The sequence below is a fragment of the Acinetobacter sp. YH1901134 genome, assembly GCF_013416965.1.
Taxonomy (GTDB): Bacteria; Pseudomonadota; Gammaproteobacteria; order Pseudomonadales; family Moraxellaceae; genus Acinetobacter; species Acinetobacter amyesii.
In genome coordinates this window covers 57672-288357 of record NZ_VPEW01000003.1, presented here as the reverse complement: position 1 = coordinate 288357, position 230686 = coordinate 57672, and the positions used below count along the sequence as shown (strand labels likewise).

Sequence of the window (230686 nt, the reverse complement as noted above, 5' to 3'; positions counted from 1 at the left end):
GAGCGTGCATCTCAAACACGTGAAATTTTAGCTTGGGGTTATGCAAACTTTGAAACTGTAAAAGTTCAACCTGCTAAACAAGTGCTTGCAAAAGCAAAAGTTTGGTACGGTAAAGACAATCAAGTTCAAGTAGGTCTAGCTGAAAACTTTAACGTGACGATGCCTAAAGGCGAAGCGAACGCCATTAAAACTCAATTAGTTGTTCAACCAAAATTAACTGCTCCTTTAAAACAAGGTCAAGTGGTCGGTAAATACGTTGCAACGCTTAATGGCAAAGTCATTGCTGAAAAACCACTTGTAGCTCTACAAAATGTTGAAGAAGCTGGTTTCTTTGCAAAAATGATTGATCACATCAAACAATTCTTTAGCAACTTATTCTAAGTTTGATGAAAACTCGATATTAAGACTAAAGTGAAAGCATCTAGATTTCGGTCTAGGTGCTTTTTTATTTTATACTGCCTAAAAACCTGTAGATGACTTTCCTATGAGCCAAAACATTCGCCCTTATTTAGACACTGTTCCACGTATTGCTGACTCTTGCTATATCGATGAAATGTCAGTGGTGATTGGCGATGTTGTATTGGCTGAAAATGTCTCTGTTTGGCCATTTGCTGTGATTCGTGGTGATGTAAACCATATTCGTATTGGTAAAAACTCTAATGTGCAAGATCACTCAATGTTGCATGTGAGTCATAAAAAAGCCGATAAGCCTGAGGGTTCTCCACTGATTATTGGTGAAGATGTCACAATTGGTCATCATGTAAAATTGCATGGCTGTACTATTGGTAATCGTGTTTTAGTCGGTATAGGTACGATTATTTTGGATGATGTAATTGTTGAAGATGATGTGATGATAGGCGCTGGTTCACTTGTCCCACCCAATAAAGTTCTAGAAAGTGGTTATTTATATGTGGGCAGTCCCGTTAAGAAAGTTCGCCCACTGACCGATAAAGAAAAAGCGTTCTTGCCTTATTCAGCGCAGAATTATGTGAAGGTGTCGGGGAATTATAAATAAAATAGATTTTGCATAAGATTTTTATATAAAAAAATGAAAACTCAGGTAGGTCTAGCATTACTTGCTATTGTAGCAACTAATGAAAATATTTAGAGAAATGCAAGTGTTCTAAATTTATTAGAAAAAAACTTAAAAATAGAAAATGAAGTCTGTAATAAAAAAATTGTAAAAAGTCAGTTTAATCAAGAAAATTTCATCTTTAATTAAAGTTGAAATGCAAATGGGATATGAAGCCAAATTAGATGGCGGAATAATTTATCCAAATCCAAGATTTACAACACATACATTCACATTAACTTCGGCTGCTAGACGTATTTCATGAAAAAATATCTAATTTTAACTATTCTTTTTAGTACAGTTTTCACTATAACTGGATGCTCTAATGCACAAGAGATTCCAAAGAAAAATGAAGTTGTAGAAGAACAAAAAATATCCCTATCAGATGATATTATCATCCAAAAATACAGAACATTAATGAATGATATAGACATTCATAACCCTAAATCTAAAGAAAAATTAAAAAATATTTTATTAGATGTAAAAAAAATCCAAGCTCAAAATGAGCGAGAAAAAATAGAAATGAATATTTATCTCTCTTTAGAAATGTATCAAGAGGCTTATGAATTAAATAAGAAACAACTCAATGAGAGACCAACTCAAGCTAAATTATTTAAGCACTGTGAACTAATGCAAATTTTGAAGTATCCGCAAAATGACCTGCGATCTTGTCAGAGTAAAGTAGCAGAAGGTATAAGGAATGAATTAAATACTATCCCCAAAGATGATCCAGCTTATCCGTATGCTAAATGGGGATATTTATTAGCTATGTATAAATCAGGACATGGTGAGTATAAAGAACAAATGGAAAAATTCATTAACTCGACTACAGATGAAACAATGAAGTTCCAATTTCAGGGTTCTTATGAAATGGCAATTGAAAGTAACAATTGAAATAGTGCATGTATTAATTATTTTTTAATATTAGTCATATCCATATTACAAAAAAAGCCTATATCAACTGTTCAGGGCTTTTTATGATTCATTGTTTCCAACCCCATTTATGAAACAGTGTTCCATAAATTTCTACGCTAAAAAATATCTCTCTCCAAAGAATTCACCTCCCATCATAGCCACCGCTCCCTAAATTTTGTAGAATAGCGTTTTTACCCCATGGTGCTTTTCTATGACCGCTTGGACTGCTCACGTCACTGTTGCGACAGTCGTTGAAAAAGACGGAAAATTCCTATTTGTTGAAGAACATACAGAAGGTGTGACCCATACTGTATTTAATCAACCTGCAGGTCATGTCGAAGCTGGCGAAACCATTATTGAAGCAGCCATTCGAGAAACCATGGAAGAAACAGGTCACGATGTAGAAATCACGAACCTTCTAGGCATGTATACTTATACTCCCCCGATGTTCCCTGATCGTACTTATTTCCGCTTCTGTTTCTTAGCTAAAGACATTCAGCACCATGCCGATGCACAGTTAGACACAGGTATTGTCGGTGCAGTATGGATGACGCTTGATGAACTCATTGAGTCTGCCCGTGCGCGCAGTCCATTAGTGATTAAAGCTGTGCAAGATGCTCTTTCAGGTCAAAAATTTCCTTTATCGCTCATTTACGAGCACCAAAATTCTCCCTTAATTTCAAATTTGGATGCTTAATCCTATGCAACAACGTGTCATCGTCGGTATGTCTGGTGGTGTAGATTCTTCTGTATCTGCAGCACTTTTACTTCAACAAGGTTATCAAGTTGAAGGTCTTTTCATGAAAAACTGGGAAGAAGATGACGGCACGGAATACTGTACGGCAATGGAAGATCTTGCCGATGCTCAAGCTGTTTGTGACAAAATTGGTATCAAACTTCATACCGCAAACTTTGCGATGGAATATTGGGACCGTGTCTTTGAGCATTTCTTAGAAGAATATGCCGCAGGTCGTACACCAAACCCAGATATTCTCTGCAATAAAGAAATTAAATTCCGTGCATTTCTAGACCATGCTGTGAACTTAGGTGCTGACTTTATTGCGACAGGCCATTATTGCCGCCGTGGTGAAACGCTAAAAAATTCACGTGGTGAAGAGTACGCACCTCTACTGCGTGGCCTAGACAACAATAAAGACCAAACCTATTTCCTACATGCAGTGCATGGTCGTGAAATTAACAAAACTTTGTTCCCTGTGGGTGAAATTGAAAAACCACAAGTACGTAAAATCGCTGAAGAATTAGGTCTAATCACCGCGAAGAAAAAAGATTCAACAGGAATTTGTTTTATTGGCGAACGTCGATTTAATGACTTCTTAAAGCAATATTTACCTGCTCAACCCGGAAAAATCGTCTTAGACACGGGTAAAGAGGTTGGTGAACATCACGGCTTAATGTACTATACGCTCGGCCAACGTGGTGGCATCGGTCTTGGTGGTCTAAAAGGTGCTGAAGAAGGCGCTTGGTTTGTACTGCATAAAGATATCGAAGGTAACCGCCTAGTCGTTGGTCAAGGTCATGAACATCCACTCATGCAAAGCACCATTTTATGGTCTGAAGCGATTGATTGGGTGGCTGGTGAACAAGAGATTCCTGAAACAGGCTTCCGCTGCACAGCGAAAACTCGTTATCGTCAGCCTGACCAAGACTGTACATTATTTAAAGACTCTACAGCGCCAAATGGTGTGCGTGTCGAATTCGATGAGCCACAACGTGCTGTTACACCGGGTCAAAGTGTGGTGTTCTACACCGGTGAAGTTTGTTTAGGTGGTGGTGTGATTCATCATACCAATGCCCCTAAACCGGATTTTATTTCATAAGGATTGTTTCGGATGACAGAGTTACCGTTTCAACAGCCTCAAACTCTGAATACTCGCCAAAATCGCGCATTGGCGTTAGCTGCTGTTTTTCAAGCGACGCAGCTAACCCATATGACCGCATTGACGGGTACGCAAAGTATTGGTGAAAGCGGTAACTTTTATTTTGAACATCTCATTAAAGCCAGTTTAAATATCCGTCCCAAGTCGAATCAGTCTAGTCAGACGCTCGATTTTTTTAGTGGTTTGGCGGATATTTCACTGGGTTTAAAGACCTTAGAAAGTAGCATTACTCAACCCTTCAATACATCTCCCAAATCTAGACTTCCTAAACTTGCCAATACCAAGCTACCCATGACGTATGCGATGGCGTTATTGCAGTTAGAAAAGAAAGTCTACAGCAATCCCAAATTTGTCGAAATCATTGAACAATCCCAACAAAAAATCCTAAGACAGCTTTCCTTTTTCGATAATAATTATTTACATCCAAGTATCATTGCCAATTTAGCGCAAACCTATATTGAAACTGCTGGCCAAATTAATCCACGTATTATGGTTCGTGGTAATGCCGAAGCATTTAAAGACACCTCTCATACCAATCGCATTCGCGCCACCTTATTTACCGGCTTACAAATGGCACATTTATGGCGTCAGCTCGGTGGTAGCTCATGGGGTATGATTTTCAGTAAGCGCAAGCTACTACAAGATATTCAAGATCTTGCCCGTTTACAGTATCAGGTGGTTTAACTGATGCAGTACAGGCTTTTTGTTTTACGTTTAATTCCAAAATTTAAGGAATCGCTATGAACGCTTTAACCGCACTTTCTCCATTAGATGGACGTTACGCAAGCAAATGTGATGCTCTACGTCCCTTCCTCTCTGAGTTTGGTTTAATCCATGCTCGTGTGACTGTTGAAGTGCGTTGGTTACAAGCGCTTGCAAACCGCCCTGAAATCACTGAGGTTCCAGCGTTCAGTGCTGAAACTAACGCTGCGCTTGATGCAATTGTTGCGAACTTCTCTGAAGACAATGCAAACCGCATTAAAGAAATTGAACGTACAACAAACCATGACGTAAAAGCCGTTGAGTACTTCTTAAAAGAGCAAATCGCACATATCGATGAGCTTAAAAATGCAGGCGAATTCATTCACTTCGCATGTACATCTGAAGACATCAACAACTTGTCTCATGCTTTAATGCTTAAAAATGGCCGTGAAGTTTTAGTTGCAGCTATGCAGCAAATCATCGATTCAATCGTTGCTTTGGCTGAACAACACGCTGAACAACCAATGTTGTCTCGTACACATGGTCAAACTGCAAGCCCAACAACTTTGGGTAAAGAAATGGCGAACGTGGCTTACCGCCTTGCACGTCAAATCAAACAATTCAAACAAGTTGAATTACTTGGTAAAATCAATGGTGCAGTAGGTAACTACAACGCGCACTACTCTGCTTACCCAGAAATTAACTGGCCTGCTCATTCTCAAGCTTTTGTAGAGTCTTTAGGTTTAACCTTCAACCCGTACACGACTCAGATTGAACCGCATGACTACATGGCGGAACTTTTTGATGCGCTACGTCGTTTCAACACAATCTTAATCGACTTTAACCGTGACGTTTGGGGCTATATCTCACTTGGTTTCTTCAAACAACGTTTGAAAGAAGGCGAAGTTGGTTCTTCAACGATGCCGCATAAAGTAAACCCAATTGACTTCGAAAACTCTGAAGGTAACTTAGGTATTGCAAATGCGGTATTGGCTCACCTTGGTGAAAAACTTCCTGTATCTCGTTGGCAGCGTGACTTAACTGACTCTACTGTTCTTCGTAACATGGGCGTTGGTTTTGCACAAAGCTTAATCGCTTTTGAAGCTTGCTCTAAAGGTATTGGCAAACTTGAGTTGAATGCTCAACGTATTCTGGAAGATCTTGACCATGCTCAAGAAGTTCTTGCTGAACCAATTCAAACTGTAATGCGTCGTTATGCAGTTGAAAAACCTTACGAAAAACTTAAAGCCCTAACTCGTGGTCAAGCAATGACTCGCGAAATGATGGTTGATTTCGTAAATGGTAACGAATTAGAAGCTGTTCCAGCTGCTGACCGTGCACGTCTTGCTGAAATGACACCTGCAACATATACAGGTAATGCATCAACTCAAGCAGCAAACATTAAAGATCTTATTTCTAAAATCTGATTTTAGATAGATCAAAAAAACGAGGCATCATGCCTCGTTTTTTGTTTCCACCTATATACTCCTACTCCCTTTGGGATGAAGAGCATGCTCCGCAAGAGGATGAGAATTTCCACCTCCAAACCCTCTTATACAAGGAGATAGAAAATTTAGACGTAATTTTATTCTGCAGGGCAATATTTCGCCCAATCATCTTTCATCCGTTGCAATTCACAGCCTGTTAAAACATCTGAATAATAAACATAATATGTGGCATCGGGATATTGAATCTCATGGCGAAACATCATGCCGCGCAAAGACACAGAGAGCTCTTCTGGAAAATCATCTGTTAAATTAAGTTCTTCAAACTCATAGTTAAAATAACAATTTTGAGTCGCAATAAATGCCTCAACAACGGCCATAGTTACTTCCAAATACATAAACTTCGATATACATCTGAGTTTAATACAATCTTTTTGAAAATACTTATCCCTAGTTGCTAGCTGATGACATTTGAAAAAATAATGCACAAATTCTAACGCCGTCGAACTAACACCTTTCATCGCATTATGGCTATACTTGCCGCGAATTATAACCATTGCACACCAATAAAAATTTTGAGCTTTGCCTTTTCATGTTTGATTTCAAATTAAAACTTAAGCACATCTTAGCTTTTGCATTATTAACTCTTGCCATTGTGATCGCCAGTATCCAACCTTTAGAAATGGAAGCGTATATCCTCCATCAAATCGGCACAGCGTTTATGCTGATCGTGTTGCTCGTTCTCCTCTATAAAATAGGACTAACTTTCACAACAGTTTGTCTGTATCTTGGCTTTTTACTGATTCATGTCATTGGTGCCCATTATTTATATTCTTATGTGCCTTATTCTGAATGGACACAAGCTCTCCTCGGTTTCAACCTTGACCAAAGCATGGGATGGAGCCGGAATATGTATGATCGGCTTGTACATCTTGCCTATGGTTTGCTGCTCTACCCGTTCTTTTATCGCATATTTCAAATCTGGCTACCGCAGTTAAAAGCGGGAACACTCTTTTTATTAGTCGTACAATTCGTCATGGCGACCAGTTTATTTTATGAATGGATCGAATGGCTAATTGCCATTGGCTTATCACCAGAGGAAGCTGAAAATTACAATGGGCAACAAGGTGATATTTGGGATGCGCATAAAGATATGCTGCTGGCAACATTTGGTGCGATGATCACTGGCGGCCTTTTATATTTCAATCAGAAAAAATCCTAAATAAAAAAAGCACTCATCAGAGTGCTTTTTTTATCGCTTTATTCATGAATGGATGTATTAATACAGTGGTAGCGCATTTAAGGTTTGATCTAACGGATCTAAAGCGCCCCATGCTGTTTGAAGCTCTGTATTTGAAACTGCTGTGACACCCGATACCGGATTGATAGACGGATTTAAATAAGATGAATCATCTGATATTTCATCAAGAGCAATGTTTGGTTCTTGATTGCTCAATAAGCTGTTCAAATCAATTTGATCATTAGGAATGAATGCATTAGTTTCGTCTAGGCTAAAGCTCGACATACTGTGCTGTGCAAGTACATCAAACACGCTATTATCATCAGTTAACACTGATGCTTGATCTTGTAATTCATCCGAAGCCTGTTCTTCTGAGATCAAGAATAAACTCGCTTTGGCAACTACCATCGCTTCAACGGTAAAATCAAATGCTGAGCTTTTGGCACTGGTATTTCCAGCCAGATCCGTTTGGGTAAAACTATAGCTATACTTACCTGCCGCTAAGTCAGATTCTGGTGTATACAACCATTTTCCACTGGTATCTGCTTTGACCGTTGCCACTGCGACGCCATTTTTATAAATGGTAATCGTGGCATTGGCCTCACCTTTGCCTTCAAAACTTGGGGTTGAATCTTGAGTGCTCTCCCCCTGTTTAATGGTGAGCTTTGTAGTCTCGCGATCATCATACACAGTCGTCAATGTCGGCGCGGAAGGAGCAATCGTGTCCTTTGTTCCAATGACTTGCGTGCTCTTTGAGCTATTGCCAGCGGCATCTGTCGCAGTCACTTGGACAACATTATTATCTGTTACTGCGCTGCTTAATTTCACCGTATAGCGACCATCGTCACCTACAGTTGCGGTACCAAGCGTATTTCCTGCACTGTTTTTAATGGTAATTTTGGCACCAATTTCAGCGCTTCCCGACACCTCTGTACCATCAGTATTGATTATTGCTGTTGGTGCAACGGGTGCCGTATTATCCGTTCCAGCAGTGACATTTAAAGGTAACGATTGATTCCCTGCTGCATCAACCACAATAATAGTTGTCTTATTACTATCCGACAGTGCTGGGGACAATGTCAGTTTAAATTGACCATTGGCATCTACCGTAGTGGTAGCAATGACTTGTAAATTTGCATCTAATATTTGAATGGTGCTATTGGCTTCGGCAGTACCAACCAGTTCAGTTCCGGCTTTATTCACTTCAATCTTAGGTTGATCAGGTCGAAGCGTATCTTTGCCCATCTCAACTGACTGCACTTCAGATTTGTTGCCGGCTTTATCTTCTACAATGACTTTAGCCGTCTCACCTGCTTGTAAAGTATTACTTAATGCAATGGAGAAATTGCCATCACTTGCCGCAGTCACAGGCCCACCTAAAAGCGTTGTGCCATCTGCAGCATAAACATAAACTTTTGCACCAGCTTCGGCAAAACCAGAGACAAACTTACCGCTTTCATCCACTTGTGCATTTGCCGCGTCCGGCGAAATTGTATCTTTATTACCCGTCAATATCGTCGATTGTGAACTATTTCCCGCCTTGTCTTTAGCGTACAAAATTACGCGATTGCCGTCTGTAATCGCGTCATCTAAAGTAATTTTATAGTTGCCATCGGCATCTACTTTAGATTGACCAATCGTATTGCCTTTCGCATCTACGATATAAACCGTTGCACCCACTTCCGCCTTACCGGACACGACTTTTCCGTCACTATCAAAACTTCCAGTTGGCGTACTTGGCGCTGTTTTGTCATTGCTAGAGGATTTATCATCTTCTTTGTCAAATGCCAGCAGATATACCGCTTCTGCACCTAAGATCGCCAATCCCGCCTTAAGTAGCGATGGTGAACCATCATCCTCACTTGCAACTTCTGTAGCTTGAGCTGGTGTTGTCGCCTGACTTAATTGAGTCGATGCAGCTAAAGGTTGCATAAATTCATTCACAGAACGATAGCTAATTGTTTTGCCATCGACATCCATTTCAACCAATTCAAATTGCTCTGGCCCACTATGCACGAGCAAAGAATTATCAGAGCCAAAGTCATCTGTATAAAAATCATCAATCACAATTTTTTGACCATTTTTCAGGGTAATCACACATTGATTACCTACCCTATGGATCGACTGAATATCGGCTGGCTTGAGTTCTAACTGAATAACGGACGGTTGAGATATTTGTATTTTTGTGGCCTGAGTTTCTTTTAAAATCGTTTGATCTTTCTTTGATATCACGACAATTTTTGTCATTTCGCCCTCAGTGTTATTATGTAATAAACATCTAATAAATAATTAGTTAAGTACCTTATCAAATTGGTGCTGAACAGACAAACCATTCTGGATGTAAATTCATCAGAATTATATTTATTTAATTTTTCACCTTAAATTCTACGCCAATAACAGCGGTTTCTATGGTTCTATCCATTTTAATATTTTAGATTCAGCCAAGTTTGGATAATCAAAATTATCAAAGTATTTATAAATGATTGCTGTTTATTAGCCGCGCTTGCTGCAATTTTCAAAGTAGCGTCATTTAGAATAAAAAAAGCTCACCGAAGTGAGCTTTAAAGACATCATAACAAAAACGATTTTAGAGTTTAGGATCACGCAACTGCACGAGACTCGAATTGGCTTTGCTCAATGACTCCATCACTTTAGACATGACTGCAGGAACCAATGAATTCGCAATTTGTGCTGCTTGTAAGCCCAACTTCTCACCAAGTGTTGGCTTTTTGCGGGTTTCAATCATATATACATCATGTTGTGGCATGAGACTTAATAGATATTCATCTGACGTTTGGAGCTTATCGACTAAATTAAGATCAAGGGCATCTTGCCCATACCAATGCTCACCTGTTGCGACTTTATCGACATTGAGCTGAGGACGGTATTTTTCAACAAAGTGTTTAAACAAGTTATGCGTTTGCTGTAACTCTTCTTCAAATTTAGCTTTACCTTCAGCCGTATTTTCACCAAACATAGTGACGGTACGTTTGAACTGACCTGCTGTATACAGTTCAAAATCGATATGTTTTTCTTTCAATAAACGGTTAAAGTTTGGCACTTGTGCAACCACGCCAATCGATCCCACAACTGCAAATGGAGCTGAAACTATTTCATTTGCAATGCAGGCCATCATATAGCCACCACTTGCAGCAACTTTGTCCACACAAATGGTTAAGTTAAATCCAGCATCACGTAAACGTACCAATTGTGCTGCAGCCAGACCATAGCCATGCACCATCCCACCTGGGCTCTCTAAACGTAAAACCACGCGGTCGCGCCCAGCTTTTGCTGTCGCTAAGATTAGGGTAATTTCTTCACGCAGGCTTGTCACCGCAGATGCAGCGGTATCACCATTAAAATCGATAACATAAATTTTTTGGTTATTCTTTTTACGTGCGCGCGCTTCTTTTGATAATTGTTGGCTTAGTTGCAGCAGCTCAAGTTTAGATGCAGTGGTTTGCGCAATTTTTTTTCGTTGTTCATTAATACGTGCATTTAAGTGGCTTACACGAATTTCCGCAGGTAACTTGGGATTATGAAATAGCATAAAATTGAAACTCATTTAATTCATATTTATGTTGTATAACATGTGGGTTCCATTGCAAAAATTCAATCTATTTTTTGAAAATAATTCTCATTGAGCCAAATTGAGCATTTTATTTTTATCAAGACTTTTTGACCTAATTATCCCCCCCATAAAAATAGAGCCTTTCGGCTCTATTTTAAAACAGTCTAGATTAACCAAAACGCCCCGTAATATACGCTTCTGTCAGCTGATGATCTGGTTGGGTAAAGACTTTTTCAGTGGAATTCACTTCAATCAAATCACCCAAATGGAAATATGCGGTACGGTCAGATACACGTGCTGCTTGCTGCATTGAGTGCGTCACAATCGCAATAGTATATTGCGCGGATAGCTCGGTGATGAGTTCTTCCACTTTTGCTGTTGCAATCGGATCGAGTGCTGAACAAGGCTCATCCATCAAAATCACATCAGGACTGACAGCAATGGTTCGCGCAATACATAAACGTTGCTGCTGACCACCTGAAAGTCCCGTACCCGGTTGGTTTAAACGGTCTTTCACTTCATCCCAAAGACCTGCTTTACGCAGACTATTTTCTACAATTTCTTCCATGTCATATTTATCACGTGCCAAACCATGAAGTTTTGGACCATAAGCGACATTATCAAAGATTGACTTTGGAAATGGGTTCGGCTTTTGGAAAACCATACCTACTTGGGCACGCAGTAACACCACATCAAGATTTGGATCATAGATGTCTTGATTATCCATGAGCACTTGTCCTGTCACACGACAAGAATCAATCGTGTCATTCATACGGTTGAGCGTACGTAGAAACGTTGACTTACCACAACCAGACGGTCCAATAAAGGCAATCACTTCATTTTCATAAATGTTCAGATCAATGCCTTTGATCGCTTCAGATTCGCCATAGTACACATGCACATCATTGGTACTGATTTTCACATTGCTCGATTTCGCATCTTTTTTCGCGCTAGATTGCGTATCGAATTGTGACACAAACGCAGTATTGGTTTGTTTTTGGCTGCCCTGAGCAGAGGTAAATTGTGTTTGTTCTGGATTCACGGACTTATCCTGATATAAGGAATTCTTTTCAGTTGTAACGACGCTATTCATATAATGCCCTCAATTACCAGCGTACTTCAAATTTCTTACGTAACCAGATGGCTAAACTGTTTAAGCCGATCATGAGAGCAAGAAGTACAATGATTGCTGCTGCGGTACGTCCTTCAAAGAAGTTACGTAGCTCATTACCTTGCCAAAGGAAAATTTGTACAGGTAATGCAGTGGATTGATCTAAAGGAGTGGCTGGTACACTTGCTACAAAGGCACTCATACCAATCAATAATAATGGAGCAGTTTCTCCTAGGGCTTGCGCAACACCAATAATGGCACCGGTTAAGATACCTGGTAATGCCAGTGGCAAGACGTGGTGAAATACAGTTTGTAAACGTGATGCCCCCAAACCTAAAGCGGCTTGGCGGATCGATGGAGGAACAGCTTTTAGTGAAGCACGTGTGGTAATAATGACCGTTGGCAAAGTCATCAAACTTAAAACTAAACCACCAACCACAGGAGCCGAAAGCGGCATATGCATCCAACCAATAAAGATCGCTGCACCAAGCAAACCAAAGACAATCGAAGGAACCGCTGCTAGATTGTTAATATTGACTTCGACAACATCGGTAATCCAGTTTTTAGGTGCAAACTCTTCTAAGTAAATTGCAGATGCTACACCAATTGGAATCGAAATAATGATCACGATCAGCATCATGAAGAGTGAACCCATAAACGCCCCTGCTAAACCTGAAGTTGCAGGTGAGCTACGAGAGTCTGGATTTTTAAATATTTCAGTATTAAATGAGTTGGTGATAACACCGTCAGCTTTGAGTTTATCTGCGAGTTGGCGTACTTCTGGGCTCAGTTGTTGCTGTTCATCAGGCAAGCTGCGGTCAATATTACCAGCCAACCAGACATCGACATTAGCATCTGCAAGGATTTTAAAATCTTGTTTTTTACCAATCAATGACGGATCTGCCATTACCATGTCACGTAAGCGATAAGCTTCTGAACTTGTATATAAACTGTTGAGATCATCACGTTGTGAGGCAATCGCTGGATCTTTTGCTATGATGCCATTTACGATGAGCGCATCCCAATCCACCATGCCCATTTCAGTTTGCCAAGCAATGTAACGCTCTTGGAACTGTGCAGGTGATTCACCTTCTTTTTGAATTGGTTTCGCACCAACTTTGACAATGTTTGGATCAAAAAACACAGGTACCGTCATTGAGCTTTGCCAAAATGCAGGTAAACCTTTGGCTAAAATACTACCAAACAATAGCACGACGAAAAATAAACCAGTCACTACTGCACTAAAGCCCAAGACACGGAAAGTCTTTTCTTTACGATGTCTTTTCGCCAAAGAGTTTTCAATGATTTTCTTACGTTTTTCACGAAGCTCAGCGGCTGCATGTGAATCAAATTTTTGATCCATGTTTGATGTATTCGTCGTACTCATTCGTATTGCTCACGGTATTTACGCACAATGTACAGTGCAACAATATTCAGCCCTAAGGTAATCACAAACAGTGTTAAACCGAGTGCAAAAGCAACCAATGCTTGAGGACTCGCAAAGTCTGTATCACCTGTTAATTGGTTTACGATGGTAATGGTGACTGTAGACACTGCTTCGAGCGGATTAATGTGTAGTAAAGGACTGTTCCCTGCTGCAAGTACCACAATCATGGTTTCACCAATTGCACGAGATGCTGCCAATAAGAATGCACCGATAATGCCCGGCAAAGCTGCAGGTATCACTACTTGGCGAATAGTTTCTGATTTTGTTGCACCCAAACCGAGTGAACCGTCACGAAGCGCGCGAGGAACTTGAGTAATGATGTCATCAGATAATGATGAAACGAATGGGATAATCATAATCCCCATCACAAAGCCTGCTGTTAGAGCACTGGTTGCATTAATATCGAGTCCAATATATGCGCCAAGCTGTTTTGCAAAGGGTCCAATAATCATTAAGGCAAATACACCGTAAACGATGGTTGGAATACCTGCGAGAACTTCTATGGCAGGTTTTGCCCAAGCACGGAAACTTGGCTTTGCATATTCAGCCAAGTAAATAGCAATCATCAAACCAACAGGAACAGCAACCAATAGCGCAATACCACTGACCATGAGTGTGCCCCAAAGAAGTGGCAGCAAACCATAACTACCTTCGGCATTCCCTGACGTACTAAAACCGGGGTTCCATTCAGTGCCTAAGAAGAAATCTAGTGGACTGACAAAACTAAAGAAACGCATGGCTTCACTAAACATCGACATCACAATGCCAACTGTTGTCAGGATGGCGACACCGGAACATAATGCCAATGCGATATTAATGACTTTTTCGACTTGGTTACGTGCACGATATTTTTCTGCGATGCGGCGTTTAGCCATGACTAAACCAATCAATGCCGCACAAATCACAACGGCCAATTTTGCATATGAGCCGATGCTTTCAATTTTCTTTAACTGTTCTGCTGCTGCAAGTTCATATGCAGCTGGCGTATCACTTACTCCAAAACCAGAAGCAATCGCTTGAACGCGGTCAACCATTACGCTCGTGCTTGCAGGATCTAAACTTAAACGAATATTTTCAGGAACATTATTTAAAATAACATGTTGAAAAATACTCGGTTCAACCAAGTTCCAAACAATCAAGATTAAAAAAGCGGGAATCCCACACCATAAAGCGACCAAAACACCATAATAGCCCGGTCGAGAATGCAGCATTGCTGAGTTATTCCCTTTACCTGCAAGTTTACGACTCTTGGTTAAGCCAACTTGATAGGCAATGGCAATAATCGCCAGTAACACACCAATGAGGAGCAGATTCATGTAATCTCCACTGTTTCTTCAATGACACATTTTGAAAAAACTGTTTCTTTGCAAAAAAACCAATGGCAGGTCGACCCTGCCATTGGCTAATTCCATACTTTTATTTAACAGCCTTACCCGCTTTGAAGTTTGCAAGTACCGCAGCACGTTCTTTGTCAGACATTGAAATCAGACCTGCTTTTTCAAGCTTAGAACCTTTACCAGATACTTTTTTGCTTACAAAGAATTCTGTAAATTCTTTCAAGCCTTTGATTGATTTAAGATGCTCACCTTTCACGTAGAAGAACAATGGACGTGATACAGGGTAAGAACCATTCAGAATTGTTTTCTCAGATGGCGCAACATTGTTTACTGTCGCTACACGTAATTTGTCACGGTTTTGATCATAGAAACCTAAACCGAATACACCTACAGCGTTAGGTGAAGTTTTTAAGCGTGCCAATGTCTCTGTATAGTCACCAGCAATTTCAATTACACGGCCATCTTTACGGAATGTAGAACATGCCTTTTTCTTTGCATCTTTATCTAGCTTCGCAAATGCTTGGTAAGTTTCACAGCCAGCATCTACCATTTTCTCTTGGAATACTTCACGAGTACCGTGATTTGATGCAGGAATAACTAAAGTGATTGCTTCGTTTGGTAAAGTTGGGTCGATTTGATTCCAACGTGTGTATGGGTTTGGAACCAATTTACCTTTTGAAGGTAATTCAGCAGCAAGTGCAGCAAATACGTGCTGTGGGCGAAGTTTGAATGCGGCTTTTTTAGCGTTTGATGCAAATACGATACCGTCATATCCAACTTTAATTTCTAGGATTTGGTTAACGCCTGCTTTTTTACATGCAGCCAATTCAGTACCTTTAATTTTACGAGATGCGTTTGCAACATCAATTGTGTTATCGCCTACACCATTACAAAATTGTTTCAAACCACCTGAAGTACCGCCTGAACCTACGACAGGTGCTTTAAATTGTGGGAATGTATTACCAAACTCTTCTGCAACAATACTTGCATAAGGCAGTACAGTTGAAGAACCAGCAATTTGGATCGTGTCACGACCTGCATTTGCAGTTGTAGCGACTGTTGCCCCAGTAGTGAGTACCATAGCAAGTGCGATATGATTTAAGCGCATTCTCATCTCTCTTAATTGATGCATTTATTGGAGTACGCCACTTTTATTTTTAAAGTCTTGTACTTTTTCGATATCTGCATTTTGATTTTAGAGTATGACAGTTAGGTTACATCTTTATGACGCTTTTATGATAATTGATGATTGCTCATTGATTTAAATATAATTCTTTATTTTTCAATACGTAATGAAATTTATCAAAGTATTGGTCTTATTTATTTCTACTTTGATATTCGTAAGAATTCATGTCACTGTCATATTTTGTCTTATTTTCTTTTTTCAAATTGTCCTCTTTTTCTGAATGATGCACATTTGCATGTTCGATTTTTTATTCCATGTTATTCCAATAATTGAAATTTCATTACATTTTTAGTTAGCTCAATATGCAACTTTACATAAAAACAGAGCCTAAAATGACCAGTAAAGCCATTGCGACATTTAATCCAGACTTGCCTGTGCATATGACTTTTGAAGAACATGACTGGCACTTACTTGCGAAATATTGGTATCCGATTGCACTCGCTCGAGACATTACAAAACAGCCTTATGGCACCATGCTTTTAGATATGCCGCTCGTCATTTATAAAATGGGAGATGAACTGATTGTAGCTAAAGATGCCTGCCCACACCGCGGCGTACCCCTAAGTTTAGGCAAGAATGATGGTCAAGGCGTGGTCTGCCGATATCATGGCTTACGCTTTGATGAACATGGTCATTGCAACCGTATTCCTGCACATCCAGAACAGAAAATTTCACCGCACTTTAATTTACGCACCTATGCAGCGGTAGAGCGCTATGGTTTGATCTAGTGCAATCTGACGGCTCATTCTGAAGCTGAACCCAATATACCTAGCATGCCCAATTGGGAAGATGCAGATTTTCAACAATTGGTTTGTCCAACGGTAGATTTTCAATGTTTTGCAGGCCGGCAGCTTGAAGGTTTTATTGATGTTGCGCATTTTGCATGGGTACATCCCGATACGTTTGGCGATCCTGAAAATGTTGAAGTAGCCGACTATAAAACTATTGAGACAGTAACAGGTTATAATGCGGACTATTGGAGCAGTGTTGAACGTTACCCCCATTGGTTTAGATCAAAGAGGTCAAGAAGGTTTTCAATGGCTACGTTATTTCGAAATACATCTGCCTTTTACTGCAACACTGACGATTCATTTTCCCAACGACACCAAACAAGTGATTATGAATGCGGCTTCACCGATGACTGCTCATTCTACCCGTCTATTTGCTCCCATTTGCCGCAATTATGACAAAGACTTACCTGTCGAAGATGCTTATGACTTTAACCTGAAAATATTTGAGGAGGACCGTTTAGTCTCTGAATCGCAAAAGCCTGAATATTTACCCTTAGATTTAAGCATCGAAGCGCATTTTCCAGCGGACCGCAGTTCCAGCATGTACCGCAAATTATTGCATAAAAAAGGTTTTAGTCCATTATTTGCGGCATAACATCAATATCGTATTGCATTCACCTCACCCTAACCCTCTCCTACAAGGAGAGGGAAACTCCTTTACAAGCCTTATATTGGTTATAAATATTGTGGTATCTCATTCATCAAATGATAAACATCAATGACTATCGCGACTGGCGACAGGGATGTCGCTGTAAGGTAAAGGTCACATGGATGTACCTTTTGCCTGAGAAGGATTTTAGTTACTTTGATCCCTCAAAGTAACAATCTGCCTACGCAGTAAACTATCATCTCCCAATGAAAAATTGCGGCCATGTAAAAATTAAGCGCCTTTTCATTTAAAACAAAAAAAAAGGAGCTCTTACGAGCCCCTTCACCTACAGCTACAAAATGACAATTAGTCAATTGCAGGTGTATATGTACCGTCAGCGATTGGGCCTTTGATACGGTCAGCTTCTGCAAGCACCAGAGCAAGCAAATTCTTCACGTTGTCTAAAGTCGCTACTGGGCTTAAAGTCGTCATTTTCAAAGATTGAACCTGACCTACTTTAGTTACACCAATATTCGCTTCACCACGTGCAAACAATTCGTCTGCTACGTTTTGGTTTAAGGTATCTAACAATTCAGCTGGGTAGCCTGCTGGCACTACACGGAACAATACTGATGCAAATTGTGGTGCAACCAACATTTCTAGACCGTCAGTGGCAGTAATATAGTCTGCAACATCACGTGTTAGACCTACACCATGATCAATCATCGAACCGTAAAGCTCTTCACCTAACGCTTCAACCGTCATCCACAATTTCAACGCGTCAAAACGGCGAGTTGTTTGTAGTGACTTAGATACTAAGTTAGGAACGCCATGCTCTTCATCATAAGCAGAGTTTAAATACTCAGCTTCATAATGCATGAAACGATAGTTCGATTCATCTTTAAGCAAAAATGCGCCACATGAAATCGTTTGGAAGTAATGCTTATGGAAATCAAGCGTTACCGAGTCAGACAGTTCAATACCATCTAACATTGAACGATAGTCATTTGAAAGAATCAGTGCACCGCCCCATGCTGCGTCGATATGCATCCACGCGCCATATTTATTGGTGATTGCACGAACTTCTTTCAATGGGTCAATTGCGCCTGCATCGGTTGTACCCGCAGTTGCAACTACACATGCTACGATTTTACCTTCAGCTTGAAGGTGCGCCATGGTTTTCTCAAGTGCGTCCATGTCCATGCGTGCGTTAGCATCTACAGGAACAGTCACAACAGATTGGAAGCCCATACCCATCATCGCCATGTTCTTTTGCACAGAGAAGTGCGCATTTTCAGAACAAATAACTTTGACGTTACGCATAGCATCAGATGGTACGCCATCACGCTGAACAGACCACGGATTGCCGTTTTCGTCTTTCCAGTTTTTCGCGATGCACGCATCACGTGCAAGTAAAACGCCCATTAAGTTAGACTGCGTACCGCCAGAGGTGAATACACCTGCTTGACCTGCACCGTAGCCCACTTTTTGGCGAAGCCAATCAATCAATTGAACTTCCATCAATGAACCTGCAGGGCTTTGATCCCATGAGTCCATAGATTGGTTTGTCGCGTTAATGAGCACTTCAGCGATTTGGCTTGTTACCATTGTTGGGCAATGCAAATGCGCTAAAGAATGTGGGTGATGTACTTTTAAGCTTTTGTTTAAGAACAGCTCAACCATACGGTCTAGTGATTTTTGTACACCCATACCTTCTTTAGAAGGATTGAATGCAATTGCACTACGAAGCTCTTTAATACTACCGCCGGTGTACATTTTGTCATTTTGCAACCATGCAGAAACGGCTTTTACCGCTTCGCCCATTGCTGACTGGTAGTCAGCAATGGATTGTGCATCATTGCAGAATAACGCTTTACGATGTTCTGCAAAATCTACCATGTCTTACGCGCCTCGAGTTGCAACAAGTGCTTCAGCAAGTGCTTTCTTGAAGCGAACGATCACTTCTTCACATTCAGCTTGATTGATGATCAATGGGCAAAGTAAACGAATGACAGTACCGTTACGACCACCTTTTTCTAACAACAATTTGTTGTTGAAACATGCTGCTTGAATTGCGGCTGCTAATTGAGAATCACCTGGTAATGAGCCCATGTGATCTGCTTTTTGACGTTCATCAACAATTTCAACACCAATCATCAAACCACGGCCACGTACGTTGCCGATACATGGGAATTCTACCGCTAATTTTTTCAATTCAGCTTGTAAGAAGTCACCACGCTCTTGTGCATTTTGCGCAAGATTTTGCTCTTTGATGGTTTTGATTGTTGCAAGACCAGTACCCATAGCAAGTTGGTTACCACGGAATGTACCCGTGTGACCCGCTGGTTGCCATGCGTCAAACTTACGTTTAATGCCCAATACTGCAAGTGGTAAGCTACCACCTACCGCTTTAGACATTACAATGACGTCTGGCTCAATACCTGCATGTTCAAAGGCAAACATTTTACCTGAACGTGCAAAGCCCGCTTGTACTTCATCAAGAATCAACACGATGTTGTGCTTTTCAGTCACTTCGCGGATTTTCTTTAACCATTTTACAGGTGCAGTCACTACACCGCCTTCGCCTTGGATTGCTTCCAAGATTACAGCTGCAGGTTTCGTTACACCGCTTTCTACGTCTTCAATGAAGTTTTCGAAATAATACGTTAATGCGTCTACACCCGCTTCACCACCTATGCCTAATGGGCAACGGTATTCATGCGGATACGGCATAAATTGAACACCCGGCATTAAGCCGTTCACAGCATTTTTAGCAGACAAGTTACCTGTCATTGCTAAAGAACCGTGAGTCATACCATGGTAGCCACCTGAGAAGCTGATTACTGAACTACGACCAGTGTAAGTTTTTGCTAATTTAATTGCTGCTTCTGTACCATCTGCACCAGACGGGCCACAGAACTGTAGACAATACTCTTCTTTACCACCAGGTAATTGCTCAAGTAGTGCTTCAGTAAAAGCATCTTTTAAAGGCGTTGTTAAATCCAAAGTATGCAATGGGAGGCCACTTGCAAGTGTGTCTTGGATACTTTGAATTACCGCAGGATGATTATGGCCTAATGCCAATGTTCCTGCCCCAGCTAAACAATCGAGGTACTCTGTACCTTCAACATCAGTAACCCAACAACCTAAAGCTTTTGCTATCGCAAGTGGAAGTTTACGCGGATAGCTACGAACATTGGATTCCATCTGGCTTTGGCGAGTCAAATAGTATTCGTTAGTAGAATTAGTGGCAGGGTTTACAGAAGAAACGCTCATATCGAATTACCATCTCTGATATGGGTTAAAAGAAATAAGTCGGGTGACTTGCGGTCCTTTGACTCGGTGCTTTATGAGTTCCAGTTAGTTTTAAGAGCTCTCTATATAATGGCTAACTAGAGGGCGGATGATACAGACTTTTTCAAGAAAATAAATCACTTTTATGATCAAATAAAAAGATAATTTAGAGAAAAAACAGATCTATTCCATGGATATCTTGAATTATCATCTTACAGTGTGACAAAACAAAGAAAACCTTTTTATTTTATGCTTTTTTACAACTTATGAATGATTATTGTAATCATCAATTATTTAAACAACTAAGTACTGATTATTTAAATAAATAATTCATCAAGCACTACATTTATTTTTCTTGAAAGATTTACAATCCCACCACAGATTTTCCTTTAATCCATCATAATCCCCTTTTAAGATAACAGCATAAGCTAAATTAGTCATTCTGAAAGAAGAATAGGTCATAACAATGCGTAAAATTATCTTATCCACTGTTTTATTAGCATCCGGTCTAGGTTTGGCAGCAGCAACTCAAGCAGCTGACCCACTCAATTATAACATCGTGAACATTCAGGCGGATGCTACTCGCCAAGTGTCGAACGACCAAATGTATGCCGTTTTATATATTGAAAAATCAAATAAACAACCGGCTGAACTTGCTACCCAAATCAACCAATTGATGACCCAAGCGGTGAACACAGCCCGTAAATACCCTGCGGTAAAAATCGAAACGGGGTCTCAAAGCACCTACCCGATTTATGACAATGACAGTCGTAAATTGAAAGAATGGCGTGGTCGTGCCGAAGTGCGTTTAGAAAGTACAGACTTTAAAGCAGCTAGCCAATTGGTGAGCGAGTTACAACAAAATTTCCAAACTCAATCCATCAGCTTTAGCGTGTCAGATGCACAGCGAAAAAAAGTAGAAAATGAACTCATGGTTGAAGCCTCTAAAAACTTTCAACAACGTGCCCAAGCGCTCGCTCAGGCATGGAATAAATCAGGCTACAACTTAGTTAATATTAATTTAAATACCAGCAATTATGGTGGTCAGCCAGTTCCGCGTATGGCGATGATGAAAGCTGCAAGTGCCGATGCTATTCCTGAACAAGAAATGGCAGGTGGCGAATCTAAAATCACGGTAAATGCCAACGGTACCATCCAGTTTAAATAATTAAGTATATTTCAATAAACCGTGCTTTAGCGCGGTTTTTTTGACTATAAATTACACCTATTCTTTATTTAAATTAAAAAGTCTATTAGCTTAATCATATTCATAGTTTTAAATGATAATCATCCTTATTTAAATTTATCGCATGCAAGATTATGATACGCGCTCTCTCTCCATTGCTCACACTTTTATGTATAGTTCAAGCAAAAAATCTCCAAAGCTTCAAAATTTCCCGTTATTACCGCTAACTATTGCCGTAGGTATAAGCATGGTTGCCACTATGGCTTCTGCTGCTGAAAATACAGAGACCGCGCAAGCTGATGTTTTACCGACCATCACCATTGAAACTCAAGGGAACTGGCTGGAAAACGCCAATGAAAAGAAGGTGCAAAAGCATGCCGGTGCGCGGACCATCATTGACCGTAAACGCTTAAACGAAAGCGCAGCAACATCTCTTAAAGATGCGTTACGCCAAGTTCCTGGTGTTCAGGTTCAAGAAAATAATGGTACTGGCGGTAGCGATGTTTCATTAAATATTGGCGTTCGTGGATTAACTTCTCGCCTCTCTCCACGTTCAACTGTGTTGATCGATGGCATACCAATGTCATTTGCACCGTATGGCCAACCACAGCTTTCGATGGCGCCTGTCTCTTTAGGAAATATAGAATCTGTTGATGTAGTCCGTGGTGCAGGTTCTGTCCGTTTTGGGCCACAAAATGTCGGCGGTATTATCAACTTTGCCACACGTAGCATTCCTGAAGACTTTAAAGGTACCATGGCATTAAACTCTGAATATGCAACAGGTACAGATCAGGTAAAATTAAGTCCTAGTCTGTTCGTTGGTGGAACATTAGATAATGGTTTAGGCTTAGCCCTGCTTTATTCAGGTACTAAAGGCAATGGTTATCGTGAAGCGAACAATAAAAATGACATTGATGATGTCATGTTAAAAACCGCTTATGACATAACTGATCAGGATAAAATCGCGTTAAATTTACATCACTACGATGGTACAGGTGAAATGCCTGAAGGTTTAAGCACTGCTGAATTCGAAGTAAATCCATATCAAACGTCGCATTATCGTGACTTTTTCACTGGCCGTCGTTCAGATGTATCCTTACGTTATACACATAAAGATGACACGAATAACTTTGAACTTTTAAGTTATTACATCGATTCATTCCGTACCAGCAACCTTGAATCCACATTAACCAATGGTAATCATCGCTTAGATACCTCACCGCGTGATTATAAAGTCTTTGCCATTGAGCCACGTTATTCTCGTAGCTATAGCTTAGGTAGCACGCTGAATGAAGTGACTGTAGGCTACCGTTATATGGATGAAGAAAGCACCGAGTTCGCAGGCCGTACTGAATACGCTGCAGATGCTGAACCCGGTCAGTTTATTGCACGTACACGTAGTGCGGGTGGCACCAAAGCACACGCAGCTTATATCGATAACCGTATAGAATTGGGTAAATGGAATATTACACCCGGCGTTCGTTTTGAATCGATTGATACGCAAAACAGTTTTAGTGCCTATAAAAATGGCGTATTACAAAATACTGTTCATCCATCGATCCAATCAGATGAATTTTTACCAAGTTTAGCTGTCCTATATAAAGCAACAGACCATTGGAATTTCTTTGCTAATGCCGGTGTATCTTTTGGTCCACAGCAATATAACCAATTAGCAAAAACACAAGGCACTACAGCGGTCACCACCTTAGATGGCTTACATCCTGAAAAGTCTAATAACTATGAAATTGGTACAAAATATTTAGGCAATGGTTTGAGTGCTGAATTGACTGCGTTTTATCTAGATTTTGACAAAGAACTGATTTTAGAACGTGATGCTGCAAACAATGGCATTTGGACTGACCTCGGTGCTACAAGTCATAAAGGGATCGAAACCGGTTTTAGCTATGACTTTGGACATTTAGCTGACACCCTCGAAGGCTTGAAAGCCTATGGTAATTACACCTATACCAAGGCAGTTGCTGAAGCAGGTAATTTCAAAGGTAAGGACTTGCCATTCTATTCACAAAATGTCGCAAACTTTGGCTTAGGCTATAAATATGATGCTTGGTCAATCAACGCCGACATGTATGCACAATCTAAACAACGTGCACCCGGCAACCAAGATTCGGGGATCTATCAAACTGAAGAAACTGCAAACGGTAAACTGGGCGATATTCCTGGCTATTCAACTTTCGCTGTACGTACAGGCTATGACTTTAGCGGTTCGCTGCAAGGGGTTAAAGTTGCCGCTGGCATTAAGAATGTCTTTGATAAACAGTATTTCACCCGTTCATCAGATGCAACAGGTGGTAAATATATCGGTCAGCCACGTACCTTTTTCTTACAAACTTCGTTCGACTTTTAAACTGGCCTAAATATAAAAATCCCACTGCATGTGGGATTTTTATTGAATAAAATATATGGACATCCATATATTCATATGTAAGAATATATGTAAATCCATATATATAGATAAGCATGGAACAGACTGAATTTTTCAAATTACTTGCAGATGAGACTCGTCTGAACATCATCATGCTGTTGGCTTGTAAAGGTGAACTCTGCGTCTGCGAACTCACTGAGTCCCTTGAATTGAGCCAACCTAAAATTTCGCGTCATTTGGCATTACTGCGTTCATCAGGTGTGCTGAGTGATCAACGTAAAGGTCAATGGGTCTATTACTCCATTCACCCTGCACTGCCTACTTGGTGTACACAAATACTCGATGTCATGCGTCACCAAGAACGATTTAAAGACCTCGATTTAAACTCCCCGAAAGGCACTACCACATTGTGTGAAACGCTATGAATTTTTTATTTCTATGTACTGGCAATAGCTGCCGCAGCATTTTATCCGAAGTACTTTTTAACCAGCGTGCCCCTGAAGGTTTCCGTGCTTATAGCGCAGGCAGTAAACCTTCAGGACAAGTCCACCCATTTACCTTAAAAACCCTACATAACCTCAATCTACCGACTGAGGGCTTGTCGAGTAAAACCATCACAGCATGTGAACAATACCAACCCGATGTGGTAATTACTGTCTGTGGTTCTGCAGCTCAAGAAGCTTGCCCAATTTACTTAGGCTCTGCCATCAAAGCCCATTGGGGCTTAGAAGATCCCTCCCATTTAGAGCTTGCAGATGACATAAAACTTGCAGCTTTTCTTGATACCGTGGCGCATATTAACCGCCGTTTAGATGCTTTATTTGCGCTCGATTTTACGCAATTAAGTCGCGAAGAACTCAACCAAGAAATCCAAAATATTTCAGAGATCCAATAATGGCTGCTGCAAAACTGTCATTTCTAGACCGCAATCTAACGCTATGGATTTTTATCGCAATGGGGCTAGGCATTGCGATTGGCGTGTATGTTCCAAGTACTTCAAGAGCTTTAAATCAACTCAATATCGGTGATGTCAATATTGCGATTGCCATTGGTTTAATCCTCATGATGTATCCGCCTTTGGCTAAAGTGGATTACAAAGCGCTGCCTGAAGTGTTTAAAGATAAACGTACCTTATACCTATCACTGGTTCAAAATTGGTTAATTGCGCCTTGCCTGATGTTTATTTTGGCTATCGTGTTTTTACAACACTACCCTGAATACATGACCGGTTTGATTCTGATTGGTTTAGCACGTTGTATTGCAATGGTTCTGGTTTGGAATGATCTCGCTTGTGGGGACAACCAATACGTTACGGCTTTAGTGGCATTTAACAGTATTTTCCAAATTGCATTTTTTAGTACCTACGCATGGTTCTTTTTGAGTTTTTTACCGCCTTATTTTGGTATCGAAGCACAAGTGATCCAAGTCAGTTTTTGGACCATCACACATGCAGTATTGGTGTATCTAGGTATTCCCTTCCTGCTCGGTTTCCTGACGCGTGCCATATTGGTAAAACAAAAAGGTCTGGATTGGTATAAAAATCAATTTATACCCAAAATCAGCCCCATCAGTTTAATCGCATTACTCTTTACTATTGTGGTGATGTTTAGCCTCAAAGGTGCAGATGTCGTGAGCCTTCCGATGGATGTACTGCGTATTGCCATTCCCCTCACAATCTACTTTGTGGTGATGTTTTTCATTAGCTTTTTGATGAGCAAATGGATGGGCAATAACTACGCCAAAACCACTGCCATATCCTTTACCGCAGCAGGTAATAATTTTGAACTTGCCCTCGCTGTTGCCATCGCCACCTTTGGCATTGCATCTCCGATTGCATTTACCACGATTATTGGCCCATTGGTTGAAGTGCCTGTGCTTATTGCATTAGTGAGTGTATCGCTCTGGCTAAAACGCAAATGGTATAAAGAGAACTAAAATGAAGCTCCCCAATATTCAACTAGATTTACTTGAAACACCGCGTTTTGAACAAGTTCAAGCTAAAGCACTTGAACATCCGCCACGCATTCTGCTGCTATATGGCTCTAACCGTGAACGCTCATTTAGCCGCCTAACGGTATTGGAGGCGGGTCGAATCCTTGAACATTTTGGTGCAGAAGTCAAAATTTTTCATCCTAAAGGTCTTCCACTGCCTGAAGATGCTGAAACTTCACATCCCAAAGTTCAGGAATTACATGAATTGCTTACATGGTCAGAAGGCATGGTTTGGTGTTCGCCAGAACGACATGGTGCGATGAGCTCTATATTGAAAGCACAAATTGATTGGATTCCTTTAGCGTCAGGTGCCATTCGTGCTACTCAAGGTAAAACGCTGGCGTTAATGCAAGTCAGTGGTGGTTCGCAATCTTTTAATGCTGTTAACCAAATGCGCATCCTTGGGCGTTGGATGCGGATGATCACGATTCCAAATCAATCTTCCGTTGCAAAAGCATTTTTAGAGTTTGATGAAAATGATCGCATGAAACCTTCCTCCTATTACACTCGCATTGTCGATGTGATGGAGGAATTATATAAATTTACCCTACTCACACGTGGTCAATCTGCCTACCTCACAGATCGCTATTCTGAACGAGTTGAAAGTGCGGAAGAACTCTCTAAACGAGTTAATCAAAAGAACCTTTAATGAAAAAACTCCTGCATCTGTGCAGGAGTTTTGGTCTAAAATATCCATCCGTTTCAACTTAAACTAATAATTTATAAAATAATGTCGTTGAATCTATTGTACCTGTATGGCTCAATGCAAATTGCGGAATGATCCCAGCTTTTATAAAGCTAAATTTTTCATATAGCTTTTCAGAGACATCGCCTGTACGCGTATCAAGTACAAGTAATTTCAAGTTCAAGTGTTTTGCTTTATCTTCTGCAAGTGTGAATAGTTGGTGAGCAATGCCTTGCTGACGTACCTTTGGATGCACCATAAGTTTTTCAATCTCAGTACGACGCAACGCATTGGCTTTGGTGGCACGAACCAATTGTACTGTGCCCACAACTTCACCGCTTTGCAGCGCCACCCACAAAAAGGTTTTATGCTTTTGAATATCCTTTGCCACAGCAGACCAATATTCATCATAGTGCGACTTAGATTCTTTAGTTAAAAAACCCAGTGATGCACCATCTTGCACACATTGGGCCAATAATTCACACAGTTGAGCCTGCTCATCTTTTAGATCTTGAATGTTTAAATATTGAATTTCGCTCATCTTCTTTTCCTCTTATTTCTATTTTTATCGTTATATTCAAATGGCATGCCATAAAAAATCCCGCTCGGAAGCAGGATTTTGATTTTCAATTTAGTAAATCGACATATGATTACGATGGATCATTTCAAGTGATCGGGCTTCCCCTAAAACTTGATGAACTTTATCTGAGGCTAAACCTTTAACGATTTCTGCCGAGCGTGAACTGAAGTTTACACGGCCAACAGCAACACGATGACCTTGTGTATCAACACATTCCACCACATCACCACGTTCGAAATGCCCTTCAACCGCTTTCACACCGACAGGTAATAAACTGCGGTGATTATCACGAATGGCTTTGACTGCGCCATCATCAATTACTAAACGACCAGCTGTTTGTAAATGTGCAGCTAACCATTGTTGATGGGCTGTCACACGATCATTGTCCGTAATGAATAAGGTACCGAGTAATTCACCTGCCATCACACGTGAAAGCACATTATCGCTATCACCGCTCGCAATGACTGTTGGACAACCAGACTTGGCTGCTAAACGTGCCGCACGAACTTTGGTTAACATACCGCCACGACCGAATTTACCGCCGCCGCCAGCCATATCGAATAATGATTCATCCATTGCACGTACTGTATGGAACAGTTTTGCATCTGGATTGGAACGAGGGTCAGAGTCGAACATGCCTTCTTGGTCAGTTAGAATCACCAAGAGGTCTGCATGAACCTGTCCAGCCACCATCGCAGCTAAAGTATCGTTATCACCAAAGCGGATTTCGTCAGTCGACACTGTGTCATTTTCATTGATCACAGGAATCACACGCCAGTCTATCAAGTGTTGCAACGCATCACATGAGTTCAAATAACGACGACGGTCTGCCAAGTCATCATGCGTTAACAAAACTTGTGCTGTGCGAATCGAACGTTGTTCTAATACGCTAGACCAAGTATGAATTAAGCCCATCTGACCAATGGCAGCACAAGCCTGTAGACTAGGTAGATCTGTGGGTCGGTTGTCCAAATTCATACGAACCATCCCTTCAGCCACAGCACCGGAAGACACAAGAATGATCTCGTGTCCTGCATTGTGTAGTTCTGCAATTTGTCCCGCCCAATGCGAGATTGCATCCAGATCTAACCCTTTTCCGTTTGCTGTGAGTAGTGATGATCCGATTTTAACAACGATACGTTTACAACCCTTGAGCTGACGTTGCCCATCTACCACTTCTATCATCTTGTCCTCAGACTTGTTTGCTTTGACACTTATTCAGCAATTAACGTACGTAGTACGATTCTGCCTCATCATCACCGTCTTCAAATTCATCATCAAAGTCTTCACCTTGACCTGCCAGACGTTGTTGACGACGCATTTCACGATATGCTTCTTTCGCAGCAAGCGTTTGCTCACGTGTTTCAGCTTCAAGCTGATCACGGAACGCTTTAACTTCTGCAGCATATTCAGGATCTTCAGTTTCGCGTTCGCGCTGTTCTTCAATTTGATCCATCAGGTAGTACACAACGTCTTTAGTACCTTCAAACGTTAAACCTGAAGTTTTGAATACAGGGCCTTTCCACTGCAACTCTTCGAGAATGTGATCACACCATTCATCACGCGTTTCAGCCGCCAATTGGTCTACTTTATTGAGTACCAATACAACAGGTAATTTTGAAAGTGTTGGGGAGAATTTTTTCAACTCTTCCAAAATTGCTTTTGCATTGTACGCAGGGTCAGAACCATCAATCGGTTGAACATCTACGATGTGTAATAAAATACGTGTACGTGCCAAGTGTTTCAGGAATCGAATACCTAGACCTGCACCTTCTGCAGCCCCTTCGATTAGACCCGGAATATCCGCCATTACAAATGAACGGTGACTATCGGCATCAACCACACCTAGGTTTGGCACCATAGTGGTAAATGGATAATCTGCAACTTTTGGTTTCGCTGCTGAAACTGCACGGATAAAGGTTGATTTACCCGCATTTGGCATACCCAACAAACCAACGTCTGCGAGTACTTTTAATTCAAGACGAATTTCACGATATTCGCCTTTTGAGCCGTGTGTACATTTACGTGGAGAACGGTTGGTTGAAGATTTGAAGTGAGTATTACCCAAACCACCTTCACCACCTGCTGCCACTAACACACGCTGACCGTCAGCCACTAAGTCGCCGATGATATCGCCAGATTCTGTATCTACAATTGTTGTGCCCACTGGAACGAGCAATACGGTATCTTCACCGCCACGGCCTGAGCAGTTCGCTCCACGACCATTTTTAGCACGTTCTGCACGGAATTTACGTGTATAACGATAATCTACTAGGGTACTTGTGTCGTTGTCGGCTTGAACGTATACGTTACCGCCACGACCACCATCACCACCATCTGGACCACCAAATGGTACGAATTTTTCACGGCGAAAACTGGCTACGCCATTGCCACCGTCGCCAGCCTCTACGGTAATGACTGCTTCATCAACAAAGCGCATGTTTGCCAATCCTCTAAAAACTTTAAAACCGCTTATTCTGCCATATTTTAAAGAATTTCTCGAACAATATTATTCAGCAATACTATAAATTTCATTCATCTTGGTGCTGATGCAAATTTTTAGGAAAATCCGCACCTCGCTCGAAAATCTTTAGCTCATCATCAAAATACCTTTGATAAATGGCAAACGAATTTCACTCCCCATTTCTGAAAGCTATTTACGTGCATTTTCCTTGGCTTCAATAATTTCAGGCAAGGTTCGTTCAACCCAACCAATCAGATGCATTAACTTTTCTGCAGCCTGCGAGCCCATTAAAGTCAGTTGATATTCAACTTTGGGTGGCACGACTGGATAGACTGTCCTTAAGATAAAACCATCTTGCTCGAGCATTTTCAGCGTTTGAGCCAGCATCTTTTCGCTTACCCCTTCGATACGCTGCTTAAGTTCACTAAAACGGTGTACCCCTTCAGTCAAACAACGTAAAACTAATACTGACCATTTATTGGTGAGATGTTCCAATATTTCTCGAGATGGACAATCTGTGGATAAAACTTGACCTAATAATTTACTTGTAGCGTATGTGTTCATTAAATCTTTCCTCAAAGTCACTAACTTACTTTTTGGTACGTACTTACATTTAGTAAGTTAACAGATTAAGATTCAACCATCAAGATCATTTATTCAACAATCAGAGGGTTTAAATATGAAAATCGCAATTACAGGTGCAACAGGTCAACTAGGCCAATTGGTCCTTCAATTTTTATTGAAAGAAACCGCGGCCGAAAACATCATCGCTTTAGTTCGCTCAACAGAAAAAGCAGCATCTCTACAAGCTCAAGGCATCGAACTTCGTCATTTTGACTATGATCAACCAGATACACTGGTTCCTGCACTACAAGGTGTCGATAAATTATTACTCATTTCTGCCAATGAAATTGGTCGGCGTACTCCACAACACAAAGCCGTAATTGATGCTGCAGTAGAAGCGAAAGTTCCATATCTTGCTTATACCAGCCTGTTACGTGCTGATACATCGCCATTGGGTTTATCTCAAGAACATCGTGAAACAGAAAGTCTGATTCAAGCTAGTGGTTTAACCTATACCTTCTTACGAAATAACTGGTATGTCGAAAACTATCTTGCTGCTGCAGGACATGTGGTGGAAACAGGTACCTTATTTGGTGCAGCAAAGGATGGGAAAATTAATGCAGCGACCCGTGCTAACTATGCTGAAGCTGCTGCAAAAGTACTTACAAGCTCTGGTCATGAAAATAAAACCTATGAACTTGCAAGCTCAGACAGTTTCACCTTGGCACAGCTTGCTGAAACCCTACAGCAAGTTTCAGGTCAAAATGTTCACTATCAAAATCTTACAGCAGAAGACTATACGCAAGGTCTATTACAAGCTGGCTTACCTGCTGGTCTTGTAGATGTTATCGTCGATGCCGATATCAATAGCATTGGCGGTGCGATGCAAAGTGATCGTAAGGACTTGGAACAGTTACTCGGTCACCCAACTACTTCTCTACGTAGTGCTGTTGAAGCTGCTTTAAAATAAGATTGAACCCACAAAAAAGCCCGAATTGATTCGGGCTTTTTTTGAGTTGAATCATGCTTATGGATGTACATTTTTTATCGGCAAATCCATATTCATATCTAAATTTGCCTTGGTATTACGCTCTGCGTTGTACATCGTGGCATTAAAGGTTGCGATTTTTCGCATGGTCATCGGGTCATTGAGTTTTAGCTGTGGTGCAAACTGATGTACCACATGCAAATCGACTTTTTCATTAAACTCAAAATACACAGGACCATTAAAATTAATTCGAATAGGAATGTTATAGGTTCTTTTCAAATGAAAAGGCACATCTAACTTGACAGGAATGTCCATTTTTAAGGGAAATTTCGGCACGAGTTTATTTTTAATCACCAAATCTGTGGTCGCCTCAAGCGGCATCGTCTGGTTAATTTGAATATTGGTGGAATAATCAATATCCACTGAGATCGGAACCTCTACACTAAACTGCAAATCTGCCAGATATTTTCCCTTTAAGGGTAGTTGCAGCTTCCGATCTAAAGCAATCTGCGTATCCAGAGTCCCAATAGACTGCGTTTGCAAATAATTACCAACGGAAATTTTGGTGGGTAGTGAATGCGACAATTGAATATCAGCATTTTTTGCACGTACTTGCATCGACGCATAAATATTTAAATACAACCAAAATAGTACCGCAACCAATAACGCAACTGCGATAAAACTCAAAATGATGCGCTTCGCCGATTGAAATATCCACATGGCTTACTCCTGAGCTTTCGCTTCAGTTTTGGCATGCTCTCTGTTGAGTCGCATTGTTTTTAGTGGAATTACCAATTCACCCTTTTTAATTTGAACCGGCAACGTATTTTGCACATCCACTGTCGCTTTTAATGCCGTCTTAATTGGAACATTTAAATTACCTTCAATAGGAATGTTGGTTTTTAAATTTGCATTTAGTGGAATATGTAGGTTTTCTTTCAGCACGGTTTTGACTGGCGCATCAAATTTTAAATGTACTTTTTGCTCCAAAGGCACATTCATATTTACTGGAATATCCAATTGTATCGGGATATCACCTTTGAGCGGCAAAGTCACATCCTGCCCCATGACTTTAACTTTCACTTTGGTATTCACAGGAAGGTTTTGATTCACTTTCAAAGTTTCACGTACTGGAATCGTGGTCTTGATTGGGACTTGATTATCAAAATACACCCGTGGCGTCAGCGTTTGAGTTAAGGGAATATTTAAATTTTCATGTATCGGAATTTCAGCATTCACCCGCCCTGTCACGTCCACATCCAAGGCATCATGAATTTTGACTTCGGCTTGTAACGGCTCTTGCAGGTCAATATTGACGTTCTGATTTTCTAGCGGGATATAAATATTAAAGTGCTTAAACACCCAAATGGCGATAAGTACACCACAGAGCGCAGCAAACACAATAAATGCCAATCCACTGAGCATGTGCTTTGCTTGCAAACTAAATTCCTTTTGCTTTTTATTTTTTACAGTCTCATTTTGAACACATTATACAAACCAGTTTGCAATTTTTTGTATTTAATTCTTTAATAATTTCATTAACTTAAAACTTGAACATTTTAGTCAGCTTTTCATTATAAATGACTCACACTCATCTAACAGTGGCAGAAAAAACAAGAACTTTTGATGTTTTTGATCAATCCATTCGTCATCTATGCCTTAAGTTTTTAACCCATACTCTTTAGATAAAAAAAGAGCCTCAAATGAGGCCCTTTTTTTACAGCGTGAACTAATTAAGCATTAGTTTCAGCAGGAACTTTTGGATAGCTTACGCCGCCCATTTGCTCAGCAATACGCAATACTTGGCAGCTATAACCCACTTCGTTATCGTACCAAACATAAGCAGTTAAACGGTTACCAGAAGCGATTGTCGCTTGAGCGTCAAACACACCAACAGTACGTGAACCGATAAAGTCAGACGATACAACTTCAGTTGAGTTTGTATAACCGATTTGACCTTGAAGGTTAGAGTTGATTGAAATTTGGCGAATGTATTCATTCACTTCTTCACGGTCAACATCTTGACCCAAAGTAAGGTTCAAAATTGCAAGAGATACGTTTGGAGTAGGTACACGTACTGAGTTACCAGTCAATTTACCTTGAAGAGCAGGAAGTGCTTTAGCAACAGCTTTAGCAGCACCAGTTTCAGTGATTACCATGTTTAAAGTAGCAGCACGACCACGACGGTCAGCTTTATGGTAGTTGTCGATCAAGTTTTGGTCGTTTGTGAACGAGTGAACTGTTTCAACGTGACCATTGATCACTGTGTACTTGTCATTTAACACTTTAAGTGTTGGTGTAATCGCGTTTGTTGTACAGCTTGCAGCAGAGATGATGGTATCTTCATCAAGGATGTCAGCTTGGTTCACACCGTATACAACGTTCTTCATATCACCTTTACCAGGTGCAGTTAGAATTACGCGTGCAGCACCTGGACATTTAAGGTGCTGTGCAAGACCTTCAGAATCACGCCATTTACCTGTATTATCGATTACAAGTGCATTGTTAATACCGTAAGCAGTGTAATCAACTTCAGATGGGTTAGACGCATAGATCACTTTGATGAAGTTACCGTTAGCAATGATTGCTTCGTTTTCTTCATCAACAGAAATTGTACCTGCGAATGGACCATGAATAGAGTCACGACGTAACAAAGACGCACGTTTTTCTAAGTCACCGTCAGATGATTTACGAACAACGATTGCTTTAAGGTTAAGGCCACGACCTAGACCAGATTGACTGATCATCAAACGTGCAAGGATACGACCGATACGACCGAAACCGTAAAGTACAACATCACGGTTTTCAACGTTAGTTGCATTGCCTTCAAGTGATTTCACAGCGTCAGCAACGAATGCGTCAACATCACCGCCTTTTTCTTTGAACTCAACAGCAAGTTTGCCAAGATCAATTTCAGCAGTACCGATGTTTTCGATTTTCGCCAAAGCTTCAAGAATTGGGAAAGTGTTCACAACTGAAAGTTCAACGTCAAGTACGCGAGTACGACGATGCGCTTTAAGAATTTGGATAACCGAACGGTTAATTAAAGAACGACCGTATACTGTAGCTACGATGTTTTTTTCACGATATAACTGACCCACTAGGGCAATCATACGTTCCGCGATTTCTTCACGGTTTTTCCAGCGACCTTGGTGCTCTGCATGTAGGGCAACGATAGTGTCTTTGCTCACAGATACGTCCTCTAATTAATTGTAAATCTAAGCATAAATTTCAAAACCCCACAATTGTAATGGAAAACTGAAAATTAATGAATCTAAAAGCAGATTTCGACAAGGTTATTTTGTTATATATTCACTATAAGTTTTCAAAATAATCATGATTAGTATTATGATTTTATAGCCGAAAGTTGAAAAACCGGCTTTTTCGCAGATTTTTGTCACAAAATTTCAAATGTAGTTTTATCAACCAGATCTCAGCAGATTTAGCTCAAAGATGAACGAATATTTATATTTTTCAAATTGTGCTGTTTTTTTATTTTGCTCAATTTATAGTATTTTTACTGATGCTAAGCTCGTAATAATAATTTCACATTTTTAAATGATTTTTAAGAATATTCGACGGAGTCTTACACCTGAGGTTTGAATAAAGGGTTTAGCCTTCAGCTGGAGGTACTCTTATGAAACGTTGTTTCTCATTTGGCAAAATGAGAAGCGAAGCTTCGCAAGGAAACCATCTTGCGGAGCAATGCTCCTCACCGCAAAACTCGTTCACTACCGTCAATTTATTCAAAGTATCGCAAAAACATTTTTTATTAGTAGTAACCTTGTCTTAGACAATTGCGGATAACATTACCGCGTATCGTTCTTTTATTTGGATCAAATTACGCCTCTAATGTTACTGCCTAACATTAGTTTTAAAGTCAGATCAATATTTAAAATTCTGTTAATTTTTCAGATTCTCAGCAAACTTTTCCAAATTAAAATCAAAGAAATTTACACTCAGCTCTAATATTTTCGGTAGTGCATTTAAACCATTCTCTCCAGTACTAATCGCAAAATATCTCCGATCACTAAAAGACTGCACCTTTAAGGCATTTTCACATGGCTCAAAATCGAGATTGACGAGCTGTGACGCATGTTCCTTTAGCAACATTAAAACCTGCATATAAGTCTGGCGCTTTTTTTGCTGTTGCGCTTTTAAAGTATCTGCTTCAAGGCTTTCATACTCCCCTGTTTTCGTCATGCGTTTGGAAAATCCAACATGCGCGCCATGGGCACCCGTATTTTCTACAATTACGTCTTTAGCAAAGATCTTCTGTTGATCCTCGTTCGGCTGCAAGAGCGCTTTCAACGCCGTATGAATTTGTTGTGACTGCTGATGATGTAACTCCCAATCATCTTCGTTTTGAACATGAAAAATGTGCGTACGCCGTTTCAACAAAAGCACCTGCCAGGCCTGTAGTTGAAGTCGCAGCCGTTTCAACTCAAAACTTGCCTCAAACTTAGGGCAACTACTCAAGACGTTTAGACTCGTGATGAGCTTCTGAGATATTTGCATGCTATGGAAAAATACAAAGTCATGCTGTATCTGCTCACTCAGTTGATTTTGAACAGTCTGATGTAAGGGCTTCAATATCAATGTATTGAACTGCTGCTCAAAAGCAGGTAAAACCGTCGCTAATTGAGTAGCATCCTCTACATGCAGCATTAAAAGTAGATGCTTATCTAACCGTGTATAAAGTTGCTGCATTAAATTTTGCAGATCTAAATGTATAAAACCTGCAATGGATGCCAACTTTGAGACTCGAAATTTTAATTGTTCGATCTGTTGATTTTCTAAAGCAGTATTTAAATCTATGGCCACCCCATCAAAAATTTCGTCTGCTAAGGCATCATTATGCTTTGTAGATAAAAACCGCATTGCTGAATACTGCGTCGTCCAATCTAAATCAGGCGACAAAATATAAATAAACTCAGATGTTTGTACGATTTGTAGATATCGCGTTTTTTGTTCACGCTTTAAATAGTATTTAAAAATCGGATGTTGCCAAACCTCAGATGATTTCGGGATAGAAGCATCAAACACTTGCCCCAACACGTGTGACTTTAAGAAAATTTCGATCAAGAAAACTTTAACTTGCAGAGCGGTGAGTTGACGTGCATCACTCGGCGCAATCAAATCCATTTCACGAATGATTTGTGCGGCATTTAAAATGAAATGCTGATGTAATACATTTTTTTCATACTGTAATTCAAAATCTTCTTCTGCATCTATTTTATTGATATAGAGTAGGTTTTCTTCTAATTTTCGCGCAATTTGAATACTCTGGGTCAATATCCTAAGTTCTTCGAGCTGTGTTGCCAAATACTGTGCATGCTCACGCATGACACCATATTTTAGTACTTTCATCAGCATGCCCAAATTCATCGGTACATCGCTTTGATACGACTGTGATGAAGACTCCCAACGAATACCTTTTTGCAATAACACCTGCTGTATCTGCGGTAAGTTTGATTGATCAAGATCAGTGCACACTTCAGACACGATACTCTGCCAATGCTGATCCAACACAGGCTCTAGCTGTAAAAGTTTTGCACTTAGATGAAATGGGACAACCACTGACTGCTTCCTGTATCTTGGTTCTTTAATCAATCTTTTATCGATTTCAGTTTATTTTTATCTAAAATAAATATTTTTGTACACCATCATTCAATGCTGTTCTTCCTAAACAATAAATTGAATCATGTCTTGTTGTAGTTTTCTAAGTTTAAGATTTTACTAAAAAACAGCAAGCATTAATTGTAAACTGATCAATTTATCGTACCAGCATTTTCAGTCTAAGAATCGATTCGATCATTTAACGCTTTTACATTTTTTGCTAGCGCACGTTCATTTTGCTTTTGTTTAAACAGATGCAAAACACCTTCTATCACCAATAACAATACCGCACCCCAAATTGGAATATAGGTCAGCCATTCTTCGGCTTCTACTCGCTCCCCCAATGCGATGGATGCAAAAGCTAACAACACGGGTTCTAAATAACTCAACAAACCAAAAATCACAAATGGCAAATAACGACTCGCCAACATATAGCTACCTAAGCCAAGCGCACTCAGAAAACCCAGTCCTAAAACCGCCAAAATCAGATACGGGAATAACGACATCAGCGCTAAACTATCGCTATGAATAAATCCTAAATAAAAGGCTACAGGCAAAATTAAGCAAAGATCCCACCAAAAACCACCCAAATGATCGGTTTTAAAGGTACGACGTAAAAAGAAATAAATCGGATAAGCCACAGCGACATAGACAGTTTCCCACGCGATACTGCCAATACGCCAAATTTCGTGGCCGACCCCTAAAATTGCCAATGCCACGGCAGCCATCTGCCATTTAGACAGCTTTTCTTTATACAGTACACATCCAACCAGAACCATTACTAAGGGCAATAGAAAATACCCTAAAGATACTTCTAGCCCTCGGCCATTAATTGGTCCCCACAAAAACAACCAAAGCTGTGTAGTACATAAAAATGAACTAATGATTAACCAAATGAGAAAGATCGGTTGCTTGACCACACGCCAAAAAATTTCACTGACTTTGTTTAAATCTTTCATCCACCACATAAATAAGGTTAAAAATGGCAAGGTCGCCAACATGCGCCATGCAAAAGTTTGCTCGCTATCTAGAGGTTTTAAAAAGATGGTAAAGAAATACAAAATACCGAAAGTGACCGATGCCAATACAGACAATGCAACGCCTTTATACATCTTTCACTCCAGTCCAAATGACTACATAATCTTGATATTTTGCTTGATGAATCAAGCTTCTCGCCTGGACATTCTAGCAAATAAAAAACCATGCACAGGCATGGTTTTTTAGCATTTGTTCAATTATTTAGGTTTTAGGTTTCACTGTCTGCTTGGTATGAATAATATCTGATAAATCATAACCAACAGATTGCGCATAATTTAGATATTCCTGAATCACTTCCTGATCTGGATGAGCCGAACGAGAAAGCACCCACATATATTTACGACGTGGCTCACCCACCAAAACTGTTTGATAGTCTTCATCGGCTTTGAGTACCCAATAATCACCACGCCCCACAGGCAACCAACGAATTGCTTCTGGTAAGAAACTAACTTTTAATTTCGAGTTAAACGGTGCATTTTGTACAAATGCCTCGCCTATTGATTGCTTCTTGGTACCATCTTTAGATACACAGCGATTATTTACATTAATGTTGCCATTTTCATTTAGCGTGTAAACCGCAGTCACATCACGGTCACAGCTTTTTTGAAAAACCATAGGCTTACGAGCTACTTCATACCACATACCTAAATAACGATCGAGCTCGACTTTTTCCACAGTCTGTAACGGTTTCGTCTGTGCATAGGCCATTGTGGCTGCACCCAAACCAATTAACACTGCTGCACCAAGTGCAATTTTTGCGAGTTTAAAACCAGCTTTCGGAAGATTCGTTGTTGTCATTTTTATGCCTCATTTCGATGCAAAACATTCGATGAAAATTAAGTAATTCTTTCTCTCGTGTTTTTACTCTAGCGGAAAAAATTGCTCTAAAAATCATTTTCTTGTCTGAATTATGTATGTCATTCAAACAATATTCCGCATCTTGTCTAACAAAATTATGAAATCATCTGTGCTTTTAAACGCAAGATTTCATCGCGTAATCGAGCGGCTTGTTCAAACTGTAATTCCTTAGACGCTTTTAGCATTTCTTTTTCCAACTTATTCATATGTTTTGCCAGAAGTTTTGGATCCGACATCAAATGACGTTCATCTGCAGTTAATGCCTTGGCCTGATCTGAAATTTTTGCATCGATTTCATCATCTGTCAGCAGTTCACCAGTATCAATATCATTAACGTTTTGGCGTACAGCACTACGTGGTGTAATGCCATGTTCAAGATTAAAGGCGATTTGTAAATTACGACGCCGATCCGTTTCATCAATGGCTTTTTGCATTGAGTCAGTCATACGATCTGCATATAAAATCGCTTTACCGTTTAAGTTACGCGCTGCACGACCAATGGTTTGAATCAAAGAACGCTCAGAACGTAAGAACCCCTCTTTGTCTGCATCTAAAATGGCGACTAGAGACACCTCTGGCATATCTAAGCCTTCACGCAGCAAGTTAATCCCAACAATTGCATCGTATACACCCGAACGCAATTCATGGATAATTTTAGTGCGCTCAACAGTGTCAATATCTGAATGTAAATAAGCGACTTTAATGCCATATTCTTTCAAATATGAAGTTAAATCTTCTGCCATACGTTTGGTTAATGTCGTAACCAATACACGCTCATTTAAGTTTTTTCGATTATTAATTTCTGACAATACATCATCCACTTGCGTTAACACTGGACGAATTTCAATTTCAGGATCAACCAAACCTGTGGGTCGAACCACTTGCTCAACGACTTGTTCAGACTTTTCCATTTCATAATGTGCAGGCGTTGCACTGACATAAATGGTCGAAGGAATAATCCGCTCCCATTCTTCAAATTTCATTGGGCGGTTATCAAGCGCACTTGGTAAACGAAAACCGTAATTGACCAAATTTTCTTTACGTGAACGGTCACCTTTATACATAGCCCCAATTTGCGGAACGGTAACGTGCGATTCATCAATGATTAATAAGGCATCGTCAGGTACATAATCAAACAAAGTCGGAGGTGCTTCACCAGAAGGACGGCCAGACAAGTGGCGTGAATAGTTTTCAATACCGTTGGTATAGCCAAGCTGCTGCATCATCTCTAAATCATAACGTGTACGTTGTTCGATACGCTGTGCTTCGAGTAATTTATCATTTGCACGAAAGAATCCTAGTCGTTCTGCGAGTTCTTCACGAATCGTTCCAATTGCACGCTGTAAATTATCTTTAGGTGTTACATAATGGCTTTTTGGGTAAATCGTAATCCGTGGCACTTTACGGACCATTCTGCCCGTCAATGGATCAAACCATCGAACTGAATCAACTTCATCATCAAATAACTCTATTCGAATGGCATTTTGATCAGATTCAGCAGGAAAAATATCAATAATTTCACCACGAATACGGTATGTGCCCCGTAAAAATTCGAGTTCATTTCGGGTGTATTGCATTTCCACCAAACGACGAATGATATCATCACGGCTAATACGGTCTCCTTCCACGATATGCAGAAGCATACTCATATAAGCATTGGGATCACCCAGACCATAAATAGCTGAAACTGACGCTACGATAATTGCATCACGTCGCTCTAATAATGCCCGTGTTGCCGAAAGACGCATTTGGTCGATATGATCATTAATCGATGAATCTTTTTCAATAAAAGTATCTGAAGATGGAACATAGGCTTCGGGTTGATAATAGTCATAATAACTGACGAAGTATTCCACGGCATTATGCGGAAAGAAGGCTTTAAACTCGCCATAAAGCTGCGCAGCCAAAGTTTTATTATGCGCCATAATAATCGTTGGACGTTGCGTGCGTGCTATCACATTTGCCATGGTATAGGTTTTACCTGAACCTGTTACCCCTAAGAGCAACTGATCATGCATTCCTTTTTCAATCCCCTTCACCAATTTCTCAATCGCTTGAGGCTGATCACCTGCCGGCTGATATTGTGTTACCAGTTCAAAAGGCTGTTCCTGCATCACACTCTTCTTCAACAGTTTTATATGGCTTTATTATGAGGGCAAAGTTGCACAAAACAACGCTAAATTTATGTAAATACCAGAGGCGTGTACAGACTGAAAATTTATAACTCAACATACCCCCACAGATTTTTCTCATGTTTGAAAAATAATTCGCCTGATTTCGCATGTTTTTCTTGAGGAAACTCTTGGCTCTAAAAAAACTCAGGAATAAAGCGTTCATTTATCCCTTATTGATACTTGACCTATGTAAATTTCACCTGCAACATGAACAAAAGGACGCCACAGATCAAACTTATGACTTACCAATATCATGACGAAAGTATTGTTAAAAACCTACCCGAAGATACTATTTTTGTTTTTGGCAGCAATATGGCAGGTCAACATACTGGCGGTGCAGCGCGTACTGCCCTAGAGCATTTTGGTGCAATGAATGGTATTGGTCGTGGATGGGCTGGTCAAAGTTTTGCTATTCCAACAATGAATGAGCATTTACAACAAATGCCATTGTCTCAGATTCAACATTATGTTGATGATTTTAAAATCTATACCAAGAATCATCCGAAGACCAAATATTTCATTACTTCGATTGGCTGTGGTGTCGCTGGCTATAAAGTTGAAGAAATTGCTCCCATGTTTAAGGGGATTTCCAGAAATGTTATTTTTCCAATTTCATTCCGTCCTTTCGTTGAAAAAGCTTTACCTAAACTTACTTCGAAACTTCTACATACAATTTTTCAAGACTCGGTAATTTTTGCACCTTCGGCAGATGAATTGGTTGATGTTCTGGCCTTAACAGATAATGAAAAAAGTCTTGCGAAAATTGTGCTGAATACCCAAATGTACCCGACAGATAGCAATGGTCGTGACCGTATTTTTGAAATTGAAGATATTTTGCATGCCCTGAATGGGAAAATATTTGAGTTTCAAAGCAACTCAGAAGGCCCAATGATGTTTGGCGGCGTCATTTTAGCCCTACTTGAACTGTACAATATTAATGAAAAAGATTTCATTGATGTTTGGAAAGCTGAACGTGAAATCGCTGCACCAAAGCCTGAAAATAAAGCTCGTAAAGCCAGCCGCTAAAGACTATTTTCACCACATTTCCCCCCAAAAAAGCCAAAGTCTACATTGGCTTTTTATCTAAGTTGAATTAACGACTTTTAGCGACATAAGTCACACTAAAAATAAAGTTTATTTTATATATCACATTATTTTAATATCATTTTTTTCATTTTATACTACATGCTGTAATTATCATGAAGAATGACGAGCACATAAAATAGACATGCTAGATTCTCCTTTTTTTGAGCTATCCCCCATTGCCATGTGGCTTGAAGATTACAGTGAAGTCAAAAAACAATTTGATCTCTGGCGTCAGCAAGGTTTGCAGGATCTCGCCACTTTTCTTCAACAAGATGAATCACGAATTCTGCAATGTGCAAGAAAAATAAAAATCTTACAGGTCAATACAAAAACGTTAGAACTGTATCAAGCACGTGACTTTGAACATTTATGTCAAAACCTCGATCTCGTTTTTCAGGCGGAGATGTGTCAAACACATATTAGAGAATTGGTTGCATTATGGAATGGGGAAACACATTTTTCCCATTCTGCCGTAAACTATACACTCAGTGGGCAACGCCTAGACATTCAACTCAAAGGCATCGTCCTACCAAATCATGAGCAGGATTTATCAGCAGCCTTAATTACAACTGAAGATATCACCTCTTATACTGAAGCTTGTCGTTTACATGAACAAAGTCGTCATTTGGCAGAAGCGCGTTTCCATTATTCGCCAACCTCACTTTGGGTAGAAGATTTCAGCCGGATTAAAATAAAATTAGATCAACTTCGCGCTTTAGGTATAGAAGATTTTGTGACATTTTTGGATGTTCACCCCGATTTTGTACAAGAGTGTATTAAGGAAATACTGATCGTTGATGTTAATCAGGCCACCCTTGATTTGTTTGGCGCTCCGAACAAAGAAATATTGCTCAAAAATGTACATAAAGTATTTACCAAAGAGATGCTTCAAACATTTAAAGAACAACTGATTGAACTTTGGAATGGTAATCTACATCATCAACGTGAAGCTATAAATTATGCACTTGATGGCAGTATTCGCCACGTCTTACTACAATTTACTGTATTTCCCGATTATCTTGATGATTGGAGCACCGTGCAGGTTGCCTTAACCGATATTACTGCACGTAAAAAGGCTGAAAATTATCTTGAGTATTTAGGTAAACACGACGTACTGACCAAACTCTATAATCGTTCATTTTATATAGCAGAACTCAAGCGTCTCGAACGCAATCAATTACGTCCTGTTTCTTGTATTTTTATTGATTTAAATGGACTAAAAGAACTCAATGACAGTATTGGGCACGATGCTGGTGACAGTATCCTCAGACGTCTGGGCAACATTTTAAACCAACTTATTCAGCATACGCCCTATTCTGCTTCGCGCATTGGCGGTGATGAATTTGTCATACTTTTACCGGGTGCTGATGATGCAGCACTGCAAAACTGTTTACAAAGTTTGAATGAGTTGTTATTGGTCGATAACCAATTTTATTCAAATCAACCGATGAGTATATCGATTGGTTCTGCCACCAATATCTTGAATGAGCGAATGGAAGATATGCTTAAACGTGCTGATCTTGACATGTATCGTCAGAAGAAAAAGTATTATCTAAATAAAGACCGTAGAATTCAGTCTGAAATACGCAATTAACATCAATCATTTGCAATAAAAAAGCCATGGTTTTAATCATGGCTTTTTTATTTAAATCTCTTAACGCTTACCCATCGAACGACGTGTACCGCGTGGTGGCATCCAAGTACGGTCAGCATAACGCTGAGGTTTTGGACGCATATCTTCAAAGATTTCATCCGAAGCATTATCTTCAGCTTTTTTAATCGGAAAAGGCAAATTAACTAAAGCCTTTTTCTTGGGAGGGTTTTGCGTACTCATACGAATAACTCAATTGAATCTGGTGCTATTGTACAAAAAAAAATGGTTTTGGTGTAAAAGGCTTTAAGAGATTAACCACGATTAACATATAACGACTCAACGATGACCTATGACTTATATCTGTAGAGGAAAACAAAGCAAAAAACTGCTTTGAATATGGTCGTTTTAAACTATTTTATTGACCTAAACAAATCAATTCACTGTCATTTATGTCAATAAATATTTAATATTTACAAATAGATAGAAGCATTTCTAAATTTCAAAAAAGTTCGATTTTTTTACACAAATACCCAATTAAAGCCTTCAAATAATACAAATCATCAAGAATGTTACAGGACTATTACGTTTATTCTTGTTTTCTATAACATTTTTTTACGCACTAATTTTGAATAATGAGCACTTAGAAAAATTATTATCAATTTACGGACATGGAGTCCTTTCAAATGAAAAAAAGTGTATTGTGCATTGCTGCTTCAATGGCTGCCCTACCTATGCTCAGTCATGCAGACTCACCATATTTTAGTTTAAAAGATGGCGATGGCTTCAAACGTTTTTCTGTCTCTGTTGGTGCTTTACATGTTATGCCACAAGGTAAAGCGCAGCCATTTCGTGTAAATACTGCCATCAATGAAGGCTATGAGGCAGATGTTGGCAAAGTTAAATCACAAACAGTAAAAGACAATATTCGAGAAGGGTACAAAGTTCCGCCCCTACTAGAAGTTGCGCTAAATACTTTGGACACTGTTCCTGCTGCAATGAGTGGTAAAGCCACTATTTCAGGACTTGAACAATGGGACAATCCAGGGACCGGTCTTGAAGCAGACGATGTCACCACGCTTGGGATCATGACCAACTATTTCTTCACTGACAATGTATCACTAGAAATGAAAGCGGGTATTCCGCCAAAAGTTGATTTACAAGGCTCAGGGAAAATTTATGCACCATTTTCTGCCATTGCAAAACCACTAGGCGGTGCACTGGGAAATCTTGAACTTGAAAATGATATTTTCATTACCGACTTAGGCGCACATGGTGCAGCAGCTTCTGCACGTGCATGGACTCCGGCTGCTGAAATCCAATATCACTTCGGTAAAACGGGTGTTAATAAATTCCGTCCCTATGTGGGTCTAGGCGTGATGTATGCTTACTTCAATGAGTTGGAAATGAATCCAAAAATTGAGAAAGATTTGATTGCCGCAGGTCACATGATTGCCAACATTAAAGAAGGTAATGCAGGCGCCTCTTTGGAAGGAAAACCAAGTAAGGCAAATCCAAAAGTTGATTTAGAGGCAACTGATGTATTTGCTCCGGTTGCGACGGTGGGCTTCACGTATGATTTCAATGATAAATGGTTTGCTGTTGGTTCTGTCAGCTATGCACACCTTCAAAATGAAACCACCATTACCGTTACAGATGCGACACACGGCGAACTGATCAAATCTAAAGCGGATATTGAAGTAAACCCGATCCTTGCATATGCAGGTATCGGTATGCGTTTCTAATTAATAACCTGAATATAAAAAAAGACGGCTACAGCCGTCTTTTTTATTAGGCTATATATGGTCTTTTATTTTGAATTATCTCTTCAATCTCTTTTAAACACTTTTGAATTTCGGCTGTGTCATTTTTCTTTATTCATCCATAGTTACCTATAAAAAAAATTTATTGTTTGGTGAATTAAATTTAATCGCAACTCTGCGTTTATTCGAATACCATTGGGTTAAATTTAAAGAATGTAGCCTGCTATATGTCTGATACTCGTTTCTCAAAGCCCCTGATTTACATGCTCATTGGCAGTGCTATTATTTTGGCATTGTCTTTAGGGGTGCGTCATGCATTTGGCCTCTATCTCGTGCCGATGAGTGATGAATTCGGTTGGGGACATAACGTATTTAGCCTTGCCATTGCCATGCAAAACTTAATTTGGGGTGCTGTGCAGCCAATTACTGGGGCTTTTGCAGATAAATATGGCAGTAAGATCGTGGTCGCCGTCGGTGGTGCATTATATGCCCTCGGACTATTACTCATGGCCATCAGCTCTACCGGTTTACTGCTTAATTTAAGTGCAGGTTTAATCCTGGGTTTGGCTCTCTCAGCCACATCCTTTCCAGTATTACTCTCGGCCGTAGGACGTGCAGCGCATCCAGACAAACGTAGTTTAGCCATGGGTATTGCCAGTGCCGCAGGTTCTTTTGGTCAGTTCATTATGCTGCCCTCTACGTTACTGCTACTGCAAAAATTTGGTTGGTCTTCAGCTTTGGTGGTCAGCGCCATTTTAATTGCGCTTATTATTCCTTTAGCTTGGATGCTAAAAGCACCAATGTATGTTGCACCAAATGCAACTAATACGCATGAAGCCTCTCTGACTTTTAAACAAATTTTGCAATTGGCTTGGGAGCATAAACCCTTTTGGTTTCTAGCACTCGGTTTCTTTGTCTGTGGCTTCCAAGTGGTGTTTATTGGCATCCATCTTCCGGGATATTTAATCGATCATGGCTTTAATGCCACTACGGGCACTATTTTCCTAGCGCTCGTTGGACTGTTTAATATTGTCGGCACCTACACAGCAGGTTGGCTTGGCGGCAAATATTCCAAACCAAAGCTGTTAATGGGACTTTATGGTTTACGTGGCATTGCCATTATTGCCTTTCTTTTGCTGCCTTTAAGCACATGGACAATCTATGCTTTTGGCGTCATTATGGGTCTACTATGGCTTTCTACCGTACCGCTCACCAACGGTATAGTGGCCAATATGTTTGGCGTTAAATATCTCAGTATGCTCAGTGGCATCGTGTTCTTTACTCACCAAGTCGGTTCATTTTTTGGTGGTTGGTTGGGTGGTGTGAACCACGATATGACCGGTAACTATAATGCCATTTGGATTTTTTCGATTGTCCTGAGTATTTTTGGGGTATTGGTACATTTCATGGTTAATGAGGAAAGTGTCATTCATGACTAATTCAACATTATGGTTTCGACTCAGTATTGCCCTCAGTATTCTGGCCTTGTTGGCCTTATCCATCGGCTTATGGAGCCAAACGCCTGAATTATTCGAATACTTTAACCAAGCGTTTTGTGCACATTAAAGACGCATAGAAGCCTTAATTCCAATTCAAACTGCTGTTTTATCAACACTACAACAGCAGTTTTTTAGCTATTTTCTACACGATTCAATAAAAGCTGCATTTTCAGCATATTAGTATTAATAATACGTTTTTTCATAAACTTAGCTTATTTTTTAATTTTCCAACCTGCACTTTCTTCCATAGATTAAGTCTCAATAAAGAACAATTTGAGAACTTATGAAATGACCGCATTAACTCAACTTTCACAAGCCATCCATGATGCTCCGCGTTGGCATCAAGCAGAACATTTTCAAGATGGCAATGAAATTCGTATTGAAGTGCAACATGACCAAGCTTTGGGGGCTGTGGTTTATGGTTTAGATGCGCGTAAAGCACAGTCTGGGGAAACCATCTACCGTTTAAAACAAGCGCTGGCAGAACACTTGATTTTAATTTTTAAACATCAAAGTCTAGATGATTTACAGTATCTCGCGTTTGCAAGCTACTTCGGTTCAATTTTCCGTCCTGGTGCAGATATTCCTGTGCTAGCATCACAAGATGATACAGGTACACCACCAGACGTCGTACCTGTTTCAAATGCAGTCGGCAAAGGTGACTATACTGGACATGGTGAATTGGCTGCGCATGCAGACCATCAGTGGACTCCGCTGCCATCTTTTGGTTCATTACTCTATGCCATTGAACTACCGCAAGACGGTGGACAAACCTCATGGTATAACACCATTAAAGCCTATGAAGCTTTAGATGAAGCGACACAAAAACATTTAGACCAACTTCAACTCATTACCTATAACCCATTTGTCCGTGCCAAAAATAATAAAGGCACAACGGGATATGGCGCTACACCTCTTTACCGTTTCAAAGACCAACCGATTGTTGGACATGCCTATCCACATCCGCTTGTACGTACCCATCCAGAAAGTGGCCGTAAAGGTCTGTGGTTAAATGAACGATCTGAAGTGGAATTGGTTAACTACGATGATCAGTCGGGCAGTGAGTTGATTGCATCTTTACGTGAACATTTATTGAAACCTGAGTTTCGATATGAACATCAATGGGAAGAAGGTGACATTGTGTTTTGGGATAACCAAGCCACTTTACACTCACGCCGCCCTTTCCCTTCAGACCAACGTCGCCTATTAAAGCGAATTAGCCTAGCAGGAGGACGACCATACTGATGTTAAACTTCATGCCAACAATAAAAAATAAATAACCCTGTAAAATCCGTGTTTGAGCAATAACTCCAAATAATTAAAATTTTAAAACAATAAGAACACTGCTCAAATTACGGATGATCTATATCTAAGGCCTTAAAACCTGAAATCAAATGGTCTAACATCGCACGCACACCCGGCAGCATGCCTTGTCGTGTCGCGTATGCAACATGGATGACCCCTTGCGGCAATTGCCACTCAGGAAACAGTTCAATTAACTCACCACTTTTTAAAGCATCACGTACAAACACTTTGGGCAAAGAAGCGATTCCCACGCCAGAAAGAGCAGCAGAAATCATGGCACTAAAACTGTCAGTTCTTAAGCGTGGATGAAATTCAATTTGTTGAGTTTCACTTTTTTCACGATGTCGGAAATCCCAAAAATGTTTAGGCCGATCAAAACCAATACACGGAAAATTTTGAATCTCAGCCAATTGCTGTGGTATTTCACGCTCGAAGAAAAGTTGTGGCGATGCCACCAAAACATGATCCCAAGCATCTAAATCTCGAACGATCAAATCACTATCCATTAAAGGCATATTACGAACACGAATTGCTAAATCTACGCCTTCCTCAATGACATCAACCCGATGATTGGTCGCCATCAGGTGCACACTGATGTCTGGATATTGCTGCATAAAATCGGTGACCATTTTTGCAACAGGCATTTCCACTAAAGCCAGAGGACAAGAGATTTTAATTTGGCCACAGAGTTGGTCATTCAACGTACTAAGCACAAAGTTTTCCGTTTCGTTGACTTCCTCTAAAATTTTTAAGCAATGCAAATAGAACTGTTGTCCTATTTCAGTCACAGTAAATTTTCGCGTATTACGCTGAATCAGACGTACACCCAAACGGGTCTCTAACTCTGTAATACGGCGTGATAGCTTAGATTTTGTAATACCCAATGCTTCACTGGCTTTGGTATAACCTTGGTATTTTACCACTTGCACGAAGTAGTAATAGTCATTTAAATTTTGCATCATTATTTCATTTTTAGAATAATCTGTTGAGTTTTTCGCCCTGTCATTCCCTCACTATACCTCAATAATAGATCTCAGAAGCAATAAATTGAGGGCTGAATTATGAATCCAATCAAACGTGTTTATCATAGTGATCGTATTACTTGGGTGGGCGATGGCTTCCCAACTAACTCTATGCTCCCTATGCAAGAAATGGGCAATCAAACCAGTCCATTTCTCGTTATGGGCTATACCGGCCAATATCATTTCTTTCCAAGTCATCATCAACGTGGTGTTGGATCACATCCACATCGTGGCTTTGAAACAGTAACCATTGTTTATGAAGGTGAATTGGAGCATTTTGACTCTAAAGGAAATCACGGCAGCATTGCCAAAGACGAAGTGCAATGGATGACTGCGGGTCGAGGCATTATGCACGAAGAACACCATTCTAAAAATTTTGCCAAAACTGGCGGAAATTTAGACATGGTACAACTTTGGGTCAATTTACCTCGTCATGCCAAAATGAGTGAACCTCGCTATCAAGAACTGACAACAGCCAATATTGCTGAAGTAAAGCTTGCACAAAATGCAGGCGTGGTACGCGTTATTGCTGGCCAATTTGAAGATACATTGGGCGCCGCTGAAACCTTTAGCCCGATGAATGTATTGGATGTGCGCTTGAATGCAAATGCTGAACAGGAATTTTCATTCAACCCACAGTGGAATAACATGATTTTTGTATTAAGTGGGGCGATCGAAATTGAAGGTCAACGCTTTGATGCGAAACAGACTTTATATGTGAGTGACCAAGTATCGTCCTTGAAACTTAAATCTTTTGAAGCAACCAAACTGCTTATTTTAAGTGGCGAAGCTTTAAATGAACCGATTGCGGCACATGGACCATTCGTCATGAATACTGAAGATGAAATACGTCAGGCATTTTATGATTTTCAACATGGTCATTTTGCTTAAATATTTCCACGATAAAGTCCCAATAAAAAACCGCCTTCTGGCGGTTTTTTTATATCTATGTTGGTATGAATTACGCATCACGCTTTCAACAGATTATTGCGTGACTTTTTGATAAAACGCATCTATTGCATTGACCATTTGCTCAAGTCCCGGCTGTTCCAAAGGATAATGTCCTGCATTTTTCAACAGCACGACATCGACTGGAACTTGGTGAATCCGTGCTAAAAATGGCTGACTTAAAGCCAAAGGCGTCCAGCGGTCTTGTTCAGGCTGCGTTAGTAAAATTGGGCAGACATCAAACTGCTCCGGTGGCGTGTCATTTTTATAATATAAATACGAATCTAGAAATTTAACCGATACACTATTCCCAGCTGACGTTTTATCTTTTAAAAAGACCTGCAATGCTGCGTCATTATTCACCAAACGATGCATTTTACTTACCCACCGCATCGGCATTGGCAATGCTGAAAATGGTGTATGTGCTGTCACATGAGCCAGTGGGCTGCCCACGCGGCTCATAAATTTATTCAAAGAGACTTGATCACGCACAGTTTTATTTGAAGTATCTAGAAAGGTCATACCGACGATACCGTTCACCTGTTTATTTTTTGCTGCCACGTGATAGGTCAACATACCACCTGCACTAAGCCCATACAAAACGATAGGACGATGATCTTTTTGTCGCTCGGCTTCAATGAGGTCATTGCCTGCTTGAACCCAGTCATCATAACGAATTTTTGAGCCCTTTTTGACTTGGGTGAGGCCATAACCGGGCATATCAATAGCGATAGTTTCATAGCCACGCTGTGCCAAAGGATGCCCCAAAATCATCGACATTTGTCGCCCATTTGTCCCCACACCATGAAACAAAATGACCTTCACTTTTGCCTGTGGATTACGATAGGTGTCTAAGTGAACAGTATGCCCCTGCCAATTCCACCACTCTTCTTTGGGTCGCTGCGTTTCGGTTAAATGGTATTCTTTTGGGAGATAGTGCTGAATGTCCTGCCAACTGTTTTGATCTGTATAACTTGCTAATGCTTGTGAAGCAAGTAGCTGATCATCTGCAAATGCCATGATTGAAAGTAACGATGCAATGCCACTCATCAACCACTTCAATAAAGCGCTCAAAATTTCTGATAAGGTGTCTGATTTTGGAGAATTCATTTTTAGACAATTTTTTATGTGTATGTGCTGATGCTAATCAGCGGCGGAAACCGACGCCATGTGCATGTGGGACAGCACTATGTCACTTCGTCCAATTATCTTTTACCCTGCTAAGCACTTCAAAATATTTTTGAAGCAGGATTTACATACTCCTGCAATAATCAGCCTTTAAGATCTTTTAACATTCAAGCTTTTATCCTTTAGAAATTCATAACCTTACTTTTGATTTTAAATATTGGTAACGCATGAGCCAGTCCAAACCACAACGAAACCTTGTCATCTTTCTCACCTTTTTAAGATTAGGGTGTATTGCATTTGGTGGACCTGCGGCACATTTGGTGTTGTTTTTTCAATATTTTGTGAAACAAGAAAAATGGATAACAGAGCATGAATATGCGCATTTGCTGGCCTTGGCTCAAGTCCTTCCAGGCCCAACAAGTAGCCAGCTCGGCATGGCGATTGGATTTCAACTCAACCGCTATCAAGGTGCTTGTTTTGCATGGTTAGGATTTACTTTACCTTCAGCCCTGCTGATGTGTGCCGCGGCCACTTTAAGTATAAAACTCAGTAATCAACTCTCAACTTTATTCTTTCATGTTATTCAGTTAATTGTACTAGCCGTTGTTGCATGGGCATTTTGGCAAATGATGCGAAGCTTCTGTAAAACAAAATTTCAGTATCTAGTCATGCTTTTAGCTGCATTTTTTATTTATTTCTTTCAATTTTCTCTAAATCAAGTTTTGGTGATTTTATGCGCTGCAATTATCGGTTTAGTTTTATCGTCAAATCAATTACGCAGCCAAAAGCCAAATATCGCCGAAACAGTTCCACCCAAACATGACAATTTTAGCCGGAATGCACATGAAAATACTTGCACCTCTTGGTTATGGCTTCTCGCCTTTATCAGCCCTTTTTTCGTTCTGCCATTCTTCGATATACAACACAGCAGTGTCTTGGCATTTAGCTTAGAAAGCTTCTACCGCACAGCGTCCCTCGTCTTTGGTGGTGGACATATTATTTTGCCATTTTTACATCAGGACTTTGTCTCTACAGGACTGATCAGTAATGAAAATTTTGACTTAGGCTATGCCCTTGCACAACTCATGCCGGGACCTTTGTTTAGTTTTGCCGCCTATCTCGGCACACTTTTACCCATGACTGATGCGCCAATCTTGAATGCCGCACTCGCGACTGTGGCGATATTTTTACCATCATTTTTATTACTGTTTGGCTTATTACCGTTTTGGAATAAGTTGATGAAATACCCGATGCTTTTTGGCACCTTAAAAATAATCAATGCAGCTGTCGTCGGTTTATTACTGTGTCTACTATTTCAAATGAGCCAAAAATACATCATTCAATGGACGGACTTTATATTTGTTGCCGTCGTTATTGCTTTACTTCGCAGCAAGCTGCCAGTCTGGTTTAGCTTAATAAGCAGTTTTATCGGCTATTATGCTTTTTTAACTTTTCTGCCTTTTTAAACTTAAGCAAAAAACTTTAGCTAAAGGAATAATCTAATCCTCATCGATTAAGCTTGCGCCCTTGACCACGGTCTTCCCCTCGACCTGATCCAGTTGATAATGCTGCACATCACTATACTGTTTGATCATTTCAACCAGTTCATTGGAATGTGTGGTCAACCAAAGCTGCGTATAGCGACTTGCTTCGGCAATCAGCATCGCCAAGGCAGGTAATAAATCTGGATGTAAGCTATTTTCTGGCTCATTCAGTGCCATAAAATTTGGGGGTCTTGGACTCAATAAAGCCACAGCTAAACACAAAAACCGTAAAGTCCCATCTGAAAATTCGGCACTTTCCAAAGGTCTTAAGATCCCTTGCTTTTGCATCATCATTTGAAAGCGCCCACCCATTTCCTGCACATAAAATTGGGTCTGCGGAAAGGCTTTTTCTAGTACTTCAAACAAGGTTTCACTGTTGCCACGCTCACGTAAAGTTTCAAAAGCCGCAGCTAAATTTGTACCATCATGCGCTAAAACTGGCGAACGAATGCCCACCTGTGGGACACGGATCGGTGAATTTCCACTGACAGAAAACTCATGATAAAAGCGCCAGTTTTTCATGGTCTCACGCACTTGTGAAACTTCGGGATATAAGTGTGGATCGGACAATTGTCCAAACACCGACTCTTCTGGTGTTAATGCCATCGGATAAGCAATCCGTTCTTCATCAACATTTTTAAGAAATGCCGCTTGGTTGGTTCTTTCCAACAACTCACTCATTTTTCGACGTTGATAGCCGCTTAACCAAATCCCTTCAACTTTGACCAAAGGATCGAGTGCAAACAAGGTGATGAGCGGTTCAGGAAAACCAATTTCAAGTTGATATTCATAATGCTCCATCTCCACTGCAAGCTTCATGCGCTTAGGGTCTTTCGATCGATCACCTGCACGGTGACCACCTGCCCACATGATTTTTTGAATCCCACCTTCGTTAGCAATAGCTTGGGATAATTGGCCATTTGCAGCTTCATGCAGGAGACGTACAGCTTTATATAGATTGGATTTACCACAACCATTCGGACCACTGACGATATTCAGACGCGATAAGGTCAGATTCATATGATGAATAGATCGAAAACCTTGAATGGTCACTGAACGGATCGTCATAAGCTACCTAAAATGAGTTGGAAATGCTGATGATTATAAGTGGATTGAATGTATATTTTGCATACACTTTATTCTTACCATAAAAAACCCGCAAGCCGAAACTTACGGGTCTTTCATTGCACAATCTAAGTTAAATTTAACCTTAGAATAAGCGGTTCATACCATTCAATGTTGCAACACGGTACGCTTCCGCCATAGTCGGATAGTTAAATGTGGTTTCTACGAAATATTTAATCGTATTGTTCGGGCTGTTCATCACGGCCTGACCAATGTGAATAATTTCCGCAGCATTATTACCGAAGCAATGAACACCTAAAATTTCTAAAGTATCACGATGGAACAAGATTTTAAGCTCGCCCACGGTGTCACCTGTAATTTGCGCACGTGCCAAATGACGGAAAGATGCCTGACCCACTTCATACGGAATTTTTTCTTCAGTTAACTGTTGTTCAGTTTTACCAATCGAAGAAATTTCAGGAATTGTATAAATACCTGTAGGAATATCCGTTACAGGTGCAATTCCTTCTTCACCGCTCATGTTAGAACCGGCACAGCGACCTTGGTCATATGCAGCAGATGCAAGTGAAGGCCAACCGATTACATCACCCGCAGCAAAGATATTCTCTACTTCAGTTTGATATTGATCATTCACGGTTAATTGACCACGGCTGTTTGGTTTGATGCCTACATTTTCTAGGCCTAAACCATCGGTATTACCAGAACGACCGTTACACCACAAAATCGCATCTGCTTTAATTTTCTTACCACTTTGCAAGTGCAGAACTACATGATCATCATGTGTTTCAAGATGATCAATCTGCTCGTTGTGGCGAATCAGTACACCCTGCTCACGTAAACGATATGACAATGCATCTGAAATTTCATCGTCTAAATAGCTGAGTAATTTGTGCTGTGTATTGATCAAATCGACTTTGTGGTCTAGACCAATAAAGATAGACGCGTATTCACAACCAATCACACCTGCACCATAAATAATGATTTTTTGGATTGAATAATCCAGATCCAAAATTTTGTCTGAATCAAATACGCGAGGATGATTAAAGTCTAAAGCAGCTGGACGGTAAGGACGTGAACCTGTAGCAATCACTAATTGCTGGAATACTAAAGTTTCCGTCATACCTTCATTGCTAAAAATCAAAACAGTGTTTTGATCTTGGATATACGCACGGCCGTGGAAAATATCAATTTTATTACGGTCATAAAAACGTGAATGAGTTTCAACTTGTTGTTGAATCACTTTATGCGCATTACGTAACACCTGTTTCATCGTGAACTGTTTCCATTCACCGACTTTTTGGAACATAGGGTCACGTTGGTAACGTAAAATGCTTGAAACGGTCTGACGCAATGCTTTACTTGGAATTGTTCCTACATGGGTACAGTTACCACCAAGCTGTTCACGCATATCTACAATTGCAACTCGCTTACCTGATTTAGCAAGTTTCATTGCAGCGCCTTCACCCGCAGGGCCAGAACCCAGAACTACCGCATCGTATTTCACGAAAGTTCCACTAACGACCTCTTTCTTACGTGGCATTCAACGCTCCTTTACAAATATTCTTTAATCTAGGCTGTATTATGACGTATATCCTAACTTTTTTGGATATTTAGCTCACATATATTATGTGATAACCACATTTATTATATGAATATGGTTTTCCCCCTATTTAAGCTCAAGTCCGCTATAATGATCGAGCTAATTTTTTGAATATCTCCTCGTCAAAAACAGTGGAAAAGTTGAATATGTCTGAGAACCGTAAACCTGTACAGGGTGTAAAACTTCGTGGCGCAGAAAAAGTCGCTCGCATACCTGTGAAGGTTGTGCCAACGGTTGAAACGCCTCGTAAGCCTGACTGGATTCGGGTCAAAATGGCTGCCCCTGATGAAGTTCAACGTATTAAAACAACTTTGCGCGCACAAAAATTACATACCGTGTGTGAAGAAGCGGCTTGCCCGAACTTACCTGAATGTTTCGGTGGCGGTACTGCAACCTTTATGATTATGGGCGATATCTGTACTCGTCGTTGCCCATTCTGCGACGTTGCGCATGGTCGTCCCAATGCTCTTGACCCAGATGAACCACGTCACATGGCAGAAACCATTGCCAATCTTGGTTTGAAATATGCCGTAATTACGTCGGTCGACCGTGATGACCTAGTTGATGGCGGCGCACAGCACTTTGTTGACTGTATTAAAGAAGCTCGTGACTTGAGTCCAAAAACACTTTTGGAAATTCTAGTTCCTGACTTCCGTGGTCGTATGGATGTTGCCCTTCGTATTATGACGGAGTGTCCACCTGATGTCTTTAACCACAACATTGAAACCGTGCCACGTTTGTATAAAGCAATGCGTCCGGGTTCTGACTACCAACACTCTTTAAACTTATTAAAAATGTTTAAAGAATACTGCCCAGATGTTCCAACCAAATGTGGTTTGATGGTCGGTATTGGTGAAACTGAAGAAGAAGTGATCGCGTTATTAGACGACTTAAAAGCACACGATGTTGACTATGTCACCATTGGTCAGTACTTACAGCCCTCTAAAGAACATGCACCGATCGATCGTTTCGTTACACCTGAAGAGTTTGATCGTTACACAGCACATGGTCAAAAGCTTGGTTTCAAAAACATTTGGGCTGCACCAATGGTTCGTTCAAGCTACTTTGCTGACCGTCAATACTATGGTGAGCCAGTACCTGCGGTACGTCGTAAAACTGATCCTGCAAAGAAAATTGCAGTTCAAACGATTGAAGCTTAATCACGCAAAGATTTAAAACATCGCAAATTAAAGCCCTCATTGATTGAGGGCTTTTTTTGTGGCTTTCACACACACTCAGCCTAATTCGTTTCCCCATATAAGATCTTTCGAAAATTGTCAGTTCCTTAAACAGTATCCAATATATCGAATCATCCAAATTTACGTAATGTGACATTTCTTTGCCCGATAGGGATTGTGTTGTGATTATTTATTAATCAATCTATTGATAACACTTTATTTGCGCTTTCATGATATTCGCGCAATTGTCCAATCATACTCACCAGCCGAGTGATGCCATTTTGACAGTCTCATGCACTTTAAAATCAGAAAGACAAAAGATGAGATCATTTTTAAACGCATGTAGGCTGTTTTAAACGCATAACGCTCTGGCCCTTGTCACTGGAGCCATAACAAATGCTATTTATACTCAGTGCAGTACTCTTTATTTTTGCTCTTTGGGCCGTTTTTTTCTTTGAACTTTCACGAGCTGTAGGTGCAATAACACTGATATTTGTTTCAATTGCACTCGCCTTTTTAACCCCATGGTCATTAATACTTGGCATCCCGCTTATTGCTTTAAGTTTAATTGTGTTGATTGACCCACTGCGGCTCAATCTGCTCACCAAACCTGCCTATAAAACCTTAGCAAATGCGATGCCGAGTATGAGTATTACGGAACGTGAAGCATTAGATGCAGGAACAAGTTGGTGGGAAAAAGAGCTATTTATGGGCGCGCCTGATTGGAAAAAATTTGAGGCTTATCCCTACCCTCAGCTCAGCGCTGAAGAACAATCCTTCATTGATAATGAAGTCGAGCAACTTTGTGCCATGCTCAACGAGTGGGATATTCACCATAAACATAAAGACCTCCCACCAGAAGCTTGGCAATTCATTAAAGATAATGGCTTCTTAGGACTGGTGATTCCAAAATCGTATGGAGGACGTGAATTTAGTTCATTTGCACAAAGCCGTGTCATGAGCAAGATTGCATCTCGATCACTGACTGCCGCAGTCAGTTGTATGGTGCCCAACTCTCTTGGACCGGGGGAATTACTTCTACACTATGGTACCGAAGCACAAAAAGACAGATACCTCCCTGGCCTTGCAAAAGGTGAAGAAATTCCATGTTTTGGACTCACCAGCCCTGAAGCAGGCTCAGATGCAGGCGCCATTCCAGATACAGGTGTCGTCTGTTATGGCACTTTTGAGGGACAACAAGTGCTCGGCTTAAACATGAACTTCTCCAAACGCTGGATTACCCTTGCACCAATTGCCACCGTCATTGGTCTGGCATTTAAGTTATACGATCCAGATGGCTTATTGGGAGATAAAAATAAAACGGAATATGGCATCACCTGCGCGCTGCTACCGGCGAGTCATGACGGTGTCATTACAGGCCCTCGTCATAATCCAGGCTCACCATTTATGAATGGGACAGTTGAAGGTAAAGATGTCTTTATTCCCTTAGACTGGATCATTGGTGGGATAGAAAATGCCGGTAAAGGCTGGCGTATGCTGATGGAATGCTTAGCGGTCGGTCGTGGTATTTCACTCCCAGCTTTGTCAACGGCAGCCGGAGAAATGGCATATTTAAATGTCGGTGCATTTGCCAAAGTTCGTCAGCAGTTTAAAATTTCTGTAGGTAATTTTGAAGGTGTACAAGAAGCTTCGAGTGATATCGCATCAGATGCTTATATGCTTGAAGCATTTCGCTATTTGGTGACTTGTGGTTTAAACCAAGGCGGCAAACCTGCTGTAATGACTGCAATGGCCAAATACTATGCCACTGAAACCATGCGTAAAGTAGTCAATCATGGCATGGACATCGTCGGTGGACGTGCCGTGCAAATGGGACCTCGTAATTTTTTAGCTTTGAATTATCAAGCCATTCCTGTGTCAATTACCGTCGAAGGCGCCAATATTCTAAGTCGCTCTCTGATGATTTTTGGACAAGGCTCAATGCGGTGCCATCCATATTTATTTGAAGAGCTACAATTACTTCAAGCCGAAGATAAAAACGCTGCACTCAATACATTCAATGAAATGCTCTTTAAGCACTTAGGCTATACCTTTAACCGAACTGCACGCGCCTTTGCTTATGCGTTCACAGGTGGCCCATCCGACTCACCAGCTTCAGCAGATGAATTTAGCCGCCCCTACTATAAAAAAATTAATCGATTCAGTGCCGATTTCGCGCTGACTGCAGATATGTGTCTTGGCCTATTAGCCGGTGATATTAAACGTAAAGAAATGCTTTCGGGCCGACTTGCAGACATTCACTCTTATTTATTTATAGCAACGGCTATTCTTAAATATTATGAACAAGGTCAAAGAAGTGAAGCTGAACAATTACATGCGCAACTTGCATTAGATAAAGCTTTGTACAATGTTGAAGAAGCTTTCCAGGGCTTATTTGACAACTTCCCAATGCGGCTGGCAGCAAGCGTAGTAAAAATCATCTGCTTTCCGTTTGGACGAGTTGTTGCCAAACCGACAGACCGTTTAAAACGTGAAGTTGCCACTCAAATGATGCTAGACAATACTTTCCGCCAAGAACTGAAAAAGCACGTGTATTACAGCACAGCAGCAGATGAAGTTTCTGGTCGTATGGAAAATGCCTTTTTACAATTGTTGAAAATTGAACCGCTGTGGAACCATTTTAAAAAAGCTGAATCTAAAGGCCAATTTAAAGGTTTAACTTTTGAAGCACATATAGCCGATGCAATTGCACAAAAAGTCATTACAGCCTCTGAAGCTGAACAGCTCAGCACTTACAACATTCAACGCTATGACAGCATGCTCACAGATGTATTTGACATGCAGCTCATCCACGAACTTGAGCTATCCAATCCACATTTAACCGTTTCACCAGAAGTGAAAAAGCAACAACACACCGTTGATGAACCAGAAGCCTTCCTGCGTTATTAATCAGCTTCTGCATCGCTTTTAAGCTTTATTTTTCTCAAAATAAAAGCCATTCCACTGTTAAACAATGGGATGGCTTTTTTATACGACCATCAGCCAATGGTATCGCAGAGTCAAAGGTATAGGCTGTACTGCAAAATTACATCACAGAGGGTTTGCTACATGTCACAACAAGATTATGAAAATGGCTTAAAAGTTCGTACTGAAGTTATGGGTGAAAGTTTCGTTAAACGTGCTCAAGACAATACCGTGCCATTTACTCAACCTTTGCAAGATTGGATTAATGAGCATGCATGGGGTTCAACTTGGCAGCGTGAAGGCGTTTTACCCCGTAAATATCGCTCACTGATTACCATTGCATTTTTAACTGCACAAAAAAGTCCAACAGAACTCAAGGGTCATGTCCGAGGTGCTTTAAATAATGGGGCGACTGTAGAAGAAATTCAGGAAGTGTTACTTCATAGTTTGCCATATTGTGGCGCACCGGCGACTCAAGAAGCCTTTCGTGCGGCACTTGAAGTCATTAATGACTATCAAAAATCTGAATAAGTTACTGCGTTATAAAACGGCTTTAGAAAACTACGATTATCGTGGTTTTCTAAAGGTTTTCATCTTGTTTTTAACTTACGACCTTAAATGTCGTGAATTCCGAATCAAATCCAGTAGACATTAAAATTATAGAAGAATTCATTCACTTCAAATCGAACTTGATATCCCAATTCTGTAAGCTCAGCAGATAAACTTCGAATCTCTTCTAAAGCTAAATGCTTGGGTAAAACCGTAAATACGGCGGTATTCCCCTGTTTGGCATTTTCCTCAATCAGCAAAGCCAAACGTGTCTTATATAAGGCGATATCTAAATTGGCTTGACTGGATAAAACTTTGGCATATTCTGCGGGTAAAAAGCTCATATTCTTATACGCTTATCTAATTATTATTGCTTATAAATTAAGCCAAATTCAGCAAAGCGTGCAATGCATTTTTGTAATTGATATTTCAATTTCAAAGCGCATTGTTTGGCCCAAACGATGCACTTAAAAGCGATGTGCAAAAAAGGAACTCAAAAAAAATCCCTCATGAAGAGGGATTTTCTATACTAACGTGGTAATGGAATATATTGCGAGTCACTGTTTTGAGTTTGCGGTTTACGCTCTCCTACTTGTACCGGCAATGTCATCGCCTTACCATCTCGCTCAATATCAATTTGCATAGTGCTCAATGGCGCTTGCTGTGCAACGTAATTGATTAAATGTGAGGTCGAGGTAATCAGCTCATTATTCACTTTCATGATTTTATCACCACGTTTTAAACCTGCTAGTGCTGCAGGTCCATTACGAATGACATCTGCAACAATCACACCATTCACACGTGGATCTAAAATATTTTCTTGTTTAATTGGAAGTAAACTAATACCTAACCAACCACGAACCACTCGCCCATCTTTTAAAATAGCGTTCAGCACTTGTTGACATACTTTTGCAGGAATAGCAAAACCAATCCCCAAAGAGCCACCTGACTGCGAGAAGATCGCGGTATTTACACCAATTAAGTTCCCTGCAACATCAATTAAAGCACCACCAGAGTTACCGGGGTTGATCGCCGCATCTGTTTGAATAAAGTCTTCGTAAGTGTTGATTCCCAAATCTGAACGACCTGTAGCTGAGATAATCCCTTGTGTAACCGTCTGACCTACGCCAAAAGGGTTACCAATCGCTAGGACGACATCACCGACTTCATTGCCACTTAGCTTAAACGGTAAAACCGGTAATTGACTCATTTCAATCTTAATCACAGCTAAGTCTGTATCTGGGTCTGTGCCCACAACTTTCGCTTCAGCACGACGTCCATCATGTAAAGCCACAACGATCTGATCGGCCTGCGCAATCACATGGTTATTCGTCAAAATATAGCCATCTGGACGAACAATCACACCTGAACCTAAACTATTTTCGTTTTGATTGGTTTGATCTGGAAGTTGATTACCAAAAAACTCACGGTAAACAGGATCATTTAATAAAGGATGATCCAATTGTTTCACTTTTTGCGTAGTGAAAATATTGACAACCGCTGGAGCAGCAACTTTTACCGCAGCACTATACGAAACTACACCGCCTGTACGCGAAGTATCAATGAGGGGCTCAACCTTTTCTGCAGGCATTTTAACCCCATCTGGGGCAATGGGTGCTTTAGGTTTTTGAACCTGTTGCCATGTAAAGAAACCGATGATCACAAGTATTAATAATACCCAAGGTAACCATGTAAAGGTCCGACGCACGTCTATATCCTCTAAATTTTATAATTCATTGATGGCTAAATAATTAATATCGTATTGTAATGTAATATTTTCAACAAACTTAAAAATAAACACAGAGATTTGTGATTCTTTAGTTACAATTTAAACAATCGTAAATTTTGATGCATCTCTTTGAGATTTTGGACAGTATATGGCTCAGTTAAGTGAAATTATTCAGTGGTGTGACAGCACACTCAAAGCACATGAATTTAAGGACTATGCTCCCAATGGCTTGCAAATTGAAGGCTCAGCAGAAGTGCATAAAATTTTATGTGCAGTTACCGCATCACAAACTGCGATTGAAGCCGCAATCGCAGCAAATGCTGATTTGTTATTGGTACATCATGGTTATTTTTGGAAAGGTGAAGCTTACCCAATCACTGGTATGCGCGGCAAACGCATCAAAAGCCTGATCAAAAAAGATATTTCACTCGTAGGTTATCACTTACCTTTAGATAGTCACCCTACTTTAGGTAATAATGCAGCGATAGCTGATTTGCTCGAATTAGAGAATATTGAAGCCTTAGATCCTACTGAGCGCAATCCTATTGGCAATGTTGGTTATTTAAAACAAGCAATGACTCCAACAGCGTTTAAAGACTTTGTTTCTGAAAAATTAGGATTTGATGTCATTCACCTGCCGGCAGATAAACCATCGATTCAAAAAATTGGTTTTTGTACGGGCGGCGCACAGGACTTTATTGGCAAAGCCGCTGCATTAGATTGTGATGCGTACATTTCAGGTGAAGTTAGTGAACGTACTTTTTACGAAGCTGAAGAATTAAATGTGCATTATTATGCATGTGGACATCATGCAACTGAAAGATATGGTGTACAACGACTCGCAAAAGCTATTTCAGAACAGTTCAATATTGAGTATAGTTATTTCGAATTAAACAACCCGATTTAATTTAAATCGTTCTGGTCTTTGGCTCAGTCCTTATACGTATATTTTCAGGCTTTATTCTGTATTGTTATTTATAAGCAATGCGCATTTTACTGCAAGAATCTATTACAATAACGGCACTTAATGTCAAAACCCAGCAAAATGCAAGGAATTGAAAACATGACAACGATTACTTTACCAGCGTTACCTTACGGTTACGAAGATCTTGCTCCGCACATCAGCAAAGAAACTTTAGAATACCATCACGACAAACACCACAATACTTATGTGGTTAACCTAAACAAAGCAATTGAAGGTACTGACCTTGCTGGCAAAACTTTAGAAGAAATCATCACTGCTGTTAAAGGCGATGCTTCTAAAGCTGGTATCTTCAACAATGCAGCTCAAGTATGGAACCACACATTCTACTGGAACTGTATGGCTAAAAACGGTGGCGGTAAAGCTACTGGCGCTTTAGCAGCTAAAATAGACGAAGCTTTCGGTTCTTACGAAAAATTCGCTGAAGAATTTGCAAATGCTGCTGCAACTCAGTTCGGTTCAGGTTGGGCTTGGTTAGTTGCTGACGAAGTAAACGGTAACCTTTCTATCCTTAAAACTTCAAATGCTGACACTCCACTTGCTCACGGTAAAGTTGCAGTGTTGACTATCGACGTTTGGGAACATGCTTACTACATCGACTTCCGTAACGCTCGTCCTAAATACATCTCTACTTTCTTAGAAAGCCTAGTGAACTGGGACTATGCAAACGCTAAATATGCAGGTCAAGCTGCTGGCGTTGAAAAATAAGTTTTAAAACTTATTTTAAAGTAAAAAAATCACCCTTTTAGGGTGATTTTTTATGGGTTCTATAATTCTAAATTTATAAAAAGTTATTAGAACTTCTGTTTCTTTTTTTAGTTTCAGTGAAGCTAAAAAAATCTATGCAACATGGACTATTTTTCCCATGTTGCATGATAAACATTTAAAAAATTTAAAATCCGTAGTTATGGCCTTTCCCAACACAAGATTCTGAAATTTATTAAAATTAAGGTGTTTTCAAATACTATGTATTAAATTAATTGTAGGAGAATTACCATAGTTATATTTTTGAGAGTATAACTACGCAATTATTACCTTAAGAGATCATTTACGCCTAAATGACCAAACTTGCCATTTATTAGACGACCATCATCTAACTGCACGTTTTTAAATTCTATAGTTCCCTCTGAATCATTGACAGTTACACCACTACAATGATTATTCGTCAATTTACAGTTCCATTTCAGATAGATATTCACATTTAATTGACCCTTCTGTGGTCTTTGATAAGCTACATTTACATTTTTAGTTATAGTATCGTATTTCACTGTGAACTCTAGATCAGATTGCTTATCTCGACTCATAAAACGATAATATTTACTTTCATTCTCTGCATATGCAACTGCTGAAACAGTTTCATCAATTTTAAAAACTTCATCTCCTGCAATGACTTGACCATAAGGAATTTTTTTCACAAAACCTCCAGATACTTTTAAGTCTGGAGACGCAGTATATTCAACAGGGTTAGTAAATAAGTTATTGATGAATTTAAAGGTCGTTATACCATTTTTATAATCTGTATTTAATGTAAAATCTCGATTGAAGTAACCTTTATATATGTACACATCTTTAGGTTGCTCATTACTGAAATAATTCCCCTCTGTTAAGATAAATCTATCATGATCAATATCAAAAGGATTATTAAAATTAAAATAATATTCTTTATCGGTCGTAAAACTTAAAACAGAACTAGTTTTCCAATCCAAAAATTTTTCTATTGTTGCAGGTTTACCATTAACAATTAAGTCTGATTTCGCAGGATATTCATTAAATCGTTTGCTATCCCATACTGGCCAATCAGAATTTACTTCAAACTTAACAGAGCCTTTAATTTTAGCTGTAGATGCAAAGCCAATATTATTTAAACGTCCTGTTATAGAACCATGTGCATCTATAATAAAATAAGTTTTGCCATTACTCTGCTTTTCAATTTTATAAGAAAATATATCACTGCATGAATTTTGACATTGAACCCGCAGATACCCGTTAGCATTTTCCGAATAGCTAAAAACTCCAACTTTATCGTCATCAGGATAAAAATAAAGACCCGCCAAATTATTAATATGGGCAGACAAATCATTGCTTGGTGTAAGAATTTCTAGATTCCACATATTATTGTTAGTAGCAGATGCTTCAATCACACTATCTGTGTGAAATGGTGAAAACTTGATAGTTGAGTGATTAGCAATGCCAGAATTTTCAATTTCAAAATAGCCATGTGTCAAATCTGGACTTAGTACAGAAGTTTCTTCAATAGGCTTAGGCACAGATGTTTCTGATGACGTTGGACTACTTTCTCCTCCACCTCCACCGCATGCGACTAATAAAATAGATAAGAGAGTTGAAGTTAATAATTTTCTTCCAATGTGAAACATATAAATCCCTATGTAAAAATAAACTTTTAAATTTTATAAAATATTGAATTTAGAATACTTTTTTAAATATTCAATAACATTTCATGAAACTTTGTTTTGTTCTTATACAGGAAGCTAAGCCATTTGTGTACTTAGAAGATTTATTTATCTAAAAATTATTAAAAAAATCTGCTAATTAATTAAAAAAACTGGAATTTACCGACTAATTATTAACTATTTCAATATAATAAAGGTCATCCGAAATGACAGTACATACTGCTCTCAGCATGTTCAGAACTAGAATAGCGATCTAACGCAACCTTACCCACCATTCCATCCATCACTCTATTAACTATAATTGTTAAAGTATTCTAATAGGGTTTAACGCAACAAAAGCTTAAAATAATCAATAAATAAGCAAGAAACTCATCTTTGGATAATAAAAAAACATTTAAGCGCTTTATCTTTTATTTTTACTTGACCGCTTTAGCTTTCATCCCTAAAATGCGCATCAGATTCTCCAATAGCTCAGTCGGTAGAGCGACGGACTGTTAATCCGCAGGTCCCTGGTTCGAGCCCAGGTTGGAGAGCCATCTATTCTTCCATAGCTCAGTCGGTAGAGCGACGGACTGTTAATCCGCAGGTCCCTGGTTCGAGCCCAGGTGGAAGAGCCAGATTCTAAAAAGCCCACTCATTGCGAAGTGGGTTTTTTATTGCCTGATATTTAACAAAGCATACCTACTTTTTTGTTTTTGCTTTCCTAAAAAGTATCCGTATATTTACCAAGTTGTCTGATTCGGCTATTTTTAAAACACTTAATTTGATTTTTAAGTATTTTATTTAAATCAGGCTTGACCACCCTCCCATACATCTTTAGAATCCACTTCAGATTCTCCAATAGCTCAGTCGGTAGAGCGACGGACTGTTAATCCGCAGGTCCCTGGTTCGAGCCCAGGTTGGAGAGCCAAATTCTAAAAGCCCACGCATTATGTCGTGGGCTTTTTTTATGCTCTGACTTTTGTTTTAAGATAAGTATAACTTGCTCTATGACCTAAGCTAATCACTTAGCTCTCCGACCACATTAGAAAGAATAGTCAGAGCTTAAGTTTTAAAAACGCTTTATATTAAAGGTGTTTATATTTAATACATTCAGCCTAAATTTCCTTATTTTTTGCAATTCTGACTTGACCTCACTGCATTTGCCCCATAGAATGCGTGCAGATTCTCCAATAGCTCAGTCGGTAGAGCGACGGACTGTTAATCCGCAGGTCCCTGGTTCGAGCCCAGGTTGGAGAGCCAAATTCTAAAAAGCCCACGCATCATGACGTGGGCTTTTTTCATATATGTAGTTTATTTCGTGCCAAATCTCAGTCAGTTTACATTTTTTATTATTGGTTGCTTGGCAACTTTTGCCCTTGTCTACTTAGTCTTTCCCAGACTGTTTAGAAGCAGACAAAAGTATTTCCCACGTCGTGTAATCACTGCCTTTGAAAGTAAGATGTTTCATCGTTTAAATGAAGCATTTCCGAACTACTACATTTTAGCCCAAGTGGCTTTTAGTGCACTGATCACCACTCAAAATTACAAAATCAGAAATAGATTTAATCGAAAAGTCACTGATTTTGTCATACTTGACCAAACTTATAATGTGCTTGTGATTATCGAACTAGATGACCCCAGTCATATAGGCAAAGAGCAAGAAGATGCTGAACGTGATGCAATGCTTGAAGAAGCTGGCTACCGTGTAATCCGCTACACCAGTATTCCAACAGTTCACACGCTCAGGCATGATGTAAATAAATAGTTGTTAAATACGTAAAGTACAATCAAACATTGGGTGAATGCGCATTGCCTTCACATCCATAATGTAAGCAGAATTTTATTGAGCATTTGACTCTTGAGCTGCCAGCACTTCCGATACTGCTTGGTCAGCCTCAGCAGCCAAAGCCTCATCTTGTGCTTCTTTTGCTTTAATGCGCTCAATCATTTCAGCTTGTTGTTGCTTATATTTTTCTTGGTTTTTGGCATCACTATTGACTGCAAGAAAAGCCATGCTGACCAAAAATATAGGAATCAATAGCCCAAGTGCCATCAGAGTGATCATCTTTTTGGTATTGGGTTTTGGCTTAACTTCAGGCATAACTATTCTTTCATATACATAAATAATTCGACGCCCAATATAGCAAAAAACAAAATTCGCTCAAGTATTCATAACATTCTTTGCTCGAACTAACTGTGCCCCTCATTTTTAAGGATTGAATGATTAATAATCCTATATGCAAAAAAAAAGGAGACATGCTCCTTTTTTATTATTAAAAAAACTTAGCTTGAAGCAGCTACCCCCTTACAATGTGGACTTTGACTTGCATCTTTTTGCTCATTGGTTAAGACAATACCTGTACCTGCAGACATTTTAGCTTGAATAAATTCGACCGCTTGCGCATTTCTACAGATAATCGCCTGTGTATGACTTGCACTTGGCACAACGTCTAATTGATAACCTTCAGCATAATTTGCATCTGGGAAATACTTCTTCGCTTGTGTTTTCATATTTGCAAATAGCGCTTGCGTAACCACAGGAATAACTGCCTGATCATTTGCACCTTGAATAATATACACAGGCGCTTTAATTACTTTGGCAGCAGTTGCATTTGTCGCTGGCTGATTATCATTTAAAAATTTCTGAACAACAGGATCAGTATCAATTTTATTCAGATCAATTCCATACTGTGAAACTGTATGCGTTGGATCCTTTAAAAATTCAATCACAGCTGCTTTAAACTGTTCTTGCAAACCATTTGCGCCATTTGGATCAGCATAACTTAAACATGCACCGTCATCTCCTGTACGTCCATAGGCTTTTTCTGCAATAACACCAGCATCAGCAGTAAAAATATTTTTTAAATCATAATTTGGCTCATAGGCTTTAATACCCGAACTGGTCAATGCAGCATATGCCAAAAGCTCAGCATAGCCATCTGCAATTTGATCAATTAACGCCTGTGCTTGAACCTCAGAAAGCTGCCCCATACTAAGTGCATAACGCACTTGTGCCAACTGTTCATCCAATCTATTCAATCCATGGGCTTTAGGTTGACCATTTGCATCTACATTTAGTTTTGGATCTAAGTAAATCTTAATAATCGTGCCTAAACTCGACGCAGGTGCGGCTGCTACTGCACCTTTATAGTTAGTATCGGTATTCGCAAATTCCGCCGTGCCTAAGGATGCATGACCACCTTGCGATTGACCAATCGACATCCACTGACCATTGAGTTGCTTACCATAATGTTCTTTTGCCGCTTTAACTGCAGCAAGCGCCGAATTTGCCGCACTTGATAAATTAAGGTATGGATGAACTCCCTTGGTTCCTAAACCCTCATAGTCTGGTGCCACAATTACATAACCTGCCGCCATAAGCGTGTTGGCTAGAATTTTAAAACGTGGATGAATTACATTTTTACTTGGCGCACACTCATCTCCTGCTCCAACTGTTCCATGCTCCCACACCACAACGCGATACCCATCTTTAGGTTGTGTAGCTTTTGGAAATAATACCAAGGCTGTTGCAGTCGCTGCTTTCCCCTGTACATTAGTCATGTTATAGGTCATGACTTTAATGGACGATGTATTGTCTACTGTATTGAAAGCATAATTTGCTTCAGACACAAATGTTGATTTTTGATTCGAAGATGATGAGTCATTATCATCGTCATTACACGCGGTTAAAGACAGCATAGAAACTGCAACTGTCAAAGCCAATGCTATTTTTGAACGTTTCATAAAATATCCTTTTTAATCATTATTCTTTAAACATGAAACTACATGCCTTTTTATTAATGCATAAAAAAAAGCACCCGAATAGGATGCTTTAGTTTATTTTAAAAAGTTTCAGATCAATGACATTAAAGAGCCAATGCCATAAAAATTCCAATAAAAATCATAAACCCTACCCAACGGTTATGGCGAAACGCCCAAAAACATAACTGCGGATCACGGCCTCTGGTTTTAGTCCACTGGTAAATAAAATCGGCAGCCACAGCCAATAACGCGACCAAACCGAATGGCATCAAGAGATCTTCTAAATACAGCGCAATAGCAATCAATACAATACTAAGCACCTGCAATAATGAAATGATTTCAATATCGTATTTACCAAATAAAATCGCAGTCGATTTCACGCCAATTTTCAAATCATATTCACGGTCAGTAATGGCATATTGTGTATCATACGCAACCGTCCACGCCAAATTACCAAAGTACAATAACCAACACGTTAAATCAGGTGTTTGCCCCACAGCGGTATAGGCCATAGGAATCGACCATGAAAATGCCGCGCCTAAAAATACTTGTGGCAGATGCGTGTAGCGTTTCATAAAGGGATAAATGAACGCTAAAAACAATGCCCCAAAGGACCAATAAAAAGTTTCTATCGGTAAAAAGAACAACATACATGCGCTAGCAAGCACCAAGATCAAGAACACATATATGGCTTCTTTAGCACTAATTACGCCTGTCGCTAAAGGACGATGTTTGGTTCTTTCCACAGCACCATCGACTTTACGGTCAGCAAAGTCATTAATCGCACAACCTGCTGCACGCATAAATATCGTGCCCAAAATCATAGGAATCAAAATACTGAATTGCGGTGTTCCTTGATTGGCAATCCACAGTGCCCACATGGTTGGCCAAAAAACCAGTTCCGTGCCAATTGGCTTATCGAAGCGACATAAATAGTAATAAGCTTCTAAACGCTGCTGCCAAGTAATCTGTTGCACCACGGCCATGATTGTCCTTCATCTGGTAATGTTATTTCTGCAAATATTGTTCAAAACTCGCTAAAAAAGTTTCCTGAACAATAAATTTACAACCATGCCAAGTATAACAGCTCTGACGTGTCCAACCATCGTCTAGCCACAGTACACGCCGCTCACACTTCGGATTGGTACGCTGAAATAAAAAATGTCCGATCGGTTTTTTACCAATATGCTGAAAAATCCGCGCACGTCCTTGTATGCTAAGGATTGGAAATATACTTTTTGCCTTGACCCACGGCTCAGCTTCACAGCCATATAAATAACTTTCACGTACCCAAGCTGTGTGCTGTATTGGCATTTGTAGCCACCGTGCATCTTGAAGCGTCATACGTTGAAATTGCTCAATACTTGGCTCAACCTTAAATACGCCTTGGGCAAAATCTGTTAATTGTTGAGTTAATGAACCCGAAGCATACAACCATGTTCTTAATTCAGGAGACATTCTTTTATCCCGCATTTCGCATGCTTGACGCTGCATATTCCATTTCCCTTATAAGCATTTGCTGAGTATAGCGAATCCTTAGTGTAACCAACTCAACATCGTTTTTCATGACCCATAGCTTGTTTTCAGTAAAATGAACAAAACAAAACGGCTTAAGTACTTCATTACATTTGCAATCAACACAAACCTCACTTACCCAGTATGATGTCGTGGATAACCACCAAATTACACAAGCATAATGTTTCCATATAAGCCGCTATATGTTTTTATTTTTTTCGTTTTACTTTGTGCCAATATCACGGCTCAAGCAAAATCTATTGCGCTCAGTTTTGATGATGGATTAAATCCAGCGTTTAACGCACAAGCGGAACAAATCAATGCCCAAATTTTAAAATATCTGCATGATCAACAAATCAAAACTATTGTCTTCCCTAGCCTGATTAAAATTGGCGATTATCAAGGTAAACAACTGATTCAAGCGTGGGGACAATCTGGCCATCTGATTGGCAATCATAGTGCACTGCACCAAAATCTAAATAAAGAAAATGTCGCTGTACAAGATTATCTGCACAGCATTGAACATGCGGATACAGTGTTAAAAACGCTGCCGAATTACACACGTATTTACCGCTATCCATTTTTAAAAGAAGGTAATAGCGCTGAAAAACGTGATGCTGTCTATCAGTGGTTAGAGCAGCATCAATACCGCATTGGCGGTGTGAGTATAGATGCCAGTGATTGGTTTTATAACCGAAAATATCTCGACTATTCCAAACAGCAAGATCAGGACAAATTAGAACGTCTGAAACAAGCATATATTGCTCACCTGCTTCACCGAGCAGATTATTATGACCAACTTGCCCAGCTCACCATAAATCGTTCGCCACAGCATGTTTTACTTTTACATGTGAATGCTATTAATGCCGCATTTTTAAAGGATGTCATTACTGCTTTTCAGCAGCATGGCTGGACTTTTATTTCAGCAGCAGACGCCCTGCAAGATCCCTTATATGCACAGCGCAGTCAAAACATCCCTGCGGGTGAAAGTGTGATTTGGTCGATTGCCAAAACAAAAGGATTCGAAAACTTACGCTACCCCGCCGAAGATGCGCCTTATGAAATCGAAAATTTAAAACAGCATGGTTTGTAATGACGATTGGCAAATCAATTAAAGCGCAATAAAAAAATGACCTGCAATGTTATAGGTCATTTTTTCAGTTCAATTTTTTAGTGTTGAATTAAAAGTTATCTGTCTTGGCAATGGCTTCAAACTTGCCTTGCGGCGTTTTAATCAAAACTAGTCCTTCGGTGGTAATATAAAAACTTTCAGGGTAATCAAACTCCAATGCCAGCTCTGGGTTTTTCAGTTCGACAAATTGAGCCTGTTTATAACCTTCAACGGTCCGCCCAACTTCCAAATAAGTCACTTCTGAGAAGTTGAGTTTAAATCCCTTTGCCTGATCTGCTGGATCAATCCAAGGGAAAAAACCGGTATGTTTTTTACGTGGTTTTGCCATGTTTAGATATTCATTCAAATCTTTGTTTTATCTTAACCCATACCATAAAAAAACCCGCACAAGGCGGGTCTTTTTACAGTGAAATTCTGTACAGAATTACAAGCTGTAGTACATGTCGAATTCAACTGGGTGAGTAGTCGTGTTAAGACGACGAACTTCTTCAGTTTTAAGTTCGATGTAGGCATCAAGCATTTCTTTAGTGAACACACCACCTTTAAGAAGGTAATCGTGGTCAGCTGCAAGAGCTTCAAGCGCCATATCTAAGCTATGAGCCACTGTAGGGATTTTAGCTTCTTCTTCAGGAGGAAGGTCATACAAGTTCTTGTCAGCAGCTTCACCTGGGTGGATCTTGTTTTGGATACCGTCAAGACCAGCCATAAGAAGTGCAGCGAAACCTAAGTACGGGTTCATCATTGGATCTGGGAAACGTGCTTCGATACGTTTGCCTTTAGGGCTAGAAACGTAAGGAATACGGATAGAAGCTGAACGGTTACGTGCTGAGTAAGCAAGCATAATCGGTGCTTCGAAATGTGGTACTAAACGTTTGTACGAGTTAGTTGATGGGTTTGTGATTGCGTTCAATGAACGAGCGTGTTTGATCACACCGCCAATGAAGTACAACGCCATTTCTGAAAGACCAGCGTATTCATCACCAGCAAACAAGTTCTTGCCGTCTTTAGAGATCGACATGTGAACGTGCATACCTGAACCGTTATCACCAACCATTGGTTTAGGCATAAACGTAGCAGTTTTAGCATATTGGTGAGCAACGTTCCAAACCGCATATTTGAACTGTTGAACTTCGTCCGCTTTGCGAACCATAGTGTTGAAGCTTACACCGATTTCAAGCTGGCAAGATGCAACTTCGTGGTGATGTACTTCTACACGACCTGGACCCATGATGTCTTCGATTTTTGCACACATATCTGCACGCATATCTTGTGAAGAATCAACAGGAGGAACTGGGAAGTAACCACCTTTCACACGTGGACGGTGACCAGAGTTACCCGCTTCGTAATCTTTACCAGTAGACCAAGCAGCTTCTTCAGCGATTAATGTGTGGCGCGCGCCAGACATATCGATGTCCCATTTTACTTCGTCAAAAACGAAGAATTCTGGTTCTGGACCAAAGAAAGCTGTATCACCGATACCAGTTGATTTTAGGTATTCTTCCGCACGGCGAGCAATAGAGCGTGGGTCACGTTCATAACCTTGACCAGTTGAAGGTTCGATAACATCACAAGTCACAACAACTGTAGCTTCTGCAAAGAACGGGTCGATAAAACAAGTTTCTGCATCTGGACGTAAGATCATGTCAGATGCTTCAATGCCTTTCCAACCAGCAATTGAAGAACCATCAAACATTTTGCCATCTTCAAACGTATCTTCGTCGATTGAATCTGCTGGGTAAGTTACGTGTTGTTCTTTACCCTTAGTATCAGTAAAGCGAAAATCGACCCATTTTGCGCCACTTTCTTGGATGAGTTGAAGGACCTTGTTCGCCATGCTCATTTTGCTCCGATGATTTTTTTGTGCACACTGAAGTGCGTGTTAGTAGTTGGTAGTTATTAAGCAATTACCGTACCAACTTTTAAAAGCCAAGCTAAAATATTGAATTCCTTATCAGAATAGAAGATTTTAGCTCCTAGCTTTTCGACTATTATACTGTGTGTAACAGTAAATGCACCATATTCAGCCACTCTTCATCACTTTTGTTTAAAAACTTCTCGCAGGTGTATCAAAATAGTGCAACTTGGTTTTGCACCAAAATGATTAATCGCTTTCAACGATAAAATCATTGAGATTTTATCAAAGCTTTAAGGTCGAATTTAAATACGATAGAAACTAATGGCTTAGCTAGTTATAAATGGAAAAATACTGACGTAATAACTGAATTAATGATCGATATCTAGGTTTTTTGAGCCCGTAAAGTACCCATTTTTTGACGTTAATTTAACCATTTTGTTTTAATTTTAATCAATTTACCTTAACATTAATTGTGCTCCATTTTGGTGATTTTGCTTCAAAACGGTTCATATTTTTCCATCTAGAGCCTGAATTGCTATTTTTAACGACATCAAGCAGATCTTTTTAAAATATCAATTGAACATATTTTACCCACTTAAATTCAGCCTAATGTCTTGTTCAAATTAAATCCCAAATTTATAAGTCGAAAATTTATTGAAATGATTTCATTTGCGATGAACTTTGGCGAAATTGTTCAGCAGAAATTGAATAATATTTGCTATGATTGGCTGCATTCTAAATATTTCACTATTTTTCTATTTAAAATATCCACACGATATTTGGGTCAATATACAACTATTTAGAATCATTTCGGACTATTCAAAGCACATTTAAGTGCATAAATTTCAAAGGTTAATACGCTCATGCTTTTGATGATCGAAAAAAAGTATTGAGATTCACACTGCTCCCCATTAGTTCCTTTGACCTACATAACAGTCTGATTTGTTACAAAATAGGTTTGTATTAGTTCCTTTTAGTTCTTCTTAATCCGGTACATTTACGGGTAATATTGCGGGTAACCTTAAATTTACCCGTTCGTTACCCGTATGGCCTCCAATAAGCTTACAGATGCAAAAATTAAAACACTTAAACCACAAGAGAAGGTTTACCGAATATTAGATTCAGATCGCCTGTATATTGAAGTTCGCCCATCAGGTACGAAAGTTTGGCGTTTTAAATTTACGCATCAAGGTAAAGAGTCATCAATGAGTCTTGGTGAGTATCCATCAATCGGTTTAGCTGATGCTCGCATTTTGCGTGAAGAAATGAGGGCAAAACTTGCCCGAGGGATTCATCCAGTTTTAGAGAGAAAGCAGCTCAAACTTGAAGAAGAAAACAAACTAACAAATACTTTTAAAAATGTTGCTTTAGAATACTATGCAGAGCGCCTAAGCTCTAAGACTGAAAACTATAAAAACCAATTTTCAGTTTCTATGGAAAAAGATGTATTTCCGGCTATCGGATCTAAAGACATTAAAGCTGTAACGTCAGCTGATGTTTTAGGTATTTTGAAAAATACTATTAAACGAGTTAGATCTCAAAAGAATCGTGGCACTGGTGAGGTTACAGCTATACAGAATAGGAAGTTTATTGGTGCAGTTATGCGATATGCCATTGCTACCCTACGCGCTGAGAATGATCCAACATACGCTGTTCGTGATGTGGTTATACGACCCGAAGTTACCCATGCAAGACCATTGAATAAAGATGAGCGCATCAAGGTCAGAACTCGCTTAGAAACTTACGGCGGCACTGAAACGGTAAAAAATGCTGGTCTTATGCTGCTTTACACGATGCTTAGAACCATAGAAATACGTCGTATGGAATGGTCTTGGGTAGATTTTGACGATCGCATCGTAACTTTCCCTAAGACTGCCATGAAGAAAAGCCGCGAACATATTCTTCCGATGTCAGAACAAGTCTACGCAATTTTAAAAAACCAATATTTAAACTCTGGTAATAAAGTTTATGTGTTCCCTTCGGTTTATAAATCGGATTCAATGCTTAACCAGATGACCCTAAATAGAATGTTTCAACATTTAGCTATTGAAGATGTTTCAGCTCACGACTTGCGTGCTACTGCTTCTACTTTGCTGAATGAATATGGCTATGATGACAAATGGATTGAAGCTCAACTTGCACATGCTGACGATAATAAAACCCGAGCATCTTATAATCACGCAAAATATTTGGCTGATCGTAGGAAAATGATGCAAGATTGGGCTGATATGGTAGATGAATGGAAAGAATGAACAAATGGATCTACTTTTACATAACACATATAATAAATAGCGAAAGTAATATGTGGATCAAACGGACACAGATATGAAAACAACTTTAGGCTTATTGGTAATCGTAATATTTTTTACTATTCAAGGCAGCACCAATACGTCTATTAATAATACTATTATTATAGCTTATGGTTCCTCTTCATTTGCCTATATGGCTCCTAAAATTGCGAAGGAATTACAATCTAATAAAATATTATATGTAAGTGATGCAATAGGTGGACAAATAATAGAGACTATTTCCGCACATCAGGGAAGTAACCCTATTCGAATTTCGTTTAAAGATACCCATATCAAAGGGAATGGTGAACCTAATACTGTAGTGATAGAACAGAAATATTCGATAGGGCCACTAAATGCAAAAGGGATTTTTCCAGTAAGGCTCAGTAATGGCATTTCTGGTGTTCTAGATTTAGACAAAAAAAACTTTACTATTACCGATCCATCTAAAGATATAGATATAAGTAAAAAATATTTAAATGTTGATTTCGGCTTCAAAAAGTATCGTAATAGTATTCATATTTTTAATATAGGTAAGAATAATATAACATTGGGCAACTATACCTCTGGACAAGTCTTCAATGGTATAGTTCGTATGATAGACTATATAGAAAATATAGGTAATTACAAATATATTGTATGTGGATATTATATAGATAGAGGCATGCCTATAGAAAAAAAATTAACTATTCTTGAAATCAATAGAACACTAAAGAATAAGTATGGAAAGCATTATTTTGATTTTCAAGATTATTTAATGTCTCCCCAAGTATGGAAAGACATTAATATTAAGCCTACATTAGTTGATATTCAATATCAAAACAAACACGAACTAGCTCCTTCTTTGAGTAGAGATGCAAAACATTTAAGTCCAAAAGTTGATGCAGCACTAGCTATTATTCTTAAAGAAAAACTTATTAAATTAAACTACTTACATTAATTTAATGCTTTATCTCTAATTGTTTTCTGCAAAGGCTTAACAATTAATTTTAGTGTAATATAGCTAGCCACTATGATAATAAATACATTTATAGCAAACATAGAATATACACTAGCACCTTTAAATAAAAATTCAGTTATATTTAAAATTAAAGAATGAATCAAAAATATAACTAAGGACATACTCCCAAAAGTTGATGATATAGAGCTACTATATGTAATTTTAGCACAACCTAAAATCAGAGAAATTTGAAACGGAAGCACTAAACCATTGTGAAACAAAATCTTAATATCAGGGAATTTAAAAACCAATACAGCAGTCAATAAAACCCCAACAAAACCTATTAAAATAAATATATTTTTATTTATTGAATCCTTATATTTATTAAATATATTGAATGCCAATATACCACTTAGAAATTCTGGTAAGCGTAATAATGGATTGATATGTAAGATAGTATAGCTTAAAAAAGAGTCTGGTTTTAAATAAAAATATAAGGCTGGAATTAAATATAACACCCAAACAACCGATAGCCACAAAAAAGGTCTATTTGTAATCATTAACTTTTTTGAAAATAAGAATATAATATAAAAAAATATAAGCGCAGATAATGACCAAGAAGGTTGATTAAATAGAATAATATCATCCCATGCATGAAGTAGAAAAAATGATCTCAAGAAATATATAAATATCTCAGATTGAGTCAAATTCTGATATGTTAAAGGTATACTATTTAAAAAAACAACGGATGCTAAAAATAAAAATAAAAATGCAAACTGCAAAATTATATGTAATGGGTAAAAGGAAGAAAGTCGTTTAATTAAAAAAGACCCTTTATTAATTTCATTATTAATAATTTTATTACCATAAACATAAGTTAAGATAAATCCTGATAAAATAAAAAAAGTACTAGTGGCATAAAAACCGGAGCTTTTTATTGCTAAAAACAGTAAATTGTCTGTACCTTGAGTGACTGCGAAGTGAAAGATTGCAATGAAAAGACACATATAAAATCTTAGCCAATCTAGGCCTGTCATATAATTCATATAAAAAATAACTATTAATAGATTTTCGTGGCTACATTCTAATACAGTTTTACACGTTCTCTTATCGTAATTTAATGAATATGTATGTTAATTTTGATATGATTTTTAAGATAGATAATCGTTTTACTATATTGATTATACTGTCTACCTCTAAGAGCTCCCATCCATCCCACCACAGTCACAATCTTCGCAATTGAATGAGTTGAGAAGCCCTCACTTAAAAGCCTTCACAATCGATACAATTGCTTTATGTCGACTCTGACAATCTATATATTTTCTCCGATCATCAATCATGACTAACATGACCTCTTTACCCTGACCTGTTTTTAATTCCAACAGATCTGGACAAGGTGTCTTAAGGTTAGCCGGTATTACCAGTTTCGTTGATGAGACGCACCCCATCTTTATCAATGCAAGTGTTGATATAAACAGGACGCTCCACAATCTTTTGCACTTCACGTGTAATAAATTCGGTTTTGACACGCTCAACTTCTTTTGATTTTTCATATTCTTCCCCTGCTTTGTTGGCCAACTCCTGTGCTTTTTTTTCCGCACCAATATATGGCTTTAACTTTTTATTAATTTTGTCATGGCATGCCGTTTCAGCTTTGCTTAAATCACCAGCCAATCGATTGGCTTGAAAAAGCTGGCAAAGGATCACGATGCACAGCAACATAATCAAGGACCAGCGCTTGTTGTTCCAGATCAGTATTAAAAGTGGCATCTAATTCACCTCTATACACTTGTTGTAGCGTTCAATTTGTCGGGTCCATACGCCATAGCAATTATTAGAACGAATACTACAGTCGCGCTTGGCCACAAACTTCCACTTCAAAAGTGACTTACATGCCTGGGCATATTCAAGTGCTTTTAAATGGCGAAGCATGGAAGATCGAGACCAGGCATTTGTGCCGTACTGATAAGTGAAGTCCAAGTACAGATCGTATTCAACCTCAGAAACAGGAATATTCTGAAGGGTTTTATTGAAGCGCTGAGCGTCTTTATCCATGTGTAATTTGAGATATTGAAGTGCAGTCTTGCGATCAATTGCCGGATCTGACATTTTGACGCGCACGCCATTCGGATAGACCGTTGTGCCGTGGCCAATTGTTGGCACATCACCTTTAACTGGGATTACAGGCTTGGATGTATAGCCTTCTTTTTGCGCTGTGGCTTGCACCTGTTCATCACTTGGCCCAGTAATATATTGATAACCACCAACACCCCCTAAACCCATTGCCAAAACTAATGATGAACCGATGACGTAATATTTAGGTTTTGCCATTGCACTGCCCTGCAGTTTTATGAACTTGAAACTCATGCAGTTCGGCCTTGCGTCGCTCATCCTTAGCTTTGTAATACCAGTTTACAAGAAAGCCAAGTATAGAAATTATTAAACCACCCACACCCACAATTAGGCCAATTGCTGTTATCGGATCTAAACCCAACCATTTCCCTGCGACTGCTCCACCACCTGCTACAAATGTTGTTTTTGCTGCCCCCGATGTTACTGCAGCACTTGTCTCTATTGCTGTTTGCACATGCTCTGATGACATGCCTCCCCCTTTTTTTTGATATTAAAAAACCCTGATATAATTAAAGATCAGGGTTAGTTATGGTTTGTTGTGTGTTAAATTCGACTACTTTTATTTCATTTACAATAAAACAAAGCTACAATCCTTAAAAATCGTAACTTCTAAACACACAATGCAACTATCATTGAAAATTAATAAACTTACATTTCCTACAAATTTATCTTCGTATTTATTTTTTTTGGTCTTCCCAACACTAATTATCTATAATTTGCTTGTAGCAAATGGCTACATTCCTACATTTTTGGGCGGATATTTTGGTGCAATTATTGGTTTTACTGCAATATGTTATCTCCCCTTTTTCCTATTATCGACTAATGAAAACATCAAAACTTCATTAAATTTAACTCTCTTTGGATTAGGCGCACTTCTGTTAGCGATACTTGTGACTGCTTCTTCTTTTTTTTCAAACGTTTCGATCCATGCTGTTGAGCAATCAGCGCTAATGATCGTAATGTGGTTTGCACTTTATAATCTTGGCTTTTTTTTCAATCAAATTGAACATAAAAAACTATCAAAATATATGCTCGTATTTTGTTTTTTATTTTGTTTCTATTTAATTTACCAGTTCTTTTTTACTGGTAATCTAGGTTTTTTACAAAAAACAGAAATAAATAGTGTTGATGAAACAAATCTATCAGGTTATCAAGCAATTGCTCGCAATTTTTTAATTATTTCATTATTTACATATTCTTTTACACAGAATAAATATATCCAAATCTTACTTTTAGGACTTTGTGCTTTTGCAATTTTCTCGATTGGCGCCCGCTCTGAAATGGTAGCATTTATTCTTAGCCTAATTACTTTAAATTTAATTTTGATATTCCGTAATAAGGCAAATTTTATTACCTCAATTGTTATTATTAGTATTTTTATCTTTGGTTTCATGTTCTTCAATAGTCAATTTTCGGACAGTCGACAACTAGAAATATTTGACCTTCAACAATCATCATCATGGTCAGTTAGACAACAACTACAAGAAAATGCAATTCAAACAATCTCAAACAATTGGTTTTGGGGGGATTTTGGAAGCCACGCCAACGGTGATAACGTAGGAAATTACTCACATAATGTTTTATCAGCATATGTGAATTTTGGACTTATATTTTTTGTTACATACTTAATATTAAATTTTTTATTTTTAGCAATTTCTTTCTTTAAATTACTTAGTAATAAAAATTCACAAGTTTGGATATTTAGTTTTTTAATGTGTTTTGTTTCTTTCTTTTTGGTGATAACAACAAAACCTGTGTTTTGGCCTGTTCCATTTTTTGCCTGGGGATTAGTAATGGGTGCATTGAGAATGGAAAAATTTGGCTCACCTTAATTAGTGAGCCGAAATATTAAATACCCACATCAAATGACACTTTAAAGATTTTCTCTGGAAGGGCTGATGGACTTACTAGAGAAAAACGTATTTGCGTTAAACTGTTAATTGATAACATGCTATGAACCGGTTTTAAATTAAAGGAACTATCAATACTCCATGTACCATCTGTCCCAACTGAATGTAACACGCTAGGTGCATACGGATAGCTATAATCAAGAGTTATAGGTACTCCAGCCACATTTCCTGATATATTTGAAGGAGGTACGGCTATCAACTGACTCCCACGTTGCCGAGGTAGGTTTAACTTTGTAGTTTCAGCTAGAATTGTTGATGTTACTGTCACATATGCGACCCCTTTTTTAATTGTTTTGATGTTGTGCATGTTTACCTCTACATTAGGTAATATCGGTTGCGAAGCGCCTCCTTGAACATAGAGAATAGAGCCATGATTAGTCAACTTACAATCAAAACCATCAATGTTAATCGTAATTTTTTTTGATATTACATTGTTTACTGATGTAACAACTCGAATTAAATTATAAGCCGCTGTGGACTTACCATTAATTTTTAAGTTTTTGAAATTAATTGTTAAATCCTCAAGCAAATCCTTATCATTATCTATTGCAATAGTTATCGCACCAAAACTATTCGCTATGTTTGAATTTGCAACAATATTGCAGTCAATAAAGTCAAAGTACCCACCCACAATTTCACCTACGGAAATGGCTAGGCTGTCAGTTGGTCTTCCGATAATTGTACAGCCCTTTACGGTATTGTTTTTACCCCCTATTGATAAGCCCTCTATAACACAATCTTTGTACATTGATTGCTCAGTGTTACCGTGAAAATCCGCTGACGTTATCCCTGTCGTTGAACCACCTTTAAAAGTAGAATCACTGATAATTAACTCACGACATGGAACAGAACAAATAACATTGTCACCACCTGAAGTCATACAGTGTCGAACAGCCATAGATCCACTGCCTGAAACTCGCATGTATTGGCAATTGGATATAACAACACCGTAGTTTGTGCCTATTAGTTCTTGTGTGTTAGTTCCTACCGGGTCTCCAAAATTAGTATTATAACAACGGTCTAAAGTAACCCCAGCCGACTTCGAGTTCCTATTAAAAAAGCTAGAGGCATTTAAATCCTCGCAAAATGTAAACTTAACAGGTGTTGTCGCTAGAGAATTTGTTGCATCGACATTAAACCGGTTAAAACTAATTTTAATTGAATTTATTTTGTAAATATCTACATCAGTAGCAATATAATCAGCATATGTTCTGCCGAATATAAAAAAACTTGTTGGTGTCGCAGATGCAACTTTTAAAAACTCACCTGCTTTATAGTTTGCACGATGTGGTGAAAAACTATAGTCAGTGGGATTGTAAATACAAACTAAGTCATAAGGCGATAATGTGTTAGGAATGCTTATTGTTTTTGAATTATTTATTATGTTAGCAGTCGGCTTTCCAATCAGTGTTGCAGAACCCTCGAACTTAATTGAACCACTTTCTCCCAATTTAAATACTGCATCACTATCCATATCAAAAGTAAAATCACGGTTGAATGTAACAACGTCATTAATATAGTAGGTCCCATTTGTTACTCTTAAGGTGCTAATATCCCCCGCATCATTAATCGATTGTAGTTTCGCAGAAAGGTCTATAGTTGATCTGTTTGCAATCTCACTTGCTGTCAAATAGTCCGTAAAAGTTGCTGATGATTTGTTATGCAATTTTTGCAACGTAAAGGATATTTGAGTTTCTTCATTAATTTGATGTTGATTCTTATCACCATCAACTACAAACGTAGCATCCCACCCTTTATCTACTGCAATTTGAGCAAGACGCTCCATTAGATAGTTGTAGTATGCATCAAGCTGGTCTAAAGCTACACCCTGCTTGCGGATCTCTTCCATGAGATAGGCTTTAAGCTCATCATCTTTACGGTCTACATAATTTTTCAATGCATCAAGACGCGCTCCAAGAATCCAGTCAGCAACACCCAATTCCTGCAACTTCCACCAAATCCAGTCAAAATCATCATTTACTGGGCCAGGTCGAAATGAATTGTCGTAAGCTTGATAATTACGATCACGACGATACGGTGTATTTCGTTGCAATGTAATCTTTTTATCTACAGCTGGTGCGACATTAAAAATCACTTGCTCATCAGTAAGTGACCATGTTGAATTATCTACTTCAGCATCATCCAACATCACAATTAAGTGGTCTTTGTTTTCACAGTCAAATTCAAGTGGAAAGACAGTAGTCGCACCGTTTGCGGTATATTCTTTATATGGCGTTTGAGGTTGTACAGCCATGGTAATCCCCTGTTAATCGAAGTCTGTAGCGCAACTCGTCACACTACTTTTATTCCTCCAATTAACACCTTCTCTTTGTTCATTTTGGCTGTGTATTTTGCCGACACGTTCAGGCTGATCTGTAATAGCACCAGCTAGTGAGTCCATTTCATCATCTTCTTGTTCAGTAATTGCGGGGTTAAAAGCACTGAATTTCTTGTAAACCGCAGAGTTATTTTCTCCACCTTCAGGTTTATCAATAATTGATGTATGCACCCATAAAAGTCCTGACAATAATGGGCCCTCAAGCGCATCTAAAATACGCTTGTTCTTAGGCTTAGTATTATGTTTCTCGGTAACACCACATCTAATTTTTCTAGCCTTCAACGCACCTTTAAGTGATGCCGGAGCAAAGCCACCTATGCCGTTGGTTTCAATCGTTACCCTTGGCACATGGAATTGCTCAATTAGATCGCATAGCTGCCACACCTGACCGCCATTGATATGACCACTTTCATTGTGTTCAACAACTGGTCCAACCAAGTTAAATGATCGATGCCAGTACTTATTACCAAAGTCATCATGCAGAACCAATGCAGTAGAGGAAATATCTGATTTAGTTTTGCCAGATGAAGGATCCCATTGCAGTGTGATACCAACAATTTGACGCTCACCAAGCATCATCACAAATTGACCATTAGCACGACGAAGTACAGGCTCACATTCATATGGAATCATAAAGCTCGGATCAAGGCGCACATCACCAACTGGCTTGGCATGCATCTGATACTGAGAGTCCCATTCGTTTAAAGTTTTACATTCTTCTCGTCGGGCTTCCATTTCTTCAGGTGTGAAGCGTTCAGCCCAAATGCCTTCTGAATAGAAATCTACTACATATGCGGCTTGCTTCAAGACGACCTTAAATAGATCGCCTGATTTAAAGCATTCGTAATCCTCGCCTTTATGCAAATATTTTGAACCTTCACCAATTCCTGAGAATGCATGAACAGGCTCAAAGCTAAGCGTATAAACCTTATCTGCTTCAGCTTTTTCAATACGTTTTTCATGTTCAAACATTTTCAGCACCAGTACACTAACTTTTCTTAATTTTTTTATTTCGTCATATAAAGAATCATGTGAGTGAGGTGTACCGATCCAAAGCTTTTTGGCACCCGGTATTGCAATATGAGTTTGCTCAGATAGTCGAAAACGTAATTTTTCACGCTGATCTGGTGTGCCTGTAGTCTTTGGTGTTTCAACGTCATCGTTTTGAATGAACGTGGCACGATGCCCTGTTACACCTGAAAGAATCCCTTTTGAAAGCATTGTGCCGTATCTAATATCTTTTGAGCCTTGTACCCACCAACGTTCAGTTTCACCACTTCGACGTTTGACCGATTTATTACCAATACATAACGGATGATTTTCTAGAACATTCTTTGTACCGTTAGAGCATTTATAGGCATCCGGATCGGTTGTGCCTTGATGCAGAATCATTGTTCCTTCAGGCCAACAATAAATAACCCATGCGTTAAATACATCCAGCATGCTTGATTTTGAGTGACCACGCGGCAACATCAATAAAGCTGTACGCCCATTGATATACCAGTACTCTAGGAACTCGCAGACCTGTACATGAAATGCAGGTACTTTCCAGCCTTGGTATTCAGCCCAAAGTAGAAAGAAAGCTAAGAATGAAATCTTAGGTTTAATCATTAGCTTAAACGCTGTTTAATTTTTTCAGCTGCAGCTTCGGCTTTAGCAATTAACTGTTTTTCATATTTCTCCTGTGTCTCTTGTGTTGCACTAATTGGTGGAATTTTCCCTTTTTTAAAAGCAATCACACGCTCGATATTGGCTAATACCCCTGCGGTATCTTTTGAGATTTTGTATAAAAATCCTTTATCGCCACGACCTTGCTTAGTGTGAATATCGGTATTAATGGCCGCGCATGTAGTGACAATAAAGTCGTCTGCTACATCTTCGGAAAGTTTTATCAAGTCTTCGATTTGATCATCACGCATAAAAAAATCCCCCTTATAAGCAACTTATAAAGGGGATCGTGATTAGCTTTGTTGGGTAACTCTATTGGATAACTTTTTCAAAACTTGGTGATCTGTATTCATCATCATTATTTCTAATAGCATCAAAACTAAAATCAAAGTCGTAGTCAACATCACCCCACATTCTAGTGCGCCCATGTTCACGTTCAGCTTTTCTCAACATTTTTTCACGATAACCAGGCGCAACTACATCCTGAATTTTATCAAAAACCAATCTATTAATTGCTGCCTTGGTGTACCACAAGTTCTGTGCGGGGATTTTATTTTTTATAAATTTAAAAGCTTCATTACCCGCACTAGTATCCTTGCCTTCATAGTATTGAGTAAAGTTACCTACCGTTAAACCTAGTGCCGTTTTTACATCAGAACCGAAAGGGCCAACCATAAAATCTGTCGCACTTCGCCCACTGGTATCAGTACCTGCCACAAGAATATCGCCTAGTATTGATAAGCCACCACCTTGAACTGCTGAGCGTGTTAAGAAGTTCATGGTCTTTTGCGGATCGTCACTATCCCACATCGTTGAAGGATCGTTTCCATTGGCAATCTCTTTAAGCTGAACAACCAAAGCACCGAGTAAAGTTGTCATAGCAACAAGTGATGCACCATAAGCAGCTTTAGAAGTGCCCTTTTCAAATGACATAGCACGACTACCATGGCGCATAAGAAAAGCAGTAGGGAATGATTTAAATTGCAGCATGGACTTAACAATTTCCCCCATACCAGTACCTTTCTTTTGCCCTGCATTCATCCAAGTACGTTCACGTAAGCCAGCTTCAACTACCGCCATACCTTGCTCATCTAATAAGTGCGCTTGAAAACTTGTTGCGATTTCATCTTTAACTTTTTGGGGTTCACCAAACGCTGTTAGTTTTTCATCAGGTATTTCATAGATTGAACGAGCTGACATAAGCTGATTGCCTTTGAGATCGACAACGGGCTCAGCCAGACGCATCACTTCCCACGCACGTTCACTAAGGCCTGTTTTAGTCATCAGTTCACGATCCATTTCACTGAGATCAGACCAAGCCTTATCACGACTAAGACGACCATATTTTTCCATCAGCATTTTTGTGAAGCCAACTTTTGAAGCAGCTGTCAGTGCATTCAGTCCAGATACTCGCATTACCTGTGAAGCTACAGCACTGGAGACACGTGCAAGTTTTTGACTTTTGCCACTTACAGAAGTCAGGCCATCATCTGACCAACGCGCAATCGAACCTAACATTTCCTCAGTTGCTAGTCCTAAGCTGTGTGCAAGCTGACGATCTTCTTTATTTTTAGGGTTGAGCTGAGATACAAGTTCTCCAAAAGTTTTACGGTATGCGATGCCATGAATAGATGCCGTCTTGGCAATCATGGCTTGATCCGTGATCGATGACAGTGTTGTACCGCCTAGCATCGAAGCAACGTTCATAGATCGGTATGCAAGGCCCATATTTGCAAGGACTTCAGATTCGGGTGTATTGGCACCTGAAAATTCATCAAACATCGTCTGTGCACGTTTACGTGACTTCCCAGTTGTATTTGCATCTACACCTTTTAACCAATCTTTTTTTTCTGCTGCATCCATCAAAATACGCATAGCATTTTTTGGATTGCTACCTAGGTTTTCAACTAATGCAATGTCTTTGGATAACCCGTTTATGTGTGCTTCAATCAGGTCTACAAATGGCATCCCACCAAAATCTGACTGATACTCAAGCCATGCATTTGCATCCTTAAAATGCAGTACACGACTTTCACTGTGTCGACTCGTAACTTTTGATGAAACACCGCCAGCTGACTGCCGACCTACTTCAGTTTTATTTGCACCATTACTGGTTAATGTGTCGAATGAATACTCGAGTAAGCTACGGATCTCTTGCTGTGAATAGAACGTTCCATCTTCATGGATATACTTTTCAGTATTGATCAACTGCTCAGCCTTATTTACCCACGCTTCCTTACCCGCCAAAACGATTTTTTGTAAATCGTGGGTCTGCGGCAATCCCCAATCATCCAACTTTCCAATGTCACCGCCTGCACGGTTAAAACGCTGACGCATACCTTCAAAAACTTCGCCCATCTTGTCGCTGATTTGCTTTGCCAGTGGATCACCGGTGTTATCGCCAAAACGTTCACGGACAATTTTCATTACTAATTCTTTATCAGTGAATACGCCAAGGCCACCTTTAACATTGGTGTAGAAGTCCACAAGCTCACCACGGTAAATTGCTGCAGTCGCACGCGCTTTTGAATCAATTGATTGAATGCCTGACATATCGCCATGCGGTGCAACCATACGGTCTACAACTTCGGATGCAGTTAAAGTTTGATGGTCTAATGTGGCAAGATTTTTGTTTTGAGTGAGAATGTCGCGTGCAGCTATGGCATGCTTTCGCTTAAGTTGTTCTTGAATATCTTGTGCGACAAATTCACCGGCTTTCGTCAGCTTTTCCATTTCAGATAAATTGCGCCAAGCATTAATGTCTTTGCGTGCTACAGACTTCATTGCATCTTTGATGCGGTTTTCAATGTCAGTGGCTTCTTGTTGGTTTAGTGAGTCTTTGCCGAGTGCTTTGGCTACGGCTGCTTTGCATTGCTCTTTCATAAAAAATGCTCAAATGTTTTTAGCATCTGAGCATGGTTTTCAATTAAGTTTGTTGGGTAAAACTATTCCCCAAACTGTAAAGCACAACTAATTGCTGTCTGAGCCGCCAAAGTATCTTGCTGTGCTTGTTTCGCTTCGGTTTCCAGTTCATTCAATCGTTCACGCAAAGTCATGGTAATTTCTTCAGGGTTTCCGTCAGGATCATAACGAGTCACACTGATCTGCTGATCAGGGTTTTGCATGATGATATCCAATGCCGCAGATTCTTCTGGGCCGTCACCAAATAATGAACCTTGTCGTGGATCTCCCATCCCCTCGATTCGATCAATCTCAGACTGAATATTTTCTGAAATTCCTTTAGCACTGCGTTTATTGGTATCAAACACGTTTAAAAACTGCTTTGCACCATCACTTAAACCGTCATCGATGAGCTGATTTTGATTTAAATAATCAGGTACGTTTTGACCATTGGCTTTCAAATCACTGAGTTTTTGTGCCGCCTGAGCCAAATCCTTAGACAATGTGTTTGCATGTCGTCCACCTTGTTTGACCAATGCATCTAATTGAGCAAGTTGTGGAGCTGCACGAAGCAAGGCATTCAATACAGTCTTACTATCATCATCGATATTTTCATATAGTCTCGTTACAAGACTAGAATCACCGTAGGCACTTTGCATAATTGCGGATTCAATGCGCTGCTTACCAGTTTGAGATAGGCGACCATCATCAGTTAGAACATTGGGTTTTTCTGATTCAGGTAGAGCATTCACAAAGCCGCGAACATAATCCATTGAACCATCAAGATTGATCGATCCATCATTATTGATTTTGAGCATTGAAGCATCTGGCAAACGATCTATATCACTTACTGCTCGCTCAGATGCGCTGTATTGCGCCACATCCGCTTCATTGGCTAACTTGGTGAATTGCACACGGTCTGTGTCTGTTAAGCGTGTACGCACTAAGACAGGACGGTCTATACCTGAAATATCCCAACCCTTTTCCGCTGCATATTGGTCAAGGAAAGCTCGGTATTCATCTGCTTTGCCTGATTCATAAGCTTTGGCAATTGCTAAGGTTCGACCGTTGCCCGACTCAACAACGTTATCTAAACCAATGATCGGTGCACCATCTGACAGCTTTGGAGATTCACCCAAAAACTGCGGCTTTAAATCGTTGGCCATATTTTCAATTTGTTGGCGACTGGCTTCACGTGTGCGGTCACGTGGTTGCAGATCGGCTGGATAAAGTGGGTTTACACCATAGGCCATATCATTTGATGCAATCAGTTCACCAAGGCTTTTAACTTCATAGGCCATGTCATAGGTTGAACCATCTAAACCTAAGGCTGTGCTTCGACTATTTCCACCGTAACGTGCGCTTAAGCTATTCCATTTCCTTTCCCATTTACCAATGGCTTGCCCGACGGTCATGCCATCCATGCCATTATTTTTTACAATAGCGTTGGCATTCTTTGCATCGTATTTACGGACAATATCAATTAGCTTGGCATTCGGATCTGCTTTTAAGACTGCAGCAGCTCCACCCGGTCCCAATAAGTGCCCTAAATATTGCTCATGTGCAACAGGTTCACGGCCCAAACTTTTACGCATAGATGCATTGGCATTTTTAATATGTTTCAAACCTTGCTTGATCTGCTCATCTACGCTGCTTCGATCACCACCGCCTTGACCCCTCCAAGTCTTGTCTAAGATTTGAAATAGGCCGTGCGCTGTGGATGTTGGGTTTTTAGCGGTGTGACTGAATGTACCAGCTGTTTCGATATGACTAATCGTTAAAGCTACAGCTGGATCTACACCTTCTTGCTGTGCTTTACGTGCAATTGATTTGGCATTAGCCGGCAATGCCATAGATTCATAATTTAAAGGCTTACGCTTTTCCTCACCTTCAACAGCATGTTGCACACGAACAGGACGACCGGCACGAATATCACCAGTAGCACTATCCATATTTTTTAAATGATTATTGGCTTGAACTGCATTGGCTGGCTTCACTGGTGCGGCTGCATCATCAAACTCAAGCTCATTCAAAACTAAAGCTGCTTGCTTTTGCTCAGGTGTGACTTTGCTGTTATCAAGATATGCACTTGCTCCACGCGCAGTACCAAAGAACAAGGTATTTAAGAGCACATCAGTTGTGATGGTCTCAGCATTAACTTCATATTTTTTGGCTTGTTTTTCATAGTCATTCGCTTCAAGTATTTGACCACTTACAAACTGACCACCTTGTGATAGGCCACTGGCACTCAAGACAGATAAAAGACCATCTTTTAACAAACCACCTGTTCCCTTAAAGCCGTATGAAATCGGTAATGCTGTTGACACTGCTGCAACCGTACCATCCAATGCAGCCACCTTAGTAGCTGTATCTTCGTCCACGCCCTTAGAGATCAAATCTTCGCGGCTATAGTTCATCTCTGAACCACCTGTCACCGCTGCTGCACCTAGTGGGCCTGCAACAACCCCACCACCTAATGCGCGTATAGCGAAGTCGGAAATACCAAAAGTGATGTTGGCTGCTGTACCTGAATTTGGTGCATCTTGTAGATCTTCAATTTGACTGACCAAAGCATCCCGACGATCTTTGTTTTTGGCTTCATGCACATCGGTAAATGATGGCTCTCGTACATCAAGTCCACCATCTAATCCACCGTTTTGAACATCCTCAATGGCATACTGCACATGATCTGCAACACGTTCAAAAGGTTTCTTAGCAGTGTCATAAACTTTGATTGCACCAGCTGCGACACCACGCGGTACCGCCGTACCAATTCCATCAAATAGACCAGGTTCTTTTTTAGGAGCTTTACCAGTTAAACCCTTTGCATTCATATCATCAAATGACTGTTGCTCACCGTCATTTAGTTCTGAAATCCAATTCGCCATTACTTAGTCACTCCGTTCATGTAGATCCGCCACTGCACGCCATTCACAACAAGTGGATTGCCACGTTCATTGATCAAGTCGTATTGGATATCACCTTTTTTAGTTCGCACTGTTGATTGACGTAAACGTAATGATTTAAGGTCTGATTCTGAAATACCGGTGCTTTTAGAAATGCCTGAATAACCTGAATCTAATCGATCTTCAAAAGAATCGTCAGACATACCGTATGGCTTAGATACTTTCCAATCTTGGACTTTGCCATCTGCGTAGTTTTTAAATGAGCCACGCTGAGAATAAACACCACCAGTAGCCATGCTCAACGCAGTTTTAAGGATTTCCTTATTCGGCAAATCATCACTCTTTGCGTGTTGATAACCACGTGCATCCATCGTGTCGACGTAAATAGCTTTGAATACATTAAACAGATTATTCGCAGTTGTTCCTGAAACGGTATTACCTACATACGCATTAAACTCTGCTTTTAGATCTGCTTCTTTAGGCATGATGAGCTGCTTGTTTTTTAGTAATTGTGTGCCGTTCACAATAGACGTAGCTAAATCACGGTTATCTGTAGACTTAAATCCATTTGATCGTGCTAAACCTGCAGCAATATAGTTTTGATCTCCACCACCCAACTGACCCAATGTTGCACCCCAAATGGTTGCTGCATTTGCATGGCCTTTACTCTGTGATTGAAGCTGAGCAATAAAATCTAATTTGCCTTGTACACTTAAACTATCAAACGCTTTTTTCGCTTCAGGTAAATCCTCCGCAGAAATAGGCCGTACTTTTACATTTGGATCTTTCAAAGCAAGCTGACTCGTACCATTTTGAACCGCCTTACTTACCCATGACGACGGATTAGATTTAAGCTCAGCACCGCTTAAGCTATGCACCTGTAAGCCAGTTTCACGCACAATTTGATTTGGATTGTTTTTCGCAGTTTCAAGTTTGTCTTTATACAGCCCCTCAAATACACCGAGCAGCTTTTCTTCTGTGACAGCATCAGCCGAAGCGGTATTTTTCATATTGGCTTTTTGCTGGTTAATACGCTTAAGCATTTCACTGGTTGGCAAGTTTGCAAACTTTTGAATATTGACCGACTGCGCTTTATAAAATTGAAACTCTTTTTCGTATTCTGTGCCTTGTACTAATGATCCAATATTTGACTCATATTCTGAGTCTTGAGCACGACCAGTTAATACATTGGCTTTATATTCATTCAGAAATTTGCCCGCTTCCGAATTGCGTTTATTTGCTTCGGCACGTTGCTTAGTCTCAATTGAATCAATACGACTGAGCACCTGATTGCGCTTTTGTTGATTAGTTGGACCATCAATATAACCGTACTTATTAGCATCGATATCTGTCAGTAGCCCTTGTAATGATTCTAGATCCTCATTTTCCACGGCCGATGAAATACGACCATCAATGTCCATGATATTTCGTGTGGTTTTATAGGTTTGGCGAATCTCTGATTTACGTGCTTCAGGCATTTGAGCAGTGGCTAAATAAATTTCTAAGTACTCTTCACCTGCTTTATCTTCGTATCGCGTGGCAATATCAAATGCTCGATCGACCAATTGAGCTGACTTTTGCGCATCTGCACGTAACTGTAGTGGCAATAAATCTGTGCTCTGACGACTGATACTTTCATCCCAATAGCTTTTGAACTGTTCCCGTGCATGCAGCGGTACTGTTTCTTCAAGCTGCTTGTATCGTTCATCTGACCATTTTTTTAAAGTTTCACCGCCTTTCTGAGCGTTATATACACCATTCGATACATCATTTTTAACGAGTGTGACTTTTTCTGACATTTCCGAAGTCATCACATCGTCAAGCTTGACCTTGGCTTCTTGCTCATTGATCTTGTCATGATACAAAGCAATTTGTTTTTGTTGCGCTTCTTGCTCTCGTAGCTTCTCCTCATGTGCATTCATAGTCCCACCAATAGAGCGCCCCATCTCCTGCAAGCCTGTAATTGGGGTATGTTGTTGTAAATTTGGCTGAGAAACTTCACGCCCTTGCGATCTAGGTATCAGCATTACTTCCACCCTCCTGAAACCGCTTGCGCTCCCATATCAATCAAGCCGCTAGCTGCTTTCATGCCATAGTTGTTACGTTGCATTTTCCCTGCACGACGAATGTTCTGCGCATTGTGATTTGCATCTTGCACCGTGATCGATGCGTTATAAGTAGCATCACTGATATGTTCGTCCTGAATTAAAGCTGCTGATCCCACATCAACATCCAGTCCATTTTCTGCCGCTGCCGCACGTGCGCTTGATGCATTCTTTCGCCCTTGAGCTTTGGTACGTTCTGCCTGAGCACGCGCAACTGAACGTACCGTTTTTGCATTACCCTTGGCTTCTGCGTCCACCTGCACAGCATTGGCCATGTTGCCTAAAGCATCAAAACCTGAGCTAACCATTCCACCACTACACATGATTAAGCCTCCGCTTCCAGTACATAACCTGCTTGTTTAAAACCAAGACGTTCATACAGCTTCACAACTCGTTCAGCTTCAATGCCTGACATGGTTCCAATTTGAATACGGTCTGCTTCATTATTTGCCGCCCATTCTTTGAAACCTTTGACCAGTAAAATGCCAGCTTTACTGCTGCGATATTCAGGCAAAACATAAATGCCTTGCTCAATGGCTAAACGATCACCAGTACGCCAATCAATGCAGGTCGCACAGATTGCAGCACCGATGACATTTTCGTATTCATCCAAGACAACCAAGACAGAATCTTTACTGATTTGATGATTGATAAATGCCGTGGTCGATCGCTCGTTAAAACGTTGTTTGCTAAATACTGGTGATTCAGCGATTAACTTTTTACATAAATCGAGAACCGTGTTTAATTCCGAATGAGCCGCTAAACGTACTTTCATTTTTATTTCTCGTTCATTGATACCAACATAGAGATACTTTGAACGTGGAACGGCATCGGTTTGTTGTGTGTTATTTTTAAATCAAGTTCATGTAAGGCACACCAACCACTCAAAGATTCTTCGACATAGCCTGTGAACGGTAGATTTTGGAATGCTGATTGATTAATTTTCTTATGTTTAAGCTCACGACCTGATACATAGCCACCAATCGAATTCTTCAGCCATAACACAACGCTATGCACCATGATTTTATGGAACATCGCAGTAGAAGGAACTTGGCTAAAATCAGGTGGCAATAGGCTGACTTCAACTTCAAATGGCTGGCCATACCATTTAGGTTGATCATCTAAACTGAAATCAGAATCTTGATAGAAATACCCATCATCATTACGCCAGTTTAGATGTGGATTTGTCAGGCTTCCGACCACGTTTGCATCCATGGCATTGCTATAGGCTATTTCACAATCGCTCATGGCTTCGTGCAGTACTTCTTCAATAAAAATATGGGTACCACGCTGAATAAGCATGAAACACTGATCTGCACCTGAAGTCGTTGGCAAGGTACATACTGAAATCGCTTTACCGCCAAAATCATGCAAGGCCCATGCATTCATCTCTTGGTCACGGTTAAGCGTAATACTCCCCACCTTGCCATCATTAAGTACCATCCAAACAGTACTATCCGGTGTTTGTTGATAGGCGATCTCTTTGAATCCTCCGTGTTCACTTGGAATATGTGGTGCAATTGCAGAAAGCTCAGGACTAACCAGGCCATCTACTTCATAACGGAATGACAAAGCTCGCAGCCGTTCGCCACCACGTTGTGCAAATAGCAATTCATTACCCACCATACACGGACGTACGTCTTTTTGAACGCCATACGATGTGTGCTGCTCGATTTGCGCTGATGCTGGTGTCAATGCACCACTTGAGCTAATTAGGAACTCTGAGCCGCCTGTAAGCGCAACCACACCACCACGTTGAGCCAAGTGCAAAATGTTATCTGATTGAGCAGAAGATGACGCAATACTGAATGCATCTGCATCATCTGAGGACTCTAAGAAGTCTGCATCACTTCCGATCGCACTGAACCAAAGCTGATTCGGGCTTGTTTTTGTATTGGCAAAGACTAGACGTTGTTTAAAAAATACAACGGCTCTTGGATAACCGGCTGACGCACTAAATGCCAGACCATTGAGGGACCACGATTTAGCTATGGCTTCAACATCTGCATTCAACTTAACAAGCACTTCACCCTTTGCGATTGATGATGAAGTAATTGAAGTGATTTTGACCTGACCACCGTTGATTGAAACGATTGCACCGATATGACTTGAATTAAAAACAGCGGCATCTTCATTTGTCACAGATTGCCAATTTGTGTTTTCGGCAGTTGGTGCTGATCCTGTGTTATCTGCCAAGGCTTGCCAAGTCTGAGAGCTATAGCGAACACGCTCACCAGTTAGATAAGTTTCAGTACTTACCCAAATAGGAAATGCTGCCGCTGTGAGTTTAATCACCTTCCCAACATCTGTACCTGATGGAGTTAATGCAACGTTAGGAGACGTGCCATTTTCATCATTAGGCGTTACTGAGAACGTGAATGGTGCAAAAGCCCAAGAGCTAAAGTCCTCACTGGATATAAAACGATGGACTGGCGTTTCACCTTGCACAAAGTACATACGATAACGTGTATGTGCGACCTGAATTTCACGGATCTTTTGCTCGGTATCGTATGGCGTTGCAGTAGACCAAACAATGCTATTGGTTCGTGGGTTATAAACCTGTAATTGATTCAGACTTAGTACCAACATATAAGCATTTTCAGAGCTGGCAATGAATGGAATCAAGCGAACGGCTGTATCAAAAGTACCTCTATGCCGTGTGCCCGGTCTACGCTTTACACCACCCTCAACCAATGGAATAACATTGAGCAGTTTCTTTGCACCGTTGGCATACTGCTGCACGTCTGTACGTGTCCAGAGCAACGGTGAAAGCTCACCACTGCTCATATTGTTTTTTAGAATCCACTGTTTCATTAGTCTCGTGCCTCCAAGTAACCTGACTCACCATAGTTAAGGTGCTGAGCTGGTCGTTCCTGAGAGTTCACAAAGCGTGCTTTTTTCAGCAATTGCTCATATTCAGCTTTTGCAGATTCACCTGCGGCATCACTACCAGTGTTTGGCTTACATAGCTTTGAAGTCATTTTTAATGACATGGCCTCAATGAGCATTGAGTCCCATGTGTCTTCGTTGTCATTATCGAAGATGTATTCAAGATTGATCTGATTGTTATCTGCAAGAATATGACGACCTTCAATTTCATAACGGCACTGATTGGCATTGATCAAGCGAATAAAATCATTAGGCAATGTGAAAGCATTGGCATAGCCGAAAGCTGGATAAGTCGTCACTGGTGAGAGAATCACACGCTTTTTAGCACATGACCATGGATGATCCCGAAGTACAGACTTGCGTACTTGGTCGTAAATATTTCGTACACGTTCAGCACGTGCTGTGTCTTCTTCAAACGCTGCAATGCTGCTGTCACCAATTAAACTCAGCGCATAATTGCAGATCGATACTCGTGTTGTAGTCATAAAAAAGCCCTCAAGTTTTGATTAGCTTGAGGGCTTTTAGAGTTGGGTTTGTTGGGTGTTAAATTCGATTCACACTTTATAATTTTTCAGCTTTAGATTTAAATCCATAACCTTAAGGCCTGAAATCTGTATTTCGGAAACTAATCGATTCATTTCCGTTTTGTATTTATCCCAAACTTGCTCGCCTTTGCTTAGCATTTCACGTAACTCGTCTTTACTCACAAAACCATTAAAACCTTGATCAATAAAATCATCTAAATTTTGTTTATGCATTGCTAAAATTTCACGTTCTTCTTCCAATAGTTTTTCAATTTCTTCGTACTTCACTTCGTTTCTTACCCTTTGGTTTTATTTGAAATTTATATATTGGAACATGTTATAAAATTTCAACTAACAAAAATAAAAAAAAGACCTAACACCCCATGCCAAGATGTTAGGCCAAAGCCCCTGCTTAAGCTGCCGCGAAGTCTACAGCTACCACTTTCACCTCATTGGCACGACCAGCACCAAATGAGTGAACGCCACCAACCTGTTTAATGTTTTTCTTATCTGGACGAGTTGAAATATCGAAGCCAGTAATATCAGCATCACCAAAATGCACTGCAGATTTGGTATACATCACTGCACGTTTACTGCCTTCAGTTGCACCTGCAGCAACCTTTTCGTAAGCGATCCATTCAACACCTAGCCACTTGGTACCTACAGCACCATCACGCAGCATCTGAATTGTCATTTTGTCAGCATCTGTTAGATCGCCATCATTTAAAAAATCAGCCATCATGTCAGACGTATACGTCATGAAAATTTCTTCACCATTCTGCTCATCACATTCATTTTTACGGAATAGTGATTTCGCTTTAATGATTTGCTGCTTCAGTGTGCCAAAGGTTGGCGCAATAACTTGACTTGCTGGCAAATTCACAGTCACTACGGACTCTGTACCGTTGTCAGCCACTGTTTTACGTGTAATACCGCCAATTAATGCTGCATAAATGATGTCATCAATCTTACGTTCGCGTGCACTGGTCAGAAGCTTCATGTACTTGTCAGTAGGATTGGCTTTTAATTTAGGTAAATCACGATTTTCAATTGGAATGAAAAGGTCGTAATCAGACATTAATGCTGTACGTACACCAACATCTGGAATTGTCCATGTTGTATCCCCGAAACGGTTACCCGATGGAGTCATTTCCACTAGGCCCATATCGTTAATCGTAAAAGATGCACCCTCCACCTTCCCGATATTGGTCACGGTTTTTAATAAACGTGACTCTTTTTGCTGAGCAGCAATGTCATAAGTATCATGAAACTTCTGAACAAATGCCGCCGTGATTTTGTTTTCATTAGCCATGCGCTAATTCCCCTTATTGGAAATTTTTGTCGTACCAAGCGTCAACCTTTTGCGATACCTGAGCATGCTCAGGATGTGAAGGATTCAGAAACGCTTCACTTCGCATCAATTGTTGAATACTTTCCGCACCGCTTTGTTGGGTGTTACCTGCAGGTGGCATATCTTCTTGAAGTTGTTTGCCATAGAACGCAGCTAACTTAAGGCCCATCGTTGGTGAATCGAGATCTGCATCTGAAAGACCAGCTGCTTTTGCTGCTTGTTGGGCGAAACGTAAGTTTTGATTAAATTCACCGCCCCATTCTTCTTGAAGCGCTTCAACTTGGATTTGATTGTATTCATCCCAAATTTTTAGAACTGCTGTGGCCTGGTCATTACTAATACCCGCTTCATGAAACTTACCGAATACTTCAGGGTTTGATTCTTTGAATCCGTCCATATCAAAGCCATCAATACCGATTGCATAGGCATCTGCCGATTCAGGCACACCAGTTTCAGCCGGAGTTTGTTCACCTTCAGTTTGAGCCGTTGCAGTAGCTTCTGTTTGGGTAGTAACCGTTTGCTCAGTCTGTGTCTGAGTTGTATCAGGTGCTGTTGTGGTTTGAGTTGTATCTTCAGTTGTGGTTTGAGTTTGTTCAGTCATTTTCGATTACCTGTTCAAGGAATAAATGTGGATTGTTTGCTTTATAAATTTGGTAGTTAATGAAATTGATCACTTCGGCTTGTCCTAGCCTTCGACATGTCTCACGCTCTCCACCGTTCTGGTCTGACGTGTAAGCATTCCCGCCGTACTGAGCCACTAAACTTTGCAGCACACGCTGTCCGTTGGTTGTTAGTTCAAATACAGCTTGATAAACATCAGGCGTTGCACGTTTATGATGACGAGTCTTGTATAAATGGCCTGTTTCTTTGACTTCCTTGCCCTGCTCGGATAGTCGTTTGATATCGTCTTTGAGGTCGTGAATTTCTGTTTTAAGAGCTATGACTTCACCCTGTAAAACTTCTGCACGCTCCCATTCATTAAACTTTTCTCCATTGAGCCTGCTTGAGTTATCAAGTTCATCAGACCAGCGCTGTTTGTAGTCCTCAGCTACAGCATGTGCTTCTTTCATCCCCTCATTAAGAACGTGCAAACCGACACAAGCGATGAGCAGTAAAATTGCCAAAACCGCTATAATAAAAATCATTGCATTACCTCACTCGCCATTTGTGCTTCAAGACCTTTACCCATGCCTTGAGCTACAGCACCAGTCATTTGTTGAGCCACAGCCGCTTGTTGCTCTTGGGCTTGAGCCTGTTGCTGGGCTTGCGCTTTCTTCTCACGGTGTTCTTTTAGCTTTTCTTCAGTACGCATCACTGACGCTGAAACGCCTAGACCTTGTGCCATAAATTGGGTTGCAGCATCTGAATCAAAGTTATCTACGGCTGATGGATCTAATTCTCTCAACAGAGGTAGTGCCTGTAAGAAACGTTCAAGGCTTCCGACTTCTTCTAAACGCTGAGCACGTGCCAGTGGTGAAACAAACTTGAATGATAGGTTTTTACCTTGTAGATCTTCAGGAGCTGCACCCAGCTTTTCTGCTCGATATGCAATACCAATCAAACGCTCAAGCAATGGAATAAGAAATTCAGACTGAATACGCCCATATAACGGCCCGATCTGCTGACGAACTTGGTCTACACGTGCATAGGTTTCGGCAGCTGTCATGGGTTGACCGTATTGCGGTGTCATCATGTCAGCCAATAACTTGCGTCGAATTGTGCCCTGTAGCTTTTCAATTGCAGCATCTAGCATCGGTACTGCACGTGAATCATCAATGCGTTTGAGTGAATCCGTTTTATTCACTGTCACTACACGGCCTGGTGCAATGACCATGGTTGCAGGGTTGAATACTCCATCATCTTCACCTGCATACAGACCAAGAGCCGCCATTTGCAAGGCACGGCTAAAGTCACGTTGCATTACTTGGAGTTGTTTTGTATCAGGCAAAGCCGTAGACATAGCGCCAGTACCATAAACGCTACCCGGTATGCGTCGATAGCGAGACACTGAGCATGGGAATTCGTTATAGCCTGACTCACGAATGATGGCTTTCTCAGCACCAATCAGCACGTGATATGCAGCAAACGGCATATTTTTCGGCAAGATCGGGCGATCATCTACAGGAAGTTTTGCACCCTCACGTGGTTCAATGACCCAAAGCAATTCAAACTTTCGGTCTGGTGTACTTTTGGCTGCCTCAATAACTGAAATTGGTAGTTTTTCTGCACCGTATTCAGCCACAAGAGTAGCTGCAGTAATTTCAAATACTCGAAAGATTGTATCGACTTGATAGTCTTGGCGAGTTGAAGCAATCCAGCATTCACCAATTGGCCATGTTTGAAATACATATCCAGCGTTTTTCTTACGATCCACGTCCGAATACATCACCGACCAACCTGCAACACTCCAGTCAGTAAAGTAATCAATGACCTCTGAATCAAAGTTAGCACCATGAATATTGCGCCAAACAAACTGACAAGACTGCTCAAGCCACTGTTCACCACCCGTCAAAACGGTTGGATCATCCACGCCATCCGGCACAGCTTTAAACCAAATAGCGTTTGCTGGTGTTGTGCCATTGATTAGACTTGGCACCATACTATTCAAAATAGCTTCCGATGCTGTTGAGTCGATGAGTTTCACTCGATCATTTTTGGCTGTGTGAAATGTTCCACTTTCACCATTGAATGCTTGCTGACGCTCAGGAGCACCGTACTTGTAGCATTCACCCCAATGCGCTTCAAAAGGTGAACGCAGCGCCTTTAGCTCGCCAAGACGCTTACATAAAAGAGCTGCCTTTTCCATTTATCCACCCAAAGTTGTTTGTTTTTGATTTTCTTCAGTACTGCTGAGCACTTCAGATGCTTTACGTTTTTTTCGCTGAGCTTTTGAGTTGTTTTCTTCAAGCTGAGCTTCACGTTTTGCTTTAGCTTCTGCTGCTTGTGCGTCATAGCCTTTGGATGCTGCGTCAGTATCCGTAAGGCCGATCGCATCAGTCACAGAGCCAATCACTTTCCCTACAGTGCCACCACACATGCTTAGTACTCCTCTTTGGACCAGCCAAATTCAGTAAGCACTTCACGTGTACGACGAACAGATCCAGCACTTGCATTTGTACCTACGGCATTTTGTGCTGCTGGTGCCGCGGCTGCTGTTTTGCTTACAGCCTTGCTCTGCTTTTCGTATGCAGCTAGTTTGGCTTGTGCATCTGCCAATTGCTGTGCCACAGCATCAAACTGCTCTACTGGTACGAGTGCATCCGCTGCAACTTCTGATTCGTTCTGAGTTGGATCAGCATCTTTGACATCTGGTGTACCTAAAATTTCTTCCAGTGCTGCATCTGCCTGAGCTGCTGTAGTGGTTTCTTTTGGTGTTTCTACACCTGGTGTTTTTGTTTGACGGCCAGCCATAAAAAAAGCCCTATCGTTGGTTGATAAGGCTAATGTGCAGGGTAATGTGTTTGGGTTTGTTGGGTGATTGCCAACTTATAACTTTTAATTTTTTAATTTAAACTTGCATTCTTTTCTATAAGTTGAGTAGGGATTTAAACTATTTACAAGCTTAATTGCTTCATTATTAAACTCGCGTATCGCATTACTTAGCACCTTATCACCTGGTCTTTTATTTTCATAACTTATTAAACTTTTAACCCTCAATGATGAAATAGTGAATTCATCAAAACTAGTTTTCAAATTATTGTCAACTAAGCAATCTTCAATAAATGCAACGTTGATCACAATAAAATCATAACCATTTGCAAACTTCTTAAATTCTTCGTTTAAATCATCCTCATTAACAACACCCTTATCGAAGTAATTTATAATCTTTACTAACTCTAAGATATCTTTAATAGCTTGCTTAGATTCTGTAGCTATCACCTCACCACCCTTTTGTTTACCCCATTTGTTTGAAATATAGAGTGCTGTTAGGGCCGCGATTGTGGATGCCATAAGGCCTGAAATAATAGGGGCAATTGCCTTCCAATCAACATCCAATTCTTTATTAGTTACACCAAATCCTATAAAAAAACCAAAAATGAGTCCTACAACTAATAAAAAAATACATGCCAAAATATACTTTATTTTCAAGTTTCTATCTCTTTGTCTAACTGTTCTACTATTTGATCACATAATCCCCCATCATCAAAGATATCTAACTGCCCTACCTTGTACGTGTACGTCAGCCACTCACCTTCACGTGGATAAATATCTATACCTGTCTCCATCTTCCACAGTTGAATGAATGCGTCGCCATTGTCGTAGTTTGGAATCCCTCCACGCGCCCACTCGCTTACAGTCGATGCACCTGCCACTGGTAATACATCCGCAATCTTTTCATGTGTCCAACCGAGTTTGAGTAGATCCAAGATCATTCGATTGAAGTCTGGACGCTTATAGCCACGACGTTGCACTATGAATTCTTTTACCTTCTTTTTGGTTCGATTGTTAACGAAACGCGCGCGCGCGCGAGGGAACTGTGTCAAAGCAATAGAATCAACCGTTTCAACCATTCTTACATCTCCCAAACCTTAATTTTTATTAAGCCGCCTTTGATGACGTTTCCACGTTTTACGAGCAGCTCATCAAACTGTTCGTCGTCCTCACAAAATCCACATTTCACTAAGCTATCGATCGTCGCTTTTAAGTGGTTGTCGATGTCACGCTTTTGGTGTGTTGGAAAATGAAAGATCACTTCCATCTTTAGCCGTGAAGTGAGTCTGAGCGCTGGTACAAGCGCAATAACAACAGCGTGAAAGCTTCGTGCTTTGTCGCTTAATTTCATGCCACGGCCTGTACGTTCCCAGTAGTGATTTACACTCGGTGGTGTTGCAGCAATTTCACAACTCAAAACCTGATTTTCAATGCATTGCGTAAAATGCGCTGAATTAACGTCTACAGCGTTTTTATTTGCCTTATGTACCTTTGCTTGATTTTCCTCTTGAAGTCGCACACGCGAGAGATGAGCTTTATTCCTGTGCGCTTTTAAATGTGCTGCTAGCTTTTGTTCGCTCCAACGTAGTGTCATGCTGCCCCCCCTACACGCCCCAATCCTTTAATTTTTGCTGCCAGTTCAGGTGGACAAGGAATACCAGTGCGTGGCTTATCCTCTGGTGTTTGAAGTGACTTAGGTGGAATCCACATGATTTGTGTTCGGTTCTGTTTTTTGGCTCTGATTAAGTAATCCGTGTAAATTTCGATAAACGCTTTGTGCGCTGCTCTTTGCCCTTCCACACTCAAGATCTGTTTGACTTCATCCAGCGTACGCTTTGCCATAGTCGTAATTTGCTGAGTTTCATCTTTGACAAAATTCAACGCTTTCGCCCATGCCATTTCTGCTGTCCACCAGTCCCCGTCATGTACACACCAAGATCTAAACTCAGGAAGTGATGGGCACCATTTTTCCGTGTTCATGCGTTCCAAGCCACGGCGAAGATCATGTTCAGATAATCCATTCAGGATTGTGCATGCTGTGATCTGGAGTTGTGCCGGCTCAATCTCTCCGTATTTTTTATCGAATGCATCACCGTAGAGTGATTGCATACGCGCTAAGAGCTGATCTGCAATTTCAACTGGAAAATTGATTTCAAACGCTGAATGGTATTTTTGAATATTGCTCATGGATTAATTACCCCCTGACCAAAACGGTGTGCTTTTTTCGGTTGCTGCTTTTGCGCCTTCGGTTGATTTGATTTCTGCTGAGTTTTGTTTTGAGCGTTCTCAAAGTTCTTGAGCCAGTTCAACCAGGTCGTCATCCATTTTTGTGAAATTCGTTTTTCAGCCGTCATTGACCACTGGGCGAGATTTCTGAGTTCGCCGTTGATTTGTTCATCGGTGAGTTTTGGAAAACTGATTTTTGCTTGTGCAGTAAAATCTGACTGTGCTGGATATTTCTGAGTGAGTTCTCTCAGCGTGTAGGCTTGCTGATCATCAAGACGGTATTCAATGAATTGAAGCATCGGTCTGTTCTGCGGTGAAAACTGTTCCGGCGCTTTATTATTATTTTCTAAAGAATCTATAGGAGTATCTATTGTGTGTCCTGTTACAGGACTAGTAACTGGTTCACTAGCTGTACTAGTTTGGTCTTGCTGCTGAACTGGTACAATTACAGGACTAGTCTTGTTAGTGAACCGATCTTTGAGTGAAACCTCATTCAATCGATAAGATTTCATGCCCTGCTTTCCATTAGATACAACACTGATCACACCTAATTTAATGAGCTCTTGAAGTGCGTTTGAAACGGTCGTTCGACCAAGTTTGCGAGATCCCGGAAGATCTCCACCCTGCAACTGCGAATAGCTCACAAAATCAGATTCTTTGTTGTGTCCATTAATACGATTCTCCAGCTCTGCATACACATTACGTGCTGCATCACTTAGAAACGGCCATACTTCTTTACGGTACAAGCGACTAGACATTACATAGCCTTGTACAAACTTATCGCTATACATGTTTCCAGCCTCTTGTTTCGGCTGTGGTTGCTTCTTGAATGGAATAACTTGTGCAGTATTCATATCTTCACAGCCCCCACTATTCGTGCTAAATTCAACATCGGTTCCTAACCTCGTTTATATTTCGGTATGAACGGCAGAAAGGCTCAGCTGGTCGCACAGTTGGGCCTTTTTTGTTGCCTGTTGTTTTGGTGTGATATCTCGGATCGGACGCGGTGCAAGTTCCAAGTGGAATGTGTCCGATGTATCTGTAGCTAAAGAGATGTGAGTTATTAGAGAATTCAATTGTTCTTCAATAACCGATATTTCTTTTATGCCTACTTGCTTCTCAATCCTTGGAAAAAGCCACTCTTTTAAAATCTCACGCGCTTTGACTGATAAAGGTTGTTTGCAATCTTTAGCACGTTTCTTAAAAAGTTCTTTCTCTTCATACGTACATTTAAATGTGATGCTTTCTGTGAGTTTTTCTGACATAGGCTCACCTAAGCTTTTGCAGCACAAAAATTGGCTTTTAACTCGCCTTTTGTTGAAACTTCAAAAACGGCTTGTGTACTTAAAGGAATACCTTTTCGCCAATAATTAATTACAGATCGATCACGCCCAAGAATTCTTGCAAGTTCTGCGTCACTTTTCGCTTTATAGAAAGTCCGTAAGTCGTCCACGGTCATGTTTATTTACCTAAACCATATTGTTTAGTTTATTGAACGATAAGTTTAGGATTATGTCAATTTTTTTGTTTAGTATTTTAAACAAATATAAGGCTTCATCATTATGCAAACTACATCAGACAGAATCGCTCAGCGTATGAAAGAACTGGGGCTGCAACATAAAGACTTAGTTGTTGCTACTGGGGCCAGTAAAGGAACAGTTACTAATTGGATTAATGGAGTAAATGCTCCGACTAATGAAAGGCTCATTAAGCTAGCTCAAGCTCTAAAAACTTCTTCAAGCTGGCTATTGACAGGAAACTCAGCTCCAGAATTTACGCAAGTAGAGCCATGGGATAGTCATACCCCGGTTGATGATGATGAAGTTGAAATACCATTCTTTAAAGACTTTTCTTTTGCGTGCGGCAGCGGCTCAATTAGCGAAGCTATTGCAAACGAAACACGTAAATTGCGGATGTCAAAAGCAACATTGCGTAATCTATCAATTACAAAAGAAAATGCAGTCGCAGCCACAGCTACGGGTGACTCAATGAGTCCAACCATTAAAGATGGCGATACAATCCATGTGGATTTAGGTCGAAAAAATATTAAAGACGGTAAAATTTTTGCTATTTGCCTTGGAGGCTTGTTCTACTGTAAACGCTTATATAACTTGCCTTTGGGTGGTGTGCGTATTGTTTCTGATAATTCTTCTGAATTCCCTGAAATCCATCTAAGTGCTCAAGAGGTAGTTGATCAGCAATTAGAAATTATTGGCTGGGTTTGGCAAATATCAAGTTTAGAAAGTTGGTAATATTGAGGTAGATATGGAATCTGTTTTAGTAAGTATATGTACAGCTATAATTTTCTTTTTGATGGCTAAGGTATTGGCTAAATATAAAAAAAAGCCTAAAGCCAAGATCATTCATTTTAAAAATAATCAATCAGCTTTTGAACATGCCTGCTTAACAAATAAAGCGTCTTTTTTTCAAGGCATTATGAGTTTTGGGATTGTTAGAGATGTAATTGATGACAATTCAGGAAAACAATTTTTAATTGAATTAGCTGATTCCGATGGGACTAAAATAGTCAGTGGCTTCAACGATAAAAAATCTGAAAAGATACATTTAGGTAATATAGTTTATTGGGGATTTAAAAGTACTGCGGAGACTAACATTCTAGATATACAAGCAGTTGGATATGTTCTTGCGACACTAAATCCTGAATTCAATCCCAATACTAATAAGTGGAGCATTAGGGAAGATTTAACCAAATAAACAAATAAAACAAGAAGCTAAGCCCATCTACTAGATGGGCTTTATTTTTAGCAAAAATAAAAAAGTTTAGAAAAAATAAAATAAGTTCATTTTACTAAACAAAATTATTGACTCTTTTTGTTTAGCTTACTAAACTAAATCTCGTACCCACAAAAAAGCCCGCAGGGACTGGAAATCTAGCGGGCTTGCAATAAAGCGAGATAAGTATGAAAGAAACCGCATCACATAGCAACACGCCAGCTTTCACAAAGAACGAAAGCAATACAAAGCCTGTTCTATATCAACACCCTACTGCTGCCGAAATGCAGACTTCACGTTGGGAAATTATTTGGGCGAATGCCAAAGACTTTGCCATCTTCATCGCAACGGCATTTGTCATTTGGTTCGTTATCACACTGGCACTTGTGTATTTCTTTGGGGGTTGATCATGGACTTAAGAGATCAATTCGCAATCGCGGCATTACAAGGACTTTTAGCTAATCCTCAAAACTGGATGGTTGAAAGTGAAGTACTTGCATCAGCCGCCTACAAACATGCTGACGCAATGATTGCAGAGCGTGAAAAAGAATTAGGAAATGTAGTTTTAACTAACGCTGAGTTTAGGCATTTACGTGGCGAATTAATCGACTGCAAGTCTCAACTTCAAGCGATCTTGGAGGCATCAAAACGATGAACGCATTTGTAGAATTGCCAACTGCACAGCTCATTGAAAAAATGAGCAATGATGAATATCACAGCCGCCCTGAGTTTAGCTCAAGTCAGCTCAAAGATATTCTTCGCTCGGGTGCTCACTTCTATTCAAACAATATTTTGAAAGAAGTAGATCGAGAAACAAAAAGTGCTATGAACTTCGGGACATTAGCTCACACTTTATTTCTTGAACCTGACAAGTTTGAAAATGAATTTGTGATTGCGCCTAAGTTTGACCGTCGTACCAAAGCTGGCAAAGAAGAAGCTCTAGCATGGGAACAAGCCAATGAAGGCAAGATTCTTGTAGATGCTGAACAAGTAGAACACGCCAAACGAATCGTAGCTAACCTGCAAATGCTGAGCTCATACGCTGATATGCAAAATAATTACGGTATGGCTGAAGCAAGCATCTTCTTTACAGATCCTGAATTTGGTTTACAGCTGCGTGTTCGTCCTGACTATCACATTGCGCCATGTCGAGCTTTTCCGTTTGGTTGGATCGGTGATCTAAAGACCACGACTGATGCACGCCCTCATGCCTTTTCAAAGAAGTGTGCCGACTTTGGATATGACTTAAGTGCAGCAATGTATCGCGAAGGCTTCCAGCAATACTACGGTACAGAACAAAAACCGCCATTCGTGTTGCTTACAGCTGAAAGTGCTATCCCTTTCAACGTCAAACAGTACAACGCCTCTGACCTATTTTTAAGTGTTGGTGAAACACGGTATCGCCGATCAAAAGAATTATTAGCTGAATCCCTTCTTATCAATGAATGGGACGGCTACTCAACTGAAATGGAAGATCTATATCTCCCTTCTTACATGACCAAACAAGCTTTAGAAAACGATTTTAACTAATTAGGAATATTAAAAATGAATGCTCAAACTCAAATCGCCCCTGCTACTCAAGTAAATTCAGTTGGTTTCTTAAATGTTGAATCATTTGAGTTTTCACAACGTGTTGCAAATATGCTGACCAATTCAACTTTAGTGCCAGAACAATATCGCGCAGTGCTTAAAGTTAAAGCTGGTAAAGATAATTACGGAAATATGCAGTACCGCGATGAGCCTAATCCGAATGGTTTATCAAACTGTATCGTTGCATTAAACATGGCTAACCGTATGGGCGCAGATCCACTCATGATTATGCAAAACCTTTACTTGATCGAAGGTCGTCCATCTTGGTCATCGCAGTTCATTATGGCATCAATTAATAGCTCTGGCCGTTTCTCATCATTGCGTTTTGAAGTTGAAAATCTTGGTGAAGTGGAAGTTGAATATCAAGAAACTGTTTGGAATAACGGTCGCAAGAGCCAAGCAACCAAGTCGCTGAAAGTTGAAAATCAAACTTGTGTTGCTTGGGCGCTTGAAGCTGGCACACGTATGCCTGAATTTACATTGGAAGAATTAAAGGAGCATGGCGGTGTCTATAAATGCTGTAAAGCTTATGGCATCCCTTTAATTGAGTCTTCAAAAATCAGTATTGAAATGGCTGTAAAAGAAGGCTGGTATACAAAGAATGGGAGTAAATGGAAAACAATGCCAGAGCAAATGCTTCGCTATCGTGCTGCTTCTTTCTTTGGTCGTGTTTATGCACCTGAGCTGCTTATGGGTCTGCGCTCTGTAGAAGAAGAACAAGAACGTATCATTGACGTTACACCTGACCAGACTCTGTCTGAACAAGCAGATATCAATCAAATTAAACGTGAAATTCTTGGTGCTAAATCCCCTGCTGCACTTGATGAAGCTGAAAGCAAAGTCTTAATGCTGTCTGATGATTCTAAGCGTGAAGAACTTTTAAAATTGATTGGTGCCCAGGCCAAGAAATTCCAACCTGCAGCTGAGGTACAAGAATCAAAAAAGCCTGAACCTGTAGCCGAGCAAGCACCACCAGTAGAGAAAGAAGCTAAAAAGCTGACTTCTGCTGAGCTGAAACGAGAATATGCAGCCAAATTAAACAAAGCTGAAACTTATGCTGAATTAAATCAACTTCATGAACAGTTCATTATTAATGAAGAACTGACTGGCCCTCACCTTGCCTATTTGAAAGACACATACACTCAGGCTAAAGAAAAATTTAAGCCTAAAGAAGAAGTAACTCAACAGCAAGAACCAGCAACACAAGCACCAGCTGTAAACGAGATCAAAAGCAATAACATTGCCAGTGGCTTAAAAGTCTCAATTGAAAATGCTGAAAATTTGGATGCTCTTGCCGATGTTGCTAAGACCATTCGCGACAGCAAGCCAAGTTTGACAGTCGATCATATGGCTGAAGTTCTACAGGTTTTTTCAGCGCGTAAAAAGTTCATTGAGGATCAACAAGACATGTTCGCTGGTGTATCCGATGTGACATGGACTGATAAAGCCATTGCAGATATTGAAGCCGCAAAGAATCAGGATGAAATCAACTTTATCTTCACTGATCCACAGTTTGAAGAACAGTCTGATCCAGATAAGCAACGCATTAACAATGCAGCCCAAAAACGTGAAGCAGAACTTTTCGGCTGATTTGGATAAGGCCGTACTCGGTGCGGCCAGTTTGGTGACTTATGAATAGCTACAAAGTTAGATGTTGGTTTGCCGCAATGCTGTTTGGTTTGGTTTTTTGGATTTGTGTTGGACTTATTGTTTGGAGAGTCGTGTGATGAAATGGGTTGATTATGAAAAGAAATCACCGCGTATAGATGGGCGGTATCAAATATTTATTTCAGGCGAACAGTTGGCAGCAGACTATAAACATCCTTTTGGTTTTGCATGCCCTATTGATGGATGTGCATTCGTTCAAGAATTAATTACCCATTGGGCGGTATTGGATAATGATCCGGTGATTGAGTTGCCTGAAGAAGTGGTTAAAAGTTTGGAGGAGGTATCTTAATGGAAATTGATCGTCGAGTTCGGGCTAATGATTTTATGAAACTTCTCTCTGTTGGGAAAACGAAGTTCTATAGGATGCTAAAGCAAGGTGAGCTTCCCAAGCCAATCTGTTTAAGCGAAAAAGATGTTTTTTGGTACGAATCTCAAGTGAAGAAAGAAGTCGAAAAATACAAACAAGAATCTGATAATATAGCCTGCACTTAGCAGGCTTTATATTTTGTGCCTGATTTAGGTAAAGTTTTTAAAACGGGTAACGTTACGGGTAACAAAAACCGATAAACAAAATATTAGTATAAATTTCTTAGGGATACGCTTGATATGCTTCTCATGATCGACAATTATGACTCTTTTACCTACAACATCGTCCAATATTTTGGCGAGTTAAATCAGGAAGTAAAAGTTGTACGTAACGATGCCGTGACATTGGAAGATATCGAGCGATGGCAACCGAAGTATTTAGTCATTGGTCCTGGCCCTTGTTCGCCAAGTGAAGCAGGCATTTCAATTCCTGCGATTCAACACTTTGCGGGGAAAATTCCTTTACTGGGTGTGTGTTTAGGCCACCAAGCCATAGGACAAGCTTTTGGCGGCGATATTATTCGCGCTAAAAAAGTGATGCACGGTCGTTTATCTGACATGTATCACAGCGATCAAGGTATTTTCAGCAACCTCCCTTCTCCATTTTCCGCAACGCGTTATCACTCTTTGGTGATTGATCAAGCGACTTTGCCTGAATGTTTAGAAGTGACCTGCTGGACCAATGAAGAAGATGGAACGATGGAAGAAATCATGGGCGTTAAACATAAGACATTGCCTGTCGAAGGCGTGCAGTTTCACCCTGAATCAATTCTTAGTGAACATGGCCATCAAATCTTTAAAAACTTCTTAGAAATTTACGCTTAATCGAGTGCAAAAAATATTATGAATATTCAACAAGCTTTAAATAACATCACTAAAAATATTGAACTCACTCAACCTCAAATGGAAGAAGTGATGCGTACCATCATGCAAGGTGAAGCGACCGATGCTCAAATTGGCGCACTGATGATGGGCTTACGCCAAAAAGGTGAAAGTATTGATGAAATCACTGCCGCAGCACGTGTAATGCGTGAGTTTGCGATCAAAATTGATGTCAGTGATCTGCCACATTTGGTGGATATCGTTGGTACAGGTGGTGATGGTCAAAACTTATTTAACGTCTCTACTGCGTCTAGTTTTGTTATTGCAGCAGCAGGTGCAACTATTGCTAAACATGGTGGTCGTGGTGTTTCATCAAAATCAGGCTCTTCTGATCTTTTAGAACAGGCAGGAATCAACCTTGACCTTAACATGCAGCAAACTGAACGTTGTATTCGTGAAATGGGCGTGGGTTTTCTCTTTGCACCTAATCATCACAAAGCCATGAAATATGCTGCTGGTCCACGTAAAGAATTGGGCTTCCGTAGTATTTTCAACCTACTTGGCCCACTTACGAATCCGGCCGGCGTAAAACGTTTTGTGATTGGTGTTTTCTCTACAGAATTATGTCGTCCTATGGCTGAAGTTTTAAAACAACTCGGTGCAGAACATGTCTTGGTGGTGCATTCAAAAGACGGTTTAGATGAAATTAGCCTTGCATCAAGTACTTATGTTGCTGAACTCAAAGATGGCGAAGTCACTGAATGGGAAATTCAGCCGGAAGCTGTAGATATCGAGTCGCAAACCTTAACGGGTCTATCTGTAGATAGTGCTGCTGAAAGTCTAAAATTGATCAAAGATGCTTTAGGTAAAAACAAATCTGCACTCGGTGATAAAGCCGCGAATATGATTGCCCTAAATGCAGGCGCAGGCATTTATGTTTCAGGCTTAACCAAAAGCTATAAACAAGGTGTTGCATTAGCACATGACATTATCTATGGCGGTCAAGCCTTAGAAAAAATGGGCATTTTGTCTGAATTTACGAAAACTTTAAAAGAATACGAAGCTTAAGATTAGGACACAGATCATGGTAGATATCGCCAATACAATTTTGGGTAAAATTGTTGACCGTAAAAAAGAAGAATTTGCAGCCCGTCTTAAACAACGTAGCTATAAAGATGTCGAAGAGCTAGCTCAAGCAGCTACACCTGTTCGAGGTTTTGCACAAAACCTCGGCTCTAAACGTCCGGGGGTGATTGCTGAAATTAAAAAGGCATCACCATCGAAAGGCATCATTCGTGAAAACTTTAACCCTGCTGAAATTGCGCAGCAGTATCAAGATGCTGGTGCGGCATGTTTGTCTGTTCTCACCGATGTGGATTTTTTCCAAGGTGCCGATGAAAACATTCAGATTGCACGTACGAACTGTGACTTACCTGCGCTACGTAAAGATTTTTTAATTGACCCTTATGGTGTAATTGAAGCACGCGCTTTACATGCTGACTGTATTTTATTAATTGTGGCTTGTTTGTCTGATCAACAACTCGAAGAAATGTCGAAAACTGCTTTTGAGCACAATCTCGACGTATTGGTTGAAGTACATGACGAAGAAGAACTTGAGCGTGCAATGCGTCTTTCTGACAACTGTCTACTTGGCGTCAATAACCGCAATCTAAAAACTTTTGATGTTGACCTCAATACATCATTACGTTTGAAGAAGTTACTTGAACCTTCTCGTCTACTTGTAACAGAAAGCGGTATTGCAACACCTACTGATGTAGCCATGATGCAAGAACATGACATTCATGCCTTCTTGGTCGGTGAAAGTTTTATGAAGCAGCCACGTCCTGATCAGGCGTTTAAGGAGCTGTTTGGTGTGCCTGATAATATATAAATGAAATATGTAGGGTGAGTTCGCTCACCCTTTTTCTACTTTGCATCCATATTAAAAAAATTACACATCCTTTTTATAATTTTTATTCAATTGAGAATTAAAAATAATGAAGTCGATTATTTCTTCTACTCTTCTATTCATTTCATTAATCTTGGTTTCACTACACCAGATAAGTTGGGCAAAAAATATAACTCTTTATACTGGCTCACCGTATCATATTGACCAAAATCATATCCTCTACTTTAATATTTCCACTATGCCCGAAGGCATCATTGCTGCGCAGATTGACCTAAATCAAATTTTTCCAAATATAAATACTAACGTGCTAAAGGGCAAAAATTATGATTTCAATAATAATCAAATTGAAATCATTAGTTATCAAGGCTTACCAATAGTCATTAATTACTCAATCAATACTAAAAACAAGAATAGACTTCTTTCATAATTCATTTTTTGCTCAGCTCTAAATTATAGATTCCCGCAATTAAATTGAATCTTAAGCCCAGTCTTTTTCCTCGATTACGATATCGCTCGGCAAGAATTTTGAAAGTTTTTAAACTACCAAATACATGCTCAACCCCAATTCTTCTTTTGTTGATTTCTTGATTATAGATTTTTAGTTCAGGATCCAATTTACAGCGCTTTTTTGCTTTTAATGGCAACAAGCTATTTGGATACATTGCATAAATCCCTTGATAGCCTTTATCTGCAAGGATAAAGGCACCTGCCGGAATCTGATGTAAGTTTCGTTTGAAGAGTTCGAAATCATGTACAGCACCACGATCAGTGCATAAACTCAGAATTTGCTGAGTTCTATAATGAATGATGGCCTGGACTTTGAAAGTATGTGCCTTCTTTTTGCCACTATAGCTTTTCTTCTGTTTTTTTAGGTCTTTGTATTGGAATTGCTGTGGCATCAACAATCACCACGTTCCAGTCGATGCCTTCGCCCTCAGGCAAATGCTTCGGTAAATTAAATAAATTGGACTTGATCAGGCAGTCCTCTACATGACGGACAATTCTTGAAGCAGTCGGCTCTGACACACCATAACTTGTTGCAACATGGAACAAGGTTCGGTATTCGCGCCAATAACTTAAGCACAGAAGGATTTGATCTTCTATGCTCAATTTAGTTGGTCTACCTTTAGCAGGAACATGCATTTTCAGTTGTTCAACCATTAAACATGATATGCCGGTGTATCGCTTAAACTGTGTTTCAGAAAGCTTCTTTGAATCGATATATTTCATCCGCAGATTATCCATGAATATTTAAAATTCTTCGGTACAAATAATCAGCAAGAGACTGTTCGTTTTTTGATTTATGAAAGAGGCTTAATATTGAAAATTCAACCTATTTTTCTATTTCTAAAGGACATAAAAATTCTTTATCCAAACCAATCAATATTAAATCTCACCCTATTTCCATGGAAAAATTAAATCATTTTAAACAGATTTTTTATAAAGATACCCCTCATTTATTGAAAAAGAATTTAGCTGATGAGCCATATTTAATAAATATTTCATGTTCCATGCAGCAATAAATGATTTTGATGATATGAATGATTTTTTCCAAAATGCGATAAAGAATCTGACACAGAAAAATGATATTGATAATTATGAAAAAGCCAAAAATTTGTATCTTGAATATTTAAATTTTGGTGAAAACAATGAATTTTATGATACCACCTTAATTATGGCGGCTATCGAGCACACAGATATTTCTTTCATCAAAAAAATGAAGCTGAGAAAAATAAATGAACTTGTAGTAGATGAAGTTGAACTACAAACATATTATTTCACTAGATGCTCCCCATTAGGTAAAGCTATCCGCCTAAATCAATATCAGATAATTTCTTATTTACTTGAAAAAGGCGCTTCAACCGAAATCGTGTGTATTTCTAAATTTAATGAAGAACAATCAGCATTAGCTCTTGCAGAACAATATAAAAATAAAAAAGTTATTAAATTAATTAATTCAACTTTGAAGCCCAAATAGGACTTGTAATGAATTAAGAGATCTTCTTTATATAAAGTCTTTCCAGTTCAAATCAGTGCCATTTAAGGCTATAATTGCTTTAAATTTTTGTATATTTCCCGTTTTTTCATTATGAGCAAACACGATTCTTCGCTTTCAAAAGATCAGTACAACCTACTGAAATCTTTTAAAAAGCAAATTACGAATCCACATTCCTCTACGATTGCTAAACAGCCTGAGCCAACGCCAAAGACTGTTGAACAAGAGCAGGAAGAAGACTTCGCGCTTTTCCAAAAGCAAATGCAAGGTGTTCAAAAAATGAATGCAGGAAATATTGCAAAAATGGAAAAAGTGGGTCGTAAAAAACCTGATGCGCAAACGTTGGCTAAACGTGCTGCTGCAATTGGTCCTATGGAAACAGATGATGCATTACTTTCTGATACGCAAGCGATGCTCAACCCTGTTGCCAGTCAAGCTGCTTTAAGCTATCGCATTGCAACCTTACAACATAAAGTTTTTGAAGATTTGAAAGCTGGTAATCTACGTTGGTTTGAAGCTGTCGACTTACACGGTTGCACTGTTGAAGAAGCCCGTTCTGCCGTGCTGCAAATTATTCAAATGGCGAAAGATGACAATCAAAACGTCATTAAAATTGTGCATGGCAAAGGTCCAGAAGCAATTTTAAAAACTTATGTAAATAGTTGGTTACGTCAACATCGTGATGTATTGGCATTTGTGAGCGCCCCAGAAAAACAAGGCGGCACAGGTGCTGTACTGGTTCTGCTTAAACGTGCAGAAAAGAACCCACAGTTTAAACAATAATCGGATTTAACTCCAAAAGAAGGCATTGTAATAGTTTTCTGCTACAATGCCGTCCTTGTTCAATCTCTCAGTGTAAGTGAACACGTCTTATGTCTATGCAGCAATCCTACGCAAATATCCTAACTGCCGTTGGTGAAGATCTGAATCGCCCGGGTCTTAAAGATACGCCTATGCGTGCTGCTAAAGCTTTTTCATATCTTACTTCTGGTTATAGCCAGACACTTGAAGAAGTGACCAACAATGCGGTTTTCCCATCCGATAACCGTGAAATGGTCTTAGTTAAGAATATTGAATTCTATTCATTGTGTGAGCACCATTTATTGCCTTTTTATGGCCGTGTACATATTGCTTATCTCCCAGAAGGCAATGTTTTAGGTTTATCAAAATTCGCACGTATTACAGAAATGTTTGCCCGTCGCTTACAAATTCAGGAAAACCTTACTCAGCAGATTGCTGAAGCAGTGGCTGAAGTGACTGGTGCGCGTGGTGTTGCTGTGGTGATTGATTCAGCTCACATGTGCATGATGATGCGTGGTGTAGGTAAACAAGAGTCTACAACACGTACCGTTTCTTTTGTCGGTGACTTTAAAACCAATAAAGAAGAACGTCGTGAATTTTTAAGTGCAGTTCCAGAAAGCTATTAATAGAACATTCAGCGTTAGCACTCATAAAAAAAAGCCTCGAGCTCTTGAGGCTTTTTTTATTTGTGTTTTAATGTCGCAAATCGTTTGCTTTGATAGCAAAGCACTATTTTCAGGATGAATCATGTCAGATGTATATATTGCCGGTCAGGGTTTAGCGCAAGCCAAACACAGCATAGACTTCCCTCGCCCAGATCGTTTGGTTCAGGGCAATCCTAAACGTGAAACTGCAAGCCTGTATGTACACCCCAATATGGACTGCGGGATTTGGCAATGTGAAGTTGGCGCATGGAATATTGTCTTTGCACCGAACAAACAAGAGTTTTTTACTATCCTTGAAGGATTAGTACGTATTCATGATCAACAAGGCGGATATATCGAGGTTTCCGCTGGCCAAGCGGGCATTATTCCCCCATCGTTTCAGGGCAAGTTTGAAGTTGTCGAAGCCGTCAAAAAATACTATGTGGTTGTAGAAGTTTAATCGCCCAAAATATTTATTTTGAAAAAATATCTTTTAAAAATATTGTTTGTAACCGTGCTGTAAGACTTGTAACTCAAAACTACAGCATAAAATTAATATCAATTACTTAATGTATTTCTGTTCATAAATTAAACATTTCATAACACGATTTCACCCCCCATATTCAAGATTAGTCCGTACATTGAAAACAAGATGAATCTTTTAGATTCATTGCTATTTTCTTTTTTTTACTAACTAAGGGTGATCACTATGGTAGCCGCAAAAAAGACAACTGAAAAAGATGAGAATAAGACAGCAAAAACTGCAAAAAAAAATGAGGATAAAGTAAAAAAATCAGCTAAAGCATCGAGTAAAGATTCAAACAAAGCAACAAAGAAAACTGCTGAAAAAAAATCTAAGGACAGCACTTCTAAAAAAGAAGCTGCAACTAAAGATGAAAAAGTGAAAGCTAAAAAATCTGCATCAACTAAAAGTTCGCCGAAATCTAAAGCTGACAAAAAAGAGGCCCCTAAAAAAGCCAGCACATCAAAAACAAGCACTAAAGTTAAAGATGAAAAGCCAAAAGCTGAGAAGAAAGCAACAAAAAAATCTTCAACAGCAAAGAAAACGGATGCTAAGGCAAGCAAGTCTAAGGGAGAAAGAACCAAGACGACCAAAGCCAAATCCACCAGCAAAAAGACAAAATAAAAAGTAGCCCCAACTGGGGCTACTTTTTTAGCTTAAGCTTGAAATAGAGTAAGGTTGTAATGGAGTGAATATGAATAATAAATCCATCCCCACACCTAAGCGTGTATCACGCGTTCATTCCAATAGTTTTGATTACAGTTTAGATTTTAAAAAGATAAATTTTCGCGAACACCCTGAACTTTATAGAATTGGACGTGGTGAACAAGGTGTATTACTCGTAGAGCCTTATAAATCTGAAATTTTGCCTTATTGGCGATTTGCTAATGAAGAAAAAGCCATCGAAAGCAGCACCAAAATTTGGCAACTTTTTGAAGAGTATTTAGACGCTGAAGATTTTGTCGGTGCAGATATGGCACGTAAATTTTTGCAGATGGGTTTCACACGTGCACGTCGCTATGCCAACCATAAAGGTGGTAAAAAATATGAGGGTCCAGTCCCTAATGATAAAAAAGGATTAAGTGGTGCACATGGACGTGAAGAGCTTCCAAGACAAAAAGAGGATCCCGTCAAAGCTGCTGCTGCACGAGTATTTAAACAAAAATGGGATGAAGCTAAAGTTCATCCCAAGTATGTAGAGCAAAAAGCAAAATTTTTAGATTTTCTACAAAGCAAAATTAAGTGAATATCCATTTAGGATGAAGATGATCTTGTTTGCTGATCAGTTTTAGCAACGTAAATACGGTTACGACCAGTATTCTTGGCAGCATAGAGTGCTATATCGGCAGCATCTAGTAAACGTTGATAGTCAGGATGACCATTATACTGCACACAACCAACGCTAACGGTTAAACTAAATTGCTGACCTTGTACTGTTCGGATCACTCCGTTTTCAATATATTGGCGAATATTTTCTGCAACTTTCATCGCACGGTTTACATTGGTGTCCACCAAGAGTAACAAGAACTCTTCGCCACCAATACGGAATGCATAATCGCTACCTTGGCTGTAACGCTGCAAAGCTTCGGCAATAAATTTCAGTGCAAGATCACCTGCCGCATGACCAAACTTATCATTGATCATTTTAAAGTAATCCGCGTCAAAGGCTAGCAAAGACAAAGGCGTTTCATTTTGACGTGCAAAAGTAATTTCACGTGAAATAATAGTACTAAGATAACGACGGTTTAGGAGTTGCGTCAAAGAATCATTGCCTGACTCAATATATTCAGCCACCTGAAATAATTGATCGACTAAATGCTGAATTTCACGATTTAAGTCTCGAATCTGTTGAATCAAATGTTGCAGTTGATCTTTATCCGTTATTTGTGTGGTTTGCTGCGTTAGCTCATCTACTTGATAAATTCGATCAATAATTAATTGAACCTGATCTGAACCCGAAAAAGCATATGCCGCTTTATGAATAAACCACAATCCAAATTCTGATTTTGAAAGTAAGGAATGATAAAAACTGACATTTCCCGAAAAGATTTTAAACATCAATTCATTTTCCCAATTGAGCAATGAACCACGTTGTTTATCTTTATGCACTGCCACATCTTGCATCGCTGAAAATAAGCGATAATTATGCTTGGTTTCTTGTTTTTTTTCCGTATTGATCTCATAAGATCTGCACATAATTTCTGTGCTAAATCCGATAATTTGTACAATATAACTGCACATATGGAGAATATTTTGCGTATGGTTTAGCTCTAAAATTTCAAATATTTTACGTTCTATTTCACGTACACCACGCATAATCAACCATGACGGAATGCCGACACGCGCATGCACCATTCCAACTTTTTGCTGCCTTTTAACCGAAATTTCAAAATCATTATTTAGTGCAACATTAAATGTTTCTAATAACCATTTTCTTAAGGTGTCGATGAGCCTTTTTTGAATAATATCGTCTTTAAAAAATTCAGCTGACGCTGGTTCTCTCGACATTTGTTCATAAAAAACAGTAACTAAATGCTCAACATGCTTCTGGATAAATTGCAAAGCTGCAAGATGTTCATTTTCAGTATATTGATCACAAATATCTTTCCAAGTCTGACTTAGACCTGTAATACATTCTTGATTCATTCGGTGACACAAACCACAGCTATTACAAAGCTAGCAATCATACCTTGCTTTACTTACATAAAAAAACAAATTTATTTAATATTTCACATTTTATCTATTTTTAAAAATTAATAGAAAAATACATAACTCAATTTCAATTTATTCCAATCTTGATCATCTTGTTGCTGATATTCGTAGCCTAGTCTTAAAGCATTTTGTTGGTTGACGATATATTGTAATTCAGCATCAAGTTTTAGATTCCACTGATGCACATCTTCCCAATACGGAAGCTCTGCCTGAACCAAACTGTTGAGTTTTTCTGACCAAATATTTTGGCAACCCAGTGTCGGCCCAAGGCCCACTCGCCATCCATCGTCTAGAGACTTACCGCCCTGCACCTGCATTTGAGACTGCACATAACACAAATGTGTACGTTCCTGATTGGCCCAGCTATATCCAGATTGTGCTTTGAATTCAGCAACGCCATGTTGTTTCGTTTCGCTAAATTGACCTGCATCTACAGACACTTGCTGCCAGCCAAAATTAAAACCCCAAGTTAGCGGTGTTTTAAATGGCGTGATCGGATTGTAGGAGTTGACCGATAAAAAATCAAAATGATTGAGTTTGAGTTGGTCGTCACGATATTGAATCGTGCCATCCCAAAACATCAACTGCGTACCAATCCGAAAGCCACCTTGCGGATCGATCAAATCATGATAAGCCTGACGATGACCGAGTTCGATGTATTTTTCACCTTGAACTTCGCCTACTGTAGCTGAAAAATTTCGCGCATGATGTCCATTGACTGGGTCTAGACTTGGCTGCTTAGGTTCAGTCCGTTGTTTCGGTTGCGAAGATTGACTACGTAAGGCCAAGATTTGACGTAATTTAGGCTGCGTTTCTTCCGCACTCACCTTTCTCCCAATCAGTAATAAATACAGATGGTCATACGCCATTTCTAATATTTTCGCTTGCTCTACTTCATTAAACTGAGAGAGTGCTGTAGACATGTTCTCAGGTTTAATTTCAGCGAGTTTATGCGCTTCGCGTGCTAAACGATATCCATGTTGCTGCGCTTGTGACAAAAGCTGCGTTTCTAATGCAGGACGATAAACCGCTGCTTGAATCAGTTGTTCATCATTGATCGCTTTGATCGTCTCAACGGGAATGGAAGCGACTTTAAATTTCTGGGTTAAATTCAGTGTGGGGCGAACCAAATCCATTAGGCCCAATAATCGATATGCACAGTTATCACTGGCGAAATAATAGGGAAAACTGACATTTTGCATTTCCCAAATATGTTTAACCAAATAACTGGTTTCTTGCTCGGTTAGTGCTAGCTCATATTCCCACAAATCACGACTTTCAAAATCGCCATATTCTTTCACCTTCCGGTAGTACGGCATCAAGGAATATTCGCCAGGATACTGCCCTGTTAAGCCTTTCCATGCATAAGACCAGTTATCTTCTCCAGCAACAGTAGCCGCATAGTTAATGGCATAGGACACCAAATTTAGTTCTTTTTGATCTTTCGGATCGAGACGCAATAAGGTATGTCCAAACATAGAACTTGGATTACCCATAAAGTCTGTGGCGTAGATTAATGTCGCTTTATAAGGCTTAATTTTTCTAAACCATTCATCAAACTCAGGGCAGCTCACCACTGGTAACTGCTCTGAACGGATGGATAACTCTTGCATCAGCCACTGACTACGCGCAGGGAAACGACAACGAAAGGCTTGATTAGGTTCGGCGGTTTGAAATAGTGCAGCGACATCTGCCTCTAATTCAGCTTGAGCACTTTGACGGCCATTTTCAGCTAGAAAGTAACCTGAAAAAGCAACTTCACTTTGTCCTTTATGATCTGTATATAAAAGTCGTTGCCAACTGATGTGTTCAGACAGTTTTTTTGATTGTGCAAGTTCAATATATCGCTGTAACTCTACGGTTTTAGAAGGAGTAGAATCTACAACTTGCTGAGCATATATGATGCTCGGAATCATAAAAGTACAAAATAAAGCAATTGATTTCATTCAGTTATATTCAAATCCATTTTTATATATTTTAGATAATAAAAAACCCTGCCGAGAGACAGGGTTTTGAAAGCATCGATTAAACGTATGCTTTAAGTACTTCGTCTTTTGCCATTACACTTTGTAATGAAGCAAGTACTTGTAGAGAAGACTGGTTTTCAGCTGAATAGATTTCAGCAAAATTTGCTTTAGACACAGCAAAGAAACGTGCTTTATCTGTTGATTGGATGTTTAAAAGCTCAGCCAAAACATTCAGGCTCTCACCTTGACCAACTGCCATATCACGAGCAAGTGATTCAGCATTTTCATTGGTAAATGTTACCGCTTGAGCAGTCACTGTACCAGTACCGCTACAACCTAAAGTACCAAAGGTAATACCAAGTAACTGGTTAGTAAAAATACCGTTGGTAGTCGCAGCTAAAATTTTAGGAATTTTACCTGATTGACCAGCCCAAACTTGAGAACCAACACCACAACCTACGTCACGGTCAGCAAAAGCAGCTGTAGAACCTAGTGCAACGACTGCAACTAAAGCTAATTTTTTTAACATAGCACTTCTCCAGGGAATTTTATTCCATTGTTTTTAATTATTAAAACATGTGTAATTTTGATTACACACCTGTAGATTAACTTGATCTTTCAGATAAGGCAAAACATTTTCATCTAAAACTTTTGGCTAAAAATAATACGTTCTTTTTCACTATTTTTTGAGCAACCAAGTACCATTTTCGTCACGTTTTCCAAGGATTTTGAGTACTAAAACTAGACTGAGTAATAGCAACAAATACCAAGAACCGAGTTTCCCCCAACCGACCATATGCCATGCATCGACCTGACTTGGATATAACCAAATTTGATAGAAAGTACTGATATTTTCTGCGATCCAAATCAAAAATGCCAAAATCAACAGTATTGGTAACATGGGCAACTGAATCACATGATTTTGTAATTGAAAACTCAGCTTGGTTTTCCAAAAGATCACCACACTCCAAGCAAACAAAAGCATACGAATATCTGGCACAAAAAATTTGGTCATAAAATTAAGATATGACAAAACGGCTAAGCACAGCATATTGCAAAAACGCGGTAAGTTACTGAACGACACTTGATATAGACGTAGCGAACGTGCAAAGAAACTCCCCACCGCCGAATACATGAAACCTGCAAACAATGGCACAGTCAGCAGTTTAAAAACCGCAGGCTGCGGATATTGCCATGAGGCAATTTGTGGATGGGTCAGAAATATTTCCATCCCCATTGCAAGGATATGAAACAGTGCTATGACTTTGGCTTCCGCCCAAGACTCGAGTTTCAGGTAGAGTAAACACACTTGAATAATCAGTGCATAAAACAATAAATAATCATAACGGAAAAAGCCAAAATATTCCTGACTTCCCATTGCTGCAGTTAATGCAAAAGCGATCAGCAGTAATACCCCAAATAAGGCAGCCGAAGCTGCCTTATAAGAGAACTCAAAACATGATTTTATTATCTTGACCACGGTTGAATCCTAAACCAATTTCCCTAAAGCCTTATAAATACTTGGCGCTATATTCGTGTACCGTATCAATAAAGGCTTTTGGATTGGCAGGATCTACCCACTGGGTAATACCATGACCTAAGTTCGCCACATAACCGGTTTTTTCACCATTGGCATATGCGTCATCTAACATATCACGCGTCGCTTTCGCGATTGCTTCAGGCGAACCATATAATGTTGCTGGGTCTAAGTTACCTTGCAAAGCTGCACGGCCTGCGACTGTTTGACGTGCTACATTTAATGGCGTAGTCCAATCTAAACCAAAAGCATCTGCACCCGTTGCAATCATTGGCTCTAACCATTGACCACCACCTTTGGTAAACAAAATCACAGGGACTTTGCGTCCATCTTTTTCACGCTGTAAACCTGCCACGATTTTTTGCATGTAGTTTAGTGAAAATTCAATATATTCACGGTGTGCTAATGCCCCACCCCAACTATCAAAGATTTGTACAGCTTGCGCACCTGCATCAATCTGCGCATTGAGATATTCAGTCACCGCCACAGCCAAACGGTCTAATAAGGCATGCAGCACTTCAGGTTGTGCATACATCATTTGTTTCGTAAAACGAAAATCTTTGCTTGAACCTCCTTCCACCATATAGGTTGCCAGTGTCCAAGGACTGCCTGAGAAACCAATCAAAGGAACTTGTCCGCCCAACGCTGAACGAATCGTAGTCACTGCATTCATGACATAATCTAGGTCTGATTTGGCATTAAACTTAGGTAAATTCAGTATATCTTGTTCGGTACGTACAGTTTTATGAAACTTCGGACCTTCACCTGCTTCAAAATACAATCCTAAACCCAACGCATCAGGTACAGTCAAAATGTCTGAAAATAAAATGGCTGCGTCTAAGTCATAACGACGCAAAGGTTGTAAAGTAACTTCACAAGCAAATTCTGTATTTTTACAAAGGGATAGGAAATCACCTGCTTTGGCACGTGTTTCACGATACTCTGGTAAATAACGGCCAGCCTGACGCATCATCCAAACCGGAGTTGCATCTACCGGTTCACGTAATAAGGCACGCAAGAAACGATCATTTTTTAAGGTCGTCATTCACTTTCCCAACTTAATTCGATATTCGCATCATCATATCAAAAAGGTTGTAAATATAATAACTTCTCAAGCATTTAAAAACCGATCATGTTGAGTGCCAAAAATGATATTTACACAAAACAACTACTGCATCTCCACTTTTTTTCTGTAATACTTAGCCAGTTTTTAATACACAGTAAATGAATAATTCTTAAGGTTGAATTACATGTTCGTTCGCACCATGCTCGCACTGAGCCTAAGTTGCATATTTGCTGGTACAGCTATTGCCGCATCTACTGCTGAACAACCATTAACGCCAAAAAAAGTGACTAATGTTGCAGTTCAGGATCCCATTGATCCGTTAGCGACTGAAGCTTCAGCTGCAACTAGCCAGATTAGCGCTCAAGAACAAGAAGATCTGAACCAAGCATCGCAAACTTTAGACAGCTTGCAACAATCAGAAGATGTTAAAGCCGACATCGGTGCTGCACCTGCTACAGCGACTGCTACAACTCCAACATCAACTTCGCCTGCTGCCAAAGTTGCTTGGGGTTTAAATGACCTAAATAATGCACAGTGGTATGACAACATTGGTAAAGGTCAATTCCCTGTTTATGCACGTGCGCATGTCATGCTCAATAATGCACATGCTTCACCGGGTGCAATTGATGGTACCAGTGGTAAAAATACCCTAAAGGCGATCGCTTCATTCCAACAAATGAATGGGTTGAAACCTACAGGAACGTTAACCAAAGAAACTTGGGATACACTGATTGCGAAACAAGGTTCTAAACCTGCATTCATTGAATACACATTGACTGATGCAGACTTGAAAGGTCCTTATGCAGCATCAATTCCACACGACTATGCATTACAAGCAAAAATGAAAGGCTTGTACTACACACGTGTAACTGAAATGTTGGGTGAAAAATTCCACATGGACGAAGACTTTTTGAAAAAGTTGAATCCAAAAGCGACATTTAAAAAAGTTGGTGAAAAAATCTTAGTAGCGAATATTCGTAACGAAGTTCCTGAAGATATTCACTTAATCGTTGCACATAAAGGCGCGAAACAACTTTACTTGTTTAATAGCCGCAACCAAATGATCGGTTCATTCCCGGCAACGATTGGTAGTTCAGATACACCATCGCCTACAGGTACATATAAAGTAACAGGTGTTGCACCAAACCCTTGGTACAGCTACTCACCGTCTAACTTTGTTCAAGGCAACAACAGAAAACCATTGTCTTTACCACCTGGTCCAAATGGTCCTGTTGGTAATATCTGGATTGGCTTGAGCAAAAAATCATTCGGTATTCATGGTACACCGAACCCATCTGCTATTTCTAAAACTGCGTCACACGGTTGTATTCGTTTGACCAACTGGGATGCAAATGACTTAGGTAAGAAAGTGAAATCTGGTGTGACTGTTAAATTCTTAGAATAATTTTAGTCATATTTTAAAAAGCCTGCTTCTTGCAGGCTTTTTTATAGTTGCCCCTTTATGCATAACAAAAGACTCAATCTTGGCTGAGCGTTGCAAAAATAGGATGAATTGTCGCTAAAAAACTATATATACCGATTTAGTTCAATCTTAAAATAGGCATATGTTCAATAATTAAGATAAGGATGAATGCCATGAATGCTTTTTTACATCCAAGTGAAAACCGTGGTCACGTAAAAATGGGCTGGCTTGAGTCTAAACACAGCTTTTCTTTTGGTAACTGGTATGACCCGAAATACATGGGCGTTAGTGCGCTTCGTGTAATTAATGATGACTTAATTGCTGCGCATGAAGGTTTTGGTCAACACCCACATGACAACATGGAAATTTTAACGTGTGTGTTAAAAGGCACCATTACGCATAAAGACAGCATGGGCAACCATGGTGGCATTTCTGCGGGTGAATGGCAGCTCATGAGCGCAGGTACAGGTGTGCGCCATAGCGAAATGAACCAAGGTGATGAAGATGTACATTTACTACAAATTTGGATCGTTCCAAATGAACGTGATGCTGAACCGACCTATCAACAAATTAAATGCGATCCACGTGATCAACCCAATCAATGGCATTTAATTGTCGGTCCAAATGACAATGCACCTATGCATATTCGTCAGCAAGCGGAAGTTAAATCTGCATTTTTGACGAAAGGTCAATCTTTAGAGATCCATGCAACGCAGCATATCAACTATATTCATGTTATTTCAGGTTCAGTGCAAATTGCTGAACATAAAGTTGAAGCTGGTGGTGCAATTGCGTTCTTAGAAGATAGCCAAATTGAAACGCTTGAAGATGCTCAAGTGATTTGGTTTGATTTACCCGAAGTAAAATAACGAAAAAGCCCTCAAATGTGAGGGCTTTTTTTATGCAGCTTGGCTAAGGCGTTCACTGCGTTTATATAACCATATCAACACTAAAGACGGAATAATAAATCCAGCAGCCACCATGATGCCATGTAGGATTGAGGCATAAGGTTCAGCAAGCATGGCCAAATGTTTCATTGGAGATGTCAATGGATGGAATCACTTTAAAAGTCTCGAAATCAAGCATTTCGAGATATTCTTAAATGACACTCAGCATCTAATTATCTATATAAGATTCATCAATCAAAGGTGATTTTATTCTATTGCTGATGCAATCTATCTAATCAGCCTTCAGTTTCCACGCGATAAAAATGATTTTGCATAAAGACGCCAAACATAGAAGCAAATAATTGCCGATCTTGTTCAGCTTGAAAGATGCCCCCGAAATAGTCCCGATCTGTGGTTAAAATTAAATCTAAGAATGTTGCCTGCTTGGGAACGGCACCCTTTCTTTGGCAATATGCAAAATATGTACTGACATCTTCAAATAAAATCCACCACTCCTGTGGACTTCCAATCTGAACGCCACCTAATGAATGCTCTAGATCAAACATCGCATTAAGCAGATATTGAAAATTTTGCTTTGAACTTTGAAATTGAAATCTCGGATAATCTGTTGTTAGATTTAAATCGATCAAATGTAAATGGACGCTCCGAGCACGCTCTAATCTACTTTTAACTTTTACATATTGTTGATAACGACGTCGATCTTTTGCTGTGACCAAAGTTAAACGAGACAAATCCATATTGTCGTGTAAATCACTGAGTTTTACTTCACACGCAATTGCATTTTTAGCAGTACGCTGCGCAGCTTGAAATCGGTTCTCACCGGCTGTTTTAGTCAGTGCTAGTATCGCGTCGATAATATGGGCTTGAAAACCCATAGCACGAAGCTCATCCGTCGTTGTCGCAGTATCTTCTAAAATGTCATGTAATACAGCGACGATTTTAGCATCGGGATGTTGCACATTTTGCATCACACGAAGTGGATGCTGAATATAAGCTTGACCCGCTTTATCGACTTGTCCGAAATGGCGTTCAGTCGCCAATGAAATCGCGTTTTCTAAAGTTGAAATAAAGAATCTCCCCTTCGTGGTCTTTTTTATTTTTCTCCATCATATTAACCAATGAATACATCTATTTATAGCTCTAAGTACGCCCCTAACGACACAGATTGACTCGTAAAATACATATCTACCGTGAATTATCGTGAGCTAGATCTTTTGCAAATAGTTCTATGCCATTCGCGCCAACATTTCCAAAGTAATTTTTTTCACCTCTTCTTTACTTTGCTGAATATGGCTGCGCATTTTCTCTAATGCCGCTGTCACATTATGCACAAGGATCAATTGTAAAATCTGTTGATGCTCTGCATAAGTGGCTTCAATTCGATAATCTTTAGAAAAATCTAAACGGCGAATAATACGGATTTTTTCACTGACGTCTCGATGCACCTTTGCCATTTCACTATTACCGATTGCTTCAAGCAATTGGCAGTGAAATGCTTCATCTTGCATCGATAAAGTTTTTAAATCATGCAAAAACTGCTCAGGCGGAATACACCACACATTTACTAAGTCCTGTAAAGCCTGTTTGAGCTGCTCTGATTCCATTTTACAGAGCTGCTCAATGGCATAGCATTCCAGCAAAATCCGTAAATCGTACAGTTCTTCGTAGGCTTTAAAATTGAGTGGCTTCACTTCCCAACCGCTGCGAAAATGCACCCTTACATAACCATCTTGCTGTAAACGGTATAAAGCCTGCCGTACGGGTGTACGGCTGACTTCATACAATTCTGCAATTTCAGATTCGGTAAAACGTGCACCAGGTTTGAGCTGAAAATCAAAGATATCGTTTTTTATTTTTTGGAAAACCAGCTCAGACAAGTTGTCTGAGCTTTTCCCAACAATGGTGGTTGTGGTCATGTTTATTCCATATAAACCAGCGGCTCACCGCTATGTACCGTTTGTCCTGCACGGCAGATAATCGCTTTCACGATACCATCATCATCGGCATAGACTGGAAGCTCCATTTTCATCGCTTCAATAATGGCTACAGTCTCACCTTTCTTCACAGACTGTCCAGCTTCGACAAAAATTTTCCAAATGTTGCCGGTCATCGATGCATTTAAAGCTGCATACTGGCTATAGTCGGTATCATCTTGCAGGATTTCCATTTCAGCAGGTGCATCAAACTCATCTTTCCAGCGTTCAACTTCAGTTGTAAATGCCTGCTGCTGCTGTGCTTTAAATTCGGCAATACTGTCCTTCTCTGTTTCCAAAAAGGCTTGATAGGCTGCAAAATCAAATTCAGTTTCTTCAATTTTGATTTCCGCCACACCATTGGCAAAGTCAGCACGGAATTGATCCAGTTCAGCTTCGGTTACTTCATAATATTTAATTTGATCAAAGAAGCGTAAGAACCATTGCTGATCGCCAAACTGTTTGTTCTTTTTAAACTTATTCCAAATAGGCAGTGTACGGCCAATCAATTGATAACCGCCTGGTGAGTCCATGCCATAGATACACATGTACATACCGCCAATACCCACTGTGCCTTCTGCAGTAAAAGTACGTGCAGGGTTATATTTCGAGCTGAGCAAACGATGACGCGGATCAATTGGAACGGCACAAGGTGCAGTTAAATACACATCACCCAAACCTAAAATTAAGTAATTTGCATCAAAAAGAATGTCTTTGACTTGCTCACGACTGTCTAAGCCATTAATGCGCTGAATGAAATCGACGTTATTTGGCAACCAAGGCGCTTTGGCACAGACACTTTCTTGATAACGTTCCACAGCACCTAAAGTGGCCGAGTCCTCAAATGCCATCGGCAAGTGAATAATACGGGATGGAATCTTGATTTGGCTCAAATCTCTCATCTCATTTTCGAGTCCTAATAAGAACTGGATTAAATTCGCTTGGCTGAAACGCAATCCATCATATTTAATTTGCAGTGAACGTACACCTGGTGAAAGCTCTAAAATGCCATCAATGGTCGCTTCACGAATGAGCTGCATCAGTCGATAAACACGTAAGCGTAATGCAAGGTCGAGAACGTTTTCGCCATATTCAAGCAAGATGTAACTGTCACCTGCCTGACGGTAGACTGCTTTCGGCGCATGTGCATCTGCTTCACGCACAGCCAATATCCCTTCAGGCTTACACTCAAAATTCGCCAACGCTGACTTTTCAGGCGCTTGGGCAAAGCTTTGGATATCGGCAATTTGCTGAACTTCCAAGGCATTGGCTTGCTCAACGCTCATCGGATAGAAACTAATGCTGTCATCTGCCTTAAGTTGACCAATTTTCCAAAGTTCAGCTTTGGCAATTGTCACTGGGCAAACAAAGCCACCGAGGCTTGGGCCATCTTTCGCCAAAATCACGGGAAAATCACCAGTGAAGTTAATCGCCCCAATAGCATATTCACAGTCATGCACATTGGATGGATGCAAACCTGCTTCACCACCATTTTCACGTGCCCAGCTTGGTGTCGGGCCTGTTAAGCGAATGCCTAAACGGTTTGAGTTAAAGTGTACATTCCATGTTGAAGCAAAAAATTCTTCAATATATTTAGGTTTAAAGAAATCTGGTGCACCATGCGGACCATACAGCACACCAATTTTCCATTCTTTGCCATAGCTTGGAATACGCTCTGCAGCTAAAGCTTGCGGTGCTGCTGTTGCAATTTCCAATCCATCTAAAGGCAAGCTTGGATTGACCATTTTAATCATGTCACCTGCACGCAGGACTCGCCCTGCATGACCACCAAAATTACCCAATGCAAAGGTTGAGCGGCTGCCTAGATATTCAGGCACATTTAGTCCGTTGCGGATTGCAAGATAAGTACGGCAACCCGACTCAACTTGTCCAAGTACTAATGTTTGCCCTGCTTTGATGCTGATCGGTTGCCAAAAATCGACATTCACACCATCTAGAGTCGCGCTACATGGCGCACCTGCAAGGGCTACAATGTTGTCTGCATGAAATTTTAGACTCGGCCCTTGTAAGGTAAACTCAAAACCTGCTGCCGATTTTGGATTACCGACAATTTGATTGGCCAACTGAAATGCATAATCATCCATCGGGCCTGATGGCGGTACGCCGATATCCCAATAGCCCACACGCCCCGGATAGTCTTGAATCGAACTTTGCGTGCCCGGTTGCAGCACTTCAATTACATTTGGCACATATTTAAAATCATCCAGCAGACGTGTCCAGATTTGCATATTTTCAAAGCGTGCATCTGAAACTACGGTATGTGCATAGTCTAAGTTGGTGCTGATGCCATTCAAGCGGGTTCCCGCCAAGGCTATTTTTAACTTAGCAATCGCACTGTCTCGGTCTGCCGCATGCACAATAATTTTGGCAATCATCGGGTCAAAATATTGTGAAATTTCTGTGCCTGTAGATACCCACGTATCCACACGGATGTCTTCAGGGAAATATACATCCGTGAGTACACCAGGACTTGGCTGGAAGTTTTTCACTGGATCTTCCGCATAAATTCGTACTTCAATGGCAGCGCCATTGGGCTGAATATTGCTGAGTTTTTCCCAATCTAAAGCATCACCTGCCGCCACTTTCAGCATGCATTCAATCAAGTCTAAGCCCGTCACCATTTCAGTGACTGGGTGTTCAACCTGCAAACGGGTATTCACTTCAAGGAAATACACTTCATCACGGGCAGCATCATAGATAAACTCAACCGTACCTGCGCTGCGGTATTTCACCAATTGACCAAGCTCTACAGCAGCACGGTGCAATTTTTGACGTGTTGCTTCTGGTAAGTGCGGTGCAGGTGTTTCCTCAACGACTTTTTGGTTACGGCGCTGCAAGGAACAATCACGCTCCCCAAAAGCAACGACTTGACCTAAACCATCACCAAAAATTTGTACTTCTACGTGACGGGCTTTATCGACAAAACGTTCGAGGAAAACACCCGCATCTTTAAAGAACTGTTCGCCTAGACGCTTTACACTTTCATACGCATCTTTTAATGATTGTTCATCATCACAGCGGGTTAAACCAATACCGCCACCGCCAGCGGTGCTTTTCAACATGATTGGATAACCAATCTCTGCAGCCGATGCGAGTGCTTCATCCAAATTTGCCAATAAACCTGTACCCGGTGTCATGGGTACATTGGCTGCCGCAGCCAATTCACGTGCACGATGCTTCAAACCAAACTCTAAAATTTGTTCAGCCGTTGGCCCCATAAAGGCAATGTTATTTTCTTCACATGCACGGGCAAAGTCGGCACTCTCTGACAAAAAACCATAACCGGGAAATATTGCTTCAGCGCCAGTTTGTTTGGCTGCTTGAATCAATTTTTCAATACTTAAATAAGTCTCTGCAGGCTTAACACCTTCAAGCGACACCGCCACATCTGCATCTAACACATGCTGTGCATAACGGTCTGTCTCTGAGTACACGGCAACCGACTGAACACCGAGTTTCTTTAATGTACGAATCGCACGAACAGCAATTTCACCACGGTTTGCAATTAACACTGTTTTAAACATGATTATTTCCCCGAATTTTTTAATTTGATTTTGCTGTTGTTGCTTGCAGTGATTGGATATAGGCGCGCCAGCCACCAAATTCACTAATATTTTTTGCACCGTTTAGGCCATAGGGTTCGCAAATAAAGCCTTTCACCCAACGTCCATCGGCAAGCTCGACATTGCCCATACCGAGCGGTGTTGGAATTTCAGCGACAAATTCACCAAAGCGTGCTTTTGGAATATCCCAAAGCTCGACAATAATTTTTTGACCCGATTCCTGACGTGCTAAAGCTGGTTTCGGCGGTACAGTGCCCGGCAGTGCATAGAGGGCGTAATCGGCAGAAGTGGTTGTGGTTTCAACATGCACGGCTTGACGTGTTGTCAGTTGGAAATTGAGTGGCATACCTGTGAGATGTGCGCCTACAACTGCAACTCGAAAATGCTGCGCGGATGGTGCAGAAATGACTGAAGCTGTTTCAGGCAATGTTTTCGCTACTGCACCGAGTGGTAATTTCAGTTGCTTTTGCCATTTTTCTGCAAAGTCTGCTAATGCTGTATCGTGCCAAGCTGGTGCGATTAAAGTGATTCCAAAAGGCAAGCCATCGGCACGGAAGCCTGCAGGAACAGCGATGGCACTTAGGTCAGCTAAATTGGTAAAGTTGGTATAGGTGCCGAAGTGGCTATTATTTTCAATTGGCGCTTCAGCCATTTCTGCAAGTGTGTGAATGGTTGGCGAGCTTGGCACCACTAAGACATCAAATTGCGCTAAGGTTTGCTGAATGTCTCGAGCCAATTCTTGCTTTAAATATTCGGCGTTATAAGCATCAACCGCAGTGTACTGCTGACCTTTTTGAATAATTTCTAAAACTGTTGGATCAAAGTCTTGTACCGATGTTTCTAATAAATCTGCAACTGCAGCAGTTCGCTCTGCGACCCATGCCCCTTGGTAAAGTTGGCTCGCCAATTGACTAAAAGCACTGAAATCAATTTCAGTCAGTTCTGCGCCTAAGTTTTTTAATTCAGTCAGTGCTTGCTGAAATGCATCCGCCGATTGAGCATCGCCAAAAAAATCTAATTGTTTTGGAATGGCTAATTTTAATTGAGCGCTGAATTTTGCAGGTGCTGTTGCTGGGTTCACACGTGAATAGCTGTCGCTTACATCAAAACCTTCCATAACATTTGCCACAGCAGTTGCATCAGCGACGGTTAAAGCAAAAATTGAAATACAATCGAGGCTCTTACAGGCAGGCAATAAGCCTGTATTTGAAAAGCGGCCTTTGGTTGGCTTTAAACCAACAATATTATTAAAGGCTGCGGGAATACGCCCTGAGCCTGCTGTATCTGTACCGAGCGCAATCGGGACTAAACCGCGCGCCACCACACTGCCTGAACCGGAGCTTGAACCACCGCTTACATAGTCAGGATTAAAAGTATTTGGTACTGCACCAAATGGCGAACGTGTACCGACCAATCCTGTGGCAAATTGATCTAAATTAGTTTTGCCTACAATAATCGCACCCGCTTGTTTTAAGCGTTGCACCACATAGGCATCTTCAGTTTTTATGTCCGTAAATAATTTAAACGCAGCCGTTGACGCAAAGCCCACCACATCAATATTGTCTTTCACTGCAATAGGCACACCAAATAAAGGTAAGGCCCCAGCATTTTCGATTTGTTTTAAAGCGTCAATCTGTGCAGTTAATTGTTCTATAGAAGCAATTGAAATCCATGCTGGATCTGCATAATCAAATTGCTCAACCAAGGCATATAAGTCTTCCAATTGAATTGTGTTATTCGCGTAGCCCGCTTTCCATTCTTCTAAAGTCCAGCCTAAAGTTTTTATTGGGTTCATTGATGTGCTCATTCTTGTATCCAAGTTTGAATACTATGTTGCACACATCATGCCAACTATAATTATTCTTTATTTTTCAAAATCTTAAAACATTAAACCAATCATTTACTTATTGAATTTGTGATGTACAAAACGATAAGTGTTCTATTAAGTTTCCAAGCTCCACTATTTTGGTGCATGACTTTTAATATCGTGTTTTCAATAGATTCTTTTCATTTAGATGCAGATATAAATACAGTGAACTTGATATTGCCACTCTTAATAAGCTTTCAATTTAAATGTTTTGTATAACTTGGAATAAATAACCAGCGAAACATTTTAAATTTAATATTTTTGGAAACAGATACATCAATGATGGCGAAAGCAATAATAGTCTTAGAGATTGATAGAAGTGAATAGAAATATAAAAAAAGCAGTTGATTTGCAAAATTTAGTTGGAGAATAAAAACTAAAAAATGGTGCGCTCAGCGGGACTCGAACCCACGCCACAGGCTTCGGAGACCTGTACTCTATCCAGTTGAGCTATGAGCGCTTATTTTGGATTGCGCACATCATAACAAAAAAAACTCTAAGGTAAAGCAACTATATAGATGTTAGGCTTTTTTCTGCTTAAGCTTTATACAACGTTCTATTTATAAAATGCAGAATTCCATACGATTTACTTGGTTTATTTGCCCCGATATCGCACAATACTCACACTATTTATAGAGTGAATTATTTATGACTGATGCACTAACGTTAAAGCAGCTGTCAAAAACCTATAAAAATGGGTTTCAGGCGCTTAAAGGTATTGATTTAACAGTACCCGAAGGTGAATTTTATGCACTGTTAGGTCCCAATGGTGCAGGAAAATCTACCACGATTAGTATTATCAGTTCACTAACCCGTAAAACTTCAGGCACTGTCGAAATTTTTGGGCACAATTTAGATACCCATCCCTCGCATGCAAAGCAGTGTTTGGGCGTTGTACCTCAAGAATTTAACTTTGGTCAATTTGAAAAAACATTTGATATTTTGGTGACTCAAGCTGGTTATTACGGTATTTCTAAAAAGATAGCAGAGAAACGTGCAGAGGAATATTTAGAAAAGCTTGGCCTCTGGGAAAAACGTAGCACCCAAGCACGCATGCTATCGGGCGGTATGAAACGCCGTTTAATGATCGCTCGTGCAATGATGCATGAACCTAAACTGCTGATTTTAGATGAGCCGACTGCTGGTGTTGATATTGAACTACGCCGTTCGATGTGGGATTTCCTCACAGAAATGAACGAAAAAGGTACGTCTATTATTTTAACGACACACTATTTAGAAGAAGCTGAAATGTTGTGCCGTCGAATCGCAATTATTGATCGTGGTGTGATTAAAGAAGACACCAGCATGAAAGGTTTTCTCAGTCAGTTGAATGAAGAAACCTTTATTTTCGATTTAGCCGAACCCATTGAACCGATCCATATAGAAATTATTGGTGTCCGTTTCAACTTAGTAGATCCTATCACCTTAGAAGTCACTATGGATAAAGCCCATACCTTAAATGATTTATTCCAACTCATGGAATCACAAGGTATTCAGGTTCGAAGTATGCGTAATAAATCTAACCGACTAGAAGAACTGTTTGTCCGTATGGTCGAAAAAAATCTTGAAGGTGCAGCACAATGAATTTTAACCAACTGTGTATCGCCCTCTACACCTTAGTGTATAAAGAAATTCGCCGTTTCATGCGTATTTGGCCGCAAACTCTTCTCCCACCGGCGATCACCATGAGTTTGTACTTTGTGATTTTCGGTAATTTAGTCGGTTCACGCATTGGGCAAATGGGTGGTTTTAGCTATATGCAGTTCATCGTGCCCGGCTTAATTATGATGGCGGTCATTACCAACAGCTATGCCAATGTGTCATCCAGTTTCTTTAGTGCAAAATTTCAAAAAAGCATCGAAGAATTAATCATGAGTCCAGTGCCGTTACACATGGTGCTTTGGGGTTATGTGATCGGTGGTGTTTGCCGTGGTGTTTTAGTCGGCTTTATTGTCACTGTGATGAGCCTATTTTTTACAGAATTACACCTGACCAATATCTTCGTAACTATATATACAGTTCTCATTACTTCGCTGCTGTTTTCTCTTGGCGGATTTATTAATGCTGTTTATGCAAAATCTTTTGACGACATTTCGATTATCCCGACTTTCGTCCTGACTCCGCTGACTTATTTAGGCGGTGTTTTCTATGCCATCTCATCACTGAGTCCTTTTTGGCAAAATCTCTCTTTAATCAACCCTGTCGTGTATATGGTCAATGCATTCCGCTACGGTATTTTAGGTCATAGCGATGTGAATGTCGGCATTTCACTGACAGTAATTACTGCATGTTGCGTTGTACTTTATGGCGTGGCGTATCATTTACTTTCTCGTGGTTCAGGAATGCGTGAATAATGAGTGTAGAACAATCCCTTTTAGGCAAAGACACCAATTACCCAACAGAATATCAACCTGATATTCTGTTTCCGATTGCACGTGCCACTGCACGTGAACAATATGCCCATGTGGAAGGCATCCGCCAAGGTACAGACTGGTGGCATGTTTTTGAAATTTCTTGGTTAAATGCTTCTGGTGTGCCTCAAGTCGCTATTGGCCGTTTAACTTTGCCTGCAAGTTCAGACAACCTCATCGAATCCAAATCTTTAAAGCTCTACTTTAATAGTATGAACTTTACCAAATTTGATTCTCAGGCAGCGTTTAAAGCAACCGTTGAAAAAGACTTATCTGCTGCAGCCAATGCCGCTGTGACTATTGATCTATTTCATGTTGATGAAGTTGAAATTTCAAAACCGCAAGGCATCTGTATTGATGACTTAGAACCCACCCAGTTAGAAAATCATCCAAATGCAGCTTTACTCGCTTTAGATGAAGATGCAGCGCAAGAAGAAGTTGAAATTCAACTTTATTCACATTTATTAAGAAGTAACTGTCCAGTCACGGGTCAACCTGATTGGGGAACGGTATTTATACGGTATAAAGGTACTAAGCCTTGTTATCGTAGTATTCTGGCTTATATTATTTCTTACCGTCAGCATAATGGTTTCCACGAACAATGTGTGGAGCAAATGTTTGCCGATATTTGGCAACATTTAAAACCAAGTCAGCTGATGGTATATGCTGCCTATACACGCCGTGGTGGATTGGATATCAACCCTTGTCGTGTATCGGATTTAACATGGATGCCTCGCCCCATTCGATTGGCGCGACAATAAAAAAATTGAGGTTAGTGATGCCATTTTTTGGTTTTATTCCTTCTGAGGAACTTCTAAGCAGTATTCAAACTGGTCACGCGAAAAAAAATTCGAGTGAACCCCTTTATCCTTTACGTGATAAAACAGCTTTGCTGATTAATGAAGAAATCATTGGTGCAACTATATTAGCTCCTGTTCATCTGTTTCCTGCAAGCGACAAGCGCGACACAGCAGAAAAACTGGCAGGCTATGTCAAATCAACAGTCGCTGTATTGTTAAAGCAGCTATTGGGTAAATCTCCGAATGATGTGGTGAAACAATCCATTGAATTTTCAGAACGAAGTTTATTTCAGGACACAGCCGGCGCTCATCGTGTAGGTCTGAGCTTAGATGCTGGACTAGTCACTAACCTTAAGAACAGTTATGCCGAAATTAAATCGGGTGTAGATATCAATAAAGCTGCTTTTGGTGAACTGTATAAACAGTTTGCTGAAGCTGCAGTGCGTCATTTTATGAATGACTTTAATAAAACACTCGATTTAGGCATGATTAAACGTAAAGCAGCCGATATCGGTTCTTCTGCTGTGATTAAAGCTATTCATATTGCAATTGATAAGATCTTCCCAAATTTAACCAAAGAAGAGCTAAGTGCCCTTGCAGAAGCACATGATGCGATGTTTAACAAATAAATCTCGCTTTTCGTCAAAACCTAGCTTTGGCTAGGTTTTTTTATGGCTAAACGCATAAAATCGAATCCCGATACAATGACTATATAGTCATGCAAACACAGTTCTAGAATTAAACAGATTCTTATTAAAAGAAAGACAGTACATTGATATCCACAATTTTTAAAAATCTACAAAGAACAGGAAGAACCTGAATATAGATCATATTTTAATGTGAGCCGTCATTTTGGCTTAAATTTCAATGCGTCCATTTTAATATTCAATCTCTTTCTTTTTTATCATTCAGTCTATATTTCTACTATATATAGCGACGTTTTCAACAGCATTGAAGCGCTGGCGAACAAAAACTATGTAATGAATAAACCACTGCTTGCATATGGGTGTTTTAGACCGGTACCTTTTTAATCCTGTCCCTTTATTTTTAGATATAACATTGCAACTTTTGTAGCTTCTAAACAGTATTTCGCAACGCGATAAAGTTTACTCGTTCAGCGTTTTTATGACGCATGAGTTTTAGAGTCATCTTTATTTCAAATGATTTGTGAATATTTGCAAGTTATGTAAATGAATATGTCACTTTTCAATATGTTAACTGCGAAAAAACCCTTTGCTTTGTCTTTTTTTGTATATCTATTTATGAAAGCATGCGCTGTCAGTGGTATCTTAGTTGCTATTGGTAACGTTTACCTTTAATGAGCTATGAAACCAGAAGGTCATCACAATTTTCAGGATCTTTTCCCCTCGAAATTTTGTTCATACTCATCGCTAAAGCAACTGGAAATTTTTTATTTATGCTAAATCGAAATTTTTATAAAAAACTATCACATATTGCCATTATGGCCGGTTCAATTTCACTGACCAGTTTTTGTCAGGCTAACGACTTCCAATCTCATCCGGCATATGCAAGCTTTAAACAAAATGCAATGCAAACCTATGGTCTGAGTGAAAATCAAATTGATTGGGCAATGCAAGGCAGTAAAAACCTACCCAACATTATTAGCATTATGAATAGACCTGGTGAATCAAAGCCTTGGTACCAATACAAAACCAATTTTTTAGCTGAAAGTACAATTCAACGTGGCGTTCGCTTCAAAAATCAATATGCCGACACTTTAAATCGTGCAGAACAACAATTTGGTGTGCCTCAATCCGTGATTTTAGGCATTTTGGGTGTTGAAACAGGCTACGGCAGCAATAAAGGTAATTTTATTACCCGTGATGCTTTGGCGACCCTTGGTTTTGGCTATGAACGCCGTGCGCAATATTTCCAAGATGAACTTGCTGCACTGATTGCTTGGTCATATAAAGATGGTGTTCCAACCAACTCTGTCGTCGGTTCATATGCAGGTGCTGTGGGTTATCCTCAATTTATGCCAAGTAACATTCCAAAATTTGGTGTGGACTACGATGGCAATGGTCATGTTGACCTGCGTAATTCGGCTGTCGATGCCATTGGTTCAATTGCAAATTATCTAGCAAATTATGGTTGGCAGCGTAATCAACCGATTGCTTTTGCTGCTCGCTATAGCGGAAACAACCCAGATGCTATTATTGCAAAGGATTTAAACCAGCCAACACCCTATGGTGTACTCAAGGCTCAAGGTGTAACCCCTATGAATCCATTGGTAAAAATCGATGATCTCGATTTAGTCAATGTCATCCAATTGCAAGATAGTTATGGACCAATTTATTACATCACTTATCCAAATTTTCAGGTCATTACAACCTATAACAAAAGCCGTATGTATGCGACTGCACTATGGCTTTTAGGCACTGAAGTTACCAGTCGATAAGACTGGTTTTTTCTTATAGAGCAAAAAAGTCAACAAATATTTTCATTAAAATGAGCATTTATTCGACATTTTACACACCTTGTTACATTATTGATTATTTTTTAACCAACTATTGTTAATTTTTTAGACATTTTCAAAGTATTTTAATTAAACACTAGACAGCCTATTGATGGCATGAATATTATCCATCTCGTTAAATGTAGTTGCAAAAGTGAAATATCAGACGTGTTTACATGGATATCAGCGACTTAGTTGAACCAGTAAATATGCCATTGGGAGATAAACAATGCAGTCATCAATTATTAAATATGCCTTAGCGCTTGCCACGGCAGTTGCGCTAAGTCAGTCACAAGCTGAGATGGTTCAGTCATCATCATTCAATCATGATAATGACAACTCGCGTCTTGCAGCTCGTGTATTGAATAAAGAAGCTCAAAGCTTCAATTCAAACTTTACGAATTTAAGTAGCCTTTCAATCACTGAGCGTTCTGGCGATAAAATTCGTCGTCAAACAATCGCTGCTAAAATCGAAATTCCTGAAGATGAGCCTTCAGTGATTGAAAAGTTAAATACTGTTGCATCGAATACTGTTCGTAAGTTCACTCAAACAGGTACTGCTTCTTGGTACGGTCGTCAATTCCACGGTCGTAAAACAGCAAGCGGTGAAACGTTTGACATGAACGCACTTACAGCAGCACATCGTAGCCTGCCACTTAATTGCTTTATTCGTGTTACGAATCGCAATAATGGTAAAAGCGTCGTGGTGAAAGTAAATGACCGTGGTCCATTCCATGGCAACCGTGTTCTTGATTTATCTTATGGTGCTGCTAAGCAATTGGGTATTACCAGTGCGGGTACTGCAAATGTGAGCATTGAACGCGTAGACGGTCCAAATTCTTAATTCTCCAATGAAGTGACTGCATTTAACAGACCACGCCTAGCGTGGTTTTTTATTTGAAACCTCTTAGTCTTTCAAATCATCAGTAATCCTGATTTTGACCCTTCCTCCATTCTTGTTTATATTGGAGTCCTTCCCCATGATTAAGGACTATCATGAAAACAATCAACGAATGGTTTGATGAATACAGCGAAAGTCATCAAAATAAAACCAATAAAATGATTCACTGGATTTGCGTACCCACGATTTATTTTTCAATCGTTGGCATATTGGCGCATTTTAGCGCGCTACTTACTGCTGTCTTACTTGCTTTAGCATTTATCTTTTACGCACGTTTAGACATTGTCCTTGCTGTTGCAATGGCCGCGTTAACATTAATCATGGCATGGCTAATTTGGGTGTTACCAGTTGGATATGGCTTTTATATCGCGCTCTTTATATTCGCATGGATTGGTCAATTTTATGGCCATAAAATTGAAGGTAAAAAGCCCTCTTTTTTCAAAGATCTCCAATTCCTCCTCATTGGCCCTATTTGGTGTTTAGATACATTTGCAGGAAAAGTACTTGGTAATTGGAAAACACGCTATAAATCGCAAATAAAGAGCATTTAGAGCACGATTAATTTCATAGATCTCTTTTTCACTTCTTCCACATCGGTTTTCTTTATATTCGATGCTTAAAACCCTATTATTTATAGGTGTATTTATCTCTGGTATTTCCAATCATTTTTTCTATTTATACGACCAAAAAGCCAGTGTTTAAACACTGGCTTTTACTCAATATGGTTAATCCAATTTTATGTTGATAGCTTCATCTAAATCATGATCATTTAAATGACTAAAGTTAAAAATGACTACGTGATTTTTATTGATAGGTTTTACCTTGATGCTTTAACCAACCATCCTGATGACGTCCATTCGGATCGTGATGTGTCCAGTGCATCACTCCACCCTTATCTGAATATTCGTATTCACCATAAAATTGAACTGTATCGCCTTTTTGCAAATCATCAATTCGTGGGGCTAGATCGATATTATGTGCGACCAAAAGCGTTTGACCATTATTTAAGGTCAAAATGAACTTTTGATGGCGACTACCTTCATTATCATCTCGAAGTACCGCTTTCACTCGACCTGTACCCTCAACCTGAACATTACTGAGTTTATTTTTAAATGCATGCACAATAACATCTTCAGCACTCTGCCCTTTTTGTTGAGCATCTGCAGGTTGTACTGATTCTATTTGTGGCTGTGCGTTTTGTTCCGCTGTCGTCTGAACTGGTGCAGATTTTTGTTGTTGTAAATCGATTCCGAAATAAGCGGCTGTAAGCGCAACAATAATTCCGCCGATGGTTAAGTTTGTTTTGTTTGCCATAACTAAGTTTAAATCTAAATTTTTAACTCATTATAGTCATTAATATGGATATAAATAGAATTTATAAACAAGAATGTACACGTCACAAAGTCAAAATTACTTTGAACTATGCAAAGCTACAGCCATAAAAAAAGCCCTCAAAAACGAGGGCTTTTTTCTACAAATAATCAGAGATTATTTTGCAGCAGCTTGAGCAGCAGCAACTTCTTCAGCGAAAGAAAGTTCAGCTTTTTTCTCAATACCTTCACCAACTTCGAAACGTACGAAGTTAGCAACAGTAGTACCAGTTGCTTTAAGAACTTCTGCAACTTTCTTATCGTTGTCGATAACGTACATTTGGTTCTCAAGAACAACTTCGTTCAAGTATTTCTGAACTGAACCAGTTACCATTTTTTCAACGATGTTTGCTGGTTTACCAGATTCAATTGCTTTCGCTTCAGCAATTTCTTTTTCTTTAGCGATAAGTTCAGCAGAAACGCCAGCTTCGTTTACAGCAACTGGGTTGAATGCAGCGATGTGCATAGCTAAACCTTTACCAGTTTCAGCATCACCAGCGTATGCAACTACAACACCGATTTTTAAACCGTGTTTGTAAACTGCAAGGTTGTCGCCTTCAACGATTTGAGCACGACGTACTTGGATGTTTTCACCGATTTTTTGAACAAGCGCGATACGAGCTTCTTCAACAGTAGCACCATCTTCAAGTTTCAATTCAGCAATTTGAGCAACGTCAGTTACACCAGCAGCAAGCGCAGCAGCAGCAACTTTAGCAGAGAAACCAGCAAAGTTTTCGTCTTTAGCAACGAAGTCAGTTTGACAGTTAACTTCTACAAGGATTGCTTTGTTGCCTTCTTGAGCGATAGTGATCGCGCCGTCAGCAGCAATGTTACCTGCTTTTTTAGCAGCTTTAGCTTGACCAGATTTACGAAGGTTGTCGATCGCTAATTCGATGTCACCGCCCGCTTCTGTTAATGCTTTTTTACATTCCATCATTGCAAGACCAGTACGATCGCGCAATTCTTTAACCATGCTTGCTGTAACTGCAGTCATGTTAATCTCCTAAATACGGTAGAAAATGAATTCTTTTTTAGAACAGAAACGGCCCAGAGCTGTCTCTTGGGCCGTCTGCATACATGACGCTTACTTTGCCACCATCACGTGTCGCAAAAATGACAAGCTTACGTCAAACGCATTAAGCCTCAGAAGCAGGAGCTTCTTCGCCTTTAGCTTGTGCATTTGCTTGTGATTGAGCATATTCTTTACCAGCAAGAATCGCATCAGCCATAGCAGAAGCGTAAAGAGTAACTGCACGGATCGCATCGTCGTTACCAGGAATAACGTAGTCTACGTTGTCTGGGTTAGAGTTTGTATCAACGATACCGATAACAGGAATACCAAGGTTTTTAGCTTCTTTAATTGCAATTGCTTCGTGATCAACATCGATTACGAATAATGCGTCAGGTAAACCACCCATGTTTTTAACGCCGCCAAGAGCGCGTTCAAGTTTTTCCATCTCACGAGTACGTTCTAAAGCTTCACGTTTAGTAAGTTTAGCGAAAGTACCGTCAGTAGATTGAGTTTGAAGGTCTTTTAGACGGTTGATTGACTGGCGAAGAGTTTTCCAGTTAGTCAACATACCACCCAACCAGCGGTGATCAACATATGGTTGACCTGCACGTTGAGCTTGTTCACGAATGATTGCAGAAGCTGCACGTTTTGTACCAACGAACAAAACTTTGTTCTTTTTGCTAGCCAAGTTGTTAGCAAAGTTCAAAGCATCATTTAACGCAGGAACAGTGTGCTCAAGGTTGATGATGTGAATTTTGTTGCGCGCGCCGAAGATGTATTCGCGCATTTTTGGATTCCAAAAACGTGTTTGGTGACCGAAGTGTGCGCCTGCTTGAAGAAGGTCGCGCATGCTTACGTTGTAATCTGCCATTTTCTTTACCTTAAAGTTTGGGTTAGGCCTCCATATACCCGCATTCTCCACCTAAAAAGGCACCCAGAGAAATGTGTCGATATATGTGCGGATTTTATTGCCCCATCGCACAAAGCTCGTGAAAGATATTCACGAAAAAGCATTTGATAAAATGGGCGGCTATTTATACCATAGTCACATACAAATTTCCAAAAGTTTTTAGAGATCATGAACAGTACTTACGAAGCTCCACGTCGATTAATTAAAACGCCTGACGAAATTGAAAAAATGCGCGTCGCGGGTCGACTGGCGGCAGAAGTTTTGGATATGATCAAACCGCATATTGTTCCAGGTGTGACTACCCTAGAACTTGATACGATTTGTCATGACTATATTGTCAATAAACAAGAAGCTATTCCTGCATGTTTAGGTTATGGCGCTGCGCCGGGTCGTCCAGCATTTCAGCACGTTATCTGCACTTCAGTGAACCATGTGGTGTGTCACGGTATTCCATCTGAAAGCAAAAAATTAAAAAAAGGTGACATCTTAAACATCGATGTCACTGTGATCAAAGATGGTTACCATGGTGATACCAACATGATGTATATCGTAGGTGGTGAAACATCTATTTTAGCGAACCGTTTATGCAAAGTTGCCCAAGAAGCCATGTACCGTGGTATGGCGGTGGTAAAACCAGGCGCAACCATGGGTGATATCGGCCATGCTATTCAACAATATGTTGAATCAGAACGTTTTGGTGTTGTACGTGAATATTGTGGTCATGGTATTGGTACCGTTTTCCATGACGAACCACAAGTTTTACACTACGGCCAACCAAATACAGGCATGATCTTAGAAGAAGGCATGACATTCACGATTGAACCAATGGTGAATGGTGGCGACTGGAAAACCAAACTTCTTGGCGATAAATGGACTGTCGTGACTAAAGATCATAGCTTGTCTGCACAGTACGAACACACGCTACTTGTAACAAAAAATGGTGTAGAAGTGCTAACTGCTCGCCCTGAAGAAGATTTATCGCGTTTTGTTCAATAAGCAAAGTATTTGAAGTATAAAATTTAATTAAAAAGGTCACACATATTGTGGCCTTTTTTATGCCTTTTTTTATCCGTGACTTTAAGATTTTTCCATAAAATTTGATTAAAAATTTAAGTAACTCAATGTAAATTTTCTTAATTATAAGGTTAGGATGGAATATCACACTTTTTTGCACATTGTTGATTTTGCCACTCCCCATTACTGTACATTTAAGCTAAGATAGTGTGCTTTTTATTTTTTAATCCCTATAAGAAGGAATACTGCCGTGGACGTACGTCTGTCTGATCGTGTAAATAGCATCAAACCGTCCCCTACACTTGCTGTTACTAACAAAGCTGCTGAATTGAAAGCTGCTGGTAAAAACGTAATTGGTTTAGGCGCAGGTGAACCGGATTTCGATACCCCACAACACATCAAAGATGCTGCAATTGCTGCTATCAACAATGGCTTCACTAAATATACAGCTGTTGACGGTACTCCAGGTCTTAAAAAAGCAATTATTGCTAAATTAAAACGCGACAATAACCTTGATTACGCTGCAAACCAAATCTTGGTTTCTTGTGGTGGTAAACAATCTTTCTTTAACTTGGCACTTGCTTTGTTAAACAAAGGTGACGAAGTAATTATCCCTGCTCCTTACTGGGTAAGCTACCCAGACATGGTGATCATTGCTGAAGGTACTCCTGTAATCGTGAAATGTGGTGAAGACCAACGTTTCAAAATTACGCCTGCTCAATTAGAAGCTGCAATCACTGACAAAACTCGTTTAGTGGTTCTAAACAGCCCTTCTAACCCAACAGGTATGATCTATACTAAAGAAGAATTGCTTGCTTTAGCTGACGTACTACGTAAATACCCAGAAGTTTTAGTTGCTTCTGATGATATGTACGAACCAATCCGTTGGGACGACGAATTCTACAACATCGCAACAGTTGCACCAGACCTTTACGACCGTGTAATCGTTCTTAACGGTGTATCTAAAGCTTATGCAATGACTGGCTGGCGTATTGGCTACGCAGCGGGCCCTGCTAAACTGATCGGTGCGATGAAAAAAATCCAATCTCAATCAACTTCAAACCCAACTTCTATTTCACAAGTTGCTGCTGAAGCTGCATTGAATGGCCCTCAAGACGTTCTTGAGCCAATGATTGAAGCATTCAAACGCCGTCACGACCTAGTTGTGAAAGGCTTGAACGACATCAACGGTATTACTTGCCTTCCTGCTGACGGTGCATTCTATGCATACGCAAACATCCGTCCTTTAATTCGTGCCAAAGGTTTAAAATCTTGCACAGAATTTTCTGCATGGTTGTTGGAAGAAACTGGTGTTGCCGTAGTTCCTGGTGATGCGTTCGGTCTTGGTGGCTACATGCGTATTTCTTATGCAACTGCAGACGAAGTGCTTGTTGATGCGCTTGCACGTATCAAGAAAGCTGCTGACTCAATCGAAGGCGTTGACGCTGCGATTGCTTCCATTGCTGCTGAAAAATAATCTGCTTTTAAAAAGCTAGATTTAAAAAACCCGCGAATATCGCGGGTTTTTTATGGTTTACATTTCACGGCTTAATATTGTGATGATTTAAAAGCCTCATCGTTTAAATCTCATGCAGTCCCCAATAGACTTCAGTTTTAGGAGTACAGAAGAATCCTTCAAAGGGGTGAATTTCTAGAATCTGATCAATGATTTTTTTTGAAGAACATAAAAAAGTACAGTGACTGTCCCAATGTGTGGCAAATAGAAGCTGATAATCTTCAGTGTAATTACATACATCAAGCAGATCATTTGCGATCAAATAATCAATCTGCATTTTTTTCGGTTGATTTATCCCATGCTCATCAACCGTCAGCAAAAAGTCATAGCCGATTTTTTTCAATGCATATAAAAGCGGATTTTCTAAAAATGGCGAAATAAGCCCATCATCACATGGATTAATAATTTCACTCTGCTTGTATAAATCAAGAACCTGCTTTTCCCACATTTTATTTTCATATTGTTGTTTAATTCCGCCAATCATCGTCCTTAATGCAACATCAATTTGAGAGACATTCTCCAGCTCAGACAAATTTAAAATTTCATGCCATGCAATTGGATAACAGCCTTTGATAAACTCATTTTTTTCAGGCCACGTTTCAACATTATAACGTTCCAGTTCCAATGTGACTGCTTTATAAAAGGGATGCAAAATGATATACACCGATTCAAAAACGCCCTGATAATATTCTAAAATCTTTCCATCATAAGGATAAGAGGCGTAAATTTCAGGAGTTAATACATTATTTTCTTTCATGATTTATATCTTCTAATTTTCATGTTTTTCAGAATACCCTTTCCCTGCCGAAGACCAAACCACCAAGTCAATTCCGGCGAAGACAATTACTTCGGGTAAAATAATATGCCAACTCAAAGGCACACCGATAAACCACATTCTGCCGATAATGGCTAAATACAGCACAGACAATTGAACACTTCTCCGTCACACAGTCTATCTACTTCACTAAGGTATATACAACTTGAGGCTAAATCGCCAAAGAGCATCGATAGAATGATATCTTTGGGCTATTCGAAGCTTTGACAAAATAAATCAAAAGCATAAAAGGAATTTCCAGCACAAAATTGGCTAAACAACTTGTCATTTGACAACTTTGATAAAACCTATCTCTCTTATAGCAACGAATAGCTCTATCTATCATCGTACTACACATATAAGTCTTACCAAATCGACTCTTCATTTCATTCTCTTTAATTGACGCATCTGCTGTTTTTTGTTTTATTAATAATCAAGTTCCAAAAAGGAACTGAAAATTTAGTAAAAGGAAAAGCACAATGAACCCAAAAGAAATGACTGGACTGCAACTTCTACAAGCCATGTGTGCAGGGAAAATTCCTCCTGCAAGTATTAGCGAAATTATTCCTATGCAGCCTTATGAAGTATCTGAGGGCAGTATTAGCTTTAAGGCTAAAGCAGATGCACGACACTTAAATCCGCTTGGCGGCGTGCATGGTGGCTTTGCTGCTACGGTACTCGACTCGGTGACAGGTTGTGCCATTCACACGTTATTAGAGGCTAGTGTGGGTTATGGCACCATCGACTTAAATATTAAAATGTGTCGTCCGATCCCAAAGAATGTTGAACTTACAGCGATAGGAACAGTCATTAATATCAGTAAAAATTTAGGGATTTCTGAAGGGAAAATTATTGATGACAATGGCAAACTTTATGCACATGCAACTGCAACTTGCATGATTATACGTCCTTAATATTTTTATTTTTCTGCTCGCAATTCAATGCGAGCAGATGATGATTCAAACTTAAATTGCTGAATGTAAGGCGCGAATTAATTGGCCTTCGCTTAGATCAATGCGATTACTGCCCTTTTGAAAGCAGTAATATTTTAAAGCACTATCTAACTCAACACGAAGTTCTCGTTGTTCTGAAATAGACCATACTTTAGAACGATTTGAGCCTGATAACGCATTACCGGCCAATTGGTATAAATACAAATCTTGCTTGCGTTGCAAAGGCACACGACGGCCATCATCTTGATGTTCAAAACGTAAATGACATGGCGTGTTGATCAACCATTTTTCACTAAACCACAGTTGTAATAAATCACCCAATGCCAAGTCACGTCGACCCAAAGGCCAAACGTCAACGTACGCACCTTCCACAGGTGTTTGATATTGCTCTTGATTACTAATAATGGAAAGATAGTTTTCTTGGTAAAAAGAAAAGTTTGAAAAAATCTGAGAAATAGTCAGCGTATTCATTCGCTTTCTCCTGTTTAGCCATTTTAGTGCTGGCAAGTTGGGTTTAAATCCACACTGTTTAAACATATGTTTAAACGCTCTGTTGTTGCATTCAGACTATCAATTGAATTTTTTCTTTGCAAGCCTAAGATTCATTTTTTCTAAAAAATCCTTCTTTTTGTTCAAATAAAAAACATCTATCACGTATTTCTCCTCATATTGGTATTTTTAGCTTGACCCTCCTCAAAATCTGCTTATAATCGCATTCAGATTCTCCAATAGCTCAGTCGGTAGAGCGACGGACTGTTAATCCGCAGGTCCCTGGTTCGAGCCCAGGTTGGAGAGCCAAATTCTAAAGCCCATTTATTTAAATGGGCTTTTTTAATGCCTATGATTTACATATAATCTATAAGTCATTGTCATTAAAATAAAAAAATGTTCATTCAAGTTGATGCTGAATCAAATAAAACTGCCTTAAAACACTATCTCACTGCATTCATTTTTCTTTTAATTTTTATCAGCCCATTTGCAATTTATTTGGTGAGCTGCACACCCGAAAGTGAAATTGAGCAACATTTCAAAACGCCACCCAATTTATATAATAGTGAAACCAACACCCTTCTTGACAGCAGCCTACAATGGTTGATTCCACCTCAGCAGATTCAAAATCACAATACTATTCCGGAAATATCTGAATCTGTATTGAACGAGATGACAGAAGGACAATATTGGGCGAGCACACCGATTACACTGCAAAACCAATCTGATCAACTGTATGTTCATATTGATTTTGCAGGTCAGCAACAAACACGAAAAGATCTTGAAATTTCAGTACTTCCGTTATGCATTGTTAACGAGAAAGAAACGCCATGTATGAAAGCTGGGTTAAATGCAAGTGGACAACTTTTTAACATCTCAACTCAAAAAAATACGCAATATCGCACATTGGAGACCAATAAATCCTGGATGTTTTATGGCCATGAATTCCAAGAAAATTATATTATCCCACCACAAGCCACTCTCAAATTTTTAGTTAAAGCCAACACCCCTGAACACTTAACCCTTCAATGGCTTAGGCTAAGCATCAGTACTAGCCCCATTGTTGAGAAACAGCAAAATTTTATGCTCATGACGCAAAACAGTATGAAAATAAAATATGCACTTGCTCTATTACCACTCTTCATTTTAGCTTTGATGCACATTTTTCAAGGGTTTGAAAGCCTGCGTAATTTATCTATCGGCGCACTTGCAGCACTTTTATTTGCTATCAACACCATCATTTGGGATATCCACTATATGGTCATTGGTTGCCTGATTTTATGTTTTGCAAGTATCTGTTATTGTTTTGAGAGCCGATATTATCGATTGCTCTATTTAACGGGTTATTTACTGATTGCAGGCTATTCGCAGCAATATTATGGTGGTTTTAATAAACACTTTTTCACTCAAACCAGTTTAATTTTATTGATAGGTTTATCGATGTTTTATCTTGAACCTAAAGATAGCTAAATCATTTTCATAAAAAAGCTCTGCAAATCGCAGAGCTTTTTCTCATTTAACTACCCTTAGATTACATTAAAGCTCAAAGTATATTTATATCGTTTTAATGCGTCTCCCTTCATTTCAAAAGGCTGCTGATAGTCAATTTTCAGTAAATACTGACCACGATCTGATAGGCTAAAATTCAAGTTTCCTTCTTGATCAGTTTTAAGCGTTTTATAAACTTTTCCCTCACGGCTGTAATCCGTTGTTTGCTGCAAAATTTCAATCTGCAAACCCGCAACCGTTTTTTTCTGATCTAGCACTTTCAGTTGTACTGACTCATTTTGCATAATGGCATTCGGATGGGTTCTAAATTGCACATCAAAACCATCATGCAAATGATTCACTACATTTGTAGACGTTACACGGCGCGATATAAAAGTTTCGATGATTTCTTGGGTTTGAATACTTTTGATTTGCGACTTTTTAGTCAACTCGGCTGTATAAATGACATTTGCATTCGCAGTTTTTTGAGGATCACGTACACCATTGATTAACGCTTTCCACTGCTTTTGATCATAAGCAAAACGCGCTGTACTTCCCTGTTTTTCACCACGAATACGATACGTGCCATCCTGCTTATTTTCTAAACTATAACTGCTGACCGTTTGCGTTTTTACCCAATCGGCATCTGTTAAATGCAGCTTATCACCTGATGGTGTATGTACATGGAAATTAAAGTTTTTAATGGCTATTTCAGAAACAAACGGATTGTCATAAAAACCAGAAAGAATGGCACTATGATTATTAAATGTTTGATAGTTTAATGGCGCCACATAAGGATAATGCGCTTGAGCCTGACCAACCACACACAAAGCGATACAGAGTAAAGTGAATTGTAATTTCATATTAAATAAGTGAGCTTAAATTGTTTGATTCATAGAGATCGTTTCATTTTAGATTCACTCAAGCATGTTGTAAATAATTCTTATTATCATTTATTTTAAGTGCATAAAAAATCCCCCATTCTGGAGGATTATTTTATCAAGCGGCTTTGACTGGCACACCACTATGAAAGCGGAATAAATCATCTGGGCTGCTAATCAAATTTTTTTCAACTTCACGAATATGCTCAATACGCATCTGAATATCTTCTTTCGGGTTCTTTAGCTTATTGGTCGTCGCCACATCCATGGCCAATGCTAAATAGTCCTCATAATGGCGTGATTCAGACTTTAGCAAATAGCGGTAGTAACGCCCCAACTCTTCATCCACATGTGGTGCAAGCGCATAGAAACGCTCACATGACCGTGCTTCAACGAATGCGCCAATCACCAAGATATCAATTAACGCTTCTGGCTCATAAGTCCGTACTTCTTTGCGTAGACCACCCGCATACCGACCAGCACTGATTGCAGTCCATTCCTGACCACGTTTTGCCATCAGTTCCAGCACTTGCTCATAGTGCAGCATTTCTTCACGTACTAGCTGTGCCAGTTTGATTTGTAAATCCGAGAAAAAACTATAACGAAACATCAAATTCATTGCTGTACTTGCTGCTTTCTTTTCACAATTGGCATGATCCTGCATCAGGATATTCAAATTATTTAACGCTTCATCTAGCCATGCTTTTGGTGTTTCACACCCTAAGAAGCCAATGACTGGCTTCATTAGGGCATCGTAATCAATATTTGACATATACTTTACTTAAAAATTAACGTGCAGATTTAATCGCAGCTTTCATTTGTTTTACAGACTGTGCCAATCCAATAAACACTGCATCAGCAATAATCGAGTGACCAATATTCAATTCATGAATTTGAGCAATGCGCGCAATCGGAGTGACATTGTCAAGATTTAAGCCATGACCAGCATTCACAATCAAACCTTTAGATGCGGCATATTCAGCACCTTGAATAATACGTTCCAGCTCTACCTTCTGCGCTTCAGGTGTTTCAGCATCTGCATATGCACCTGTATGCAACTCAATCGTAGGCGCACCACAGGCAATCGCTGCATCAATTTGAGCAAAGTCAGCATCAATAAATAATGAAACTTCGCAACCAATCGCCGCGAGTGCTTGAGTCGCGTTTTTCACATCTTCAAAATGCCCAACCACATCTAGACCGCCTTCAGTCGTGACTTCTTCACGCTTTTCAGGAACAAAGCATACATGATGCGGCTGAATCTCTTTGGCAAATTCAACCATTTCATTGGTTACTGCCATTTCAAGGTTCATATGGGTTTTTAATACAGAACGCATACGACGTACATCATCATCTTTAATATGGCGACGATCTTCACGTAAATGCAGCGTAATCCCTTCCGCCCCCGCTTGCTCACAAATAATTGCGGCATTCACAGGATCTGGATAAGTTGTCCCACGTGCATTTCGTAGTGTTGCCACATGGTCAATATTTACACCAAGCAAAGCTGCCATAATTCTTTCCTAATGACGTTGAGTTTGAGAATTCTGTATCCACAATTGACGACTTTTTAATGGACGATCGCCAAGCAAGGAAGTAATCATTTGTCGGTACAACTTAGACAGTAATTGTAACTGTTCAGAATTAAATTCCCCACCTTTTTCATAATCACACATACTTAAAATATGTTGACCTGACAATGTTGCGCGTGAGGCTTTAATGACAGGTTGAAAACCTTCGTTTAAATGAAATTGATAATTTTCATGAGGCTGAATTTGCTGTTGATTTGCATCAGTTGAAAAATCCAACGCAAAACCCAACTCTTCAAGCAGCACATGCTCAAATTGTCTAAGGATTTGCCGTAAGAATAGATCAGGGTTGGCCTGGACAGACATGCATTGAAGTTGTTCCAAGGTGTGTGCATATTGAGCAAATGTCTCATGCATCTCAACCTCTAACGGACATAGCCTCAATAAGACTTCATTTAGATAAAATCCTGAAAAAAAAGCATCACCAAAAAAGAAAATCGGTTGATTGACAATTTCAAGTTTACTGAAATTTTTAAGCTCAGACTTGCCGGATGCTTGCAAGCAAATCGGTTGATACTGGGGAGGTGGCGTTTGCCTGAGAATACCATCAATTCGACCATGCTCCTGAGTAAACAAGTGCACAATATGACTTTTTTCACGATATTTACGATGGTGAATTAAATAACCATGCAGTATCTCATTACGCATGATTTGAAATATTAATCCTTGTCTTTCTTTTTCTTGTCGTCTTCATCTTCATCCCCATCTGGAATGACTGCACCCACAACTGCAGCAGTACCTTTAACCACGCCTTTTGTGGTTTTATAAGCCACTTTGACAGGAACAGTAACGATTTTATGAATACACCCTTGTAGAAACAAAACACATGCCACTACAGCTAATACTTTTATCATTACTCTTCCCTCAAAGTTTGTTATTTAACGATTAGATATCGCTATAACCCAAGCTTTTCAACGCACGCTCATCATCAGACCAACCACCTTTGACTTTCACCCAAAGTGTCAGCATGATTTTTTGCTCGAACATTTTTTCCATATCCACACGTGCATCCATACCGATTTTCTTCAGTTTGGCACCCTTCTCACCAATAACAATGGCTTTTTGGCCAGAGCGATCGACAAAAATCGTCGCATCAATATAGGTACACGCCGCTTTAGGACGACCAGTTTTTGGATTAACTGTTGCTTCTTCTGTTTTAAACGACTCAATTTGAACCGTTAAATCATAAGGAAGCTCTTCACCCAATTGACGCATGATTTTTTCACGAATAATTTCAGAGGCAAGGAAGCGCTCTGAACGATCCGTTAATTGCTCAAGTGAATACAGTGGTGGTTGGAATGGTAAATATTTCTCAATCGTGCTGCGCAAATGATCTAAATTTGCACCACGTAATGCTGATACAGGAACAATTTCTGCAAAATTCATTAATTTTGCACGCTCTTGTATCAATGGTAATGCATGGTTTTTATTCTCTAGTGTATCAATTTTATTGATCACAAGAATCACTGGCATATCGGCATTTTTTAGCTTTTCTAACACTAAATCATCATTCTGTGTCCATTTGTCTGCATCAATCACAAACAAAACTAAGTTCACATCACGAAGTGCAGAATGTGCCGCACGGTTCATCATTTTATTGATGGCACGGACTTCTTTTTTGTGCATCCCCGGGGTATCTACGAATACCGCTTGAGATTTTTCGCGTGAGTCAATACCCACAATTTTATGACGTGTGGTCTGTGGTTTACGAGAGGTAATGGAAAGTTTTTGCCCCAAAATATGGTTCATCAACGTTGATTTACCCACGTTTGGACGACCAACAATCGCCACAAACCCACTTTTAAAATCGGCTGGAATTTCAGTGCCTTGTGCACTAAAAAACTCACTAATTAAATCGTTACTGTCGCCTTGCGACTCGTGATCAGCATCTACGTGATCGGAATGAGTAGTCATTAAGACTTTTTCTCCAAAATTTCTAAGATTTCTGCCGCTACTGCCTGTTCAGCAAAGCGACGGCTTGAACCTTCACCGTATTTAACAGGGAGCCCTTCGACTGTACATTCAACTTTAAAATGTTGGTTCGGAGCATCACCCTGAATATCTACAACCTCGTAAACCGGGAGAGGTTTTTTACGTGCTTGTAAATACTCTTGCAAACGTGATTTAGGGTCTTTCAGTTGATCGGTCGGTTCAATATGATCTAAATATGGTACATACCATTTAAGAACAATCGGTTCCAGAGTTTTTAAATCCTGACAATCGACATAGATTGCACCAATGATCGATTCAACGGTATCCGCAAGTATAGACTCGCGATGATGACCGCCAGATTTCAACTCACCTGTACTCAAGATTAATTCTTGACTGAGTTTTAAGTCATTGGCAATTTTTCCTAGGGCCTCCTGACGAACCAGTGTCGCACGCATACGCGTTAGACGCCCTTCATTTTCATGCGGGTAGGCATGGTATAGATAATTAGCAATTATCATACCCAACAATGAATCGCCCAGATATTCTAGGCGTTCATAATTGTATTTATGGCTCACCGATCGGTGGGTCAAGGCCAGTTGTAACAATTCAGGTTGTTTAAACTGATAACCGATACGACTTGCTAAACGAGCTTCATTTAGCTTGGACTGAGCTTTGATCAAAACTTTTCTCGAACTTCAACACAATATCAATATTCAATAAGAAAGGTTTTCTTATTTCATAATTTTTTTCCACGCGTAAACCATTATCATTGTTTACTTGTGCAATATCTGAAAATTTAATATCAATCATATTCATATTAAATCGTTTATCCATTTCCTTTACAAATCCAGCTGGACTAATATTCTTAGGAGCACTAACAAGTTGCTCACGGATCTGACTATTAATCATCCGATCCTCAAAATATGGCCCCCATACTGCAATTGCAACCTTCGCCATAAATGCAAAACCAACTACAGCTAACATTATAGCTAAATAAGACGTTCCCCGTTGATGTCTCATTTTATATTCCTATTTTTATAGACTAATCAATACTGCCATTACGACTAAATGAAGGCAGTTTTAAACCAGGTTCCTTATGCATCCACTTGTAAAAAGCACGTCCAGTGAGGTTTTCTTCAGGCACAAAGCCCCAAAAACGACTGTCCGCACTTTGATCACGATTATCCCCCATCGCGAAATAGTGACCTTCAGGAACCTTAACTTCCCAATATAAACCATTTTCTGTTGAATATTTACCATTTTCAACATAGTTGATAAATGGCGCTTGGCGCGCAACATTGACACCTTCAAGCTCGCGCATAGTAAACGTATGCTTACCCATAGTTTCTTTATGATAAATCGATGTAGGTGTGTCGAGTTGATCTTTTTCACGGCTAAATTCAACTGGAACTTTTGCCACTTTCTGACCATTCACACTCAGTTGACCATGATCATAAACAATATGATCCCCTGGCAAACCGACCACACGTTTAATATAGCTAATGGTTGGTTGTGGTGGATAACGGAATACAATGACATCACCACGCTCAGGTTCACCAACATCAATAATTTTTTTATTAATAATAGGTAATCGTACGCCATACTGATATTTATTCACCACAATAAAATCACCTGTTTCTAAAGTTGGAACCATAGAGTCAGATGGAATATTAAATGGCTCATATAAGAATGAACGCATCACCAAGACTATCGCTAGAATCGGCCAGAAGTCATAAGCCCATGCGATAACGACATTTTCATTCCCTTTACCTTTGGTCTGCCGTTGCTTCCAGACAAACTTATCCAACAGCCAAATTAAGAAAAAAATGACTGTGGCAGGAACAAGGATCAAATTAAAGTCAAAATCCATGAGCTCATAAACCTCTATTTATTATCTTTCTACTTTCAATACAGCAAGGAACGCTTCTTGTGGGATTTCGACGCTGCCCACTTGTTTCATACGTTTCTTACCTTCTTTTTGTTTCGCAAGAAGTTTCTTCTTACGCGACACGTCACCACCATAACATTTAGCCAAAACGTTTTTACGCATCGCTTTTACAGTTGAACGTGCAATGATTTGTGCACCAATCGCTGCTTGAATAGCCACATCGAACATTTGACGTGGAATTAAATCTTTCATTTTTTCCACAAGTGCAATACCACGATGGCGTGCATCTTGTCGGTGGCAAATCATGGCCAAGGCATCAACCTTTTCACCGTTGATTAACACATCCACCTTAACTAGAGATGAACTCTCAAAACGCACAAAGTTATAGTCTAACGATGCAAAACCGCGTGAACATGATTTCAATTTATCAAAGAAATCCATCACTACTTCAGCCATTGGAATTTCAAACGTAATGGCCACTTGGTTCGCCATAAACTTCATATTCTTTTGAACGCCGCGACGTTCAACACATAAAGTCATCACATTACCCAAGTACTCTTGTGGTACCAAGATATGACATTCAGCAATTGGCTCACGTAAGTCTTCAACTGTTGAACCATCAGGCATTTTAGAAGGACTGTCGATATAAATGGTTTGACCATTTTTCATCACCGCTTCATAAATTACGGTTGGTGCTGAAGAAATCAGGTCCAGATCATACTCACGTTCTAAACGTTCTTGTACAATTTCCATGTGCAGCATACCCAAGAAGCCACAACGGAAGCCAAAACCAAGTGCATCTGAACTTTCAGGTTCAAAGAATAATGCGGAGTCATTAATTTGCAGTTTGTGCAGCGCCTCACGGAACGGTTCAAATTCACTTGAATCGATTGGGAATAAACCTGCATAGACCTGTGGTTTGACTTTTTTGAAACCCGGTAAGCTTTCAACTTCTGGTGTAGTTGCCAAGGTAATCGTATCACCAACTGGAGCACCAAAAATATCTTTAATACCCGCGATCACGAAACCAACTTCACCTGCTTCGAGCATGTCAGTTTCTGTATGTTTCGGATTAAAAATACCTACTGAGGTGATGATGTGCGTTTGACCAGTTGATTTCATCAACATTTTATCGCCTTTACGCACACGACCTTCTTTAATACGAACTAAAGAAACCACGCCCAAATAGTTGTCGAACCAAGAGTCAACAATTAAGGCTTGTAATGGTGCATTACGATCGCCTTCGGGTGCAGGAATGACATTGACTAGTGTTTCAAGCACCCCTTCAATGCCTAGACCGGTTTTAGCTGAACACGTCGGTGCTTCAGTCGCTTCGATGCCAATAATGTCTTCAATTTCTTGAATCACACGTTCTGGCTCTGCTTGCGGCAAATCGATTTTATTTAAAACAGGTAGGACTTCTAAGCCTTGTTCAATTGCTGTATAGCAGTTAGCAACAGACTGGGCTTCTACACCTTGTGCAGCATCGACAACCAACAGTGCACCTTCACACGCAGCCAATGAACGTGAAACTTCATAAGAAAAGTCAACGTGCCCAGGTGTGTCAATGAAGTTGAGTTGGTATTCTTCACCGTTAGGATGAGTGTAATACAAAGTCACAGACGTAGCTTTAATCGTGATACCACGCTCACGTTCTAATTCCATAGAATCTAGAACCTGTGCCTGCATTTCACGATCTTGCAGGCCACCACAAGTTTGAATAAATCGGTCGGCAAGCGTCGACTTACCATGGTCGATATGCGCAATGATCGAGAAGTTACGAATGTTTTTTATATCAACAGATTTTTTAGCTTGCGCCATGGGCTACCTTGGAAAAATAAAAGCGCTATGCATGCAATTCTTTATGCATAGCAAAAGCCGAATAGAAATTGCCGAGGATTATAGCAGATGGATTTTTCAAAGTATCGAAAATAATGCATTGCTTTTATGCTAACCACTTATCCTGGCTGTAGAACTTAACTAGTCTTCGCTTTAATATGAGGTTTCAATTAAAAATCAGAAATCATAAGCACTAAAATCAAGCGGATTTATGCTATCTGCGATGGGTTGATAAGCTTGGGTAAATGTTGGCGACATGCGCTTTGGACGGCCTGTAGCAATTTCAATGCATGCCCACTGTGTATTGCCTGTAAATAATATCGCTTTGTCTTTAGGGCGATAAAATACGTACTGCCGAAACGAATACAATGCATTGATATCATTTAGCCAAGTTCGTAAAATAATCTCCTCACCTTCGAGCGCTGCTTTACGATATTGCACATGATGCTCAACTGCGACCATGGCATGCTTCAATTCAATATATTCTTTTAAGCCTAAACCCAAAGCTTCAATATGTGCTGTCGCGACATCTTGCATCCAACTGACGTACACCACGTTATTCACATGATTTAATGTGTCGATATGTTCAGCTTGAACTGTAATTTTTAAATCAAAGATATCGCTCATAGCGTCCTGCAAATTTTAAATTGTGGCCCACAGTCTACCCATTTTTATCTAAGGGTGAATTGCAAAAACGCTAAAGTTAAAAAACCACTCGCTTGGAGTGGTTTTCATTTAGTAACTCATTACTGAATACGCATGCCCACAATCGCACGCTGTCCCTGACGAATCAAAGAAACACGTGCAATGCTACCATTTTTCAACTCAGAAATAACTTTCACAAAATCTTCAGCATTGTTTACGACTTTATTATTAACTTGGGTGACAACATCCCCCGGCTGAATTCGTGCTTGTGAAGCTATACCTCCTGCACGTACATCTTGAATTAAGACACCGCCTTTTAGACTCAGTTGTTTTAATTCATCTGCGTTTAAGTTGCGAATTGACACCCCAATCACAGGACCTTTTTTCACAGATGTCGTTTCAGCTTTTGCAGGCGTATCATCTGGTGCTGTGATCAAGGTTGCTGAAATATTTTGGCGTTTATCATCACGCAGCACTTCAAGCTGAATACTTTGATTTGGACCTGTACGATTAAGATAATTCAGCAGTTCGCCTGTACGTGAAATTGGTGTGCCATTAAATTTCAAAATGACATCACCCACTTTAAAGCCAGCTTTTGCAGCTGGTGAATTTGGTGCAACTTGAGTAATCAAAGAGCCTTCTGGTTTTGAAAGGTTATAAGACTCTGCAAGATTACGATCGATATCTTGTAGCATGACGCCTAAATAAGCACGTGTTACCTTGCCGTTTTTCTTTAATTGGTCTGCAACATCCATTGCAACATCAATGGGAATCGAGAACGATAACCCCATATAACCGCCTGTACCACTAAAGATACGAGAATTTACCCCGACCACTTCACCAGACTGATTAAATAATGGACCACCCGAATTACCCGGGTTCAATGCCACGTCGGTTTGAATGAATGGAACCGAGGTTTCTCCCATCATATTACGCATTTTAGCACTAACGATTCCTGCTGAAGCTGAATAGTCAAAGCCAAATGGTGAACCAATGGCCAACACTGGCTCACCTACACGTAAACGGTCAACATTGCCTGTGCGTAGCTCAGGAAAATTTGAACCTTTGACCTTTAACAAAGCCACGTCAGTCCGCTCATCACTACCCACAACTGTGGCATCAATTTCACGGCGGTCATTGAGTACGATGGTGACTTTCGAGGCATCTTCTACCACATGGTGATTTGTCAATAAATAACCATCTTTACTAATAAAGAATGCGCTTCCATAACCGGTCTTTTCTTGCGGCATTTTTTGCTGCGGAATAACCACCTGATTACCGAAAAAGCGTCGTAATATTTCTGGGACTTGTTGCTGCAAAAGCTCTTCTTGACTAAGCTTTTTAACCACATTCACGCTTACGACAGCTGGGCTGACTTGTTCAACCAAATTGGAAAAATCAACAGGACCCGCTGCCTGAGTCTGCACGCTAGCAACCGTAAACACAGCTGCATAGAGTCCCTTTTGTAAATACGATTTATTCATTGTTAGCATTCACTCAATTGTGCTTATCATTTGAAATACGTTAGTTTTTATCACAATGCAAGTCTAAGCTTCGTAATAAAATGTTTGATGATTATTTATGATAAATAATCTTAAACATTCCTTAAATATTACAGATCTATGAATATTTTTCATTATTTAGTTAATTTATAGTCATTGCGTTTTTAGGCAAAAACAGTTGTGATGACCGGACATTTTTAAAATTAGCTGATGGACATGTCTAATTTAAACACGATACATCAATTTGATGTAATTATTGTGGGAAGTGGCGGTGCAGGCCTAAGTTTAGCCCTATCGCTACCAGATCATTTTAATATTGCTGTTTTAGCTAAATCGACGCTGACGGATGCCAGCACATATTATGCCCAAGGTGGTGTTGCTGCCGTCCTCGATAAAACAGATTCCATTGAACAGCATATCAATGACACCATGATTGCCGGTGCGCATTTATGTGAAATGGCGGCGGTAAAACAAACCGTTGAAGGTGGTAAATCTTCTGTCGATTTTCTACTGAATCAGGGTGTGCAATTTACTTTAGACGAACAAGAACAGTTACATCTGACACGTGAAGGTGGTCACTCTCAACGGCGGATTATCCATGCAGCAGATGCCACAGGTCGTGCTATTTCCACAACATTGGTTGAACGTGCGCAAGAAAAAGCCAATATTCATATTTTTGAAAATTTTATTGCAATCGATTTAATCACCGCACAAAAATTAAATCCTGAAACTGAAAATCGTGCTCTCGGTTTGTATGCTTTAGATGAAAAAACCGAAAAAGTACATACCTTTTTAGCACCCTTCACTGCCCTTGCCTGTGGTGGTGCCATGAAAGCATATTTATATACATCAAATCCCGACATTGCGACGGGTGATGGTATTGCCATGGCCTATCGTGCAGGCTGCCGTGTTGCCAATATGGAGTTTAACCAATTCCATCCAACCTGTTTATATCATCCTCAAGCTCGCTCCTTCTTAATTACCGAAGCAATGCGTGGCGAAGGTGCCTATTTACGTCTACCTGACGGTGAACGCTTTATGCTGCGCTTTGATGAGCGTGCCGAATTAGCACCACGCGATATCGTAGCGCGCGCGATTGATTATGAAATCAAACGTCTAGGAATCCGTCATGTTTGGCTTGATATCACCCATAAACCTGCAGAATTTGTCAAAGAACATTTCCCAACATTGTATGCACGCTTAATGGAACTCGGTATTGATATTACCAAAGAAATGATTCCGGTGGTTCCAGCAGCACACTACACCTGTGGTGGCGTTGTGGTTGATGAAAACAGTCAGACCGATATTCCAGGCCTATATGCCATTGGGGAAACCTCTTATACCGGCCTACATGGTGCAAACCGTATGGCGAGTAACTCCTTACTGGAATGTTTCGTTTATGGCATGAGTGCTTCAGCACATATCACTGCACAGCATCAAGGGACTTATCAGGCGCCTCATGTCCCAGAATGGGATGACTCGCAAGTGACCAACCCTGATGAAGACGTGGTGATTTTGCAGAATTGGGACGAGCTTCGCCAAACCATGTGGAACTACGTGGGTATTGTCAGAACAACCAAGCGGCTTCAACGTGCGCTCCATCGTATTGAAATGCTCAATCGTGAAATTACCGAGTATTACCAAGATTACCAAGTCAGTAAAAATCTGATTGAACTCCGTAACTTGGTACTGGTATCAGAAATGATTGTGCGCTGTGCAATGGAACGTAAAGAGTCTCGTGGCTTACATTTTACTTTGGATTATCCAGAACAAGCCGATGAACTGCGTAAAACAGTGTTAACACCACCTGATTTCACGGTTGATTGCCCTGTAGTAAATACTGAGTTAGTCCCTTAAAAACTTTTAAATCAAAAAAAGCCGCACATGAAGTCGGCTTTTTTTGATTTTACTACCCATAAATGTGTAGTGCAGCTTTGAAAGTTTCTAAGTGTAGATTGACAAGATCATTCATATTTTGATAACCCCCAGCCAATACAAACATCAATGGTATATCTGCACGTTTAGCCAAGTTAAAGACCATTTCTTCACGTTTTTGTATCAAAGCGGTGCTAAACCATGATGAGCCAAAAGGGTCAGCTTGATGACAATCCATCCCTGCTTGATAAATAATTAAATCTGCACCCCATGCTTTAGCTTGCTGTATTCCTTCATGTATAGCCAAAGTATATTGTGCGAAATTTCCACGATCTTTATGCACATGCCGTGTTAAAGAACGTTCATAAGTAGGACAACCAAAATGTAGCCCATAAATACTAAAATTAAAAAGGTTCTCTAACCGTCTAGTAAAATCAGCTGTGCCGTTCCCCCCATGTTGATCGCAATCGAGTACAAAGATTTTTTTATTCGGATTCTGCTGTGCCACCAAAGCCAAACCATTGAATGTGCAAAATGATCCGCCATATTCAAACACTGCATGATGAAAACCCTGTGCAACATTTGCTGCAATGCCTTTTTGCAAAGCCATTTCTGCTGCCATCAACTGCCCTGCATTGATTCTCAGCACTGCATCTCGAAGCTGAGTATTCCAAGGCTTAAAACCTGAAAAGGTCGCAAGCTTAGTGGGCTGCCCTGTCATAAATGCGTCCACATAAACAGGATCATGCACTTGGCTTAAAATTTCAGCGTCGATACACTCAGGCTCATGTATTCTGATGTTCTGCCATTGTTCTAAAGCTGTTCCAACCGCCAATAATTTTTCCATACTATTGGTATGGGTATGAGCAAAATATTTTGGCGAAAAGCATACATCTAACATGATGGAAACACTCAAAGTTGCGCTATTGCCACATCAATTAATTGCTGAAGCTCAGTCGTACCTGGGCTATACAGACCATTATCCACTTGCTGCTGAAAATGTGTACTGAAGGCACGCTTTCGATTTTGAGGCGACACTGACAAAGTCGTTAAACGTAAAAACCACCACCCAGAAATAGCCTGATAAGGAATCACAAAGCCTTTAAACTCACGATTCCCCCGTTTTTCAACTAATTGTTCTGGATCATAATCGACGGAAAAAAGTGAACCAGCTGGAATACGGACACCATTCATGAGTACAGGTTTCAAGCTGATACAAGAATGGTTATCCCCCATATTTAACTTTTCCATAAATAAGGGCTGACCGTATTCATCTACAAAAATATTAATTTCACCGCTACGAAATACACGTCGATGTGCAATTTTTAAAAAGAAATTTTCAGCCATTGGACAAGAGCCAACTTTTGGATTTTTAGCCAGTGCTTGCACTTCAACGATTTGGTTTTCAGTTGATGATTTTGGCAAAATCAGATCTTCAATCAAGGAACAAATAAGCTGACTTTCTTCCAAATTTGCATGTTGCTGGATTTGACGCAAACTTTTTTGAAAATGCAATTCTTTCTGTAAAACCTCGTAAAAGTCTGTAAATTGTTTCAATTGCTGAATGTTTTGATTTAAATTTTGATTTAAATCTAGATGACGCCAACTAGACAAATCTAAATGATAAGCACGACTTTGATCTAAAATTTTGCGTAAACCATGCGTGTCATATTGATCAAAGAGTTTGAGATCTTGAAATTCATGTGATGCACGCGGCAAATTAATATATTCAGCTAATACACGTGTGGCTTGAGTATATCCACAGCCACGTCGTTCTGTTTGATGTGAGTAATGCTCATTCAGCATTTCTGTCAATTTTTCTGACAAAGGATATGCATGCTCCTGAAAGAGCCGAACAACTTCATGTGCAGTAGCAGTCATGTATTTAACCAATCAAATCTGTGATTCAATTATAGATTTAAAATAACACTTATGAGTTAATTGATTTCTACTAAGCCATTGAAATTATGCAAATAAAAATACACTACGCAGAAAATTCACCAACCAATGCACAATTTATTTAGACAGACTGCTGCATTTTAATCCAATCTAATTGATCAACTGCATATTTTCAGTTCAATATCGCTGCGGAGGAATCGAATAGCTACCGGTAATATGAGCCACAGGCTCTTCAACACCCTCTGAATACACCAACACTTCACCATAAATTATACTTTTGCCCACTTTTAACAATCGACACTCGCCTATTAAGTCTTTATTGGCTTCTGGTTTTCTTAAAAAATTAATATTCATATTGGTCGTGACCGCCAGTCCTACAATCCCGATCTCCCCCAATATAGCCACATATAGCGCAAAGTCAGCCAAAGTCATCATGGTTGGGCCAGAAATCGTATTACCTGGTCTTAGATCTTGTTCGGTGACATGCCAAATTAAGGTCGCGGTTTGCTGTCCAACCTCTTGAATCGTGCAATTTTTTAAACTTGGGGCAAATTCACGTTGTAAAAAATCAATAATCGCCTGCTTTCGAAGCGGCATAAAAAAATCATCCATAACTTTTGCTATGAATGATTTTTAAATCAATTACCTAACAAATACTATGGCATTTTAGATCTGCTGTAGTTGCGATAATGCCTGTTGGAATACATGCTCAGGTGTTTGGGTTGCGTCAAGGCGTTTCATTCGTTTAGGGTGCGTTTGATGAATCTCAGCAAAACCTGATCTTACTTTCTCAAAGAAAGTTGCTTTCTCTTGTTCAAAACGGTCTAAAGCACCACGCTCTCTTGCTCTTAACATTCCTGTTTCAATCGGTGCATCAAGCCAAAAAGTAATATCCGGTATACGCGCAACAAAACTTGCATTTAAGACATTGAGCTTGTCACGATCTAAACCACGTCCTGCACATTGATAAGCAAAACTCGAATCGGCAAAACGATCACATAAAACGATTTTACCTTCTGCCAATGCAGGTAAAATCACGCGCGCCAAATGCTGTGCGCGTGCAGCATACATAAGTAACAACTCTGTATCATCACTCATTGCTTCATCATGATTGACGGCCAAAAGTAATGCACGAATTTGTTCAGCCATAGGTGTACCACCCGGCTCACGTGTAAGTACGACATTTTTACCCAAATTTTGGAAATGATCATGTAATTTACGAATGAGTGTAGTTTTACCCACACCTTCCGTGCCTTCAAAGCTAATAAACATGCTCACTCCTTAGTTTTTCGCACGAATTACAGATAAATATTCTTGTACCGCGCGGTTATGGTCTTGCAAATTACTGCTAAATTTATGGCCGCCATTTCCTGTTGCAACAAAATATATATTGTTAGATGAATCAGGATGCATTGCAGCTTCAATGGCTTTTTGACTCGGCAAAGCAATCGGTGTTGGTGGTAAGCCATTGATCGTATAAGTATTATATGCTGTAGGTGTACGTAAATCTTGACGAGTGATATTGCCTTGGTATTTATCACCCATACCGTAAATCACAGTTGGATCTGTTTGCAAACGCATCCCTTGTTTGAGACGACGCACAAATACACCAGACACTTGTTCAAGCTCACTATCAATACTGGTTTCTTTTTCAATAATCGACGCCATGATCAAGGCTTCATATTTATCTTTATACGGTAAATCATTAGCACGATTTGCCCAAGCTTGATCTAGCGATTTCATTTGACGTTGGTACAAATCTTTTAAAATTTTACGATCAGACTCACCTTTGGCAAAGAAATAAGTATTCGGAGCAAATAAACCCTCTGGGTGTGAATATGGAATACCCAGTTCCTGCAAAATCTTTGAATAAGGCAGATTGCTAATGTCATGCGTTACCAATGGGTCATTTTTTAAAGCATCAATGAGTTGCTTAAATGTCGTCCCTTCAATCACTAAAATACGATTCATTTGCGCATTTTCAGAATTCGAAATCAACTCCATAACTTCTCGTACACTCATACCTTCATGAATTTCATACACACCTGCTTTTAAGGTGTCATTAATCATGAACTTTTGATACAACTTCAAAATAATAGGAAAATTAACTTGTTTCTCTTTCGCTAGTCGGTCAATAAATCCTGAATAGGTATCCCCTGCACCAATCGCCAACATTTGCTTTTTGCCTTCCACAGGATAGGCCTTAAATAAACTCGACCACAGTAAGATCGCCACAAGTACAACGATACCAAGTAGCACAACCAAACATGCTTTAAATGGAAAACCTGCTTTGGCAGATTTTTTCTTATTTGTTTTTTTAGACACGGTGGACATATTAACGAATCTGACTTAATTGAAGTGTTCGGAAAAGTTCAATACAAGCTTGAACATCTAACTCAACTCCATTCAGAGTTGATGCAATTTTCATAGGACTTAAAGCATTGCAGAAAAAAACACTCTGAAAATGCGTAATTTCATCCATATTGACGTGACGTTGAGTACATGGAATCTGAAGCTGCTGCATCCGTTTTAAAATTTCTGCACGCATGACACCATGTACGCCATTATAACGAAGTTCGGGCGTAATCCATCCTTCATTTGTGCGAATAAAACAATTACTGCTCACACCTTCAACAACTGTACCTTGTACATCCGTCACTAAAGCTTCGCCCCATGGGGTTTGATCCAACTCTGCTTTGAGCATGACTTGTTCTAATCGATTTAAGGACTTTAAGCCCACCAAACTTGGCATGGTTAACCCAATAGCTTGATGTAATACACCACTTTCGACAGTTTCGTACTCAAAATCTGCAACGGTTTTGGGGTAATAAAACACCCAAACATCTGCTGGGTGCTCAGGTAAACTATAGCCACGCTGACCAATACCACGACTCAACACAATTTTTAAAGTGCCATTGACGACATCTTGTTTACGTAACAATTTTAAAGTGTCTTCAATAAGGTTTAAATCTGCATTTAGCTTTAATCGCTCATTGCTCAGTTTTAATCGTGTAATATGTAAAGCTAAAAGTTCTATTTGTCCTTGGCGAATACGTGCCGTGCTAAAACAGCCATCGCCATAGTGAAAGGCTCGATCAAGTAAATTAACTTGTTCTATTTGCTGCGCATTTTTAAAACACTGCATACGTCGTCATCCCAATTACATCACTTTATTTTAAAAAATAATCGCTCAGCATATATTTCTTTTTTGTTCATATTAAATTCTTTTTTAATTATTTTTTCTGCATAAAAACTACAGATATTCTTGCCTCATCCAACAAAACATGTATAAAAATTGAGGACAACATGAATCTATCTAAATTAAAACTTGGGGTTTTGGCTGCATTCATTTCTGCCACAGCATTCAGTGCATCTGCCAAAGATTTCTTAAATGTGTCATATGATCCAACCCGTGAATTGTATGACAACTTCAATAAAGACTTTAGTGTTTACTGGAAAAAAACCACAGGCCAAGACATTAACTTTAAACAATCTCATGGTGGATCAGGTAAACAGGCTCGTGCTGTTATTGATGGTCTAGATGCCGATGTCGTCACTTTGGCTTTGGCTGCAGATATTGATGAAATTGCTGCACGTGGTTTAGTTGCAAAAGACTGGCAAAAGAAATTCCCACAAAACTCAACGCCATATACATCGACCATTGTGTTCTTAGTGCATAAAGGCAATCCGAAAGGCATTAAAGACTGGGGCGATTTAATTAAACCGGGTGTCGACATTATTACCCCGAACCCAAAAACATCGGGTGGTGCACGCTGGAACTATCTAGCAGCGTGGGCTTGGGCAAAACATCAAGCAGGTGGTAATGGTGCAAAAGCCCAAGAATTTGTCCGTCAAATTTATAAGCAAACCAAAGTCCTCGACTCAGGTGCTCGTGGTGCAACAACTACATTCGCTGAACGTGGTATTGGTGACGTGTTATTGGCTTGGGAAAATGAAGCACATTTGGCAGTTCGTGAACAGCCAGGTAAGTTTGAGATTGTGACCCCTTCACTTTCTATCTTGGCCGAGCCACCTGTTGCGATTGTAGAAAAAAATGCTAAGAAAGATGGCAATGAAAATTTAGCCAAAGCGTATTTAAATTATCTGTACTCACCTGCGGGTCAAACTATTGCCGCACAGAACTATTATCGTCCACGTAATGCGGCAGTTTTAGCAAAATATAAAAATGTTTTTAAACCTTTAAAACTCGTCACGATTGATAAAGAGTTTGGTGGTTGGAGCAAAGTGCAGAAAAAACATTTTGAAAATGGTGGTGTCTTTGACCAAATCGTGAAGATCAATAATTCAAAATAATGCTTTAAATACTGAAATGCATCTTCCTTTCGCATAAGGTCGATGCTTTTTTTTCATAGACATGCCTTTTATCTTTTTTATTCATATAAAATTCGTTTTTAATTATTTTTTATGCATAAAGATTGGCGCTATTCTTCACCCATGTTACAGATAAAGTAAAAATTATTGAGGTTCACATGAGTATTTCCGCAAAATTAAAATTGGGTGTTCTTGCTGCCGTCATCTCGACAGTTTCTTTTGGCGCAGCTGCAAAAGACTTTTTAAACGTATCTTACGACCCAACGCGTGAACTCTATGAAAGTGTGAATAAAGACTTCAGTAAATATTGGGAAAGCCGTACAGGTCAAAAAATTAATTTTAAACAATCTCACGGCGGTTCAGGTAAACAAGCGCGTGCCGTCATTGATGGCTTAGATGCCGATCTGGTGACTTTAGCACTGGCAGCAGATATTGATGTGATTGCAGAAAAAGCCAAACTTTTACCTGCAGATTGGCAAAAGAAACTTCCGCAAAACTCAACGCCATATACCTCAACGATTGTATTCTTAGTACGTAAAGGCAACCCAAAAGCGATTAAAGATTGGGGCGATCTAGTTAAACCAGGCGTGGGTATTATCACCCCAAACCCGAAAACCTCAGGCGGTGCACGTTGGAACTATTTAGCTGCATGGGCTTGGGCAAAACATCAAGCGGGTGGTAATGATACAACGGCTCAAGAATTTGTCCGAAAAATTTATAAAAACACCAAAGTGCTCGATTCAGGCGCACGTGGTTCGACTACGACCTTTGCTGAACGTGGTATTGGTGATGTATTGCTGGCTTGGGAAAATGAAGCACATTTAGCGATTCGTGAACAACCGGGTAAATTTGAAATTGTGACCCCTTCACTTTCAATTTTAGCTGAGCCCCCTGTTGCTGTTTTAGAAAAAAACGCAGAGAAAAAAGGTAATCTTTATTTAGCCAAAGGTTATTTAAACTTCCTTTATTCACCACGTGGTCAGCAAATCGCGGCTCAGAACTTTTACCGTCCACGTAACGCTACAACGCTTGCACAATACGCATCAGTCTTTAAGCCACTTAAACTCGTAACCATTGATAAAGAATTTGGTGGTTGGGATAAAGTCCAAAAAGCACACTTTGAAAATGGCGGCGTGTTTGACCAAATCGTCAAAGCCAACAATGGAAAATAAGACCATTCATTGACTGAATCAGGAGAACTTGACATGACACATACAGTAATTGTCCCGGGTGTAGGCGGTAGTGAACACGCACATTGGCAATCTTGGTTACAACGTCAGCTCATGTCTAGCTCTCGTGTTCAGCAAAAAGACTGGAATCATCCTGTACTAAAAGACTGGATTAAACAATTCGTTAAAACCGTACGACCTTTACAGGGTGAAATTCAAATTGTGGCGCATAGCTTTGGTTGTTTAACCACGGTGGCAGCATTGGCCTTGTATCCAGAACTTAATAAAAAAATCAAAAATTTAGTTTTGGTTGCGCCAGCCAATCCAGCACGCTTTGGAGAAAACGGCTTTGCACGCGACAGTACGACGGATTACAAAGCATTTTTTCATCAGTTAAGTATTCGTGTGCCGACAACGATGTTGATTAGTGAAAATGATCCTTGGCTAGCATTTGACGATGCAAAACAACTTGCTGATGCTTGGAAGCTCTACCCTGTAAATATGGGCGCTGTGGGTCACATTAATGTTGCATCAGGTTTTGGACCATTTCCTGAAATTTTCAATTACTTAATTTCAGAAAACCACATGAAACATATCAGCTTTACTGATGAAAACAAGTATTTATTTCAATTTGCTTTTTAAGTACTGAGCATTAAGCTTGTCGCAAAATCATTTATTCAATTTTGCTGACCTTTTAAGTCAGCTTTTCTCATTTTGAGGAGTCATCATGTCGCAGCGATCCCGAGTGCTGCCAGGATTTGGTCTTTCTCTAGGCTTTACCCTAGCGTATTTATCCTTAATTGTGCTCATTCCCCTTTCAGCCGTATTTATTAAGTCTTTAGGTATCGGTTGGGATGGACTATGGGAGATTTTAAGCTCAGAACGTATTTTAAAATCGTTACAACTGAGTTTTAGTGCCGCCATTATTGCTGCGTTAGTTAATGTGGTTTTTGGTTTACTCTTAGCATGGTGCTTGGTTCGTTATACCTTCCCGGGTAAACGTATTGTCGATGCATTGGTTGATTTACCTTTTGCATTGCCAACTGCCGTTGCTGGTATTGCATTAACTTCGTTATATGCACCGACTGGTTGGATCGGTCAGTACCTTGAACCCATTGGCATTAAAGTCGCATATACCCCGATCGGTATTACCTTGGCTCTCATCTTTATTGGTATTCCTTTTGTGGTTCGTACTGTACAGCCTGTACTGAGCGACCTAGAAACTGAACTTGAAGAAGCAGCTTCTGCACTGGGTGCAAATCGCTTTCAGATCGTGACCAAAGTGATCTTACCTATTCTATTTCCTGCGCTGTTAACAGGTTTTGCTTTGGCATTTGCTCGTGGTGTGGGTGAATATGGATCGGTGATTTTTATCGCAGGTAACCAACCCTTCAAGACTGAAATTGCCCCATTGATGATTATCTCTCGCCTTGAAGAATATGATTATGCAGGTGCGACCACGATTGCTGTTGTGATGCTGGTGATTTCTTTTGCCATTTTATTCTTAATTAACTTGGTTCAAGCATGGGCAAGTCGCCGTACAGGGAGAACTGCACGATGAATACGAACAGTAATGCGCTTGCGGAAAAATTACAGTCGCGTGATGCAACGCGTGAACCGACATGGGTTCGTTATACCCTGATCATCATTGCTTTAATTTTCTTCTTAAGCTGCCTGATTCTGCCATTGGTTTTGGTTTTCGTTGAAGCCTTTAAACAAGGTGTTGGCGTTTACTTCCAAGCATTGGTACATCCAGATACATTATCAGCAGTAAAACTTACGTTACTTACAGCTGTGATTGCCGTACCGTTGAACGTCGTCTTTGGTGTAGCTGCGGCATGGTCTGTTGCCAAGTTTAATTTCCGTGGTAAATCTACTTTAACCACGATTATTGATATGCCATTTTCAGTCTCTCCAGTTATTGCTGGCTTAATGTTGGTATTGATTTTCGGTACTCAAGGTTGGTTAGGCGGCTGGCTGATGGATAACGACATCAAAATTTTATATGCCGTTCCAGCCATTGTCCTTGCTACTGTGTTTATTACCGTTCCTTTTGTGGCACGTGAGTTGATTCCATTAATGGAAGCTCAAGGGACTGAGGAAGAAGAAGCAGCTATCGTATTGGGTGCTTCAGGCTGGCAGACTTTCTGGAAAGTGACACTTCCAAATATCAAATGGGGCTTAATCTACGGCGTGATTCTATGTAATGCACGTGCAATGGGTGAGTTTGGTGCTGTTTCTGTAGTTTCAGGTCACATTCGTGGCGAAACCAACACCTTACCGCTACACGTAGAAATCCTTTATAACGAATATACCTTTAGTGCTGCTTTTGCTGTGTCTTCACTATTAGCGCTCTTGGCGATTGTGACCCTGATTTTAAAAACATGGGTTGAACTACGTCAGGAACGACAAGACAAGCGTAAAGAAGATTCACAAGTTTCTTAAGGAATGACCTCATGAGTATTCAAGTAAAAAATATTGAAAAACACTTTGGTGCATTCCATGCACTTAAAAACATCTCTTTAGATTTCCCTGATGGCCAGCTCGTTGCGCTGCTTGGCCCATCTGGCTGTGGTAAAACCACCCTGCTCCGTATCATTGCAGGACTTGAATCTGCCGATAGCGGTCAAGTCATTCTAGAAGGTGAAGATGCCACTAAAGTTCATGTCCGTGAACGTGAAGTTGGTTTTGTATTCCAACATTATGCACTATTCCGTCATATGACCGTATTTGACAACATTGCTTTTGGTTTACGCGTACGCCCACGTGCAACACGCCCATCTGAAGCAGAGATCAAAAAACGGGTTACTCGTTTGCTTGATCTTGTTCAGCTTGGCTTCTTGGCTGACCGTTACCCAGCTCAGCTTTCAGGTGGTCAACGTCAACGTATTGCCTTAGCGCGTGCTTTAGCGGTTGAGCCGCGTGTGTTATTACTGGATGAACCTTTTGGTGCATTGGATGCCAAAGTTCGTAAAGAATTACGCCGCTGGTTACGTACCTTGCATGACGAACTCCACATCACCTCTATTTTCGTGACCCATGACCAAGAAGAAGCGCTTGAAGTGGCCGATCAAATCATTGTGATGAATAAAGGCAACGTAGAACAGATAGGCTCGCCGCGTGAAGTTTATGAAAAACCTGCAACACCGTTTGTATTTGACTTTTTAGGTCAAGCCAACCGTTTTGAAGGTCAAAATAGCAATGGCCTCATTCAAATTGGTGAAGACCGAATTTTGTTGCCACAAAACGCCAATGCGCCGCAAGGAAATGTCATTGCCTTCGCTCGCCCTGATGAACTGCGTATTCATGCACAGCCGCAAGAAAATGCCATCCAAGCGACTTTTGTACGTGAGCTTTGGATTGCAGGTAAAGTCATTGCTGAACTGCATGACCGTCAAGGCAATCTTATTGAAATTTCATTAACGGCAGATGAAGCGAAAGCGCATCAATTCCGCCCAAATCAAACGGTATGGTTAAGTGCAACGAACTTGCATTTATTTGAAAACCAAGTTGCATAAAACAAAAAGTTGGGGCCGTCACAAGCCCCACTTGCTTTTAAGGTAAAATAAAATTATGAATTTCCAACAATTAAGAATTATTCGAGAAACCGTACGTCAGAATTTTAATTTAACAGAAGCATCTGCTGCACTTTACACCTCGCAGTCTGGCGTGAGTAAACACATCAAAGATTTAGAAGATGAACTTGGTGTACAGCTGTTCATCCGTAAAGGTAAACGTCTACTCGGTTTAACCGAACCAGGCCAGTCATTATTGGGTATCGTTGAACGCATGCTCGTGGATGCTGACAATATTAAACGTCTGGCAGATGACTTTAACAAAGTAGATGAAGGGACATTGACGATTGCGACCACACATACGCAAGCACGTTATGTCTTGCCGCCGATTGTGAACCAATTTAAAAAAGAATTTCCAAAAGTTCATCTAATTTTGCAACAAGCAAGCCCTATTGAAATTACAGAAATGCTCCTTCAAGGTGAAGCGGATATCGGGATCGCAACCGAATCATTAACCAATGAAGATAACCTGGCAAGCGTGCCTTACTACAACTGGCAACACAGCATCATTACGCCTAAAGAGCACCCACTGACCCAAAAATCAAATATCACCATTGAAGATTTATCGAACTATCCAATTATTACCTATCACGGTGGTTTTACAGGTCGTTCAAAAATTGATAAAGCCTTTGAAGATTCAGGCTTTGATGTTGATATCGTGATGTCCGCACTTGATGCAGACGTTATTAAAACCTATGTTGAACTTAATATGGGAGTGGGTATTGTCAACGATGTGGCATATGACCCAGAACGTGATTACCGTTTAAAACAAATTCCTACCGATATTTTTGGTGTTAATACCACTTGGATTGCTGTTCGCAAAGGACATTTACTACGCGGTTATGGCTATGAGTTTATTTCTTTATGTTCACCAGATGCTGACATCAAAGCGTTGAAAAAAGTCGCTTACCCAGAAGACTGATAGACCAATTGACGAATTAAAGAGGACACCTGCTGTCCTCTTTTTTTGGTAAACACATATTTTATCTAGGTTTTCTTGGCTTTATTTTTAATTGTGATTAAAATACGTTCAACACAATAAAAATTAAAACTTCATTACTTCCGACCCATAAGCCAGGACTTTATGAAAAATCAATTCGTCGCAGTGGCAGTCGGTATCGTCTGCCCCATACAAATCATGTATGCAGCAGGGATAGAAAACTCAGATCAATCGATCTCGGCCTTTCTTGAACCCGGAAATTATACTGAAGCCAGTTTCGCTTATGTTGATGCTCAAATTAACGGGAAAGTACAGAACCAAGCTTCAATTAGTGAACTAGGTGTAACTGATTTTTCTACAGGGAATCTCGCCCATCAACAATTTTCTGGGAAATTGGCACTCAAAATTCAACCACATGAAAATATTTCTGCGGGAGTAATTTATGAGCAACCTTTTCATACTGATATCAGTTACCAATATAGTCCTCGCTTACCAGATAGCTCAAATATCGATATTGAAAGCGCCGATATTAACTTTAGAACGCATAACCTAACTGGACTGGTAGGCTATCAACCCAATAATAATTGGAATATTTATAGCGGTTTAAGCCTACAAACATTTAAAGGTGATTTAAAAATTTCTGGGCAACAATATGCTGCTCTCAATGGCTACCATGCCGATTTTAAACAAGATGAAGCGCTTGGTTGGCTGCTCGGTTTAAGCTATCAAATCCCTGAATACGCTATTAAAACTAGCATAACCTATCGTTCAAAAATCAAACATGAAAATAAGACCTCTGAATCAACTTTATATTCAAATGGTCCTTTTCAATTAGTACCAGACACCCATACCTCAATTCAAACGCCACAAAACGTCAATTTTGATTTTCAAACAGCCATTAGCCCACACAATGTTGTATATGGCACAGTTCGGTGGATTAATTGGAAAGATTTCAACATTCAGCCACCGCAGTTTAATGCCGTGCTTCAATACGCAGCACTCGATCCACATTACCGTGATTTAGCTGATATCCAATTGGTGGAATATCAGAAAGATCAATGGTCAGGAAAGTTAGGGATTGCACATCAATTGAATCCGAGTTGGCTCGCTGCTGCAGAGTTTATTTGGGACAACGGGACAGGAAATGCGGCGTCTACCTTAAACCCAAGTGATGGCTATCGAGGTTTAGGTTTAGGTATGATGCATAAATTTAACCCGAACAATTTTCTAGCGACTGGCTTGTATTATATGAAACTCTCAAAACCATCGAATACTGAAACATCTCATATTTCAGGTCTTGCAAGTGTCTCAGACAATGATGCCATGATCTATGGTCTGAAATTTGGTCACAGATTTTAAACGCTTTCTAAAAACAAAAAAAACGAGCCGAAGCTCGTTTTTTTTGTTTCAGTAAGAACTTACCAATGGTAGCTCACACCTACTTTACCTACTGGAAGCCATTCATATTTGTCATCTTGTTCGATGCTACGTTCATGGTCAGCAAGTAATTCGCGGTCAGCAGCAGTACCACCAACAGCCGTTAATTTTGCAGTTGGGTTACCAGTGTAATAAGCACCTACTTCACCGAATACGCCCCAGTTTTTATTTAATTTTGGTGCAAAACCAAAACCTAGGTATGGTGCGATATCGTTATCGTAAGACACTTTACCGTTTAGGCGTTCGAAAGAAGTTTCTTTACCATCAATTTCGATTTCACCGCTTTTCGCTGTAGATTTCAAACCATATTCAGTGTCGATATAACCTACACCCGCAGCAACATAAAGACCTTGAGCCCATGGATTAGCACTTGCACCCCAAGGACGAACTTCTGCATTTAAGTAACCAACTTTGTTATCCATATCCATGTCGTATTTTACGCCATCGACAGATAAATCATCAGACCATGAAATATCACCACCGTTATAACCTAATGCAAGGCCGACGTATGGGTTCGCAGTCCAAAGTAACGCACCACCATAACCAGTCGTACCCACTTCTAGACGAGCGCCAGTTGGGATAAGTTGGTTTTGATCAAATGCATAGCCATCATGAACTACAGAGGTATCTGCCATTGCAGTACCTGCAGCAGTAAGTAGAGCAGCTACTGTTAATAAACGTAATGATTTCATGTGTTTCTCCTCAAAATAAACTGTTATTCAGATTTTACAGACTTGTTATATGGCACATGTTAAAAGGAAACACAGCTCAACATTTATGCAAATTTACTGATTTTTTGTTAACTTTTGATACATTTAGATTTTAATATTGATTAATAAAGAGTTTTTGTTTCATTTTTTTAAATATAATAATGATGTTAAGGAACAATTCTGTATATTTTGCGTATTTTTTATACAAACCTTATGAAAATGCTAAATTCATCACTCTTAATTTCTTGGTTTTAGTACTTGCTTAATAATTAATTCCGATCCTAGGCCGATTTACCATCTATTTTTAACTCGATTTAGTGTAAAATCTTGGAAAATTTTTTTCTGGATGGAAGAACATGTCTCAGCTTTCAACAATCATTGAACAAGCGTTTGAAGACCGTGCTAATTTCACTGCAGCTGACTGTCCTGCTGAAGTACGTACAGCAGTAGAAGAAGTGATCGCTGGCCTAGATAACGGTACATTACGTGTTGCTGAAAAAATTGATGGTGAATGGATTGTTCATCAATGGGTGAAAAAAGCCGTTTTGCTTTCATTCAAATTGAACGACAACAAACCAATGGAAGCTTGTGACTTACGCTTCTATGACAAAGTTGATACTAAGTTCTCTGACTGGACTGAAGAACAATTTAAAGCTGCTGGTGTACGTGTAGTACCACCTGCTGTAGCACGTAAAGGTTCTTTCCAAGCAAAAAATGTTGTATTGATGCCTTCATATGTCAATATTGGTGCATATGTTGACGAAGGTACTATGGTTGATACATGGGCAACCGTTGGTTCATGTGCTCAAATTGGTAAAAATGTTCACTTATCTGGTGGCGTTGGTATTGGTGGTGTTCTTGAACCACTTCAAGCGAACCCAACAATCATTGAAGACAATTGCTTTATTGGCGCGCGTTCTGAGATCGTTGAAGGTGTGATCGTAGAAGAAGGTTCTGTGATTTCAATGGGCGTATTTATTGGTCAATCAACTAAGATTTATGACCGTGAAACTGGCGAAATCCATTACGGTCGTGTTCCTGCTGGCTCTGTTGTGGTTTCTGGCAGCCTGCCTTCTAAATGCGGTAAATACAGCCTATATGCTGCAGTAATCGTGAAAAAAGTTGACGCGAAAACTCGTGCGAAAACAAGCTTGAACGAATTATTACGCGAAGACTAAGTTTTATTTCAGCGGAGCATTCGTGTTCCGTGGAGCTTCTATCGCTCCTCGTCTCTACGGTTAGCAATAATCGTAGAGATTTTTTGTTTTTTTATATCTGGTTAATTTTGTTATGAGTACCCTTCGATCTTCCGCTATTCCTGTTTCTGATCCGTCTGCGGGTTTACGTATTACGGAGATTTTTTATTCATTGCAAGGTGAAGCCAATACCGCAGGTTTGCCTACGGTCTTTATCCGCTTAACGGGCTGTCCGTTACGTTGCACTTATTGTGATACAACCTATTCGTTTGAAGGCGGTGAACGCCAATCATTAGAAGAAATTATTCAAACTACTTTAGATTTTAAAACCCCTTATATTTGCGTGACGGGTGGTGAGCCGCTTGCTCAACCGAACGCCCTTCCCCTCATGACTCGTCTGGCCGATTTAGGCTGCGAAGTCTCATTAGAAACCAGCGGTGCTTTAGATGTCTCTAAAGTTGATCCGCGTGTTTCTAAAGTTATGGATTTAAAAACCCCAACTTCGGGTGAAGTTGCACGAAATTTGCTTAGCAACTTCGATCATCTAACTCAACACGACCAAATCAAATTTGTGATTTGTAACCGTGAAGACTATGAATGGTCAAAACAGCAAGTTGAGCGCTATAAGCTAAACGAAAAAGTTAGCACCATTTGGTTCTCCCCTGCATTCGCAGTAGAAAAAGGTGCGGTTCGTTTACCTCAACTTGCACGTGATTTAGCACAATGGATTTTAGAAGACCATCTCCCTGTTCGCTTCCAATTGCAATTACATAAGTTGCTTTGGAACGATGAAACTGGTCGTTAAGTTTTAAAGAATTATTTGGAGTAATGCATATGCGCCCTCGTGCCATAGTTTTATTGTCTGGCGGCTTAGACTCAACCACTTGTTTAGCTTGGGCTCAAGCACGTTATGAATGTATTGCCTTAAGTTTTATGTATGGTCAACGTTCTACGACAGAACTGGATGCTGCTCGTGAGTTAACTAAGCAGGCTGGTGTAGAACATCGTGTCATTAATATCGATTTAGGTAACTTAGGTGGCTCTGCGTTAACTGACCATAGCATTGAAGTTCCTGATCATGAACAAGCCGGTATTCCTGTAACTTATGTACCAGCGCGTAACACTATTTTCTTGTCATATGCTTTAGCTGCGGCGGAAGTTTTTGGTGCAGAAGCGATTGTCATTGGTATTAATGCAGTTGATTACTCAGGCTATCCAGACTGTCGTCCAGAGTTTATCGAAGCATTTGCCAACATGGCTCGCCTTGCAACAAAGGTTGGCGTTGAAGGAAAACCACTTAAATTTGAAACACCTCTGTTACATTTATCCAAAGCAAATATCATTCGCTTAGGTATAGAACATGGCGTAGACTACAGTCAAACGGTGTCTTGCTATCAAGCAGATGACCAAGGTCGTGCTTGCGGTAAATGCGATAGCTGCCGTCTTCGTAAACAAGGTTTCGTTGACGCAGGTGTTGAAGATCCGACACGTTACATACCGAAATAACAAGGTAGGGTTTATGAAAAATTTAAAATCAAACATTATTCTTTCTGCTGCTTTCTCTGCAGCTGCATTGTTTGCTTCAGTTGCACACGCTGACAACGACAAGCTTCAACAAGCATATAAGAGCACTAACGTAAAATCTTCGTTAATTAATGTTTGTAAAGAAGAAACTGGCAAAGGTAAAAAACTAACTGCCGCTGAAGTTAGCAAATACTGTACTTGTGCTGTTGAAGCAGATGGTCGTTTAACCAATGCTCAAAAATGGGAAATCCAAAGCACAATCAACCAGAAGAAAAGCCCTGCAACACTCGCTTTTGTTCAAAAACAAAATAAAGACCTTCAAGCATGTTTCGGTCCTCAGTTAACAGGTAAATTAAAAAATTTAACTGAAGAAGCAATGAAATCTGCTCAAGCGAAAAAATAATTTTCGTCTTAAAAAAGCCTGCAAATGCAGGCTTTTTTATTGCTTTAAGTTCAAAGTAAATTCTGTATGATGGTCATATTTCACATACTTTGTTTAAGTCCCTTTAGGGATAAGACACGAAAAAGGAAATCTTCATGACTGAAATTAGCTTACCAAATCAAACCTTTCCAACTACCTCAGGTGAAGTTAACCTTGCGGAACTTAACAATGACTGGCTGATTGTTTACTTCTACCCTAAAGATTCAACACCGGGATGTACGACGCAAGCCATTGGGTTTTCATGCTTAAAAGATCAGTTTGATGCGCTTAATACCCCAATCTACGGCATTTCTCGTGACTCGGTTAAAGCCCATCAAAACTTCACTGAAAAGCAAAATCTAAGCATTGATTTAATCAGTGATAAAGAAGAAGTGCTTTGTCAGCATTTTGACGTGATTAAAGAAAAAAATATGTATGGCAAAAAGGTTATGGGCATCGAACGTTCAACCTTTATTTTCCATCATGGCAAGCTGGTAAAAGAATATCGCAAAGTCAAAGCTGCAGGCCATGCAGAACAAGTCTTAGAAGATTTAAAAGCACTACAAGCAGCATAAAAGTAATGATTTGAGCCTGCTCCTATAGGAATGGGCTCAAATTTAATGAGGACATCTAACTAGAGCAATAATGAAATTGCAATTCCCCACAATACAACGCCAATAATAAAGTCTAAAACCTTCCATGCCTTTGCACTTTGGAAGAGCGGTAATAAATAGCGCGCACCAAATCCGAGGACAAAGAAAAATACCCATGAAGCTGTAATTGCCCCAATCGCAAAATATACGGCTGTCGATTCAAACTTCGTGGAAATAGATCCAATCAGCACAACCGTATCGAGATACACATGTGGATTTAACCACGTTAAAGCCAAGCAAATCAGTACCAGTTTCAATAATTTGGTTTCATTCTTCTCACTGGGCGCTAAACTGCTCGAAGTTTTAAAGGCTTGCAGAAAATGCTGTGCCCCATAAACTGTTAAAAACGTTGCGCCTAAATATTTCGCTCTACTCACAATTTCCGGATGACTTTCAACCAATTGGGAGAATCCGAGCACTCCCAGTAAGATGAGTATCGAATCAGAAGCTGCGCAAATAGCACAAAGCCAAAAGACATACTGCTTTTTTAACCCCTGCTTGAGAATAAACGCATTTTGCGCACCAATCGCGATAATTAGGCTAAATCCAATTGCGAGCCCTTGCATATAACTGTGCAACATTTTTTAACTACACTTTCAAAGCATTAAATGAATGTTGCTATTATCGAAGCTTATTGTTAAAAATAAGTATTTATAAATAAATATCATTATAACTAAGTTTTTCTTAGTTTATAAAATTTCTAATGCTCATAGGTGACTCATGTTACAAAGCAAACATAGTGAAGCTTTTCTTGCAGTAGCTGAAACAGGAAGCTTTGAACAAGCGGCACTGCGTTTAAACATTACGGCATCTGCGGTCACGCTCAGGCTGCAAACCTTAGAAAAGAAATTAGGTCATGTACTCATTGTGCGTGAACGGCCCTGCCGCCCAACACTCGCAGGCCAATCTTTATTGCATTATCTACAACACAGCAAATTATTAGAACATAATTTTCTGCAAAATCTAACAGGACAAACGGCGAATGCTTTCTATCAAGTCAATATTGCAACCAATGCTGACTCACTTGCGACATGGTTGCTTCCGCTACTCAAAGATCTCTTAATTGAAGAAAAAATCGTGATTCATTTTCAGGTCGATGATCAGTCACAAACACATCATTTATTAGAAGCAGGACTAGTCAATGCCTGTGTCACAACAGAATCGGAAGCCATGAAGGGCTGCATTGCAGAATATCTGGGTGAAATGCATTATCGCTTTGTAGCAACCCCTGATTTTATCCAAAGATGGTTCGGTCAAGGCGTGACGCGAAATGCCTTAAGGGCTGCGCCTGCACTGATTTTTAATGAGAAAGATGACCTACATACGCAATCGATTCAGAAGAATTTCGGGCTCAATCCTTCACAATATCCGCATCATTTCATTCCCTCTTCAACTGCATTTTTTGATGCCATTACGATGGGCTTGGGCTATGGATGGTTACCCGACTATCAAAGCAAAGACTTATTAGCAGCGGGAAAATTGATAGAGCTTTCAACAGAACTCAGTATTGATTTAGCCTTGTATTGGCATCATTGGAACCAACAATCAATTCAATTACAGAAAATAACTGCTGTTATGCTACAACACGCCAAAGATCATATGTGTTGAAGCCAGCAAAATAGGGTTATTCAATCCGCCATTGGCCTTTGAGTTGTATTAATACTTGCTCCCCTACACCACCGAGTGCTTTACGCATACCAAAATCACTACGTTTAATGGTTGCTAAAGATTGAACATCCAACACTTTTGGATTTTGTGGACTAGGGGCAAGTGTGGTATCGAAGATCACAGGCTTAGTGATGCCACGAATGGTGAGATCCCCTCGAATCATATACTTGGCATAAGCCACGGGTTCGATTTGTTTACTGACAAACTTCACGTGCTTAAATTCAGCGGCATCAAAATATTCACTGCCCAAGATTAATCCTTTCAAGCTTGGGTTACTAAAACTGATGCTATCCACATCTAACACTAAATGCGCTGAACCTTTATGCGGAATTTCAGGATCAAATTTTAGGTTCGATTGAACCTTATTAAAGCGGCCTTCTACAATAGACAGCCCCACAGATTTAATACCAAAAGTGACCTGACTATTAGGCGTTAGCGTCCATTCAGCAGCATGTAGGGGAAATACGCAAGATAAAGCGAAAGCTCCCATATATTTTGCAAACGTTCCCTGACGCAAACTCATGTTTTTCTCCTGAATAAAACACAGCCAAAAAGCACTACAATGTTTATTTTTTTACTCCATTGTGGTGCTAGAAATTTTAGCGTTTTTTTTTATAGCAGATTTGTTTTATCCTGAGTCATAAATTTGTGTTGAAGTTGTTTATAAATGTCTGTCTGTTGAAATTTTTGCAAAAAATCAATGGTACCTTGAGGAAAGGCATCTCGTTCAATTTCACCACGAAAATACGCTTCACGTACTGGTGTCGCAGAAATCGCCCCTTCTAGACTATCCAGCTCAACCATTTCCCACTCGGGGAAGAATTTTAAATAATAAGAAGAATCATCTTTAAAATGTCCAATCAAACCGACTTTTGCATTCGTTTCAACTACATCATCTACCAAAGATTTGACTAACTTTTGCCATTTTTCATCGTTATATACATCAATCACATGCACAAACTTGATTCGCTTCTGATCTTGCTCTGAAAAATTCGACAAGATCATCTGCTCACGTTCTACAGCCAAAAATGGATTTTTGATATTACGTTCATTTTGCGCCGAACCAAGCGCCAGAAGCACATATTGACTTTGTTGCAAGGCAATTTTAATGGTTTGCAGATGTGCTAAATGGAACGGCTGAAAACGCCCAATGAAAACCAAATAATCAAATGTATATTTCATATCAAATCAAACTTTTTATGAACTGAGCAGTTGTGCCACAGGCTGAAATATGCGACATAATGTCGAGCATAAAATCAAAACGAAACTTTTACGCAAGGATAGTACGATGACACTGAGCTGTATTCAACAACCCCATGAACATTTGAATGCGAATTTGGACAATGGCGTACTGACCTTAGCCATTAACCGACCTCAGGCGAAGAACGCGCTGTATACAGAATTATATCTGTGGATTGCAAAAGCATTAGATGAAGCTGATCAAGATACTTCAGTGCGTGTAGTAGTACTCCGTGGTCAAGATGCAGACTTCAGTGCGGGCAATGACATGCAAGATTTTATGAAATCTGCTGCTCAAAAAGGACAAGCTCCAGCTTCAGAAGGCGCACCTTTTATTTTGTTAAAATCTGCTGCTCAATTTTCTAAGCCGCTGATTGCTGCGGTTCGCGGTGTTGCCATTGGGATTGGTGTTACGATTCTGCTTCATTGCGATCTTGTCTACAGCGAAAATACTGCCCTATTCCAAATTCCGTTTGTGAGCCTTGGTCTATCGCCTGAAGGTGCATCGAGCAAGCTATTGGTTCAACAAGCCGGCTACCATAAAGCGGCGGAATTACTGTTAACTGCTCAGAAGTTTGATAGTGCGACAGCGCTTTCAGCAAATTTGGTCAATAGCATTGAAGAAGATGCTTATGCGACAGCTGCGAAAAAAGCAGCACAGTTATCTGCACTTCCACTAGCATCTTTGGTTCAATCAAAAGCATTAATGAAACATAATGTAGATGAAATCGTGGCATGGATTGACCATGAAGCTGAAATTTTCATGGATCGAGTAGGCTCTCCAGAAATGATGGAAGCTGTTGCCGCCTTTATGCAAAAACGCAAACCTGACTTCTCTCAGTTCAATTAATGTTTTAATGGAACTAAAAAACCACTCATATTTGGGTGGTTTTTTTCATCTCAGCCCCAATCTATTTTCTAAATTAAAAAACTGGATGTTTCCACATGACTGCAGTATCACAAACTGAAACTAAACCTGAAAAGAAACGCTACTACGAGCCTGCGCCTGAAGGCATCGATATCGAGAATTTTAAAAAAGTTGTACAAAGCCGTCGTTCTGTACGTAAGTTTACCGACAAGGCCATCCCAAACGATGTTTTAGATGAATGCTTAGACCTCGCCTTACTTGCACCCAATTCATCGAATTTACAACCGTGGACATTCTACGTCGTTCAAAATCCTACAAAGAAAAAACAATTAGTGAAAGCTTGCTTAGGGCAACTAGCTGCAAAAACTGCTGCTGAATTGATTGTCTGTGTCGCGCGTACCGACCGTGTAGATGAAATGGCAAAACGGAATATTTCGGAATTTCCATTTCCTGAAGCACCTGCAGCGGTACAGAAGTATTACAAGTTTATTCCTTATAACTATAAAACTGGTTACTTCAACGCCCTAGGTAACTTTAAGAAAGTTGCTTTCAAAGTTGCACGTACACTGGATAAACAATTGCCTGTAACAGCATTTAATGAAGCAGATGCTAAACTTTGGGCGAGCAAAACTACAGCATTGGCTTGTGAAAACTTAGTTTTGGCTTTACGCGCCTATGGTTTTGACAGTTGTATGATGGAAGGTTTTGATGAACCTTTGGTGAAGAAGATTTTAGGATTAAATGCCCACCAATACCCAGTGATGGTGATTGGTGCAGGTGAACGTGCTAAAGATGGTGTGTTCTTCCCGCAGTATCGTTTTGACCGTGATTTATTTATTCAGAAGGTTTAACTTGCTTTCAATTGAATACTCACAACCTCAATTAGCTACGTGACTTTAGTTTATAACGCGTAGGTATTACGTTACTTTGAAGGATCAAAGTAACCAAAATCCCTTGTTAGACAGAAGATTCATCCTTGAATCTCTGTCTAACGGGTGACATCCATGTCACCCTTCGTGTATCTACTTTTTTCTATAACTTAAAAATTTAAAAGCATCATTAAAATTGAATATCCACCATTTGAATAAACTCAAATGCTGGCTCTTCATAAGGATGACTTACTTTTAAAGCCCTTGCGACCTCACTCGCTTTATCTTCAGGCACGATGGTTTCCACTCGCCATTCAGGGATAGACTCTAGCTGCTCCAACTCACCAATAAATGGATTTGCACCTTTTACAGGTTTAAACTGCCCTGTTCCAATTACTTGCCACGCGCAGTGTTCATAGTTGCCTATACCGCCTGCTCCTGCTTCAAATACGGCCAATTTAGTCGACTCTAGGTGAGACTCAGGTACATAATAAATCAGTTTTAACATTGGTTATTCCAGCCGCTATTGTGCAGTTACATTATTTAAAGCACTGTAAATCATTTTCAATGCAACATTATTCGATGCATTCGGATAGGTTGCATATAAACCTAGTTTCGGTAATTCCACATCTGTTTGAATGACTTTGACCGAATCATTTAAAAATTTGAGTAAATATTCGGGCACAAAACTCAGGCCCATGCCCATATTAATCAAATTTAAATGCTGCATGACATTTGTTACCCACAGCATATGATCATGTTGATGCTGATCAAAAGGAATCAAGGCATTTAAGGTATCGTAAAAAACAGGAGAAGCATTTTGTTCACACATAATAATGGTGTGATTTTTTAACTCTTGAAGTTTTAAGATGCGATCTGATGGATGCAGATGCGCTGCACCGACTAGATAGATCTTCTCACTTAAAACCTGAATATTGGTAAAGTCGTTATGACTTAAGTGATATCGCGTAAAACTAATATCCAATTCAGTATTTTTTAGTTTTTGAATCTGCTCTGTACACGTCAAGCTATGTAAATGAATTTTCAAATCAGGGATATGTTGTTTTAATTGCGCCAAAATACTCGGCATAATTTTCAATTCTGCGACATTTAAAAAGCCAATATGTATTTGATTATTTTTGGCTTGCGCCACGTGGCGAGCTGCAGCTACAGCTTGTTTGGCATTTTCAAGCGCTTGCTCTGCATATTTCAGAAAAGCCTGCCCCTCATCGGTCAGCAAGACTTTTCGGGCAGAACGTTCAAATAATTGCACCCCAACCTCTTGCTCTAAGTCTTTAATTTGCTGACTGAGCGATGGTTGTGCTGTAAATAGTTTTTCCGCTGCCTTAGTGAAACTCTGTTCTTTCGCCACCGTCACAAAATAACGTAAATGTCGTAATTCCATTCGCTTCACTCCACACACTCACTACATCACCTGTGTCATGCAGTCAAAATACCAATAGATCTATAGTTTATATGAATATCCATTCTACTCGGAAAATCATTTGCCTAGACTACGGACTATTCCAAGTTTGCGCTTCACATACACATGGAGTTTTGTATGACACAGCAATACGATACCGATGTTTTGATTATTGGCACAGGGCCTGCAGGTTCTACTTTAGGTTTGGCCTTGGCAAATTACGGCATTCAGGTTCAGCTTTTTACCCAATTTAATTGGTTAGCCAATAGTCCTCGTGCCCATATTACCAACCAACGTGCGATGGAAGTGTTACGTGACTTAGGTATCGAAGAACAAGTTCTCGACATTGCCACACCTTGGGAACAGATGGGTGAAAGCCTCATTACCACGAGCCTTGTCGGTGAAGAAATTGCCCGCATGAGTGCTTGGGGAACCGGTGATGAACGTCATGGCGATTATATTAAAGGCAGTCCTTGTCCATTGGTCGATCTCATTCAGCCGAAAATGGAAGCTTTGTTAGTAAAAAATGCGGCTGAACGTGGTGCAATTTATAATTTTAATACTGAATATTTATCGCATATCCAAGATGAACATGGCGTAACAGCAACATTCCTTAATCGCATTACCCAAACTGAATTTAGCTTACGTGCCAAATATTTAATTGGCATGGATGGTGCGCGTTCTAAAGTGCTTGAAGAGCTTGATTTGCCCCTGGAAGGGATCATGGCTCGTGCAGGTACAGTCTATGTAACCTTTAAAGCTGATCTTTCACAATATGTGAAAAACCGCCCTGCTATTTTGCAATGGATTGTTAACCCAGAAGCGAGCTTTGGTGATCTGGGCATGGGCTTACTCCGTGCCATTACACCTTGGAATGAATGGATTATGGGTTGGGGCTTTGATATTTCCAAGGGCGAACCACAAGTCACCGAAGAACAAGTTCGTGCGCGTCTAAATGCCTTTGTCGGTGCTGAAGTTGAAAATGTCGAGATTCAAAAACTGTCTTATTGGTATGTGAACCAAACATGGGCAACTGAATACTCGAAAGGTCGTGTATTCTGCGGCGGTGATGCGGTACATCGTCATCCACCATCAAGTGGCTTAGGTTCAAATACCTGTATGCAAGATGCTTTTAACCTCGGTTGGAAATTGGCATATGCCATTAAAGGTTGGGCTGCTCCTACTCTACTTGATTCTTATACATTAGAGCGTGCGCCTGTTGGCAAGCAAATCGTGGCGCGTGCCAATCAATCTCGCTTTGACTATAAGCATCTCAAAGAGGTATTTGGTTTTGACCAAGGCATCACAACTCAAGCTCAAATGATGCAACGTATTTTTGCAGAAGATGAACAAGCTGCAGAAATACGTCAAAAGCTTTATCAAGCCTTAGAAATTAAAAACTTTGAGTTTAACGCGCAAGGTGTAGAGCTAAATCAACGTTATACGTCCAATGCAGTGATGGTTGAATCTGAGCCTGAGATCTTTGCCAAAGATCAACAGCTTTACTTGCAAGCAACCACGCGTCCAGGGGCTAAAGTTCCACATACTTGGATTATTGATGCCAAAGGCGATAAGCAATCAACTTTAGATATTACAGGGCATGGTCGTTTCACCCTACTGACAGGTCTTTCAGGAAAAGGTTGGAAATCTGCTGCTGAATCGTTGAATCTACCTTATTTAGATGTGATTCAAATTGGTTCCCGTGAATACCGTGATGTGTACGGTACGTGGAATGCTAAATCTGAAATTCATGAATCAGGCACTGTCTTAGTTCGTCCAGATGGTTATGTGGCTTGGCGATACCAAGACAGTACCAATACTGCTTTTGATTTTGAAAATACGTTGAAGGCGGTGTTAAAACAGATTCAATTGGCTGTTTAATCAAAAAAACCACCTTCGGGTGGTTTTATTAATTCAATATTTTAGGATTTTTCTTTCCAACAATGTTGTTTTTTTTCTACACCTATTTCAGCTTTATCTAACAACAATACTAAATTTTGTGTTCGATTATTTGAACTTTTTGGCACAAAACTATTTTGACTATATCCATTTTTATAAACGCAAATCGACCAACTATATTTTGCTGGAAATATATGAATAAATTGCAAACTTTTCTCTGCAGAAAATGTAGCAATTCCGTCCTGTGTTTTTTTTAATGTAGATTCAGTAAAAGACTTGCCTTGCCATGTTGTAAGATTTAAAAATACTTCTGCATCGTCCAACTTTTCATTTTGATCATTGATAACAGTTATATTAATTTTCGGATGCTTCGTTTTTAAAATAGGAAAGCACCCACTTAACAATGTTGACGGAAACATAAAGCCTAAAAGTAAAAATATTTTTATATCTTTTAATAATACAAATTGTTTAAAGCTCATTATTAATTTTTGCAGTTTTTTAATTATGCATTAGTTTACATAAAAAACCGCCTCACGGCGGTTTCAATTGTTCAAATATTACATCTACAACGCATAACCCAAAAATAAAAACACCAACTGCAAACACACCACTGCACCAAAAAGCTTCCAACCCTTTTTACGCAGCGCAGACTTATCCACTGCCGAATATTCTACTATTTTAATCATGTCATCACCTCATCATGAGTGTTGATACTGAACTCGTTTACTTATCCATCTTTCTTTTATCTTGCTAGTCTTTAATCTTGCATAGTTATTGTGCATAAATTACACACTAGCATGTTTCCACAAATATAAAAGCAAAATCTAAACCAAGTTCAGTGGGAGAAATAAAAATTTAAAACCAACAAAAAACCACCCGCAGGTGGTTAAAAATCGAAAGCGATTATATGTGTAAAAATAAGCATTCACAATAATTAATATATCTTTTGGTAAATTTTAACCATAAAAAAGCCACCCGAAGGCGGCTCTTTTCTATGATTCATCTATCTAAGATTAACCAATAAATTTACGTGCATTACGGAACATACGTAACCAAGCACCGTCTTGATCCCAATCTTCTGGTTTCCAAGAATGCTGAATCGCACGGAAGTTACGTTCAGGGTGCGGCATCATAATCGTTGCACGGCCGTCTTTAGACGTTACACCTGAAATCGCTTCTGGCGAACCATTCGGGTTCATTGGGTAATGCTGCGTTGGGTTGCCTTGGCTATCTACATAACGTAAGATCACTTGGTCACCAGCATTCAATGCTGCAATGTTTTCTGCGCTAGCAACCACACGACCTTCACCATGTGCCACGGCGATAGGAAGAATTGAACCTTCCATACCTTCTAACAATACAGAGTTTGATTTTTCAACACGTACGTTGACAGCACGTGCTTCAAACATCTCAGAAGTATTGCGGTGGAAACGAGGCCAAGCTTCTGCACCTGGAATTAATGGTGCAAGCTGAGACAGCATTTGACAGCCGTTACAGATACCTAGAGAGAATGTTTCATTACGGTTGAAGAATTTCTCAAATTGGTCACGAAGTTTTGGATTGAACAATACCGATTTAGCCCAACCACCACCTGCGCCCAATACGTCACCGTAAGAGAAACCGCCACATGCGACTAAACCTTCAAAGTCATCAAGACTGATACGGCCAGCAAGCAAGTCGCTCATGTGTACGTCTACAGTGTTGAAGCCGACTTTATCGAATGCAGCTGCCATTTCTACATGACCGTTTACACCCTGTTCACGCAGAATCACCATGTTTGGACGGCGCTCATTGATGTACGGTGCTTCGATTGGCTCGTTCAAATCAAATGTTGGTTTTGCAATTAAACCTGTATGTGTTTTGTCAGCAATCAGCGCATATTCTTGATCCGCAGTTTCTACGTTGTCACGTAAACGTTGGATTTGATGTGACACTTCTGTCCATGCTTGCTGTAATTCAGCACGGTCTAAGCTCAAACTATTTACAGTTAAAGTATCTGTATCGTTTACAGTACCTACAACTGCAATTGCATCTTTAAGGCTAGACGCTGCAACTTCAGCTTCTAAGGCAGCCCAATCCGCTTTGCTGATTTGAAGCACTGCACCAATTTCTTCTGCAAACAAGCTTGCAGTAGATTGATCTTCAAGTGCTACACCTAGGCGTGAAGCAAACATCATTTCTGCAACAGTTGCCAGCAGACCGCCATCACCGATGTCATGGTAAGCCTTGATTAGACCACGGTTGTTCCAGTCTTGAACCAATGCAAAGAATACTTTGAAGTCATCGAAGCTGTCTACGTCAGGTGTTACAGAACCAATTGCTTTATAAACCTGAGCTAAGATCGAACCGCCAAGACGGAATTGACCTTTAGACAAATCAATACGTACCAGTACAGACTCGATATTTTTCAATTCAGGTGTCAATGTTTTGCGAACATCAGTCACAGGTGCAAATGCAGTGATCACGCCTGACATTGGAGAAGTTACAGATTTATCGATGCCTTCGTCATTCCACGTTGTACGCATCGACAATGAGTCTTTACCTACTGGAATTGCAATACCTAGTGCAGGACACATTTCCATACCGATGGCTTTTACGCCTTCGAATAGCGCTTGGTCTTCACCTTGTTGACCTGCAGCAGCCATCCAGTTTGCAGACAATTTAATGTCACTGATCTGGTCGATTTTTGCAGACATGATGTTTGAAATTGATTCTGCTACAGATAAACGTACAGATGCAGCAGGATTTAACAATGCAACTGGTGGACGTTCACCCATTGCCATCGCTTCACCTGTGTAGCCTACAAGGCTTGTGGTTGTTACAGCAGCATCAGCCACTGGCACTTGCCATGGACCCACCATTTGGTCACGTGCAACCATACCTGTAATCGAACGGTCGCCAATGGTGATGAGGAACGATTTAGATGCAACAGTTGGATTCTTAAGAACGCGGTAAATCGCATCTTTCAAATCTGTTACTGTTTCAGCAGTGAAGTCATCGCCTTTACGTTCAATGGTTTCGTATGAACGGCTCATGCGTGGTGTACCGCCAAGCATCACTTGCATTGGCATATCCACAGCTTTGTTTTCAAACAATGGATCTTCAACGGTTAAATGGCGCGCTTCAGTCGCTTCACCCAATACCGCAAACGGACAACGCTCACGTGCACATAGTGATTCAAATAGTTCTAATGAGCTTGGACGGATTGCCAATACATAACGCTCTTGTGCTTCGTTCGACCAGATCTCCATTGGAGACATGCCTTTTTCCAATGATGGAATTTTACGCAGATCAAGTACCGCACCCAACTCGTGATCGTTCACAAGTTCAGGCATTGCATTTGAGATACCGCCCGCGCCTACGTCATGTACAGACACGATTGGGTTATGATCTTCCATGCGCCAGCACGCATCGATGACTTCTTGGCAACGGCGTTCCATTTCTGGGTTTTCACGCTGTACAGAAGCGAAGTCTAGGTTTTCACCCAACTTACCGCTGTCCACAGAAGATGCTGCGCCACCGCCTAAACCAATAAGCATTGCAGGACCACCAAGAACGATCAGTAAATCGCCAGGTTGAATCGCATCTTTTTCTACATGGTCAGGACGGATGTTACCGTAACCACCGGCAATCATAATTGGCTTATGGAAGCCTTTTACATCGCCATTTACATTTTGCTCAAATGTACGGAAGTAACCATTTAATGCAGGACGGCCGAATTCGTTGTTAAACGCCGCGCCACCCAATGGGCCTTCAATCATGATTTGAAGCGGAGATGCCATACGAGACGGCTTGCCGTAGTTTTCTTCCCAAGGCTGTTCAAAGCCCGGAATGTTCAAGTTAGAAACAGTGAAACCTGTTAAACCTGCTTTTGGCTTACCGCCACGGCCTGTTGCGCCTTCATCACGGATTTCACCGCCTGAACCTGTCGCAGCACCCGCAAATGGCGCAATTGCTGTCGGATGGTTATGCGTTTCCACCTTCATTAAGATGTGTGCAGCTTGGCTCTTATACTTATAAACATGGTGACCTGTTTCAGCATCTTGCTTTGGATAGAAGCGTTGTGTGTCAAAACCCACAATTACAGAAGCGTTATCTTTATATGCCGACAATACATCTGTAGGTGATTCTTTATAGGTGTTTTTAATCATTTGGAACAATGATAATGGTTGAACTTCACCATCAATTGTCCATTCAGAACCGAAAATTTTATGACGGCAATGCTCTGAGTTCGCTTGAGCAAACATCATCAATTCGATGTCATGCGGGTTGCGACCCATTTTTGTGAAAGCATCGGTTAAATAATCGATTTCTTCATCAGAAAGCGCAAAACCAAATTCAGAGTTAGCTTTCACCAACGCTTCTTTACCTTGACCCAAAATATCAATTGAGTTTAAAGGCTTTGGTTCAGTTTCAGAGAAAAGTGCCGCAGCATCTTCAATAGCATTGAAAACACTTTCGGTCATGCGATCATGTAATGCTAGTTTTACTTCATCAGAAACAGCATTTACGCCCTTCAAAGTAAACAAAACACCGCGTTCAAGGCGATGAACCGGTGTATTACAGTTGGCAAAAATGTCTGTTGCCTTAGACGACCACGGAGAGATGGTTCCAACACGTGGCGTCACTAAAATTTGGACTTCGTCACTTGCTGCTTGGTGCAATTCAAAAGATTGACCATCGTTGAGAAGCTGTAAAGCGGATTGCTGTTGTTGCTCGTTGAGCGCTTGGTCAAAAAGGTAAACCCATTGACTTTCAATTGATTGAACAGAACTAATTGACGTTAAACGTGATAATAGTTGAGTTTTCTTAAATGAAGAATGTGCAGGTGCACCGGCAACGATAAACATGCTGATTTTGGCTCCACGGGATGATCGAAAAGACCATGCCACAATGTGACTTGAGAGAGCGCATATTCTACTGTGTATTAGTTAAATCAGCTAGATGTGAAAGTGAAATTGTAGTGCTTATATCGGCAACTTTAGGCAATAATGCTTTTATTTTTAAATAATAAAATTGAATTTAGTCGCACAGATTAACACAAAATTATCTGATTTTTTCATTTCACCCTAAGAATAATATTCAAACTATAAAAATTTTTATTTTTCAACAAAAAATCACTTTTTAATCAAGCGTTCAAACCATATTTGAAAATGAATTTCAGGTCTAAATGTGTGAGATTTAAACCTGAAATTCATAAAAGACTAAAATCAATTCACATTTGAAATTGAAACATTTTATTTATTCAAATCTGACAATAGATGTTGAATTACATTAAGGGCTAAGTTCAGTGAGTTTACATCTACACCATCAATCGTATCGCAAGCCTTGTGGTAGCACGGTGCAAATTCGAGTTCATCACCTTTCATTTGCTCATTAAATAAAATTAGTGAAGTAACGGGAACTTTCCCTAAAAATGGCAAAGTATCGCTTGCTGTTAAAGTCGTTACATCATCTTTAATCTGCATATTATTGGTTTTAAAATATTGACGCATACTTTGTTCTAATGCAGCATCCTGCGGGTGCTTAGGTAATTGACTCATGCTGTCTAAGATTGGCTGATAATCACTTTGTGCAAGTCCATTGGCTTTAAACTGTGCCGCCATTTCTCCAATTGATGAATGGTCACCATCGGCAATCATGATATTCGGATTCTTTGTTCCCACCATATCAACATTGATATAGGCTTGAATGCCTTGAAGCTGTTTCTCACTGAGTGATTTCACAAAAGCTTGTGAACCTGCAATACCAACCTCTTCCGAATCCCAAAAGGCAAGATATAGTGTGTGTTTAGGTTTTACCTTTTGCTTCGCATAGTCTTGTAATAATGCTAACAATACTGCAACGCCTGAAGCATTATCATTAATCCCAGGCCCCATTTTCACCGAATCATAGTGTGCGCCGACTATCACAGCGGTATCTTTGGATTGTCCTTCAATCTCAATCACAATATTTTGCCCAACGGTCTTTTCTCGATTTTCAAATGGCAACATTTGCGCGTGCAAGCCTGCTTTCTTGGCTTGTTCAAGAATATATTGTGCAGAAGCCAATCCACCTGCTGTACCTACTGCACGATTGCCACCATTTTGTTCTGCAATTTCTTCAAATGTTTGTAAATGATGCATCATGCTATTTTCTGATGCAGCAACATTTTGGTTTGGCTGCACTTTCGTTATATTTTTTTCTGTGTTGAAACTTGTACAACCTGACAAAAAAAATGTCACGCCCAAACTTAGTGCAGTCAACGTAGGAAGAAATTGTTTTCTATACATTTAAATTATTCTCATTAAAAATTAAAAAATGGGATAAAAGGTAAAATTTGCCCATCTATACTAACAGCCCATTTTTAAATTTCTGTTTTGTTTTGCATTTCATTAAGGCAAATCACTCATACATCTTTTAAGACAAGTTGTGTCGTCCCACACTAGTGCTTTTCTGCTAAGTTTGGCATTATTCAATTCAAGTAATAATTGAATAATGATAAATGACTCAAATGCGTTGGCTTGAACTTCTTTCTACAGTTCGTATTGGTAGCAATAAACACAGTTCTGAACAGGCACGTAGCCCCTTCCACAAAGACTACGACCGCATTATTTTTTCGCAAAGCTTTCGACAATTAAACCGCAAGACCCAAGTCCATCCCCTCACCCAACACGATGGTATTCATACTCGCCTGACTCACTCTTTAGAAGTGTCTTGTATTGGACGTTCATTGGGGATGCTGGCGGCTGAAAAAATTAAAGATGAACTCCCGATGTGGATTTCACCTGCCGATGTCGGTGCAATTATTCAAGCTGCGTGCTTGGCACACGATATTGGTAATCCACCTTTTGGCCATGCAGGCGAATATGCCATTCGAGAATGGTTTGATGACGCATCGCATACCAACTTTTTACAGGACTTAAGCCCTGAAGAAGAAGCCGATGTGAGACAGTTCGAAGGTAATGCACAAGGCTTACGTTTACTGACTAAAATTGACTATCACCCGAATGATGGTGGTATGCGCCTAACTTACGCAACCTTAGGGGCTTACTTAAAGTACCCATGGCTATCCAAAACCATTGCATCACAAGGAAATACGCCTGCCAGTCAGCGTGCCAAGTTTGGCTGTTACCAAGCCGAAAAAGACATCTTGCAGCAAATTGCAGAACAACTGGGTTTAATTCAACTCGGTGAATATCATTATTGCCGTCATCCTCTGACTTATTTATTAGAAGCAGCGGATGATATGTGCTATGCCCTGATTGATTTGGAAGATGGCATTATTCTCAATATGTTGAGTTATAACGAAGTTGAGCCAATTTTCCTTGACCTGATTGGTGATTATGGTATTCCTGCCGAACTTGCAATGACGGATACCACATGGCAGCAGAAAATTGCCGCTTTGCGTGGCCGTGTGATGAAGCGTTTGGTTGAAGAAGTAACGACAGCTTTTGCACGTCATCATAATGAAATTTTGTCTGGCCAACTTAAAGGCAGTTTATTGCAATATTGCAGTGAAGATATTGAAATCGGGATTAACCGTGCCAAAGAACTGGCTCGTGATAAAATCTTTGAACATCCACATAAAGCAGGTTTGGAAATTATTGCGCACCAAAGTTTGCAAAATATTTTGGATGCCTTTATTCCACTAACCACGCCCAATAAAACTTTGAGCTTTAAAGAGCAACGATTGATGTCTATCTTACATCGTTCAGGAGCACATTTTGGTATGTCGCATTATGACAATATTATGCAAGTACTCGATATCATCTCTAAGTTTTCAGATCATCAGGCTTATAACCTTGCACAAGAACTTCAAGGTAATAAAGTTGGTTTCTTTTAAAGCTGAAAAAATGTGAAGGCTAGTAATTCGCTGGCCTTCACGCTAATCTCACAACAAATTGAAATTGAGCAAATAGCTCAGACTAAACTGAAATAAAGTGAATAAATGACATGATCGGATGTTTAATTGGCGAAGTGCTGGCATTGGAAGCACCAACAGTATTACTCAATGTAAATGGTGTGGGCTATGAAATTGACACCCCACTTTCAACATTTTGCCAACTACAGAAAGGTCAAAAAATCACCCTGTGGACACATTTGGCTGTTCGTGAAGATGCACAACTGCTGTATGGATTTAGCAATGCGCAAGAAAAACTGATCTTCCGCACATTATTAAAAGTTAACGGCGTTGGCCCAAAAATGGCACTGGGCATTTTGTCGACCTTAAGCGTTGAAATGCTGATTCACACGGTTGAACATGAAGATGTAAACACTTTAGTCAAAGTTCCGGGTGTAGGTAAAAAAACCGCAGAACGCTTGATGATTGAACTTCGTGACCGTTTTAAAGCGATGTCATCTGGCACAGTACCAAGCAATTCAACTTCGGAGCAAATCCAATTTACTGGTAATTCTGCCGTTGCTGAAGCTGAAGCTGCATTGCAATCACTGGGCTACAAACCAATTGAAGCACAAAAATTAGTGAATGCTGCCAAAGGTGACTTTACTGAAGCCAGCGACATTATCCGTGCAGCACTTAAGTCGATGAATAAATAATTCAAATAGACATACCAATACACCTAAATTGGATACACGAAGGCGACATGGATGTCGCCATGTTGGATTGGGATATAAGGATATATCCTCAATCCAACACAAGATTTTTGTTACTTTTGATCTTTCAAAAGTAAAGCAATGCCTACACAATGGCACTTAAACACAAATCACAACTTGAGGCTGTGCCTCGAAAGTTCAGCCAGAGATTGATTTAATTATATGCAAGACCGTCTTATCAGTGGTTCAGAAAAACCCGAAGACCACTTCGACCGTGCCATTCGCCCAACATCCCTTGATGACTACATCGGGCAGCCTGTCGTCCGTGAACAAATGGAAATCTTTATCGGTGCTGCGCGTGGCCGTGAAGAAGCACTCGATCACACCTTAATTTTTGGCCCTCCGGGTTTAGGTAAAACCACACTGGCCAATATTATTGCCCGTGAAATGGGTGGCAACTTAAAATCAACATCAGGCCCCGTCCTTGAGCGTGCCGGCGACTTGGCAGCCATGCTGACTAACCTTGAAGAAGGTGACGTACTGTTTATTGACGAAATTCATCGTCTTTCACCAGTGATTGAAGAAATTTTATATCCAGCCATGGAAGACTATCAGTTGGATATCATGATTGGTGAAGGCCCTGCTGCCCGTTCTATCAAGCTCGACTTACCTGCATTTACATTAGTTGCAGCAACCACACGTGCGGGACTACTGACCTCTCCTTTACGTGACCGTTTCGGTATCGTACAACGTTTAGAGTTTTATTCTGTCAAAGACTTAACGCATATTGTGACTCGTTCAGCCAACTTAATGGATGTACCGATTACTGAAGATGGCGCACTGGAAGTTGCACGTCGTGCACGTGGTACGCCACGTATTGCCAACCGTTTATTACGCCGTGTTCGAGATTATGCCCAAGTCAAAGGTACAGGCGAAGTGACCCAAGAAATGGCGCAACGTGCTTTAGATATGTTGAATGTCGATAAAGATGGTTTAGACACTTTAGATCGTCGTTATCTTTCAATGTTATTGGAACGTTTTGACGGCGGCCCTGCAGGTGTTGAAGCTTTGGCTGCAGCTATGGCTGAAGATTCAGGCACATTAGAAGATGTGATTGAACCGTATTTAATTCAACAAGGTTATGTCATGCGTACTGCACGTGGACGTATTGCCACCAATATGGCTTATTTACAGTTTGGGATGACGCCTCCCGAACCTAAAGATAAATAGCTGATTATTCACCAAACAACTTCAGGGAGTTAAATGCTCCCTGAATGTTTATTTAAATTTTTAAATAAATTCAATCCACTACAAACAGCAAGCTAAAATGATAAATCTTGAGAATAGAATAATTAACAAAATTAATAGCGAATACATTCAAAACCTTCCATTAGACAGTGCCATTGAAAACATTCCCAGAGAACAACCCATCAGTTCATTTAGCCCTAAACAAATGAGTGATTTTGAAAGCTTATTCCACACCGAATACAATTATTTTATCACTGTCGAATGTGAAAACATTCTTAGCAAAGAAACTATAGAAGTAAGTGAAGATAATATCTTAACTATTAAACAATCGCCTTCTGCATATCGTATAAAAAACCTGAGCTTCAACTATACTTCTGCCCTCATTTTTATTGGGACGTACTATCACGACGACGTACAAGTTTTGGTCAAGGAAAACTTTAAGCCAGCAAAAATTAATACATTTTATTTCAGCCTCTCATTCTTTGCTTTAGTCATACTCGTTTATGTGTTTTTCTGGATAGATCTAGCTAATAAACTTTTACTTATGTTAGTTATTGGCCTTGGCTTTTGCTGCTTAACGTATATGTATGAATCTTTAAAGGCATTACTCCCAAAGCAACAGAAAAAGAAAATGGAAGAAACTCACTTTCATATTGCGGGATATTTAGCAGCTCATCTACAGGATTTTGTCGATGCAAAATTTAAATTAGATGAACAAACAAATTAAAAGTAGTCTCTTTTTTAACCAATAATGACAACTACGAAAGTTAAAGATTTACGTGAGTTGAAACCTTGTGCCATTGGACTGATGACTCACGGTGCTAAACTGCCCGTCATTGAAGCACTTGACGAATCATTGAATTATCGCCATTTTTAAATGCTCTAATTCTTTGCTGAAGTGCAGACCAATATTTTTCAGATTTTATAAAGACGGAACACTCTCATGGCGAATAAATTCGAATTCAACATTCGTGTATATATTGAAGATACAGATGCAGGTGGCATTGTTTACCACGCAAATCATATTCGCTTTATGGAACGTACCCGCACAGAATGGCTGCGCGCTTCAGGTGTAGACCATTATTGGCATCAAAAAGATTACAACTTTGTCGTTCATAAAATTAATGTGAAATATTCACGTCCTATATTAATGGATGACCTGATTACTGTTACAGCAAGTGTAGTTTCGTGTAAGGCTACGTCATTTGTGTTGCAACAAAATATTTATCGTGGTGATATTATGCTGGCATCAGGTGAGGTAGAATTGGCATGTATCAGTGCAGAGATGAAACCCCGTCGCCTTCCTGATGAAATACGTGAACTGATTCTGAAAGAATTGGAACAAGATTAAAAAAATTATTTGGCACATGTAGTAACTATGGCAACTCAACTAGAATCAACACTCAAAGTTTCAGACCTCATCTTACAAGCAAGTCCTGTCGTACAACTGGTAATGCTCCTGCTGCTCTTAGCTTCGTTATTCAGTTGGTATCTGATTGCCAAGTTACACATGAGTTATAAAAAAGCGCAGGCCGATGATGAACATTTCCAAAAAATCTTTTGGTCTGGCGCCGAACTCAACACTTTATACAACAATGCTCAGCTCAACTCGAAACGTGTTGGCCTTGAAGATGTCTTCTATCAAGGTTTAGGCGAATTTTTCAAACTTAAAAAACGTAATGCCAGCGCAGAACAATCCATTGAAGGTACAGAACGTATTCTTCGTGTGGGTTTAAGCCGTGACCAAGGACATTTAGAAAATGGTTTAGGCGCGCTTGCGAGTATTGGCTCGGTTGCACCCTATGTCGGTTTATTCGGTACTGTTTGGGGCATTATGAACGCCTTTATTGGTTTAGCAGATGTTGACCAAGTCACCCTTGCTACGGTTGCTCCTGGTATTGCAGAGGCATTGATTGCAACGGCCATTGGTCTTTTTGCGGCAATTCCTGCTGTACTTGCATTTAACCATTTCACAGCCAAAGGTGAAGCCGTTTATAATGATCGTGCACTTTTTGCCGAAGAAATGGTTGCGTTATTACAACGTCAGTCTGTAGGTTCAACTCAGGACAATGACTAATGGCTATTCAACGTTCTGGACGCTTTGAGCGCATCAAAAAACCATTAAAAAGTGACATGAACGTCGTGCCTTATATTGATGTCATGTTAGTTCTTTTGGTGATTTTCATGGTCACGGCACCCATGATTACCACAGGTGTCAAAGTCGATTTACCACAGGCAAATGGCACGCCTATGCAAGCGGAAGATCGCCCTGCGATTGTTACACTTGAGGCGGATGGGACGATCAAACTCGAAGATAAAAATCATCAAAATGATGTACTCACACTCGATGAACTAAAATCTGTTTTAACGGCCTCGCAAAATGAAGCCAACGAACAGAAAAAGCAAATGAGTGTCCTGATTAACGGCAGTGAATCTCGTCCTTATGGTGAAGTCATGAAACTCATGTCTGCCCTTCAAGATGCAGGTTTAACACAAGTAGGTTTACTGACTGAGCCATTAAAGTAATTTATGAAAGATTTCAAAAAGCCGCCTTTTAAACAAAAAGCCGTTGCGATTGGTTTCACACTAGGTGTGCATATCGTCGCTGTGGTTGGCTTACTTTATCTTGGCATGAGTAAACCACCTGAGCCCCCTAAAAAAATAACCACTGTTTTGGTAAAACCGGAAGATTTAAAACCTGTAACTCGTGAAGTCACAGAGTTTGATGAAACCGCGCATGAAAATGTAGCTGAACAAATCACGCAAACAGCAGAACCTAGCGTTGAACCAGCACCCGAGATTCCAACGGCTGCACCACCTAAACCAGCAGAACCACCTAAGGCAGATCCACAGGTTGCTACTCAACAGGCACTCGCTGCGGCAAAAGCACAGCAGCTTGCTGAACAAAAAGCTGCGGACAATGCAAAGCGTGCTCAAGAACAAGCTAAAGCGGCTGAAGCTGCAAAACTAAAAGCACAACAAGAAGCCAAAGCGGATGCGGCTAAGGCAAAAGCAGATGCTACGGCGAAAGCCAATGCTGAAGCAGCAAAACGTAAAGCAGATGCTGATGCCAAAGCTAAGGCCAATGCAGAAGCTGCAAAACGTAAAGCAGATGCTGATGCGAAAGCCAAGGCCAATGCGGAAGCTGCAAAACGTAAAGCAGATGCTGATGCAAAAGCTAAGGCCAATGCAGAAGCTGCAAAACGTAAAGCAGACGCCGATGCAAAAGCTAAAGCCAATGCGGAAGCTGCAAAACGTAAAGCAGATGCTGATGCCAAAGCTAAGGCCAATGCGGAAGCTGCAAAACGTAAAGCAGACGCCGATGCAAAAGCCAAGGCAGATGCAAAGGCTAAAGCCGATGCCGAAGCACGCGAACGTGCAGCCGAAGAAGCCAAAGCTTCATCAGCTAAAAAAGCAGCTGAAGAAGCCGCACAGAAAAAGGCTGAAGCGAAGAAAATTGCCTCAACTGCTAAACGTGATTTTGAAAACAAAATCCGCCGTGCATGGGACACACCTTCTGACTCTGCGGGTAAATCGGCAACTGCTCGGGTGACATTATCAGAAAGTGGTTCAGTCCGATCAGTTATTGTGAACTCTAGTGACCCTGATATGAAAGCCAGTATTGAAGCCGCGGTTCGTGCTGCAGCACCGTACCCAATGCCAAGCGACCCTGATGCTAGACGTGAAGCACAAAGCTTTACCTCTACATTTAGATCTTCAAATTAAGTTTGATAAATCCCTGCATTGATTGCGGGGATTTTTTTATATTTCTTCTGAATATGGCAAACTTTGGAAAATTTATTGATTAGATGGGTTCATTCACTGATTTTTTGAATGAAACAAATTCTATTTGGTCGACACTTTTCATAAAATGACATATATATAAATTTTACTAACTCAGCCTAATCAAGAGCTATTTATTTCTTATAAACATTTGATTCAAAAATTAAATTTCAACTATATAGAATTATCATTTCCAATTCAAAATGTGATGTTGTCTGCACCAATTTTAAGATAAACTTCAGTGAACTCGAATAAAATCTCTGCATTTTTCACAGTGTTATAACAGTTCAGTCATATTTTCATGCTTTTAATAATCCAAAATCATGCCATTATGTGACACAACCTAATACAGACAATAACTCACATTTTTAGAGTAGTTAGCGAATGATGGAAATGACGCGTAAACATCTTCTTTGCCTAGCAATTATGACCGCTTTGAGTCCAGTTTTAATCACTCAAACACATGCACAGCTTCATCTTGAAATCACCAAGGCGCCTGAAGAGGCACCTAAAATTGCGATCGTGCCTTTTAGTAATGACTCAAATATTTATCCAGTGGTTGAAAATGACTTGAACCGCTCAGGTAAATTTACCAGTGCCTCTAAAAACTTACCTGCAACTGCAACAATAAATTCACCTAATGCAGAAGCATGGAAAGCTGCGGGCGTACCCTATGTCGTGACAGGTACATCAAAAACAACGGCAGATGGCTCTTATGAAATTCACTACCAACTGTATGATGTTGAAAAAAAACAATACCTGTTAAATGAACTACTCACTGTACCTGCTTCACGTTACCGTCAAGCAGCGCATATGATCAGTGATGCGATCTATCAAGCTTTAACTGGCATTCCTGGTGACTTCAGCGGCCGTATCGCTTATGTTCTGCGTAATGCAGCAACTCCAGATCAACGCTATACCTTACAAATTGCAGATACGGATGGTGAACAACCTCGTACCATTTTGACTTCACGAGATCCAATCCTTTCCCCTGCTTGGACACCTGATGCTAAAAAGCTAGCTTATGTTTCTTTTGAAACCAAACGTCCTGCAATTTACATTCAAGACTTAGCAACTGGTAGCCGTGAAAAAGTTGCAAGTTTCCGTGGTTTAAATGGTGCTCCAAGCTTCTCACCTGATGGTAAATCGATGTTGTTTACCGCTTCAATGCATGGCAATCCTGAAATCTATCAAATGGATTTACAGACTCGCCAATTAAAACGCATGACCAATGACACAGCGATTGATACAGAAGCACGTTATGCCCCTGACGGAAAATCATTTATTTTTACCTCTGACCGTGGCGGCTCTCCACAAATTTATACCTACAACTTAAGTGCTGAAAGTGTAAAACGTTTAACTTTCCGTGGCGCTTTCAATGCGCGTGGTACGTTAAGTGCGGACGGTAAAAAATTAGCTTTGGTGCATCGTCCTAGCGGTAGTAACTATAAAGTTGCGGTTCAAGACATTGGTTCTGGTGTAACCAATATTTTAACACCAACAAGTTTAGATGAATCCCCAAGCTTCTCTCCAAATGGTCAAATGGTCGTGTATGCAACACGTGAAGCAAACCGTGGTTTGCTCTCGATCATGTCTTTAGATGGTCGTTTCCGCATGAACTTACCAAGTGAACAAGGTGAAGTTCGTGAACCAGCTTGGGCACCGAAATAAACACGGCATGATTTATTCAACAATAACTTTTTAATGAAACATCATAAATAACCGTCATGGAGATCAATATGAAAGCGATGAAACTGATTGCATTACCTGTTTTAGCTACAGCATTAGTAATGACTGGCTGTGCCAGCCGTAAACCTGCAGCAGACGTACAAGCAGGACAAAACCCAAATAGCTCAACCACTGTAAACACTTCTGGTTTAAGTGAAGATGCAGCACTCAATGCACAAAACCTAGCGGGTGCATCATCTAAAGGTGTAACTGAAGCGAATAAAGCATTTTTAGCGAAGCGCGTAGTACACTTTGACTACGACAGTACAGAGCTTAGCAATGAAGACTTACAAACCCTTCAAGCTCATGCACAGTTCCTTGTTGCTAATGCAAACTCACGCGTGGCTTTAACAGGTCATACCGATGAACGTGGTACTCGTGAATACAACATGGCGCTTGGTGAGCGTCGTGCCAAAGCTGTTGAAAGCTTTCTGATTACAACAGGCGTAAGTCCAAATCAGCTTGAAGCAGTTAGTTATGGTAAAGAAATGCCAATCAATCCGGGTCATGATGAAAATGCATGGAAAGAAAACCGCCGTGTAGAAATTAACTACGAAGCGGTTCCTCCACTACTTAAATAAGACTTGAATAAGTCTGAGCTAAAAAAAGCACTCATTAATGAGTGCTTTTTTGATTTAACCTATATCATTTAATTTATATCGTTTCATTTGCACCGTTCTATTGCAATGTTTTTTGCTTTAACTCAATTTAGCCCTTTAACTCAGGATAAATTCGATTAGCGGCTTTAGAACTTAAAAAAATATCCAATTAAAAATGCAAATGAACGACTTTTAAAACGATATCCTTAGCTTTACCAACTAGAAAATTAGCTTAACAATCCAAATCATTACGCTTCTGCTTCTGGATGTTCAGCATTTTCTTTTTCTGTTTGCATCGACTCAATGAGGTCATGTTTATTGAACTTTTTATACTCTGCTTTTGCTTCGTAACTGCTCCATGCAGCTTTTACGGTATCCGCAGAAATATCGTCTAAATTCAATCCCTCAGTTGCAGTCGGAGTCGCATCAAATTTTTGTGTGGTCATTGTTGTGCTCCCTGTCTTTCGATTTATACATTAGATTCAACATAGCATGTTATTCAGGACTTGCAAGGGTAAAATCACGACAAATAGTCTAGTTTAATTTTTCTTTTCCTTCGTTCTCATCTAAAATGTTGCACAATCACATTTTTATCATTTTTGATAAATTAATATTTGGAGTTTTCCGGTTATGTCAAATCTCACCCTTTCCCAATTTCTACAACAACAAAGTGGTAATCTTACTCCTGCATTAGCACAAGTTATTGAAACAATTGGTAATACATGCAAAGATATCGACCTTCTTTTACAAAAAGGTGCTTTGGCTGGTGTATTGGGTAGCGCGCAACACGAAAACGTTCAAGGTGAAGAACAAAAGAAACTTGATGTCATTTCAAATGATTACCTCATCGATGCATTAAAAGTTCATCCACATGTCGGTGGTTTGGCATCTGAAGAATTAGATGAATTCACACCAGCTCAAGAAAATGGCGATTATCTTGTTTTGTTCGACCCATTAGATGGTTCAAGCAACATCGATATCAACATGTGTGTTGGCACAATTTTCTCAATTCTTCCTTCAAAAAATGCCGTAACGCAAGCTGAAGATTTCATGCAAGCGGGTGTTAACCAAGCGGCTGCAGGTTATGTACTGTATGGTCCATCAACAATGATGGCTCTAACTGTTGGCGCTGGCGTAGTCTTCTTTACTTTTGATCCAGAAAGCAAAGAGTTCTTATTAACTAAAGATGCGATTGCGGTTGCAGCAGACACTAAAGAATATGCAATTAATGCATCGAACCAACGTCACTGGGAAGAACCTGTAAAACGTTATATCGACGAACTTCTTGCAGGTAAAACTGGCCCGCGTGAAAAAGACTTCAATATGCGTTGGGTCGCATGTATGGTGGGTGATATTCATCGTATTCTTTGCCGTAGCGGTATCTTCATGTATCCATACGACTTCAAAGATCCGAAAAAAGCAGGCCGTCTACGTTTAATGTACGAAGCAAACCCAATGAGTATGTTGATGGAACAAGCTGGCGGTGCTTCTACAACAGGCCGTGTCCGCATTCTAGACATCCAACCAACAGAACTTCATCAACGTGTTCCTGTGATTATTGGTTCTAAAAACGAAGTTGACCTAGTTACGTCATACCATAATTAATTTCTTATAACGAAAGTCTGTATTTTTGCTGACTTTCGTGGATATCTCCCTCATGGCTCTGATTTATCTCGAATCAAAAGACAACCCTAAAATTAAACACCTCCGTGGCTTAATCGAACAAAATGCCTACCGTAAAAAACAAGGTCAAACTGTTTTGGAAGGCACACACTTGGTGTTGTCATGGTTAGACTCAAAACGTCCAATCAAATCGATTTTCACCACTGAACAAGCAATTAACCATGCTGATTTCGACCGCATTGCGGAACAATATCAAGGTGCGGTGTTCATTCTAAGTGAATCTTTATATAAAGATATCAGTACACTTGGAACATCTATTGCTTGCTTAGCAATTGTGGATTTACCAAGTTCAAGTGAAGCGCTTAACTTCAGTGAAGACACCTTAATTTTAGACAATATTCAAGACCCCGGTAATGTAGGCACCCTACTCCGTTCTGCTGCCGCGGCGGGTATTGAGCAAGTTGTTTGTACCAAAGGCTCTGCATCGCTCTGGTCACCGCGTGTATTACGCGCAGGTATGGGCGCACATTTTTCATTAAATACCTTTGAAAATATTGCCCTTGAAGATATTTTGACGAAATTCAAAATTCCAGTGTATGCAACAAGCTCACATCAGTCTGAAAACCTATATAGCAAAAATTTACGCAAACAATGTGTGTGGATTTTAGGCAATGAAGGTCAAGGTGTTTCTGAGTATGCATTACAACATGCCGAAGCCGTTGCGATTCCTCAACCGGGTGGTCAAGAATCACTAAACGTAGCCATTGCTGGCTCGATCTGTTTTTTTGAAATGGTACGTCAGCGTCAGTAAAATCGTTATTTTATTGTATTTAGCGCTTAAGCCTGAAAAAAATAGACTACACTAGAAAAAATAATAATTCTTTTTGTCAACCTAACCGTTATTTCCATCGTTATTTGTATATGAATATGGAAATAATGGTGGGTATCCGATGACAGGATTTTCCATCTCTATGGATTTAGCACCCAAAAAGTCCGAGACGCAAGACAGCAGTGTTTTAAAAAGCACGGCTGAGTCTCGCCTGAAAAACTTCATGAATGAAGTGACGGGGCGTGCTTTAGTAATGATGGAAAGTGCAACGCACGGTCAACATGGCATTGCCATGGACTTGGTGCAAGAAGCCTTTATTTCCTTACATAAAGCTTATGCTGAAAAGTCCACAGAGGAATGGTATCCCCTGTTTTACACCATTTTAAATAACAAGCTGCAAGACTGGCGTCGAAAAGAAGCACGTCGTTCGCAGCCGTTTTCCTTATTTAGAAAAGTCAGCCTAGATGACGACGATGTCGAGATACAGGATGTGGTAGATGAATCTACACCAAACCCTTTCGACTTTCTGGATCAGGCTGTCACTGCAGAGGAAATACAAGATGCTATCGCAGAACTTCCAGTCCGCCAGCAACAAGCATTTATGTTGCGAGCTTGGGAAGGCTTTGATACGCATACAACTGCAGAAATTATGAATTGTTCCGAAGGCAGTGTGAAAACACATTACCACCGTGCCATTCAGGGTTTACGTACCGCTTTGGCACATTTGAATCCACATATGGGAGGATCATCCGAATGAAACAAGATGATTTCTTAAAGCAAGTAACTTCCAAACTTGATGGACTCGCACAGCACCATAAAGACAAAGCAACTGTCATGAATAACGTGCTTGAAGATATTCATCAGCGCGAAACTTCACGTTATGGTTTCTGGAAAATGTCTGGCTTTGCACTTGCAGCAGCAATTGCAGGTTTTGTCATTTTACCGAATGCGACTGTACTGGATGACAAACCACAAAATCAGGTGATTTCAACCCCTAAGCTCTCCCCTCAAATGGTGGAAGATCTTGAAATGTTGATGGTTCTGGGTGAGGACAAAGTTCCACATGGCAGCTAAAAAATTAGCAATTGCATTCTGTGCTTTTAGTTTTTTGCAAACCAGTTTTGCTGGCTTTGATCGCTTTTGGATATTTTCAAAAGATGCAGATACTCAAGTCAATGAAACTTGGGATTCGCTATCTGAAGCAGAACAACAGGCTTTAATTAAAAAGTATCAGGCTCTCAAAGAGATTCCTGCAGATCAACGTGTCAGCTTGCAACAGCGCATGGATTGGTTCACCCAACTTCCAGACAGTGAAAAGCAGCGTATGCGCGAAACATGGCAAAAAATGAGTACTTTAGAACGTAAAGAACTCGCGACACGTATGCAAAAAGCTAGTCCTGATGAACGACCTGCTATTCGCGATGAGTATATCAATAAATATTTACAGCCTATCGCTGTCGTTCACTAATCAAAAACAACAGTATGTTGTGATAATCAAATCAATTACATTAGTTAAGTTATAAAAAAAGCCTCTTATCGAGGCTTTTTTTATTGTATTACTTGCTCAACCGACGCTGACGATACATACCTAAACCAATCAGTGTCAACAGCCCAAATAATCCCATCGAACCACCGCCGCTAGAAGAAGAATTGGTGTTTTTCGCGGTATTCTTAAGGGTCAAAATTGCATTGTTTGATGCAATGGCGTCACTATCGACAACGCTATATTCAACAGGATAGTCAAACTGACTAAAGCCATTTTTTACAGAGAAGGTAATCTTGCCACCGTAGCAAGTTTCCTTTAAATAACTTGCTGGGCAACTGCCACTATACTCAGCTTCAAAGTTTAAACCTGCTGGGATTTTCGTAAAACGAATTGGGATAATTTGACCTTCTTCATTTTTATGCCATACCGATTTACCCGTTGGCATAGATGTAACTGGACCATCACCATCATCATTAGCATTTTCTAATAAATTATTGACGGTAACAGACAAATTATTTGACGGACTAATCGTATATTGCGCAGCTTTGGCCACTGGGGTCATATTTTTAAATGCCACACGTACTACACCAGAGGATTCCGCCTGACTCCCTGTCTTTTGTTTTAGCGTATATTTACAAAAACCGTATTCGGTAGGCGCTGTTGTTTCCCCACTGGTGCGATAAATAACAATTTGTTTTATTCCCGCATCCCAATCACAGTGTAGGTCATGTGGTGGATTACCAACAATACTTGCTTCGCCTGTACTAGACACCGTAATTTCACTACCAATGCCGATTGGTGAAGTCGTCACGGTGTAGTTGTCAGCATTTAAGGCAATTTGTCGTGTTTCAGCACTTCCATTCACAGACTCTTCTTGAGGTAATGATGCAGGGAATGGATCAAAATAAACTGCACGATATTTAAGGTTATTTTTTAATGCACTTAATACCGCTTCGTACTTTGTTAAATCATCCTGATTGGCAACTTTGTATTCCGCATAATCTGGATCGTCGATATCCTTTTTCAAGGCATCAATTGTATTTTGATACTTATCTTGCAGAGCTGTTAAAGACTCATTGGTAATATCTGCCATATCTGCTGCGGTTAAATTCATTAACTCAACCGAACCAATATCACATGTGTTTCTTTGCGTAGGTGATAACTGTAAAGTACCATCTGTGATCCGCAAAATGCCCCGTTGATCCGCATCACTACAGCCGTCTAAGCCCAGATTGATTAAGTCAAAACCACTGCCGATTGCTTTCGGGTAATACAAAGGTAAATACAAATTATAAGCAGATTTTGTTTGTAGGGCGCTTAATAAAGTCCCCATAGCATAACTACTTACATCATGGTTTTGCAGAAAGCTTTCCGTACTATTCAGCACACTTTCGGGTAAATCACACTGTGCGGCTGCCAGTTCAAATGCATTATTACTTGCAACAAATTTTTGACCATTATCAGGTACTGCATTATTCAGATAACGACAAGATTTTCCACCAGTATTGTAGGCCAATACATTGAAATACCAAGCCTTTGTACCATTGTTATCATAATAATAGGTACTAGCCGCATTGTTCTCGACTATTGTATTACTGGTTAAAACGAAGCTAGAAAAAGCACTTAAACGTTCCGTTCCCTGAGAAATGGCACGGATAATACTACCCGTACTTGGATTTGCTTGGTTTTTTGCAATCGTATTTGCTGTCAGTTCAACCTTGGCATTTCCACAGAAGTCCATCACACTATTGCTCGTCGATGAACCATTTTGAATAATACTGCTTTGCTGGAACACAATTTCAGGCTGGGTATCCCCCAAGTTCCCGATACAGTCCATAGCTACAACACTACCTTTAGGTGCGACGTTACCCTGAACTAAACTGCTCACCAATAATGTTTTTTTCGACATATTATGCGCAACGGAGTAGATAGCACCGCCAGCAACTTTGGCCTGAGAGTTTTCTATTGCACCATTATTTAAGGTAAATGCTCCCCCTAAATACAAGGCACCACCACGGTCTTCTGCCATCCCGCCAGTAAGGCGTACATTATTGACGATAAAGTTGGCTTCTGAGCGTGAAGTATTAAAAATACGCGATTTGCCTTGGGCATTAATCGTCGTTCTAATATCTTCATAGGCAGGAAATTTCTGCGTCAGTAAATTTTTTGAATTATAGTTAAAGCGACTTTTCCCCTCAATCACGATCTGATTGAGCGGAACTAACTCACCTTTGGTCAGAAGATATTCACCTGCTTCAAGTTGAATATAATCGGTCTGCCCATTATTTGGATTACCGACATTACATCCACCAAAAGATTTGTTTTTACGCGCAGTTTCAATCGCTTCACGTAAAGAACATTGATTGAGATTTTCACCATTTTCATCATCAAAGGTCGTAACTTTGATGATGTTACTTGTCGCTGCCATAGATGACATAGCCGCAAGGACCATGACCGCCAGCAATCCTTTTTTATAATTTTTCATGTGCTGTCCTTAATTCTATCCAGACTATTTTTTAAAGCGACGAAATCCAACTAAGCTAAGCAGCGCAAAAATACTCGCCCAGCCTAGAGCACCACCTGAAGTTTTAACGGTTTTACTTTCCATTTCATTGTTTGGTTCTTGGAAAATACGCACTTCTGCAGCTAAATAATTTTTTGCCGAAGTATTAAAACGGGTTGAAGACGTCACCACACGCAATTCAAAAATATCTGCGCCATGCCAATTTCCATTTGGCGTGTATTCAAAATCACCATTCAAATTCAGTGTAAATTTACCTTTAGATTCGGTGCTTTGTACAATTATTGGGCAACCATCTTGCCATGGCTCACCCATTGGATTTGCCATACCCATCACTTTTGAACATTCTTCTTTTGGAATTAAATCACTGTCACCTAATGCATCTAAAATATTAAACTTGGCCACTTCACCTGTACGAATGTCTTTACCTAATCGAGGCATGCTCACAGGAACCACAATTTCTATAGCCCCACGATCACACCAAACATCATCCAAATTACGATTTTTTCCACGCTGATCAGAAGACTCGCAATACACATGATGCTCATTGCCATCTGCTGTGGTCTTCCCCTTATTTAATATCGGGCTTGAGAAAATCGTTTCGTAATCTAATAAAATACGAGGACGTAAATAACCAATAAATGCGTTATTTGCTGTGGTAAATGGACAGAAAAGTGCATTACGATCTTCTGTTAAGGTTTTACAGCTACCTTCATCTTCACCCGCAATTAAACTCGTCCCAGACCATACATCATTTAAATTTGCAGCAGGCCCAACAGGACAACTCGCAGCCACTAAGTTGTTATAAAAAACAGATTGGTCTGTTCCTGAGTTCACGACTTTACAATCTTGAGCGGTACCACTGAGCGCATTACCAATCACCACACTATTGGCTAAATAAGCATGCTCAGAGGTACTATTTAGTTCGATACCGCCACTGTTCTTCAGTACTGTAATATTATTGAGTGCTAAACCATCACGTAAGTTGACAGCAAAACCTTTGTTTTTGAAAAAAGTACTATTGGCAATGATATTTTGAGGGTTACTGAACACCAACTTGCTGATGTCTGCGAGCCCATTTTGATTGTAAACAATCGCTCGACCAGAAGTGCTTTCATTATTTTTGAACAAAGATGTATAGATTTCATAAGCCGGTGCTTCTGAGTATATTGCACCCCCATCTACCGCTTTGTTGTTTTGAAAAATCGTGGTTCGTATATATAGACGGCTGGCTACAGCTGCGCCATCTTCTGAAAATCCAACATTGTAGATTGCACCACCAAGTCGTGCATAGCCATCTTCAAACTTTACATTTTCAAGTGTGAGTTTTTCATTATTAAAAATGATTCCCCCTTTATCAGCACATTGATCTTGCTTACATCCTTTAAATGAAATTTCTTTAAAATTGATTGCAAGTAGTTCTTTTTCGCTATCATTAATATTAAAAATTTGATCCTTACCCGTCATTTCAATGACGGCATTATTAAGACCGAGTACAACATCTTCATTGACGTTACTGTCATACGCCGTTTTCAGATTCAGTTCCGCTTTAATATCAATTTTTTTAGTGAGTTTATAAACTTCATTTTTTTTCAGAGAAATTGAGGCATAGACGTCTTTACCCCCGCAACCATTATATCCGGCTTCTGGCATACCATTATTGATATATTCTATGGCTTCACGAAGTGAACATTCCTTGTCATCCTTTACAACATCTTCAGTGGTTGTAACGGTAATTTCTGCGCTAAATGCATGACCTGCCATGAGAAGCATGCCAATGCCTATGCTCTGTTTGAGCATATCCATCTCCTTAAATATTTTTTATCTTTTTATTCTTAAGTTGCACAATCCTTGCAACATTAAAATATTTTTATGTACTTTGTCACAGCTTGAGTAATTACTCAAGAATTTTTATTGCTTACCGATATTCATCAATTAGGGCAAAAATTTGTCTTAAATTGGCATGACTCAATTTGACTTTTTCACCTTTTAACATCTGAATCAGTTGTTCTAAAGATCTAAGTAAAATGGATGCCTGATGCGGCCCATGTGCCAACAAATAATCTACAATTTGTTGATCCATATGGATGCCACGTCGCGCCAAAACAGAGTTTACGAGTGCTTGTCGGTCTGCGTATAAACTACCATTTGGTACTTTTACACTGACAGCCTGAGTTAATCGAGACTGTAAATCTGGCAGTTCAAGTTTGAGTTCAATGGGCGCCAGCCGAGATGAAAAGACCAATTGACCACCTTCTTCGTTATTATAATTAATCAGGTGAAAAACAGCTTTTTGCCAATGTGGAACTCCACTGATGGCTTCAATATCGTCTAAAGCCACCAAGTCATAGCGATCGAGCGAAGTAATCGCTTCAGTGGGAGCATCTAGCAATTCAAGCAATGAAACTTGAATTGCTGATTTGCCAATTTCTAAATAGGAGTCACATATTGCAGACAGTAAATGGCTTTTTCCTGTGCCAGCTCCACCATAGATATAGAAACGATTCATTAAACCAGCATGTAACTGACGAACACCATCGATTACATGCCCCCAACTCGGCCCAGAAAAATCACTAATTCGGGCATCGAGTTGTGGTTCTATATCTAGCTGCAATTGACGCATATCTATATTTTGGCCTTATCAATCTTTATGTTCTGATCTTTCAATGTTACTCGAAATTTCAGGATCTTGCAGCGAATTTGCAGACTGATTTTTGAGCTCAATATCAACAGCAACTTGATTGGTTTCTACGTTTAAAGTGCCACTTGCAGCATCATTTACGACAAGTACATCATTTCGGTATAAATTACTTTTCTCGTAATTTTCGCGTGCATGACGTAATAAGACCACAATAATCGCTGCAACGGGTAGTGCAATGAGCATTCCAAGGAGTCCTGCCAATTGCGCGCCTGCAAGGACTGCAAATACCACTGCCACAGGAGACAAACCAATTTTGTCGCCTAATAAGAAAGGCTGTAAAATATAACCTTCTATTGCTTGCCCTACCATGAATACCACCAGTACTAAGGCCAAATGCACCCAATCCAAACCGAATTGGAACAGGCAAGCCACAATTGCCGAAATAATACCAACCGCAAAACCCAAATACGGAATAATACTGGCTAGACCCGCAATCATCCCAATGATGATACCAACCTCAATACCGACTAATTGGAGTCCAACCGCATAAACAACGCCCAATAAGAACATTACCAAGAATTGGCCTTTTACAAATGCACCTAAAACTTCATGACATTCGCCCACGATTGTGAGCGTGCTTTTTTCATATTTACGTGGAATAAGTCGACGCATGTTTTCTAACATTCGTTCCCAATCTAATAAGAAATAGAAAGCTATGATTGGAATTAAGACAATCGTGCCACCAATCTGTATGAAATTCAGACCCGATTGTGCCACTTTTAACAACATGGCTTGGATACTGTCTGCACTATAGTTGGTTTGAATATACTCCATGATCGCTGCTGACATTTGCTCTGTATCAATTTCCATCGGTACAAGATTAAATGTCTCTGATAACCACGGCAGGAATGTATAGTTGACCCAATGAATATTGTTTGGAATATTGTTTTTTGCATACATCAACTGTTCCCATACCAGTGGTACGAGGAACCACATTGCAAGGAATATAGCGACACCAATTCCAATAAAGACCAAACTGATAGATAACCAGCGCGGCAAGCCAATATTATGTAATTTATCGACTAAAGGGCTAAATAAATATGCAATTAGAAATGCGCCGATAAAAGGAACAACTACAGGCTTTAATAAGTATAAAACCCATATGATCAATGCTATCCCAGCAAGAATAAATATTCGGCGCAAGGTGCGATCACCCATATAAAGTCACCTTTTTTCAATGTAATCGTTATAGAAAGGAAAATATTTTAATAAAGATAACATTTTAGTGCGAAATAGCATAAGAGTTTTGCATATTCAGGTTATAATCCCCGCGCGAATGCGGAGACTTCATTATGAGCAACTCAACTTCTACCCCAAACACTGGTTTAAGCTACAAAGATGCAGGTGTCGACATTGAAGCGGGCGACGCGTTAGTCGATCGTATCAAATCTGTCGCGAAACGTACTGCACGTCCTGAAGTAATGGGCGGCCTAGGCGGCTTCGGCGCTCTTTGTAAAATTCCTAAAGGTTATGAAGAACCTGTTCTCGTATCTGGCACAGATGGTGTTGGTACAAAATTGCGTTTAGCATTGAATTTGAACCGTCATGACACAATTGGTCAAGACTTGGTTGCAATGTGCGTAAACGATCTTCTTGTATGTGGTGCTGAACCACTGTTCTTCCTTGACTACTATGCAACTGGCCACCTCAACGTTGACGTTGCAGCAAATGTTGTGACTGGTATCGGTGCGGGTTGTGAACTTGCAGGCTGTGCATTGGTTGGCGGTGAAACTGCTGAAATGCCAGGTATGTATGAAGGCGAAGACTATGACCTTGCAGGTTTCTGCGTAGGTGTAGTTGAGCAAAGTAAAATTATTGATGGCTCTAAAGTTAAAGCGGGTGACGTTTTAGTTGGTGTTGCATCTTCTGGCGCACACTCAAACGGTTACTCACTTCTTCGTAAAATTTTAGATGTGAAAAACGTTGACCTTACTCAAATCGTTGATGGTCGTCCACTTGCAGATACAGCAATGGAACCAACACGTATTTATGTAAAACCAATTCTTCAGTTATTGAAAGAAGTGGATGTACACGCTATGGCGCACATCACAGGCGGCGGTTTACCGGGTAACTTACCTCGCGTACTGCCAAATGGTGCTCAAGCGGTAGTCAATGAAGCATCTTGGGAATGGCCAGAATTATTCAAACTACTTCAAAAAGAAGGTGGTGTTGAACAATTTGAAATGTACCGCACATTTAACTGTGGCGTAGGTATGGTTCTCGTGGTTGATGCAGCCGATGCTGACAAAACTGTTGAATTACTCAATAGCCTTGGCGAAAAAGCATTCACAATGGGTCACATTGCAGATAATGCTGAATCTGTTGAAGGCGCTGACGAAAAAATCCGTGTAGTTTTCGCATAAGCAACGTTCATGATTAAAATTGCTGTACTTGTTTCAGGCAGCGGATCTAACCTGCAAGCCCTGATCGATGCCAATCTATCAGGTCAAATCGTTGGGGTGATTTCCAATAGACCTGACGCTTTTGCACTGCAACGTGCAAGAAAAGCAAAGATTGCAACTGCAGTCATTGAACATAAGCAATATCCAAGTCGTGAAGCTTTTGATGATGTGATGCATCAACAACTGCTCGACTGGGATGTTGATTTGGTCATTTTGGCAGGCTTTATGCGCATTTTAAGCGCAAAATTTGTCAAAGCATGGGAAGGAAAAATGATTAACATCCACCCTTCTCTGCTACCAAATTATAAAGGAATGCATACTCATCAACGTGTTTTAAACACCGGTGATGTCTTCCATGGCTGTACAGTTCACTATGTGACTGCAGAGCTGGATGCTGGTCAAGCGCTTGCTCAAGGCGTACTTAAAGTCAATGTGCATGATCATGCTGAAAGTCTGGCAGATCGGGTTCACGTGCTTGAGCATGTGATTTACCCTCAAGTGGCAGAATGGATTTGTAATGGCACCATTCAACACACTGAAAACGGTGTTTTATATCGTGGCGAGCCTTTGCAACAACCTGTTCAATTCTGTAAGTTCTAAGCAACTGTATAACTTAACAATCAACGCATCTTAGGGTGCGTTTTGTTTTTTAAGGGCCAAATAAAACTCTATTTATTACTAAAATCTAAAATCTAAAATCTAAAATCTAAAATCTAAAATCTAAAATCTAAAATCTAAAATCTAAAATCTAAAATCCATTTTTGCAGAATGTTCAACTTTATGATCAATATGTAGTTTTTAGTTAAATTAAAGCTTTTAGCATCATTAAAATAATAAGCTTATATTGCAATTAGTAAACCTTATAAATCTAGAAATATTACATCCTTCAAACAAAAGTGGAGAAAATCACATGTTAAAATCCATCACACTGGCGACTTGTGCATGTATAACACTGGGTATGATTGGTTGTGCTACGACATCAAATCCGGCTACTGATCGTAATTTAGATAAATTACAAAACAAAAATTGGGTTGCGAGTGAAATTCAAGGCGTTAAGCTTGAAGCTGACCCTAACAATTCGAACGTACCCACCATCACTTTCGACGATACTCGTGTAAGTGGTTCTGATGGTTGTAATCGATTCATGGGCGGTTACGCTGTGCAAAACACAAAAATCCAATTTTCAAACCTTGCTACAACACAAAGAGCGTGTTTGACTGCGACAAATATTCCTCAACATTTTTCGCAGGCATTGAGCCAAGTTACTCATTATGATGCCTCTAAAGATCATTTGAAATTTTTAGATGCCAACAACAAAGTTGTTTTACAATTTGAAAATGCGAAATAAATCTCAAAAGTAGAATGTTTCATTCATAAAAAAAGCACTCTATAGAGTGCTTTTTTTATGTGTTGTGGTTTTTAAGGTTCAATAATGACGCTTAGACAATTTAAGTAAATCTTTGATCAATTCCACAGTTTCCACAGGATGTTCCAATGGGAACATATGACTCCCTGCAGCAACTTTAAATGGAATCCCAAATTTTTTCTCAACCTTTTGTGGAAAGTGCCGAGCTAAAAATGGTCCCTGCTCTGCAATTAACTGCTGTACAGGTACTTGCGGTTGAGCATGAGGTAACCACCACAGTGAAGGATTAGTTCGAAAAATATGAACCTCATCATCACGTGAAATCGTCAATTCCACCCCACCACGCAGTTTATCGTCCATCAAGGCATGATCAATATAAGCTTGATAACAGTCTGGATCGAAATCTTTATAAAAACCTTTCGGCCTTAAAAGCTCTGCTGCTTGTTCACGGCTGTCCCAATGATCACGACGACGCTTCGACAATCCTGCTGGGGACATTTTATCGAGGACTCTAAGTTTGAGGAGTTTTGCGATGTGCAAAGCAAAAGACTCTTTCCCCATGATCATAGGCGGATCAATCATTAACACTTGTTCAAACAATTCTGGGCGTTGTAAAGCAGCCTGAAATGTTAAAACCGAACCTAATGAGTGACCTAATCCAATCACCTTACGACCATTGGCCTGACGTACAATACTGTCAATGACTTGCTGTGTTAAGCTTTTCCAATGGTTATCGATTGGGTAACGCTTATCAGGCCCAAGTAACGGCACATAGATCACATCATATTCATCACTCAGTAAATCAAACAATTTTTGATAAACCCGTGATGGCACGCCATTGGCGTGCGCAAAATGAATTAACGGTTTCATTGTAATTTCGTGCTGTTTTCAGATTGAACCTGTTGTGACAATGCGCTTGCCAAACCTTGACCAAATGAACTCCCCATACGACCTAGTACAGAATCAAACGGACTATTTTCAATGGTGTAGTTCACGGCTTTTTCAGTTTTCAATTCACGTTTCAGGCTATTTAAACTACCTGTACGGTCAGCAATACCTAGCTTCACAGCCTGATCACCCGTCCAAAATAAACCTGAGAAAATAGCTGGATCATTTGATTTTAATTTCTTACCGCGACCTTCCTTCACTGCATTAATGAAATGCGCATGAACATTATCAAGTACACCTTGAACATGTGCTTTTTGTGCTGCATCAACAGGTTGAGTCATGGATAAAATGGCTTTGTTCTCACCCGAAGTCATGGTGCGATCTTCTACACCGAATTTTTGCATCAAACCACTAACACCATAATTCGGCATAATCACGCCAATCGAACCCACTAAACTTGAAGGATTGACAATAATTTCATCTGCCGCAGACGCAATATAGTACGCACCTGAAGCGCCTGTATCACCAATAATGGCATACAGTTTTTTATCGGTATGGGCTTTTTTCAAGTACTGAATTTCTTGCCAAATTTCATCAGACTGAACAGGTGAACCACCTGGTGAATTAATATTTAAAACAATCGCTTTGCTTTGTTTATTTTCATAAGCTTTTTTCAAAGCTTTGATGGTATTTGCACTGTTTACACTTTGCTTGTCCGCTGCAATGGTCCCAATGATATCAACCACGGCAATATGTGAGCTCGCTGTTGCTGCAGGATCTGATGATGACATGCTGCAACTTTTTGCCATCGCAATGATAATAAATAGCAAATAAGCAAAGGTTAAAAATTTAAAAAATATGCCCCATCTACGTGCTCTACGTTGTTCTTCAACGGAAGAAAGCACGGCTTTTTCTAATATTTTCCATTCATTTCCAGTTGGCTGCTGAATATTGTTTGAAGAACTTTGCTGTTTTTCTTCAGGTTTTGGTGGCCATTCGGACATAAAAAAACCCATTTGATCGTTAATTTGTAGTCATTATATACACGCTAATCGCTATAACTGTCTAATCAATTCATTTTCCCCTATAATTATTTTAAATTTTCTTTCATTTCTTTCAGACTTAAATAAGATGACCGACCAAAATTCACAGGACACCACATATCACCTGTTAAAATTTATCAGCCGTCAACCTATTCAAATTTCAAGATTAATTGCAAAAGGTTTGGCTGGGTTAGTCAATGTTTTAAAAATCTCTAAAACCTACTCTACGATTCAACGCAATCTAAAAATTGCATTGCCTGAATTATCAGAGTCAGCTCGCATTCAACTCACTAAACAAGCGATTCGAAACGAACTTTGTTCTTATTTTGAATTTTTTAACATTTGGGGTGCAAGTACAGAAAAAAATATTCAACGGATTCATCACGTACATGGCGCTGAATATTTACATGAAGCGCTCGCCCTACAAAAAGGCGTTGTACTCGTAGTACCACATTTTGGTACTTGGGAAATCATGAATGCATGGGTTGCGCAGTACACTCAAATGACCATCATGTACAAGCCAGTAAAAAGCGAATCTGCCAACAATTTTGTCCGTGCTGCTCGAAGCCGTGAGCAAGCAATATTGGTTCCTACGGATGAATCAGGTGTACGTCAGATTTTCAAAGCCTTAAAACAAGGTGGGACGACTGTGATCTTGCCAGACCATACCCCCAATGCCGGCGGCGAAATGATTCCATACTTTGGTATTCCACTAAAAACCAGCAACTTAAGTGCAAAATTAATTCAAAAAACCAAAGCACGTGCGCTCTTACTGTATGCCATTCGTAACGATAATCATGGTTTTGATATGCATATCGAACCTATGGATGAGAATATCTATCAAGGCAATGCAGATGATGGCTCTATAGTTATCTTTAAAGCAGTGGAAGATTTAATTCATCGTTATCCAGAGCATTATCACTGGAGCTATAAACGCTTTAAAGCCAACCCAAAATTGAGAAATCTATACAATATTAGTGATGAAGAAGCCGCTCAACGCATTCGTGATATTCGTGAGGAATATCAAAGACAGCAAACAATAAAAAATGTGGCAGAATGACATTTTCAAGCAATACACTTGAAGCAGTTTTCTATTCAGATTCTTTAGATAGCCTGCGATATAGATCGAGCCATTTATACTTTGTCCGCTCTTCAATTAGTTCAATTTGCTGTTTATTTTGCTTGAAATGGATACTTCCACTTTGTGCAGTTTGCAAGAGTGGAATGTCTAATTGTTTGAGGCGTGTTTGTGTCATGTTTGCAGGATGTCCATAACGATTAAAGCGCCCTGCAGAAGCAATCGCCAACTTGGGCTTAAAATGGTTTAAAAACGCATAGGATGAACTGTGCCGACTACCATGGTGTCCGAGCACCAAGACATCGACTTTTAGGTCTGGATAATCACTTAATATTTGATATTCAGTCTCCCAACCCGCATCCCCCATCAATAGAAAATGTCGTGGGCCATTGACGTCTTTGACCGTGACATATAGAACACAAGAACGTTCATTGGCATTCCATTTGGCATCTGTCAGATCTTCAGGCTTTGGCGAGAGTATTTCAAAATAGACTTGCTGATCCCAATTCCACTGCTGACCACGCTGACATAAGCGCTGTGGAGCTTGGTTTATGGTTTGTACCCGCTCATTACTTGAAAGCTGTCCAATATCAAGCTGTTGCTCCAATGAGAAAAAGCCACCACTATGGTCTTGATCTAAATGAGTCAATAACACCCGATCTAGTCGATGGACACCTTGCACACTCAAAAATGGCCGGATGATATTTTGCCCGACACTAAATTGACTTTCATCATAGTTTCCACCGAAGTCTACCATCATATGATGATCTACAGAACGGATATAGATCGCCTGCCCTTGCCCCACATCTAAAATTGAAAGTTGAAAATTTGCTGAATTTTTCCATGGAATAAACAGAGCAAAAAAGGCAATGACCGACCAATATTTTGGCAAGATACCTTCAGGTAAAAATAAGATTACTATGGCGAGTATCAACAGTACGATCTGAGTTGACGTCAATGCGACATCTTGCATTTGTGGTGCAAAGAGTCGATCTAAGCCATAGAGAAACACATGCAATATTTCCAAACACAGATCATTGAATAAAAAAACCAAATGCGCCAGAGGAGTCGAAATATAAGAAAGTGCCCCTCCGATGATATCTAAAGGAACCACCACAGTCCCTAACCACGGGATGGCAAATAAATTACTTAGTGGGCTAATCCAAGTCACTTGCTTGAAAAAAATCACCATCAATGGAAATAAAGCGACAAAGATTTTCCATTGTGATTCCACCATCAACCACATTGAATGCTTTAACTTTTGCCAAAAACTGGCGTCCGTTTGAGCCAGTAAATGCTTCCTTAAGGTTTGATAAATCCGCAGTAAAATAAAGCATGCGCCATAAGACAACCAAAATGCCGCGGATAAAATACTAAAGGGATCCACAAGCAATAATATAGCAGCACTAAAAACCAGCAATTGAAAAGGCTGAATGGTTTGCCGTAACAAAAGCATGCTACTGGCGACAAGGCAGATCGTCAGCGTTCTTAGCGCCGGTATTTCAAAGCCAGTAAAAGCACAATATAGAAGGACACAGAAGATAAAGGGCACGACCAATACATATTGTTTGGGCCATTTGAGATAAATTTTGGGACAATATTTACGGATACCCAACTGCATCGCCCAACAGAACATACTGGCAAAAACAAGTACATGTGGACCAGATATCGCCAATAAATGACTCATTCCAAAGCGTTGAAATAATTCACTGGTGCCTTCAGTGAGTAAACTTTTATCACCTGTAAGCAGTGCTAACAGCAAGCCATGATTCCGTAGCGGTTGTTGGTATATAAACGCTCTTAAATATAAACGTTGTTGTTCGACCTTAATTTTTAACTGGTGTAGCACAGCTTGATATCGTTGATACTGCTGTCCATAGCCCATCGCAGTCATATGTTGAGGTGGTATCAGTTCGACCGACTTCACCTTTAAACTGGCATGTATATTTTGCTGTATACTCCACCGTTCTTGGTCAAATGCACCTTCGGTCACATAGCTTTGGGTAGGTCGTAACTCACCATACATACGATAGTATTGTCCAGGGACCAACTGAATCGTCTGTTCATTATTTTGCAAAATTGAATTGGGTAAATACGCCATAAAATGTTGAATCTGCTGATTCACATTGAGCACTTCAATTTTTTGCTGAATTGCTTGGTCTTTGAGTTGGCTGATCTGTGGAATATACGCAATAAACTCGCCTTGTCTGCTCTGATGTTCAACCAATGCCAAACGCTGATCGAGTTGAGTATTGGCGAAACTAAAGCCGAGAATTGCACCTATGCAAAGATTTGCACTGAGCTGTAAGATTTTCGAAAAGATACTTTTTAGTTTTGGTGAAATGTAGAGCTGTAGCACTAGCCAAATCAGGACAATAAAAAGCAACTGAGCTGTCGAGAGTTGTGGATTCCAAAACATGAACCCCATAAAAGAAATACCTAAAATCCAGCCAATACAAAAACTTTGTAACATGAGTCGTCATTATTTTTATTATGTGCTGGCAATAATAAAGCCCACCGCGGTGAGCTTCAATCAAACAATCTTAATCCACTAATTTTTTTACAAAATCAATTTAGCGCTTAGTCATCTACCCATAAACCATCTTGCATATGCAAAATCGCATCAGTAGATTGAGCTAAATATTCATCATGGGTCACAATTAGCATTGCCATGTTAAATTCTTTACGCAACTCAGATAGCAACTCAAAAATCTTCACCGCGGTTTTGCGGTCTAAGTTCCCTGTTGGCTCATCAGCCATCATCAACTTAGGTCTTGCTACCAATGCACGAGCCAAAGCCACACGTTGACGTTCACCGCCTGAAAGCTCACCAGGTTTGTGCGTCATGCGGTGGGAAAGTCCAACGCGTTCCAAAAGATATTCAGCTTGCTGCTTCACTTCTTTGAAGTTACTCGACTTACGTAACATCAATGGCATTGCCACATTTTCAAAGGCGGTAAATTCAGGCAACAAGTGATGGAATTGATACACAAAACCTAAATGCTCATTACGGATATAACCACGCTCGGCTTCACCTAAAGTGTCAAAGCGTTGACCATTAATCATCACTTGACCCGATGTTGGACGATCTAAGCCACCCAATACATGCAACAACGTACTTTTACCAGAACCACTTGACCCCACAATCGAAACAAACTCACCTGCTTTGACTTGTAATGAAAGTCCACGAATCACATCGACTGTAGACTTACCATCAGTAAAAGATTTGGTAATGTTTTGGGCATCTAAAACTAAATTACTCATAGCGTAGAGCCTCTGCAGGTTGAACTTTAGCTGCACGTAAAGCCGGATAAATAGTCGCGATAAAGCTAAGACCCAATGATAAGGACACAATCACCACAACATCTTGCCATCTTAAATAAGACGGTAAATAGTTGATAAAGTAAGCATCAAACATATTTAAGCCCAGTGTTGTATTCAACCAACCAACTAAATTACTAATACTAGATGCAGCAATAATCCCTAAAATTGCCCCAGACACCGTACCAATCACCCCAATCACGGTACCTTGCACCATAAAGATCCGCGTGATTGTAGCCGGTGAAGCACCTAGAGTACGCAAAATGGCAATATCGGATTTTTTATCAGTGACCACCATCACCAATGAAGACACGATATTAAATGCTGCAACCAATACAATCAGGAACAGCAATAAACTTACCATTGCCTTTTCCATTTGAATCGCACTAAATAGGTTGCCGTGTGTATATGTCCAGTCAGAAGCATAGAAGTTTGCAGGTAAATCACGCACAATTTCTTGAGACACTTGTGGCGCTGCAAAAATATCATCCAACTTCATACGGATGCCTTGCGCACCATCTGGCAGTCTTAATAAAGTCGCTGCATCGTTCAGAGCCACATAGCCCATCATCGAATCAACTTCTGCACCAATACTGAAAATACCCACAATTTTAAATCGTTTAAAACGCGGAACGACCCCAGCCGGAGAAGGTGTTGCTTCAGGAAGCACCAAAGTCACACTGTCATTCAAACCTAAACCCAAGGCATCTGTCATTTGCTTGCCAAGGACAATACCAAATTCACCTTTTTTCAGGTTATCGATACTGCCTTCCACCATATGGTCTTGGATAATTGATACCTTTTTTTCATACTGCGGTTCAATCCCACTGACCATAATGCCAGACACTTGACCTTGTGCCGTCAACATTCCCTGTAATTGGGTGAATGGTGCGACCCCTTGAACATGCTCATGTTGCTCAATTTTTTTTGCAAGTTCAGGCCAATTTGTTAAAATTTGTGTTGAAGAAACAGTGGCTTGAGGTATCATTCCTAAGACACGAGTTTTCAGCTCACGATCGAAACCATTCATCACAGATAAAACTGTAATAAGGACTGCCACACCAAGCGTGAGGCCGATCATGGATACCAGAGCAATAAAAGAAATAAAGTGGTTACTGCGCCGAGCGCGAGTGTATCTCAACCCTATATACAGCGAGATTGGTTTAAACATAACCATCTAGTCCGAGGTAATATATATTATGGAAAACTTACAGCATCAAAGCGTTCAAACTGAACGCCGTGTAATGTCGCGTATCGATGCTGCTTTGCGCATCAACTATCAGATTATCTCTGATGATGTTGCACTGAATGATCCTTACGATCCTAATTTTGTATTGCCGCGCTATTTTCTACTACTTGCTGAATTAGATCAATTTGATCATGCACTCAACTACGAATTAGAACAATTAGCTGAGAAAGATCAACAAATTGCTCGAATCTTATCCTTATTTAACCAAAAGTTAAACCTTATTACGGGTTCTTTATACGACGCAATTGTACAAAGCATGTTACCAGTGCCTGAGCATGTGAATTTTTCAGAGACTGGTTTGAGCTTTTTTAGCGAACGCGCGATTAAAGAAGGTACTTATATCCATGTGACCTTAAGCCACCCTGAAAATTTCTTCCATATTGCGGCAACTGCGCAAGTGGTTTATAGCCGTGAAGAAGAAAGCAACTTATACCGTACGGGTGCCTATTTTATCACACTGCTCCCTCAAGACCGCGTCAAACTTGCAGAGTGTATCGCACTGACCCAAAACAAAGAGTGATTTTTAATCAATGTTTTAATTTGTGGGCGAGCTCTCTGTTCGCCCGAAAATCTTTATAAAAATAAACAAACAAGCCTGATAATAGAATCACAGCACCAAGTAAAACCATCAATGATAATTTTTCATCATTCAGTAAAGCACCAAAGAGCATAGCAAGCATGGGTGTGAGGACTGTTGTTAAAGACAAAGTTGTCGCCTTGATGTTTTGTACCAGTTTGAAATAACAAAACATTGCAATCAATGAAGCCATAATCACTGCATAAAATAAGCCAATGAGTGCTTTGGTCGAAGGCATCTGTGTCGGTGCATACTGCCAAATAAACGGTAGCATTGCAGCAGAAAATAGTGCTGAGATAAGAATCGAACCCGTGGCTTGAGACATGGGCTGCAATGGCGCATTGACTTTTTTCACCCAAAAAATCGACATACAGTAGACGAATACGCTCATTAACATTAAGACGATGCCAACAGGCTGTACGTGCTGATCACTGCCGCCTAAGCAAATAATGGCTAAACCACAGACGGCAATCAACATCCCAATCCATTGCAAGCGATGCAGATAGGTATGAAAGAAGAAACGACCGATCAGACCCGTCATAATTGGTGCCAAACCAAACATCAGGGCAATAATGCCTGAGCTGAGATAGGCCGTTGCCATATAGGTAAAAATCTGAGAACCAATAAAACTAAATGCCCCCGCCAAATAACTGTGCAGGGAGGTTTTATCCATCGGAAGTTTATGTTTAAAAATAAACAATAATGCGACAGCCAAGGGTAATGCGATAAAAAAGCGTAATGTCAGTGCCCAAAACGCATTGATATCACTGACACTCCAAACGATGGCAAGTGGCGTGGTCGACCAAATGAACACCAACAACGCATAGGTCGTCGCTAGATTTGTTTTAGATGGCATGGTTTTTACTTCTGCGCCGTTTTACGTTTTTGCTTTTGAATGGTTTGATCTAAGCTACTAGAAAATTCGCGCTTATCACGTTCAGAAATCGGTGCTGGACCACCGGTTTGCACACCTGCGCCCCGTAAAGTATCCATAAAGTCGCGTAAGTGTAGACGTGCTTTGACATTTGCTGTGGTATAAATCTCTCCGCGTGGATGTATCGCTATACCGCCCCGCTCAATCACTTCAGCAGCAAGTGGAATATCCTGTGTCATCACGATGTCGTGCTCTTTCATGCGCTGAATAATTTCTTTATCCGCTGCATCTGCCCCACTCATGACTTGAATCGAGTTAATTCGCACCGAAGGCGTTATCCCAACATTTTGATTGGCGACAAAAGTGACTTCTAACTTGTAACGATCAGAAGCACGAATAATCACATCACGTAAAATGCGTGGTAACGCATCTGCATCCACCCATAATTTAAATGGCAGCACTGATTTTCCATTCACTTTTAAACATGGCCCATAGTAACAAATCTACATGACAATTTGGGGGATCTGCATCCGCTGAATGGATCTACATTTCTCTAATCATGAGAATCGAAAAGCTGCAAAATGACTCCAACTTGGGCTTATTTTCCAATGCTTTTACATTTAAATCCTACTGAAAACATTTTTTATGCATGATTTCATGATAAATATGACGTCGGTGACTTGAAAATTTCAAATAACCCTCGATTTATTAACTATGAAACCAACCCAATATCAATTGTGCATATGAAAAAACAAAATAGCCCTGAAATTATCACTATTGAAGATCAAACTTTTGGTAGTCATGTTGAACATTGGAATTTGCTCACCGGCAACCCGACAACGGATGTACCAGTTTGGCTGGGTCAGGCATTGGATGCACCCATTATGCCGATGGGCTTATGTGCACAAGAATCTGATATGGATCAAAGTACATGGCTGATTCAAGGTCCATCTCAAGCGTCGATACAACTTTGCCAAGTGATTGCGGTAGAAAATAATAAACCTAAAGCCGTTAAAACTGCATTTCCAAGTTTTGATAGCCCATATAAAACCAAAGCCACCATTGAACGTATTATTACCTGTAAATCCAATACGCAAGCTGTGCTTTGCCTCGACTTAGGCGCAAATACCAGTGTGTATGCTTTTGATAGTTTATATAGCGTCAATCACGACCAATATGAAAAAGATGTAACCTACAGTGTGCAACTCAATGCTTGGGCCTATGAACTCGAAGCTGTCGCAGAACATGAACAGCTTGTTGTTGACGATCCCGCATCGATTAAACATCATCGTGCTTTAAACGATATCTTGGCAGCAAATAATGGTGTTGCCCCTGCAGACTTACACGAACAAATTAAAGCATGGCAACCAAAGTCTGAAGATGACAAAGCGCCAGTGACCGTCGATTTTTCTAAAATGGTTGCATACCTATATGGTGAAAACCTCGGACAAGAAGACGAAGCATGGTTCCAAGGGCATATTGTTGGCAAAACTGCCATGCAATTTAAAGAGCAAGACTATACGCTGTATGATGTGACCTTAATCCACGAAGAAAACCAAGAAGCGGTGATTGTTCGTGTTGCAACACGAAATCCGGAGCATAAAGATTTCAATGTTGGGCAATATATTCGTGGCAACTTGTGGATACAAGCCAATATTTACGCAAAATCTGCCTAATTTAAATTGAAAAAACCAATTTCACATAAAAAAAACCGCCTCAGTGCGGTTTTTTTATTTCTCGCTAATCATGTGTATTCGCTGAATATTTAAATGATTGATTATTTCTTATCCATAAACCAGTCAATATATTCTATTTTTAAATTCAAATTAAAATAACTTATCCACAATATTAAATTCAAAATAATGCTGCTAAATAAATCCATCTACAAAGGATAAAATATAAAAATCTAATATAAATAAATAAGATAGGAAATTTATAAAACTAAATTTATCAATTCAGTTGCTTATTTTTAAATAAACTAAATAGTTTAGTAAGTTTACGGCAGATAGTACTTTATTTAATCAAATAATTATGTTAAAAATGCGTTTAAGAAATAGTAATTAACGATAAATAGATCGGAAAGAATATCTATGAAAGTCGTGCAAGAAGAAAACTTATCGCAAGTTGACCATCACATGGAATCTCGATATCAAATCGAGCCAATGTCCTGCTTATTTTTTATGTTAGGTATGCTGATTTGTGCATACGTTTTACATACTTTTATTTTTTAATCTATTCAATAAAAAAACCGGCATTTGCCGGTTTTTTTATGTCTTTAGGATTATGCGTTGCGTTTTGCAAAGTCATCCATAAAGTTAACCAGTGCTTGAACGCCTTCTAGCGGAACAGCATTATAAATACTTGCACGCATACCACCCACTGAACGGTGACCAGCTAAATTCAGTAAATGGTTTTCTTCAGCTTCTTTCAAGAATTGTTTTTCCAATTCTGGGTTCGCCAAAGTAAATGGTACGTTCATGATTGAACGGAATTCTTTTGCAATTGGATTTGCATAGAAATCGCTTGAATCGATATAACCATAAAGCAATTCAGCTTTTGCCATATTCGCTTTATAAATTGCGTCTACACCACCCTGCTCAAGTAACCACTCAAAAACCAGGCCAGATAAGTACCATGCATAAGTTGATGGTGTATTCACCATTGAACCATTTTTCGCTTGAGCTGAATATTTCAAGATACTTGGAATATCTGCTTTCGCTTGATCCAATAAATCATCACGAATAATCACTAAAGTTAAACCAGCCGGACCAATATTTTTCTGAGCGCCTGCATAGATTAAACCGAACTTAGAGACGTCTAATGGTGCAGATAAAATGCTTGATGAAAAATCGGCAACCAATGGCTTGTCTGTTTCAGGAATGTTGGCAAACTGAAGACCTCCAATGGTTTCATTATCTGCATAATGCACATAAGCCGCATCATCAGATAAGTTCCAAGTGCTTTGATCAGTAATCGCAAGTTTACCGTCAATGCTCGTACCCGCTTCAACGACATTAATGTCGCCATAACGCTGTGCTTCTTTCAACGCTTTTTCAGACCAAATACCAGTGTGGATATAGTCTGCTTTGCTGTTTTTACCCAATAGGTTTAATGGGATCGCAGAGAATTGCAGTGATGCGCCACCTTGAAGGAATAACACTTTATAGTTGTCTGGAATATTCATCAACTTACGAAGATCAGCTTCTGCTTTCTCTGCCACAGCGACATAGTCTTTACTACGGTGGCTCATTTCCATGATCGAAAGGCCTTTGCCTTGCCAGTCAAGCATTTCAGCTTGAGCTTTTTCTAAAACGGCAGTGGGTAATGCAGCAGGACCAGCACAGAAGTTGTACGCGCGCATGAGTTTTCCTTTCAAAGTGAAACACAATAAAATGATGGCATTTAACCATATCTGACGCGTGCTTGCAGTAGTTAAAGCTGAAAATATTCCAATGCTGTCTGACATTTGAAGTCAAAATTTCAATAAAGATCAAAATTAATTCTTCTTAATTCAAATTATTAGATTTACTGATATTTTTTATCCCTTGAATTGATGCTAATTTAAGGTCTTGATGTGCGAAAAATGATGCGCGCTGCAAAGATAAAATTTATTTACATATGTATATGAAACAATACAACAACTTAGTGAATTTACCCAACTTCATCACAATGACTATAATGAACCCATCCTAGCTGTGAGTGTGTTTTTATGCCTTTACCTCGAACAGATTATTCTATAAAAATTAAACATACATTTCGTTCAGGTTTACTGCTTGGCCTTGGTTGTTTCAGTGGCTTTTTTAGCCCCACCGTACTTGCGCAAAGTATCAGTTATAGCCAAGCAGAACAAAGTCTACTCACTAGTTCGTATAGTACTCAGACCAACCAAGCGCTACAACAATCTGCCGAACTTCAAGCTCAGGCCATTAAAGGGCTTGGTTTACCTCGTGTGGATTTAAACGTCCGTGCCTATGCCTTTCATAATGAACTCGATATTCCTCTCGGCGCCTTAAAAAACAACTTAGAACAAACGCTGAGTAATGGCATTAATAATAAAATTGATGAAAGCTTACCGAGTGATTTAGCAGACCCATTAAAAGACAGTCTGCAACAGCCAATCCGTGATGGTGTCGGATTAATTCCAGATTCTTCCCAAGTGGTCTTAGATGATCAAGTGATCCGCCCTACCGTTTCCGTAATGATGCCGCTGTATACCGGTGGGTTAACGTCTAGCGCCAAGGAAATTGCCAATATCCAAGCCAAACGCAGCGCGATAAGCAGTGAACAACAACAAGATGTGCAACGTTTTGAATTAATCCAAGCCTATTTTAATGCTCAATTACAAAAAAAATTAGTCGAAAGCAGCCGCTTCAATTTAAATGCGATGCAACAACACTATGCCAATGCACTCAAAATGGAACAACAGGGTTTCATTAGTAAAGGCCAGCGTATGCAATTTGAAGTGGCGAAGAATAATGCGCTCAGAACTTTTCAAAATACTGAAGCGAATCTCCGCTCTAGCTTATTTAAGTTAAACAACTTAATGCAAAGCAGCCAAATTACTGATCTTACAACGCCATTATTTATCAATCAGCAACACAATCAAAATATAACCGCCTTACTAAAAAGTTATCAGGATCAGTCTAGTTTGGTGCGTAAAATGCAATTGGACAGTCAATTGGCCGGTGCCAATGTGAAAGCCCAAAGCGCAGCAAAAAAACCCAACGTCTTTGCCTTTGGTGAATATAGTCTTGACGATAAACAAAACTGGATCGTTGGTGTTGCCGCTCGCTACAACTTATTTTCAGGTATTGATAAAAACAAATCCGTACAAGCCGCTGAACTTCAACGCTATGCATCTGAGTTAATGACCGAGCGTACCAAACAAGAAATCGAAAGCCTGATTTATAGCTCGTTTAATGAAGTCACCAGCGCTCAGCAAAGTCACCTGTTGTTGCAGCAAAATCTAAAAGCCGCGCAAGAAAATTTAAGAATCCAACAGCTTTCATTTAAGGAAGATATGGGAACAGCCACACAAGTCATTGATGCACAAAATGCACTGAGTGGGCTACAAAGTGAAATGGCGCTTAATGCTTATAAATACGTGATGTCACTTGCAACATTGCTACAAAGTCACGGGAGCATTGACCAGTTCCAAAGCTATATCAATCAATCACACACCGATTACATCCGTTAAACTTAGACTGGGGAAATGCACATGAATCAGGATTCAACTGATCAACCAAAAGACACCTCAACTGAGGATAAATCATCTGTTACATCAACA

Annotated in this window: 223 protein-coding genes, 6 tRNA genes and 2 pseudogenes (1 of these 231 running past the window's edge); 110 read left to right on the top strand and 121 right to left on the bottom strand. The window is 39.9% G+C overall.

Translation table 11 applies throughout. From position 1 onward, the window contains the following. From dacC to purB, 7 genes are all read left to right on the top strand, one after another. Nucleotides 1-381 carry the 3' end of a D-alanyl-D-alanine carboxypeptidase PBP5/6 gene (gene dacC, locus FTV50_RS03000; RefSeq protein WP_111884220.1) on the top strand. It extends 768 nt beyond the left edge of the window, so the window shows 381 of its 1149 coding nt (coding positions 769-1149); the start codon falls outside the window, past its left edge; its stop codon occupies nucleotides 379-381. 103 nt (nucleotides 382-484) lie between these two features. Further along, nucleotides 485-1015, top strand: a complete 531-nt coding sequence (locus tag FTV50_RS02995; RefSeq protein WP_111884219.1) for a gamma carbonic anhydrase family protein — start codon at nucleotides 485-487, stop codon at nucleotides 1013-1015. 318 nt (nucleotides 1016-1333) lie between these two features. Further along, a complete protein-coding gene (locus FTV50_RS02990; RefSeq protein WP_180023459.1) occupies nucleotides 1334-1966 on the top strand; it encodes a hypothetical protein in 633 nt (210 codons plus the stop codon). Between the two features lie 232 nt (nucleotides 1967-2198). Then, nucleotides 2199-2684 (top strand): NUDIX hydrolase, encoded by a 486-nt coding sequence (locus FTV50_RS02985; RefSeq protein WP_078190179.1) that lies wholly within the window; start codon nucleotides 2199-2201, stop codon nucleotides 2682-2684. Nucleotides 2685-2688: 4 nt separating this feature from the next. Next, a complete protein-coding gene (gene mnmA / locus FTV50_RS02980; RefSeq protein ID WP_180023458.1) occupies nucleotides 2689-3825 on the top strand; it encodes a tRNA 2-thiouridine(34) synthase MnmA in 1137 nt (378 codons plus the stop codon). A 12-nt stretch (nucleotides 3826-3837) separates the two neighbouring features. Next, nucleotides 3838-4569, top strand: coding sequence for a high frequency lysogenization protein HflD (gene hflD, locus FTV50_RS02975; protein ID WP_218950703.1), 732 nt, complete (start codon nucleotides 3838-3840; stop codon nucleotides 4567-4569). Between the two features lie 56 nt (nucleotides 4570-4625). Next, the gene (gene purB, locus FTV50_RS02970; RefSeq protein WP_180023456.1) at nucleotides 4626-6014 is read left to right on the top strand and encodes an adenylosuccinate lyase; all 1389 of its coding nucleotides are present in this window, start codon (nucleotides 4626-4628) and stop codon (nucleotides 6012-6014) included. Between the two features lie 158 nt (nucleotides 6015-6172). Here purB and FTV50_RS02965 read toward each other — a convergent pair whose 3' ends face one another. After that, nucleotides 6173-6412, bottom strand: a complete 240-nt coding sequence (locus tag FTV50_RS02965; RefSeq protein ID WP_180023455.1) for a hypothetical protein — start codon at nucleotides 6410-6412, stop codon at nucleotides 6173-6175. 212 nt (nucleotides 6413-6624) lie between these two features. On the opposite strand from FTV50_RS02965, the gene FTV50_RS02960 reads away from it, so the two are divergent. Further along, nucleotides 6625-7254, top strand: a complete 630-nt coding sequence (locus FTV50_RS02960; protein WP_180023454.1) for a DUF2238 domain-containing protein — start codon at nucleotides 6625-6627, stop codon at nucleotides 7252-7254. A 57-nt stretch (nucleotides 7255-7311) separates the two neighbouring features. Here the strand turns inward: FTV50_RS02960 and FTV50_RS02955 are convergent, their stop codons facing one another. From FTV50_RS02955 to FTV50_RS02930, 6 genes are all read right to left on the bottom strand, one after another. Further along, entirely contained in the window at nucleotides 7312-9519 is a 2208-nt protein-coding gene (locus FTV50_RS02955; protein WP_180023453.1) for an Ig-like domain-containing protein, read from the bottom strand. Between the two features lie 340 nt (nucleotides 9520-9859). Continuing rightward, entirely contained in the window at nucleotides 9860-10822 is a 963-nt protein-coding gene (gene sohB / locus FTV50_RS02950) for a protease SohB (RefSeq protein WP_180023452.1), read from the bottom strand. A 190-nt stretch (nucleotides 10823-11012) separates the two neighbouring features. After that, nucleotides 11013-11936, bottom strand: a complete 924-nt coding sequence (gene pstB / locus FTV50_RS02945; protein WP_218950702.1) for a phosphate ABC transporter ATP-binding protein PstB — start codon at nucleotides 11934-11936, stop codon at nucleotides 11013-11015. Between the two features lie 13 nt (nucleotides 11937-11949). Further along, the gene (pstA, locus tag FTV50_RS02940; RefSeq protein WP_180023451.1) at nucleotides 11950-13341 is read right to left on the bottom strand and encodes a phosphate ABC transporter permease PstA; all 1392 of its coding nucleotides are present in this window, start codon (nucleotides 13339-13341) and stop codon (nucleotides 11950-11952) included. Continuing rightward, nucleotides 13338-14717 carry a phosphate ABC transporter permease subunit PstC gene (gene pstC, locus FTV50_RS02935; protein ID WP_180023450.1) on the bottom strand — a complete coding sequence of 460 codons (1380 nt, stop codon included), beginning with the start codon at nucleotides 14715-14717 and terminating at the stop codon, nucleotides 13338-13340. Before pstC ends, pstA begins: the two co-directional genes overlap by 4 nt. Nucleotides 14718-14817: 100 nt before the next feature. Then, a complete protein-coding gene (locus tag FTV50_RS02930) occupies nucleotides 14818-15846 on the bottom strand; it encodes a substrate-binding domain-containing protein (protein ID WP_180023449.1) in 1029 nt (342 codons plus the stop codon). A gap of 410 nt (nucleotides 15847-16256) precedes the next feature. On the opposite strand from FTV50_RS02930, the pseudogene FTV50_RS02925 reads away from it, so the two are divergent. Continuing rightward, nucleotides 16257-17310 (top strand): annotated as a pseudogene (locus FTV50_RS02925) (Rieske 2Fe-2S domain-containing protein). A 360-nt stretch (nucleotides 17311-17670) separates the two neighbouring features. Here the strand turns inward: FTV50_RS02925 and FTV50_RS02920 are convergent. Together FTV50_RS02920 and FTV50_RS02915 are read right to left on the bottom strand one after the other, a co-directional pair. Further along, nucleotides 17671-19203 carry an aspartate aminotransferase family protein gene (locus FTV50_RS02920; protein WP_180023448.1) on the bottom strand — a complete coding sequence of 511 codons (1533 nt, stop codon included), beginning with the start codon at nucleotides 19201-19203 and terminating at the stop codon, nucleotides 17671-17673. Between the two features lie 3 nt (nucleotides 19204-19206). Further along, nucleotides 19207-20580 (bottom strand): diaminobutyrate--2-oxoglutarate transaminase, encoded by a 1374-nt coding sequence (locus tag FTV50_RS02915; protein WP_180023447.1) that lies wholly within the window; start codon nucleotides 20578-20580, stop codon nucleotides 19207-19209. A gap of 484 nt (nucleotides 20581-21064) precedes the next feature. Here FTV50_RS02915 and FTV50_RS02910 point away from each other — a divergent pair, with 484 nt between their 5' ends. The 6 genes from FTV50_RS02910 (at nucleotide 21065) to arsH (ending at nucleotide 26808) form a co-directional block, all read left to right on the top strand. Further along, a complete protein-coding gene (locus FTV50_RS02910) occupies nucleotides 21065-21766 on the top strand; it encodes an SIMPL domain-containing protein (RefSeq protein WP_180023446.1) in 702 nt (233 codons plus the stop codon). 142 nt (nucleotides 21767-21908) lie between these two features. Then, nucleotides 21909-24149 carry a TonB-dependent receptor family protein gene (locus FTV50_RS02905; protein WP_373683665.1) on the top strand — a complete coding sequence of 747 codons (2241 nt, stop codon included), beginning with the start codon at nucleotides 21909-21911 and terminating at the stop codon, nucleotides 24147-24149. Between the two features lie 113 nt (nucleotides 24150-24262). Further along, on the top strand, nucleotides 24263-24592 hold the full coding sequence (locus FTV50_RS02900; protein ID WP_078191857.1) for a metalloregulator ArsR/SmtB family transcription factor: 330 nt from the start codon (nucleotides 24263-24265) through the stop codon (nucleotides 24590-24592). Next, entirely contained in the window at nucleotides 24589-25062 is a 474-nt protein-coding gene (locus FTV50_RS02895) for an arsenate reductase ArsC (RefSeq protein ID WP_180023444.1), read from the top strand. Before FTV50_RS02900 ends, FTV50_RS02895 begins: the two co-directional genes overlap by 4 nt. Beyond that, nucleotides 25062-26102 carry an ACR3 family arsenite efflux transporter gene (arsB, locus tag FTV50_RS02890; RefSeq protein ID WP_180023443.1) on the top strand — a complete coding sequence of 347 codons (1041 nt, stop codon included), beginning with the start codon at nucleotides 25062-25064 and terminating at the stop codon, nucleotides 26100-26102. The genes FTV50_RS02895 and arsB overlap by 1 nt, the downstream gene beginning before the upstream one ends. 1 nt (nucleotide 26103) lies before the next feature. Continuing rightward, nucleotides 26104-26808 carry an arsenical resistance protein ArsH gene (gene arsH, locus FTV50_RS02885; RefSeq protein ID WP_168379190.1) on the top strand — a complete coding sequence of 235 codons (705 nt, stop codon included), beginning with the start codon at nucleotides 26104-26106 and terminating at the stop codon, nucleotides 26806-26808. Nucleotides 26809-26866: 58 nt separating this feature from the next. Here arsH and FTV50_RS02880 read toward each other — a convergent pair whose 3' ends face one another. From FTV50_RS02880 to FTV50_RS02865, 4 genes are all read right to left on the bottom strand, one after another. After that, entirely contained in the window at nucleotides 26867-27385 is a 519-nt protein-coding gene (locus FTV50_RS02880; RefSeq protein WP_180023442.1) for a GNAT family N-acetyltransferase, read from the bottom strand. A 90-nt stretch (nucleotides 27386-27475) separates the two neighbouring features. Beyond that, nucleotides 27476-28609 carry a glutamate 5-kinase gene (gene proB / locus FTV50_RS02875; protein ID WP_078190202.1) on the bottom strand — a complete coding sequence of 378 codons (1134 nt, stop codon included), beginning with the start codon at nucleotides 28607-28609 and terminating at the stop codon, nucleotides 27476-27478. Between the two features lie 40 nt (nucleotides 28610-28649). Continuing rightward, complete coding sequence (cgtA, locus tag FTV50_RS02870; RefSeq protein WP_078190204.1) at nucleotides 28650-29864, bottom strand: Obg family GTPase CgtA; 1215 nt, start codon at nucleotides 29862-29864, stop codon at nucleotides 28650-28652. Nucleotides 29865-30077: 213 nt separating this feature from the next. Then, nucleotides 30078-30452: a helix-turn-helix domain-containing protein gene (locus tag FTV50_RS02865; protein WP_078191873.1), complete on the bottom strand. Its 375-nt coding sequence runs from the start codon at nucleotides 30450-30452 to the stop codon at nucleotides 30078-30080. Nucleotides 30453-30567: 115 nt separating this feature from the next. On the opposite strand from FTV50_RS02865, the gene FTV50_RS02860 reads away from it, so the two are divergent. Next, nucleotides 30568-31422 (top strand): SDR family oxidoreductase, encoded by an 855-nt coding sequence (locus tag FTV50_RS02860; protein WP_078191874.1) that lies wholly within the window; start codon nucleotides 30568-30570, stop codon nucleotides 31420-31422. Nucleotides 31423-31479: 57 nt separating this feature from the next. Here FTV50_RS02860 and FTV50_RS02855 read toward each other — a convergent pair whose 3' ends face one another. The 7 genes from FTV50_RS02855 to uvrB all read right to left on the bottom strand — a co-directional run bounded on the left by FTV50_RS02855 (nucleotide 31480) and on the right by uvrB (nucleotide 41072). Then, nucleotides 31480-32160: a hypothetical protein gene (locus FTV50_RS02855; RefSeq protein WP_078190209.1), complete on the bottom strand. Its 681-nt coding sequence runs from the start codon at nucleotides 32158-32160 to the stop codon at nucleotides 31480-31482. 3 nt (nucleotides 32161-32163) lie between these two features. Beyond that, complete coding sequence (locus FTV50_RS02850) at nucleotides 32164-32865, bottom strand: MFS transporter (RefSeq protein WP_143221649.1); 702 nt, start codon at nucleotides 32863-32865, stop codon at nucleotides 32164-32166. 308 nt (nucleotides 32866-33173) lie between these two features. Then, complete coding sequence (locus FTV50_RS02845) at nucleotides 33174-34631, bottom strand: glyceraldehyde-3-phosphate dehydrogenase (protein WP_180023441.1); 1458 nt, start codon at nucleotides 34629-34631, stop codon at nucleotides 33174-33176. Between the two features lie 712 nt (nucleotides 34632-35343). After that, complete coding sequence (locus FTV50_RS02840; protein ID WP_180023440.1) at nucleotides 35344-37020, bottom strand: hypothetical protein; 1677 nt, start codon at nucleotides 37018-37020, stop codon at nucleotides 35344-35346. Nucleotides 37021-37238: 218 nt separating this feature from the next. Then, nucleotides 37239-38171, bottom strand: coding sequence for an EamA family transporter RarD (gene rarD, locus FTV50_RS02835; RefSeq protein ID WP_078191878.1), 933 nt, complete (start codon nucleotides 38169-38171; stop codon nucleotides 37239-37241). A 127-nt stretch (nucleotides 38172-38298) separates the two neighbouring features. Then, complete coding sequence (locus FTV50_RS02830; protein WP_180010426.1) at nucleotides 38299-38895, bottom strand: lipocalin family protein; 597 nt, start codon at nucleotides 38893-38895, stop codon at nucleotides 38299-38301. A 155-nt stretch (nucleotides 38896-39050) separates the two neighbouring features. Beyond that, the gene (gene uvrB, locus FTV50_RS02825; protein ID WP_180023439.1) at nucleotides 39051-41072 is read right to left on the bottom strand and encodes an excinuclease ABC subunit UvrB; all 2022 of its coding nucleotides are present in this window, start codon (nucleotides 41070-41072) and stop codon (nucleotides 39051-39053) included. A gap of 294 nt (nucleotides 41073-41366) precedes the next feature. Here uvrB and FTV50_RS02820 point away from each other — a divergent pair, with 294 nt between their 5' ends. Both FTV50_RS02820 and FTV50_RS02815 read left to right on the top strand, forming a co-directional pair. Next, on the top strand, nucleotides 41367-42155 hold the full coding sequence (locus FTV50_RS02820) for a hypothetical protein (RefSeq protein WP_180023438.1): 789 nt from the start codon (nucleotides 41367-41369) through the stop codon (nucleotides 42153-42155). Between the two features lie 196 nt (nucleotides 42156-42351). Continuing rightward, on the top strand, nucleotides 42352-43809 hold the full coding sequence (locus FTV50_RS02815; RefSeq protein WP_180023565.1) for a sensor domain-containing diguanylate cyclase: 1458 nt from the start codon (nucleotides 42352-42354) through the stop codon (nucleotides 43807-43809). 60 nt (nucleotides 43810-43869) lie between these two features. On the opposite strand, the gene FTV50_RS02810 is transcribed toward FTV50_RS02815, so the two are convergent. Then, the gene (locus tag FTV50_RS02810) at nucleotides 43870-44049 is read right to left on the bottom strand and encodes a hypothetical protein (protein WP_078190224.1); all 180 of its coding nucleotides are present in this window, start codon (nucleotides 44047-44049) and stop codon (nucleotides 43870-43872) included. 443 nt (nucleotides 44050-44492) lie between these two features. Here FTV50_RS02810 and FTV50_RS02805 point away from each other — a divergent pair, with 443 nt between their 5' ends. The 4 genes from FTV50_RS02805 (at nucleotide 44493) to FTV50_RS02795 (ending at nucleotide 48313) form a co-directional block, all read left to right on the top strand. Beyond that, nucleotides 44493-45551: an OmpW family protein gene (locus tag FTV50_RS02805; protein WP_180023437.1), complete on the top strand. Its 1059-nt coding sequence runs from the start codon at nucleotides 44493-44495 to the stop codon at nucleotides 45549-45551. 245 nt (nucleotides 45552-45796) lie between these two features. After that, nucleotides 45797-47008 carry an MFS transporter gene (locus tag FTV50_RS02800; protein ID WP_180023436.1) on the top strand — a complete coding sequence of 404 codons (1212 nt, stop codon included), beginning with the start codon at nucleotides 45797-45799 and terminating at the stop codon, nucleotides 47006-47008. Further along, complete coding sequence (locus tag FTV50_RS16640) at nucleotides 47001-47135, top strand: hypothetical protein (protein ID WP_257223842.1); 135 nt, start codon at nucleotides 47001-47003, stop codon at nucleotides 47133-47135. The genes FTV50_RS02800 and FTV50_RS16640 overlap by 8 nt, the downstream gene beginning before the upstream one ends. A gap of 221 nt (nucleotides 47136-47356) precedes the next feature. Continuing rightward, nucleotides 47357-48313: a TauD/TfdA family dioxygenase gene (locus tag FTV50_RS02795; protein ID WP_180023435.1), complete on the top strand. Its 957-nt coding sequence runs from the start codon at nucleotides 47357-47359 to the stop codon at nucleotides 48311-48313. A gap of 107 nt (nucleotides 48314-48420) precedes the next feature. Here FTV50_RS02795 and FTV50_RS02790 read toward each other — a convergent pair whose 3' ends face one another. Then, nucleotides 48421-49332, bottom strand: coding sequence for a LysR substrate-binding domain-containing protein (locus FTV50_RS02790; protein ID WP_180023434.1), 912 nt, complete (start codon nucleotides 49330-49332; stop codon nucleotides 48421-48423). 102 nt (nucleotides 49333-49434) lie between these two features. Between FTV50_RS02790 and FTV50_RS02785 the strand changes: the two genes are divergently transcribed. After that, nucleotides 49435-50286, top strand: coding sequence for a pirin family protein (locus FTV50_RS02785; RefSeq protein WP_180023433.1), 852 nt, complete (start codon nucleotides 49435-49437; stop codon nucleotides 50284-50286). Nucleotides 50287-50379: 93 nt separating this feature from the next. On the opposite strand, the gene FTV50_RS02780 is transcribed toward FTV50_RS02785, so the two are convergent. After that, nucleotides 50380-51363 carry an alpha/beta hydrolase gene (locus FTV50_RS02780; RefSeq protein ID WP_257223850.1) on the bottom strand — a complete coding sequence of 328 codons (984 nt, stop codon included), beginning with the start codon at nucleotides 51361-51363 and terminating at the stop codon, nucleotides 50380-50382. A gap of 335 nt (nucleotides 51364-51698) precedes the next feature. Between FTV50_RS02780 and chrA the strand changes: the two genes are divergently transcribed. Further along, entirely contained in the window at nucleotides 51699-52937 is a 1239-nt protein-coding gene (chrA, locus tag FTV50_RS02775) for a chromate efflux transporter (protein WP_180023431.1), read from the top strand. Nucleotides 52938-52970: 33 nt separating this feature from the next. On the opposite strand, the gene FTV50_RS02770 is transcribed toward chrA, so the two are convergent. Then, nucleotides 52971-54083, bottom strand: a complete 1113-nt coding sequence (locus FTV50_RS02770) for an AAA family ATPase (RefSeq protein WP_180004940.1) — start codon at nucleotides 54081-54083, stop codon at nucleotides 52971-52973. A 142-nt stretch (nucleotides 54084-54225) separates the two neighbouring features. Continuing rightward, nucleotides 54226-55641, bottom strand: a complete 1416-nt coding sequence (gene sthA, locus FTV50_RS02765) for a Si-specific NAD(P)(+) transhydrogenase (protein WP_078190237.1) — start codon at nucleotides 55639-55641, stop codon at nucleotides 54226-54228. A 206-nt stretch (nucleotides 55642-55847) separates the two neighbouring features. Here sthA and lipA point away from each other — a divergent pair, with 206 nt between their 5' ends. The 3 genes from lipA (at nucleotide 55848) to FTV50_RS02750 (ending at nucleotide 60335) form a co-directional block, all read left to right on the top strand. After that, entirely contained in the window at nucleotides 55848-56861 is a 1014-nt protein-coding gene (lipA, locus tag FTV50_RS02760; RefSeq protein WP_180004941.1) for a lipoyl synthase, read from the top strand. Between the two features lie 414 nt (nucleotides 56862-57275). Then, nucleotides 57276-59789: an acyl-CoA dehydrogenase gene (locus FTV50_RS02755; protein WP_180023430.1), complete on the top strand. Its 2514-nt coding sequence runs from the start codon at nucleotides 57276-57278 to the stop codon at nucleotides 59787-59789. 159 nt (nucleotides 59790-59948) lie between these two features. Next, nucleotides 59949-60335, top strand: coding sequence for a carboxymuconolactone decarboxylase family protein (locus tag FTV50_RS02750; protein WP_005008801.1), 387 nt, complete (start codon nucleotides 59949-59951; stop codon nucleotides 60333-60335). A 104-nt stretch (nucleotides 60336-60439) separates the two neighbouring features. Here the strand turns inward: FTV50_RS02750 and FTV50_RS02745 are convergent, their stop codons facing one another. Together FTV50_RS02745 and FTV50_RS02740 are read right to left on the bottom strand one after the other, a co-directional pair. Continuing rightward, nucleotides 60440-60697 carry a hypothetical protein gene (locus FTV50_RS02745; RefSeq protein WP_180004813.1) on the bottom strand — a complete coding sequence of 86 codons (258 nt, stop codon included), beginning with the start codon at nucleotides 60695-60697 and terminating at the stop codon, nucleotides 60440-60442. Nucleotides 60698-60882: 185 nt separating this feature from the next. After that, on the bottom strand, nucleotides 60883-62061 hold the full coding sequence (locus tag FTV50_RS02740) for a trypsin-like peptidase domain-containing protein (protein ID WP_180023429.1): 1179 nt from the start codon (nucleotides 62059-62061) through the stop codon (nucleotides 60883-60885). Between the two features lie 169 nt (nucleotides 62062-62230). On the opposite strand from FTV50_RS02740, the gene FTV50_RS02735 reads away from it, so the two are divergent. Together FTV50_RS02735 and FTV50_RS02730 are read left to right on the top strand one after the other, a co-directional pair. Then, entirely contained in the window at nucleotides 62231-62989 is a 759-nt protein-coding gene (locus tag FTV50_RS02735; RefSeq protein WP_180023428.1) for a Nif3-like dinuclear metal center hexameric protein, read from the top strand. A 156-nt stretch (nucleotides 62990-63145) separates the two neighbouring features. Further along, nucleotides 63146-63772, top strand: a complete 627-nt coding sequence (locus FTV50_RS02730) for a superoxide dismutase (RefSeq protein ID WP_078192384.1) — start codon at nucleotides 63146-63148, stop codon at nucleotides 63770-63772. 323 nt (nucleotides 63773-64095) lie between these two features. Here FTV50_RS02730 and FTV50_RS02725 read toward each other — a convergent pair whose 3' ends face one another. Continuing rightward, nucleotides 64096-65439 (bottom strand): hypothetical protein, encoded by a 1344-nt coding sequence (locus FTV50_RS02725; protein ID WP_180023427.1) that lies wholly within the window; start codon nucleotides 65437-65439, stop codon nucleotides 64096-64098. Between the two features lie 496 nt (nucleotides 65440-65935). Here FTV50_RS02725 and FTV50_RS02720 point away from each other — a divergent pair. From FTV50_RS02720 to FTV50_RS02700, 5 genes are all read left to right on the top strand, one after another. Further along, nucleotides 65936-66011 (top strand) — tRNA-Asn (locus tag FTV50_RS02720). 5 nt (nucleotides 66012-66016) lie between these two features. Next, nucleotides 66017-66092, top strand: a tRNA-Asn gene (locus FTV50_RS02715). A gap of 217 nt (nucleotides 66093-66309) precedes the next feature. Beyond that, nucleotides 66310-66385: transfer RNA gene (locus FTV50_RS02710), tRNA-Asn, on the top strand. 256 nt (nucleotides 66386-66641) lie between these two features. Then, nucleotides 66642-66717 (top strand) — tRNA-Asn (locus FTV50_RS02705). A 22-nt stretch (nucleotides 66718-66739) separates the two neighbouring features. Then, nucleotides 66740-67222 carry a DUF2726 domain-containing protein gene (locus tag FTV50_RS02700; protein WP_218950699.1) on the top strand — a complete coding sequence of 161 codons (483 nt, stop codon included), beginning with the start codon at nucleotides 66740-66742 and terminating at the stop codon, nucleotides 67220-67222. 75 nt (nucleotides 67223-67297) lie between these two features. On the opposite strand, the gene FTV50_RS02695 is transcribed toward FTV50_RS02700, so the two are convergent. The 4 genes from FTV50_RS02695 to FTV50_RS02680 form a co-directional block, all read right to left on the bottom strand. After that, nucleotides 67298-67558: a hypothetical protein gene (locus FTV50_RS02695; RefSeq protein ID WP_180023425.1), complete on the bottom strand. Its 261-nt coding sequence runs from the start codon at nucleotides 67556-67558 to the stop codon at nucleotides 67298-67300. 182 nt (nucleotides 67559-67740) lie between these two features. Then, nucleotides 67741-69201: a S9 family peptidase gene (locus FTV50_RS02690; RefSeq protein WP_180023424.1), complete on the bottom strand. Its 1461-nt coding sequence runs from the start codon at nucleotides 69199-69201 to the stop codon at nucleotides 67741-67743. Nucleotides 69202-69323: 122 nt separating this feature from the next. Further along, complete coding sequence (ubiA, locus tag FTV50_RS02685; RefSeq protein ID WP_180023423.1) at nucleotides 69324-70205, bottom strand: 4-hydroxybenzoate octaprenyltransferase; 882 nt, start codon at nucleotides 70203-70205, stop codon at nucleotides 69324-69326. Between the two features lie 22 nt (nucleotides 70206-70227). Then, entirely contained in the window at nucleotides 70228-70713 is a 486-nt protein-coding gene (locus tag FTV50_RS02680; protein WP_111884531.1) for a chorismate lyase, read from the bottom strand. A gap of 202 nt (nucleotides 70714-70915) precedes the next feature. On the opposite strand from FTV50_RS02680, the gene FTV50_RS02675 reads away from it, so the two are divergent. Further along, a complete protein-coding gene (locus FTV50_RS02675; protein ID WP_180023422.1) occupies nucleotides 70916-71827 on the top strand; it encodes a polysaccharide deacetylase family protein in 912 nt (303 codons plus the stop codon). An 88-nt stretch (nucleotides 71828-71915) separates the two neighbouring features. Here FTV50_RS02675 and FTV50_RS02670 read toward each other — a convergent pair whose 3' ends face one another. Together FTV50_RS02670 and glnA are read right to left on the bottom strand one after the other, a co-directional pair. Beyond that, nucleotides 71916-72194, bottom strand: coding sequence for a hypothetical protein (locus FTV50_RS02670; protein WP_180007665.1), 279 nt, complete (start codon nucleotides 72192-72194; stop codon nucleotides 71916-71918). Nucleotides 72195-72290: 96 nt separating this feature from the next. Beyond that, nucleotides 72291-73706: a type I glutamate--ammonia ligase gene (gene glnA, locus FTV50_RS02665; RefSeq protein ID WP_171319222.1), complete on the bottom strand. Its 1416-nt coding sequence runs from the start codon at nucleotides 73704-73706 to the stop codon at nucleotides 72291-72293. 1061 nt (nucleotides 73707-74767) lie between these two features. Here glnA and FTV50_RS02660 point away from each other — a divergent pair. Next, nucleotides 74768-75973 (top strand): tyrosine-type recombinase/integrase, encoded by a 1206-nt coding sequence (locus FTV50_RS02660; protein ID WP_180023421.1) that lies wholly within the window; start codon nucleotides 74768-74770, stop codon nucleotides 75971-75973. A 73-nt stretch (nucleotides 75974-76046) separates the two neighbouring features. Further along, nucleotides 76047-76949, top strand: a complete 903-nt coding sequence (locus FTV50_RS02655; protein ID WP_180023420.1) for a hypothetical protein — start codon at nucleotides 76047-76049, stop codon at nucleotides 76947-76949. On the opposite strand, the gene FTV50_RS02650 is transcribed toward FTV50_RS02655, so the two are convergent. From FTV50_RS02650 to FTV50_RS02635, 4 genes are all read right to left on the bottom strand, one after another. Next, nucleotides 76946-77986, bottom strand: coding sequence for an acyltransferase (locus FTV50_RS02650; RefSeq protein WP_180023419.1), 1041 nt, complete (start codon nucleotides 77984-77986; stop codon nucleotides 76946-76948). The two genes, FTV50_RS02655 and FTV50_RS02650, sit on opposite strands and share 4 nt — an antisense overlap. Before the next feature lie 370 nt (nucleotides 77987-78356). Next, nucleotides 78357-78719: a hypothetical protein gene (locus FTV50_RS02645; RefSeq protein ID WP_180023418.1), complete on the bottom strand. Its 363-nt coding sequence runs from the start codon at nucleotides 78717-78719 to the stop codon at nucleotides 78357-78359. Beyond that, nucleotides 78720-79280 carry a glycoside hydrolase family protein gene (locus FTV50_RS02640; RefSeq protein WP_180023417.1) on the bottom strand — a complete coding sequence of 187 codons (561 nt, stop codon included), beginning with the start codon at nucleotides 79278-79280 and terminating at the stop codon, nucleotides 78720-78722. It lies immediately after the preceding gene. Then, the gene (locus tag FTV50_RS02635; protein ID WP_180023416.1) at nucleotides 79267-79551 is read right to left on the bottom strand and encodes a holin; all 285 of its coding nucleotides are present in this window, start codon (nucleotides 79549-79551) and stop codon (nucleotides 79267-79269) included. The genes FTV50_RS02640 and FTV50_RS02635 overlap by 14 nt, the downstream gene beginning before the upstream one ends. Nucleotides 79552-79714: 163 nt before the next feature. Here FTV50_RS02635 and FTV50_RS02630 point away from each other — a divergent pair, with 163 nt between their 5' ends. Further along, the gene (locus tag FTV50_RS02630; protein ID WP_180023415.1) at nucleotides 79715-80914 is read left to right on the top strand and encodes a hypothetical protein; all 1200 of its coding nucleotides are present in this window, start codon (nucleotides 79715-79717) and stop codon (nucleotides 80912-80914) included. A gap of 16 nt (nucleotides 80915-80930) precedes the next feature. Here FTV50_RS02630 and FTV50_RS02625 read toward each other — a convergent pair whose 3' ends face one another. From FTV50_RS02625 to FTV50_RS02510, 24 genes are all read right to left on the bottom strand, one after another. After that, a complete protein-coding gene (locus tag FTV50_RS02625) occupies nucleotides 80931-83246 on the bottom strand; it encodes a hypothetical protein (protein WP_180023414.1) in 2316 nt (771 codons plus the stop codon). 12 nt (nucleotides 83247-83258) lie between these two features. Continuing rightward, entirely contained in the window at nucleotides 83259-84941 is a 1683-nt protein-coding gene (terL, locus tag FTV50_RS02620; protein WP_180023413.1) for a phage terminase large subunit, read from the bottom strand. Further along, nucleotides 84941-85249: a hypothetical protein gene (locus FTV50_RS02615; RefSeq protein ID WP_180023412.1), complete on the bottom strand. Its 309-nt coding sequence runs from the start codon at nucleotides 85247-85249 to the stop codon at nucleotides 84941-84943. The genes terL and FTV50_RS02615 overlap by 1 nt, the downstream gene beginning before the upstream one ends. Nucleotides 85250-85310: 61 nt before the next feature. Next, the gene (locus FTV50_RS02610) at nucleotides 85311-87881 is read right to left on the bottom strand and encodes a hypothetical protein (RefSeq protein WP_180023411.1); all 2571 of its coding nucleotides are present in this window, start codon (nucleotides 87879-87881) and stop codon (nucleotides 85311-85313) included. A gap of 62 nt (nucleotides 87882-87943) precedes the next feature. Further along, nucleotides 87944-90787, bottom strand: coding sequence for a lytic transglycosylase domain-containing protein (locus FTV50_RS02605; RefSeq protein WP_180023410.1), 2844 nt, complete (start codon nucleotides 90785-90787; stop codon nucleotides 87944-87946). After that, a complete protein-coding gene (locus FTV50_RS02600; protein WP_180023409.1) occupies nucleotides 90787-92832 on the bottom strand; it encodes a methyl-coenzyme M reductase in 2046 nt (681 codons plus the stop codon). Before FTV50_RS02600 ends, FTV50_RS02605 begins: the two co-directional genes overlap by 1 nt. Beyond that, nucleotides 92832-93233, bottom strand: coding sequence for a hypothetical protein (locus tag FTV50_RS02595; protein ID WP_180023408.1), 402 nt, complete (start codon nucleotides 93231-93233; stop codon nucleotides 92832-92834). Before FTV50_RS02595 ends, FTV50_RS02600 begins: the two co-directional genes overlap by 1 nt. Before the next feature lie 2 nt (nucleotides 93234-93235). Continuing rightward, nucleotides 93236-93685, bottom strand: a complete 450-nt coding sequence (locus FTV50_RS02590; protein ID WP_180023407.1) for a GNAT family N-acetyltransferase — start codon at nucleotides 93683-93685, stop codon at nucleotides 93236-93238. Between the two features lie 2 nt (nucleotides 93686-93687). Continuing rightward, nucleotides 93688-95724: a carbohydrate-binding protein gene (locus tag FTV50_RS02585; protein ID WP_180023406.1), complete on the bottom strand. Its 2037-nt coding sequence runs from the start codon at nucleotides 95722-95724 to the stop codon at nucleotides 93688-93690. After that, nucleotides 95724-96284: a hypothetical protein gene (locus FTV50_RS02580; RefSeq protein WP_180023405.1), complete on the bottom strand. Its 561-nt coding sequence runs from the start codon at nucleotides 96282-96284 to the stop codon at nucleotides 95724-95726. Before FTV50_RS02580 ends, FTV50_RS02585 begins: the two co-directional genes overlap by 1 nt. A gap of 69 nt (nucleotides 96285-96353) precedes the next feature. Beyond that, the gene (locus FTV50_RS02575) at nucleotides 96354-96611 is read right to left on the bottom strand and encodes a hypothetical protein (RefSeq protein WP_180023404.1); all 258 of its coding nucleotides are present in this window, start codon (nucleotides 96609-96611) and stop codon (nucleotides 96354-96356) included. A gap of 124 nt (nucleotides 96612-96735) precedes the next feature. After that, nucleotides 96736-97635, bottom strand: coding sequence for a phage capsid protein (locus tag FTV50_RS02570; RefSeq protein ID WP_180023403.1), 900 nt, complete (start codon nucleotides 97633-97635; stop codon nucleotides 96736-96738). A gap of 13 nt (nucleotides 97636-97648) precedes the next feature. Continuing rightward, nucleotides 97649-98275, bottom strand: coding sequence for a hypothetical protein (locus FTV50_RS02565; protein WP_180023402.1), 627 nt, complete (start codon nucleotides 98273-98275; stop codon nucleotides 97649-97651). Beyond that, a complete protein-coding gene (locus FTV50_RS02560) occupies nucleotides 98268-98819 on the bottom strand; it encodes a hypothetical protein (protein WP_180023401.1) in 552 nt (183 codons plus the stop codon). The genes FTV50_RS02565 and FTV50_RS02560 overlap by 8 nt, the downstream gene beginning before the upstream one ends. Beyond that, entirely contained in the window at nucleotides 98816-100480 is a 1665-nt protein-coding gene (locus FTV50_RS02555; protein ID WP_180023400.1) for a portal protein, read from the bottom strand. The genes FTV50_RS02560 and FTV50_RS02555 overlap by 4 nt, the downstream gene beginning before the upstream one ends. Further along, nucleotides 100481-100711 (bottom strand): hypothetical protein, encoded by a 231-nt coding sequence (locus FTV50_RS02550; RefSeq protein ID WP_180023399.1) that lies wholly within the window; start codon nucleotides 100709-100711, stop codon nucleotides 100481-100483. A 2-nt stretch (nucleotides 100712-100713) separates the two neighbouring features. Further along, nucleotides 100714-101085, bottom strand: coding sequence for a hypothetical protein (locus FTV50_RS02545; protein ID WP_180023398.1), 372 nt, complete (start codon nucleotides 101083-101085; stop codon nucleotides 100714-100716). Nucleotides 101086-101169: 84 nt separating this feature from the next. Continuing rightward, entirely contained in the window at nucleotides 101170-101763 is a 594-nt protein-coding gene (locus FTV50_RS02540; RefSeq protein WP_180023397.1) for a hypothetical protein, read from the bottom strand. Next, complete coding sequence (locus FTV50_RS02535) at nucleotides 101760-102185, bottom strand: hypothetical protein (RefSeq protein WP_180023564.1); 426 nt, start codon at nucleotides 102183-102185, stop codon at nucleotides 101760-101762. Before FTV50_RS02535 ends, FTV50_RS02540 begins: the two co-directional genes overlap by 4 nt. A gap of 2 nt (nucleotides 102186-102187) precedes the next feature. After that, nucleotides 102188-102700 (bottom strand): RusA family crossover junction endodeoxyribonuclease, encoded by a 513-nt coding sequence (locus tag FTV50_RS02530; protein WP_180023396.1) that lies wholly within the window; start codon nucleotides 102698-102700, stop codon nucleotides 102188-102190. Next, a complete protein-coding gene (locus tag FTV50_RS02525; protein WP_180023395.1) occupies nucleotides 102697-103293 on the bottom strand; it encodes a restriction endonuclease in 597 nt (198 codons plus the stop codon). Before FTV50_RS02525 ends, FTV50_RS02530 begins: the two co-directional genes overlap by 4 nt. Then, the gene (locus FTV50_RS02520; RefSeq protein WP_180023394.1) at nucleotides 103290-104186 is read right to left on the bottom strand and encodes a hypothetical protein; all 897 of its coding nucleotides are present in this window, start codon (nucleotides 104184-104186) and stop codon (nucleotides 103290-103292) included. Before FTV50_RS02520 ends, FTV50_RS02525 begins: the two co-directional genes overlap by 4 nt. A 54-nt stretch (nucleotides 104187-104240) precedes the next feature. Next, the gene (locus FTV50_RS02515; protein ID WP_180023393.1) at nucleotides 104241-104597 is read right to left on the bottom strand and encodes a hypothetical protein; all 357 of its coding nucleotides are present in this window, start codon (nucleotides 104595-104597) and stop codon (nucleotides 104241-104243) included. Between the two features lie 8 nt (nucleotides 104598-104605). Further along, nucleotides 104606-104791: a hypothetical protein gene (locus FTV50_RS02510; protein WP_180023392.1), complete on the bottom strand. Its 186-nt coding sequence runs from the start codon at nucleotides 104789-104791 to the stop codon at nucleotides 104606-104608. Between the two features lie 103 nt (nucleotides 104792-104894). On the opposite strand from FTV50_RS02510, the gene FTV50_RS02505 reads away from it, so the two are divergent. From FTV50_RS02505 to trpC, 11 genes are all read left to right on the top strand, one after another. After that, nucleotides 104895-105584, top strand: coding sequence for a S24 family peptidase (locus FTV50_RS02505; protein WP_180023391.1), 690 nt, complete (start codon nucleotides 104895-104897; stop codon nucleotides 105582-105584). Nucleotides 105585-105597: 13 nt separating this feature from the next. Beyond that, nucleotides 105598-106047, top strand: a complete 450-nt coding sequence (locus tag FTV50_RS02500; protein ID WP_180023390.1) for a hypothetical protein — start codon at nucleotides 105598-105600, stop codon at nucleotides 106045-106047. A gap of 206 nt (nucleotides 106048-106253) precedes the next feature. Beyond that, on the top strand, nucleotides 106254-106472 hold the full coding sequence (locus FTV50_RS02495; protein WP_180023389.1) for a hypothetical protein: 219 nt from the start codon (nucleotides 106254-106256) through the stop codon (nucleotides 106470-106472). A gap of 2 nt (nucleotides 106473-106474) precedes the next feature. Then, nucleotides 106475-106720, top strand: coding sequence for a hypothetical protein (locus FTV50_RS02490; protein WP_180023388.1), 246 nt, complete (start codon nucleotides 106475-106477; stop codon nucleotides 106718-106720). Continuing rightward, the gene (locus FTV50_RS02485) at nucleotides 106717-107595 is read left to right on the top strand and encodes a PD-(D/E)XK nuclease-like domain-containing protein (protein WP_180023387.1); all 879 of its coding nucleotides are present in this window, start codon (nucleotides 106717-106719) and stop codon (nucleotides 107593-107595) included. Before FTV50_RS02490 ends, FTV50_RS02485 begins: the two co-directional genes overlap by 4 nt. A 15-nt stretch (nucleotides 107596-107610) precedes the next feature. Further along, entirely contained in the window at nucleotides 107611-109245 is a 1635-nt protein-coding gene (locus FTV50_RS02480; protein ID WP_180023386.1) for a hypothetical protein, read from the top strand. A 136-nt stretch (nucleotides 109246-109381) separates the two neighbouring features. Then, nucleotides 109382-109612, top strand: coding sequence for a hypothetical protein (locus FTV50_RS02475; RefSeq protein ID WP_180023385.1), 231 nt, complete (start codon nucleotides 109382-109384; stop codon nucleotides 109610-109612). Next, nucleotides 109612-109815, top strand: a complete 204-nt coding sequence (locus tag FTV50_RS02470) for an AlpA family transcriptional regulator (protein ID WP_180023384.1) — start codon at nucleotides 109612-109614, stop codon at nucleotides 109813-109815. The genes FTV50_RS02475 and FTV50_RS02470 overlap by 1 nt, the downstream gene beginning before the upstream one ends. A gap of 114 nt (nucleotides 109816-109929) precedes the next feature. Next, complete coding sequence (locus tag FTV50_RS02465) at nucleotides 109930-110514, top strand: aminodeoxychorismate/anthranilate synthase component II (RefSeq protein ID WP_078190263.1); 585 nt, start codon at nucleotides 109930-109932, stop codon at nucleotides 110512-110514. Nucleotides 110515-110532: 18 nt separating this feature from the next. Continuing rightward, entirely contained in the window at nucleotides 110533-111579 is a 1047-nt protein-coding gene (gene trpD / locus FTV50_RS02460; protein ID WP_168379163.1) for an anthranilate phosphoribosyltransferase, read from the top strand. Nucleotides 111580-111595: 16 nt separating this feature from the next. Continuing rightward, entirely contained in the window at nucleotides 111596-112402 is an 807-nt protein-coding gene (trpC, locus tag FTV50_RS02455; protein ID WP_180023383.1) for an indole-3-glycerol phosphate synthase TrpC, read from the top strand. A gap of 446 nt (nucleotides 112403-112848) precedes the next feature. Here the strand turns inward: trpC and FTV50_RS02450 are convergent, their stop codons facing one another. Both FTV50_RS02450 and FTV50_RS02445 read right to left on the bottom strand, forming a co-directional pair. Then, on the bottom strand, nucleotides 112849-113319 hold the full coding sequence (locus FTV50_RS02450; protein ID WP_180023382.1) for a transposase family protein: 471 nt from the start codon (nucleotides 113317-113319) through the stop codon (nucleotides 112849-112851). Beyond that, nucleotides 113267-113650, bottom strand: coding sequence for a transposase family protein (locus FTV50_RS02445; RefSeq protein WP_180023381.1), 384 nt, complete (start codon nucleotides 113648-113650; stop codon nucleotides 113267-113269). Before FTV50_RS02445 ends, FTV50_RS02450 begins: the two co-directional genes overlap by 53 nt. Nucleotides 113651-113924: 274 nt before the next feature. On the opposite strand from FTV50_RS02445, the gene FTV50_RS02440 reads away from it, so the two are divergent. The 6 genes from FTV50_RS02440 to FTV50_RS02415 all read left to right on the top strand — a co-directional run bounded on the left by FTV50_RS02440 (nucleotide 113925) and on the right by FTV50_RS02415 (nucleotide 117630). Next, nucleotides 113925-114398 (top strand): hypothetical protein, encoded by a 474-nt coding sequence (locus tag FTV50_RS02440; protein WP_180023380.1) that lies wholly within the window; start codon nucleotides 113925-113927, stop codon nucleotides 114396-114398. 111 nt (nucleotides 114399-114509) lie between these two features. After that, nucleotides 114510-115199, top strand: coding sequence for a Smr/MutS family protein (locus tag FTV50_RS02435; RefSeq protein ID WP_078191970.1), 690 nt, complete (start codon nucleotides 114510-114512; stop codon nucleotides 115197-115199). Between the two features lie 95 nt (nucleotides 115200-115294). Continuing rightward, nucleotides 115295-115843: a GTP cyclohydrolase I FolE gene (gene folE, locus FTV50_RS02430; protein WP_171262632.1), complete on the top strand. Its 549-nt coding sequence runs from the start codon at nucleotides 115295-115297 to the stop codon at nucleotides 115841-115843. 121 nt (nucleotides 115844-115964) lie between these two features. Beyond that, nucleotides 115965-116321 (top strand): cupin domain-containing protein, encoded by a 357-nt coding sequence (locus tag FTV50_RS02425; protein WP_078191972.1) that lies wholly within the window; start codon nucleotides 115965-115967, stop codon nucleotides 116319-116321. A 249-nt stretch (nucleotides 116322-116570) separates the two neighbouring features. Next, on the top strand, nucleotides 116571-117008 hold the full coding sequence (locus FTV50_RS02420) for a hypothetical protein (protein WP_180023379.1): 438 nt from the start codon (nucleotides 116571-116573) through the stop codon (nucleotides 117006-117008). Between the two features lie 70 nt (nucleotides 117009-117078). Then, nucleotides 117079-117630, top strand: a complete 552-nt coding sequence (locus FTV50_RS02415; protein ID WP_180023378.1) for a DUF4385 domain-containing protein — start codon at nucleotides 117079-117081, stop codon at nucleotides 117628-117630. A gap of 8 nt (nucleotides 117631-117638) precedes the next feature. On the opposite strand, the gene FTV50_RS02410 is transcribed toward FTV50_RS02415, so the two are convergent. The 5 genes from FTV50_RS02410 to hemE form a co-directional block, all read right to left on the bottom strand. Further along, nucleotides 117639-119030: a diguanylate cyclase gene (locus FTV50_RS02410; RefSeq protein WP_180023377.1), complete on the bottom strand. Its 1392-nt coding sequence runs from the start codon at nucleotides 119028-119030 to the stop codon at nucleotides 117639-117641. 107 nt (nucleotides 119031-119137) lie between these two features. Beyond that, nucleotides 119138-121042 carry a DUF4105 domain-containing protein gene (locus FTV50_RS02405; RefSeq protein ID WP_180023376.1) on the bottom strand — a complete coding sequence of 635 codons (1905 nt, stop codon included), beginning with the start codon at nucleotides 121040-121042 and terminating at the stop codon, nucleotides 119138-119140. Nucleotides 121043-121121: 79 nt separating this feature from the next. Next, complete coding sequence (locus FTV50_RS02400) at nucleotides 121122-121592, bottom strand: DUF3015 family protein (RefSeq protein WP_078190276.1); 471 nt, start codon at nucleotides 121590-121592, stop codon at nucleotides 121122-121124. 150 nt (nucleotides 121593-121742) lie between these two features. After that, nucleotides 121743-122534, bottom strand: coding sequence for a DUF817 family protein (locus FTV50_RS02395; protein WP_373683669.1), 792 nt, complete (start codon nucleotides 122532-122534; stop codon nucleotides 121743-121745). 40 nt (nucleotides 122535-122574) lie between these two features. Beyond that, nucleotides 122575-123645, bottom strand: coding sequence for a uroporphyrinogen decarboxylase (gene hemE, locus FTV50_RS02390; RefSeq protein WP_180023374.1), 1071 nt, complete (start codon nucleotides 123643-123645; stop codon nucleotides 122575-122577). Between the two features lie 205 nt (nucleotides 123646-123850). Here hemE and FTV50_RS02385 point away from each other — a divergent pair, with 205 nt between their 5' ends. Continuing rightward, the gene (locus tag FTV50_RS02385; protein WP_180023373.1) at nucleotides 123851-125071 is read left to right on the top strand and encodes a L,D-transpeptidase; all 1221 of its coding nucleotides are present in this window, start codon (nucleotides 123851-123853) and stop codon (nucleotides 125069-125071) included. Between the two features lie 191 nt (nucleotides 125072-125262). Beyond that, complete coding sequence (locus FTV50_RS02380) at nucleotides 125263-125958, top strand: pirin-like bicupin family protein (protein ID WP_180023372.1); 696 nt, start codon at nucleotides 125263-125265, stop codon at nucleotides 125956-125958. A 30-nt stretch (nucleotides 125959-125988) separates the two neighbouring features. Here the strand turns inward: FTV50_RS02380 and FTV50_RS02375 are convergent, their stop codons facing one another. The 6 genes and pseudogenes from FTV50_RS02375 to FTV50_RS02350 all read right to left on the bottom strand — a co-directional run bounded on the left by FTV50_RS02375 (nucleotide 125989) and on the right by FTV50_RS02350 (nucleotide 133881). Next, on the bottom strand, nucleotides 125989-126126 hold the full coding sequence (locus FTV50_RS02375; protein ID WP_180023371.1) for a hypothetical protein: 138 nt from the start codon (nucleotides 126124-126126) through the stop codon (nucleotides 125989-125991). Nucleotides 126127-126653: 527 nt separating this feature from the next. Then, nucleotides 126654-127064: pseudogene (locus FTV50_RS02370) on the bottom strand (guanosine-3',5'-bis(diphosphate) 3'-pyrophosphohydrolase); the annotation flags it as partial. Between the two features lie 159 nt (nucleotides 127065-127223). After that, nucleotides 127224-127913, bottom strand: a complete 690-nt coding sequence (locus tag FTV50_RS02365) for a GntR family transcriptional regulator (RefSeq protein ID WP_180023370.1) — start codon at nucleotides 127911-127913, stop codon at nucleotides 127224-127226. Between the two features lie 2 nt (nucleotides 127914-127915). Next, the gene (gene uca, locus FTV50_RS02360) at nucleotides 127916-131515 is read right to left on the bottom strand and encodes an urea carboxylase (protein ID WP_180023369.1); all 3600 of its coding nucleotides are present in this window, start codon (nucleotides 131513-131515) and stop codon (nucleotides 127916-127918) included. 19 nt (nucleotides 131516-131534) lie between these two features. Further along, nucleotides 131535-133349, bottom strand: a complete 1815-nt coding sequence (gene atzF / locus FTV50_RS02355; RefSeq protein WP_180023563.1) for an allophanate hydrolase — start codon at nucleotides 133347-133349, stop codon at nucleotides 131535-131537. A gap of 456 nt (nucleotides 133350-133805) precedes the next feature. Beyond that, a tRNA-Arg gene (locus tag FTV50_RS02350) sits at nucleotides 133806-133881 on the bottom strand. A gap of 188 nt (nucleotides 133882-134069) precedes the next feature. On the opposite strand from FTV50_RS02350, the gene FTV50_RS02345 reads away from it, so the two are divergent. The 7 genes from FTV50_RS02345 to FTV50_RS02315 all read left to right on the top strand — a co-directional run bounded on the left by FTV50_RS02345 (nucleotide 134070) and on the right by FTV50_RS02315 (nucleotide 140560). Further along, nucleotides 134070-135005, top strand: a complete 936-nt coding sequence (locus FTV50_RS02345) for an ABC transporter ATP-binding protein (RefSeq protein ID WP_180003219.1) — start codon at nucleotides 134070-134072, stop codon at nucleotides 135003-135005. Further along, a complete protein-coding gene (locus FTV50_RS02340; protein ID WP_180023368.1) occupies nucleotides 135002-135775 on the top strand; it encodes an ABC transporter permease in 774 nt (257 codons plus the stop codon). The genes FTV50_RS02345 and FTV50_RS02340 overlap by 4 nt, the downstream gene beginning before the upstream one ends. Beyond that, nucleotides 135775-136593 (top strand): NADPH-dependent 7-cyano-7-deazaguanine reductase QueF, encoded by an 819-nt coding sequence (gene queF, locus FTV50_RS02335; protein ID WP_078191985.1) that lies wholly within the window; start codon nucleotides 135775-135777, stop codon nucleotides 136591-136593. The genes FTV50_RS02340 and queF overlap by 1 nt, the downstream gene beginning before the upstream one ends. Before the next feature lie 17 nt (nucleotides 136594-136610). Beyond that, entirely contained in the window at nucleotides 136611-137261 is a 651-nt protein-coding gene (locus FTV50_RS02330; protein ID WP_180023367.1) for a hypothetical protein, read from the top strand. A gap of 788 nt (nucleotides 137262-138049) precedes the next feature. Next, the gene (gene mltB, locus FTV50_RS02325) at nucleotides 138050-139051 is read left to right on the top strand and encodes a lytic murein transglycosylase B (protein ID WP_078191987.1); all 1002 of its coding nucleotides are present in this window, start codon (nucleotides 138050-138052) and stop codon (nucleotides 139049-139051) included. Nucleotides 139052-139337: 286 nt separating this feature from the next. After that, on the top strand, nucleotides 139338-139952 hold the full coding sequence (locus FTV50_RS02320) for a septal ring lytic transglycosylase RlpA family protein (RefSeq protein WP_180007647.1): 615 nt from the start codon (nucleotides 139338-139340) through the stop codon (nucleotides 139950-139952). 152 nt (nucleotides 139953-140104) lie between these two features. After that, nucleotides 140105-140560 (top strand): DUF962 domain-containing protein, encoded by a 456-nt coding sequence (locus FTV50_RS02315; protein ID WP_180023366.1) that lies wholly within the window; start codon nucleotides 140105-140107, stop codon nucleotides 140558-140560. Between the two features lie 253 nt (nucleotides 140561-140813). Here FTV50_RS02315 and FTV50_RS02310 read toward each other — a convergent pair whose 3' ends face one another. The 3 genes from FTV50_RS02310 to rpsB all read right to left on the bottom strand — a co-directional run bounded on the left by FTV50_RS02310 (nucleotide 140814) and on the right by rpsB (nucleotide 143262). Next, nucleotides 140814-141323, bottom strand: a complete 510-nt coding sequence (locus FTV50_RS02310; protein ID WP_180023365.1) for a DUF3465 domain-containing protein — start codon at nucleotides 141321-141323, stop codon at nucleotides 140814-140816. Nucleotides 141324-141497: 174 nt separating this feature from the next. After that, on the bottom strand, nucleotides 141498-142373 hold the full coding sequence (tsf, locus tag FTV50_RS02305; RefSeq protein ID WP_078190313.1) for a translation elongation factor Ts: 876 nt from the start codon (nucleotides 142371-142373) through the stop codon (nucleotides 141498-141500). A gap of 142 nt (nucleotides 142374-142515) precedes the next feature. Beyond that, nucleotides 142516-143262, bottom strand: a complete 747-nt coding sequence (gene rpsB, locus FTV50_RS02300; protein ID WP_078190314.1) for a 30S ribosomal protein S2 — start codon at nucleotides 143260-143262, stop codon at nucleotides 142516-142518. 207 nt (nucleotides 143263-143469) lie between these two features. On the opposite strand from rpsB, the gene map reads away from it, so the two are divergent. Together map and FTV50_RS02290 are read left to right on the top strand one after the other, a co-directional pair. Further along, nucleotides 143470-144297, top strand: coding sequence for a type I methionyl aminopeptidase (gene map, locus FTV50_RS02295; protein ID WP_078191991.1), 828 nt, complete (start codon nucleotides 143470-143472; stop codon nucleotides 144295-144297). Between the two features lie 268 nt (nucleotides 144298-144565). Continuing rightward, entirely contained in the window at nucleotides 144566-145792 is a 1227-nt protein-coding gene (locus FTV50_RS02290) for a pyridoxal phosphate-dependent aminotransferase (protein WP_111883988.1), read from the top strand. 103 nt (nucleotides 145793-145895) lie between these two features. On the opposite strand, the gene FTV50_RS02285 is transcribed toward FTV50_RS02290, so the two are convergent. Further along, nucleotides 145896-146588: a DUF2711 family protein gene (locus FTV50_RS02285; RefSeq protein ID WP_180023364.1), complete on the bottom strand. Its 693-nt coding sequence runs from the start codon at nucleotides 146586-146588 to the stop codon at nucleotides 145896-145898. Between the two features lie 536 nt (nucleotides 146589-147124). On the opposite strand from FTV50_RS02285, the gene FTV50_RS02280 reads away from it, so the two are divergent. Beyond that, a complete protein-coding gene (locus FTV50_RS02280; protein WP_180023363.1) occupies nucleotides 147125-147559 on the top strand; it encodes a PaaI family thioesterase in 435 nt (144 codons plus the stop codon). 51 nt (nucleotides 147560-147610) lie between these two features. Here FTV50_RS02280 and FTV50_RS02275 read toward each other — a convergent pair whose 3' ends face one another. Continuing rightward, complete coding sequence (locus FTV50_RS02275; RefSeq protein ID WP_180023362.1) at nucleotides 147611-148069, bottom strand: hypothetical protein; 459 nt, start codon at nucleotides 148067-148069, stop codon at nucleotides 147611-147613. Nucleotides 148070-148320: 251 nt separating this feature from the next. Between FTV50_RS02275 and FTV50_RS02270 the strand changes: the two genes are divergently transcribed. Next, a tRNA-Asn gene (locus FTV50_RS02270) sits at nucleotides 148321-148396 on the top strand. Nucleotides 148397-148483: 87 nt separating this feature from the next. Next, nucleotides 148484-149557, top strand: a complete 1074-nt coding sequence (locus FTV50_RS02265) for a hypothetical protein (RefSeq protein ID WP_180023361.1) — start codon at nucleotides 148484-148486, stop codon at nucleotides 149555-149557. A gap of 56 nt (nucleotides 149558-149613) precedes the next feature. Here FTV50_RS02265 and FTV50_RS02260 read toward each other — a convergent pair whose 3' ends face one another. From FTV50_RS02260 to FTV50_RS02205, 12 genes are all read right to left on the bottom strand, one after another. Continuing rightward, complete coding sequence (locus FTV50_RS02260) at nucleotides 149614-150438, bottom strand: DUF4198 domain-containing protein (protein ID WP_180023360.1); 825 nt, start codon at nucleotides 150436-150438, stop codon at nucleotides 149614-149616. Nucleotides 150439-150574: 136 nt separating this feature from the next. Further along, complete coding sequence (locus tag FTV50_RS02255) at nucleotides 150575-151228, bottom strand: tRNA-(ms[2]io[6]A)-hydroxylase (RefSeq protein ID WP_180023359.1); 654 nt, start codon at nucleotides 151226-151228, stop codon at nucleotides 150575-150577. Between the two features lie 16 nt (nucleotides 151229-151244). Next, nucleotides 151245-151970: a pyridoxine 5'-phosphate synthase gene (gene pdxJ, locus FTV50_RS02250; RefSeq protein ID WP_180023358.1), complete on the bottom strand. Its 726-nt coding sequence runs from the start codon at nucleotides 151968-151970 to the stop codon at nucleotides 151245-151247. A 9-nt stretch (nucleotides 151971-151979) separates the two neighbouring features. Further along, nucleotides 151980-152696 (bottom strand): DNA repair protein RecO, encoded by a 717-nt coding sequence (gene recO, locus FTV50_RS02245; protein ID WP_180023562.1) that lies wholly within the window; start codon nucleotides 152694-152696, stop codon nucleotides 151980-151982. An 8-nt stretch (nucleotides 152697-152704) separates the two neighbouring features. Further along, nucleotides 152705-152899, bottom strand: coding sequence for an NF038104 family lipoprotein (locus FTV50_RS02240; RefSeq protein WP_180023357.1), 195 nt, complete (start codon nucleotides 152897-152899; stop codon nucleotides 152705-152707). A gap of 31 nt (nucleotides 152900-152930) precedes the next feature. Further along, nucleotides 152931-153959, bottom strand: a complete 1029-nt coding sequence (gene era, locus FTV50_RS02235) for a GTPase Era (protein ID WP_180023356.1) — start codon at nucleotides 153957-153959, stop codon at nucleotides 152931-152933. After that, a complete protein-coding gene (rnc, locus tag FTV50_RS02230) occupies nucleotides 153959-154657 on the bottom strand; it encodes a ribonuclease III (RefSeq protein WP_180023355.1) in 699 nt (232 codons plus the stop codon). The genes era and rnc overlap by 1 nt, the downstream gene beginning before the upstream one ends. After that, on the bottom strand, nucleotides 154629-154997 hold the full coding sequence (locus FTV50_RS02225) for a DUF4845 domain-containing protein (protein WP_078190327.1): 369 nt from the start codon (nucleotides 154995-154997) through the stop codon (nucleotides 154629-154631). Before FTV50_RS02225 ends, rnc begins: the two co-directional genes overlap by 29 nt. 22 nt (nucleotides 154998-155019) lie before the next feature. Beyond that, nucleotides 155020-155847, bottom strand: coding sequence for a signal peptidase I (lepB, locus tag FTV50_RS02220; RefSeq protein WP_180023354.1), 828 nt, complete (start codon nucleotides 155845-155847; stop codon nucleotides 155020-155022). A 21-nt stretch (nucleotides 155848-155868) separates the two neighbouring features. After that, entirely contained in the window at nucleotides 155869-157686 is a 1818-nt protein-coding gene (gene lepA, locus FTV50_RS02215) for a translation elongation factor 4 (protein WP_111883977.1), read from the bottom strand. A 195-nt stretch (nucleotides 157687-157881) separates the two neighbouring features. Next, nucleotides 157882-158331, bottom strand: coding sequence for a thioesterase family protein (locus FTV50_RS02210; protein ID WP_180003252.1), 450 nt, complete (start codon nucleotides 158329-158331; stop codon nucleotides 157882-157884). Nucleotides 158332-158450: 119 nt separating this feature from the next. Further along, nucleotides 158451-159833: a Do family serine endopeptidase gene (locus FTV50_RS02205; protein ID WP_111883975.1), complete on the bottom strand. Its 1383-nt coding sequence runs from the start codon at nucleotides 159831-159833 to the stop codon at nucleotides 158451-158453. A gap of 228 nt (nucleotides 159834-160061) precedes the next feature. On the opposite strand from FTV50_RS02205, the gene nadB reads away from it, so the two are divergent. After that, nucleotides 160062-161708: an L-aspartate oxidase gene (gene nadB / locus FTV50_RS02200; RefSeq protein WP_180023353.1), complete on the top strand. Its 1647-nt coding sequence runs from the start codon at nucleotides 160062-160064 to the stop codon at nucleotides 161706-161708. 52 nt (nucleotides 161709-161760) lie between these two features. On the opposite strand, the gene FTV50_RS02195 is transcribed toward nadB, so the two are convergent. From FTV50_RS02195 to pabC, 6 genes are all read right to left on the bottom strand, one after another. Further along, nucleotides 161761-162627: a histone deacetylase gene (locus FTV50_RS02195; protein ID WP_180023352.1), complete on the bottom strand. Its 867-nt coding sequence runs from the start codon at nucleotides 162625-162627 to the stop codon at nucleotides 161761-161763. Nucleotides 162628-162638: 11 nt separating this feature from the next. Next, entirely contained in the window at nucleotides 162639-163607 is a 969-nt protein-coding gene (locus FTV50_RS02190; protein ID WP_180023351.1) for a hypothetical protein, read from the bottom strand. A gap of 195 nt (nucleotides 163608-163802) precedes the next feature. Next, on the bottom strand, nucleotides 163803-164222 hold the full coding sequence (locus FTV50_RS02185; protein WP_180023350.1) for a PaaI family thioesterase: 420 nt from the start codon (nucleotides 164220-164222) through the stop codon (nucleotides 163803-163805). A 69-nt stretch (nucleotides 164223-164291) separates the two neighbouring features. Beyond that, nucleotides 164292-164897 carry a dTMP kinase gene (tmk, locus tag FTV50_RS02180; RefSeq protein ID WP_180023349.1) on the bottom strand — a complete coding sequence of 202 codons (606 nt, stop codon included), beginning with the start codon at nucleotides 164895-164897 and terminating at the stop codon, nucleotides 164292-164294. A 9-nt stretch (nucleotides 164898-164906) separates the two neighbouring features. Further along, nucleotides 164907-165959: an endolytic transglycosylase MltG gene (gene mltG / locus FTV50_RS02175; RefSeq protein WP_180023348.1), complete on the bottom strand. Its 1053-nt coding sequence runs from the start codon at nucleotides 165957-165959 to the stop codon at nucleotides 164907-164909. A 1-nt stretch (nucleotide 165960) separates the two neighbouring features. Further along, a complete protein-coding gene (gene pabC, locus FTV50_RS02170) occupies nucleotides 165961-166770 on the bottom strand; it encodes an aminodeoxychorismate lyase (RefSeq protein WP_180023347.1) in 810 nt (269 codons plus the stop codon). 161 nt (nucleotides 166771-166931) lie between these two features. Between pabC and FTV50_RS02165 the strand changes: the two genes are divergently transcribed. The 8 genes from FTV50_RS02165 (at nucleotide 166932) to FTV50_RS02130 (ending at nucleotide 175000) form a co-directional block, all read left to right on the top strand. Continuing rightward, complete coding sequence (locus tag FTV50_RS02165; protein WP_180023346.1) at nucleotides 166932-167939, top strand: sulfate ABC transporter substrate-binding protein; 1008 nt, start codon at nucleotides 166932-166934, stop codon at nucleotides 167937-167939. Between the two features lie 176 nt (nucleotides 167940-168115). Further along, nucleotides 168116-169129, top strand: a complete 1014-nt coding sequence (locus tag FTV50_RS02160; protein ID WP_180023345.1) for a sulfate ABC transporter substrate-binding protein — start codon at nucleotides 168116-168118, stop codon at nucleotides 169127-169129. A 33-nt stretch (nucleotides 169130-169162) separates the two neighbouring features. Continuing rightward, nucleotides 169163-169768: an alpha/beta hydrolase gene (locus tag FTV50_RS02155; protein ID WP_180023344.1), complete on the top strand. Its 606-nt coding sequence runs from the start codon at nucleotides 169163-169165 to the stop codon at nucleotides 169766-169768. 85 nt (nucleotides 169769-169853) lie between these two features. Then, nucleotides 169854-170687 (top strand): sulfate ABC transporter permease subunit CysT, encoded by an 834-nt coding sequence (cysT, locus tag FTV50_RS02150; RefSeq protein WP_078190342.1) that lies wholly within the window; start codon nucleotides 169854-169856, stop codon nucleotides 170685-170687. Then, nucleotides 170684-171571 carry a sulfate ABC transporter permease subunit CysW gene (gene cysW, locus FTV50_RS02145; protein WP_180023343.1) on the top strand — a complete coding sequence of 296 codons (888 nt, stop codon included), beginning with the start codon at nucleotides 170684-170686 and terminating at the stop codon, nucleotides 171569-171571. The genes cysT and cysW overlap by 4 nt, the downstream gene beginning before the upstream one ends. An 11-nt stretch (nucleotides 171572-171582) precedes the next feature. Beyond that, complete coding sequence (locus tag FTV50_RS02140; RefSeq protein WP_111883965.1) at nucleotides 171583-172644, top strand: sulfate/molybdate ABC transporter ATP-binding protein; 1062 nt, start codon at nucleotides 171583-171585, stop codon at nucleotides 172642-172644. 55 nt (nucleotides 172645-172699) lie between these two features. Continuing rightward, nucleotides 172700-173623: a CysB family HTH-type transcriptional regulator gene (locus FTV50_RS02135; RefSeq protein ID WP_078192020.1), complete on the top strand. Its 924-nt coding sequence runs from the start codon at nucleotides 172700-172702 to the stop codon at nucleotides 173621-173623. Nucleotides 173624-173785: 162 nt separating this feature from the next. Then, on the top strand, nucleotides 173786-175000 hold the full coding sequence (locus FTV50_RS02130) for an OmpP1/FadL family transporter (protein ID WP_180023342.1): 1215 nt from the start codon (nucleotides 173786-173788) through the stop codon (nucleotides 174998-175000). 59 nt (nucleotides 175001-175059) lie between these two features. On the opposite strand, the gene carO is transcribed toward FTV50_RS02130, so the two are convergent. Beyond that, on the bottom strand, nucleotides 175060-175770 hold the full coding sequence (gene carO, locus FTV50_RS02125; RefSeq protein WP_180023341.1) for an ornithine uptake porin CarO: 711 nt from the start codon (nucleotides 175768-175770) through the stop codon (nucleotides 175060-175062). 374 nt (nucleotides 175771-176144) lie between these two features. Here carO and dapD point away from each other — a divergent pair, with 374 nt between their 5' ends. The 5 genes from dapD (at nucleotide 176145) to FTV50_RS02100 (ending at nucleotide 179504) form a co-directional block, all read left to right on the top strand. Then, complete coding sequence (dapD, locus tag FTV50_RS02120; RefSeq protein ID WP_078192022.1) at nucleotides 176145-176966, top strand: 2,3,4,5-tetrahydropyridine-2,6-dicarboxylate N-succinyltransferase; 822 nt, start codon at nucleotides 176145-176147, stop codon at nucleotides 176964-176966. Between the two features lie 112 nt (nucleotides 176967-177078). Beyond that, nucleotides 177079-177789 carry a 7-carboxy-7-deazaguanine synthase QueE gene (gene queE, locus FTV50_RS02115; protein WP_180023340.1) on the top strand — a complete coding sequence of 237 codons (711 nt, stop codon included), beginning with the start codon at nucleotides 177079-177081 and terminating at the stop codon, nucleotides 177787-177789. 29 nt (nucleotides 177790-177818) lie between these two features. After that, on the top strand, nucleotides 177819-178490 hold the full coding sequence (gene queC / locus FTV50_RS02110; protein WP_078190349.1) for a 7-cyano-7-deazaguanine synthase QueC: 672 nt from the start codon (nucleotides 177819-177821) through the stop codon (nucleotides 178488-178490). A gap of 13 nt (nucleotides 178491-178503) precedes the next feature. Beyond that, a complete protein-coding gene (locus FTV50_RS02105) occupies nucleotides 178504-178911 on the top strand; it encodes a hypothetical protein (protein ID WP_078192024.1) in 408 nt (135 codons plus the stop codon). A 134-nt stretch (nucleotides 178912-179045) separates the two neighbouring features. Further along, entirely contained in the window at nucleotides 179046-179504 is a 459-nt protein-coding gene (locus tag FTV50_RS02100) for a peroxiredoxin (RefSeq protein ID WP_111883962.1), read from the top strand. 59 nt (nucleotides 179505-179563) lie between these two features. On the opposite strand, the gene FTV50_RS02095 is transcribed toward FTV50_RS02100, so the two are convergent. Continuing rightward, entirely contained in the window at nucleotides 179564-180163 is a 600-nt protein-coding gene (locus FTV50_RS02095) for a LysE/ArgO family amino acid transporter (RefSeq protein WP_180023339.1), read from the bottom strand. A gap of 139 nt (nucleotides 180164-180302) precedes the next feature. Here FTV50_RS02095 and FTV50_RS02090 point away from each other — a divergent pair, with 139 nt between their 5' ends. Beyond that, complete coding sequence (locus FTV50_RS02090) at nucleotides 180303-181190, top strand: LysR family transcriptional regulator ArgP (RefSeq protein WP_078192026.1); 888 nt, start codon at nucleotides 180303-180305, stop codon at nucleotides 181188-181190. 16 nt (nucleotides 181191-181206) lie between these two features. On the opposite strand, the gene FTV50_RS02085 is transcribed toward FTV50_RS02090, so the two are convergent. Together FTV50_RS02085 and FTV50_RS02080 are read right to left on the bottom strand one after the other, a co-directional pair. Continuing rightward, the gene (locus FTV50_RS02085; RefSeq protein WP_180023338.1) at nucleotides 181207-181773 is read right to left on the bottom strand and encodes a YceI family protein; all 567 of its coding nucleotides are present in this window, start codon (nucleotides 181771-181773) and stop codon (nucleotides 181207-181209) included. Between the two features lie 89 nt (nucleotides 181774-181862). Further along, nucleotides 181863-182432 carry a nicotinate-nicotinamide nucleotide adenylyltransferase gene (locus tag FTV50_RS02080; protein WP_180023337.1) on the bottom strand — a complete coding sequence of 190 codons (570 nt, stop codon included), beginning with the start codon at nucleotides 182430-182432 and terminating at the stop codon, nucleotides 181863-181865. Between the two features lie 106 nt (nucleotides 182433-182538). Here FTV50_RS02080 and FTV50_RS02075 point away from each other — a divergent pair, with 106 nt between their 5' ends. Both FTV50_RS02075 and FTV50_RS02070 read left to right on the top strand, forming a co-directional pair. Continuing rightward, entirely contained in the window at nucleotides 182539-183339 is an 801-nt protein-coding gene (locus FTV50_RS02075; protein WP_180023336.1) for an enoyl-CoA hydratase-related protein, read from the top strand. Nucleotides 183340-183434: 95 nt separating this feature from the next. Then, nucleotides 183435-184208 carry a nitroreductase family protein gene (locus tag FTV50_RS02070; protein WP_180023335.1) on the top strand — a complete coding sequence of 258 codons (774 nt, stop codon included), beginning with the start codon at nucleotides 183435-183437 and terminating at the stop codon, nucleotides 184206-184208. A gap of 208 nt (nucleotides 184209-184416) precedes the next feature. On the opposite strand, the gene FTV50_RS02065 is transcribed toward FTV50_RS02070, so the two are convergent. Beyond that, the gene (locus FTV50_RS02065) at nucleotides 184417-184734 is read right to left on the bottom strand and encodes an NGG1p interacting factor NIF3 (protein WP_180023334.1); all 318 of its coding nucleotides are present in this window, start codon (nucleotides 184732-184734) and stop codon (nucleotides 184417-184419) included. 15 nt (nucleotides 184735-184749) lie between these two features. Beyond that, nucleotides 184750-185631, bottom strand: coding sequence for a LysR family transcriptional regulator (locus tag FTV50_RS02060; RefSeq protein WP_180023333.1), 882 nt, complete (start codon nucleotides 185629-185631; stop codon nucleotides 184750-184752). A 156-nt stretch (nucleotides 185632-185787) separates the two neighbouring features. Here FTV50_RS02060 and FTV50_RS02055 point away from each other — a divergent pair, with 156 nt between their 5' ends. Further along, complete coding sequence (locus tag FTV50_RS02055) at nucleotides 185788-187530, top strand: FAD-dependent monooxygenase (RefSeq protein WP_180023332.1); 1743 nt, start codon at nucleotides 185788-185790, stop codon at nucleotides 187528-187530. A 41-nt stretch (nucleotides 187531-187571) separates the two neighbouring features. Here FTV50_RS02055 and FTV50_RS02050 read toward each other — a convergent pair whose 3' ends face one another. From FTV50_RS02050 to FTV50_RS02040, 4 genes are all read right to left on the bottom strand, one after another. Further along, nucleotides 187572-188027 carry a hypothetical protein gene (locus FTV50_RS02050; protein ID WP_180023331.1) on the bottom strand — a complete coding sequence of 152 codons (456 nt, stop codon included), beginning with the start codon at nucleotides 188025-188027 and terminating at the stop codon, nucleotides 187572-187574. Nucleotides 188028-188111: 84 nt separating this feature from the next. After that, nucleotides 188112-188234, bottom strand: coding sequence for a KGW motif small protein (locus FTV50_RS16635; RefSeq protein WP_257223840.1), 123 nt, complete (start codon nucleotides 188232-188234; stop codon nucleotides 188112-188114). 327 nt (nucleotides 188235-188561) lie between these two features. Continuing rightward, nucleotides 188562-192398: a phosphoribosylformylglycinamidine synthase gene (gene purL, locus FTV50_RS02045; protein ID WP_180023330.1), complete on the bottom strand. Its 3837-nt coding sequence runs from the start codon at nucleotides 192396-192398 to the stop codon at nucleotides 188562-188564. 387 nt (nucleotides 192399-192785) lie between these two features. Further along, nucleotides 192786-193820: a M20/M25/M40 family metallo-hydrolase gene (locus FTV50_RS02040; protein WP_078192033.1), complete on the bottom strand. Its 1035-nt coding sequence runs from the start codon at nucleotides 193818-193820 to the stop codon at nucleotides 192786-192788. A 212-nt stretch (nucleotides 193821-194032) separates the two neighbouring features. Here FTV50_RS02040 and FTV50_RS02035 point away from each other — a divergent pair, with 212 nt between their 5' ends. The 11 genes from FTV50_RS02035 to pal all read left to right on the top strand — a co-directional run bounded on the left by FTV50_RS02035 (nucleotide 194033) and on the right by pal (nucleotide 203423). After that, nucleotides 194033-195373, top strand: a complete 1341-nt coding sequence (locus FTV50_RS02035) for a deoxyguanosinetriphosphate triphosphohydrolase (RefSeq protein WP_180023329.1) — start codon at nucleotides 194033-194035, stop codon at nucleotides 195371-195373. A 110-nt stretch (nucleotides 195374-195483) separates the two neighbouring features. Continuing rightward, on the top strand, nucleotides 195484-196086 hold the full coding sequence (gene ruvA / locus FTV50_RS02030) for a Holliday junction branch migration protein RuvA (protein WP_180023328.1): 603 nt from the start codon (nucleotides 195484-195486) through the stop codon (nucleotides 196084-196086). A gap of 219 nt (nucleotides 196087-196305) precedes the next feature. After that, entirely contained in the window at nucleotides 196306-197313 is a 1008-nt protein-coding gene (ruvB, locus tag FTV50_RS02025) for a Holliday junction branch migration DNA helicase RuvB (RefSeq protein ID WP_111883949.1), read from the top strand. 97 nt (nucleotides 197314-197410) lie between these two features. After that, nucleotides 197411-198058 carry a hypothetical protein gene (locus FTV50_RS02020; RefSeq protein WP_111883948.1) on the top strand — a complete coding sequence of 216 codons (648 nt, stop codon included), beginning with the start codon at nucleotides 197411-197413 and terminating at the stop codon, nucleotides 198056-198058. 24 nt (nucleotides 198059-198082) lie between these two features. Beyond that, entirely contained in the window at nucleotides 198083-198208 is a 126-nt protein-coding gene (locus FTV50_RS16630; RefSeq protein WP_257223222.1) for a hypothetical protein, read from the top strand. Between the two features lie 66 nt (nucleotides 198209-198274). Then, a complete protein-coding gene (gene ybgC, locus FTV50_RS02015; RefSeq protein ID WP_078190367.1) occupies nucleotides 198275-198682 on the top strand; it encodes a tol-pal system-associated acyl-CoA thioesterase in 408 nt (135 codons plus the stop codon). 27 nt (nucleotides 198683-198709) lie between these two features. Then, on the top strand, nucleotides 198710-199408 hold the full coding sequence (gene tolQ, locus FTV50_RS02010) for a protein TolQ (RefSeq protein ID WP_078192037.1): 699 nt from the start codon (nucleotides 198710-198712) through the stop codon (nucleotides 199406-199408). Continuing rightward, nucleotides 199408-199857, top strand: a complete 450-nt coding sequence (gene tolR, locus FTV50_RS02005; RefSeq protein ID WP_078190369.1) for a protein TolR — start codon at nucleotides 199408-199410, stop codon at nucleotides 199855-199857. The genes tolQ and tolR overlap by 1 nt, the downstream gene beginning before the upstream one ends. A 3-nt stretch (nucleotides 199858-199860) precedes the next feature. After that, nucleotides 199861-201057: a cell envelope integrity protein TolA gene (gene tolA / locus FTV50_RS02000; protein WP_180023327.1), complete on the top strand. Its 1197-nt coding sequence runs from the start codon at nucleotides 199861-199863 to the stop codon at nucleotides 201055-201057. A 444-nt stretch (nucleotides 201058-201501) separates the two neighbouring features. Then, nucleotides 201502-202785, top strand: coding sequence for a Tol-Pal system beta propeller repeat protein TolB (gene tolB, locus FTV50_RS01995; RefSeq protein ID WP_180023561.1), 1284 nt, complete (start codon nucleotides 201502-201504; stop codon nucleotides 202783-202785). Nucleotides 202786-202853: 68 nt separating this feature from the next. Then, nucleotides 202854-203423 (top strand): peptidoglycan-associated lipoprotein Pal, encoded by a 570-nt coding sequence (pal, locus tag FTV50_RS01990; protein WP_180023326.1) that lies wholly within the window; start codon nucleotides 202854-202856, stop codon nucleotides 203421-203423. Nucleotides 203424-203689: 266 nt separating this feature from the next. Here pal and FTV50_RS01985 read toward each other — a convergent pair whose 3' ends face one another. Beyond that, nucleotides 203690-203887, bottom strand: a complete 198-nt coding sequence (locus FTV50_RS01985; protein WP_078190373.1) for an NF038105 family protein — start codon at nucleotides 203885-203887, stop codon at nucleotides 203690-203692. Nucleotides 203888-204071: 184 nt separating this feature from the next. Between FTV50_RS01985 and FTV50_RS01980 the strand changes: the two genes are divergently transcribed. From FTV50_RS01980 to FTV50_RS01960, 5 genes are all read left to right on the top strand, one after another. Further along, nucleotides 204072-205046 carry a class 1 fructose-bisphosphatase gene (locus FTV50_RS01980; protein ID WP_180023325.1) on the top strand — a complete coding sequence of 325 codons (975 nt, stop codon included), beginning with the start codon at nucleotides 204072-204074 and terminating at the stop codon, nucleotides 205044-205046. A gap of 52 nt (nucleotides 205047-205098) precedes the next feature. Then, a complete protein-coding gene (locus FTV50_RS01975) occupies nucleotides 205099-205875 on the top strand; it encodes an RNA methyltransferase (protein WP_078192042.1) in 777 nt (258 codons plus the stop codon). A gap of 160 nt (nucleotides 205876-206035) precedes the next feature. Then, nucleotides 206036-206650 carry an RNA polymerase sigma factor gene (locus FTV50_RS01970; protein WP_111883945.1) on the top strand — a complete coding sequence of 205 codons (615 nt, stop codon included), beginning with the start codon at nucleotides 206036-206038 and terminating at the stop codon, nucleotides 206648-206650. Further along, nucleotides 206647-206967: a hypothetical protein gene (locus FTV50_RS01965; RefSeq protein ID WP_078190377.1), complete on the top strand. Its 321-nt coding sequence runs from the start codon at nucleotides 206647-206649 to the stop codon at nucleotides 206965-206967. The genes FTV50_RS01970 and FTV50_RS01965 overlap by 4 nt, the downstream gene beginning before the upstream one ends. Next, the gene (locus FTV50_RS01960; RefSeq protein WP_078190378.1) at nucleotides 206957-207361 is read left to right on the top strand and encodes a DUF3106 domain-containing protein; all 405 of its coding nucleotides are present in this window, start codon (nucleotides 206957-206959) and stop codon (nucleotides 207359-207361) included. The genes FTV50_RS01965 and FTV50_RS01960 overlap by 11 nt, the downstream gene beginning before the upstream one ends. A gap of 88 nt (nucleotides 207362-207449) precedes the next feature. Here the strand turns inward: FTV50_RS01960 and FTV50_RS01955 are convergent, their stop codons facing one another. The 4 genes from FTV50_RS01955 to cxpE form a co-directional block, all read right to left on the bottom strand. Further along, on the bottom strand, nucleotides 207450-209864 hold the full coding sequence (locus tag FTV50_RS01955) for a CSLREA domain-containing protein (protein ID WP_180023324.1): 2415 nt from the start codon (nucleotides 209862-209864) through the stop codon (nucleotides 207450-207452). Nucleotides 209865-209888: 24 nt separating this feature from the next. Continuing rightward, nucleotides 209889-211700, bottom strand: a complete 1812-nt coding sequence (gene rbtA, locus FTV50_RS01950) for a rhombotarget A (RefSeq protein WP_180023323.1) — start codon at nucleotides 211698-211700, stop codon at nucleotides 209889-209891. 118 nt (nucleotides 211701-211818) lie between these two features. After that, nucleotides 211819-212523 carry a DnaA regulatory inactivator Hda gene (gene hda / locus FTV50_RS01945; protein WP_078190380.1) on the bottom strand — a complete coding sequence of 235 codons (705 nt, stop codon included), beginning with the start codon at nucleotides 212521-212523 and terminating at the stop codon, nucleotides 211819-211821. 18 nt (nucleotides 212524-212541) lie between these two features. Then, nucleotides 212542-213759 carry a chloramphenicol efflux transporter CxpE gene (gene cxpE / locus FTV50_RS01940; protein WP_111883943.1) on the bottom strand — a complete coding sequence of 406 codons (1218 nt, stop codon included), beginning with the start codon at nucleotides 213757-213759 and terminating at the stop codon, nucleotides 212542-212544. A gap of 134 nt (nucleotides 213760-213893) precedes the next feature. Here cxpE and purM point away from each other — a divergent pair, with 134 nt between their 5' ends. The 3 genes from purM (at nucleotide 213894) to FTV50_RS01925 (ending at nucleotide 216351) form a co-directional block, all read left to right on the top strand. Continuing rightward, a complete protein-coding gene (gene purM, locus FTV50_RS01935; protein ID WP_078190382.1) occupies nucleotides 213894-214964 on the top strand; it encodes a phosphoribosylformylglycinamidine cyclo-ligase in 1071 nt (356 codons plus the stop codon). Between the two features lie 9 nt (nucleotides 214965-214973). Further along, the gene (gene purN / locus FTV50_RS01930; protein WP_111883942.1) at nucleotides 214974-215603 is read left to right on the top strand and encodes a phosphoribosylglycinamide formyltransferase; all 630 of its coding nucleotides are present in this window, start codon (nucleotides 214974-214976) and stop codon (nucleotides 215601-215603) included. Nucleotides 215604-215913: 310 nt separating this feature from the next. Then, nucleotides 215914-216351 (top strand): META domain-containing protein, encoded by a 438-nt coding sequence (locus tag FTV50_RS01925; protein WP_078192049.1) that lies wholly within the window; start codon nucleotides 215914-215916, stop codon nucleotides 216349-216351. A 78-nt stretch (nucleotides 216352-216429) separates the two neighbouring features. On the opposite strand, the gene FTV50_RS01920 is transcribed toward FTV50_RS01925, so the two are convergent. Both FTV50_RS01920 and sppA read right to left on the bottom strand, forming a co-directional pair. Beyond that, nucleotides 216430-217239, bottom strand: coding sequence for an alpha/beta fold hydrolase (locus FTV50_RS01920; protein WP_180023322.1), 810 nt, complete (start codon nucleotides 217237-217239; stop codon nucleotides 216430-216432). Further along, nucleotides 217236-218261: a signal peptide peptidase SppA gene (gene sppA, locus FTV50_RS01915; RefSeq protein WP_180023321.1), complete on the bottom strand. Its 1026-nt coding sequence runs from the start codon at nucleotides 218259-218261 to the stop codon at nucleotides 217236-217238. The genes FTV50_RS01920 and sppA overlap by 4 nt, the downstream gene beginning before the upstream one ends. Before the next feature lie 127 nt (nucleotides 218262-218388). Here sppA and FTV50_RS01910 point away from each other — a divergent pair, with 127 nt between their 5' ends. Beyond that, nucleotides 218389-219360 carry a lysophospholipid acyltransferase family protein gene (locus FTV50_RS01910; protein WP_168378069.1) on the top strand — a complete coding sequence of 324 codons (972 nt, stop codon included), beginning with the start codon at nucleotides 218389-218391 and terminating at the stop codon, nucleotides 219358-219360. Nucleotides 219361-219391: 31 nt separating this feature from the next. On the opposite strand, the gene FTV50_RS01905 is transcribed toward FTV50_RS01910, so the two are convergent. The 3 genes from FTV50_RS01905 to FTV50_RS01895 form a co-directional block, all read right to left on the bottom strand. Continuing rightward, nucleotides 219392-221851: a DNA internalization-related competence protein ComEC/Rec2 gene (locus tag FTV50_RS01905; protein WP_180023320.1), complete on the bottom strand. Its 2460-nt coding sequence runs from the start codon at nucleotides 221849-221851 to the stop codon at nucleotides 219392-219394. A 107-nt stretch (nucleotides 221852-221958) separates the two neighbouring features. Next, nucleotides 221959-222642 (bottom strand): lipoprotein-releasing ABC transporter ATP-binding protein LolD, encoded by a 684-nt coding sequence (lolD, locus tag FTV50_RS01900; RefSeq protein ID WP_180023319.1) that lies wholly within the window; start codon nucleotides 222640-222642, stop codon nucleotides 221959-221961. Further along, nucleotides 222635-223870: a lipoprotein-releasing ABC transporter permease subunit gene (locus tag FTV50_RS01895; RefSeq protein WP_180023318.1), complete on the bottom strand. Its 1236-nt coding sequence runs from the start codon at nucleotides 223868-223870 to the stop codon at nucleotides 222635-222637. The genes lolD and FTV50_RS01895 overlap by 8 nt, the downstream gene beginning before the upstream one ends. A 28-nt stretch (nucleotides 223871-223898) precedes the next feature. Here FTV50_RS01895 and FTV50_RS01890 point away from each other — a divergent pair, with 28 nt between their 5' ends. Next, complete coding sequence (locus FTV50_RS01890) at nucleotides 223899-224468, top strand: PilZ domain-containing protein (protein WP_078192054.1); 570 nt, start codon at nucleotides 223899-223901, stop codon at nucleotides 224466-224468. Nucleotides 224469-224475: 7 nt separating this feature from the next. On the opposite strand, the gene FTV50_RS01885 is transcribed toward FTV50_RS01890, so the two are convergent. Then, nucleotides 224476-225381 carry a DMT family transporter gene (locus FTV50_RS01885; RefSeq protein ID WP_168378072.1) on the bottom strand — a complete coding sequence of 302 codons (906 nt, stop codon included), beginning with the start codon at nucleotides 225379-225381 and terminating at the stop codon, nucleotides 224476-224478. Between the two features lie 5 nt (nucleotides 225382-225386). Beyond that, on the bottom strand, nucleotides 225387-225875 hold the full coding sequence (locus tag FTV50_RS01880; RefSeq protein ID WP_373683664.1) for a YaiI/YqxD family protein: 489 nt from the start codon (nucleotides 225873-225875) through the stop codon (nucleotides 225387-225389). Nucleotides 225876-226142: 267 nt separating this feature from the next. Between FTV50_RS01880 and FTV50_RS01875 the strand changes: the two genes are divergently transcribed. After that, nucleotides 226143-227075, top strand: a complete 933-nt coding sequence (locus FTV50_RS01875) for a hypothetical protein (protein ID WP_180023317.1) — start codon at nucleotides 226143-226145, stop codon at nucleotides 227073-227075. Nucleotides 227076-227680: 605 nt separating this feature from the next. Here the strand turns inward: FTV50_RS01875 and serC are convergent. After that, entirely contained in the window at nucleotides 227681-228760 is a 1080-nt protein-coding gene (serC, locus tag FTV50_RS01870; protein WP_078190394.1) for a 3-phosphoserine/phosphohydroxythreonine transaminase, read from the bottom strand. A 348-nt stretch (nucleotides 228761-229108) separates the two neighbouring features. On the opposite strand from serC, the gene FTV50_RS01865 reads away from it, so the two are divergent. Continuing rightward, nucleotides 229109-230596 (top strand): TolC family protein, encoded by a 1488-nt coding sequence (locus tag FTV50_RS01865; protein WP_180023316.1) that lies wholly within the window; start codon nucleotides 229109-229111, stop codon nucleotides 230594-230596. Nucleotides 230597-230686 lie beyond the last annotated feature (90 nt).

What these genes read in the sequence shown, in the direction of transcription:
- FTV50_RS02995 (WP_111884219.1), top strand. Translation starts at nt 485, where the DNA reads ATGAGCCAAAACATTCGCCCTTATTTAGACACTGTTCCACGTATTGCT.
- FTV50_RS02990 (WP_180023459.1), top strand. Translation starts at nt 1,334, where the DNA reads ATGAAAAAATATCTAATTTTAACTATTCTTTTTAGTACAGTTTTCACT.
- FTV50_RS02985 (WP_078190179.1), top strand. Translation starts at nt 2,199, where the DNA reads ATGACCGCTTGGACTGCTCACGTCACTGTTGCGACAGTCGTTGAAAAA.
- mnmA (WP_180023458.1), top strand. Translation starts at nt 2,689, where the DNA reads ATGCAACAACGTGTCATCGTCGGTATGTCTGGTGGTGTAGATTCTTCT.
- hflD (WP_218950703.1), top strand. Translation starts at nt 3,838, where the DNA reads ATGACAGAGTTACCGTTTCAACAGCCTCAAACTCTGAATACTCGCCAA.
- purB (WP_180023456.1), top strand. Translation starts at nt 4,626, where the DNA reads ATGAACGCTTTAACCGCACTTTCTCCATTAGATGGACGTTACGCAAGC.
- FTV50_RS02965 (WP_180023455.1), bottom strand. Translation starts at nt 6,412, where the DNA reads ATGGCCGTTGTTGAGGCATTTATTGCGACTCAAAATTGTTATTTTAAC.
- FTV50_RS02960 (WP_180023454.1), top strand. Translation starts at nt 6,625, where the DNA reads ATGTTTGATTTCAAATTAAAACTTAAGCACATCTTAGCTTTTGCATTA.
- FTV50_RS02955 (WP_180023453.1), bottom strand. Translation starts at nt 9,519, where the DNA reads ATGACAAAAATTGTCGTGATATCAAAGAAAGATCAAACGATTTTAAAA.
- sohB (WP_180023452.1), bottom strand. Translation starts at nt 10,822, where the DNA reads ATGCTATTTCATAATCCCAAGTTACCTGCGGAAATTCGTGTAAGCCAC.
- pstB (WP_218950702.1), bottom strand. Translation starts at nt 11,936, where the DNA reads ATGAATAGCGTCGTTACAACTGAAAAGAATTCCTTATATCAGGATAAG.
- pstA (WP_180023451.1), bottom strand. Translation starts at nt 13,341, where the DNA reads ATGAGTACGACGAATACATCAAACATGGATCAAAAATTTGATTCACAT.
- pstC (WP_180023450.1), bottom strand. Translation starts at nt 14,717, where the DNA reads ATGAATCTGCTCCTCATTGGTGTGTTACTGGCGATTATTGCCATTGCC.
- FTV50_RS02930 (WP_180023449.1), bottom strand. Translation starts at nt 15,846, where the DNA reads ATGCGCTTAAATCATATCGCACTTGCTATGGTACTCACTACTGGGGCA.
- FTV50_RS02920 (WP_180023448.1), bottom strand. Translation starts at nt 19,203, where the DNA reads ATGGTAGATTTTGCAGAACATCGTAAAGCGTTATTCTGCAATGATGCA.
- FTV50_RS02915 (WP_180023447.1), bottom strand. Translation starts at nt 20,580, where the DNA reads ATGAGCGTTTCTTCTGTAAACCCTGCCACTAATTCTACTAACGAATAC.
- FTV50_RS02910 (WP_180023446.1), top strand. Translation starts at nt 21,065, where the DNA reads ATGCGTAAAATTATCTTATCCACTGTTTTATTAGCATCCGGTCTAGGT.
- FTV50_RS02905 (WP_373683665.1), top strand. Translation starts at nt 21,909, where the DNA reads ATGCAAGATTATGATACGCGCTCTCTCTCCATTGCTCACACTTTTATG.
- FTV50_RS02900 (WP_078191857.1), top strand. Translation starts at nt 24,263, where the DNA reads ATGGAACAGACTGAATTTTTCAAATTACTTGCAGATGAGACTCGTCTG.
- FTV50_RS02895 (WP_180023444.1), top strand. Translation starts at nt 24,589, where the DNA reads ATGAATTTTTTATTTCTATGTACTGGCAATAGCTGCCGCAGCATTTTA.
- arsB (WP_180023443.1), top strand. Translation starts at nt 25,062, where the DNA reads ATGGCTGCTGCAAAACTGTCATTTCTAGACCGCAATCTAACGCTATGG.
- arsH (WP_168379190.1), top strand. Translation starts at nt 26,104, where the DNA reads ATGAAGCTCCCCAATATTCAACTAGATTTACTTGAAACACCGCGTTTT.
- FTV50_RS02880 (WP_180023442.1), bottom strand. Translation starts at nt 27,385, where the DNA reads ATGAGCGAAATTCAATATTTAAACATTCAAGATCTAAAAGATGAGCAG.
- proB (WP_078190202.1), bottom strand. Translation starts at nt 28,609, where the DNA reads ATGATAGAAGTGGTAGATGGGCAACGTCAGCTCAAGGGTTGTAAACGT.
- cgtA (WP_078190204.1), bottom strand. Translation starts at nt 29,864, where the DNA reads ATGCGCTTTGTTGATGAAGCAGTCATTACCGTAGAGGCTGGCGACGGT.
- FTV50_RS02865 (WP_078191873.1), bottom strand. Translation starts at nt 30,452, where the DNA reads ATGAACACATACGCTACAAGTAAATTATTAGGTCAAGTTTTATCCACA.
- FTV50_RS02860 (WP_078191874.1), top strand. Translation starts at nt 30,568, where the DNA reads ATGAAAATCGCAATTACAGGTGCAACAGGTCAACTAGGCCAATTGGTC.
- FTV50_RS02855 (WP_078190209.1), bottom strand. Translation starts at nt 32,160, where the DNA reads ATGTGGATATTTCAATCGGCGAAGCGCATCATTTTGAGTTTTATCGCA.
- FTV50_RS02850 (WP_143221649.1), bottom strand. Translation starts at nt 32,865, where the DNA reads ATGCTCAGTGGATTGGCATTTATTGTGTTTGCTGCGCTCTGTGGTGTA.
- rarD (WP_078191878.1), bottom strand. Translation starts at nt 38,171, where the DNA reads ATGTATAAAGGCGTTGCATTGTCTGTATTGGCATCGGTCACTTTCGGT.
- FTV50_RS02830 (WP_180010426.1), bottom strand. Translation starts at nt 38,895, where the DNA reads ATGACAACAACGAATCTTCCGAAAGCTGGTTTTAAACTCGCAAAAATT.
- FTV50_RS02820 (WP_180023438.1), top strand. Translation starts at nt 41,367, where the DNA reads ATGACTTACCAATATCATGACGAAAGTATTGTTAAAAACCTACCCGAA.
- FTV50_RS02810 (WP_078190224.1), bottom strand. Translation starts at nt 44,049, where the DNA reads ATGAGTACGCAAAACCCTCCCAAGAAAAAGGCTTTAGTTAATTTGCCT.
- FTV50_RS02805 (WP_180023437.1), top strand. Translation starts at nt 44,493, where the DNA reads ATGAAAAAAAGTGTATTGTGCATTGCTGCTTCAATGGCTGCCCTACCT.
- FTV50_RS02800 (WP_180023436.1), top strand. Translation starts at nt 45,797, where the DNA reads ATGTCTGATACTCGTTTCTCAAAGCCCCTGATTTACATGCTCATTGGC.
- FTV50_RS16640 (WP_257223842.1), top strand. Translation starts at nt 47,001, where the DNA reads ATGACTAATTCAACATTATGGTTTCGACTCAGTATTGCCCTCAGTATT.
- FTV50_RS02795 (WP_180023435.1), top strand. Translation starts at nt 47,357, where the DNA reads ATGACCGCATTAACTCAACTTTCACAAGCCATCCATGATGCTCCGCGT.
- FTV50_RS02790 (WP_180023434.1), bottom strand. Translation starts at nt 49,332, where the DNA reads ATGCAAAATTTAAATGACTATTACTACTTCGTGCAAGTGGTAAAATAC.
- FTV50_RS02785 (WP_180023433.1), top strand. Translation starts at nt 49,435, where the DNA reads ATGAATCCAATCAAACGTGTTTATCATAGTGATCGTATTACTTGGGTG.
- FTV50_RS02780 (WP_257223850.1), bottom strand. Translation starts at nt 51,363, where the DNA reads ATGGCATTTGCAGATGATCAGCTACTTGCTTCACAAGCATTAGCAAGT.
- chrA (WP_180023431.1), top strand. Translation starts at nt 51,699, where the DNA reads ATGAGCCAGTCCAAACCACAACGAAACCTTGTCATCTTTCTCACCTTT.
- FTV50_RS02770 (WP_180004940.1), bottom strand. Translation starts at nt 54,083, where the DNA reads ATGACGATCCGTTCAGTGACCATTCAAGGTTTTCGATCTATTCATCAT.
- sthA (WP_078190237.1), bottom strand. Translation starts at nt 55,641, where the DNA reads ATGCCACGTAAGAAAGAGGTCGTTAGTGGAACTTTCGTGAAATACGAT.
- lipA (WP_180004941.1), top strand. Translation starts at nt 55,848, where the DNA reads ATGTCTGAGAACCGTAAACCTGTACAGGGTGTAAAACTTCGTGGCGCA.
- FTV50_RS02755 (WP_180023430.1), top strand. Translation starts at nt 57,276, where the DNA reads ATGCTATTTATACTCAGTGCAGTACTCTTTATTTTTGCTCTTTGGGCC.
- FTV50_RS02750 (WP_005008801.1), top strand. Translation starts at nt 59,949, where the DNA reads ATGTCACAACAAGATTATGAAAATGGCTTAAAAGTTCGTACTGAAGTT.
- FTV50_RS02745 (WP_180004813.1), bottom strand. Translation starts at nt 60,697, where the DNA reads ATGAGCTTTTTACCCGCAGAATATGCCAAAGTTTTATCCAGTCAAGCC.
- FTV50_RS02735 (WP_180023428.1), top strand. Translation starts at nt 62,231, where the DNA reads ATGGCTCAGTTAAGTGAAATTATTCAGTGGTGTGACAGCACACTCAAA.
- FTV50_RS02730 (WP_078192384.1), top strand. Translation starts at nt 63,146, where the DNA reads ATGACAACGATTACTTTACCAGCGTTACCTTACGGTTACGAAGATCTT.
- FTV50_RS02725 (WP_180023427.1), bottom strand. Translation starts at nt 65,439, where the DNA reads ATGTTTCACATTGGAAGAAAATTATTAACTTCAACTCTCTTATCTATT.
- FTV50_RS02700 (WP_218950699.1), top strand. Translation starts at nt 66,740, where the DNA reads ATGACGTGGGCTTTTTTCATATATGTAGTTTATTTCGTGCCAAATCTC.
- FTV50_RS02695 (WP_180023425.1), bottom strand. Translation starts at nt 67,558, where the DNA reads ATGCCTGAAGTTAAGCCAAAACCCAATACCAAAAAGATGATCACTCTG.
- FTV50_RS02690 (WP_180023424.1), bottom strand. Translation starts at nt 69,201, where the DNA reads ATGAAACGTTCAAAAATAGCATTGGCTTTGACAGTTGCAGTTTCTATG.
- ubiA (WP_180023423.1), bottom strand. Translation starts at nt 70,205, where the DNA reads ATGGCCGTGGTGCAACAGATTACTTGGCAGCAGCGTTTAGAAGCTTAT.
- FTV50_RS02680 (WP_111884531.1), bottom strand. Translation starts at nt 70,713, where the DNA reads ATGCAGCGTCAAGCATGCGAAATGCGGGATAAAAGAATGTCTCCTGAA.
- FTV50_RS02675 (WP_180023422.1), top strand. Translation starts at nt 70,916, where the DNA reads ATGTTTCCATATAAGCCGCTATATGTTTTTATTTTTTTCGTTTTACTT.
- FTV50_RS02670 (WP_180007665.1), bottom strand. Translation starts at nt 72,194, where the DNA reads ATGGCAAAACCACGTAAAAAACATACCGGTTTTTTCCCTTGGATTGAT.
- glnA (WP_171319222.1), bottom strand. Translation starts at nt 73,706, where the DNA reads ATGAGCATGGCGAACAAGGTCCTTCAACTCATCCAAGAAAGTGGCGCA.
- FTV50_RS02660 (WP_180023421.1), top strand. Translation starts at nt 74,768, where the DNA reads ATGGCCTCCAATAAGCTTACAGATGCAAAAATTAAAACACTTAAACCA.
- FTV50_RS02655 (WP_180023420.1), top strand. Translation starts at nt 76,047, where the DNA reads ATGAAAACAACTTTAGGCTTATTGGTAATCGTAATATTTTTTACTATT.
- FTV50_RS02650 (WP_180023419.1), bottom strand. Translation starts at nt 77,986, where the DNA reads ATGACAGGCCTAGATTGGCTAAGATTTTATATGTGTCTTTTCATTGCA.
- FTV50_RS02645 (WP_180023418.1), bottom strand. Translation starts at nt 78,719, where the DNA reads ATGCCACTTTTAATACTGATCTGGAACAACAAGCGCTGGTCCTTGATT.
- FTV50_RS02640 (WP_180023417.1), bottom strand. Translation starts at nt 79,280, where the DNA reads ATGGCAAAACCTAAATATTACGTCATCGGTTCATCATTAGTTTTGGCA.
- FTV50_RS02635 (WP_180023416.1), bottom strand. Translation starts at nt 79,551, where the DNA reads ATGTCATCAGAGCATGTGCAAACAGCAATAGAGACAAGTGCTGCAGTA.
- FTV50_RS02625 (WP_180023414.1), bottom strand. Translation starts at nt 83,246, where the DNA reads ATGGCTGTACAACCTCAAACGCCATATAAAGAATATACCGCAAACGGT.
- terL (WP_180023413.1), bottom strand. Translation starts at nt 84,941, where the DNA reads ATGATTAAACCTAAGATTTCATTCTTAGCTTTCTTTCTACTTTGGGCT.
- FTV50_RS02615 (WP_180023412.1), bottom strand. Translation starts at nt 85,249, where the DNA reads ATGCGTGATGATCAAATCGAAGACTTGATAAAACTTTCCGAAGATGTA.
- FTV50_RS02610 (WP_180023411.1), bottom strand. Translation starts at nt 87,881, where the DNA reads ATGAAAGAGCAATGCAAAGCAGCCGTAGCCAAAGCACTCGGCAAAGAC.
- FTV50_RS02605 (WP_180023410.1), bottom strand. Translation starts at nt 90,787, where the DNA reads ATGGCGAATTGGATTTCAGAACTAAATGACGGTGAGCAACAGTCATTT.
- FTV50_RS02600 (WP_180023409.1), bottom strand. Translation starts at nt 92,832, where the DNA reads ATGCTGATACCTAGATCGCAAGGGCGTGAAGTTTCTCAGCCAAATTTA.
- FTV50_RS02595 (WP_180023408.1), bottom strand. Translation starts at nt 93,233, where the DNA reads ATGTGTAGTGGTGGAATGGTTAGCTCAGGTTTTGATGCTTTAGGCAAC.
- FTV50_RS02590 (WP_180023407.1), bottom strand. Translation starts at nt 93,685, where the DNA reads ATGAAAGTACGTTTAGCGGCTCATTCGGAATTAAACACGGTTCTCGAT.
- FTV50_RS02585 (WP_180023406.1), bottom strand. Translation starts at nt 95,724, where the DNA reads ATGAAACAGTGGATTCTAAAAAACAATATGAGCAGTGGTGAGCTTTCA.
- FTV50_RS02580 (WP_180023405.1), bottom strand. Translation starts at nt 96,284, where the DNA reads ATGACTACAACACGAGTATCGATCTGCAATTATGCGCTGAGTTTAATT.
- FTV50_RS02570 (WP_180023403.1), bottom strand. Translation starts at nt 97,635, where the DNA reads ATGGCTAATGAAAACAAAATCACGGCGGCATTTGTTCAGAAGTTTCAT.
- FTV50_RS02565 (WP_180023402.1), bottom strand. Translation starts at nt 98,275, where the DNA reads ATGACTGAACAAACTCAAACCACAACTGAAGATACAACTCAAACCACA.
- FTV50_RS02560 (WP_180023401.1), bottom strand. Translation starts at nt 98,819, where the DNA reads ATGATTTTTATTATAGCGGTTTTGGCAATTTTACTGCTCATCGCTTGT.
- FTV50_RS02555 (WP_180023400.1), bottom strand. Translation starts at nt 100,480, where the DNA reads ATGGAAAAGGCAGCTCTTTTATGTAAGCGTCTTGGCGAGCTAAAGGCG.
- FTV50_RS02550 (WP_180023399.1), bottom strand. Translation starts at nt 100,711, where the DNA reads ATGTGTGGTGGCACTGTAGGGAAAGTGATTGGCTCTGTGACTGATGCG.
- FTV50_RS02545 (WP_180023398.1), bottom strand. Translation starts at nt 101,085, where the DNA reads ATGGCTGGCCGTCAAACAAAAACACCAGGTGTAGAAACACCAAAAGAA.
- FTV50_RS02535 (WP_180023564.1), bottom strand. Translation starts at nt 102,185, where the DNA reads ATGGTTGAAACGGTTGATTCTATTGCTTTGACACAGTTCCCTCGCGCG.
- FTV50_RS02530 (WP_180023396.1), bottom strand. Translation starts at nt 102,700, where the DNA reads ATGACACTACGTTGGAGCGAACAAAAGCTAGCAGCACATTTAAAAGCG.
- FTV50_RS02525 (WP_180023395.1), bottom strand. Translation starts at nt 103,293, where the DNA reads ATGAGCAATATTCAAAAATACCATTCAGCGTTTGAAATCAATTTTCCA.
- FTV50_RS02520 (WP_180023394.1), bottom strand. Translation starts at nt 104,186, where the DNA reads ATGAATACTGCACAAGTTATTCCATTCAAGAAGCAACCACAGCCGAAA.
- FTV50_RS02515 (WP_180023393.1), bottom strand. Translation starts at nt 104,597, where the DNA reads ATGTCAGAAAAACTCACAGAAAGCATCACATTTAAATGTACGTATGAA.
- FTV50_RS02510 (WP_180023392.1), bottom strand. Translation starts at nt 104,791, where the DNA reads ATGACCGTGGACGACTTACGGACTTTCTATAAAGCGAAAAGTGACGCA.
- FTV50_RS02505 (WP_180023391.1), top strand. Translation starts at nt 104,895, where the DNA reads ATGCAAACTACATCAGACAGAATCGCTCAGCGTATGAAAGAACTGGGG.
- FTV50_RS02500 (WP_180023390.1), top strand. Translation starts at nt 105,598, where the DNA reads ATGGAATCTGTTTTAGTAAGTATATGTACAGCTATAATTTTCTTTTTG.
- FTV50_RS02495 (WP_180023389.1), top strand. Translation starts at nt 106,254, where the DNA reads ATGAAAGAAACCGCATCACATAGCAACACGCCAGCTTTCACAAAGAAC.
- FTV50_RS02490 (WP_180023388.1), top strand. Translation starts at nt 106,475, where the DNA reads ATGGACTTAAGAGATCAATTCGCAATCGCGGCATTACAAGGACTTTTA.
- FTV50_RS02485 (WP_180023387.1), top strand. Translation starts at nt 106,717, where the DNA reads ATGAACGCATTTGTAGAATTGCCAACTGCACAGCTCATTGAAAAAATG.
- FTV50_RS02480 (WP_180023386.1), top strand. Translation starts at nt 107,611, where the DNA reads ATGAATGCTCAAACTCAAATCGCCCCTGCTACTCAAGTAAATTCAGTT.
- FTV50_RS02475 (WP_180023385.1), top strand. Translation starts at nt 109,382, where the DNA reads ATGAAATGGGTTGATTATGAAAAGAAATCACCGCGTATAGATGGGCGG.
- FTV50_RS02470 (WP_180023384.1), top strand. Translation starts at nt 109,612, where the DNA reads ATGGAAATTGATCGTCGAGTTCGGGCTAATGATTTTATGAAACTTCTC.
- FTV50_RS02465 (WP_078190263.1), top strand. Translation starts at nt 109,930, where the DNA reads ATGCTTCTCATGATCGACAATTATGACTCTTTTACCTACAACATCGTC.
- trpD (WP_168379163.1), top strand. Translation starts at nt 110,533, where the DNA reads ATGAATATTCAACAAGCTTTAAATAACATCACTAAAAATATTGAACTC.
- trpC (WP_180023383.1), top strand. Translation starts at nt 111,596, where the DNA reads ATGGTAGATATCGCCAATACAATTTTGGGTAAAATTGTTGACCGTAAA.
- FTV50_RS02450 (WP_180023382.1), bottom strand. Translation starts at nt 113,319, where the DNA reads ATGCCACAGCAATTCCAATACAAAGACCTAAAAAAACAGAAGAAAAGC.
- FTV50_RS02445 (WP_180023381.1), bottom strand. Translation starts at nt 113,650, where the DNA reads ATGAAATATATCGATTCAAAGAAGCTTTCTGAAACACAGTTTAAGCGA.
- FTV50_RS02440 (WP_180023380.1), top strand. Translation starts at nt 113,925, where the DNA reads ATGTTCCATGCAGCAATAAATGATTTTGATGATATGAATGATTTTTTC.
- FTV50_RS02435 (WP_078191970.1), top strand. Translation starts at nt 114,510, where the DNA reads ATGAGCAAACACGATTCTTCGCTTTCAAAAGATCAGTACAACCTACTG.
- folE (WP_171262632.1), top strand. Translation starts at nt 115,295, where the DNA reads ATGCAGCAATCCTACGCAAATATCCTAACTGCCGTTGGTGAAGATCTG.
- FTV50_RS02425 (WP_078191972.1), top strand. Translation starts at nt 115,965, where the DNA reads ATGTCAGATGTATATATTGCCGGTCAGGGTTTAGCGCAAGCCAAACAC.
- FTV50_RS02420 (WP_180023379.1), top strand. Translation starts at nt 116,571, where the DNA reads ATGGTAGCCGCAAAAAAGACAACTGAAAAAGATGAGAATAAGACAGCA.
- FTV50_RS02415 (WP_180023378.1), top strand. Translation starts at nt 117,079, where the DNA reads ATGAATAATAAATCCATCCCCACACCTAAGCGTGTATCACGCGTTCAT.
- FTV50_RS02410 (WP_180023377.1), bottom strand. Translation starts at nt 119,030, where the DNA reads ATGAATCAAGAATGTATTACAGGTCTAAGTCAGACTTGGAAAGATATT.
- FTV50_RS02405 (WP_180023376.1), bottom strand. Translation starts at nt 121,042, where the DNA reads ATGAAATCAATTGCTTTATTTTGTACTTTTATGATTCCGAGCATCATA.
- FTV50_RS02400 (WP_078190276.1), bottom strand. Translation starts at nt 121,592, where the DNA reads ATGTTAAAAAAATTAGCTTTAGTTGCAGTCGTTGCACTAGGTTCTACA.
- hemE (WP_180023374.1), bottom strand. Translation starts at nt 123,645, where the DNA reads ATGACGACCTTAAAAAATGATCGTTTCTTGCGTGCCTTATTACGTGAA.
- FTV50_RS02385 (WP_180023373.1), top strand. Translation starts at nt 123,851, where the DNA reads ATGTTCGTTCGCACCATGCTCGCACTGAGCCTAAGTTGCATATTTGCT.
- FTV50_RS02380 (WP_180023372.1), top strand. Translation starts at nt 125,263, where the DNA reads ATGAATGCTTTTTTACATCCAAGTGAAAACCGTGGTCACGTAAAAATG.
- FTV50_RS02375 (WP_180023371.1), bottom strand. Translation starts at nt 126,126, where the DNA reads ATGAAACATTTGGCCATGCTTGCTGAACCTTATGCCTCAATCCTACAT.
- FTV50_RS02365 (WP_180023370.1), bottom strand. Translation starts at nt 127,913, where the DNA reads ATGACCACAACCACCATTGTTGGGAAAAGCTCAGACAACTTGTCTGAG.
- uca (WP_180023369.1), bottom strand. Translation starts at nt 131,515, where the DNA reads ATGTTTAAAACAGTGTTAATTGCAAACCGTGGTGAAATTGCTGTTCGT.
- atzF (WP_180023563.1), bottom strand. Translation starts at nt 133,349, where the DNA reads ATGAACCCAATAAAAACTTTAGGCTGGACTTTAGAAGAATGGAAAGCG.
- FTV50_RS02345 (WP_180003219.1), top strand. Translation starts at nt 134,070, where the DNA reads ATGACTGATGCACTAACGTTAAAGCAGCTGTCAAAAACCTATAAAAAT.
- FTV50_RS02340 (WP_180023368.1), top strand. Translation starts at nt 135,002, where the DNA reads ATGAATTTTAACCAACTGTGTATCGCCCTCTACACCTTAGTGTATAAA.
- queF (WP_078191985.1), top strand. Translation starts at nt 135,775, where the DNA reads ATGAGTGTAGAACAATCCCTTTTAGGCAAAGACACCAATTACCCAACA.
- FTV50_RS02330 (WP_180023367.1), top strand. Translation starts at nt 136,611, where the DNA reads ATGCCATTTTTTGGTTTTATTCCTTCTGAGGAACTTCTAAGCAGTATT.
- mltB (WP_078191987.1), top strand. Translation starts at nt 138,050, where the DNA reads ATGCTAAATCGAAATTTTTATAAAAAACTATCACATATTGCCATTATG.
- FTV50_RS02320 (WP_180007647.1), top strand. Translation starts at nt 139,338, where the DNA reads ATGCAGTCATCAATTATTAAATATGCCTTAGCGCTTGCCACGGCAGTT.
- FTV50_RS02315 (WP_180023366.1), top strand. Translation starts at nt 140,105, where the DNA reads ATGAAAACAATCAACGAATGGTTTGATGAATACAGCGAAAGTCATCAA.
- FTV50_RS02310 (WP_180023365.1), bottom strand. Translation starts at nt 141,323, where the DNA reads ATGGCAAACAAAACAAACTTAACCATCGGCGGAATTATTGTTGCGCTT.
- tsf (WP_078190313.1), bottom strand. Translation starts at nt 142,373, where the DNA reads ATGACTGCAGTTACAGCAAGCATGGTTAAAGAATTGCGCGATCGTACT.
- rpsB (WP_078190314.1), bottom strand. Translation starts at nt 143,262, where the DNA reads ATGGCAGATTACAACGTAAGCATGCGCGACCTTCTTCAAGCAGGCGCA.
- map (WP_078191991.1), top strand. Translation starts at nt 143,470, where the DNA reads ATGAACAGTACTTACGAAGCTCCACGTCGATTAATTAAAACGCCTGAC.
- FTV50_RS02285 (WP_180023364.1), bottom strand. Translation starts at nt 146,588, where the DNA reads ATGAAAGAAAATAATGTATTAACTCCTGAAATTTACGCCTCTTATCCT.
- FTV50_RS02280 (WP_180023363.1), top strand. Translation starts at nt 147,125, where the DNA reads ATGAACCCAAAAGAAATGACTGGACTGCAACTTCTACAAGCCATGTGT.
- FTV50_RS02275 (WP_180023362.1), bottom strand. Translation starts at nt 148,069, where the DNA reads ATGAATACGCTGACTATTTCTCAGATTTTTTCAAACTTTTCTTTTTAC.
- FTV50_RS02265 (WP_180023361.1), top strand. Translation starts at nt 148,484, where the DNA reads ATGTTCATTCAAGTTGATGCTGAATCAAATAAAACTGCCTTAAAACAC.
- FTV50_RS02260 (WP_180023360.1), bottom strand. Translation starts at nt 150,438, where the DNA reads ATGAAATTACAATTCACTTTACTCTGTATCGCTTTGTGTGTGGTTGGT.
- FTV50_RS02255 (WP_180023359.1), bottom strand. Translation starts at nt 151,228, where the DNA reads ATGTCAAATATTGATTACGATGCCCTAATGAAGCCAGTCATTGGCTTC.
- pdxJ (WP_180023358.1), bottom strand. Translation starts at nt 151,970, where the DNA reads ATGGCAGCTTTGCTTGGTGTAAATATTGACCATGTGGCAACACTACGA.
- FTV50_RS02240 (WP_180023357.1), bottom strand. Translation starts at nt 152,899, where the DNA reads ATGATAAAAGTATTAGCTGTAGTGGCATGTGTTTTGTTTCTACAAGGG.
- era (WP_180023356.1), bottom strand. Translation starts at nt 153,959, where the DNA reads ATGACTACTCATTCCGATCACGTAGATGCTGATCACGAGTCGCAAGGC.
- FTV50_RS02225 (WP_078190327.1), bottom strand. Translation starts at nt 154,997, where the DNA reads ATGAGACATCAACGGGGAACGTCTTATTTAGCTATAATGTTAGCTGTA.
- lepB (WP_180023354.1), bottom strand. Translation starts at nt 155,847, where the DNA reads ATGGATTTTGACTTTAATTTGATCCTTGTTCCTGCCACAGTCATTTTT.
- lepA (WP_111883977.1), bottom strand. Translation starts at nt 157,686, where the DNA reads ATGGCGCAAGCTAAAAAATCTGTTGATATAAAAAACATTCGTAACTTC.
- FTV50_RS02210 (WP_180003252.1), bottom strand. Translation starts at nt 158,331, where the DNA reads ATGAGCGATATCTTTGATTTAAAAATTACAGTTCAAGCTGAACATATC.
- FTV50_RS02205 (WP_111883975.1), bottom strand. Translation starts at nt 159,833, where the DNA reads ATGAATAAATCGTATTTACAAAAGGGACTCTATGCAGCTGTGTTTACG.
- nadB (WP_180023353.1), top strand. Translation starts at nt 160,062, where the DNA reads ATGGACATGTCTAATTTAAACACGATACATCAATTTGATGTAATTATT.
- FTV50_RS02195 (WP_180023352.1), bottom strand. Translation starts at nt 162,627, where the DNA reads ATGTTAGATGTATGCTTTTCGCCAAAATATTTTGCTCATACCCATACC.
- FTV50_RS02190 (WP_180023351.1), bottom strand. Translation starts at nt 163,607, where the DNA reads ATGACTGCTACTGCACATGAAGTTGTTCGGCTCTTTCAGGAGCATGCA.
- FTV50_RS02185 (WP_180023350.1), bottom strand. Translation starts at nt 164,222, where the DNA reads ATGCCGCTTCGAAAGCAGGCGATTATTGATTTTTTACAACGTGAATTT.
- tmk (WP_180023349.1), bottom strand. Translation starts at nt 164,897, where the DNA reads ATGTTTATTAGCTTTGAAGGCACGGAAGGTGTGGGTAAAACTACACTC.
- mltG (WP_180023348.1), bottom strand. Translation starts at nt 165,959, where the DNA reads ATGTCCACCGTGTCTAAAAAAACAAATAAGAAAAAATCTGCCAAAGCA.
- pabC (WP_180023347.1), bottom strand. Translation starts at nt 166,770, where the DNA reads ATGCAGTGTTTTAAAAATGCGCAGCAAATAGAACAAGTTAATTTACTT.
- FTV50_RS02165 (WP_180023346.1), top strand. Translation starts at nt 166,932, where the DNA reads ATGAATCTATCTAAATTAAAACTTGGGGTTTTGGCTGCATTCATTTCT.
- FTV50_RS02160 (WP_180023345.1), top strand. Translation starts at nt 168,116, where the DNA reads ATGAGTATTTCCGCAAAATTAAAATTGGGTGTTCTTGCTGCCGTCATC.
- FTV50_RS02155 (WP_180023344.1), top strand. Translation starts at nt 169,163, where the DNA reads ATGACACATACAGTAATTGTCCCGGGTGTAGGCGGTAGTGAACACGCA.
- cysT (WP_078190342.1), top strand. Translation starts at nt 169,854, where the DNA reads ATGTCGCAGCGATCCCGAGTGCTGCCAGGATTTGGTCTTTCTCTAGGC.
- cysW (WP_180023343.1), top strand. Translation starts at nt 170,684, where the DNA reads ATGAATACGAACAGTAATGCGCTTGCGGAAAAATTACAGTCGCGTGAT.
- FTV50_RS02140 (WP_111883965.1), top strand. Translation starts at nt 171,583, where the DNA reads ATGAGTATTCAAGTAAAAAATATTGAAAAACACTTTGGTGCATTCCAT.
- FTV50_RS02135 (WP_078192020.1), top strand. Translation starts at nt 172,700, where the DNA reads ATGAATTTCCAACAATTAAGAATTATTCGAGAAACCGTACGTCAGAAT.
- FTV50_RS02130 (WP_180023342.1), top strand. Translation starts at nt 173,786, where the DNA reads ATGAAAAATCAATTCGTCGCAGTGGCAGTCGGTATCGTCTGCCCCATA.
- carO (WP_180023341.1), bottom strand. Translation starts at nt 175,770, where the DNA reads ATGAAATCATTACGTTTATTAACAGTAGCTGCTCTACTTACTGCTGCA.
- dapD (WP_078192022.1), top strand. Translation starts at nt 176,145, where the DNA reads ATGTCTCAGCTTTCAACAATCATTGAACAAGCGTTTGAAGACCGTGCT.
- queE (WP_180023340.1), top strand. Translation starts at nt 177,079, where the DNA reads ATGAGTACCCTTCGATCTTCCGCTATTCCTGTTTCTGATCCGTCTGCG.
- queC (WP_078190349.1), top strand. Translation starts at nt 177,819, where the DNA reads ATGCGCCCTCGTGCCATAGTTTTATTGTCTGGCGGCTTAGACTCAACC.
- FTV50_RS02105 (WP_078192024.1), top strand. Translation starts at nt 178,504, where the DNA reads ATGAAAAATTTAAAATCAAACATTATTCTTTCTGCTGCTTTCTCTGCA.
- FTV50_RS02100 (WP_111883962.1), top strand. Translation starts at nt 179,046, where the DNA reads ATGACTGAAATTAGCTTACCAAATCAAACCTTTCCAACTACCTCAGGT.
- FTV50_RS02095 (WP_180023339.1), bottom strand. Translation starts at nt 180,163, where the DNA reads ATGTTGCACAGTTATATGCAAGGGCTCGCAATTGGATTTAGCCTAATT.
- FTV50_RS02090 (WP_078192026.1), top strand. Translation starts at nt 180,303, where the DNA reads ATGTTACAAAGCAAACATAGTGAAGCTTTTCTTGCAGTAGCTGAAACA.
- FTV50_RS02085 (WP_180023338.1), bottom strand. Translation starts at nt 181,773, where the DNA reads ATGAGTTTGCGTCAGGGAACGTTTGCAAAATATATGGGAGCTTTCGCT.
- FTV50_RS02080 (WP_180023337.1), bottom strand. Translation starts at nt 182,432, where the DNA reads ATGAAATATACATTTGATTATTTGGTTTTCATTGGGCGTTTTCAGCCG.
- FTV50_RS02075 (WP_180023336.1), top strand. Translation starts at nt 182,539, where the DNA reads ATGACACTGAGCTGTATTCAACAACCCCATGAACATTTGAATGCGAAT.
- FTV50_RS02070 (WP_180023335.1), top strand. Translation starts at nt 183,435, where the DNA reads ATGACTGCAGTATCACAAACTGAAACTAAACCTGAAAAGAAACGCTAC.
- FTV50_RS02065 (WP_180023334.1), bottom strand. Translation starts at nt 184,734, where the DNA reads ATGTTAAAACTGATTTATTATGTACCTGAGTCTCACCTAGAGTCGACT.
- FTV50_RS02060 (WP_180023333.1), bottom strand. Translation starts at nt 185,631, where the DNA reads ATGGAATTACGACATTTACGTTATTTTGTGACGGTGGCGAAAGAACAG.
- FTV50_RS02055 (WP_180023332.1), top strand. Translation starts at nt 185,788, where the DNA reads ATGACACAGCAATACGATACCGATGTTTTGATTATTGGCACAGGGCCT.
- FTV50_RS02050 (WP_180023331.1), bottom strand. Translation starts at nt 188,027, where the DNA reads ATGAGCTTTAAACAATTTGTATTATTAAAAGATATAAAAATATTTTTA.
- FTV50_RS16635 (WP_257223840.1), bottom strand. Translation starts at nt 188,234, where the DNA reads ATGATTAAAATAGTAGAATATTCGGCAGTGGATAAGTCTGCGCTGCGT.
- purL (WP_180023330.1), bottom strand. Translation starts at nt 192,398, where the DNA reads ATGTTTATCGTTGCCGGTGCACCTGCACATTCTTCATTTAAGAAAACT.
- FTV50_RS02040 (WP_078192033.1), bottom strand. Translation starts at nt 193,820, where the DNA reads ATGTATAGAAAACAATTTCTTCCTACGTTGACTGCACTAAGTTTGGGC.
- FTV50_RS02035 (WP_180023329.1), top strand. Translation starts at nt 194,033, where the DNA reads ATGACTCAAATGCGTTGGCTTGAACTTCTTTCTACAGTTCGTATTGGT.
- ruvA (WP_180023328.1), top strand. Translation starts at nt 195,484, where the DNA reads ATGATCGGATGTTTAATTGGCGAAGTGCTGGCATTGGAAGCACCAACA.
- ruvB (WP_111883949.1), top strand. Translation starts at nt 196,306, where the DNA reads ATGCAAGACCGTCTTATCAGTGGTTCAGAAAAACCCGAAGACCACTTC.
- FTV50_RS02020 (WP_111883948.1), top strand. Translation starts at nt 197,411, where the DNA reads ATGATAAATCTTGAGAATAGAATAATTAACAAAATTAATAGCGAATAC.
- FTV50_RS16630 (WP_257223222.1), top strand. Translation starts at nt 198,083, where the DNA reads ATGACAACTACGAAAGTTAAAGATTTACGTGAGTTGAAACCTTGTGCC.
- ybgC (WP_078190367.1), top strand. Translation starts at nt 198,275, where the DNA reads ATGGCGAATAAATTCGAATTCAACATTCGTGTATATATTGAAGATACA.
- tolQ (WP_078192037.1), top strand. Translation starts at nt 198,710, where the DNA reads ATGGCAACTCAACTAGAATCAACACTCAAAGTTTCAGACCTCATCTTA.
- tolR (WP_078190369.1), top strand. Translation starts at nt 199,408, where the DNA reads ATGGCTATTCAACGTTCTGGACGCTTTGAGCGCATCAAAAAACCATTA.
- tolA (WP_180023327.1), top strand. Translation starts at nt 199,861, where the DNA reads ATGAAAGATTTCAAAAAGCCGCCTTTTAAACAAAAAGCCGTTGCGATT.
- tolB (WP_180023561.1), top strand. Translation starts at nt 201,502, where the DNA reads ATGGAAATGACGCGTAAACATCTTCTTTGCCTAGCAATTATGACCGCT.
- pal (WP_180023326.1), top strand. Translation starts at nt 202,854, where the DNA reads ATGAAAGCGATGAAACTGATTGCATTACCTGTTTTAGCTACAGCATTA.
- FTV50_RS01985 (WP_078190373.1), bottom strand. Translation starts at nt 203,887, where the DNA reads ATGACCACACAAAAATTTGATGCGACTCCGACTGCAACTGAGGGATTG.
- FTV50_RS01980 (WP_180023325.1), top strand. Translation starts at nt 204,072, where the DNA reads ATGTCAAATCTCACCCTTTCCCAATTTCTACAACAACAAAGTGGTAAT.
- FTV50_RS01975 (WP_078192042.1), top strand. Translation starts at nt 205,099, where the DNA reads ATGGCTCTGATTTATCTCGAATCAAAAGACAACCCTAAAATTAAACAC.
- FTV50_RS01970 (WP_111883945.1), top strand. Translation starts at nt 206,036, where the DNA reads ATGGATTTAGCACCCAAAAAGTCCGAGACGCAAGACAGCAGTGTTTTA.
- FTV50_RS01965 (WP_078190377.1), top strand. Translation starts at nt 206,647, where the DNA reads ATGAAACAAGATGATTTCTTAAAGCAAGTAACTTCCAAACTTGATGGA.
- FTV50_RS01960 (WP_078190378.1), top strand. Translation starts at nt 206,957, where the DNA reads ATGGCAGCTAAAAAATTAGCAATTGCATTCTGTGCTTTTAGTTTTTTG.
- FTV50_RS01955 (WP_180023324.1), bottom strand. Translation starts at nt 209,864, where the DNA reads ATGAAAAATTATAAAAAAGGATTGCTGGCGGTCATGGTCCTTGCGGCT.
- rbtA (WP_180023323.1), bottom strand. Translation starts at nt 211,700, where the DNA reads ATGCTCAAACAGAGCATAGGCATTGGCATGCTTCTCATGGCAGGTCAT.
- hda (WP_078190380.1), bottom strand. Translation starts at nt 212,523, where the DNA reads ATGCGTCAATTGCAGCTAGATATAGAACCACAACTCGATGCCCGAATT.
- cxpE (WP_111883943.1), bottom strand. Translation starts at nt 213,759, where the DNA reads ATGGGTGATCGCACCTTGCGCCGAATATTTATTCTTGCTGGGATAGCA.
- purM (WP_078190382.1), top strand. Translation starts at nt 213,894, where the DNA reads ATGAGCAACTCAACTTCTACCCCAAACACTGGTTTAAGCTACAAAGAT.
- purN (WP_111883942.1), top strand. Translation starts at nt 214,974, where the DNA reads ATGATTAAAATTGCTGTACTTGTTTCAGGCAGCGGATCTAACCTGCAA.
- FTV50_RS01925 (WP_078192049.1), top strand. Translation starts at nt 215,914, where the DNA reads ATGTTAAAATCCATCACACTGGCGACTTGTGCATGTATAACACTGGGT.
- FTV50_RS01920 (WP_180023322.1), bottom strand. Translation starts at nt 217,239, where the DNA reads ATGAAACCGTTAATTCATTTTGCGCACGCCAATGGCGTGCCATCACGG.
- sppA (WP_180023321.1), bottom strand. Translation starts at nt 218,261, where the DNA reads ATGTCCGAATGGCCACCAAAACCTGAAGAAAAACAGCAAAGTTCTTCA.
- FTV50_RS01910 (WP_168378069.1), top strand. Translation starts at nt 218,389, where the DNA reads ATGACCGACCAAAATTCACAGGACACCACATATCACCTGTTAAAATTT.
- FTV50_RS01905 (WP_180023320.1), bottom strand. Translation starts at nt 221,851, where the DNA reads ATGTTACAAAGTTTTTGTATTGGCTGGATTTTAGGTATTTCTTTTATG.
- lolD (WP_180023319.1), bottom strand. Translation starts at nt 222,642, where the DNA reads ATGAGTAATTTAGTTTTAGATGCCCAAAACATTACCAAATCTTTTACT.
- FTV50_RS01895 (WP_180023318.1), bottom strand. Translation starts at nt 223,870, where the DNA reads ATGTTTAAACCAATCTCGCTGTATATAGGGTTGAGATACACTCGCGCT.
- FTV50_RS01890 (WP_078192054.1), top strand. Translation starts at nt 223,899, where the DNA reads ATGGAAAACTTACAGCATCAAAGCGTTCAAACTGAACGCCGTGTAATG.
- FTV50_RS01885 (WP_168378072.1), bottom strand. Translation starts at nt 225,381, where the DNA reads ATGCCATCTAAAACAAATCTAGCGACGACCTATGCGTTGTTGGTGTTC.
- FTV50_RS01875 (WP_180023317.1), top strand. Translation starts at nt 226,143, where the DNA reads ATGAAAAAACAAAATAGCCCTGAAATTATCACTATTGAAGATCAAACT.
- serC (WP_078190394.1), bottom strand. Translation starts at nt 228,760, where the DNA reads ATGCGCGCGTACAACTTCTGTGCTGGTCCTGCTGCATTACCCACTGCC.
- FTV50_RS01865 (WP_180023316.1), top strand. Translation starts at nt 229,109, where the DNA reads ATGCCTTTACCTCGAACAGATTATTCTATAAAAATTAAACATACATTT.